Origin of the sequence: Corynebacterium tuberculostearicum, from assembly GCF_030229345.1 — a bacterium.
Taxonomy (GTDB): Bacteria; Actinomycetota; Actinomycetes; order Mycobacteriales; family Mycobacteriaceae; genus Corynebacterium; species Corynebacterium tuberculostearicum_G.
In genome coordinates, this window is sequence record NZ_JASPGP010000003.1 from 1 (window position 1) to 219153 (window position 219153).

Below are 219153 nucleotides of genomic sequence, written 5' to 3' on the forward strand. Positions count from 1 at the left end.
CTACCAGCCCGAACCAACGACGCAAACCGCGCCACGACAACAGAATCCGGAACCCATTTCGACTCCACACAATCACCCAACCCATGTCAGGTGTTTCCACGACCGCTAGAAATCAAGCTGCCTTTACCTACCCCCGTGACGGGGGAATTTTTGGCCTTGTTGGGAGCGCCGGCCGATTTCGGTATTCACCGCTGCACCTGCAAGAATAAAGGTATGTCCAAGTCCCAAGCGTCTAAGAAATCGCTCCCAGTAGCCCTCGGCGGCCTTGCGCTTGCCGTCGTTGCAGGCTACTTCGGCTTCGACCTCGGCGGCGATGGTGATTCCTCTGCTTCTTCGCCGTCTGAGTCCGCAGGTGGCGCTAAGGCTGGCGACGCCGATACCTGCGAGATGTCCTCCCTCCCCGCCGAGGCGAACGACACCAAGGACGATATCTTGGCCGGTGGACCCTATGACTACCCGGATAATGACAATGCCCGCTTTGGCAACTACGAGGGACGCCTGCCGCAGCAGGACAAGAATTACTACCGTGAATACACGGTAGAAACACCTGGCAGCAAGAACCGCGGTGCCCGCCGCATCATCACCGGCGGCGGCAGCGAGACCGACCCGGACGTGTGGTACTACACCGATGACCACTATGAAAGCTTCTGTTCTATCCCGGACGCGGAGGAGTAATAATGCAACGCATCCTCATTACTGAGCACATCCGCACCCGCGCGGACTTCTTCAACGCGCTTGGCCGCACTCGCGGCTGCGAGGACTGCGGCCCCCGCAACCTCGATGACCTTGCAGACTTCCTGCGCGAGCAGCGCACCACCGTCATCATCGCCTCCCACATGGAAATCGCGGACGCGGAACTGGAGGGCGTAGCCACCGTTTTGGAGGATCAGGGCGTGAAGTTGGTGCGCTAGCGACTCAGACCCTGGGACTGGGACAGGGGCTGGGGCGTTAGGTCCATAGATATCAGGCCGAATTGAGGGTTGTGAGCTCTCAATTCGGCCTTTTCGCGCTCAGATCAGCCTGATGAGTTTCGACCTAGCTCTAGCGATGCTGGGTGGGCCAGATTTAGCTGAGGAATCCCGACAGCTCCGCGCTCCGCCGAGCCAAGCGCTCGAGGCGGGACTCGGTCATGGAGGCGATCTGGTCGATGATGGCGCGGTCGCGGGCGGCATCAGAATCGGCTTGCTCCCACCACAACCGGAAGGTGGCATCCAAAGAGCCCGGGGCGCCGGCGACGAGGTAATCGTAGACACGGTAGATGCGCTCGCGCTGGCGGTCTTGACGTGCGAGGTGGGCGGGCTCGTCCATGACGTAGAGGACGGCGATGGTTTTCAGCAGCTTGACTTCGGCTTCGGCTTGCTTGGGCACAATGAGGTCGCCGTGCATGCGGCCAAGGCTATTGGAAGCGATAAGATCGGCATTGGCCTCGCTGGTGGCGCCAACCGTCGCGCCGACATAGCGGCCGACGAGCTCCGAAGTCATCTTCTTCAGGTTGGCGTAGTCGCGCAAGGAATAGTCAAAGTCACCGATGGCGTTGATGACGCTCAAGTTGCGCAGGCTATCGGCCGCTTCCAAGAGCTCATCGGCGGTGCCGCCGAAAGCCTTGGCGCCCTTTTCTGCTAGTTGAGCCAGCTCCACCAAGTCCCAGAGCACGTTCAGAGAGATGCGCCGGGAGATGATGCCGTCTTCCACGTCGTGCACGGAGTAGGCGATGTCATCGGACCAGTCCATGACCTGGGCCTCGATGCACTTGCGGTTATCGGTATGGCCCTCGCGCAGCCACTCCAATAAGTGCGCGTCCTCGTCGTAGGCACCGTACTTGCGGTTGGTGGTGCCATCCGGGTTGGTCTTGGTCCAGGGGTATTTGCAGGCACCGTCGAGGGCGGCACGAGTGAGGTTGAGGCCATAGCTTTGCGGTTGGCCGTTGGCATCGTCCACAATCACCTTGGGCTCTAGTCGGGTGAGGATGCGCAGGGTCTGCGCGTTGCCTTCAAAACCATTAAGCGCGACCTCATTGAGCGCGTTTTCGCCATTGTGCCCGTAAGGTGGGTGGCCGATGTCATGGGTAAGCCCTGCCATATCGCATAGATCCGGATCGAGTCCGAGTCCAGCACCGATACTGCGCGCAATTTGACCCACCTCCAGCGAGTGGGTCAGGCGGGTGCGTGGAGTATCGCCATCGCGCGGGCCGACGACCTGAGTTTTATCGGCCAAGCGCCGCAGGGCTGCCGAATGCAGCACACGGGCGCGGTCGCGGGCGAATACGCCGCGATGTTCTTCCACGGTATGGAAGGCTGAGCCCTTCGGTTTTTCATCGGCCAGGCGGGCAAAGTCGGCGGCGGAATAAGAATAGGACACGGCCTCAAGCTTATTCCGTGAACTGGCCTTTTGGGTGAGCAACGTGGCCTAAGTGCGGTTGTCTTCCTGCTCAATCGTCTGATGCCGCAGCTTTTGGTTCGGGCGCAACACCCGCTCCACGCGGTAGAAACCATTGCGCAGTGCCGCGGCGCCGCGGGGAGGAAGTAGGCCGGCCACCAGCGCGTAGGCCACGCCACCGGTTTCGTGGGCAAGGTAGCGCCACCAGGGCTTAGAAAAGCGCGCGGCCGGGTAGTACGGCGTGCCGGAGACGGTGGCAGTGATGCCCTCTTGGCGGGCGATGAGGGCGGTGCGCAGGCGGTGGAGGGGATCGGTGATGATGGTGGCGTCGGAAAGCGCGAAGGCTTCCTTGGCCGCTTTCAGGGAGCTGCGGGTATCCATCCCCTCCTCCACCGCGTGCACGGTCAGGTGCGGGAAGTGCTCGCGCAGGTAGGTGCGGCCGACGCCGGCCTCCGTAAACCTATCCCCGGGCAGCTTGCCGCCCACGGTAATGACCTCCAATCCCTCGGCCGTGGCGAGCTCACCGGCATGGCGCAGGCGGCTGGCCAGGATGCGGGAGGGGCGGCCATCGTATTGGGCGGTTCCTAAAACAATTGCGTACTTCACTGCCCCACCACACTACCTGCCAGAGCGCTAAGTTAAGCCGGTAAAGTGGTGGGCATGATTTTGAGTGCACGTTTGGGCCGCGCGGCCATTGCCGCTTTCATTTTGGGCTGCACCTCTATCGGTGCGGGGTCTGCCTTCGCAGCCGAGACCACCACCGTCGCGCAGGGCGCCGGTACGGCGACCCTCACGGAGAAGGTTACCGATGATGCGGGTGTATTAAGCACGCAAGAAAAGGCCGAGCTCAGGGAGAAGATTGGCCAGCTGCAAAAAGACGAGCACCGAACCCTTTTCGTCTACATCACCGATGAGTTGGGCACGGATCCGGAAACCTTTGCCGCAGCGGCTGTCAAGGACAAGGGGCCGAATTCCGCGGTCTATGCGCTTTCCATTAATGATCGCAAGATGGGTGTGCAGACCGGCGATGCGTGGCCCAAGGGCCGGCTGGATCAGATGTATGACGCCGCCTATGACGAGCTGGCCAGCGACGAGTACGGGGCTTCGGCCCTCGCGCTTGCTGATGCCGCCTTGGGCAACTCCCCCGCCTCCGATTCCTCCGACTCCTCTGGCCTGGCGTGGCTGGGCGGTGGCGCGGCCGCCATCGTCGCCGCCGGTGGCGGAATCATGTACTACTCCCGCCGCACTACCAAGAAGAATAATGCGCAGACGCTGGAGTCGGCCCGCGAGATTGGCCCGGGAGATACCGATCAGCTGAGCCGCCTGCCGCTAGAGACCTTGGACCAGCTGGCACAGGAGGAGTTGGTCTCTACCGATGAGTCCATCCGCCGCGGCAAAGAGGAACTTAATATCGCGCTCTCCGAGTTCGGTCCAGAGCGCGTGCGCCCATTTACCAAGGCGATGAACCACTCCACTTCTACCCTGCAAAAAGCCTTCCGCCTGCGCCAGCGCTTGGATGATGCCGTGCCGGAGTCCCCGGCCGAGCGCCGCCAGATGCTCGTGGAAATCGTCTCCTCCTGCGGCCAGGCCGATGACGCCCTGGATGCGCAGGCCGAGGAGTTTGCCAAGATGCGCGATCTGCTCATCCATTCCGATGAGAAGCTGGATGAGCTCACCCAGCGTACCGTGGGCCTGCGCGCCCGCCTGCCTGAGGCCGAGTCCACGCTGGCCGGCCTGAAGTCCAACTATGACGAGCACGTGCTCTCCTCCATTGCCGATAACCCCGAGCTTGCCGCCGCTTCCCTCGATGAGGCTGAGAAGCTGCTCGACAAGGCCCGCGGGGTCCAGGCCCAGCCGGCCGGCCAGCAAGGACCGCTGGTGGGCTTGATCCGCGATATCGAGCACGCCTGCGAGATGACGGATCGCCTTATTTCCGGCGTGGAAAACGCCGAGGAGAATATCGCCACCGCCCGCGGCAACCTCGAGGCGCTTATCGCCGAGGTCGAGGGCGAGATCAACGAGGCCCGCGAACTCGAGCGCCAAGGAAAGGCCCAGGGAACCACCGCGGATTGGGACAAGCTCGAGGATCTGCTCGGCCGCGCCGGCACCGCCGTCAACGAGGCCAAGGCCCACGGCCAACAGGATCCGCTGGGCCAGCACACCGCGCTGACCTCCATCGATACCGAGCTGGATGAAGCACTCGACCGCGTGCGCGAGAAGACTTCCACTCACGCGCGCCAGCTAGACCTCTTCCGCCAGCAGATGTCCGTAGCGGAATCCAATATCCAGGCCGCAGAAGACCTCATTTCCTCCCGCGGGCGCATCATCGGCTCGGGCGCACGCACCGCGCTTGCCGACGCCAAACGTCTCCACGCCCAAGCCCTCCACACCGAGCGCAGCGACATCCGCGCCGCACTGCAATCCTCCCGCGAAGCGGTGGCCGCGGCACAAGCCGCTTTGCAGCGCGCGAAGGAAGACATCGACGAGCACCGTCGCCGCCAGCAGCGCCAGCAGATGGGCAACGCCGCCGGCAATGTCGTGACCGGTATGGTCCTTGGCCAGATGCTCAGCGGCGGCCGCGGCTTCGGCGGCGGATTCGGAGGCGGCGGCTTCGGCGGAGGAAGCTTTGGCGGCGGAGGCGGCTTCCGCGGCGGCTCCTTCTAGCCCGCCCATTCCGCCTAGCCTGCCCAGTCCGCCCCACGGCCCGGCAGCCCTGCCCTAGGCTCGCGCGCAGGTGGCCCGGCTCCCGGCTCTCCCCGGCGCTGGGCTAGGTGCGCAGGGTGCGCGGGGTGGCGTCGAGAAGCAAGCAGGCGTAGCTCAAGAAGATGGCGTCGAGCTCGGGCAGCTCGCCCACGCTCACGCGCAGGCCATCGCCGGCCAGCGCGGTGCTGGCAACCTCGGCGCCCGTGCCGCGGGCCACGATGCGGCGCTCGCGGCGGAAGGGGTTGCGGCGCTCCAGCAGGTACTCGCGGTCAGCGCAGGTCGCGTGCAGGCGGGTGACGGTAATCCCGGCCTGGGTGACCGAGAAATCCTCGCCCGCGGTGGTCTGCGCGCGCAGGAAGAACCGCGGGGAGGAAGAATCCAGCGAGGATTCTACTGCGAGGCGCTCGCCGGCCGGGGTGGCAAGCACACCGTCGCGCACGGAGGCAAGCTCGTGCCCCTCGGCGTTGGTGAGAGCGCCCGCGCGCCAAGTCCACTGGATAGGCATTAGAGGACGAATAGCGCGACGAGGGCGACGATGGATGCCAGGACCAAGGTGATAATCCAGGCCCATGCCTTGCCCTGGGTGGTGGCATCCAGGATGACGCGGGTAAACCAGCTCAGGCCGGCGATTTCCGCGGTGGTCAGGCCCTCGGCATCGTGCTCGAATTCGAGGATGGCCTTGCGCACGCCGGAATTGCGGGCGGTGAACTGCCCTACCTTGTCGTCATCGACGTCATCGATGATCCAGTCGCCGCTGTTTTCGTTGATGAAGGTGAAGGTACGGCCGTTGAGCGATGCTTCTAGGCGCTTGTCGCGGCCGGGGCGGCCGGCAAGGCGGTAAATGGAGCCGTCGGCAAGCGTGGCAGAGGCGCCAAGGTCACTGACCTCGGTGCGCCAGAAGTGGCCGTCCACCTCCGCGGAATGCTCCGAGAATACGCCCAGCTGCTCCGGGCCGTCTTCGGCCAAGAGCACGGGTTTTGCGCGGTCAGAGCGATCCCAGCTGGTGTAATGCATCCCTAGCACCCAATCAGGCGAGCGGCGAGATAAGCCTCGAGGTCATCGAGCTTCACGCGCTCCTGCTCCATGGTGTCGCGCTCGCGCACGGTCACGGCATCGTCCTCGAGGGTATCGAAGTCGAAAGTGACGCAGAACGGGGTGCCGATCTCATCCTGGCGGCGGTAGCGGCGGCCGATGGCGCCGGAGACGTCGAAGTCCACGTTCCAGTGGGCACGCAGCTTATCGGCCAGCTTGCGGGCCGGCTCGGAGAGCTCTTCCTTCTTGGACAGCGGCAGTACGGCCACCTTGATCGGCGCCAGGCGGCGGTCCAGGCGCAAGACGACGCGCTTATCGGTGCCGCCCTTGGCGTTCGGGGCCTCTTCCTCGTCGTAGGCGTCCACCAGGAAGGCCATCATGGAACGGCCCAGACCAGCGGCCGGCTCGATAACGTACGGGATCCAGCGCTCATCGTTGGCCTGGTCGTAGTAGGACAGGTCCTCGCCCGAACCCTTGGCGTGAACGGACAGGTCATAGTCCGTGCGGTTGGCCACGCCTTCCAGCTCGCCCCACTTGGAACCCTTGAAACCAAAGGCGTACTCCACGTCCACGGTGCGCTTGGAGTAGTGGGAGAGCTTTTCCTTCGGGTGCTCGTATAGGCGCAGGTTTTCTTCCTTGATGCCCAAATCCACGTACCAGTTATAGCGGTCATCAATCCAGTACTGGTGCCACTCTTCGTCCTCGCCCGGCTTGACGAAGAACTCCATCTCCATCTGCTCGAACTCGCGGGTACGGAAGATGAAGTTGCCTGGGGTGATCTCGTTGCGGAAAGACTTGCCGATGTTCGCGATGCCAAACGGCGGCTTCATGCGCGAGGAGGTCATCACATTTTTGAAGTTAACGAAGATGCCCTGTGCGGTCTCCGGGCGCAGGTAGTGCAGGCCCTGTTCATCATCGACCGGACCCAGGAAGGTCTTGAGCAGACCGGAGAAGGCCTTCGGCTCGGTCCAGTCACCAGGCTGGCCGGTTTCCGGATCGTTGATGTCTGCCAGGCCGTTTTCTGGCTCGTGGCCGTGCTTTTCCTCGTAGGCCTCAATCAGGTGGTCCGCGCGGTAGCGCTTGCCGGTGTGGCGGGATTCCACCAGTGGGTCAGTGAAAACCTCGACGTGGCCGGACGATACCCAGACCTGGCGCGGCTGGATGACGGAGGTGTCCACGCCCACGACGTCTGCGCGGGACTGCACCATGTGGCGCCACCACTGGCGCTTGATGTTTTCCTTGAGCTCTACACCAAGAGGGCCGTAATCCCACGCGGAGCGGGAACCGCCGTAAATTTCACCTGCCTGGTAGACCAAGCCGCGGCGCTTACACAGATTTACAACGGTATCGATGACGGATGCCATAAGTTTTCGGACTCCTCTGGTAGGGGACAGTCTTGACAATCTCGTTCAGTCTAACCCGAAGCACTTCCCAGCGGTGGGATTGGGGCGTGAATTTAATCTGAAATAAATACAACGTATTGCACGTATCGGGTAATATAAGGGTGACCGACAGGTAATAGGTATTTAATTGAAGGTGACATTCCCTATGACGACCACTTACAAGACCCCAAATACTTCTGCGGCTGCCGGCGTTATCGCTGCCCTCGATTCGCCCCTACGCATCGCAATCATTTCCCGCTTGGCCGAGCGCGATCACTTTGTCCACGAGCTGGTCAAGGCCACCGGCAAGTCCCAGCCCCTTATCAGCCAGCACCTGCGCGTGCTCAAGCAGGCGGGCATTGTTGATTCCGAACGCAGCGGGCGCGAGGTTACGTACTCTCTCATTGCCCCGCAGGTTTTGGGCTTGCTTGCCGACGCCGCCAAGATCGCCTCCTAGCCCCTCCCCTCCTGCATAAAAAGCCGCCTGACTGTGCAGTTATTGAAAAAGCACTGATAATATTGAGGGCATGGCTTTACACGACAGTATTCCCAAATTAGGCGCGCGCAATACCAAGCAGCGCACCGCAGTCGTCGAGGTGCTCCGAGAAATGGAGAAATTCTCCTCTGCTAAGGAGATCTACCACGAGCTTCAAGAGCGCGAGGAGAAGGTGGGCCTGACCACCGTGTACCGCACCCTGCAGTCCCTGACCGATATCGATGCGGTGGACGCCCTCCACATGCCCAATGGCGAAACCCTGTACCGCCATTGCGATACCGACGCCCATCACCACCACTTGGTATGCACCAAGTGCGGCCGCACCGAGGAAATCGATGGCGGCCCCATTGAAAAGTGGGCCACCTCCGTGGCCAAGGAGTACGGCTTCGAGCTCACCGGCCACGATGCCGAGGTCTTTGGCATCTGCAGCGACTGCGCCGCCTCCGCCTAAACGGCCGCACGCCCTCGTGCGCAGCCACTCCCCCTCACCTCAGCCTCTGACTTCCGGAGCCTGAGGTTTTCTTTTTCGGCCAGCGCTGGGAGCGAACTTCGCGCCAAGACTATAGCGCTGAGATGGCAATCAACTGCACTGTTAGGTTATTAACAAAGTGCAAAATTAGGCCTGCACGCAGAGAATTGTGGAAGCGGGTTACTAACGCGCACCCCATCCCCAGGAAAGTCGCATACACAATGACCGGTGGAGCAATATGGGCGGCACCAAATAGCAGCGAACTGAGGATCACGCTGACAAACGCTGGAAAACTACGATCCAAGTACCCCATGAGCAGGCGGCGAAACACAATTTCTTCTATCAGCGGCGCCAAAATTAGGTAGCACGCTAAAGAAATAATCACCATTGCGCCGCGACCGTCAGCTGAATATGTACTTTCCGAGGGTGAAATACCCAGCAGCGGGCCCACTATTGCCGCTGCAGCTCCCGCCATAAAAATGGTGAGAGGAACCTGCCATACCAAGTGCCAACCACGCCGACCCAAAGGAAGAAAGCCGAGACCAATTCCCCGTCGTTTTAGGTAAAGCACCAATGCCACCGTCGGCACCACCACTGAAAGAGCAAGCGCGATGGGCATGATCGTGCCTAGCCCACCCGTGGTTAAACCGACTTTCATCACGGCAAAAACTGTCGCCACTAAGAGGACATCCATTGCAACGACGGCCGCGATTCCGATAAGCGCATCTTTCAACCTGATGTTATCCACTGCCATGCCCCTACCCTAAAAGGTTGCCACTCATCCTTAAGAATGAATTTACTCAAAATGGTAAAGCCCCCTTTACAGTAAAGGACCCTTGACATATAGTGTGTGTCAAGCACACTTTACGAACCGTTGCTACAGGAGGTTTCCATGCAGACCACTCGCTTTGGCCGCCCCAAGTTTGGCGGCTCACAAGCCAAGCTCATTACTTTGTCCGTTGCTGCAGGCGCGGCCCTTGCGGCGGCCGCCGGTGCCATCGTGGCCGCGTTCGTACACGAAGATTCACCATGGCTAGCGTTTGCCGTGTACTCGCTGTGCCTCCTGCCTGTTGCTATCTCCGCTAGCTGGCTTTTTATGGTGGACCGCTCCACCATCCGCGGGGCGACGCCCGACCCAGAAAATTCGATCGAGTCCCATTGGTATTCGCAGGCTTCCGAAAACACCCTGCACGCCATGCTCTTTGGCATTGGTGGCCTAGGCATTGTCTCCTCTTTTTGGGAGTTTCAGGTTTCCGGCACCCTGCTCACGATCATCCTGGGAGTCTTTGTCACCGGAACCTTTGGCATTAGCTACTTCGCCCACAAGCGGGCAGCGAGCTAAGCCATGGACAACCGGCTCAAAGAGATCCGCGAGAGCCAAGGCCTTTCCCAGCAGGGGTTGGCTACGGAGCTAGGCGTCTCGCGCCAAACGGTCATCAGTATTGAAAAAGGACGCTACGATCCTTCGCTCCCCCTCGCATTTCAGATCGCGCGCCACTTTTCCTGCCGCATCGAGGACATCTTTATCCCCGAGGCATAAACGCACACCGCTTCGCTGCTGCGCCTACTTCTTCACGCCACCAAAACGGCGGTCGCGCCGCGCATACTCCTCGATGGCGGCGAAGAGGTCCTCCGGCGTAAAGTCCGGGAAGAGCTTGTCCTGGTAAATCATCTCCGCGTAGGCAGACTGCCACAGCAGGAAGTTGGAGGTGCGCTTCTCACCGGACGGGCGCAGGAAGAGATCCACATCCGGCATGCTCGGGTCATAGAGGTGTTGCGCGATGGTTTCTTCCTTAATATCGCGCGGGTTGAGCTCGCCGGCGGCAACCTGCTTGGCGATGTCCCTAAAGCCATCCACCAGCTCTGCCCTACCGCCGTAATTCACGCACATGGCCAAGGTCATCTTGGTATTGTCCTTGGTCAGCTCCTGGGCGGCCTCGAGCTCCTTAATAACCGAGCGCCACAAGCGCGGGCGGCGGCCGGCCCACACCACGCGCACGCCACGCTCATTGAGCCACTCACGCTGGCGGCGCAGCACGTCGCGGTTAAAGCCCATAAGGAAGCGGACTTCTTCCGGGCTGCGACGCCAATTCTCCGTGGAGAACGCGTACGCGGAAAGGTAGGGAACGCCGGCGGCAAGGCAGGCATCGACGACGTCGAGAAGCACGGCTTCTCCGCGCCTATGCCCCTCGGTGCGCTTCATACCTTTCTCCTGGGCCCAGCGGCCGTTGCCGTCCATGACCAGCGCAATATGGCGCGGCATGAACTCATCCGGGATATTCGGCGGGGTCAAAGTGCGGTTCGGGTCTGGCGTAATCACGGGCTATATTCTACTGCTCCATAACCTGCAATGCGGAAACATTGCGCTCCATGTGCCACTGCAGGTGCGCCCGCGCTAGGCGATGCCCCTCCTGCTTCTGCGCATTCGTCGGATTCGTCGGGTGATTATGCGCCAAAAGCCACAGGTGATGCAGGGTTTCCGGGTCCACTTCGGCCGCGCCCGGCGGCCGACATTCGTGGCACGCCGCGCCGCCTACCGCCGGATGGAAGGCGTGGTGCGGGCCCGGCCGGTTGCACTGGGCGCAGTTGAAAAGGCTGGGCGCCCAACCGGCATGCGCCATCGCCTGCAGCAAGAAGGCATCCAACGTCATGGTGGGGTCTGCGGTCTGGAGCTGCTCCAAGGTCGCGGTGACGGATTCGTAGAGGTAGGGGTCATGGGCGGCGTCGGCAAACGCAAGGCGCTCGGCCGATTCCAGCACCGCGCACGCGGCCGTGTAGCGCTCATAGTCCTCGATGAGGTGCGCGCCAAAGTAGTCGACCGTATCCGCCTGGGAGATGGTGGCCAGGTTCTTGCCCACATACAGCTGAACATCGAGGTTGACGAAGAGCTGCAGGCGCGAACCAAAGCGCGACTTGGCACGGCGCACTCCCTTGGCCACCGCGCGCACGAGGCCATGATCGCGGGTAAGCAGGACAATGACGCGATCGGCCTCGCCAAAATCATAGGTGCGGATGACCACTGCGCGGTCACGATAGTTCTCGCGCATAGTGGTTTAAAACCCGAGCCTGCCCAGCGACTTCGGGTCGGACTGCCAGTTCTTCAACACCTTGATGCGAAGGTCCAAGTACACGTTGTGGCCCAGCAGCTTAATAATCTCTTTGCGAGCGTTGCCCACAATGCGGCGGAAGCGCAGACCATCCTTGCCCTCGATAATGCGCTTTTGGCCGGGGCGTTCCAGGTACAAAATGGCGTGGATATCCAGCACGCCCTCGCGGGTGCGCGACGGCAGCATCTCATCGACCTGCACCGCCACCGAGTGCGGCAGTTCCGCCTTCAAGCCGGACAAGGCGGCCTCACGAATGAGTTCCTCGATGCGCTTTTCTTGGCCTTCATCGGTGATGTGGTCATCCGGGTAGAACTTGGGGCCTTCCGGCAGGTGGTCCACGATGACCTGCACCAGCTCATCCAGTTGCACACCCTCCTTGGAGGACACCGGGATGACTACCGCATTCGGGTCATCCTGGGAGAGCAGCTCGTGCAGGGCCAGCAGCTGGGCGCCTACCTGGTCCTTGCTGGCCTTATCCAGCTTGGTGACAATGCCGATGATCGGGGTCTTTGGCGCGATGCTCCGCACGTTTTCCAGGATCCAGCGGTCACCCGGGCCAATCTTTTCATCGGCTGGGATGGTCAGGCCGATCACATCCACATCGGCATAGGTATCTTTCACTACCTCGTTGAGGCGCTCGCCCAACAAGGTGCGCGGACGGTGCAGGCCCGGCGTATCCACGACGATAACTTGGGCATCCTCGCGGTGTACCAAGCCCCGGATGGTATGGCGGGTGGTCTCCGGCTGATCGGCGGTAATCGCAATCTTCTGCCCCACCAGGGCATTGGTCAGTGTGGACTTGCCGGTATTCGGACGCCCCACAAAGGATACGAAACCAGAGCGGAAGCCCTCCGGGATATCGGTGTATTGCGAATAATCAAGCGGGGCTGCCGTATTCTCGGCGCCTTCCGGCACGGCATCATCGGGGTCTTCTGGCAAGCCCTCGAATGCCGCATCAAACTGTGCATCAAAATCAGAACTCATTACCCGCAATAATAGCCCACGGAGTCAAGATCTCCGATTAGTTCGCGGCCAATTCGCACCGGTGAAGCGGCATAGGGCTAATCTATGGAGAAACCTCTTCTCCCCAGCGCATACCACGCTCACTCTCCGAAAGGCTCCCTCATGCTCCGCAAATCCCCTGCCCTACTTTTGGGCGCTGCCCTTACTCTCATCCTTTCCGCATGCTCCTCGCCTGATTCCGAGCCACCCGCTGAGACGAGTACTAGTTCTTCGGCTTCCTCTTCTTCGAGCGCTACTAGTTCTTCGAGCAGCACCTCTTCCGCCACGACCAGCAGCGAAGAAACCGAAACCGAAGAACCTGAAGAAAGCATTGCCCCTGAACCGGAGACCCAACCCCAGGCTGCGGCCGCGGAGCCGGAGTTGCTGTATTGCGATCCGGGGAACTTGACCATTCTGGGTACATTTTCTGACGGCACCGAAAGGCCTACAGAACTATGCGATACACCATCCCACCGGCGTTCCGTACGCGCTGAAGAGGTCTGCGGTGGTCAAGACGGGCGATATAAATACCCCGAGGAATGGGCCGAGCTGTGCAACGGAGGTCTTCCGCCTTCCGATTCAGACTATCCCGATAGCTACGGCGATATTGATACAGGATACGCACCAGAGTCTGGCGCGGTTACGGATGCGCCAGCCGATTCGGATACGGGTGTGGTTGAAGGCTACGAGTATTAACAGACAGAAGGCAGAGCGTTAAGCAACGTCAAGGCCCTGCGCCCGTAAAGATGGGTGCAGGGCCTTGGTGGTCGATTATCGGAGCTTACTTAAACTCGTCCGGCAGGGGGCCGAGCTGCGGGCCGTCCGGGTAGTACTTCCAGCCGTCCTTGATGCGGACGTCGTCAGCCCACGGCAGCTTGTACTCGCCCTTGGCCAAGTCCTCGACCCAGGTGAGATAGTTGTCGGTCTTGCCGCCGGGGTAGCCCACGTATCCGCGGTTGCCCAGGTTGAAGATGTTGTTTTCTAGGCCCCAATTGATACGGGCCTTGTCAGCCAACTCTGGGAAGATTTCGGCGGTGACGATCTCGCCGGGATTGCGGTGGCCCTCAGAAATCATGTGGCCGTCGTAATTGCAGACGTTACCTTCACCGAAGTAGTAGAAGGTGTTGTCGTAGCCAGCCAGGTTTACGGAGGCGGTGTACATGAGGTTTTGGAAGGCATTGGTCTTATTGGTCATGATCCACTGATCCTGGGTCTGTGTGGAGTAGCCAGAGATGCGGATATAGACGTTGGCACCCTTGTATGCAGCCTCGCGCGCGAGCTCAGGGAACATGCCATCGTGGCAAATGTTCACGGCAAGCTTGGAGCCCTTCGGTCCGTCACACACCGGCATGCCCAGATCGCCTGGGTACCAAGGCTCGATGGGAGTCCATGGCTGCAGCTTGCGGTAGTGCAGTGCGATTTCGCCATCGGAGTTGATGATGATAGCGGTGTTGAAAGGTGGCTTTCCTTCCTCATGGTTTGGCTCCATGATGGAAAAGACGCCCCAGACATCATTGTCCTTGCAGGCCTGCTTGAACTGGTCCACCTTTGGGTCATCGAGGCCGATGAGGAATTCATCATAGGACCAAATTTTGGTGTTGAGACCGGAGGAAGAATATTCCGGAAAGACAATAAGGTCGAGGTCTGGGTAGCCGGCCTTGGTGGAACCCACCATGCGGCAAATTTCGTCCACACTAGCCTGGACGTCTTCCGGGGTATTGACCACCGGAACGGGATACTGAATGAGGGCCATCAACAGGCCGTCGGGGGATGCGCTGATGCTGCCGGTGCTGGACATGGTGGACTCCTATCGCAAAGTAGATGATGTGACGGGAGCCATATTACTGGCGTTTTGGTAGTACGTCACACTATTCGCCCCGAGAAGTAGTCTCGTATATGAGACTCATCGTGAGCCGCCTTTGATGAAATAAGAGAGCCGAACTGAGGGGAAGGTTTACTCAGCTCGGCCGAAACTCGATAGACCTAGGGGGCGTAGGTGCGGGTTCTTAAGGGAGCAGAGGAGAAAAGTCCAAGGTGATCGGGCCGAATTGAGGGCGAAAAGGCCGATCTGAGGGGTACTTTCCCTCAGATCAGCTCGATCAGAATGGACCTAGCTTTAGTAGGCCAAACTTCACGGAGCCCAACGCGCGAGAGCGGGCCCCGCAGGGATTAAAGCTCCTCGGCGTCGAATTGCATGCGCGGGTGTGCAAATACGTCCTGGGACTGGATGAGCTGGAGCTCGGCCGTCTCTGCTTCGTAGGTGTTTTCCAGCAGGTCATACACGGAGGAGGCGGTGCGGCGCAGGGATTCCTTGACGTCGCTGGTCTCGGTGTAGTGACCGGTAAACAGGGCCGCGGTAACGTCGCCGGAGCCATTGCGCTTGAACGGTAGCAACGGCGTGGATACGAGGAAGGCGCGCTCGCCGTCGACGGCGAGCATCTCAATCTGGTCGTCGGCAGTCTCGGGGCGCTTAACGGAAGTGACCAGCACGGTCTTTGGGCCGATTTCCTGCGCCTTTTTTACTGCAGCGAGGGTTTGCTCAAGGGTGCCGACCTCAGAATCGGTGAGGTAGCCCAACTCAAACTGGTTGGGGGTGATGATATCGGCGACGGGCACGACGCGGTCGCGCAGCAGTGGCGGGATCTCATCGGAGACAAAGCAGCCAGACTTAGCATTGCCCATCACCGGGTCGCAAGCGTAGAGGGCCTTGGGGTTGGCGGCCTTGATGCGGCGGACGGTTTCCACGATGGCGTCGGCAATGTCGGCGCCGCCCTGGTAACCAGAAAGGATGGCGTCGATCTGCGGGAAAGCGCCACGCTTTTCAATGCCGTCAATGATGGAGGTGACATCGCTAGCCGGAATCATCGGTCCGCCCCAGTCGCCGTAGCCGGTGTGGTTAGAGAAATTCACCGTGTGGACCGGCCATACCTCATGGCCGGCGCGCTGTAGGGGGAAGACGGCCGCGGAGTTGCCAACGTGGCCGTAGGTGACGTGGGACTGGATGGAAAGGATAGTCATAGCTACCCATTGTGCTACGCGTCTTATGCGCCCACAAAAGAAAAAGGAAAAATTATTCCTCCGGGCGATCTTGTGGCTCGCCCACCGCAGGGATTCCGCCGCCGGGAACCTGCTTGTCTAGGTTGGCGCGCTCGGCGGCGTCAGGAAAAGCCTTCGGACCGGAAGGCTTGGGCTGATAGGAAACGCCGCGCTCGGCTGCGTCGTCGTACCAATCCGCGAGCAGCTCGTTTTGCCGGCCGAACATTTCCTTCTCCTCGGCCGGGGTGGAGTGGTCATAGCCCAAAAGGTGCAGGCAACCATGGACGGTAAGCAGGGCCAGCTCGTGGCCTAGGGAGTGGCCGGCGGCTTCTGCCTGGCGCAGGGCAAACTCGGGGCACAGGACGATATCGCCCAGCATGGCCGGGCCTGGGTCGGCGGCATCGGGGCGGCCGCCACCAGCGATGGCGCCAGGGGTGAGCTCATCCATGGGAAAGCTCATGACATCGGTGGGGCCTTCCAGATCCATCCAGCGCACATGCAAATCCTCAATGGTCTTCAGATCCACGCAGGTGATGGTGCACTCGGCATCGGGGTTGATGTCCATGGCGCCGAAGGCATAAGAGGCGACGTCAATCAGCATCTCCTCGTTGACGCCTTCGAAGCCGGATTCATTGAGAAACTCGATACTCATTCCATTCCCTCGTATTCAGCGGCTTTCTTATTATCAAAGGTCTCATACGCATTGACGATGCGCCCGACCAGCTGGTGGCGCACCACGTCCTTGGAGCCCAGGTCCGCGAAGTGGATATCATCCACGTTGCGCAGGATGCGGCGCACGATGCGCAGGCCCGAGACCTGGCCGTGTGGGAGGTCTACCTGCGAGATATCGCCGGTAACCACAATCTTGGAGCCAAAGCCCAGACGGGTGAGGAACATCTTCATCTGCGCCGGCGTGGTGTTTTGGGCCTCGTCGAGGATGACGAAGGCATCGTTCAGCGTGCGGCCGCGCATATAGGCCAGCGGGGCGACCTCGATGATGCCGGCTTCCATGAGCTTAGGAATCATCTCTGGGTCGAGCATGTCGCGCAGGGCGTCGTACAGCGGGCGCAGGTACGGGTCGATCTTGTCATTGAGCGTGCCCGGCAAGAAGCCGAGCTTCTCCCCTGCCTCCACGGCCGGGCGGGTGAGGATAATGCGCGAGACCTGCTTGGTCTGCAGCGCCTGTACGGCCTTGGCCACCGCCAGGTAGGTCTTGCCGGAACCGGCCGGGCCGATACCAAAGACCACCGTATTATCGTCGATGGCCTGCACGTATTCAGACTGCCCCACCGTCTTCGGGCGGACGGCCTTGCCGCGGCGCTTAACGATGTCCGCCGCCAGCGCCGCCGATACCGACTGCGGCGCCTCCACGGCAACCATGTCCATGGTGTGCTTGACCGTATCGGTGGACACGGCGTGGCCGCGGCGGGCGATGGCCTCGAGCTCATCGAGGATCTTGGCGGCGCGGGCCACCTCATAATCCGGACCGGTAACGGTGACGACATTACCGCGGGCAAAAAGGTCCGCATCCAGGCGGTTATTGAGCACGCGCAGGTTATCGTCCGCACTACCCAGCACGCTGCTGACGTAGGCGGAGTCTAGCTCACATTTCTTCGTGATGATAGGCACGTGCTTTAGGCTACCAGCGCCTGCTACCAACGCTCGGTGCGCATGCCGATTGCCGCTAGCGCCACCATTGCCGCACTCGCCGTGCGTAGCACTTCCGGGCCGAGCTTGATGGGTGTGGCGCCGGCTTCCTTAAGGCGATCGAGCTCGGCGTCGCCAATGCCGCCCTCGGGGCCGACGAGCAGGACGACGTCGTCCGCCAGCGGCACGTCCTTGATGGAGACGGTTGCTTCCTCGTGCAATACAAGCACGGTGGGTGCGTTGGAGGAAGCGCCGTCGCGGCCGCCGGTGAGTTCCTGGACGAGCTGCGGGGTGGTCAGCGGGCCGCGCACCTGCGGGATGCGGGCGCGACGGGATTGTTTGGCCGCGGAATCCGCGGCCGCCTGCCACTTGGCCACCGCCTTCGGTGCCTTCTTACCGTCCCATTTAGCCACACAACGGTCCGCCTGCCAGGCGATAATCTCATCCGCGCCGGCCTGGGTGGCAAGATCCACTGCGAGCTCGGCACGCTCGGATTTCGGGATGGCCTGCACCACGCTCACCCGCGGGGTGGGATCGGGCGCAGTGTCGATGGAGTCGACCGTGCCCTCCAGGGAGTCCTTGCCCGAGGTAGCGGTGATGGTGAGGGTAAGGCGGGTTCCGGTGCCGTCGATAAGCTCGAGGCGCTCGCCCTCCCCCATGCGCTTGACCGTCACGGCATGGCGGGCCTCCGGGCCGGAAAAACTGAAGGCCTCGCCGGTGCGCGCGGCGGAGAGATCCGGGTGGATGAAGACGGGCAGCGACATTAGCGGCGGAACTTATCGCGGATGCGGCTGAAGAAGGATTCCTCTTGGCCGTCGCCGGTGGTGCGCACGCGCGCGCCCTCGTCGCGGGAGTTGCGGATCTTCTCCAGGGACTCGCGGGTCTTGCGGTCCAGGTCCTTGGGCACGACGACGTCCACGTGGGCAAAGAGGTTGCCGTAGCCATCGGTGCGCAGGCGCGGCATGCCGGCGCCATCGACCTTGATGGACTCGCCCGGCTGGGTGCCCGGCTCGATGTCGATGGTGAGCTCTTCGCCATTGAGCTGGTCGATGGTGAAGTTGGTGCCCAAGGCGGCGTCAATCATCGGCACGCGCACGGTGAGGTTCAGGTCATCGGCGTTGCGCTGGAAGACGGGGTGCTCCTCCGTGTGGACCTCGACGTAGAGGTCGCCGGCTGGGCCGCCGCCGTGGCCGACCTCGCCCTGGGAAGCCATGCGGATGCGCATGCCATCATTGATGCCGGCCGGGATATTCACGGTGAGATCGCGGCGCTTCTTCACGCGGCCATCGCCGGCGCAGTGGTTGCACGGATCGGTAATGACCTCGCCAAAGCCCTGGCACTTCGGGCACGGGCGGGTGGTCATGACGTTGCCCAAGAAGCTGCGCTGCATCTCCTGGATTTCACCCATGCCATTGCAGTTATCACAGGTAACCGGCTTGGCCTTGGACTCGGAGCCGGTACCGCCGCAGCTATCGCACAGCACCGCGGTATCCACGGTGACCTTCTTCTTTAGGCCGGTGTAGGCCTCCTCCAGGGTGATGCGGGTGCGCAGCAGGGCATCGTTGCCCGGCTGGACGCGGGACTTCGGGCCGCGGGAACCGCCGGCACCGCCACCGAAGAATTCGGCGAAGATATCGCCGAGGCCACCGCCACCGAAGCCGCCAAAGCCACCGGCGCCGGCACCGCCGCCACCCTGCTCCATGGGGTCGCCGCCCATGTCCACGATCTGGCGCTTTTGCGGATCCAGCAGGACCTCCTGGGCCAGCGCGGCATCGCGGAACTTTTCCGCGGCAGCGTCGTCATCCGGGTTCAGATCCGGGTGATACTTGCGGGCCATTTTGCGGTAGGCCTTCTTAATCTCCTGGTCAGTTGCGTTTTTATCAACACCGAGGATGCCGTAATAGTCACGAGCCACTGTAAGAGATATTCCTTCTAATTCGTCTTGTTGGGGTTAACTTGAAAAAATAATGCGCGGCCAGCCAGTTTACTCGCACTGCTCGCCGGCCAAAATTTCGCTCACATACCGTGCAACGGCAGAGACCTTAGAAATTGTTCCCGAGTAATCCATAAAGGTAGGACCCACCACGCCGAGGCCGCCGAGTGTAGCCACCTCATCGCCGGTGCCCAGGCCGTAGCCCGTGGCCACCACGGAGGCTTGGCGCAGCTGGTCTTCCTCGTTTTCCTCACCGATAACCACGGAGACATTGCCCAGATCAGGCACGCGGGCAAGCAGCTTGAGGACGACGACCTGCTCTTCTAGTGCCTCGATAATCTTGGGCAAACCTTCCGGAAACTCGCGCGCCACGCGCGTGAGGTTGGAGGCGCCGGCCATAATCAGCCGGTCGGAGGGCTGTTCCACTAGGGTCTCGATGAGCGTGGTGGCCACCTTGAGTACGTGGTGTCGGATATCCAAGGGGGCGTCGTCGACAAGGTGGGCGAGCTCCACGGAGGCGTCGGTAAGCGTCTTGCCCACCAGCGCGCTATTGACGATGTCGCGCAGGCGGAAGGTCTGGTCCTGGTCGATGATTTCATCGAGCTCCACATTGCGCTGGTCCACGCGGCCGTTATCGGTGATAAGCACCAGCAGCAGGCGCACCGGGGACAGCGCCACGACCTCGCAGTGCTTGACGCGCGAGACCTTGAGATTGGGCAGCTGGACGACGGCCGCCTGCTTCGTCACCTGCGCCAGTAGCTGCACCGAGCGGCGCAGCACATCCTCCAGGTCGACGCCGCCTTCCAAGAAGTTGAGCATCGCGCGGCGCTCCGGGGCCGAAAGCGGCTTGACCTCGTGGAGGGAGTCCACAAAGTGGCGGTAGCCCTGCTGGGTGGGCACGCGGCCTGAGCTGGCGTGCTGCTGGGAGATAAGGCCCTGGGATTCGAGCACGGCCATGTCATTGCGGATGGTGGCCGAGGAAACTCCCAGCTGGTAGCGCTCCAAGAGCGACTTAGAGCCAACCGGCTCCTGGGAGGCAATATAGTCCGCCACGATGGCGCGCAGGACTTCCTTGCGGCGGGCATCGGTTGAGGTAGACACTATGGCGCTCCTATTCGCTTGGCTATTTCACGTGCTTTCAAGTTTAGACGCGAGGGGGATTAGGTTTCTTCGGCGACGAGGAGATCGGTGATGATGCCGTCGGCCAGCAGGCGGCCGGGCTTGGTAATGCGTACGCGATCGCCGGCGCGCTCGAGCAGACCGCGGCCGATGAAGTGCTCGAGGACGGGGGCAGCGTGGGCATCAAGCCAGGCCTCCGGGATGCCCTCGCGCAGGCGCAGGCCGAGCATGATTTTCTCCATGTGGCGGTCGGCCTCGGTAAGCGTTTCGGCCTCTTTGATGGGTAGCTCATCGCGGCCGAGGGCATCGATATAGCGCGAGGGGTGCTTGACGTTAAAAAAGCGCTCGTTGCCCAAATGCGAGTGGGCGCCTGGGCCGGCGCCCCACCAATTGCCGTCTACCCAGTAGATGCGGTTGTGCTCGCACTCGCCGCCGGGCTTGGACCAGTTGGAGACCTCGTACCACTCAAAGCCTTCTGACTCGAGGGTGGAGGAAATCATCTCATAGCGCCGAGCCAGCACGTCCTCATCGGGGGCGGGCAGGATACCCTTGTTGACCTTGCGCGCCATGCGGGTGCCATCTTCCACGATGAGCGAATAAGCACTGACGTGGTCCACGCCGGTTTCTAGCACGCGATCGAGGGTCTCGCGCACGTTGTCATCGGTTTCGGTGGGAGTGCCGTAGATCATGTCGAGGTTGACGTGCTCGAAGCCGGCGGCGCGGGCCTCGCGGGCGGCGGCAAAGGCGCGGCCGGGGGTATGGGCACGCTCGAGGACCTGGAGAACGCCCGGGGATGCGGACTGCATGCCGAGGCTGATGCGGGTATAGCCTGCGTCGGCAAGCTGGGCAAAATACTCCGGTGAGGTGGACTCCGGGTTGGATTCGGTGGTGACCTCCGCCCCAGGCTTCAGGCCGAAGGTGGAACGGACGGTGTTCAGGATGTGGCTCAGGCCCTGCCCTCCCAGCAGCGAGGGCGTGCCGCCGCCAATGAAGACGGTCTCGGCCGGGCGGCCCACGCGCGCGGCCGCCAATTCCAGCTCGCGGTCCAAGGCATCCAGGTAGGGCCCAGTGAGATCGCGCGAGCTGCCAAGCTCGCCCGGGGTATAGGTATTGAAATCGCAATACCCGCAACGAGTGGCACAGAAAGGAACGTGGATATACAGCCCGAAGGGTTCAGTCATGGATAAAACCCTAATAGGCCGGGAACAAAATGGCCGAAAGCGGGGTTGAGCATGTAGTATGTTTCCATCTTCCCAAGTAGAAAGGCACCCTCAGTGGAACCTCCGAGTCGATGTCCCTACCTCCTTCTAGGCGGTGGGGAGTAAATCATGTTATCGGCTATTTTGATGATCCTGGCCGGCTTCGTAGTCATTGGCCTCATCATCGTCGCGAACGCATACTTCGTGGCCCAAGAATTTTCCTTTATGTCCGTGGACCGCACGCAGCTGCGGACCCAGGCTGCTGAGGGGGATAAGACAGCCCAACGCGCGCTGGCTATTACTCAGCAGACCTCCTTCATGCTCTCGGGCGCGCAGCTCGGTATTACGATTACCGGCCTGCTCATCGGCTATGTGGCCGAGCCGCTCGTGGGCCAGGGACTGGGTACGTTGCTTGGCGGCGTCGGCGTTCCGTCCGCGGTGTCAGTCACCGTTGGTACCATCGCGGCACTTTTCATCTCCACGATTGCGACGATGCTGTTTGCGGAGCTCTTCCCCAAGAACTACACCATCGCCGCACCGATGAAGACGGCGCGCTGGCTGGCCGCCTCCACGCAGCTTTACCTGCGGATTTTCGGCTGGCTCATCCACTTCTTCGAGTACTCTTCCAATGCCATCCTCAAGGTCTTTGGCATCGAACCGGTAGAAGACGTGGACTCCTCCGCCACCGCCGATGACCTGGAATCCATCGTGGATTCCTCCCACGAGGCCGGCGATCTGGATGAAAATACCTATATGGTGCTCGACCGCCTGCTGGACTTCCCCGAGCACGACGTTGAGCACGCCATGATCCCACGCTCCCGCGTGGACGTCATTGACCCGGACACCACCCTCGGTGAGGTCCGCGAGATGATGTCTACCGACCACACGCGCTACCCCGTCATCGACGATGAGCACAATCCAATCGGCGTGGTGCATCTTATCGACGTCCTGGGAAGCGACCTGCCCGCCGCCACCAAGGCCACCAGCATCATGCAGGAGGCCGTCGTGGTCCCTGAGTTGATGCCGCTGCCGGATGTGGTGGAAGAGCTGCGCGATAGCGACCAGAAGATGGCGTGCGTGATCGATGAGTACGGCGGCTTCGTAGGCATCGTGACCATGGAGGACTTGGCCGAGGAAATCTTGGGCGATGTCACCGATGAGCACGATATCGAAGAAACCGAGGAAATCACCGAGCAGGACGAATCCCACTGGTTGGTCGACGGCGATACACCGATTGATGAGATCGAGCGCGCCATCGGCCACGACCTGCCTGAGGGCGACTTTGAGACTGTCGCCGGCCTCGTCATTGCCCACTCCGGTGCGCTGCCTGAGGTAGGCGAGGAACACACCATCCAGCTCGAGGCCGAGCCCGATGACTGGGTTGACCACGATGAAGCACCCGTCCGCTCCCTCCGCCTGCGTGTGCAAGAGGTGGATCGCCACGTACCGTCCGTGCTCGCCATCGAGTTGGTGGAGGATTACTCCGACCACTCCGATGATGCCGATAAGAAGGAGGATGCATAATGACCGAATCGTGGTGGTTTAACCTCCTCGTTACCCTCCTTATCATCGCCGCTTCCGGCTTCTTTGTGATTATCGAGTTCTCCTTGATGGGCGCTCGCCGCAACCGTTTGGAAGAGGATGCGGAAAACTCCCGCACCGCCCGCGCCGGCCTGCGCTCGCTCAATGAGCTGACCATCATGCTCGCCGGCGCGCAGCTGGGCATTACCGCCGCCACCTTTGTGCTCGGTGCTGTAACCAAGCCCTGGGTGCACCACCTGCTCATGGCGCCGCTGGAGGCCGCCGGCCTGCCGCTGGGCATTGCCGACGTCGTCAGCTTCCTCCTCGCCCTCTTCATCGTTACCTTCCTCCACCTCGTACTCGGTGAGATGGCACCGAAGTCGTGGGCCATTACCCACCCGGAGACCGCCCTGCAGTTCATCGCGGTCCCCGCACGCGGCTTCGTGTGGATCTTCCGCCCGCTGCTGAAGTGGATCAACGTCATGGCCAACAAAATGGTCTCCATGGCCGGCGAAGAGCCCGTCGACCGCGCCGGTGCGGCCGGCTACGACGCCGAAACCCTGCGCACCTTGGTCGAGCACTCCCGCGAGACCGGTGCTCTAGACGATGAGTCTGCCAACCAGATTTCTGATGTCATCGAGTTGGAAAACTCCACCGTGGGCGCCATGGCTCGCGAGCACGGCTCTGAGGTAGTGCCCCTGCCTTCCGACGCCACCGTGGAGGACCTCCAAGACCTCGTCGTACGCAAGAACATCATGCGCGTGCTGGTCTTCCCTAAGGACTCCCGCGTCCCCCGCGTGGTCCACGTGCGCGATACCTTGCTGGCAGAACCAGAAACCCCGGTTCTCGAGTTCTCCCGCCCTGCCCTGTCCGTGTCTTCTTCCACCACCGTGCAAAAGACCTTGGACCACATGCGCGCTCGCAACGAGCAGCTTGTCATGGTAGGCAAGGCCGATAAGGACAACGCCGTGTGGATCCTCACCTGGGACGACATCATGGGCCAACTGTGGCCGCAGATTACCGAGCAGCTAGACAAGGTCACCCCTCCCCCAGCCGTCTAGTTCCTGCCGCGTCCTCGCCCGCGCCCGCTTTTTGTGGCCAGCGCGGGCTTTGCCGTTTTTGCACCCACGCGCAAGGGATGTTGCCCCGACTGTGGATAACTGTGGCCGTAACTTTCCCATCCGCCACTTCGCTCACTCGCCTTTCTCTGCGGCCTTGTTATCCACAGGCCCGGCCGCTACCTCCTCGCGCCGGCCGGCAGCGTGCCCTTTCCTAGGAGGCATGACACCACCACTGACCAATATCGACTCCATCCGCGCCAACCACCCCACCTTCTGGACCGACCTGAAAAACGGCACCTACCTCAAACTCGCACCGCGCATCGCGGTCCGGCGCGATCACTACCATTGCCTCGACTTCCCCTCTCAACTGCGCCTGCGCGCCATCGCCGCCGCTCGCAGCGCCTATACTGCGGTGCTCATCTCCAAGTCCGCCGCCCGCGTGCACGGACTTTGGGCCATCGCCACGGCCGAGGAAAAGATTGAAATGGCTCTTCCCACCAATACGCTTCCCCACAAGGACCGCCGCCATCCCGAGCGCATCTACCGCAAAGCTTTACTTCCCGAGCCCGTCCTCGTGGACGGCACCCGCTGCGTTTCCAAGGCCCGCGCGGTTATCGACGTCGCCCGCTACCACGGCTTCACCGACGGCCTCATCGCCGCTGACTCGGCTTTGCGTTCCGGCCTCAGCCGAGAAGACCTCAAGGAAGAATTTGCCCGCATGGGCCGAGTGCGCAATAGCCGCATCGTCCGCGCCGTAATCCACCACGCCTCACCTCTTTCCCGCTCTCCCTACGAGTCTTTCGCCCGCACCCTCCTCATTGAGGCCGATTTCCCCTGGCCCATGTTCTTCGAGGCACCGTTCACCGCACTACCTGGTATCACGACCGCCCTATGTATCAACAGCGCCTACCTCATCGACATCATCCCCGCGAAGGCGCTTCCCCATCAGCATGAACGCCACCGACGTCTGCGCGAGGCCGGCTTCACGGTCCTCTGCTATACCCCGCGGCAGCTCATCGACCACCCCACTCGCTTCCTGACCGACCTCATTTCCACCATCTCCGCCAGACAAAAGGCCGCGCGTTCTGCCTAAGTCCACGCTTCCTGCCTCCCGCCATCCTCTATCCCGCAGCCCTTCGCGCTCACCAGCGGTGCTTTCGCCGCGGAGTCGGCTGCGCCGGTGAGCGCGAAGGGAGGGCGATGGCGAACACCTCACAAGAGAACCCACCGAGACTTCACCCGCAATAAGAAAGAGCCTTCGCGAGCATATGCTCGCGAAGGCTCTACTACTTCCGGCTAATGCCTCAACAGGAAGGTCTTACTGGTTGATGCGCCATGGGACGCTGTTCTTCGGCAGCATGCCGTGGGTGTAGAGGTAGTCAATGGTGGACAGGATGCCCAGCACCGTGCCGCCACCTACGAGTGCAGCCAGGAAGGAGAACCCTGCGACGGAAGACATGTCTGCGTCCTTACCGTCCTTACCGTTGATGCCATCACGGCCGTCGCGACCATCGCGACCATCGCGTCCGTCACGGCCATCCTGACCATCCTGGCCATCTTCGCCGTCGCGGCCGTCCTTACCGTCTTGGCCATCTTCGCCGTCGCGGCCGTCCTTACCGTCTTGGCCATCTTCGCCGTCGCGGCCGTCACGGCCATCGCGTCCATCGCGGCCGTTCTCGCCATCCTTACCGTCACGACCGTCACGGCCATCGCGTCCATCGCGGCCGTTCTCGCCATCCTTACCGTCACGACCGTCACGGCCATCGCGACCGTCGCGGCCATCTTGGCCATCCTGGCCGTCCTTACCGTCTACGCCATCCTGGCCGTCCTTACCGTCCTGGCCGTCTTTGCCCGGAACAACCGCAGTTTCGGTAGTGGAAGGTTCGGTGGATTCCTCAGAGGTCGGCTCTTCAGCGGAAGTTTCTTCTGCGGAGGTCGGCTCTTCGGTGGCCGTTTCTTCTGCAGAGGTCTCCTCAGTAGAGGTCTCTTCTGCGGACTCGGACGGGGTGGTCTCCTCAGAGGTAGCATCCTCAGAAGCCGGAGCCTCGGAAGTGGTCTCCTCAGAAGAAGGCTCCTCGGAAGGGCTCTCCTCGGCAGGCTGGTCCTTGGTCTTCTTGCCGTTGAGCATATCGGAGCACAGCTGGCCGGCCGGAGCGTTGACGGCCGCGAGATCAGAAGCTGCGGTGGAGATGTTGTTCAGGGAGTCTTCGATGCTCTTCTGCTGGTCCTTGCTCAGCTTCAGGTCGCCGGCGACGCTCGCACCTGGAACCAGGCCGGCGATGGTAACGGCTGCATTGAAGAGCTTCAAGATAACCTTGGTGCCCTTGCCAAAGGCGCCGTCGGCGAACTTAAGCAGGCCGGAGACGGTCTTCTTAGCACCATCCGGGTTGTTCATATCAACGTCGGCATCGGCGTTATCGATACGGCCGATGGCCATGCCCTGGGCGCGGGAGAGATCCCAGGTAACCGTCTTGTCCTTCTCGCCTTCCTTGACCAGCTTGGCAATGCCGTCCCAGGTCTTGCCGGAAATCTTATCGATGAAATCAGCCGGAACCAGGTCACCGACGACCGGGATGATTTCCCAGACGGTCTTGAGGATCTTTTCGCCGCCATCGTAGAAGGCCTTAGCTAGGGCAAGCTTGAGGTCAAGCATGTTGCCTTCCTTGTCAGGGGCATCAGTGACCTCACAGACGAGCTTGTCCTTCTGCTCATCCTTGACCACCTTGACGTTGACGTCGCCGTTGGAGGCCTCAGTCTGTGCGAGTTCCTCGAGGGTGGTTGGCTTTGCGGACTCTTCGGAAGCCGGAGCCTCGGCGGTCTCCTCCGCGCCGTCTACTGCGTACGGGGTGATGGACTCGGCGGCGTCTTCTTCTGCGTCGAGTTCTTCCATCGCCTTATCGCCGGCGTTGTTTTCCTCCAGCAGGTTGCCGTCTTCATCGAACTCGATGCCGTTGAGGCTTACGGTATCGTCGGTGGTCTTTTCCTCGACGAAGGTGGTGTCGTCAGCCGCGACGGCGCTGGGTACGACGGTAATGGAAGAAAAGGTGGCTACGGCCAGTGCGCTGGCAATGAGGCGAGAAGTTCGACATGCGCCCATGGATTAACTCCCTGTAGATGTGGTTAAAGAATGTGATTGCGCGCGCCGCGTGTGGATGGTGCTAGGTCACGGCGTTCGCTTGGACGGGAAATACCCTACAGCGCGTTGAGAGTATTTTCTACTTAGATTTTAAGGTTGCCCTATCAACAATACCGCTGAATACACAACCCAACCCACTGAACAGGCATAACAGAAATTATATGGAACGGCTGTTAACCTAAAATTTCCCTAAATTCTTCCCCGAATCGGGGCGCCCTAGCGCAGAAAACTTCAACGGCCACCGAGAGAGGGAATCTCGGTGGCCGTGAACATCCCCTTGCGTGAAACAAGGAAGTCTATGTGGTTTATGCAGTTGTAGCCCGGCGGGCCGCCTCACGCTTAGCGCGGACCTTTTCCACCACCGCGGCAACCCGGGCGCGCTCTTCTAGGAACTGCGGTGGGTTATGCCCGCGCATCGTGCGGACATAGGCCGGGTGGGTATCCAGCACCGTGTGCTTCCACGCTTGGACGGCAATGAGGGCGGACTCGCCGGTGCGCTTGTACAAGTGCGGCAGCGAGACCATGTCGAGGTTGCGGGCCACGGCGTCGGTTTGTGCAAGCACGTACTCCACTACCTCGCGGAGGTAATCCGCCACGGCCTGGGTGCGAGAGCGCAGGGACTCGGCCAGCTCGTGCACCACAATGGGCTTGGAGATGGGGAATCGCTCATCCAATAGGCGCGGGGTAAGTTGTTCCGGTTCTTCCACGTCGTTCACGCCGGAAGAAGCGGCGGAAATGGTGCCGGAGCGTACACCAGAGACCAGGGCTTGGCGCAGGCCCATCAGCTCGCCTACACAACGGCCGGAGTCAACGCGGGCGTCTTCGACGATATCGCCCAGCTCAGCTAGGCAATCCATGCACAGCTCTTCGTCCCAATCCTCGATGGCTTCAATGAGGTGCTCGAGATATTCTGCGACTTCGTCGCCGATATTGTAAATCTCTTGCGTAAGCTCGCGGTGGCGCAGCTCGGCGGCGATTTTGTGCATTGGCTTCGAGCCACTCCTTCCACGGTCCCATTTCTAACCTCTAGTAGAGGTTGAGGTTTGCTGTAACGCCTCACGACTTTATGCGAGATCCGCCGCCGCGAGCGCGCGACACTCCGAAGCCATTCACAGGTTTATGGCAGGTTCGCCCGCACTGGGGTGAGGATGGTGGGGTGAGCTGCAGAAGGGAGCGTCGGCAAGCGGGGCAAAAAGAAACACCCGAGGAAACTCCCTCGGGTGTACCCGTCGCGCAGCCTAGCGCTTGTACAGGTGCTCGATGGCCGCGGCGTAGCGCTGCGACACCACGTTGCGCTTGACCTTCATGGTGGGGGTCAGCTCGTTTTCTTCCTCGGTAAGGTCAGATTCCAGGATGTAAAACTTCTTGATGCCCTCCGCATGGGAGACGGTGGCATTGACCTGGTTGATGGCATCCTGCAGCTCCGCGCGCAGGGTCGGATCGGTGGCCAGCTCGCGCATGGAGCGATTCTCCGGAATGTTGTGGTCTAGCTTCCAGCGCTTCAAAATGTCCGGATCCAGGGTCAGCAGCACGCCGACGAAGGGCTTGCCATCGCCTACCACCATGGCCTGGGAGATAAGCGGGTGCCCGCGCAAGATATCCTCCATCGGGCCGGGCGAGACATTCTTGCCGCCGGCCGTAACAATGAGATCCTTCTTGCGGCCGGTGATAACGAGCTTGCCGTCCTCATCAATCTCACCCAAGTCGCCGGTGTTGTACCAGCCATCCTCGAGGGCCTCGGCCGTGGCTTCCGGATTATTCCAGTAACCGTGGAAGACGATATCGCCCTTGATGCAGATTTCGCCTTCCTCATTGATGCGGAAGGTCACGCCACCCATCGGCGGTCCAACGGTGCCGATGGACTGATCCACAAAGTCCACTGCGGCCGCGGCGGCGACCTCGGTCAGGCCATAGCCCTCATAGACCGGGATGCCGATGCCGCGGTACCAGTGCAGCAGGTCATGGCCCATGGCTGAGCCACCGGTAATGCAGTAGTTCACGTTGCCGCCCACGCCCTTGCGGATGGTGGAGTACACCAGCTTGTCAAAGACCTTGTGCTTGGCCTTCAGCAGGCGGTCCGGGCCCTCCGGCTTATCCAAAGCCTTGGAGTACTCGATGGCTACCTTCTCGGACTGCTCAAAAAGCAGGGTCTTGATACCGGAATCGGCCGCCTTAGCGGCAGCAGAGTTGCGCACCTTCTCAAAGACGCGCGGCACGCCCAAAATGACATTCGGGCGGGAGCGGGCGAATTCGATGGAGATGGTGGAAAAGTCCGACCAGTGATTCTGGGAGGCGCCGCGCATGGCCACCGCAATGGATACCGCGCGGGCAAAGACGTGGGCCAGCGGCAGGAAGGTTAGCGTGTGGCTGCCCGGCACGGCGAAGATGCCAATCGGGTTGGTGCACAGGCCGCGGGTCTGGGCCAGCCAGTTGCGGTGGGTCAGGATGCAGCCCTTGGGGCGTCCGGTGGTGCCCGAGGTATACACCAGGGAGGCCAGGTCATCGGTGGAGGTGGCCTTGATGCGGGCGTAGACCTCGTCGGCGGTCACGCCGCGGCCCTCGAACTTCAAGGTATCGATGGCAGAGGAGTTAATTTCCAGCACGCGGCGCAGCTGCGATGGGGAGCCCTTGAGGTTGGGTTCGCCGTCTTCCTGCAGCACCAGGTTTTCTACCAGCTCGGAGTGCTCGCGGGTTTCCGTAATGGCGAGCACGGCGCCGGAGTCCTCGATGATCCAGCGCACCTGGGAGGCGGACGAGGACGGGTAGACCGGCACGGAGGCGGCACCGGCGGCCCAGATGGCAAAGTCCAGCAGGGACCACTCATAGCGGGTGGCAGAGATGAGGGCGACGCGGTCCCCCTGCTGCACACCCAGGGCGATAAGTCCCTGGGCTACTTCAAAGACCTCATCGATGAATTCTTTGCCCGTGACGTTGACCCACTCGTAGTTAGCCGGGCGGGTAAACATGACGCCGTGAGGGCGCTTCTTCGCGGTGTCCATCAGGGCGGTCAGGCAGGTTTCGCCAGGCTCGATAGTAAATTGCGCCGGGGTATGCACTTCTTGCAGGGTCACGCGGTGTCCTTTCGAACAGCTAATTATTAATCTCCGCCTACTGTACCAATCTGTTCCCCAGCAGGCGCGTTGTCCCCGTGGCACAATGTGGCCTGTGACTACCCGCGACTTGCTTGAAGAACTCGCTCAGCGCCACGGCGTGGCCACCAGCTATACCTCCCAGTCTGGTTTCACCGTTCACGTCGCTGAAGACACTATTGCCTATACCCTGCGCGCCTTGGGCGTGGCCATCGATGACAATCCGGACGATGCGGCGCTGACGCAGCTGCTTTACGACGACTACCTGGACCGCTCCTCCCAGCCCCTCCCCCACTGCGTTGTCGCACCCCAGGACCAAGAGCGCGGGTTCGTGGTCCACGTGCACGCGGGCGAAGCCGCCAACGTACACATTGAGCTGGAGGAAGGCGGCACCCGCGAGGTCTACCAAGACCCCAATGACGCCCCAGATGCCAATGTTGATGGCACGCTGTGGGGCGAAGCGAGCTTCCACATCCCCGGCGATCTGCCCATGGGGTACCACGAGTTGGTGTTGGAGTCCGGGGGCATCGGCAAGCATGCCTGCCCGCTGATTATTACCCCGGCGCGCCTTTCCACGGCCGATGAGTTTGTGGAGCGCCCCATTAGCGGCGTGATGGCGCAGCTGTATTCGGTGCGCTCGGAATCCTCCTGGGGCATCGGCGATTTCCAGGATTTGGGGCAGCTGGCGGAGACTCTGGCCCCGCACGCGGATTTCCTGCTGGTCAACCCGCTGCATGCCGCCGAGCCGCTTCCACCGGTGGAGGACTCGCCGTATCTGCCCACCACGCGGCGCTTTATCAACCCTCTCTACCTGCACATCGAATCCATCCCGGAGCTCAAGCTCCTGCCGGAGGATCTGCAGGATGATGTGCGCGAGCTGGCCGAGGAGTTTCGCCAGCGCAATCGCAGCGCCGAGGAGATTGACCGCGACACCATTTTTGAGGCCAAGCTGCAGGTGCTGCGCGAGCTCTTTAACTACCAGCCCTCCCCGGAGCGCGAAGAGGCCTTCGTGCGCTACGCCCGCGAGGAAGGCCGCGGCCTGCGCGATTTCGCGTATTGGTGTGCGCAGCAAGACGCCGCGGCGCAGTCGGGCCAGCGCCATGCCGAAGGCCTGGACATGGACACGCTCACGCGCTTTTATTCCTGGCTGCAGTTCCTATGCGATGAGCAGCTGGCCGCCGCGCAGCAGCGCGCACTCGATGCCGGCATGCGCCTGGGCCTAGTGACTGACCTTGCCGTGGGTGTGCACCCAGGCGGCGCCGATGCCGTAAACCTCACTGAGTATTTGGCACCGCAGTGCTCGGTGGGTGCCCCACCGGATGACTATAACCAGCAGGGCCAGGATTGGTCGCAGCCGCCATGGCACCCGCAGCGCCTGGCCGCCGCGGGCTATGCCCCGTGGCGCGAGATGCTCTCCACCGTGCTGCGCCATGCCGGCGGCGTGCGCGTGGACCATATCTTGGGCCTTTTCCGCCTGTATTGGATCCCGCGCATGGCCAGCCCGCTGACGGGCACCTATGTCTCCTATGACTTTGAGGCCATGGTGGGCATCTTGGCGCTAGAAGCAGAGCGCGCCGGTGCGGTGGTCATTGGTGAGGACCTCGGCACCGTCGAGCCGTGGGTACAAGACGTGCTCGCGCAGAAGGCGGTGCTGGGTACCTCCATCGTGTGGTTTGAGCGCGACGATGATGACTACTCCCCGCTGCCGCAGGACAAGTACCGCCAGCTGGCGCTGTCCTCGGTTAATACGCACGATCTGCCGCCGACCTTGGCGTACCTGCGCGGCGATCATATTTCGCTCCGCGCGCGCTTAGGCGTGCTGACCCGCTCGGTGGAGGACGAGCAGCGCGATGACATCGAGTGGCAGGCCCGCGTATTGGGCGCGGTAGCGGACCGCGGCCTCTTGCCGCAGCGCGATTACCTCGTGGATCCGGCCGAGCGCGCCTCCCGCGGCGCCGAGGAAGACATCTCTGTGGCGCTGCACCGCTATATTGCGGGCACGCCTTCGGCACTTGCCTGCACCAGCTTGGTGGACATGGTGGGCGATGTGCGCGCGCAGAATCAGCCGGGCACCACGCACGAGCTTTATCCCAATTGGTGCGTGCCGCTGTGCGATACCAACGGCACCGCCCTGCTCATCGAGGATCTTCCTGGTCTGGAATTCTTCCAGCGTTTAGCAGCCACCAGCCGTAAGGACTAGCGCTGGGCCTGGGGCTCGCGGCCGGTGGACGCGCCTAGGTCCACAGGCCGATGAGGGCAACGACGATGACCAGCGCGATCATCGTCCACAGTGTGAGAGAGACGCGGGACTTGGGCAGGGCGCGCTTGCGCTTTGCCGGCTGGGCGCCGGGCGTGGTTGCCGGAGCGGAAGGCTGGCTGGTGCGCTTGGCTTCGGGGTCCCAAAGACCCTCGCGGGGGTTGGCGCGCAGCTCAGCGCGCTCTTGCCGTGCGCGCTCGTTATTTTCCTCAGCCATGGTGGTCTACTCTAGTGCTGCGGCTGCGTTGCTGGGAAATCACTCCGGCGGCCCGATTGGCCACGCGGTCAACCGCCCACATCAGGCACCAGGCTATAACCACCATGAGTGGTACGGCGATGGCCACCACGATGACCATTTGAATCCACACGGGCGCCTGCACCAACAATTGCGATAGCGTGCTACCCAAGCTCGTCAACCACTCCATGGCTACTTATCCTACTTGCTCGCGGTAATCTGGCTGACATGTCGAGCGCCCAGATTCCCGTTACCGTCGCCACCGCCTCCGGCCGGATCACCGGCGTGCGCCGCGATGGCCTGCATTATTTCCACTCGGTGCGCTATAGCACCATCCCCAGCCCTTACTCGCCTGCCGAGCCAATGGATGGCGCCCTTGATCAGGATGCCCGCGAGCCGCGCCCAACTGACATTGCGCTGAGCATTACCGCGCCTGCCGACGCCGCCGAGTGCCCCGTCGTGGTCTATATTCACGGCGGCCGCTTTGAGCATGGTTCGCACGAGGATCCACGGCTGACGGGGGAAAAGAATGCCCGCCACGGGGTAATCCAGGTCAACGTGGGTTACCGGGTGGGCTTGGCCGGCTTTGCGCGCTTCGACGGCGACGAGGCGGACCGCTACCGCGGCATCGATGATTGCCTCTTGGCCTTGGAGTGGCTACAGGACAATATCGAAGCTTTCGGCGGCGATAAGACCAATATCACTTTGGTGGGCCAATCCGCCGGGGCGGCGATAAGCCTGTGGCTGGCGCGCCGCGATCATTTCCGGGGCGGGTTCCGCCGCGTGCTGGCACTCTCGCCGGCATTCCCGCGTGACCGTTTTGAGCATCGCATCACCGACCTGCGCCGGGCCCTCGGCGTGCCGGTCACGCGCCAGGCGCTGGAGAAGATGGACCCGGAATCGCTGGCCAAAGGCTATGCCAAATTCCGCAAGAAATACCGCTTCGACGTCGCCTTGGGCCCCGCACCACTGCGCGCCGAAGAACTAGCGGATATTCCCATCGTGGTGACCTCCACCCGCGATGAGTTCTACACCATGCCCGCGGCCGAGCGCATAGACAAGATGGCACTGGCCGGCTTTATTACCAGCTACCTCTCGCCCAAGTTCGGGATGTCACACGATCGTTTCAAACAGTGGCGGCAGCTGGCGCACTACGTCGATCCGCAGCGGCCGATGGGCCGCCTCATCGGTGATGCCGCCGTGCGCCGCTGGACCGCCCAGGTAGCCGAGGGGGCTCCAGGCCCCACCTGGATGATGGAATTTACCCGGACCGAAGCCCCCGCGGTGCACTGCGCCGAGTTGGACCCGCTCTTTGGCGGCAGCGGAGACGAGGAGGCGAAAAACGCTCCCGCCGGTGAGCTCAACGAGTGGCTGCGCCACTATGCCACCACGGGAGAGCCCGGATTCCCCGGCTACGGCGATGACCACCAGGTGTTGGAATTCGACCTGGATACGGGCGAGCGTCGGCTAGCCTATGCCACCTTGGACTATGTGGCCGCGGCCTTCTACAACGACGACGAGCTTGGGGTGTAGCGGGCGCCGAAAATTACAATGCGGCACGCAGCGTGCTATCCGCGAGCTCGTCAATCATCCACGGGCTAAAAACACCAGGCATGGCATCGGCGGCGGCAAAGAGGTTTTCTGGCTCGACCCACTGGTAGGAATCGACCTCGTCGGGATTGGGCTCCCAGGCGGCGTCGGCAGCGAGCTCAACGGTATATACCGGGCAGATTTCATTTTCTACCGTGCCGGAGGAATCCACCGCGCGATAGGAAAAGTCCGGCAGGATAAGCCGCGGGGCGGACAGATCCGCCGGCGCAATGCCGAGCTCAAAGGAAGCACGGCGCAGCACCGCATCCGCGGTTTCCTCGCCGGGTGCGGGGTGGCCGCAAAAGGCATTGGTCCACACGCCGGGCCAGGTGCGCTTGCTCAGCGCACGGCGGGTGACCAGAACCTTCCCGCCACAGGCCAACCAGGCGGAGAAAGCAAAGTGCAGCGGAGTATCGGTGGTATGAACTTCGGCCTTGGGAGCGGTGCCGATGGGTTCGCCCTCGGCAGAGGCCAAGACTACAAGTTCCGTCATAGATTAAGGTCTCCTACCCAGGTCACGTTGCCAATGTGCAAGCGCGCATTCCACAGGTTGCCAGGCGTCACGTCAAAGCGATACTGCAGGTTGACCGAAGCGCCTGCACCCAGCGGGTGATCGAGTCCCGGGGGCTCTACGCCCGGGGCAGACTCCTTGTCATAGGGCAAGGAATTGATCTTGGCCCAGCCGCCATTACCATCGGCGCGCTCCAGGGTGGGGTCCTCAAAGGCGTCGACAGGCAGGGGCACATCGTTTTTGTTCTTGAGCAGAATGGTCACCACGGTGCCACCGGAGTTGCTATCGGTATACACGCCCTGCAACTGCCAGCTCACGCCCAGGCCCTTATCCTCTACCGGCTCGGCCAGGTTGGAGGTAACTTCCTTATCGTCGGTGTCCTTGGCCTCGTACGGGGCCTCTTCGGAGCTGGAGACGGTGATATGGTCCCCCAGCCCGGTTTCTTCCGGCTGGAGAACGCTACATCCGGTCAGGGTCACGGCGAGTACGCTGACTACGCCCGCGCCGAGTGTGTGGGAAATTTTCACCGTGGATGGATCCTTTGCACGCGAAGATTGTTGTATTTCTGCACAAGTACCTTAGCCTAAACCTCCCTGAACTTAAGTATTTACGCTCGTTAACGCCGCATGTGGCATACTGGGCAGTCGCTTAAATCTCTCCCTCCTTTCCCTAATTCCGCGCACTAACCGCCGTTTCAAAGTGAGTGTGGTCTACTTATGAATTCCATTTTGCGCATTACCCGCAGTGCCTCCGCCCTGTGGCCCTTTTACCTGGGCGTGCTGCTAACCGCCACGATAACGGCCGTCGTTGCACTGGTCTCGCCGTTTTTGACGCGCGAAGCCACCGATACCATCGTGGGCGCCCTGCAAAACGACGCCCCACTGGGCGATGCGCTGCGTACGGTGCTGGTGCTGGCAGTGGCGCTTTTTCTTGCCGACGCCGCCAATGCCCTCTTCCGCAATATCGGCGGCTACATCGGCGATGTCATGGTCTCGCGTCTGCGCGAGATTTTGTCCACGCGCTACTTTGCCAAGCTGCTGGCCCTCCCGCAGGGCTATTACGATAACCAGGTCACCGGCACCATCATCGCCCGGCTGGATCGCTCGATTGCCAATATCACGCAGTTCGTGCAGTCCTTTGCCAATAACTTCTTTACGATGATCATCCAGACCCTCGCGGTGCTGGCCATTACCTCGTGGTATTACTGGCCGCTGGCCATCCTGCTCGCGCTGCTCTTCCCGGTCTATATGTGGCTTACCGCGCTGACCTCGAAGCGCTGGCAGAAGTTTGAGGCGGTCAAAAACGAAAATATTGACGTCGCCAACGGCCGCTTCGCGGAGGTCATCGGCCAGGTCAAGGTGGCTAAGTCCTTCGTGAGCGAAACCCGCGAGCTTTCCCACTTTGCCAAGCGCTACCGCACCGTGGTCGATACCACCAAGCCGCAGTCACGCTGGTGGCACATGATGGATACCTTCCGCGGCCTAGCCATGGCGGTTATCTTCCTCGGCATTTACGGCGTGATCTTCTGGCGCACGCTCGAGGGACATTTCTCCTTGGGCGATATGGTCATGTTGCTGCAGATGGTCTCTAGCGCGAAGCAGCCGGTTTTCATGATGAGCTGGATTGTCGATACCGCCCAGCGCGCCATCGCCGGTTCCAAGGACTACTTCAAGGTCATGGAAGAAGAGCTCGAGCCCACCGCCCCGCGCGAGCTGGTTGCTGCCACCACCGGTTCGCACACCCCGCAGCTCGACCTCACCCCGGTCAGCCCGCTGGAGCCCACACCCGGCGCGCCGGTCTTCTCCTTTGATCACGTCTCCTTCGCCTACGAGGAAGGCAAGCCCGTGGTGGAGGATATTTCCTTCGCCGCCTCTGAGGGCCACAAGGTGGCGCTCGTGGGCGAATCCGGCGGCGGCAAGTCCACGTTGGTCAACCTCCTGCTCGGCCTTTACCATCCCTCGGCCGGGCACCTCGATGTGCTGGGGCACCGAGTAGACGATCTCACCGCCTCGCGCCTGCGCGCCTCGGTGGGTGTGGTCTTCCAGGAGTCCTACCTCTTCTCCGGCACGATTCGCGAGAACATCGCTTATGGCAAGCCGGGTGCCACGGAGGAGGAAATCGTGGACGTCGCCAAGCGGGCCAATGCCCATGAGTTCATCCAAGCCTTCCCGGACGGCTATGACACGGTCATTGGTGAGCGCGGTCTGAAGCTTTCCGGCGGGCAGAAGCAGCGCGTTTCCGTGGCGCGCGCCATGCTCAAGGACGCGCCCATCCTGGTCCTGGATGAGGCCACCTCGGCGCTGGATACCAAGTCCGAGCGCGCCGTGCAGGCCGGCCTGGATGAGCTGATGAAAGACCGCACCACGCTGATTATTGCCCACCGCCTATCCACCATTGCGGATGTAGATACCATCATCACCCTGGATCGCGGCCGCATTGATGAGATGGGCTCGCCGGCCGAGCTGGCGCAATCCGGTGGTATCTATGCCGAGTTGCTCAAGCTGACCCAATCCACCTCGGCCGCGGACCGCCGCCGGTTGAAGAAGTACGGTTTTGTCTCGGGCTCTGCCTCCGACGAGTCCGAAGACGCGGAGGAGGACTCCCAGTGGGCCGACAAGGCAGATGAATAAAAGCGCATAAAAGCGCTGGGGTGACCGCAGGCTTCGCGTTATGGTTATGGCCATGGAGTTTCCTAGCCTAGAAGAGTTGCAAGCCCGCGGAACCCGCAAGTGGACCGTCTTCGAGGAAGACGTCTTGCCGCTGTGGATCGCGGAGTCCGATTTCCCCACCGCACCCGCCGTAAAGAAGGCACTGGAAGAGATGGTGGATAAGGAAACCTTTGGCTATACCCCAGCGCCCAAGGCCTCGGGGCTGCGCGAAGCTGTGGCCGATTTCTACAACGACCGCTATGGCTGGCGCCCCAACTCCGACCATATTTTCTGGATCGGCGATGTAGTGCGCGGCCTGTTGCTCGGCGTGCAGTACTTCACTCGCGAGGACTCGCCCGTGATTGTGCCGGTTCCCTCCTACCCACCGCTTTTGGAGCTGCCACGCACCGCGGGCCGCGAGAAAATCGAGACCAGCTTGGAGCTCGACGATATTGAGCGCGCCTTCCAGGCGGGCGCGGGCTCTATTTTGCTGGCCAATCCCTATAATCCACTCGGCCGCGTCTTGGATGAGGAGTTCCTCACCGGCCTGGTCGAACTGGCGGAGAAGTATGATGCGCGCATCTTGGCCGATGAAATCCACGCCCCGCTGGTCTATGAGGGCCGGCATATCCCGGTAGCCTCGCTCGGCGCGGCGGCCGCGGAGCGCACCATCACGGTCACCGCTACGTCTAAGGCCTTTAACACCGCCGGCCTCAAGTGCGCCCAGATGATTTTCTCCAACGCGGCCGATGTTCAGACCTGGAACTGCCTTTCTGGCGTGGCCAAGGATGGCACGGGCACCTTGGGTGTTTTGGCCGCGGAGACCGCGTACCGCGAGTGCGGCGATTTCCTCGATGAAGAGGTGGCCTACCTGCGCGAAACCCGCGATTGGTTGGTGGAGGAGCTGCCCAAGCGCATCCCCGGCCTAAAGACCAGCAAACCGGATGCCACCTACCTGCTGTGGTTGGACTTTGCCGATACCGCCATTGGCGGCAATCCGCAGCCGGCCAAGTGGCTGCGCGAGAATGCCAAGGTGGCGCTCAATGAGGGCGATACCTTCGGCACTGGCGGCCCGGGCCATGCGCGGTTGAACTTTTCTACCTCGCGCGAAATCTTGGAAGAAGCGCTCGACCGCATGGAGCGCGCCTTTGCGGCCCTCGATTAGGCCGGCCCAGCTGGAGCCACCATGTATTCTGCGTCACCCCCACGCTTTGATTTCTCACCATGTGGGCGGTAATGTCTCATTACACGAACAGGCGTGACCCGCCATCTCGGACCGCGAAGAGGCACCCCGCCTCCGCCACCACCCTCGGCGGAATGGGGAAGCTTCCTCGCATTCTAGCTGTACATGGAAAATTAAGGAGCCACAATGGCTACCCCAGTTGCGTCAAGCACCTCTAAGCCCGGCGCCACCATCGTAATTGCGTCGCTGATGCTGTTTTCGATGTTCTTCGGCGCCGGCAACCTCATCTTCCCGCCCATGGTGGGCGTTTCGGCCGGCACCAACTTTTGGCCCGCCGTCCTCGGCTTCCTGGCCGCCGGCGTGCTCCTTCCGGTCCTAGCTATTATTGCCGTTGCCATTTCTGGCCGCTCCGTGCGCGATCTGAGCTCCAACGGCGGCGCCCTCTTCGGCTTGGTCTTTTCCGTGATGGCCTACCTGGCCATCGGTGCTTTCTACGCCCTGCCGCGCACCGGCGCCGTGTCCATGGAAACCGCCATCACCCCGCTTCTGGGCTGGGAAGGAACGATGGCCAATGGCATCTTCAATATCGTCTTCTTCCTTATCGCTTTAGTGCTGGCCTGGAGCCCGAACACCATCATCGATACCTTGGGGAAGTTCCTTACCCCAGCCCTGGTAGCGCTGTTGATCGTCCTTATCACTTTGGCCGCTTTTAGCAACGGCCGCGATCCCCAGACCCCTACCGAGGATTATTCTTCTTCCCCCATGGTCACCGGCCTGTTCGAGGGCTATAACACCATGGACGCGATTGCCGGCTTGGCCTTTTCCATCGTGATTGTTGCGTCCTTGCGCTCCAAGGGTTTTAAGACCCGCAAGTCCCTGGTCAACGGCACCATCACCGCCGCGCTTATTGCGGGCTTTTTGCTGGCCGCAATCTACCTGGGCTTGGCCTGGGTGGGCCAAACTATCCCTAACGGCCAGTCCTATGAGTCGGGAGCGCCCCTGCTTGCCGACGCCGCCAATCTCACCATGGGCACCATCGGCCAGGCCGTCTTTTCTGCCATCGTCATCCTGGCCTGCATGACCACCGCGGTGGGCCTTATCACCTCCACCTCGGCCTTCTTTGAGATGCTCATGCCCAAGGTCAAGTACCACGTCTGGGCCTGCCTATTTACTGCACTGTCCATCCTCTTTGCCTTCCAAGGCCTGGATACAGTGCTGTCCATCGCGGTTCCGTTCATCACCTTCTTGTACCCACCGGCCATCTCCCTTATCGCTCTCACCCTGATCCAGCCGATGGTGAAAAAGTCCGTCGTCTTCTACTGGACCTACCGCCTGGCGCTGTGGGTATCGGTGCTGTGGTCGGCCCTGTCCGTCATCGCCGCCCAGGGCTGGGGCGCCGACGCACTCGATCCCCTCTTGAGCCTGGCGCCCGGCCAGTCCGTGGACTTGGGCTGGATTGTTCCTACCGCTATCGCGGCAGTCATCGGCCTCGTTGTCGATATCGCCACCAAGGCCGGCGAGAAGCACGCTGCCGCCAACCCACAAGCGGAAGAACCGACCGAGGCAGAGGCCCTCGCAGAGGCCTAGTCGCCTTTCGCTTCCTCCACACTCCCCTCCCCTCTCTTCGCTGCACCGCAGCGCCGAGGCGGAGGGGAGTTTTCTGTGCGTCTCTAGCTCCCCACGCAGCCTTGCTGTATCGCCCCCCGACCGGAATAGTCAGGCGGCGCGTACCGTTGGAAGGAGAGAACTTATAGAGCATCTACCGAAGCAAAGGAAGGCCCTCCACCGTGACCGAACGCGCGCATCTTTCCGTCTTGGACTTCTGCACCATCTATGAGGGCGAAACTCCAGCACAGTCCATCGCCCGCTCCGTGCAATTGGCACAGGAAGCAGAAAAGCTGGGCTACTCCCGCATGTGGTACACCGAGCACCACAATATGAAGTCCATCATGTCCTCTTCCCCGGCCGTGCTCATCGCCCACATCGGTGCGAAGACCGAGCGCATCCGCTTGGGCTCCGGCGGCGTGATGCTGCCCAACCACTCTCCTTATGTCATCGCCGAGCAATTCGGCACCTTGGAGGAGATGTACCCCGAGCGCATTGACTTGGGCGTAGGCCGCGCCCCCGGCACGGACATGAATACCCTGGGCCGCGCGCTGCGCCGCGACGCCCACTCTGCCGAGCGCTTCCCCGAAGACGTCAAGGAGCTCAACTCCTACCTCGAGGGCAAGTCCTATATCCCTGGAGTCAGCGCCATTCCAGGCGCGAATACCAACGTGCCTATCTATATTTTGGGCTCGTCCATGTTCGGCGCCTCGCTGGCCGCCAAGCTCGGTCTGCCTTATGCCTTTGCCTCCCACTTCGCCCCGCAGCACCTCGAGCAGGCCACCACCTACTACCGCGAGCACTTCCAGCCTTCCGAGCGCTTTAGCAAGCCCTATGTCATCGCCGGCGTCAACGTCACCGCCGCCGATACCACCCAAGAGGCACAGGAAGAATACGAGCGCGTGTGCTTCAACCGCGTCAAGGCCTTCGCCGGCCGCGGCAAGCACCTCACCGACGAGCAGGTAGAGCAGATCATCGGCTCGTACCAGGGCCAGCAGATCCTAGACATGCTGAAGTACTCCGCCGTCGGCACCGCCGATGAGGTGGCCAACTACCTCGATACCTTCCAAGAGCACGCCAAGGCCGATGAGCTCATGGTCTCGCTGCAGTCCAGCTCGCACGAAGAAGTAATCAAGAATATGCAGCTGCTCGCGCAGGGCTGGCAGCTCGATCCGGCACGCGTAGCCGGCACCCCGAGCTAGTCTTCGGCCCGCACCTGGCCTAGGTGGTCAATGGGAACGCCAGGGAACCGTTCCCGGAGCTTTCCCTCGAGTTCCCGCGGGCCCAGGTTCGCCTGCTCCGGCAGGCGGGCCGAATACCGTTGGGCCTCGTCCAAGGTAGAAACGCGCACCCCGCCTGGAATCAGGGTGAGGAAATTCTGATCCAGCCCGAGCGAATAGAACTGCATGCGCTCTAGCTCAGAGGCGGCGAAACTGGTCCGCTGGTGAGGCAAGGAAATCTCCTCGCCGATGCGCAGCACCGGACGCGCCCTGCGCCGCCCGGAGGCCACCACCGCCAGCATGGCGCACAGCGCCCCACCTAGGGGCATGAGCGCGGCAATGAGATAAACGGAATGCAGGCGCGAATCGGCCGGTTCCTGCAACGCCGAGTAAATGAGCACCCCACCGATAACCAGCAGCGCGACGGCAATGATGCCCGCCACCGCTACCGCCTTGCCCAGGCGCGCGCTGCCGCTGGCCGCGCGTACTTCAATCGTTTCGGTGCTCTCGTCCACGGTCACATAGCCTAGCGTGCTCGCCTAGCATCTCGGTGCTGGTCGGACGGCGCGTGACTTATTATTTGAACGCCTTTACCCGGGCAACGCGTTGTTTCTCCGTGACGCTGTTGCATTAGCGCGCCTTTGCAAAATGGAATAGCATTACTGTGTTTCGCTCCGCTGGGAAAGGCCCCGGAGAAACTAAGGACAAAGGTTGAATGAGCCCACGCGATAAACAGCAGCATAAGAAGATCGCTGATTACCTGCGGGAACAGATCAGCTCCGGTGTGCTGCAACCAGGCGATTTCCTGCCCAGTGAAGCAGACTTGTGCGAGAAGTTTTCTTCTTCCCGCGGCCCCGTGCGCCAAGCCGTTGCAGCTTTGCGGGCCGAAGGGCTGGTGTCCTCTGGCCGCGGGCGCCGCTCCACCGTTTTGGCCTCCACCCAGGCAGAGCTTTTTGAATCGATTTACTCCATTTCCAGCTGGCTGAGCGAATATGACGTGGATCCGCAGCAGCACACCCTGTGGCTGGCTCGCCGCCGCGCGCCGCGAGACATCACCCGCTTTCTGCGCGTAGACCCAGAACAAAATGTCGTCTTTGTCCACCGCGTGCGCTATGCCGAAGACCACCCCATTGCCATCGAGCGCATGTATTTCCCCATGGTGGTGGGAAAGCACATCCTGGACTTCGATGCGGATGCCGGATCCATTCATGCGCACCTGCGCGATTGCGGCGTGGACTTTGATAATGTGCGCCGCGAACTCACGTTGGAGGAAGCCAATGCCGAGGATGCTGAAGCGCTTAGCGTGGCTACGGGTACCCCGCTGTGGCGGCTACAGATGGAGATTTCCAACCACTCCGGCGAGCCGGTGGAATTGGCGGTCTACCTCTACCGCGCGGACCGCATGAAGCTGGCAATGAATAGCGTGCGCGGGGGTGTTTCACCCCTAGAAGTTATCCCCACACCTGGAAATTTTGCATAAGTTTCACGGCAGCTATACCCACCGGCTACCCTGCTTTCTATGAGAAGATTTCGCGCCGGCAGGGCGCTGGGCAGCCTCGCCATGGCGGCCGCTGTAGGAACCCTCTCGGCATGTTCCGCGGGCCATACCGCGGTGGTTGATACCACCCAGACAGGCAGCGACGCCGCACCTTCTGCCCTCACCGTGGCCTCCACATCGGCCGCCACCTCGCTGGATTTCACCACCACCGGTGGCGCCGCCATCCCTGCCGTGCTTATGGACAACGTGTACGAGACCCTCGTGCGCATCGATGAAGACGGCTCCATCACCCCAGGGCTTGCCACTTCGTGGGATATCAGCGATGACGCCCGCACTTATACTTTCCACCTGCGCAAGGGCGTCACCTTTTCCAATGGCGATGCCTTCAACGCTGAGACCGCCGCCTTTTCCATTAACTACGTGCGCGAGAAGTGGACCAACGGCATCGCCGCCGCCATGGATCCGGTAGACAAGGTCACCGCAGCCGAGGATCACACGCTTAAGGTGCGCCTCAAGCAGCCGTCGAATGGCTGGCTGTGGTCCATGGGAACAGCTACCGGCGCGATGATGACGCCACACGGCATGGATAACCTCGCCGCCCAGCCGGTGGGAACCGGCCCCTATGAGGTTTCCCGCTTTGCGCCCTCGGAATTCGTAGAGCTGCACGTTCGCGACGGATATTGGGGAAAGCCCGCCGCACAGGATGTCACGGTGCGCTATTTCCCGGATACCATCTCCTCGGTCAATGCGCTGCAGGCCGGCGGCGTGGACGTGGTCTGGGGCGTGCAAAACCCGGAGCTTCTTGATGACGTCAAAGAGGGCATCGCTACCGAGGTCGGCACCACCAATGGTGAGGTGCTGTTGTCCATGAATAATGCCCGCGCGCCTTTCGACGATCCACGGGTGCGCCAGGCCGTGGCCTATGCCGTGGACCGCTCGGCAGCCAATGACATTTTGTGGAATGGGATGGCTAAAGACACCGGCGGCGCACCCATCCCGCCAACGGATCCGTGGTTCGAGGACAAGCACTACTACGACTACGACCCAGACAAGGCCCGCCAACTGCTCGCGGAGGCCGGCGCGGAAGGCGCCGAAATTACGCTAACTACGCCGACGCTGCCCTACGCCCAGACCGTCGCCGAGCTGCTGTACTCGCAGCTTACTGAGGTTGGTTTTAAGGTGACACTGGAATCCGCCGAATTCCCAGCCGTGTGGCTAGGCCAGGTCATGGGCGCGAAAGACTATCAGATGTCGCTCATCTCCCACGTGGAGCCGCGCGATGTGCCCACCTTGTTCGGCGATCCGGACTATTACCTCAACTACGATTCCCCACGCACCCGCGCGCTTTTGGCCCAGGCCGATACCGCGCCCGAGAAGGACTACCCCAAGCGCATGGCGCAGGCCGTGGACCAGATCATGGCTGATGCGGGCGCGCTGACGCTAATGAATATGCCCAATATCGTGCTCACCCGCGCCGGCGTGCGCGGATTGCATCCGGATCAGGTCACTGACGCGCTCATCCTGCGCGACCTGACCTCTGCCGACGCGGACGGGGACATGGACGCCAAAACCACCGCCGCAGAAAACACCGAAAAGGAGGCCCGATGAGTTCCCTTCGCACCACGGGGCGCGCCATCGTGCGCCCGCTGCTGCGCTTCGCGTTGACGCTCTTTGTAGCCTCCATCATCATTTTTGCGCTCATGCGCGCGGTGCCGGGCAACCCGGCGCGGGTGGCGCTGGGGGTCAATGCGACCGAAGAGGCCGTCGGCAAGCTGAGCTCCGAACTAGGGCTGGACCGCCCGCTGCTTACGCAGTATTGGGAGTGGGTAAAGGGCCTATTTACCGGAAACTTTGGGCAGTCTTTGTCCTCGCAGCAGGATATTACGCCGCTGGTGCTAGACCGCGCCCAAGTCACGCTCATCCTCATTGGCCTGGCGATGCTGCTGGCGCTGGCCGGGGCTATCCCGGTGGGCATGTGGCTGGCGCTGCGCAACCGTACCCGCGGCGCGGATGTGGTGTCGGCCGGCACGCAGCTGGGCATTGCGGTGCCAAGCTTCCTCCTCGGCATCATTCTGGTGGCCATCTTTGCCGTCCATCTGGGCTGGCTGCCGGCCAATGGGTGGGTGCCACCGAACCAGGGCGCGGGCGAGTTTATCCGCCACCTTATTTTGCCGGTCATTGCGCTGGCCGTGGTGCAGGGCGCAATGCTCACGCGCTATGTGCGCTCGGCGGTGCTTGATGTGCTGCATCAGGACTATATCCGCACCGCTCGTGCGCTCGGCCAGTCTCCGTGGGAGGCGCTCAAGCGCCATGGCCTGCGCAATGCGGCGCTGCCAGTGCTTACCGTGGCGGGCGTGCAACTGACCACGATGGTCGTGGGAGCGGTGGTGATCGAATCCGTCTTTGTCATCCCCGGTATTGGTTCCATGCTCTTGGATGCGGTATCGGTGCGCGATCTGACTACGGTGCAAACCCTGGTCATGCTCCTCGTTGCCTTCGCCTTGGTGGTCAATGCCTTAACGGATGTGGCCTACCGATTCATCGATCCGCGCATCACGGCAGGTGAGAAATAATGAAGCTGCGTTTTTCTGGCTGGCTGGGCGTCTTCCTCGTCGCCGCCACGGTGCTGGTAGCGCTACTTTCGCTGGTGTGGACGCCGTATGACCCGACGCTGGCGCACCCGGATGTACGCCTTGCTGGCCCCAGCGCCGAGCACCTCCTGGGCACGGACCGCTTTGGGCGCGATACCGCCTCCCGCATCATGGCGGGTGCCCAGATTACGGTCTTCGTCGGGCTCATTGCGGTGGGCATCGCCGCCCTCGTGGGAGTGCCCTTGGGCATCCTGGCCGGCATGCGCCGCGGCAGGTGGGCCGATGCGCTGGTGATGCGCGGCGCGGATCTGTTGCTTGCCTTCCCCGCGCTGCTGTTGGCGATTATTGCCGGCGCGGTGTGGGGCCCTTCGACGCTGACGGCCATGGCTGCCATCGGCATCGCCGGCATTCCCTCCTTCGCCCGCGTGGCGCGTTCGGGCACGCTGCAGGTTATCACGCAGGACTTTATTTCCTCCGCGCGCATTTCCGCGGTTCCGGGCTGGAAGGTGGCGCTGCGCCATATCCTTCCCAACCTCACCGGGCTGCTCATTGTGCAGGCCTCCGTCTACTTCGCCCTCGCCATCCTGGCCGAGGCCGGCCTTTCTTACCTCGGCCTGGGCACCGCCCCGCCGGCGGCCTCTTGGGGCCGGATGCTGCAAGATTCCCAGTCGCTGCTGGGCACCGCTCCCCTGCAGGCCTTCTGGCCTGGCCTTGCCATTGCTGCCACGGTGCTGGGCTTTAACCTGCTTGGCGACGCCCTCCGTGACCTCCTCGATCCCCGCCTGAAAGGATCCGCGCGATGAGCCTGCTCCACGTAGATGACCTGACGGTTACCGCCACCGGGTCCACCACTGCCCTACTCGGCCCCATCAATATCGAGCTCGCGGCCGGCGAGAAGCTCGGCATCATTGGTGAATCCGGCTCCGGCAAGTCCCTCACGGCGCTATCCATCATGGGCCTTCTGCCCGATGGGGTGCGGGCGAGCGGCTCCGTGACTGTGGATGGGACCGAGGTGATCGGCGCGCGCGATGCCCGCATCCGCCCCTTGCGCGGGTCCACCATGGCGATGGTCTTCCAAGAGCCGATGAGCGCGTTGGATCCGCTCATGCGCATAGGCACGCAGCTCTCCCAGGCCGGGGTGCGCGATTGCGCGGCCGCGCTCGACGAGGTGGACCTAGCCGCCGATGTCGCCTCCCGGTTCCCGCATCAGCTCTCCGGTGGGCAGCGCCAACGCGTGCTCATCGCCATGGCCATGGCCGGGCGCCCCGACCTGCTCATCTGCGATGAACCAACCACTGCGCTGGATGCCACCACCCAAGATGGCGTGCTGCGCGTTATCGAACGCGTGACCAAGGCCCACGGCACCGCGCTGATATTTATCACCCATGACCTGGGCGTTATCCGCCGCATGTGCCCCAACGTCCTCGTCATGCACCAGGGCGCGGTGGTGGAATCCGGTCCCACCGAGCGCGTGCTTGCCCAACCCGAGCATCCCTATACCCGCACGCTCATCGCCTCCTCGCGGCCGCCGGAGCTGAGCCTTTCTCCGGCCGCGGCGGAAGATGCGCTGGTGACGCTACGCGGGGTCAGCAAGGTACACGGCGCACATGCGGCGCTCGATGGTATCGACCTGCGCGTGCACCACGGCGAGCGCCTCGGCATCGTGGGCGGCTCCGGCTCGGGCAAGACCAGCCTGCTCAAGCTCATCGCCAGGCTCGACCAGCCCACGAGCGGTGACATCGACGTCCGCGGCCGCGTGCAGATGGTCTTCCAAGACCCACAAGGCTCGCTTAACCCGCGCCTGAAAATCTGGAAATCCATCGCAGAGGCCATCCCCGGCAACCTCGGCAAAGCCGATAAGCGCGCTCGCGCCGCGGCCGCGCTTGAGGAAGTCGGCCTGCCGGCCGATAGCCTCGATCGCTTCCCGCACGAGTTCTCCGGCGGCCAGCGCCAACGCATTTCCATCGCCCGCGCACTGTGCGGGGAGCCGGATATCTTGCTGGCCGATGAAGCCGTCTCTGCCCTCGATATGTCGGTGCGCGCCCAGGTGCTAGAGCTATTGGCGGGGGTCATCGCCAAGCGCAAGCTCACCCTGCTCTTTGTCACCCACGATCTCGCGGTGGTGCGCCACCTATGCGATAGCGTTGCGGTCCTTGACCGCGGCCGGCTCATCGAGCACGGAGCGACCGACTCCATATGGTCCTCGCCCAGCACAGACTACACGCGCCGGCTCATCGCGGCCGCCGACATGTAAAGCAGGTGGCTTCGGGCGTAAGGTAGTCGGGTCAGATAACTCCGCCGAGAAAGGATCCTGCTGCTCCGTGGCCACCCAGCTTGACTATCCCATCCCGCAGCGCCCCAGCACCACCCAGTTGCTCACCGCGTTTAATAGCGCCTCGGTGCGCTGGCCCAGTGCCCTGCGCGCGGGCTTGGCGATTCTCATTCCCGGCGCCATCGCGCTGCTGACCGGCCACGACTACGCCATCCTGCTCATTTCCACCGGCGCGTTCACCGTCATCTTTGGCGAGGGTCACCCCTATCGCACCCGCCCGCGCGTCATGCTCACCGCCGGCACCGCACTCATTACCGTCGCGGCCGTGGGCGTGCTGGTAGGCCACCTCATCTTTGCGCCTGGCCACGGCCATTGGTGGCTGTTGCTGGCGGGCCTGTACACCACGGCTTTGGCCGCCGTGTGCGGCTTTGCCCAAAATGCCCTGCGCTTACCGCCACCAGGCACCTTCTTCTTGGTCATGGTTGGCGGCGGTTCGGTAATGCTCGCGCGCACCGACGTCACCGTGGGCCAGCTGCTCTTTTGGGCGCTGACCGGCATGGTAGCCAGCCTCGTGCTCGGCATGGCGCCGGCCCTTATTGACGCCCACGGCCCCGAGCGCCGCGCGGTCGCCGCACTGGAAAAGGCCGCGGCCGCATTCAAGGATGACCGCGACGATTCCTTGTCCCGCCACCACCAGGCGCAGACCGCGCTCTTTACTGCCTGGCAGGCGCTTTCCGACGCCCACATTATCCGCGGCGGCCGCGTCATCGACTCCCAGGGCGCCCACCTAGTGGATCGCACCCTCGCGGCCCAGCACACCATCGTGGCGCATAACCGCGCCTTGGATTTGGGCGCCGATTCGGATCAGCTCACCGATCATGTCACCGACGTCGACCCGAATCGCACCGCCATCCCGCACACCCGCCCCACCGGCCGCTACCGCCTGTACCGCGCCGCGGTCCGAGATTCGCACGCCATGGTCACGACACAAAAGGTGGTCCTTTCCGCGGCCATTACCGTACTGGTGGGCCTTACCCTCGGCTTTGACCGCCCGGACTGGGGCGTGGTCTCTGCCTTCCTCATGCTGCAATGGGGACCCGATCACGTGCCAGGCACCGTCCGCGGCATCCACCGCATGCTCGGCTCCGTCGTCGGCGTGCTGCTGTTTTCTATCCTCCATTACTTTGGCATCAGTGGCTGGACGCTCCTGCTCGCGCTGGCCGCGTGCCAATTCTGTGCCGAAATCTTCGTGGCCAAGAACTACGCCATCTGCGTTATCTTCTCCACCCCACTTGCCCTCCTCATGGGCAACTCGGCCACCCGTCCTCTGTTGCCCACCATTCAAGCTCGCTGCGGCGAAATCATCTTGTCCATCCTCATCGCCACCGCGGTGCTGTGGCTATGGCAGCGCAGCGCCCCCGTGCGCAATCAGGCCCGCCTCCAGGTCCGCGCGATGGAGTCCATGGCTACCCTGCTCGGTCTGCTTTTTGTCAATACCCCAGATGCCGTACTGTCCGCACGCCGCGACCTGCAATACGAGCTGCTCTCGGAGCGCCGCGCCATCCAGTCCCTCGCCGTGGATAACCCCGATGCCGTGCGCCAATTCTGGGCACGTCACATTGCCGTACAACACGCCGGCTACTTCCTGCTAGATTTCTGCACCACCCACCCAGACCGCACGGCCACCCGCGCGGAGCTCGACTCCCTGGTGCACGAAGTCCGTACGGCCCACGCCGCTTAAAACAGCGGATACTCCTCTATCACCTCGTAGCGTGGGCCGCCGCCGCGGCCCTCACCCAAGTGCGATTGCATAAGGCAGACCCGGTCCGCGCGAAAATCCGGTCCCCGATACACCGATAACGCGCGCACATAATCCGCCAGCGCCCACGGCTCACGGGTCCGCCGGCCGGCACGCGCGACGGTGAGGTGGGGACGGTGGTGGTTAAAGGGGACGTCGGCAAGCTGGCACTCCGCCATCAACTCCCGCACTCCCCGCACCTGCCCGCCGACGCCCACCCACAGCGTGCGCTGCTCAAAGCTCCCCGCACCGCTTAAACGCACATCCAACGCCGCGCGCCCTGCCACCGCGTGGGCTAGGTGCTCGCGCACCGCCGCGGCATCATTGGGCTGCTCGCCATAAAACGCTATGGTCAGATGCCAATTATCCGGATCCGTCCAGCGCAGCTCATTAGTAGTTGCCGCGTGGATGGGCCGCAGCGTATGCACCAAATGCTCGCGCGCGGCGGCCGAGGGTAATAGTGCAGCAAAGACGCGGATCATGGCCTAGCTGGCATAGACGTTGAGACGCAGTTCCGCGTCCAGCACGTGTTCTTCCTCGCGCTCAAAGACGGCGAAGGCATGCAAAATATCCGCAACAGCGGTGGAATTATCATCAAACTCGGGCATGCGATAACTTCTTTCAAACCACAAAGGAGGCACAAGAATCACGCTCGATTCTTCTGCCTCCACATAGTAGCTGACAATGATGTAATTAGCCGCCCTTGACTACCGTGACCTGCCAGCCCGCATCGCCCGAACGATGGAAATCACGAATCTCATGGCCCTCATCGGCCGCCCACTGCGGAATGGATTCGGTGGCCTGGGTGCAGTCAAAGTCAATAACCAGCGCCTCGCCCGCCTCCAGCTCCGCCATGACCTGCTTGGCCTCAATCAGCGGGAACGGGCACACCGCGCCAAGGGTATCTAGCGCATAGCGCCCGCCGCCCAGCGCGCGGGCCTTGTTCTTCGCCTGCGGCTTGGCCTTGAGCGCTACCGCCCCGGTGGCAGTGGCAAAGCTCGGCAGCACCTTATCCTCGGCGGAGACCACCGAGTTATCCACGGATTCCCCGGTGGAGTAGGTCTGCGGCTGCTGCGGCTCACTCTTGGGTTTCAGCCACAGGCGCGCGCCCGCACCTACGCCCAGGGCCATAAAGAACAGCGATACCCAGCCCTGGAAGCTAAACAGGGAGGTCTCCACCATGCCGTTGCCCACGGTGCAGCCGCCGGCCAGCGACGCACCCACGCCCATCATGATGCCGCCCCAAATGGCACGGGTTGCAGTCTGTGCATCCGGGACACGCACGCGGAACTCGCCGGCGGTCTTTGCAGTGATAAACGCGCCCACCAATAGGCCGATGACCAACAGGGTGCCCCAGTTCATGCGCGCGGAATCACCGGTGGCGGTCCAGCGGACGATGTCCGCGGTCGGCGTTGTGATACCGAGGCCGCCGTTGCGGCCAGCGTTGGCCGAAAGCACAAAGCCCACCGTGCCGATGATGCCCACAGCAACCGCCGCGATATTCATGTTCAGCGGCTTGGCGTACCACGGCTGGCCCAGGTCCACCTTCGGGCGGCCGGCGTCCTTGGCGCGGTAGTGGCGCCACAGCAGGAAGGTCACGACCCACAAGACCGCCACCAGGATCCACGGTGAAATGTGCAGCGCGCCATGGATGGTGGTGACCGGGAGGCTCCACTGCTTGAACCAATCATTGGCGCCAGACAGCGGGCCGGACTTCATGGCCGCGGCCGAAAGCCCATAAAACAGCAGCGCAATCCACGAGCCGACCAAGCCCTCGGCCGAGCGGTACCACGTGCCGGAGGCGCAACCGCCGGACAAGATAATGCCGAGGCCAAAGATGAAGCCGCCCACGATGACGGCTACCGGCTTAAAATCACTAATCTCCGGCGAAAGCACGCCCGTGCCTGTCAACAGAGTCAGGCCAAAGGCATGCACGGAAATCAAAATGAGCAGGGCGGTAAAGCCGCGCCAGGTCTTGTTGAGGAAAATATCGCGCAGCATACCGGTTACGCAGAAGCGCCCGCGCTGCAACACAGCACCGAAGGCGATGCCTGTGAGAAGTCCGGTAATACTCACACTGTCTCCTTGCATCGAGTCAAGGGTTTCAGACTACGCCCTCTAAGACAGAATTGTCTATAATTGACGTACAACCCGGTTTTAAGGTGGCAGATTTCCGCGTTTCCGTCGGCCTTCCCTATGCCACCTCAGGCGCCCCAGCCGCTCCGGGCACAATTAAGGAGAATTAACCTATGGGAATCCCAGACGACGTTGTCCTCGATGGTTATACCCTCATTGAGCAACACGCAATCGACCACGAGTTCCTGCTGCGCGGCTCTCCGCTGGGCACCGAAACTCCCCTCCTATTCGCCCTGACCATTGCGGGCGTACTGCTGGTTGCGGCGAGCTTCTTCCTCCGCGGAGGCAGCCGCGTCGCCGCCGGCTTGGTGGGCGCCATCCTGGCGCTAACCAAGCTGTGGTGGATGCCCTTCGCGCTATGGCAGCAGTTCGATGACGGCCAAGTATTCGGCTACACGCTCAAGTACTTCCCGCAGTACTGGCCGGTGGCGTCCCTTATCGTCGGCGTCATCGCGCTGGTGGGCCTAGCCTCCGCCATTTTCCGCCGGCCTTAGTTGCCCAGGCCAGCCCAGCCGCGACTAGCCGCCGAGCACCGCAATTGCGATGTGTACCCGGTTGGTGCCATCGATCTTGGCCAGGATGTGCTTCATGTGCGTCTTGACCGTGGTCAGGGAGATGAATAGCTGCTCGGCAATCTCGGCGTTGCTCAGCCCCTGGGCCACCAGCTGGGCGATTTCATTTTCGCGCTCGCTCAGCTCGGCCAGCCCGCTAGGCTGAATCATCTCTTGTTCCGGCGGCGTTGGTGTGGCCGCCAGCCCCACCAGGTTTTCTAGCACCTTCGGGCTGAGCTGTTGCTGGCCTTGGGACGCCGCTCTTACCGACGCCACCAGCGCCTCCGGCGCCGTCGTCTTCAACAAAAAGCCCACGGCACCTGCGCGCAGGGCGTGCAGGATGAATTCGTCGGTATCAAAGGCGGTGAGCATCACCACCGGGATATCACGCGCGCCGGCCAGCGAATGCAGCTGCGCCGTCGCCTCGATGCCGTCCATGACCGGCATGCGAATATCCATCAGCACCACGTCCGGCTCCTCGGCCAGGATGAGCTCGACTCCCTCCTTGCCGTTTCCGGCCTCACCGATGACGCTGATGCCCGGCGCGCCTTCCAAGATCATGCGCAGGCCGTGGCGCAGCAGCGGCTCATCATCGACGAGCACCACACGAATCTCACTCACTGTACTTCCTTCCTGGGCAGGCGCAGAGTCCACGAGAACCTATCGTCCTCATCGTTTACCTGCAGCGATCCGCCCACCACACTAGCGCGCTCGCGCATGCCGACGATCCCGTACCCGCCACTGTTCCCACTCCCCTTCTTCCCGGCTGGGGTGACGGGGTTGGACATGGTGATAGACAGGGCGTCGGCAAGCGCGGCGATAGTGATGGTCACCGGCTCGCCCGGCGCGTGCTTGCGGGCGTTGGTCAGGCCCTCCTGCACCGCGCGGTTGAGCGCGTGGCCACCCATGGTGCTAAGCTCCGCCAGCGACTGCGGCCCCGCTCCCTGCTGGTAGCACACCTCCACATCCATGCCCGCCCGGCGGGAGCGCTCCACCAGCGATTCCACGCCCTCGCGCGGGTCAATGCGGCCCTCGCTGCGCAGCGAGTGCAAAGCCTCGCGCAGGTCCCCCACGGCGGCCTCGGCTTCATCGCGAATCGTGCGCGCGGATGTCCGCGTTTCCTCCGGATCCAAGTCCTGGCGGTAGGCAAGCCCGCCGGCATAGACCGCAATCATGCTCAGCCGATGCGAGAGTGTATCGTGCATATCCCGCGCAATCCGGTCACGCTCCTCCTGCCGCGCAAAGTTTTCCCGCGTGGCCATTTCCTCATGCGTGAGCTCCGCCTGCGCCTGCAGCGCAATCGTGCGCTCCTTCTGGTTCGAGCGAACCAACCCGACGACTAAAACCACTACTGCTGGGAGGATGATGGCAATGAAAAATCCCAGCTTCCCGGGAGCATTAAGCCCTTCGCTTCGAGATAGATCGAGAGTGACCAGCTTCGAGGCCACCATGGCCGCACATACCGTCGCCATCCACAACCGGCTGCGGCGCGAGGCCACAGAAAACGCCGCTATAAATACCGAGGGGCGGGGCTCAGCAATCGTCACCGTCGCCGAAATAATGGTTGCGGCTACCAACGCGCTGCGCGGACCGGGCTGTGCGCTGCGCGGGTCACGCTCTCGGGCGGCATGGCGGAGAGCAAAGGGCAATAAGATCCACGTGCCGACCATCACCGCGGAAAAAATAAACAGCCTTTCGGGCGATCCGTCGCTCTCGCTAAACCGGACGGAAAAGACGGCAAAATCGCCTATCACTGCCACCGCCGCAATGATGAGCTTCTGCCACAGCGGGCGCTGGAGCATCGCGTCGGATTTTCGGAACAACTTCATAACGCGCACCAGTCTAAGCCGACCCGCCGCACCTGCGGTATCCCCCGCAGGGAGGATTCTCCGTCCTCAGCCACGCGCCTCTAAGACCATAATGGCGATGTGCACGCGGCTGGTACCGCCGATCTTTTTCAGAATATGCTGCATATGCGATTTCACCGTGGCCATGGACACCACCAGTTGGTCGGCGATGTCTTGATTATTCAAGCCCTGGGCCACCAGCTCGGCGATTTCGCGCTCGCGGGAGCTAAGCCTACCTAGGTGGTTGCGGGCGGTGCGGGTGTGGTGCGAATGGGCGTCGTCAAGCGCGGGGTCTTGCATGCCTACCAGCTTGTCGACGACCTGCGGGCTCAACAGCGGTTGCCCCGCTGCGGCCGCGCGCACGGCCGCCATGAGCGATTCCGGCGGCGTCGACTTGAGCAAGAACCCGGCCGCCCCGGCGCGCAGGGCCCGCAGGATAAAGGAATCGGTATCGAAGGCCGTAAGCATGATTATCGGCACGGCGTGGACCGACAAGATCTTCTCCACGGCCACGATGCCATCCATGACCGGCATGCGAATATCCATCAGCACCACATCGGGCTGCGCATCGAGGACGGTAGCCACCGCGTCTCGGCCATTGCTCGCCTCGGCCACGACCTCGATATCGGGCGCGTTGGATAGCAGCAGGCGCAGGCCGCTGCGGACTAGATCCTCGTCGTCAACGAGCACTACGCGCAGGCCGTCGGCCATCATGCTTCCTTTCCTACTGGTTGATTCCACCGCGCGCGCCAGAACTTCGACGCAACGGGCGTATACGCCACTGTAAGCGCCACGAAGATCGCCAGTACTACCGGCACTATATTGGCGTGGCCCACCACTACGCCGTTGAGGAACGAGGGCACGAGAATATCGTTTAGCTTTTCGAAGAATTTGGGGAAAAATTCGATGACTAGCGTGGCCGCAATGAATGTCAGCGCCGTCTGCAAGAGCAACGTCCATAAGTTCACCCGATGCAGCCGCTTATCGACGCCCGGTTCCCCCACCGCCGCAAACATCACCCTCGCGCCTTGCCCGCGAAACAGTGGCACGACGAAGCCACTGCGCTCCACCAGCTCGATGCGGTCTGCGTCTTCGGGCGCATTATCGTCGCTCTTTCCGCGCAGAAATTCCACGCTATAGGCCGAGTCATCGGTATCGGTATAGCTGAGTTTGCGCGTACTGCCGTCGACCGTAGAAGTAAAAAGACTGCGCTTAGAGTCTAAGTACTTTCCTGTCCATCCCTCGCGGACCGCGGTTTCTTCTAGGTCAATGCGCATAAGCCCATAATCGGGGTGACGCAGTTGCCAACTCATTTCGCTCATTGCGTGGCCTCCTGGCGCGCTAGCGGTAAACGGATACTCCATCCAAATTCCTCGCTTTCTTCGCCGACGTGGATATTCATGCGCCCGCCGGATAGCTCCACGCGCTCGCGCAGGCCCACCAGCCCGTAGCCGCCGGCGCTACTGCCCGCATGATCGTCGGCCTTAGCCGCCGGGAGCGGGTTGCGCATCTCGATGTCTACCGCGCCGCTCGTCTCGCGCACCGTGATGCTTACCGGCTGGCCGGGCGCGTGCTTGCGTGCGTTCGTCAGACCCTCCTGTACTGCGCGGTGTACGGCGTGCTGCGCCATCGTCGACAACCCGGCAAAAACGTCCGGGCCGGTACCGTCCGCGTAGGTCACCGTCACTTCCGTGCCGGCCTCGCGCGCGGCCGCGACCAGCTCCTCTAAGCCGCTGCGTGGATCCTGGGAAAGATCTTCGCGCAAGGCGCTTAGGACGGTGCGCAAATCCTCGACCGCGTTCTGGGCCTCCGTGCGGATGGTGCGCGCTGCGTCGGTAAACTCCTCCGGCACGCCCTCGCGCGGATAGCTCAGCGCACCCGCATGAATAGCCACTAGGCTCAACCGATGCGAGAGCGAATCGTGCATATCCCTTGCGATGCTCTCGCGTTCCTCTCGCCTTGCATGCTCCACCTTGGCGCGCATCTCTTCCCGGTTCATCCGGGCTTGCTGCTCCACGCGCCACCGCTTTTCGCGCAGATTGGCGCGCTTTTGGCCCACCAATAACCCCGCGACCATCACTACCACGACGAAGATGACACCTAACCACCCGATCTCGTCCCAGCCCATATAGGGGTTGAAGATGGTATCAATCGCAAATGCCGCCACGAAGCACGCCACTGCGGCCACCGAGCGCGAGGTTGAGCGCCGCGAGACCATGGAAATAAAAGCCACGACGCCACTAGCCGCACCAAAATAGGAGCTAGACCCCAGCAGCACGATGCAGCCAGCGATGAAGCTGCGGGTGGAGCCGGCATAGTCGACGTCGGAAAGCTCGCGCGGCTGGTGCTCCAGGGCAAAGGGCAGGGCGATAATACCCAGCACGCCCACCGCAAACCCGGTGCAGATATAGGGCCCGTACTCCTCAAACGACGGCGAGTATTCCTCAATATCGAAGCTCATCAACGCCACGCCAATGAGCCAATTCGCCACCGCACAAGCGGCAACAATACCGGCCGTGCTCCACTTCGTTCTGATCATGGCCTAAAGCTTAAACCGGCGGCCATAATCCCTAGGGATGAATTATTTTTGCACCCCGGCCGCATCGCGCATGGCCTTCGTCTGCGCGGACGGATGCTCGTTTTCGGTGGCCAAGCGCTCAAATGCCACTGCCGCCAGCGCGGCGGACTGCATTCCCAGCACCGAGTCATCGAAACGCATCATCGGCGAGTGGTTCCACTCGCGCTCGTTTTCGGGCTTGTCCGGATTGGCCGTGCCCATCCACATAAACGTGCCCGGCACCTGCGCGAGGACGTAACCGAAGTCCTCGGAGGCCATCATCGGGGCATCGAACGGCTGGACGTTTTCAGTGCCAAACATCTGGCTCCACAAGGTGGCGGCGAACTGATTTTCCCGCGGATTCGTCTTGGTGGTCGGGTACAAAACCTCGAAATCCACCTGTGCGGTGCACCGGTGCGAAGCAGCGACGGAGCTGGAGACCTCCGTAATCATCTGCCGCACGGCATCGATCTTTTCATCGCGCAGCACGCGCACCGTCGCGCCCAGAGCCGCGCGCTCCGGGATGGCGTTATATGCGCCGTCGCCCGCCCACAAGTTGGTCACGGTAATCACGATGGGCTCCAGCGCATCAAAGCGGCGGGTCAGCGCGGTCTGCAGCGACATCTGAATCTCCGCCAGCGCCGCCACCGGGTCGATGGCATCGTGCGGGCGGGAGCCGTGCCCGCCCTTGCCCAGCACCGTGATGGTCAGGTTGGAGGAGCTGGCCATCATCGGGCCCGGCACATAGTGGAAGGTGCCGCGGTCTTGAGGGCCGACGTGCAGGCCATAGGCGGCAATGGGGCGTCGGCCAGCGGCGTCGAGCACGCCCTCCTCAATCATCGGCAGCGCGCCGCCCGGGCCTTCCTCGCCGGGCTGGAACATGAAGGTGACATCGCCGTGCAGCTCCTCGCGGTGCTCGCACAGAATCCGCGCCGCGCCCACGAGGCCGGCCGTGTGCAGGTCATGGCCGCAGGCGTGCATATAGCCATTCGTCGACGCAAACGGGCTGCCGGTCTGCTCGCGCACCTCCAAGGCGTCCATGTCCGCGCGCAAAAGTACCGACACCGGCCGCTCGCCGCGCTGGCCGCCGCGCAGCACGGCCACCACCGAGCTCAAATCCTGGCCCACGTGAATCTCCAGCGGCAGGCCTTCCAGCGCTTCTAGGACCTTTTTCTGCGTGCGCGGCAGGTCCAGGCCGATCTCCGGGTTGCGGTGCAGGTCGCGGCGGAAGTTCTGCAGCTCCTCGAGCATGCCCTCGCCCATTTCCTGGAATACCTCGGTGGCTACCCGCTCACCAATGCGCGCCCGCGTCACCGGCAGGGGCGGCAGCTGCTGGGCCTGGCGCGGCGCGGCCAGGCGGCCGGGGTTGGTGGGGCGAATTCGCTTGGTCGGGTCAGTCATGGGGAGCTCCTTTTCTCGCTTTCCTATTCGAGGGTACCGCAGGTTATCCACAGGGGCGCCGGGCGGGTTCGGGGTTGGTGTGACGGGTGGGGCGAGTTATCCACAGGCGGGCGCGGGTGGGCTACCGCAGTCTTGCGGGGTGCCTTAGGCTCACCGGCATGACCCGCTTGCAGGACTACGCCCGCCAACTTGCCTCGCCGATGGAGCTTCTCGGCGAGGTCTCTGGCGCGCGCGAGGCCGACCTGCGCCGGCTGGGGCTTCCCCGGCAGGAGGCCCGGAGCCTGCTTGCGCTTGCCGACGTCTACTTTGGCCCCACCCCCTTCACCCGCCGGCAGCGCTCGTGCCGGGCGACCAAGCATTGCTTGGCGACGTTGAAGATCATCGAAAAGTACGTCTCGCGCACGAAATCCAAGCGGGATGCGTGGGCGCTGCGCGCTGAATTATGCGCGACCGACCAGGACGTGGAGCAGCTCGCGCGCACGCGGTTGAAGGAGCTTTATCCGCGAAAGCAACCGGAAAAAGGTGTGCGGATGACGCGGCGCAAGGGCGGCCCGTCGACGCTTTCGATTACCGGCGATTCCGATTTCATTGCTGACCTGCACGCCAGCATCAACGAGGAGAAGCCGCTTGATTCCGTGGAGAATATCTTCTTCCGCGGCGGGGCTGCGGCGCGGCCTGCGGCGACAACGAATATCATCATCCAGCTGGATGAATTGGATGAAATCTTAAGCGGCGGAGGTGAGGAAATCACGCTGCGGCTGACCAATGGTGCCGAAATCAGCGGCGCGAAGCTGGTGGAAAAGCGCCTTTCCGAATGCGGGCTCGTCACCCTCGTCCATCCTTATGAGGGAGCGGTGAACCTGTATCGCACGTCGCGGCATGCCTCGGATAAGCAGCGGCTTATGGCGGGCGCGGAAAACCCCACCTGCCCGTGGGCCGAGTGCAACTATCCGGCGGATAAGTGCCAGATCCACCACCTGCAGGCGTGGAAACACGGCGGCGAGACCAATATGGCGAACCTCAGCGTGGCGTGCCCGTATCACAACGGCGTCAACGACGATGATCCGCATGCGCCTCCGGTGCGCGGCCGGCTTGAGCGGCGGCAGGGCCGAATAGTCTGGGTCCCACCCTGGGCCAATTCCAGCTGAGCGCCCTGCCTCGCTATTTACGAACGAGCCTCACAACGCAGCTCACCCTGCACAGTTTCGCATATGCTGCAGGGCAGCGAAGCTTGCCTAGGCTTGGAGGAGCGAGCGGCCGAAGAAGTCGGAGTCGTCAGCAACGCCGGGCAAAGCATAGAAATAGCCGCCGCCGTAGGGGCGGATATAGTCCGCGAGCGGTTCGCCCTCGAGGCGTTTTTGCACCGTGATGAACTGACGCTCCAAGTCCTGCTGGAAACAGATGAAGACCAAGCCGACATCGAGGGTGCCGTTGTCGCGCACTCCGTTGTCATAATTATAAGCGCGACGCAACATGAGCTGGTCGGAGGTTTCTGGCGTGCGCGGATTGGCGAGGCGAATATGCGCATCTGTGGGGATGACGTCACCGGTGGCATCGTCGAGGTAGTTCGGCTCAGCGTGCTCGTCACCGCCGGAAAGTGGGCCGCCGGTAGCACGGTCACGGCCGAAGATTTGCTCCTGCTCGGCAATGGAGATGCGATCCCAGAATTCGGTATACATAGCAATCAGGCGAACCACCATATAACTGCCGCCGGCGGCCCAGTCTGGCTCGTCCGCGCCGGCCCACACCAGCTTGTCTTGATCCTTTTCGGCCGGATTGACGATGCCATCTTTGAACCCAAGATGATTTCTTTGGGTGCCAGAAGGCCGTGGCTCGTTCATGTAGCCGTTTTGGCGCCAGCGCACGGCGACGTCGCCGCGGGTGTGCCGAAGGATATCGCGCAACGCGTGAATGACGGTATCGTGCTGATCGGCGCAAATCTGCAAGGCTAAGTCGCCGTGGCACAGCTCGTCCTTCAAGGTGTCATCAGCGAAAGCCTGCATAGAGCTCAGGTGGACAGGCTTGTGGGGTTTTAGGCCAAAGCGGTCGTCGAAAAGCGAATCGCCCACGGCAAGGGTAATGGATAGGCTATCGGTGGGAAGCTTTGGACCCAGCTCGCCGGAATCGCCGGCAGGATAGGCTATACCGTCGGCCGCGGTCGCTCCGCCGGCGGTAAGAACTCGGGCGCGCTCGGTGATGGTACGAAACAGCTCTTCCAGGCGCGATTTTCCTGTGAACTGTATGTCGAGGGCGACAACCTCAGAATACTTTTGGGCCGGGTTGACAATACCCTGCTGGTGCTCGCCATGGAAAGGAAGATCGAGCGGGTCATCCGCATCGGTGCGCGGCGAAGGCACAGCGGGGTCGGCCGAAGAATCCTTGCCATGCTTTGAGGAACCGAAGGAGGAACCAGCAATGCTTGACTGCCCGTTGGCGGCCGCGGCTGGTCCGGTAAGCGCAGCGGTTGCAGCAAGGCCAGAGAGAAAGGAGCGGCGGGAAAAATTAAACGGGCAGGGCACTAATCCATCCTTCTAATAACGGTCATCGTGGCGACAGGGGCAAGCAACTCATTAGCACGGGCAACGGCCGACTGCAGGCGCATCCGATCCTTTTGCGACCATTTGTCAAAAGCGGTGTCATACTTTTCATCGAATTCACCGGCGATCTTGTCGAGCTCATCGAGCTGGTCATAGATTGGCGCGGTATCCAACCCGCGGCCCTCAACGAGGGAGCGGACGGCATCCAGCGTCAGCCGAGTGGAGGTAACATCGCCGCGCAGCGCGGTGGGCAGGGCATGAGCGCCGAAGTCACGCTCGCCACGCATGTCGAAACGCTCGAATTCCTCCATCACCTCGTGGGTGCGCAGGCCGTAATCGGGCGCGGGAATAGCGAAGTGGGAGGACTCGAGGGCGCGGGCGGTTTTATCGACGGCGTCGGCAAGCGCGCGGGCGGGCTTGGCCGCATCCTTGACAGGGCGCTTGGACCACAGCAGCTTTTCAACCTCCGCGTACCCCTCCAAGTCCGGCCCAGGCCACATTTCGCTGGAATCGTCGAAAGAGCGGTAGGTCTCGAGGTAATCGAGGTAAGCTGCTCGGGCGGTGGGACGGTCTTTAGAGGTGGCATCGGCAAGAGCGTGGGCCTTTTTCTGCAGCTCAGGAACGCGCTTTTTCTGCTCCGCTGCCTGCTGGATAGCAACGGCTGCGACCTCACGGTCAGTAATAGGCACCATCTTGGGGGCTTCGGTGATGGTGGAACCGGTGACCGTGAAATCATCAGACTTCACGGCCGAATCATTGTGGAAGACACAGGTGAGGTGGTAGGTGCCGTCTTGCAGCTTCGGGGCCCACGCGCGCTTGGCTGGAGTACCCACGCGCTCTAGAACTTGGTAGGCATTGCCTGCATCGTCTGCAACGTAGACGGTAAGCGCCAGTCCAGAGGTGTTATAGACCTTCCACTCCGCTTGCCTCTGGACATTGTCGGGCGTAGGGCACGAATACACGTCGCGCACATTTAGTTGCGGTTCTTTCGGCTTCGCGCTTTTGCTTGTCGACGGCGCCGCCGACTGCGAGTCCCGGGAGCTGGAGCCGAAGGAGCTTAGGGAGCTTTGGGCTACAGCATGTGGGGATACGGCCGCGATGGCAAGCACCGCGGCGGTAGCGATGTGGAAGGTCTTCATGGGTTAGAACGGGAGGTTAGGCAGTGGTGGGAGCTTGAAATCCTGCAGCTTTTTCAGGTCTAGGCCGGGGTGGCCATTCATGTACCAAGCTACGATGCCAGCGCCTACGCCTAGGGCAGTAAGGATAGCCGCGATGGTACCGGCCTTGGAAGAGCCAGCAGAAGAGCTGGAACTCGAGTCAGCAGGCTTGTTTGTGCCAGGCTGCGGCTTGGACTCTTGGTGCAGCTTGGTGATGGAAGGCACGTCCTTTTCAGTAACCTTCGGGTCATCCATGCCCTCGACGACGTCCTTGAGGTTGGTGCCGGCACGAGAGGAATTATCCACCTTCTCAATGGACGCGTAATCCTTAGCGACGGTGCCGTCAGTCTCGTTTAGGAACAGCTTCGGCGCCTTCTTGGTGGTGTTGAAGTCGAACATGTTGTTCAGCTCTCCGGCACGCTCGTCAAAGGCGATTCCACCTAGGCGGCCGAGGCCCCAATTGTCCTGGATGAACTTAGTGACGGAGGTCTGCTCGGTGTAGGTGGAATCGATGTGGTTAGTCTTTGCGTACGGGGAAATGACCAGCAGGGGCTGGCGGGTACCCGGACCGCACTGGCCGTGCTTATCGCCTGCGACGCCGACCTTAGCTGCGGCGGCGGTGCAGATTTCTTTATCTTGGTGCGGATCGTTGGAGCCGTTGCGGATTTCTGGGGCCTTGTGGTCGTACCAGCCGTCGGAATCGTCGTAAGCGATAACCACCGCGGTGGAATCCCACTCCGGGGAATTTTGCAGCTCGTTTATGTAGTGGGTGATAAAGGCCTGCTCGTCCAACGGATTCGAATAGCCGGCGTGGCCGTCTTGGTAGTTAGCGGCCTTCAAGAAGGACACGGCCGGCAGGTTGCCCTGCTCGATTGCGGTGTCGAAGTCCTTCAGGTCGTATTGGTGGTTGGCGCGGTCAGTCTTGCCAATCATTTCATCGCTCGACGGCGCCAAGTGGTGCGGATTAGCGGTGGATGCATAGTACTGGAACGGCTGGTGGTGGGGGTTGTAATCCGTCTGATTCTGACCAGTCAGCGTGGTATGGGAAGCGCCGCAGCGGGCACGGGCATTATCGGTAGCTTCGTCAGTAGGGCGGAAGCCGCCTTGGAACCAGCCCCAGGTGACGTCCTTGTCGTTGAGTTGGTCGCCGATGTTCTTGGAGTGCATTGCGGTGACCTGGTTGGTGCCTGCGGAGGAGTTATTAGAGCAGTCATCGTAAAGCGGGTCTGGGTCGCCGACGACGGTAGCGGTCTTGCCGTCCTCGGAAACGCCAGCGAGGGCGTGGTTCTTGCCCGCCTCAATCTTCTTCTGCTCACCGGTGGCGGGGTCATGCATGGTGCCGCCGGCCACGGTGCCGGAAATCAGGTTCAGCGCGCCTGGGGTAGACGGGCCGAAAATAGTGGAGTAACTGTTGTCGTTCAGAGCGAAGTTCTGCGCATAATTCCACATGCCAGTGACGGTATTGCCGTCGTAGTAGCCCATGGTCATGCCAGGGGCGGCATAGTAGCCATTGGAGGACTTATCGATGTCGGTGGACACGGTCTCTGGGAACTTGTCCATCTTGCCGCCGTTGTATGCGGCCTGCTCATCGCCGTAGTGATGGTTTTGGTCCGTAGTCACGGCGTGGTCAGGCCCGATGCGGAAAGGCTTGACGGAGTTGGGGTTCTTCTCCCCCATTACGTCATCATTTTCGAGGTTTTTCGCCTTTGGGGTGCCTTCTTTTGCGGTGAATTTAGGGGCGTTCTTGCCGCTGCCCTGCAGCTTCTCGCCGTCCTTGTTTAGCGCATTAGGGTAGGTTCCGAAGTAGTGGTCGAAGGAAATGTTCTCCGAGTAGATAACTACAACATGCTCGATTGGGGTGGTAGTGGCCGCCTGAGCGATGCCGGGGACGAGTGATGTAGTGGCAGCTGCGGCGGCGCAGACGGCCACAGCGCGAGAGCGAAGCTTCATGAAAAGTCCAACCTTGGTCAAGAAATAGCGGTGCAGGTCGAAAGTGGCTGTGGCTCATCGAGCGAGTCATCGGTCGCTTTCGAATCGAGATTTAACGCCGTCAACACATAAACCGCAACTAGTTCAAAAGGGTGTCCCCGGCCGTGGGAACACCCTATAGAAGCAGCTCACTTCGGACTTTGGGATAGCCACACCCCGAAAGCTGTTAACGAAAAGTTAAAGATCTATTCGGCTCCACTTTGCAAACAGGTGGTGTTTTAATCGTCGGCGTCGGTAGACAGCGCGGCCACGAAGGCCTCCTGTGGCACCGAGACGGAGCCCAAGGTCTTCATGCGCTTCTTGCCGGCCTTCTGCTTCTCCAGCAGCTTGCGCTTACGGGAGATATCGCCGCCGTAGCACTTGGCCAGCACGTCCTTGCGCATAGCGCGGATGTTTTCGCGGGCGATGATCTTCGAGCCGATGGCCGCCTGGACGGGCACCTCGAACTGCTGGCGCGGGATGAGCTCTTTGAGCTTTTTGGTCATCTTATTGCCGTACCACTGGGCGGAATCGCGGTGAACGATGGCAGAGAAGGCGTCGACCGGATCGCCGTTGAGCAGGATGTCGACCTTTACCAGGTCCGCGAGTTGCTCGCCGGCCTCTTCATAGTTCAGCGAGGCGTAGCCCTTGGTGCGGGACTTGAGCATATCGAAGAAGTCGAAGATGATTTCGCCGAGCGGCATGGTGTAGCGCAGCTCAACGCGGTCCTCGGAAAGGTAGTCCATGCCGCCCATCTGGCCGCGCTTGGACTGGCAGAGTTCCATGGTGGGGCCGACGAACTGCTCGGGCACGATGACGGTCATCTTCACCACGGGCTCATAGACCTCGTTAAGCTTTCCTTCCGGCCAGTCAGACGGGTTGTGGACCCACTTTTCCTCGCCGTCTTCAGCCACCACGCGGTAGGTCACCGAAGGCGCGGTGGAAATCAGGTCGAGGCCGAACTCGCGCTCCAAGCGGTCGCGGGTAATTTCCATGTGTAACAGACCCAAGAAGCCGCAGCGGAAACCAAAGCCGAGGGCGACGGAGGTTTCGGGCTCGAAGGTCAAGGAGGCGTCGTTAAGCTGCAGCTTTTCCAAAGCATCGCGCAAGTCTGGGAAGTCGGCCTGGGAGATGGGGAAAAGGCCGGAGTAGACCATCGGGTCCGGGTCCTTGTAACCCTTAAGTGGGGTTTCGGCGCCGCCGTTGGACCAGGTGACGGTATCGCCCACCTTGGTCTCGCGGACGTCCTTTACGCCGGTGATGAGGTAGCCCACCTCGCCGGGGCCCAAGCCCTCACACTTTTGCATCGTGGGCGACACGATGCCGATTTCCAGCAGCTCATGGTTGGCGTTGGTCGACATCATGGTGACCTTCTGGCGCGGGGTGAGCTTGCCGTCCACCATGCGGATATAGGTCACCACGCCGCGGTAGGTGTCATAGACCGAGTCAAAAATCATGGCGCGGGCCGGCGCTTCGGCGTCGAATTCAGAAGACGGCGGCGGAACTAGCTCGCAGACCTTGTCCAGCAGCTCGACGACGCCCTCGCCGGTCTTGCCCGACACGCGCAGCACCTCTTCCGGCTCGCAGCCGATGATATTGGCGATTTCCAGCGCGTATTTTTCCGGGTCGGCGGCCGGCAGGTCGATTTTATTGAGCACCGGGATAATTTCCAGGTCGTTTTCCATCGCCAGGTAGAGGTTGGCGAGGGTTTGGGCTTCGATGCCCTGGGCGGCGTCGACAAGCAGGATAGCGCCCTCACACGCCTCGAGCGCGCGGGAGACCTCGTAGGTAAAGTCCACGTGGCCGGGGGTGTCGATCATCTGCATGACAATCTGCTCCCCCTGCGCGGTGCCGGACTGGGGCACCCACGGCAGGCGCACGTTCTGCGCCTTAATGGTGATGCCGCGCTCGCGCTCGATGTCCATATTATCGAGGAACTGGTCACGCATATCGCGCTCCGCAACCACCTTGGATAGCTGCAGGATGCGGTCCGCCAGCGTCGACTTGCCGTGGTCGATGTGAGCAATAATGCAGAAGTTTCGGATTCGGGCGGGATCCGTAAACGTCGTGGCCGCAAAGTTTTCAGACATACGTCTACAATAGTCGACATGAAAAGCGCCATGCTCACCCGTCTGCGCCAAGCGCTAGGAATCAGCGAGCGCGAGCCGATAGACACCGGCCTGAGCCGCATTAATTCCCGGTTGGGGCTGGATAGGTCGGATGAGTTCCACGAGCCGCGCAAGGCCGCCGATATCCGGGTAGAGGCCACTGCCTCCCACCCCCGGTCCATATTTTTCTCCCCCGATATGGACGGCCAGGCCGACTCCGGCGAGGTGGTCTGGGTGTGGGTACCGGCCGAGGGTAAGCAGGCGCCACCGCGCGAGCGCGCCATTTTGGTCGTCGGCCGCACCCGCACCACGGTAATGGGCTTGCTTATCTCCCCCAACCCAAAGCATGCGCTTGACGACGCCTGGCTGGAAATCGGTTCCGGCGAGTGGGACGAGTCCGGGTGCGATTGCTGGGTGCGCCTCGACCGCCTGCTCGAGGTATCCGAGGAGCAGGTGCGCCGGCAAGGCACGCTTTTTCCGGAACGCAGATTCGAACGAATCGCGAATAGGTTGCGGGCGCGCTACCACTGGGCCTAGCCGCCGCGCGGCCGGCGGCTAGGGAGCCAGCGGGCCGGGAGCCAGAGACCTGGGAGACGGCTGTCGCAGGGAGGGTTTTGGCAGGTCGGGTTCGGTACTGCTATTGTGTGTTGGTTACTTACTTGCCGGGCGCGTTGGTCGGGGCGGGCAGGACCTTGGGTTCGCTCTTCGAATACCAGCGCCGAGCGCGCCAGTAATTACTGGCCGCGGGAGTAGTCCGAGTAGGTCGGTTTCTACGTCAATCACTTTCGATTACTAAGAGGTATTTTTCATGGCAAATATCAAGTCCAAGCAGAAGCGCGTTATCACCAACGAGAAGGCACGTCAGCGTAACAAGTCCGTTCGCTCCGCCGTCCGTACCGAGATCCGCAAGTTCCGCGAGACCGTTGCCGCTGGCGACAAGGCTGCTGCTGAGAAGCAGCTGCGCGTGGCATCCCGCGCCCTGGACAAGTCCGTGTCCAAGGGTGTCTTCCACCGCAACACCGCAGCCAACAAGAAGTCCGGCATGGCTTCCGCGTTCAACAAGATGGACTAAGAGCCATTGCACAGATAATCCCCCGGTCGCACTCTACGGAGCGCGCCGGGGGATTTTCTTAGCTTACTTTGGCCGGCGGAACCGGCAGGCAGGGCCGGTGAGACTTAGGCGGGACGCTTAGGCCAGTTCGTCGTTGAAGTAGTCTTCGAAGATGGCGCCGGCATTGTGGAAGGCGTCGGCAAGCGAAGTGCCGCCACGGGTTTCCACGAAGGTCTCAAAGGCGGTCAGGAACTGGGTGTGGATGATGTTGACGGTCGGCGTAAGACGCGGATCGGAGGATTTCCAGCCCTCACGGGCCTGCACGGCCTGGCGGACGCGCTGAATGATGCGGCTATTGCGCTGGCAGTACAGGGCGCGCAGCTTCGTATCCTTAGCCAACGCCTGGGCCGTGAGCTGGGAAATTTCGGGGAAGAACTCATCGCCTACGGCACGATTGAATACGGTCATGGCCATGATTTTGGAATCTTCGCGCAGGCTTCCGGTGGGCAATCCCGCGGCGAAATTTTGGAATTGGTTCTCCACTTCCTCCGACATTTCGGAGCCTAAAACTGCCGATTCTTTGTCTTTTATGTAATTAAAAAGCGTACGGCGGGAAACGCCCACTTTGTGAGCGAGCTCCTCCATGGTGAACCCGTCATAACCATTCTCGATGACGAGGTTGAGCGCAGCGACTCGGATTTTTGATATACGCGGCATGAATGCCCCTTTCTGTCCCGACGCTCTTCAAGCTTCAGTATCTTTTCTTTCTCCCTAAGAAATTGTGAGGAAATTCTATTTTGCCTACAAGCTAAGGGATTTTGAGGCGATTTTATTACCTTATATTCGGTCAGAGAAACTGCCATGCACACCAGGGGAATTCCCCGCCGACACGGCTGCGCATTTTCGCCCGTCATGGCACTATTAGGCGAAACTGTGACGTTGGACAACCAAGATGGCGCCGCCGCATGGCCGCGCACCCGATTTATCCACTCACATGTTCGGACGCCCGATGGTGCTCGTGTCCGGTGGGACGGCTAAGATGAGTCAACGATGAAAAACGTTAAGCCACTGGTGAAATGGGCGGGCGGGAAGCGCCAGCTCTTGCCGCATATCCACGCCGCCCTGCCGGCGGAGGCCCCGCGGCGTTTTTATGAACCCTTCATCGGTGGCGGCGCGGTGCTTTTCTCTCTCGAACCGGCCAGCGCACGGGTCAACGATCTCAATAGTGAGCTCATCAACCTCTATGAGATGGTGCGCGGCGGCGTCGATGAGCTCATTGAGGAACTCGCGGGCTACCCCAATGACGCAGAGTTTTTCTATGCGCTGCGCGCAGTGGACCGGGATGCCCACAAGTTTGCCGCCCTCTCCCCCGTCGAGCGCGCGGCACGAACGTTGTATCTCAACCGCACCTGCTATAACGGCCTGTACCGCGTGAACGCGGCCGGTCAATTTAATGCCCCGTTTGGGCGTTATAAGAATCCCACCATCTGCGATGAAGACACGCTGCGCGCGGTGCACCGCTATTTTGCGGACAATGATGTGACCTTCTCGCAGGGTGATTTCGCCGCGGCGGTAGCACAGGCGCGCGAGGGGGACTTTGTGTACTTCGACCCGCCCTATGACCCGGTGAATGTGACGAGCTCGTTTACCGGCTACCAAAAAGGCGGCTTTGACCGTGCGGAACAAGAGCGTCTCAAAGAGGTCTGCGATGACTTGGATAGGCGCGGGGTGAAGTTCCTGTTGTCTAATTCGGCCACCGAGTTCATCCGCGAGCTCTATGCGGACTATGAAGTAGGCATCGTGGGCGCGACGCGGGCGATTAATTCCGTTGGTTCGAAACGGGGCAAGGTCGACGAGGTCCTGGTGCGCAACTACGAGGTCCGCGGTGACTAGCGGGCCGGAAGCGCAGGAGCTGCGGGCGCGCTTTGGTGTGCCGGAAACGGTGAAGCTCGGCGTCAATGACTGGGGCTGGCTGCGCATCCTGGCGGCGGGATACGACGCGGAGCTGGAGCGGCGCGGGTATTTCTATATCGGCTCGCGGGAGCTAGAACGGCTCTCGGGCCGGCAACCGCGGCTGATGGCCAAGCATGATTTTTCTACGTCGCGGCCGTGGATCTTTCAGCGTCTCCAGCTGGGAATCGTACCGGTCAGCCGCAGTGAATACCTGGTGGGCCGGTTCAACCTCTACGAACAGTTTCCACAAACGCAGCGCGGCGAGGTACGCACGCTGGAGTTGCCGGCGGGGCTGGACACCCTCTCGTTGGAGGGGGTGAGCTCGGAGGCGGTGGCGTTAAATGGGGCGTCGGCAAGCGGGATGCTAGAGGACTTCCTGGGCTGCGGGCCATTGCAGGCGACGGTGGCCGGGCGCATGTCCACGCGCGGGCTTAAGGTGCGGCTGCCGGACTTGGGCGTGGATGTGGCAGTGGACCGCGCGCAGATGGAAATCGACGGCGGCTTTGAATCACTCGAGCACCTGGTGCTGGTGGAGGCGAAGAACCACCTTTCGGATGATTTCAATATCCGGCAGCTATATTTTCCGTATCGCCGGTTCCAGCAGCGCCTGGCCAAGGATGTCGTGCCGGTTTACCTGGTGTATTCCAATGGTATTTTCCACCTGTACCGTTATGAATTTCGGGACCCGGCGGATTTTCGCAGCATTGCGCTGGTCGATAGCGCCCGCTACGCGCTGTCCGCCTCGACCCTGGACGCCCAGGCGGCGCTCGATATTGTGCGGGCGGTGGAGCCCGAACCCGAGCCGGCCGTGCCCTTCCCACAGGCCAATAGCTTCGAGCGGGTGGTCAACCTGCTGGAGCTCATCGCCCTGCAGCCGCTAAGCAAGGCGGAGATTACCCAGCGCTATGATTTCGACCCGCGGCAGGCGGATTATTATGCCAATGCCGCGCGCTACCTGGGCCTGGCGGCGCCGGTGGAGGACACGTGGGAGCCGACGGAGCACGGGCGGCGGGTAATCGAGCAGCCGCATCGCGACGCCCGGAATGCGGCACTCATACGGGCACTGGCGGCGCGGCGGGTTTTCCGCGAGGTGCTTGAGCTCAGCTTGGCCCGCGGCGCGGTGGCTAGCACCGCAGAGATTTGTGCGGCCATGGAGGGGCTGGGCCTGAGCTTGGCGACGTCCCGACGGCGCGCCTCCACCGTCGCCCGCTGGACCCAGTGGGTGCTGGACACGGTGGCCGAGGGCACGCCGCGCCTGTTTTAGGCCAGCAGGTTCTGCCCGCCGGAGATGATAAGGACGATGCCGGCGATGATGAAGAAGAGGCCAGAGCCGATGTCGATCCACGGGCCGGCGGCGATGAGCTTGCGGCGCACGGCATTGGTGGAAATTACCGTGGCGACGACGAGGAAGAAGAGGAAGGCCGACAGCGAGAGCGAAAGTGTCAGCGCAATCGCCAACCAGATGGGTGGGCTAGCCGGAAGCAGCGGGGCGATCATCGCGGCGAGGAAGAGCACGATTTTCGGGTTGGACATATTCGTGGCCAGGCCGACCTTGAAGGCGGTACGCAGGCGGCCGAGCTGGGCGGCGGCGTCTTCTAAGTCCACGGGCGGGTTGGCGCGCTGGGCGATGCCGCTGCGCAGCGCGCGCGTTCCCATAAACACCAAGAAGCAGCCACCGACCGCCTGGACCGCGCCGAGAAGTTCCGGGAAGGCGGTCAGCAGCGCGGCGGCGCCAAAGACGGTGGCGGCGCACCAGAAAAGCACGCCGATCTGGATGCCAGCGGCCGCGGCGATAGCGTGGCGGCGCGAGCGGGTGGCGTAGCGGGTCACCAAAATGATGTCCGGCCCCGGCGAGGCGACGCCCACCAGGTTCATCAGCAAGAGGGTGAAAAAGGATGTCCAGGTCACTCCCCCGCCTCGCTTTCGAGGCGCGGGATAAGGTCCTCGCGGCCAAACAGGCGGGCAGAATCCAGCGCGGAGGGCTGGCCGGCGGTGGGGTCGGCGTGGGCGGCAAGGAGGGCGTCGATAACCGCGTCTTCCTTCTTGAAGATGGCGCCGGCCAGCGGGGACTGGCCGCGGTCATTGAGCAGGTTGACGTCCGCGCCGGCGCGGGCAAGTGCGGTAACCAGCTCGGCGTGGCCGTGATAGGCGGCGAGCATGATAAAGGACTGGCCTTCGTGGTTGACGAGGTCGATATTTACGCCGTGGCCGATATAGGCGAGGAGGTCCAGGTTGCCCTCGCGCGCCATGTCAAAGAGCCGACCGGCGAATTCTTGCACTTGCGTCTCAGACATGGTTTCTAGCTTATCGCGCCAGTTCCGCGACGCGTTTGACGGCCGCCTCTATGGCGAATTCGGGCTCACCGCCTTGGCCTTTGACGGCGGCATCGAGCTCGGAGACGAGGATGACGGCCTTGGTGACATTATCGGCGGACCAGCGGCGGGCCACGGGCTGGGTCATTTTGACCACGTAGGGCGCTAGGCCGGTTTGGCTCGCCAGCGAGTCTTGGTCCCCGCGCGCGGAGTAGAGGCGGGCGATGGCGCCGACCTTATTGGCCAGCGCGGCGGCAATCGCTACGGGGCTCGCGCCCAGCTGGAGGGCGCGGCGGCAGGTGGATACGGCGGCTTCGACGCGGCCGGCGACGGCGGCGTCGGCAATGTCCCAATTGGCCACCTCGGCCACGCCGACGTAGTAGTTTTGCACCGCCTCGCGGGTGACATTGCCGCCGGTATCGGAGACCAGCTGGGAGATGGCCGAGGCCAGCTCGCGCAGGTCAGAGCCCACTCCCTCGAGCACGGCGTGGATAACGTCCGGGGTGGGGCGCACGCCGTGGCTGGAAAATTCGCGGGTGGCCCACTGGCCCAGCTCATTGGGGTAGAGCGAAAAGACCTCGTGGACCTCCGCAATCTTGCGCAGCTTGGCCACGAGCTCGGGCTGCTTCTTCTTTTTCTTCAGCGTCTTGGCCGTCACAGAGTAAATGATGACCATGGTCATGCCCGGCGCGGGATTGGCGCAGGCGCGCAGGAGGATATCGACTACTTCTTTGCCGGCACGCTCGCAGTCGCTGATGACGATTACGCGGTTATCGCCAAACAGCGACGGGCTGGTGGCCTCGAGGAGCTCTCCCTCAGAGACCTCGGAGGCCTTGAGCTTGGTCAGCTCGGGCCGGGTGCCGGAAGATCCGCTCTCCTCGGCCGCAGCGCGCTGGATGTGCAGGCGGGCGCGTTCGGTGAGGAATTCATCGTCGCCGAGGATGAGGTGTACTGGAGGCATGCCCGCCATTCTAGCCTGCGGCCAGGCCGAGCCAGGCGATGCCCGCCAGCGTCAGCACCAGGGTGAGCCACGGGCGGTGATAGAGGAGGCCGGCAATGATCCAGGCGTAGGCAAGCAGCGTAAAAAGCGGGTTAGCAGGAATGGTGACCACGGGCAGGTGGGCCACGCCGTGGGCGACGGTATTAATCCACCACGAGAAGGGCTCAATGAGGCGCAGCAAGCCGGCGCCCAGCACGTCCAGCGGGCCAAGTTGGGCAAAGATGGCGGCGATAAGCCCCACGATGGTAATCGGCACGGTGGCAGGCTCGACCAGGATATTGGCTAGCACGGAGACCACGGAGACCTCGCCGGACATGAGTGCCACCAGCGGCAGGGTGACGATATCGGCCGCGATGGCCACGGCAACCGCGCGCAGGAAGATGGCGGGCCAGCCGGTCACGGCCAAGTGCTTATAGATGAGCGGGCTCAGCGCCACGATGCCGAGCGTCGCCGCACAGGATAGGGCGAAGCCGAAGAGCACGGCGAGGTCGGAATCCACAAAGAGCAGCGCGATGATGCCGAGGCTGAGCGCATGGATGGGCTCCATGCGCGTGGAATTGAGCACGGCAAGCAGGCCTACTACCCCGGCGACGGCCGCGCGCTGGACGGAGGGTTCGAAGCCCACAAGCAAAACATAGGTAGCAAGGGCACACAGGGAGGCGGCCACGCGGGCGCGAGGCCCGAGCGCGAAGGCGGCGCAGACCACGGCCGCGGCGGAGCAGACTATGGCCACATTGGCGCCAGATACAGCACTCAAGTGGGAGAGCCCGGTGGCGATATACAGGTCGCGCTCGGCGGTATCTTGCAGCGCGGTATCGCCGAGCACCATGCCGGGAATCAGGCCTTGGCTGGAGGGGCCTACGGTATCGAGGACCAGCGCGCGAAAATTCTCAGCCACCTCGGCCGCCCAACCGGCCAGGCCTTCGGGCTCGGCGGTTACCTGCACGTCGGTGGCATTGGCGCTAAGCTTTCCGACGCCCGCCCTATCCGACTCCCCGACCCTCACCCTTGCCGTAAGTTCGGCGCCAGCGGCCGCCGGGACTGGTTCCGGGCTAAAGACCGGCAGCTGGGTGGGGTATCCCGGAACCTTGAGCTTGAGCAGCCAGCCACCCGCACTGGTCTGCGTTGGTGCAGTGACAAGGCGCCCGGTGACTTCGCTGCCGAGGTCGAAGGCGGCGGCACGGACCTGGCGCACCGCGGCGACGAGAGCCGCACCCCCAGCGACCGCCCCGCAGAAGAGCGCTTGGCCCCATTGACGGGCAATGAGGCACAGCGCGACGACGACCGCGATGAGTGCGATGGCCCAGCCGCGGCCGGCAAGCAGCACGGCGATGACGGACAGCCAAGCGGTGGCCGCGCCGGGGACGAGCCGCAGTTCTCGCATCGCACGCTCGAGCTCGGGTTAGAGTTGGACCTGGTCTTTAAGCTGCGCCAGCTTCGCCGGCCCGATGCCGGAGACCTCGAGGAGCTCTTCTACATCCTTGAAGCCGCCGTGCTCTTCGCGGTAGGCCACGATGGCTTGCGCGGTCACCTCGCCGACGCCCTTGAGTTCGGTGAGCTCCTCGGCGGTGGCGTTATTGAGGCTCACGCCGCTGCCGCTAGCGCTGCCTCCCGGGCTGCTGGAGTTGTCGCTGGCTGGGGCAGGCTCGCCGGGTGCGGGAGCTGGGGCGGCGCCGGAGGGCAGAATGTGGAGCTGTTGGCCGTCGGAAAGCCGCTGCGCATGGTTGAGGGCCATGGTCTCGGCACCTGGTAGCGGCTGGGCGGCGGCTAGGGCATCGGCCACACGCGCGCCGGGCTCGAGCGTTTTCAGACCTGGCTCTGCTACCTCGCCGATGACCGAGACGATGATCTCGCTAGGTTCTTCGCTGGGGGCCGCGCCTGGGCTCATTGCCGCAGGCTCGGGCATGCCAGAAGATTCTTCGGAGCGTGCATTGATGCCGAGCCAGACCACCACGCCGATGACGAGAATGACCGCCACGGCGCAGGCCTGCCAGGGGCTGATGCGCAGTCGCGGCCGCGGGTAATCGACGGCGAGGAGTTCTTCCTCGCCGGTGGGTTGGGTAAATTCGCGGAGTCGTTCGCTGATCTTGGTTGCCGCCATGGCGCTGAGGCTAAGCGCGGGCGCACACTAGTGAAAGCTCGGGCGAAGGCGGGCTGTGGATAACTTGTTGTGGGCGTCAACGAACCCGGCGCGCTGGGCCTAGTTATCCACAGATCGGCGCGGCGGGAAGGCGCGGGGTCGACCACGTGTGTGAGAATGCACAGGTTCGGCGGGCGGCTCGGAGCTAAACACGGCGGAGACGCCGATGGCGGAGGGGCCGGCGTGGACAGAGAGGACGTCGTTAAGCGGAGTGCAGATGAAGGACGAGCCCTGCGGCAGCGCCGCTTCAAGGAGCGCCTCCAGCTTGGCAGCCGCGTCTTCGGCCTGGTTGTGCTGAATGGCAACGAAGGCCGGCTCGCCGTCCGCGCGGGAGGCGATGAGGTCCACCAGCTTGGTAAAGGCCTTGGTCTGGGTGCGGGTCTTGCCCACCAGCTCCAGCTTGCCGCGGGTGATCGACATAATCGGCTTGGTGGCCAAAAGCGCCGTAGAAAGCACGGCCGTGGCCGGGGAAAGGCGGCCGGATCGGCGCAGGTCCTCCGTGGAATGCAGGTAGACCCAGGTAGCCGCGCGCTTGAGGGTATCGATGGCCGCGGCGTAGCACTCATCCAAGCTGGCGCCGCGGGAGGCGAGCTTGGCGGCGGACATGGCAGCCGCGCCCATAGCCATACCGGCCGAACCGGAGTCAATTACCCGCACCGTGTGCGGAAAGACGCCGGAGGCGGACACCGCCGCAGAATAGGTGGAAGACAGCTCTTTGGACAGGTGAATGGCCACCACGCCATCATCCTGGGCACGCTCCATTTCGCGGCCGTAGGCGGCGGCCAGCTCCAGCGCGCTCAACCCCGAGGTGGAGCGCTCCAGGCCATCCTTGCCGTGGCTTTCCATAAGGTGCAGGTCAATGACGGTGATGGATAGCTGCTCCGCCAGCTCCGGCGGCAGGCCCGCGGAGGAATCCGTAATGACGCGGACCGTCACTAGATATCCGCCCCGCCGTCCCCGGTGACCTCGCCGCCCATATTCCAGCCGTCGAAATACCACTTGGCGCTGCCCACATTATCTGGGGTGAATTCCAGCGAGGACAGCGGCGTTTCCGGGTTAAAGTCCGGGCGGGCGGTCAGCTGCGACCAGTGGGTATTCTTCAGTCCGGAGAGGATGCCGTACTGCGCATGGTCCAGGCCCAGCAGGTGGCAGGTCAGCGCTGAGATGGCGCCGCCATGGGCCACGATGAGGACGGGGCCCTGGTCCCAGCCGGCGAAGTCTGCCATGAGCTCATCGACGACGGGCCGGGCACGCTCGGCCACATCCACGCGGGATTCGCCCTGCGGCGGCGCCCAAGTGGGATCGTGGCGCCAGATGGCGCGCGCGCCTGGGAACTCTGCATCTACTTCAGCGGAGGTCCTGCCCTGCCACTGGCCAAGGTGCGTCTCGCGTAGGCGGGCATCCGTGGTGAAATCCACGCCGAGCGCCTCGGCGACCACGCGCGCAGTTTCGCGCGCACGGATGAGGTCGGAGGCCACAATCTTAGACACGCCCTGATCCTGCAGCAGGCGCGCGGCGGCGCGGGCCTGCTCATAACCCAGCTCGGACAGCTCGGTGTCCAAGTGGCCCTGCATGCGGCCGGTGGCGTTATAGGTAGTTTGTCCGTGACGGATCAGGATCAGGCGGCGGCTCATGTGGGTTTAAAGCTCCTCGTCCTCACCAGGGACCTTATCGGCCAGTGGGAGCTCGTCGATGGAATCAACTTCGCGCGGGTTAACGCCATTGGTCCATTCGCCCGGGCGCTCTGGGGCCTCGATGCCCTCGATCTCCAGTGCCGGGCAATCGTGGTACAGGCGGTCCAAGCCGTAGAACTCGCGCTGGTCATTGCGCTGGACGTGGACGACGATATTGCCATAATCCAGCAGCACCCAACGGTTCTCGCGGTTGCCTTCGCGGCGCTGCGGCTCGAAGCCTTGCTTGGTCATTTCGTCTTCGACTTCATCCACGATGGAGCCGACCTGACGCTCGTTGTCTGCAGAAGCGAGTACGAAGACCTCGGTGATAGCGAGGACATCGGAGACATCAATGGCCGCGATATTGGTGGCCAGCTTTTCTTGCGCGGCGTGGGCCGCGGTTTCTGCCATGCGGCGGGCGAGATCAGAAGTAGACAATGTGTAAAAATTCCCTTTTCGCGTCTGAGTATATTCGGTATGAACTATCTCTATTGAGAGTCTATTCTTGCACGTTTAGCAGGCCCGTGCCCAAAATCTTGGGAAGGCCGCGGAAGTTTCTACAGGGGCTTATCTGGGTTGGGCCCGTAGAGATTGTTCTTGGTGATGTACTGCACCACCCCATCCGGAACGAGGTACCACACGGGCTGCCCCTGCCCGGCGCGTTCGCGGCACGCCGTGGAGGAGATGGCCATGGCGGGAATGTCGATAAGATCGATGGCCTCTTGCGCATCGGCAGGTAGCATATCGGCGCTCAATTCATAGCCGGGGCGGGTCACGCCCACAAAGTGCGCCATCTCTAGCATCTCTTCCCAGTTATGCCAGCTCATGATGGAGGCCAGAGAGTCGGCCCCGGTGATGAAGTAGAACTCCGCCTCGGGGAAGAGTTCGCGCAAATCCCGCAGCGTATCGATGGTATAGGTGGGGCCCTCGCGGTCAATATCCACGCGCGAGACGGTAAAGCGCGGGTTGGATGCGGTGGCCACCATCGTCATCAAATAACGGTGCTCGGCCGCGGTGACGTCGCGGTGGGACTTTTGCCACGGCTGGCCGGTGGGCACGAAGACGACGGTATCGAGGGCAAAGCGGTGGGCGGCCTCACTGGCCGCTACCAAGTGGCCATTGTGGATGGGATCAAAGGTGCCACCCATGATGCCGATGCGCTGTGGGCTAGTCATGGGTGGTGATTATAGTCGCACTACTAGGGGCGGGTCTGACCGGTGCCCTGCAGGATCCACTTGGTAGAGGTCAGCTCCGGCAGCGCCATCGGGCCGCGGGCATGCAGCTTCTGGGTGGAAATGCCGATTTCCGCACCCATGCCGTAGACCTCGCCATCGGTGAAGGCGGTAGAGGCGTTGAGCATGACCGCAGCGGCATCCACTTCGTTGCCGAACTTCACTAGGACGTCGGCGTCTTGCGCGGCGATAGCCTCGGTGTGGCCGGTGGTGAATTCGGCGATGTGGGCAATAGCACCGTCGACGCCGTCGACCACCTTGGCGCAGATATCCATGGACAGCGACTCTTCGCGCCAGTCCTCATCGGTGGCCTGTACGGCATCCTTGACGCCGAAGGCCTCAAGCTCGGCGACGTCGCCGTGGATGGTCACGTCCGCCTCCTGCAGCGCGGTGATGATGCGGAGCTTGGCGGTGTCGTCCAAAGCGGCGTCGATAAGCACGCACTCCGTGGAGTTACACACGGAGGTGCGGCGGGTCTTGCCGTTGATAACCATGTCGATGGCCTTGTCCAGGTCCGCAGAGGCGTCCACGTAGAAGTGGCAGTTGCCGGTGCCGGTCTCAATGGCCGGGACGGTGGCACCGGTGACAACGGCCTCAATAAGCTTGGCGCCGCCGCGCGGAATGACCAGGTCCACCAGGCCGCGAGCGGTGATGAGGTCCTGGACGGAATCGTGGGTCTCGCACGGCAGGAGCTGCACGGCCTCGCGCGGGAGATCAAACTCGGCGAGGGTATCCTGCAGGATTTCTACCAGCTTGGCATTGGAATTGCGCGCGGACTTGGAACCGCGCAGCAGCGGCACGTTTCCGGATTTGATGGCCAGGCCGAAGGCGTCCACGGTGACGTTCGGGCGGGCCTCATAGACCATGCCCATCACGCCGAGCGGGACGCGCACCTGCTTCATCTGGATGCCGTTGTCCATGGTGCGGCCCTGCAGGATCTCCCCTACCGGGTCCTGGAGGCCGGCTACCTGGCGCAGGCCGCCGGCAATGCCTTCCACGCGCGCGGCGTCGAGGGAGAGGCGGTCAATGAGGGACTCGGACATGCCGCGCTCGCGGCCGGCCTCGATATCCTGCTTATTTGCGGCGAGGATATCTTCGGTGTGGGCGATGAGGTTTTCGGCTGCGCGCTGCAAGATCTCGTTCTTGCGCGGCGTGGACAGCTGCGCCACGAAGGGCGCGACCTCCTTGGCAGCACGGGCTTTGGACAGAACTTCTTCACGTTCAGTGTTGCTCATGCCATACCAGCCTAACGAAAGGCCACGCGCATTTCAGCGACCTCAGCCGCGGTGGGGTTGAGCTGGCCATCGTCAGCGCGGCTACCGGGGCTATCCATCAGTAGCCGGCCTCGATATCTACTTCCGTGGGGATTGCTTCACCGGCGGCAAAGCGCTCCATGACCTTTGCAGCATGCACACCGATGCGGCGGCGCACCGAATACGGCGGATTGGCCAGGTGCGGGGTAATGACCACGTTGGGCATCTCCCATAGCGGGTGGCCATCAGGCAACGGTTCTGGATCGGTGACGTCCAGGCCGGCGCCGGCGATCTGGCCGGCGCGCAGGGCGTCGACCAGCGCATCGGTATCCACTAGCGGGCCGCGCCCAACGTTAATGACCACGGCGTGATTGGGCATGGCGCGGAAAGCAGCGGCGTCGAAAAGCTGGTGGGTCTGGTCCGTGAGCGGTGCCAGCGCCACGAAATAATCGGCGGTCGGCCACACGCGCTCGATATCGGAGGTGGCATAGGTTTCATCGGCGCCTTCTACCGGATTGCCGGAGCGATTGACCGCAATAATGCGTGGGCCAAAGCCTTCTAGCATGCGGATGAGCCGCTTGCCGATGCCCCCGGCACCCACCACCGCCACCGTCTTATCTTCAAAAAGGAAGCTGGTGTGGTCCTCCACCTCATCGCGGTTATCCCAGCTCGTCCCCACGCGCTTGTGCGCATGCAACTGGGCGAGCAGGAGCGCAATGGTGGACTCGGCCACGGTGGCATCATACAGTCCTGCCGCGTTGGACCAGCGGGCGGAGGTATTTCGCATGACGTCGAGCAGGTGGTCCACACCAGCAAACGGGACTTGGACTAGGCCCACGCTAGGCGGCAGCGGCTGCGGGAAGTCATCCGGACCGCCGTTGAAGATGAGCACCTCGGCGTCGTCCAGCGAGACACGCTCGTGGCCGGCAGCATCGAGGGCCTGCAGGGTTTCCTCCCACGGGGTGGGCAGCATCGCGTACTTCATTAGTAGCCAGCCTCCGCATCGACGCGGGTGGGCATGGCCTCTCCCCTCTCCCACGCCGCGGCATTGGCGTTGAAGATAGCGCCCAGGTGATACTGCGCCACGTGCGCAGAGGCGGCCATATGCGGGGTCATGGTGCAATTGGGCAGGTCATAAAGCGGGTGACCATCAGGCAGCGGCTCGGGATCCATAACCTCCAAGCCTGCGCCGGCAATTTCGCCGCTGCGCAAGGCTTCCACAAGGTCATCAGTGACCACGGTGCTGCCGCGACCGACGTTGACAAAAATGGCGGAGGGTTTCATGGCGCGGAAAGTGGCGGCATCGATAAGCCCCTCGGTGTCCTTGGTGGCCGGCAGAATGCAGAAAATGAAATCCGCCTCGCCCCACACGTGCTGGGCTTGGTCCATGGGCACGACCTCATCGGCGCCTTCCACCGCGCGGCCGGAGCGATTGACCGCAGTAATGTGCACGCCGAAGGGCTGCAGGAGCTTAATGAGCTGCTTGCCGATGCCCCCAGCGCCAAAGATCGCTACCCTCTTCGGCCCTTGCTGGTCATAGAGCCAGGCCTGGGACTCATCCAACTCCTTGGCCACCGACCACGTAGCGGCTTGGGCGAAGGCTTTGTGGTGGTGCGCTTGGGAAAGGGCCAGGCCCAGTGCGGACTCGGCCACTGGCTGGGCAAAGGCGCCGGCGGAGTTGCACCATGGCACGCCGTCTGGGGTAATGACCCCTGCATCGATGAGCTGATTGACGCCGGTATAACAATGCTGCACCCAGCCGATATTCGCCGGCATCTCCGGGATGCGGCGCGGGTTGGGCGCATTATTGATATAGACCTCGGCGTCCTCGATGCTGCTTACGCGTTGGTGCCCGGCAGCCTCGATGTCTTCTACCATCGGCTGCCAGGTTTCCGGTCCCATGAAATACTTCATGCCCCAACCATACGGGGAATCTCGGACTCGGGTTTAGATGCGGGAGGCGAAGTTGGACAGATAATCCGCGTGGACGACGGAACGGCGCTGCTCCTCGGGAAGCTCTTCCATCTTCTTGCCCTTGATGGCGTGGAGCTCCTCGGAATCGAAGCGCACTTCACCGCGGCCGATGACCTCACCACTCGGACCCAAGATGTCGATGATTTCGCCCTTGGTGAACTCGCCCTGCACATCGGTAATGCCGACGGCGAGCAGCGAGGTGCCGCCCTTGGTTACGGCCTCCTTGGCGCCTTCATCGAGGCGGACGGCTCCGCCGGTATCGGCGCAGTAGAGAGCCCAGAACTTCCAGGCGGACAGCTGGCGTTCCTCGCGGGTGTGGAAGACGGTGCCCACGGAGGCGTCGGCAAGCGCGGGGCCAATATTGTCCGTAGAGGTCAGCAGCACTGGAATGCCGCCGCGAGTAGCAAGGCGGGCCGCGGAGACCTTGGTGGCCATGCCGCCGGTGCCGACCTTGCCGCCATCGCCAGCAACAACGCCCTTCAGATCCTTGCCGGTGCGCACCTCATCGATGAACTTGGCATCCGGCTCGGCCGGGTTCTTATCGTAGAGGCCATCCACGTCAGAGAAGAGGAAGAGCGCGTCCGCGCCCACCAGGTTGGCCACCAGCGCGGAGAGGCGGTCGTTATCGCCAAAGTGCATCTCGGACGTTGCCACCGCATCGTTCTCGTTCACGATAGGGATGGTGCGCAGCTGGCGCAGGCGGTCGATGGTGCGCTGCGCATTGCGGGCACGGTCGCGGTGGCCGGTATCGGACGCGGTGAGAAGGACCTGGCCGATGGTGCGCTTATAGCGCGCAAAGGACTGGCCCCACACATAGGCCAAGTGCACCTGGCCGACGGACGCGGAAGCCTGCTTGGTAGCCAAATCTGTGGGGCGCTGGTGCAGGCCGAGCGGGCCCATACCGGCGGCAACCGCACCGGAGGAGACGATGATGACATCGGAGCGGCCCATGCGCGCATGGACAGCATCTACGATGTGATCAATCTTTTCCTGGGAGACACGGAAGTTCTCATCCGTGAGAGAAGAGGAACCAATCTTTACCACGACGCGCTTAGCCTGCGCGATTTCGTGGCGGAGATCCGACTCAAACCCCGAAGCAGTGGGGTTTTCAACGCGAGGTTCCGGGAAAGGGGTATCAGCGGTAGGTCCGTCAAACGGTTCTACCGGAAGCGGAAGGATGGGTTCTTTCTGTTCATCAGAAGACATGCCAACCGAGTTTACAAAGCCCACCCTCCAGCACACCCCAAGAATAGGGGGATCTGGAAACTAGCCCTGCCACCTATCGCGGTTAGCGCCCTCGCGGGTGACCTCTTCATCGGTGCCGTAATCATACTCATCGATAAGACCACGACGCGCCTGGGAAGCGCGCTTACGCTCGGCGGCGGAAACGCGGCCGGTGCCTTTCAGGCGGGCGTCCTCGCCACGGCTAGCCATCGTTGGATCGCCGCCGGTCATCGGCTCCCACTCGAAGGTGATGCCACCAATGGTTACCGGGCAGCCCTCTACTGCGCCCTGCTCGCGCAGCTCGTCTTCCACGCCCGCCTTGGCCAGGCGGTCTGCCAAGAAGCCAACGGCCTCGTCGTTTTCAAAGTCCGTTTGCAAGATCCAGCGTTCGATCTTCTTTCCTTCGACAATGAAACCGCCCTGCACCTCTGGGTCACGGGAAACGGTGAAGTCCGCAAAGGAACCGGTGTTCTTCTTGTGACCCTGTGCCTTAGGGTGGATGACCGTGTGGTTCGGGTCGCGCTTGGGCTTCGGGCTCGCCTTGTGATGCTCAGTGACCATCTCCATGAGCTTGTACTTCAGCGGCTCCAAGCCCTTGCGGGCAGCAGCGGAGATAATGAAGACCGGCCAGCCGAATTTTTCCTTGAGGTCCTCTTGGACAAATTCCGCGAGTTCCTCCGCCTCCGGCACATCAGCCTTGTTGAGGATGATGATGCGTGGGCGCTCGCGCAAGTCACCCAGGCCGGTATCTTCTTGCAGCGCCTCTTGGTACTTGGCCAGCTCGTTTTCGAGGGCCTCAATATCGGATTCCGGGTCGCGGCCAGGCTCGATGGAGGCGGTATCGACTACGTGTGCCAGCACCGCCGTGCGCTCAATGTGGCGCAAGAAATCCAGGCCTAGGCCCTTGCCATCGGCCGCACCGGGGATAAGGCCCGGCACGTCCGCGATGGTAAACGAGCTATCTCCCATATCCACCACGCCTAGGTTGGGCTGCAAGGTGGTAAACGGGTAATCACCAATCTTCGGCTTGGCGGCAGAAAGAACCGAAATCAACGAAGACTTACCCGCCGAAGGGAAACCCACGAGCCCGACGTCCGCCATGGACTTCAGCTCGAGGATTAGATCGTGCGCTTGGCCCGGCCCGCCCTGCAAAGCAAAGCCGGGCGCCTTGCGGTTCTTGGAGGCAAGCGCCGCGTTGCCTAGGCCACCGAAGCCGCCTTCCGCAGCAACAAAGCGGGTGCCAGGCACTGTCAGGTCAGCCAGGGTATCGCCCTTTTCATTGCGCACCACCGTGCCGGCGGGCACCTCGAGAATCAAATCCTCTCCGCGGGCGCCGTTGCGCATATCGCCGGCACCGTTGCCGCCGCGCTGGGCCTTAATATGCGGGCGGTAGTGGAAATCCATAAGCGTATGGATTTGCTCAGATACCTCGAGGATGATGTCACCGCCGTGGCCGCCATTGCCGCCATCAGGTCCGCCCAAAGGCTTAAACTTTTCGCGGTGGACGGACACACAGCCGTGTCCACCATCGCCTGCTTGCAGGTGCAGGACGACGCGGTCAATAAAACGTGCCATGTTCGCCTTCTCCTCGAATTATCGTGGGATCTGAAGTCTATCAGTTACCTTCTGAATTCAAACTAAACCAGCGGCCAGCGAGGTTTAGCGCCCAGCCCCCGATCCACCTTCAGCATCTCCAACCGCAGACTGGTGCTCCTGTGCGGCTTCTTGTTCTTCCCACTCTTTTCGCTTCTTTCGTCGGCGTCGGTTTTTCCACAAGATGAGAAACACAGTAAGTAAAACGATGAGGACGACGGCAATCATCCACCATGACCAACCGAACCCGGCGGGCGATGGCTCCGGATTCCCGGGATCCAACGGATAGCGCTCCGCATGAACCAATAACCTATCGGTATTAAGCCCATATGGGGTACACGTAATGAGCGTAACTTTATCGTGCCCTGGTTCATAGGTAACGGCTTCATAGTCGTCGGGTTTAACTACTTCCCGGCTGGTCATTTTGTACCGCAAACGCTCCCCCATTACGTCGATGAAGATATCATCGCCTTCTTTAAGGGTAGGCAAACGGTCAAACATAGATGCATTGACCATGCCGGTATGCGCCGACAGCACCGCATTGGTACCATCCCCGCCCACCGGCAAGGTTGACCCAAACATGTGACCAGCCCCCTGATACAACACCTTTGGCGCGGTGGTATGGAACACCGGCAAATCCACATCAATCGACGGAATACGAATGCGGGCAATCATTCCCTGGGGCCCATCCACATTCAGCTGCGACATATAATCTTCCATCCCGGGATCCGTGTTCACCGGTGGCCGCGCGTGTGGACCCTCTGCCAAAAGACGGTCATTGTATTCGTGGGCCCGTTGTAGCTGCCGCTCCTTTTCGTCTTGGCTTAAATCAGCGACCTTTCCACTATAGGCTTCTGTTTGTCGCATCAGCTTATTATGGTTTGCCAGTGTTGATACCACTGGGTACAGCAACAGCAAAGCCCCTAGAAGCAGCGCGATGATAGACACTGCATTGCCCTTCTTGCGCTTCTTTTGCGTCGAGGCCGGCCTATCTTTCGCGCTTGTTATCACAATTAACCCTCGTCCTTTTCGGCTGCTGTGGCTGAATCTTCCTCGTCATCTCGGCGCCGGATCAACAAAATGATACCTACGAGGATCAACAGCACCGCTAAAACTGTCACGCCAATAACGGAAGCACCCGTGGAAGCGAGGCTGCTTACAATACCGCCGTGCTCTCGAGGTTCATCGCTAGTTTCGGGATCGCCTTCTTGGGGCGTCAACGGCCCTGTGTGCCCATCTTCATCTGGGGGCGTGGGAAAACCTGGAATATCACTTGGCCTATCCGGTCGCGGCTGAGAGGAGCCTGGCTCCTCAGGTTCAGCGGAGGGTCGCGATGTGGAAGGTGCCGAGGCGGAAGGCTCCGGCTCCGTATGCTGCGTTACCGCCGGAGTGGGTTTTGAAGTGGTGGTGCTTGACTCTGAGGGCGGAAAACACGATTCAAATTTATAGATAGGAACGTTGGTGCTTGCCGACGCCTCTACCTCACTGCGCTGTGCATCCATACCATCCGTGGCTAACGTAGTTGTTGCACGCAGCTCTCCCGTAGCATCTTGCCTAGCCTGTGAACGAAGCGTGACCTTAACTGCGGTATTGGGGTCTAATTCACGAAGCTGCGCCAGCTTATCTAGAGCTTCCTTTTTAAGTTCAATAGTGACGCTGCCTTTTTTCTTTTCCACGGTGTAGCTCTTCGCATCAAGCTCGAGAACTTCCCCTGCACCAACAATACGTACGGACTCGACTTCAACGTAGGTAGCTGGCTCTGGCTGAGCCGGGTCCGTGTCACCTTCCTGTGCCTCATGCATATCCGATAACTCTGTAGTGAGCCGGTAATGGCCAATCGACCCATCCGTGCTCGTATTCGGGGTAGCAGCAGAAATCTCGTATTTCACCACACCGCCAGGAGCGACCGCATAATGCTCACCAGGAACTAAGCACGACGTCCGCGGAATAATACTGACGTTGAGGACTTGTGCTTTCAACTCCACCCGATGTTCTTCACCATCACCAGTAATAGCTACGACAAAGGGAGCATAGGACACGCTCGGATCTTGGGAACCTGGGTTGTCTGCGATGTCAATCAAATAGACCCCGGGCTTAACACCGCGGAAGGTGGCCTTGCCATCGGCAGTCAAAGCCTCATCTATACGGACAAAGTCCTCCGGGCTGTCTTTGAGCAGCTGGGGAACATCAAGGGCCGGAATATCCTTAGCGCTCACGCCATTGATGCGCGAGAGCACCAGTTTTCTATCTCCAATTTTCCCAAACCACTCGGCCCCCACTGACTCAGTGAGATCGACGTGCACGTCGCTGGCCCGGCCGTTCAACGTTTGAGCAGTTGCTACCGCGGTTTCTCCTGTACCGAAAGATGGCAATACCAATGGTTGCGCCGCCAAGCCCGTTAAGAGGCTAGCCACAACAATCCCCGCGCGAAACATGCGCGGCCGTGGTTGTCGTTCACCCACTGTCAAGACCTTCCTTCAACAGGGCGTTAAAGGCACGCATAGTCACGAGCCCTTGCTGCTCAAAAACTATTCCGACGTCGGCCCTAGGCCGCGCCGGAATAGACCCATACTCGCAGGCTAAGCGTTGCGACGCTTCAGCTGATAAGCAGCACCACCGATGAACAGTAGGGCACCAAGTCCCAAGATGATCAACATAGTGCGCATACCGGTGGCTGGGAGCTTGCCCCAAATATTATCTTTCACGTCATCCACGGTGGCGGTAAAGATGACACGCTCATCACGTTTGTCCTGCGAGGCCGTCAGGTGCTGTGGATCCGGGTTCACTAGGTAGCCTGCCGGCGCCTTAGTCTCAACCGCACAGTAGTCCTTTGCCGGATCAAATTGCAGGAAGTAGCCGTCTGCTACCGCCGCCTTGGTCTTATCGGTACCTACAGCCTTAAGGGTGGCGTCCGCAGCAGCTGTACCTTCAGCGTTGGCACCCTTAATCGGGGCAGCACCATCAGCTACCGTCCACTTTTCGCTTTGTTCGGTACATTCAAAGACCTGGAATTCAGCGCCGTCACCATTTTTACCGTCCTCGGTGGGATTACCATTCAGGTTCTTAGTAATGGAAACATCGTTGTAGTGGGTGACCGTCGGACCATCTGTTTTATCTGTCGGCGAGGTGTTGATGTCATTTCCGTTGATATGCTCGACAGCGGTGTTGGTGATCTGACCGTTGGCCGGAATCCTCACAACTTTTGCATCGAACTTAATTTCCACTGCCAAATCTGGGTGATCAGCTCGCGCCTGCGCCAGTTTTTGAAGTCCCGAATCCGTGAAATCGACGGTCAGGTTCTTACCAGAAATCTGTACGGTGTAGTCTTCGCCACGAACAAGATCGACGCCCTTGGCTGCAACGGAAACTTGGTCTGGAGTGCTTGCATAATCGAGATATTCGGACAGATCATCCGTCACCTGCAGCTTAGGCAGGGTACGCGCACCACTCTTATCGACGTCGCCAGCGGGAACCGGTGCGGTGATGGTGTAGCCAATATTATCTCCGACGTTGGCATTGTTATTAGTGGAAGTCTTCTTTGGCTGAATGAGCTGGTTCTTTGGCGATACAGTCGGATTGTAGTTAATAGACCCGTCTTCTTGGGTCATAGGAATAGTGACCAGGAACGGCGAACCAACGGTGTACTTGGAGCCTTGAACTGGAACCTCAGTAACCTTGTACAGGCCTACTGGAAGACCATCAAACTTGGCAGTGCCGCTTGCATCGGTGGTCAGCTCTTTAGCCTCAAAACCAGAGTCAATCGTTGCGGCGTCGGGACCTGCAGCGACTTTATCTCCGGCTTCCTTCCAGCCTGCAGCGGTGTCGAGAGTATTGTCCATTTGAACTTTCTCGATCTTGAACTCCATGCCCTCGAGCTTGTTCTCGGAGCCTACTTCACCACTACGCTTGTCAATCGTAAGGGAACCCGTTGCTTTGGCATCAATGGTTTGGCGGGCCGAAGCAGAAGGAGCGGCAGCGGTTGTGGTGTCGCCAGGCGCAGCAAATGCCGCAGGGCTAGCAGCGGCCAATCCGGCGGCGAGTGCAATAGCGAAAGTCTTGGAAACAATACGAGACATATAAGGGTTGTCCTCTCGTTAATACCCATTTCGACTTTTCCAAATGAGCCGACAGAGTTGAGTGAAGGAAATTCTGAACAGAGTATATGTGAATACATAACCCCAGCACAAGCGGAAGAACCATTAAATCCAAGCATCGCAAGATAGTATCGAACAAATACTGATTCCAGATCCTCGCACGGGCGTTACCACCCATGGAGATACTTATTGCGAAGCTCCTTCCGCAGGCAAAGTTTTGGGTCATATTTTAGTTTTCTTGCAAACTAATCCTCCTTTAATAGGAGTGCTTTAACCGAAATTCGGCCCTAATCGCCGCGAAATCTCGCGGCCATAAAACACGCGCTCTAGCCGTTCATAGACCTAAAAGCGCTGCGCCTCTTCTGAGGACCCTGCCCCACTGTTCCCACCCCTTTATTTCAAGGAGCAGGAACAGTGCGCGGCGCTTTAATCTTGACCGGTTGGACGATCTTCTTCGTCATCTTCATCTGGACGACGCAGATAGCGCCACAAGCCGAAGCCTAAGAGGATCAACCCAAGTACCAGTACCCACACCAAGGTCTGCATTCCGGTTTCTGGCAATAGACCTCCGATGAGCCCAGAAGGTCGAAGCGCTCCGTGAGAATCACTACCGGAGGTAGTGAACTGGTGTCCGCCCTCAGAGGCCTGCGCGGTCACCTTTACTTCAGGCTGGCCTGAATCCGGATAGCGATAGGTCTCGTCCTTATCTCCTGGGATTACAACGTCGAAGGAGCAAGCGAAAGATTCTCCCTTAGCCAGGGACTGTGGCGGTGCACATACGCTCGACGGAACGACTCCATCTTCACCTACTTCTACCGATGTGCCGTCCTTAACCAAGGTTAGTCCGGCAAGAGAAGCATCTTCGATCCGGAAGTCGGACAGATCATACGCGCCATCATTGGCTACCTCATAAGACATACTCATCTTCTCGGCCTTTGCAGGCAACAAGGTGGTTCCAAAGAGATCGCCGGTTAGGTTGCCCAAAGGCGTGCCCTCAATGGACTTCGTGACGCTTATACCCGCGAATTTATTTTCGGCAGTCAGCGTCCAACGGTCACCAGAACGGGAAGTATCTTTCCCGTCTGTCACCGGCCGAACCGTGAACGATACCGGTCGAATCGGCTCAGAACCATTTTCCTTGGGGGCGCTAGGGATAGCCGCAGAGTGTTCAGTATCTGCTTCTACCAAATCGCCATGCTGAGAAATACGGAAAATCGAGTCATTGTTCTTCACACCGTCATCTACTTCATTAACGGTGCAAGGACTGTTCACCGGAATGTTTTTAATCGTATAACTTTGTCCTGCCTTAAGCGTGAATGCATTGCTCTGCGAAGAATCGCTCAACGCTGGATCGCTACACGAGTACTCAAACCGGAAAGTAGCATCCTTGCCCACTGCCCCATCTGCAGTCTTGGCAAAGGTGGCATCATAATGAGCCCTAGGGTGGTAAATATCCGCACCGATTACTAGCTCCGTCCTATCCGAAGGAAGATTTCCAGCCGTAGCGAAAGAGTACTTGAGGTTCTTTTTTTCGGCAGACACGTCTTCGGTAGGAATATCCGAAATCAATCCTCGTGCACCATCACGCTCGCCTTGTGACCATTTGGTGTACTGAGTCAACGGGGTTCGTTGGCCGTTCGTCACCTCAAGTTCGCCGCGGGGCTGTAGTGCTGGACCGCTGAGCTCCAGTTCACAGTCAACACCCACTGGCAGGTCCATAGTTTGGCCATTTGCTGGGGCCTGGTCCGATTGGGAAAGCTCTGTAGCAGCAACAGAAGCTAGTGGGAATTGTAGAGAGGCCGCCGAGTCAGCGGGGTCCTTGCACACGACTTTAGCTTCATATCCTTGGGAATCAGCGCCCACCAGGTAACCAAAGTTACTCAAGACTAGCTTGACAGGAGCAGTCCGTCGCTCAACGCGATTTACAAAATGCAGGTCCTGAGCGTCACTTGCGTCTGGGGCTGGCGCATACGCAGTCACGGTTCGCTCGTCTGGTGTAATCCGCAAAGTCTGCGGAGTGCTAGAGCTCTCTTCTTCAGCGAACCTGCAGTAAGAACCAGCAGGGACGATAGCTTCGTCCGAAGCTAAGGACAAGATGGACTCATCACCGTTTGAACCTGTGGCGTTAAATTCCGATTTCTTCAACGTCGCCGGCAAGATATAGCTCGACTGCGGACGCAGCTTCTCTGGAATAAAAGAGGTCTCGCCAATACTATTTGTCTGGTAGCCAATGGCCTTGCACTGCATAGTGAAATTAAAAGGATAATTCCCCGGAATTTCCTTTAGGTTGCCATCTTTACCCACTAGATCCTTACTGATCTTTACCTTTGAGGTTTCGTACTCATAGTGGTTGTCGAGACGAATCTTATTGTCATTCGGTTCATCCACGGTAAGGAACTCTGGCGAGGTTGTCTTTTCATTATCCAGCTTCTGATCTGGGTAAGCGTTTCCACCTTGCCTATCCACTACCCAGTCAACATACGCGGGCCGTAAGTACGCATTTAGGTCATCGCTGCCATCGTTCATGGTCAGTTTTAGGGAGCCAAAGTGGTCACCAGTAATCTGGCAATCCGCACCCACCGGGACACCGGTAAAGGTAGTCTTGCCTTCGCCCTTAATGGATCCGCTTTGGCTCTGTAGTACTGCCTCGTCTCCCGTTTCCGGATCACGGCAGACTAGATCAAAATGGTGATCATAAAGGGCATCCTGCAGATCCTTATTGGCATTCTTGTACTGATCACGAATGCTTTCGCTCGGCAAAACTGCCTCTTTGCTGAGCTCAATATACGTGGTTCGACGGGAATAGGTATTTACGAAAGTTACGTTGACACTGTCGGAATTGCCTACGGTAAACTTCGCCCTTCCTCCCTCGGTAGGGGTTCCGTTGACATTAATCGACTTGTTCAGGGTGATGCCCACCGCTGTGGTTGTTTCTCCCTCGGAGGCAGTACAGTCAGAGCCCACGTTGACCTGGATAGGTTCGCTTGGCCGTCCTTGTTGAACGGTCGTTGTCACGTCAATGCCTGCGGAACCATCTGGGTTAGTACATTTCAGTTCGACAGGGAAGATACGCTCCGACTTAATCTTGCGGCGTGCATCAGAAATCAAGGAATCAGGGTCATTAAACTCCACCTGCTTGGAGTCCTCAACCGAAGATTGAATGAAGTCATAGTGATGATGCACGTCCATGGTTGATTGGTCACCAATAGTGAACTGTGCCCCATCGCCAATATCGTTGCCTTCATTATCGTCCGCAGCGTACAAGTATTCTGAATCATTGCGAATTGGATATTCGTTGCCGCTTTCAGAGGTCCGCTTACTTGAGTCTCCAGACTCTTTTAGGGAGCAATTAGTGCCCTTCGGGATTTTCTGGGCAGGAATAACTACCTGATCGCCGGATTTAAGGTCAAAATTGGTGGTATAGCCATTGTCACAACGCAATGAATACGACAGCGATTCAGGTGCAAGAGTGTTCCGCCCGCCTGTACGCAAGGAAACCGTAAGGCCTTTTCCGGCAGGAGTGAATGTATTGGTTACCGTTGCGGTATTGTTCTCGGCGTTGACCGTTGTCTTTGCGCTATCAACATCTGTGCTGAAAATAATTCCACCAGCAACATTTGGTGTCTCTTCAGTGAAGGTGCAGTCATTGCCATAGGGAACACCCAACTTTCCATCTTGGCTATTTAGCTTCGAGGCAAGGTCGGGATCATCAGATTCCAACCTCATCGTTCCATCACCTGGCACGACTACTTTACCGCTTAGCTCAACAGGCAGAACCTTACCGTTATCTCCCGAAATGTTTCGGGTTCCACATCGATACGTGAAAGTATAAGAATCGGGTAGAACACCCTCGACCTGTGAATCTACAACCTTATGCAGGTCCACGGTTCCCAGTTTTGGATCGTAGATGTTTGAAACCGTCACAAGGTTGCGGTCTGTGCCAGAAGCCTTGCGAATAGTGGTTATTTTTTGAGTTTTTGCGTCGGAATTATCCAGTTCCGTTACCTTGTCGCTAGCATCCGAGGCGCGAACCTTAGCACCTTGAAAGTGCGTAGTGGTGGTATCTCCTGGTTCATTTTCCCAGACTAAACAATCTGCGCCGATTCGTACTTCGCCGACGCTCTTTTCGCCATCCTCTGCGGTGATTGTAGTACTACCCTCACTTACGGTTTGTCCCTCAGCAGAGCAACGATAATTGATATCAAAGTTTAATGCCTTTAGCTCGTCGTTACCCGCGGCCAAACCTGTTATCTCTTTGCGGATAACTAGAGGCGAAGTTAAATAGGAATAGCTGGTTTCGAAGTGTAGTTCCTTTGTTTCGCCTTGCTTATCCAAGGTGAAGTGAAAGCCATTGTTTCCATCAGGATCAAGGTGCTGGCCGTTTAGGGAACCGTCGCGCTTATCCAGTTTGATCATTTGGCGTTGCTGCTCAGTAAGGTCAGTCAACGGGGTTAAGACGCAGTCGCGCCCCACTGGAAGATCCGGAATCGTCACTGCGTTGGTGGGGTTGGATTTACTCAGATCAAAGGAGACTTCTCGCTGCCCCAAATTGGTGCCCTCACACCGCACGCCGAATCGGTAGGTTCCCCCTACCTTCCCGTCGCTGACAGGCTTTCCCAAAATGTGCTTGCTCAGTTTCAGCGAAGCTTTTTGATAGTCATACTTATTTAAGGCTTTTGCTGAACCCGCAACAACACCACTGGTGTCTCCTGCTGCGGGGCTAAGATCGACGTTTACGGGGCTATTAATATTTCCTGTTGCCTGTTGCCCATTCCAAGACAGGCTGAAATCGATCCCTGCACCGGGTTGACCACCATCCGTCAACTTCTCAGTTACAGTACAACTAGCGCCCTGAGGCAATCGGTCGATTACGGTGTTTGTACCACGCTCGAGCTGTACGTCATCTTCCAGCTTGATGTCTGGGTATGCAGTCGTGAACCCAGCAGGTGCAGTGCACTTATAATGCAGCGTAAATTTTTGTAGCTGCACATCACTAAAGTTCGCAGCTGAACCTTCTACGTTCTTGCCTAGGGTCAAAGAAGCGGGCTTAAATTTTGACTTCCAAACAACGCTACAATTAGGTTGTCTTGTTTCGCTTGAAGGCAACAGCAGCCGAGACGTTCCACTCGCGGTATCTTTTTCAAGAGAGTACCCATCAGGAACGCTACCCCCTTTAATTACCTTGGTCTCGCTCGTGCCCTCGGAGGAATTAAGCGTACAGGTCCATACGGGCTCATACCGATCGAATGCCTTGTCCGTCGGATTAGTCTGCGACCGAAAGCCAATCCGGTCCTGCGCTGTACCCGTCGTGTCCAACCTGCGCATCGCGGTGGTATAACCATTTTCTGGTGCCGGCAAATCGGTATTCGCATTCCCGTCACGTAGGAACGGAGTATAGCTAGCAGTTCGGGTTTGACCGCTCAGCTTTTCCTCGGTCGTGGATTCTACTTGGGCGAAATCCTTGGCGGAACCGAAATTGATTCGGCTCAATGCCACGCCCATAGCGACGGCTTGGGTACCGCTGCTATAAGAGCCCATGCTGATTTCCATTTTTTGCGGTTTATCCACTCCAACGATCCAGGAAGCGTGACTGCCGGTTTGCTTTGAATGGCAGACAAAACCGCGGCTCCTTCCGTCGGCGGCTGAGCCCCACTGGCTCTCTATTGGTTCAGTACCCGCACCAAACTTGAGTTCGCAGGCACGTTTCTCACCGGTTCCTGATTTGAGCTCGGTGGGTGCGCTTACTTGTCCTCCGTCCACGCTGATCATTTCACCGGGACCGCCCGCACCGGTTGATTCCGCATCGGCGACTGCGAACCGATAATTCGACACAGGAGTAGAGCTTTCCCCTCGTTTGACCACTATGTTATTCAACGTGAACCTAGTGAAGCTATTGTTGCCGCCCGTCATTTGCAGGACGTCCTTGAGATTTTCACTTCCTTTTTCAAAGAAGCCAGGCTTGCCAAAGACGGCTAGGTTCCACGAAGGATTGGGTTCTGCAGTATATTTGGTCGCCGAGTCTTTAGCAGCAATCGAGAGATCAAATTCAATGGTGTAGTCGCCAATCTTTCTGGTCTTGTGACCAGGCGTGGTCATGTTGCTAACATCCAACCAACAAATTTGGCTCGCCCATGGCTCGGTTACGCCGGTTCCTTTTCGGAAGGCGCAGTCCCCAAATGGCGAGCCAGTGGTCGTCGAGGTAGTAGCGGCCTCAGCCTGAGGCTCATTATGAGGCACTACTAGGAGCGCGAACCCGACTAAAAGGATCGTTACACAGGCCATCAACCGCACGGTGAGCGGACTATGGAAACGATGCTGGCTATTGGCAGAAAAAGCCATATTTGCGTAATCCTTCCGGTTACAAAACCGCCGAAAACAATATGATCCGTTTACCGCATAAACGCACAATCTCAGCGCTATTCCTCAAGTATGTTACTCGGTAAATTAAACCTTTCCAACCGTGTGACAAGGATAAATGAAGAAATTTTTGGGTTCCCGTCCAGCTAAAATCAAGGAATTTATTGCCCCATAGAATCTATTCCTTCAAGTGCTCCATCACTGGCGAGTTGGAGGAACGGCTCTCGATGCAAGTCGGTTCTTGAAAAGCAAAACTTGAAGCATTCTGAGCGCATTTGCGCCATAGCTATTCCAATAGCTCAATTACCCCGAAACCACCGCTTCCATTGAAATTCGCATATGCGGCACAGTGTCACCTGGGTGATGCCTACCAGATTCCTAAAGCTCTACATCGGTAAGGCGGTTTATTTGCCCTCCCCCAAAGCCGACGTGAGAAGGGAGCGGTCTGTGGCTTCGCAGCACCACAACCAAGATCGCTTATAAAACGAGAATATCCCCGAACCACTCCCACTTTGAGTAAGAGCTTGTTCGGGGATATTTTCTTAGTCGGCCTGAAGTTAGGCAGTTGCTTCTGCAGCAACCTCTTCAGCCGGAACAATGTTGACCATACGACGGCCACGCTTCATACCGAACTCAACGGAGCCAGCTGCAAGCGCGAACAGGGTATCGTCGCCGCCGCGGCCTACGTTCTCACCTGGGTGGAACTTGGTGCCGCGCTGACGCACGATGATCTCGCCGGCATTAACCTGCTGACCACCGAAGCGCTTGACACCGAGACGCTTGGACTCGGAATCGCGACCGTTGCTGGAGCTGGAAGCACCCTTCTTGTGTGCCATGTGGTTTTCCCTCCTTTAGGGATAATTACAGCCGGTTAAGGCTTACTTGATACCGGTGATCTTCAAGGTGGTCACAGGCTGACGGTGGCCCTGACGCTTCTTGTAACCAGTCTTGTTCTTGTACTTCAGGATATCGACCTTCGGGCCCTTACCCTGCTCAACGATTTCTGCGGAGACAGAAACCTTCTCCAAGTCGGAAGCCTTGGACTTAACATCGGCGCCATCGACGAGCAGAACCGGGGTGAGAGCTACGGCAGAGCCTGGCTCACCCTCGATCTTCTCGACCTTGACGAGGTCACCTTCAGCAACCTTGTACTGCTTGCCGCCGGTCTTGACGATCGCGTACATAGAGGGTTACCCCTTATCTAAACTCGCTCGGAAGCAACCGGGGAGGCCGCGTTCCGAATGGACACTTACATATTGCGTTTAGTTCCCGCGCGAACATGCCCGCACAGCTCACTAAGTGAGTGTCGGACTGATCCAGCGCCGTGAGTACTAAACAGCGACTGTCAAAGACTACCCCGTAGCGGGCACAAAATACAAACCACGCTTTTTGTGCCCGCGTGGCGTAGCCCTAAGACGTGCTTCGCCGTGCTACGCGGCGTCGGCCGCGCCCAGACTTAGCCCGCGCTTTTTCCTGGGGTGCACCGCTTCCTGCAGCCTGGTTCTGAGCGGCGTTATCCTGCGCCTTTGGAGCCTTGGCGCTTGCCGACGCCCCCTTCTTGCGCACCGCCCTCTTCTTTCCGCGGCGCAGCACCTTGGTATCGCCCGTGGCCGCCCGCTGGCCAGCACCGGAACGATCCGACGAGCCATCCTGCTGCGTCGAACGGCTCGGGGCGGTCTTCGCTACCTTCGGATTCTCTGCTACCGCCTTTTTAGGAGCGGCCTGGCGCACGGCACGGCGACGCCCACGGCCCTTGCCACCGGCACGCCCCGCGCGTGCGGCGCCAGCGGCCTTTTCATGACGCTGCTCGGCGGACCCGCCCGCCTGCTTGTGTTCGTGCTCCTGCGCCTTTTCCTTGACCTCGTGCGGCACACGCGAGGTAGTCCGACGCTTGGCCTGCTGGGTGCGCACCGAACGACGGCGGCCACGCCCGCGAGCCTTGCGCTCTTCGCGTGAGGCCTGCTGCCCGTGCTGGGCTTCAGCCCGGCTAGCGTTACCGTCGCCGTCGGCAGAGTCCTGCTCACCGGCGACCGCGAAATCCTGCGGCTGCGGGCGCCTATCGGAGCGCGAATTGCCGCGGGTGCGGCGCTTGCGGCGCGGGGAAGCCTCAAACTCGGCTACTGCCTCGTCATAGGTCTTTCCAGTTGCTTTCTCCGGAGCGGCTTCCTTTTCCAGTGCCTTCTGCTCGCCGCCTGCAGCCTCGCGGGTTACCTTCGACCGGCGCGTCGCCCGGCGCGGCTTCTTGCCACGCTTGGAGCCGGCCCCTGCACCAGGGTGTGCCTGAGCAACGGCACCCGAGTCCGCGTCCGTATCCGCATCGGGGACATAGGAATTAAATTCCTGCACCTCGTCGCTCTCGGCCGCATTATCCGCCGCGGCATACGCGATGGCCTCGATATCGGATACCTCAGTCTGAGTGCGCTTGCGCGCGCGGCGACGACCGCGTCCACGTCCGCGCTCCTTGCTGCGGTCGTGGTCTCCGCTGTGCTCTTCCGATCCAGCGTGGGACTGAGCCGGACCGCGCTCATCCACAACAACGTTTGCTACGAGGTCTTCCAACGACGTCTTCGCAGATTCTCGCGCGGCCTCTTCGCTCTCGGTACCGTAGACCGGCGCCTGGGTCTTCTTAAAGCGCTTAGGCTTGGAGGAGCTCTCGCGGGCGTCGTCAAGCTCGTGCTTATGCATCGCCACCGCAGTCGGGTGCTGCTGCGGATCGTGGTGCTGCTTCTTGTGTGCCTTGGACTTGCGGCCAGAATGCTTGGAGCGCTGATCGTCCTCGGCCTCGTCCACCGGATACTGGTGAATGATGATGCCACGGCCGTTGCAGCACTCGCACTCGGTGGAGAAGGTCTCCACCAGGCCGGTGCCTAAGCGCTTGCGGGTCATCTGCACCAAGCCCAGCGAGGTGACCTCGGAGACTTGGTGGCGGGTGCGATCGCGGCCCAAGGCTTCCTTCAGGCGGCGCAGCACCAGATCCTGGTTTTCTGGCAGGACCATATCGATAAAGTCCACGACGATCATGCCGCCGAGATCGCGCAGGCGCATCTGGCGCACGATTTCTTCGGCCGCCTCGAGGTTATTGCGGGTAACGGTTTCTTCCAGGTTGCCGCCGGAACCGGTGAACTTGCCGGTATTAACATCAATGACGGTCATGGCCTCGGTGCGGTCAATAACCAGCGTGCCGCCCGAGGGCAGCCATACCTTGCGCGAGAGCGCCTTATGCAGCTGCTCATCAATGCGGTAAGCCTCGAATGCATCCTGCCCGCCGTGGTCCTTGGCGCGGTAGCGCACCACGCGGTCCGCAAGGTCCGGCGCCATGGAATCCACATAGGCGCGGACGGTATTGAAGGAACGCTTGCCATCGACGATGAGCTCGGTGAAGTCCTCGTTGAAGAGATCGCGCACCACCTTGATGAGCATGTTTGGTTCTTCATACATGGTCACCGGCTTGGCGCCCTTGGAAGATTTTTCCTTCTTAGCGTGTGCCACGATGTCCTCCCACCGGCTGTGCAGGCGGTTGACGTCGGTAGCGATTGCCTCTTCTGGGACATTCTCGGCGGCGGTGCGGATAATCGCGCCGCCATCGCCTGGAACCACGCGGCCGAGGATATCCTTCAAGCGCTTGCGCTCCGGGGCGGGCAGCTTGCGGGAAATACCGGCGCTGCGCCCGCCCGGTACGTAGACCAGGTAGCGGCCAGCGAGGGAAATCTGGGTGGTAAGTCGCGCGCCCTTGTGACCAATGGGATCCTTAGCCACCTGCACCAGCACCTGGTCACCAGACTTCAGGGCGTTTTCTACCTTGCGGGCGCGCCCGTGCAGCTTGGTCTTGCGCCAGTCGATTTCACCGGCGTAGAGCACACCGTTTCGGCCCTGTCCGATGTCCACGAAGGCCGCCTCCATGGACGGCAGCACGTTTTGGACGCGGCCCAAGTAGATATTGCCAATGAGCGAGGCTTGGGACTCGGTGGTCACGAAGTGCTCGACCAACAGGTCATCTTCTAACACGCCCACCTGGGTGATAATGCCGGCGCCGTCCTCGCGCTCCTTATCGCGCACCACCATGGTGCGCTCCACGGCTTCGCGGCGGGCAAGGAACTCTGCTTGGGAAACGATGTGCTGGCGGGTGCGGCCCTTTTCGCGCAGTTCGGCCCGGCGGCGCTTCTGCGCCTCGATGCGCGTGGAGCCACGGATGGCCTTCGGCTCTTCAATGTGCTCGGGCTCGCCTGCCTGCTCTTCACGCTTTGCACCGGCGCCGCGTCCACGGGATGCGCCACGGCGCCCACGGCGGCGGCCCTCAGACTTTCCGGAACCGCGGTCGGAGCCGGAGTGCTCGCCGCTACCTTCGGCGGAGTCCGCAGCGCCCTCATTGTCATCGCGTGCGGAGTCGTCGGCAGCGAAGTCCTCCTCCTCTGCGTCTACTGCCGGTGAGAATGCCGCTGCCTCGTCCTGCTGCGGGGCCATGAAGATAGGCGCAAAGTCATAGTGCCCAGAATCCTCCTCGGACTCGGCACGCGGGACGATGTGCGGGGCGTAGTAGTCATCCTCGAAGTCCTCGCCGGCCTCGGCCAGCGCCTCGTGCAATTTCGCCGCATCAACCGTTCCGGTATCGAGTGCACTAGCCGGTGCTTCGCCCGCCTCACCCGTGGCTTCTACTGCTTCGGGGGCTGCCGCTTCAGCGTCCTCAGGCTCCTCGGCGGCTGCGCCAGTTTCGGCTGCGGCCTGGGCCAGCGATGCCTCTACCTTGTCTTCGATCTGGGAAATTTCATTGTCCACGTTCTTACGCACGCGGTGGCGCAGGTGTTCTTCGTCTTCCGCGGACTGCTCCCCCTCCCCTGCCTCGGCGGCATCTGCCGGCTCTTCGGGTGCCACGGCAGCGGACTTACGGGTGGCCTTGCGGGCGCGCTTGGCGCGCTTCTTAGCTGGCTTCTTTTCCTTTTCCTCGTCCGCGTTCTCTTTCGATTGTGCGACGGCCTCGCCTTTGGCCTCTTCAGCCGGTGCTTCGGTGGTGTCGCCCGAGGGGGCGTCGGCAACCGCGGCGGCGTTCGCTACGGTATCCAGCACCTGGCCTGCTTCCTCGCGGGAAAGGGAGCTCTGCGCGCTCTTTTTCAGGCCCATGTCTTTAAGCTGTGCCACCAGCTCGCGCGAGGAAAGCCCCAACTGCTTGGCCAGGGAATACACGCGGGTCTTGTCCTTTAGTTGGCTACGGTCCAGGTTCTGGGCCAAAGACGCCGCTGCCTTGAGGCTTTCAGTTGTTTCTTGAGAGTTCTGTGCCACCATGTCCGGGCTTACTCCTGTACATCGTCTGTATTTGGCGCGGCCTCGGGCGCAGGCACGGCCGAAGACCGTACCGCCGCCGCACGAGGCATAGTGCGCGCTAAAAAAGTTTGTGGGATATGAAGTTATGCCGCGTCTCGTACGCGCTATCCCCCATTGTGTCACAGAACCGCGGCCAAGCTAGCAGGCGGTGTTATGTTGGCGGGGTGGCAGAACTAGCACGAATCCCCGCGCGCGAACTCGCGCAGTACCGACAGCGCAATGAAGTCCCGGTGCGCTCCGCACTTTACTTTGGCGTACCGGCCGGCTTTGCCATTGGCTTCGCCAACACGGGCGTGGATTATATGTTGATGGGAGCCGGCGTTTTTGCCGTCTTTGCGGTGCTGGGGTTGGTGCACCTCATCCGCAATTACCCGCGCGGCATCAACGCTGCGCAAGAGGAATTCCGCGATGGCGACTATCCCACGATTGCTTATATCGCACCGTTTATCCCGATCGCTGCGCCATTGGTCATGGCGCCACTGAGCGCAGCCGGCCTGCTCCCAGAGGTAGAGCTGGCCCCGCCCGTTGCCGGGATGCTGTCCGGCGCGTGGTGGGCCTTTGGCTTGCCGTTGGGCATCTGGAGCATGTTTTCCCAGTCCTTCCGGATCGGCCGGCGCCGTATTAACAAGATCCTGGAAAAAGACCCGCTCGACGGGGTTACGGAGGCTCGCTTGGAGCTTGCCGACGCCCACTCGGACATCCTCACCGCCCTCGTCGCCGCCGGCGCGGTGCAGGGAAACACGATTAATTCCACTGCCCTCTCGAAGTTCATGAAGGTAGACCTCGACCCTCTATCCGAACAGCTCGATGCTTTAGCAAAGGCGGACCTGGTGAAGCTGAGCCGCATGGGACTGCGCACCGCGCCCGCAAAGTGGACCATCACCATCACGCCGACTGGGGTTCGCTGTCTGTATCAAGTGGGCCGACGCTAACTTGGCAAGCTTTTGTCTCCTGGGAAGAGCTTCGGGCCTATCCAGAGCATTATATAAACGAGGCCCACGAGCACTGGGATTTCAATCAGTGGCCCAATGGTACCGGCAAGGGCCTGTGCTGACGCAGCACCAAATGTACCGATGGAAACTGCAATGGCTAGCTCGAAGTTATTTCCGGCTGCGGTAAAAGCCACGGAAGCGGATTGCGCGTAGTTCATTCCTTCGACCTTTGCCACGCCCAAAGCTAGGAAAAACATTCCAACAAAGTAGAGGACCAACGGAATCGCAACTCTCACCACGGCTGTCGGCTGTGCTACCAGCTGCTCGCCTTGCAGCGAAAACAGCAGCACGATGGTGTAGAGCAAACCAATCATCGCCAAAGGCGAGACTGCCGGAAGGAAGCGGTTTTCAAACCATTCGCGGCCTTTGACCTTTTCTCCCCACACCCGTGAGAGCACGCCAAGCAGCAGGGGGATTCCTAGGAACACAAGAACCGCAGTGACAATGGACCAGAAAGAAAATTCAACAGAGGTGGTGTCTAGACCTAACCATCCAGGTAGAACTTGCAAGTAGAACCAACCCATGACGCCAAACATGGCTACCTGGAATACAGAGTTTATGGCGACAAGAACGGCGGTGGCCTCCCGATCGGCGCAGGAGAGATCGGACCACACTAGGACCATTGCGATACAACGGGCTAGCCCAACGATAATCAGGCCGGTTCGCAGCTCTGGCTGATCGGCAAGAAATATCCACGCCAGCGTGAACATCAATGCAGGCCCCACCAGCCAGTTCAACACAATCGATACCACCATCAACCGGCCATCGGCAGCAATATCTCGGGTCTTTTCATAGCGGACTTTAGCCAGGGGCGGATACATCATAACTAGCAGGCCCAGCGCGATTGGAAGAGAAATACCGCCAACCTCTAGAGCAGACAGTGCTTCTCCAATGCCTGGCAGGAAGTGGCCTATCAATAGCCCCACAGCCATGGCCATGATGATCCACACAGGGAGGAATCTATCGAGAAATGACAACTTTGGGCGTTGCGTAACGGCCATGGCTCTCCTTGTGCGACGAGGAATTCAACTTTCGAACAGTACTTTAATCGCCCATATTGATACTCGTCAATATAACGGAATGGGAGGCAGACTCCTTATACTGTGTACATGGACCCCTCCCCTAGCAATGCCGATAGCCCCCCGGATGCACAGTGCTGTTCCCTGAGCAGTGGCCCGCTCAGCCAGGGCGACTCCCTCCGCTTTTCCCAGCAATTTAAAGTACTTGCTGACCCCGCCCGCCTGCGCCTGCTATCCATATTGTGCGACGAGGGCTGCGGCCCGATGAGTGTTACGGAGCTGACCGCGCTATCCGGCCTGAGCCAACCGACGGTATCTCATCACCTCGGCAAGTTGAGGGAATCCGGTCTCTTAATCAAGCAACAATCGGGCCGTACCGTTACCCATCGAGTGCAAAAGGAAGCCTTCCGCACACTGCGCCAGTTACTCTCCTTCGATTAGGAGAACTCCAGTCCTAGTCTGAGAGGTGAATGACCTCGCGTGCATTATCCTCAGCAATGCTCTGCCGCGTTAAGCACCTTCAACCCCCGGAACAAAACGCCTGCTCAAGTTCTGCCTCTATACGTATTTGCGGCTTTGCCGTTTCAATACTTATTCAGGGTAGGGCCGGATACTCGGTATGCGGCTCTACGCCTGGGCTTATGGGTCAAGCAACAAATAAAGCCCGAGCCTACAGGCTCGGGCTGAATGATGCGCTAAGTGCGCAGAAGTTTAGAGGTTCGGGAACCAGATAGCGATCTCGCGCTCAGCGGACTCTGGGGAGTCAGAGCCATGCACGATGTTCTCGCCAACGGTCAGAGCAAAGTCACCGCGGATGGTGCCCGGGGTGGCCTTGGAGACTGGGTCGGTGCCGCCAGCCAGCTGACGCCATGCCTCGATGGCGCGCTCGCCCTCAACAACACCAGCGATAAGCGGTGCGGAGGTGATGAACTCGACGAGCTCACCGAAGAATGGCTTGTCCTTGTGCTCCTCGTAGTGCTTCTCCGCAGTCTCGCGGTCAGCAACGCGCAGGTCGAGCTCGGCCAGCTTCAGGCCCTTGCGCTCGATGCGGGAGATGATTTCGCCTACGTGGCCGTTCTTTACGCCGTCCGGCTTGATGAGAATCAGTGTACGTTCAGTCATGCCCCACACTGTACCGAAACCGCACGCCCGCGTCGCGTGCTGGGGTACGCCTTGGGGTAAAAGTATGGGGGTCCAAGGCTATGCGAGTTGTTTAACTATCTCTTCAGCGCGCTCCTGCGAGGTGCCCCGAAACCACAGGCGTACCTGGCCTACTGCGGCGCCAAACTGGCCATTGGCCAGCAGGCGTTGCAGCTCCGCGCGCTGCTCCTTATCCAAATCCTCAAAGGTGGCTTCTTTGGCCGGCTCGAAGTTGCTCCGCAGGGCCAAAACCAGAAAAACGCCGCCAATGATGAGGGCAACTAGCGGTAGCCATGGCGTTCCCGTAGCGGCGCGGGCTACCACCGCGGCGATGCAGGCGAGTGCGGCAAGGACGAGATAGAGATTGCGCATGAGCGCTAGTCTATCGCGTCTGCCCCACCAGCCGAAGGTATCGAGCCTATTTCTCGTTGAGGTGCTGCGTGGTGAGGTATCCGCGCTTCATGCGGGCGATGAGGTTGCTGCGCAGGTAGACGGCCAGCAGCCACTCCATGCCAAAGATGATGAAGATGGCGGCCACAGCCCAGTGGACCATAAAGCCCACAATGACGCACAAAAGCTGTGCCCACACAATGACGGACAGCGCCCACTTCTTATTCATGAACGCGATCATCACGAGGTGGAATACCACTGCGGCGATGACAAAGCCGTAGTTGAAGGGGGTCCACAAGGTACCGTCATAGAGCTTGTAGAGCATCGGCAGTGCGAAAGAAAGGGCGAGCGCCTCCATGGTCAGGGAGCTGGCAATGACCATCCCGTTGAAGCTTTTAAGTGGGTCCTTGACTGGGGCTTGGCCCATGCCGAGGGGGCCGATCTCGCTTTCGGGGACCTGCTCCTCGCGGCCACGGGCGCGGGTGCGGCGGGGCGGGCGGGGCTGGTGCTCTCCGCGCGGGTGGTGATTATCGAGGCTCATGCAGGTTCCTTTCCAAACATCGCGCGGGCATCACCAGCGGTGACGACCGAACCAGTGATGATGATGCCGGAGCCGGACTGGACCTCGGCGTCCTCGGCAAGCTCCACGGCCTGGGCATAGGCGCCCGGCAGGTTATCGGCTACGTACACTCGCTCCTCGCCAAAGATATCGCGGGCGGTCTCTGCCAAGTCGTAGGTATCGAGCGCGCGCGGCGAGGAGTTTTGGGTGATGACGACCTCGGTGAGGTAAGGCTCGAGTGCGGTGAGGATGCCGGTGGAATCCTTATCCGCGAAAATCGAGAGCACACCGATGAGGCGGGCGAAGTCGAAATCGCGGTCCAGCGCCGCGCCGAGGGCCTTGGCGCCGTGGGGGTTATGGGCGGCGTCAATAAACGTCGTCGGCGAGGTGCGCACGCGCTCCAAGCGGCCAGGAGAAATTGCCTGCGCGAAGCCATTGCGCACGGTGGCAACATCCAGCGGGTGGCCGGCCGAGGCGCCGAAGAATGCCTCCACCGCGGCAAGGGCCACGGCGGCATTCTTGGCCTGGTGCTCGCCGTGCAGGGGCAAGAAGATATCCTCGTACAGGCCGCCGAGCCCCTGGATATTAACCTGCTGGCCGCCGACGGCGATGCGAGACTCGAGGGCAGCAAATTCGGAACCGGAGCGGGCCACACCCGCCTCCACGTCTACGGCCTGCTGCAGGATAACCCGCATTGCCTCAGGGTCCTGTTCCGCGATGACCACGATGTTTTCGTTGGGGGTCAGCGGATCATCGGCATCCTCGCGCGGCTTGATAATGCCAGCCTTTTCACCGGCAATCTCTGCGAGGGTTTCGCCCAAGTAGTCCGTGTGGTCCAAGCCCACCGGAGTGATGACGGAGACGTCCGCATTGACCACGTTGGTGGCATCCCACCGGCCGCCGAGGCCGACTTCAACAACGGCGACGTCCACGGGGGCGTCGGCAAACGCGGCATAGGACAAGCCAACGAGGACCTCGAACTTGGACATGGGGACGTCCGACTGGGCATCGACCATCTCCACAAAAGGCTTGATCTCGTGCCAGATGCGCACATAATCGCGCGGGTGGATGGGCTGGCCATCGATGCCGATGCGTTCAGTGACCCGCTGCAGGTGCGGGCTGGTGACAAGGCCGACGCGGCGGTGGAAGGCGCGCAGGAGCGAATCCACCATGCGCGCGGTGGAGGACTTGCCGTTGGTGCCAGCAATGTGGATGACATCGAAGGAACGCTCAGGGTGGCCGAGCAGATCCATGAGCATCTCGATGCGATCGAGGGAAGGCTCAATCTTGGTCTCCGGCCAGCGCTCGTTGAGCTCCTCTTCGACTTCCGCGAGGGCGCGCAGCTCCTCGGCCGACACCTCTTGCGGTGCGGCCTCGTTGTACTCGTCCTCGCTACCCATGCCCAAGTTGAGCGTCAGGCCGGACTCGGTGATTTCTACCGGTCCACCGTCAGTGCCTTCTTTGAGGGCATCGACGATTTCGAAGTCCTCAGTCTCCTTGTCCTTGTCCGCCACTACTTCAGGCCCTCCAAACGGCTGGTGATGCGCTCGACCTCTTCGCGGGCAACCTGCTGGCGCTCCTTGATCTTATTGACCACTTCTTCCGGTGCCTTGGACAAGAAGTTCTCGTTGCCCAGCTTCTTGCCGGTCTGCTCCAGTTCCTTATTGGCCTTGGCCAGATCCTTTTCCAGGCGCTTGCGCTCGGCTTCCACGTCCACTGCGCCGTGGGTATCCAGGGTGACCTCCACGGTGGCCTGGGAAAGGCGCACCTCGATGGAGGCGGAAGGATCGAAATCCTCGTCTGGGACGGTGGTATTGGCCAGGTTGCGCACCAGTTCCTCTTGGCCAGCGAGATCCGCTGCGGCGAAGTCGAGGCGGCCCGGCACCTTCTGGGAAGGCTTTACGCCCTGGTCAGAGCGGAAGCGGCGCAGCTCAGTGATGAGCTTATCGGCGTCCTCGATGCGGCGGGCGGCCACCTCATCCTTGGTGGCGCCACCATTGGTATCGGCAACGGTAGGCCACGGTGCAACGACGATGGACTCGCCGCCGGTCAGCGCCTTCCACAGCACCTCGGTGACGAATGGCATGGTCGGATGCAGTAGGCGCAGGACGACGTCGAGCACGCGGCCCAACACGATCTGGGTATTGCGGCCCTGCTCGCTTACGCCATCGCGCGGGATCTGGGTCTTGGCAATCTCCAAGTACCAGTCACACAGCTCGTCCCAGGTGAAGTGGTAGAGCAGCTCGTTGGCCTTAGCAAACTGGTAGTCATCCAGGTAGTCATCCACCTTGGCACGGACCTCTTCGGCGCGGTCAAGGATCCACCGGTCGGCGTCGCTAAGCTCCGCGCGGTTCGGCAGCGTGGCCACTCCAGCGCCGTTCATGAGCGCGAACTTGGTGGCGTTAAAGAGCTTGGTAGCAAAGTTGCGGGCAGCCGCGGCGGCGTCGGAGCCAAGCGGCAGGTCCACGCCAGGGTTGGCGCCGCGGGCAAGGGTAAAGCGCAGGGCATCCGCACCGTAATCGCGCACCCAATCCATCGGGTCAATGCCGTTGCCCAAGGACTTGGACATCTTGCGGCCCTGCTCATCGCGGACCAGGCCGTGCAGGTACAGATCCTTGAACGGAACCTGCGGGCGGCCATCGGTGCCCTCACCCAAAAGCTCCGGGGTGTGGCTGCCGGCAAAGGTGCCAAACATCATCATGCGGGCCACCCAGAAGAACAAGATGTCGTAGGCGGTGACCAGCACGTTGGTGGGATAGAACTTCTCTAGGTCCGGGGTCTTTTCTGGCCAGCCCAGGGTGGAAAATGGCCACAGCGCGGAGGAGAACCAGGTATCCAGCACGTCCGGGTCCTGCTCGTAGCCTGCCGGTGGCTCCTCATCTGGGCCGACACAGACGATGTCTCGCTGGCCGTCCTCACCTTCTGGCCCATACCAGATAGGAATGCGGTGGCCCCACCACAGCTGGCGGGAGATGCACCAATCGTGCATGTCATCGACCCACTCGAAGTAGCGCGGCTCGAGCGACTGTGGGTGCAGGGTGGTATCGCCCTCGCGCACGGCGTCGCCAGAGGCCTTGGCCATCTTGGCCACGTCCACGAACCACTGCAGGGACAGGCGCGGCTCGATGGGCTCGCCGGAGCGCTCCGAGTGGCCCACGGAGTGGACGTACGGGCGGATTTCCTTGACAATGCGGCCCTGCTCGCGCAGTGCCTCGCGGATCTCCACGCGGGCTTCCTCGCGGGTCAGGCCGTCGAAGCGGGTACCGGTATTGGCAATGTGGCCGGTGGTATCGATAACGGTGGGCATCTCCAGGTTGTGGCGGGTGCCCATCGCGTAGTCATTCGGATCGTGGGCCGGGGTGATCTTCACCGCGCCGGTACCGAATTCCATATCCACGTAGTCATCGGCGATGATCTTGAGCTTCAGGTCATCGCGGAACGGGTGCGGTAGCTCCTTGCCCACCAAATCGGCGTAGCGCTCGTCGTCTGGGTGTACGGCGATGGCGACGTCACCCAGCATGGTCTCCACACGGGTGGTGGCCACGATGAGGTGCGGTTCATCGTCATTGAGCGAGCCATAGCGGATGGAGACCAGCTCGCCCTCGACGTCCTTGTACACCACCTCGATATCGGAGACGGCGGTCTCAAGCACCGGCGACCAGTTCACCAGGCGGTTGGCCTGGTAGATCATGCCCTCATCGTAGAGGTTCTTAAAGATGGTCTGGACGGCGCGGGAGAGGCCATCATCCAAGGTGAAACGCTCGCGGGACCAGTCCACGGAGTCACCGATGGCGCGCATCTGGTTCTGGATGGTGCCGCCGTACTGCTCCTTCCACTCCCAGACCTTGTCAATGAATTCTTCGCGCTCATAGTCCCAGCGCTTTTTGCCCTCGGTCTCCTTGAGCTTGGCCTCGACCTTGGTCTGGGTGGCAATGCCGGCGTGATCGGCACCGGGCAGCCACAGGGTGGCGTAGCCCTGCATGCGCTTGCGGCGGATAATGGAATCAATCAGCGTGTGGTCCAGGGCGTGGCCCATGTGCAGCTGGCCGGTCACATTTGGCGGCGGCAGCACGATGGAATAAGGCTCGGCCTCCGAATTCGCATCCGGGGTGAAGTAGCCCTTTTCTACCCAGCCCTCATAGAGGTCCTTCTCTACGGCCTGCGGCTCCCACGACTTAGGCAGGGCATCGGCGCGGTTGGTACCAACTAATTGCTCATTATTTTGCTCAGTCACCTGGCCGATTCTACCTTGCACGTCAACCGGCTCAGCCAGGCAGGGTGCGCACCGAGTATGAGGTGCGCACCAAGCGGGTTTTAGAGCAGGTCCGCCACGGCCTTGCGCTCCTCGCGCAGCTCGGCCACAGAGGCCTCGATGCGCTCTTTTTGGAGCTCACTAAGCTCCAGTCCCTGCACGATCTCCCACTGGCCGTTGCGGCTGACCGTGGGGAATCCGCAAATAAGGCCCTTGTCGACGCCGTAGGATCCGTCCGATGGCACCGCCGCAGTGCGCCAGTCCTCGGTGCCATGGATCCAGTCATGCATGTGGTCCACGGCTGCCGACGCCGCCGAAGCGGCCGAGGAGCTGCCGCGTACCTCAATAATCTCCGCACCGCGCTTGGCCACCTTGGGGATCATTTCCTCGCGGTACCAGTCCTGGTCCACCTCCGCGTTGGAGTAGGTGATATCCGGGAACTGGCTAGCGGAATGGTTGCCCCAAACCGCCACCTTGGTGAAATCGGTGGTGGACTTGCCCGTCTTCAGTGCGAGCTGGCTCAGGGTGCGGTTGTGGTCCAAGCGCATCAAAGCGTTGAACTGGGAGTTATCCAAATCCGGCGCATTATTCGCAGCGATGAGGGCATTGGTATTAGCCGGGTTGCCAACAACGAGCACGCGGACATCGCGCGCGGCGTAGTCATTGATGGCCTTGCCCTGCTTGGTGAAGATGGCGCCATTGGCCTCCAGTAGGTCGGCGCGCTCCATTCCCTTGCTGCGCGGGCGAGCACCTACAAGAAAGGCGGCGGAGGTGTTCTCAAAGGCTTCCTTGAGATCATCAGTAACCGTAATGGAGTTAACCAACGGCAGGGCGGAGTCATTGAGCTCCATGGCAACACCTTGGGCCTTTTCCACCGCAGCGGGAATTTCCAGCAATGCTAGGTCTACCGGGGTGTCCTTGCCGTACACATCTCCAGCAGCGATGCGCCACAGCAGCGAATACGCGATGTTGCCGGCGGCGCCGGTGACAGTGATTTTGACGGGCTGGGTCATGGTGTAAAGCCTCCTCAATAATGGCTGTGACATGGGCGGCACACGCGAGCCAGATTGCTCGCACCGCCAGGGAATGTAATCCATCACCGAGCTTAGCCCCACCGCCAGCATTCGCGCTGTGAATCTGGCCCCCTCTTTTGGAGGGAAAATCTAGGGCCCTTGCGTTAAATTACCCCCATTTACCTCAAAATTAGCGCCCCCAATGGGCCAGATACTCCCGCACGGGGTGATTAATCGGGCATGATAGGAAAAGGAAATGCGGGACACTCCCCCACGCTGCACACCCAGAATGCATAGGGATTGCCAACTCCCGCACTATTAGACATCAGTTCACCGCGCCACCGCCGCGCCGCAAGGATTAAGGACTTATGCAATGAGCACAGAGAATACTGACCCACTGCAGGCTGCAGACCAGGCGGATTCTCCTCACGCTGCCCACGCGGAATCCGTCAGCATTGACTCCGTGGTGGACGTTGCGATCAAGCAGTTTTCCCGCTTTGGCTTTACAGAAACCAAGCTAGAGACCATCGCCCAAGAATCCGGCATGTCCAAGCGCATGATTCATTACCACTTTGGCGATAAGAAGGGCTTGTACCTGCGTGCGCTGAGCACCGCCGCGCAGCGCCTTAATCCGCCTGAAGATGCCCTGGAAATCGATACCGCAGTTCCGGTCGAAGGCGTGCGCAAGTTGGTAGATTGGCTTTTCCGCGAGCGCGTTGCCAACCCGGACGCCATCCGCATGCTGGTATGGGAAAGTAATCAGCAGATTGTGGACCCGGCACAGCAGGCTATTGCCGACGTCGCCGGGGTGGCCCTCCACCTTGACCGCTTGCTGCTCTTGGGCCAAGACGCCGGCGCCTTCCGCCCAGGCATTTCCGCCAATGACATCTTCACCTTGATTTCCTCGTTGACGGTCTACCGCGTGACCAATCAGGTGATGGTGGAAAACATGCTGGGCGTGAACTTCAATACCCAAGAAAATATCGACGGCATGCATAGGCTCACCGTCGATGCTGTGCTGGCGTTTTTGACCGCCAATATTCCGGACTCAGGCCACGAGTCCTACCTCACCTCGTCCTCGTTCGATACCAAGGAAGGCGACGAGGCCTCCCCGCAGGATATCTACAGCGAGGAGTACTAGCGCCGGCTTAAGCGGATTCCTTTGCCTCATCCTTATAGCTAAACTGCGGCTCCGCTCCCTCGGTCACGCACTCCCGCGTGATGTGTACCGTGGCAATATCCTCGCGGTCTGGCAGGTCGTACATGACTGGGACCAAAAGCTCTTCCATGATGGCGCGCAGGCCACGCGCACCCGTCTTGCGTTCCAAGGCGAGCTCCGCGATGGCATCCAATGCCGCTGGCTCGATGTCCAATTCGCAGTCATCCATCTCAAAGAGGCGGCTGTACTGCTTAACCAGGGAGTTCTTGGGCTCGGTGAGCACCTTGACCAAAGATTCACGGTCCAGGTTATCCACCGTGGCCACGACAGGCAGGCGTCCGATGAACTCTGGAATAAGACCGAACTTCACTAGGTCCTCGGGGCGCACCTGGGAGAAGAGGTCAACCTTTTCGCGCTCGTCCTTGGTATCCAGGTTGGCGCCAAAGCCCACGCCCTTCTTGCCCACGCGATCCGCAATGACTTGGTCCAACCCAGCGAAAGCGCCGGCGACGATGAACAAAATATTGGAGGTATCCAGCTGGATAAACTCCTGGTTCGGGTGCTTGCGCCCGCCTTGCGGCGGGATGGCCGCCACGGTGCCTTCCAGGATTTTCAGCAGGGCCTGCTGCACGCCCTCGCCGGACACGTCGCGGGTAATGGATGGGTTCTCGGACTTGCGGGAAATCTTGTCCACCTCGTCGACGTAGATGATGCCGCGCTGTGCGCGCTCCACGTCAAAGTCCGCGGCCTGCAGCAGCTTCAACAGGATATTTTCCACGTCTTCGCCCACATAGCCGGCCTCGGTGAGGCTGGTGGCATCGGCGATGGCAAAGGGGACATCGAGAAGCCGGGCCAAGGTCTGCGCCAGGTAGGTCTTACCGGAACCGGTGGGGCCCAACATCAAGATATTGGACTTAGAGATCTCTACTTCATCGCCCTCGGCCTTCTTGCGGCGGGCCTCCAACGCCGCCGACTCTTCGGCCTTGATGCGCTTGTAGTGGTTATAGACCGCCACAGACAGCACACGCTTGGCCTTGTCCTGGCCGATCACGTACTTATCGAGGAAGGCGGAAATCTGCGAGGGCCGAGGCAGGCGCACCTCCGCATCGGAGGATTCTTGCGCCTGCTCTTGGCCCAGTTCCTCTTCGATGATCTCATTGCATAGCTCGATGCACTCATCACAGATGTAGACACCGCCGCCGGCGATGAGCTTTTTCACCTGCTTCTGACTCTTGCCACAAAAGGAACACTTGAGCAGGTCAGCGCTTTCTTGCATACGTGCCATTAAGTTCTTTCACACTCGCTTTTCGTACCGCTATCCACAGTTGGAAGGACGATTCTACCCTTCCGAGCGGCTTCATCTTCATCTGTTTCTAGCTTAGTAAATCAACCCGACAGGCCCTTCATTCATTCCCTCCCGCGTGGCGAATTTCCCAGGCCCTTCCTGCTCTTGCGGCATAAACTAGAAGGTGAAATCACCCTCATTCCACCCCTTTTTTAGGAACAGGAGCATCATGTTCGATCTCACAGGCCGGGTAGCCATTGTCACCGGCGGCGCCTCCGGCATTGGCCGCGGCATCGTCGCCTCGCTGCGGGAGGCCGGCGCCACCGTCATCATCGCCGATATCGACTTAGACCACGCCACCGCTACTGCCAAGGAGTTGGGTGCCAGCGCCATTCGCGTGGACGTCACCGACCGCGCTTCGGTTAAGGACATGTACCGCCAGGTCACTGCCGAGCACGGCGGCTTCGACATTGTGTGCTCCAATGCCGGCGTCTTTCCCAACTGCCCGCTGGCAGAGATGACCGATGATAAGTGGGAGGCGATGTTTGCCATCAATACCCACGGCACCTTCAAGGTGGTCCAGGAGGCGCTCCCCTATCTCAAGCAACGCCGCTATGGACGCATCGTTATTACAACGTCTATCACCGGCTCGCACACGGGCTTTCCCGGTTGGGCCCACTACGGCGCTTCCAAGGCCGCGCAACAAGGCTTTATGCGTTCGGCCGCACTCGAGGTGGCCCGCGATGGCATCACCATCAACGGGGTCCTCCCAGGCAATATCCTCACCGAGGGCCTCGAGGCCCAAGGCCAGGAGTACCTCGATCAAATGACGCGCTCGGTACCGCTGCACCGCCTGGGCACCCCGCGCGATATTGGCACTGCAGCAGCCTTCCTAGCTTCGGAAGAGGCAGGCTACATCACCGGCCAAACACTAATTATCGATGGCGGCCAGCTTCTGCCCGAGACCCCTGAGGCCATACTGCCGCCGCGCGATTAGCCGCGCTTGCCGACGCCCCCGTGTACCCCACGCAGCACAAAGCCCCCTGCTGCACACTGTGCGGCAAGGGGCCTCGTGGGGATTTCATTCAGTTGCTGCTTACTGCAGCCAATCGAAGTCGAGCAGGAAAAGTTCCGCATCGAGCATCTCGTGTTCATCCGGAGCATGACCGGTGACGGTTTCTAGCGCCTCTGCTACGTCCTTAGTAGTAGCAGGGGTCTTATCAGCGTCAAGCAGGGTTTCTGCCACCAAAGCGCGAACCGGAGCTTCTGAAACGGTGTCCAGGCCGGTTCCAGTGGTGGAGCCCTTGAACGCATCAGCGATGCCGTCCATCAATGTACGCATCTTGTTCATTTCTCACACCTCCATGTGGCTTTCTCTCTGTTTGATAGAGAAGAATATACGCGGCACACTTCCACTAAGCAACCCCTAGGTCGCTTAAAGTTAACCTTTTGTTAACTTTAAGAAAGTGTGCCGCGCATCACACGGAAGGTTTACCCTCAGGCAAGAGGATTCTTTATAGGTCACCGAACGGCGTAAAGCCGAAGTAGTGGTCCAGCGTATCGCGAGCAATCCACATGATGGCCACGAGAATGACTACGGCCAACACCGCATAGACGGTCCAGCCCAGTACCTTCATCTGCGTACTTGCCGGAGTATCGCCCACGACAACGCCGTTGTCGTCACGAATTGGATCACCGGTCATGCACCGCATGCCCAGAGAGAACAGGAGCGGAATGCCAGCGCCGAAGACCAGCGCCAAGCCTGCAACGTGAATGAGGGACTGGAAGATTTCTGCAGCAGTCATGGTTTAGCGCTCCTCTTGAGCAGTAGACGGCGCGGAGGCATCCTCCGCCTTGGTTGCGGATACTGGTGCGGCACCGGCAGCAACTGGCTCCTTGCGGTCAGAGCCCGCACCCATGGAGGAATCCACGGACTCGGAGTTTGGATCCCAGTCGTTGTTGACGTTGGAAGCATCCACCGGGTTCATGCGGGAGCGGATAACGATAAGTGCGGCCATTGCCAGCAGCAAGACGAAGTCCACGATGGCGCCGGTTGCTACGTTGGTAAAGGAGGAGACGCCGTGTGCCAACCACCAGGTAGCAAAGCCCACGAACGCAGCGCACGGCAAGGTGATGAGCCATGCGGACACCATGCGCATGGCCACACCCCAGCGAACCTCAGCACCGCGACGGCCCAGGCCGGTACCCAGGATAGAACCGGTGGACACGTGGGTGGTAGACAGTGCCATACCACCGGTAGCAGAGGTCAAGATGATCGCTGCGGAGGTAGCTTCCGCGGCCATGCCCTGCGGGGACTCAATCTCCACCAGACCCTTGCCCAGAGTGCGGATAACGCGCCAGCCGCCGGACAGAGTGCCGGCCGCGATGGCCACAGCACAAGAAACGATAACCCAGGTAGGAATGCGGGCGTCGGCAACTGCATGCCCAGAGGCAACTAGCGCCAGGAAAATAACGCCCATGGTCTTCTGCGCATCGCCAGCGCCGTGCGCCAGGGACACCAGGCAGGCGGTGACGATCTGACCGTGGCGGAAGTGCTCGTTCTTCGCCTTGTTGGGAATGGTGTTGGTTACCCAGTAGATAAGGAACGTGGCACACGCCGAAACCAGCGCCGCGATAATAGGCGAGGCAACGGCTGGGATAATGATCTTGCCGGCAATGGAAGACCACTCCACGCCAGTCGAGCCCATCGCAGCGAAGGCGGCACCGATGAGGCCACCGAACAAGGCGTGGGAGGAACTGGACGGCATACCCAGCAACCAGGTGAACAGGTTCCAGATGATGCCGCCGATAAGGCCGGTGAAGACGACCATCAAAAGCGCCTGGCCATCGGTGTCAGCGGCGGCGCCAGACAGGTCGTAGGAATCAAGGTTAACGATGCCCTTTGCCACGGTCGCAGCAACGTTGACCGAAAGGAAAGCACCGACAAGGTTGAGGACTGCGGAGATTGCCACCGCAGTAAAAGGCTTCAAAGCACCGGTGGCAATGGACGTAGCCATCGCGTTGGCAGTGTCATGAAATCCGTTCGTAAAGTCAAAGGCAAGGGCGGTTACCACCACAATGCCGAGGATAATCAGAGTCGCTGTCACAGCGTTGGCCCCTTGGAAAGAAAAGATGAACACGGTACGCATCTGCGGCGCCTTCACGCGTCGCGGACGAATGCAGAATACTCCTGCGCGAAACTACAGACAATTGCTTTTCTTTAATGTTTTCTTTGGTCAACCTTTAATTAACCTACCCGAGGGCAGAATTGTCGCCTTGAAAGCTCAGAATAGATAGATTTTCCCAGCTCATACCGAGCAATCCCCTCAGCCCGACCGGTCAGCCCAAGTGATGAAAACCACTAAGGGAGGTATACCACCATGGAGCCGGTATACCTCCCATTCAAGGGCGCTTTTGAACCTCCTAACGGAAGGTGGAAAATTTCTTTACCACCCAGCGGCTGAGAACAAGCAGAATGCCGCCCAGCACGATGGACGCAACGCCAAGGGAGATAAAGAAGGTGTTTTCCGCGCCCGCATCGTCTGGGTTATAAAAGCCAGCCAAGGAACCAGCCAGCGACGTACCCATAGCGACCGCCATCATCCATACCGCCATCATACGGGACGGGAACGCTACCGGCGCCACCTTGGTAGCTAGGGCATTGCCCACCGGCGATAGGAGAAGCTCCGCCATGGTGAAAAGGAAGAGGATGAAGATGATGGCATACATCGGAGTGGAGTTCGCTTCCCCGCCCGAGAAAGGAAGGAAGAAGAACAGGGAGATGCCGATGACGATATTGGCGACACCAAACTTCACCGGGGTGGACCACTGCCTATCCCCTAGCTTCGTCCACATCGTCGCAAAGACTGCAGAGAAAATAACAATAAAAATCGGATTAATGGACTGCACCAGTGATGGAGGGATTTCCCAACCAAACATGTGACGGTCCAAGCGCACATCCGAATAAATCGTCATCACGGTGAACTGCTGCTGGAAGATGCCGAAGAACAACACGCCGGAAACGAACATCGGGATAAAGCCGAGCAGGCGGTTCTTTTCCTCGCGGGTCACCAGCTTCGAGGTATACATCTGAATCCACAGATAAATTGCAGCTACAAGAGCCACCGCGGTAACAATATTGGACAACCAATCAACCTGAATGGCTCCGGTAGCCAATGCTCCCACCATGACCACGACAACGGCAGCAACTGCCACCACGCCCATAAGTAGCTGCTTGGGGCTAGCCGGGTTTGGTACCTCGTGTCCCGCGTCCTTAATTGTGGTCTTGCGCATTACGGAGTACTGAATCAGGCCGAGCGCCATGCCAATCGCCGCGATACCGAAGCCCCAGTGGAAACCCTGCCAGCCCCAGAGGGCGGTGGTAAGGAGCGGACCAACAAGTGCACCGATATTGACGCCCATATAGAAGATGGAGAATCCACCATCGCGGCGCGGGTCATCCCGGCTGTACATGGAACCAAGCACGACCTGTGCAGTAGTCTTAACGCCACCGGACCCAACCGCAATAAGAACCAGGCCAATGGCCAACCCCGTAACCGCAGGGATAAACGCCAACGCGAGGTGGCCAACCATCACCATGACGGCTGAGTAAAACAATGTGCGCTCGGCACCCAGAACTCGGTCGGCGACAAGAGAAGCCAACAAGCAGGCCATGTAGACCAAGCCGCCATAGGCACCCACGATGGACGTCGCGTCCGCGCGGTCTAGACCAAGACCACCATCGGTAGTGGCGTAATACATGTACAGCAGAACTAGGGCCTGCATGCCGTAGAAGCTAAAGCGCTCCCACATTTCCACGCCAAAGAGGTTGGCCAATCCCCAGGGGTGGCCAAAGAATGTGCGCTCGCCGCTCTGCGGTGTGGGCGCAGCCGCCTGGGCCGCCGCGTCAGATGTGTGTTTCTCCATAAAAATATCTGACCACTTGGAGGTCTAAATCACAAATCGACCATTATAAGTTTAGTGTCGCACGATAGAAATAAACCTAACGACCTGCAGATATTGCGCAGAGAGACTTACCCCATTCGGGTGCAGCAAGAATTACCGGACATTGCCCCTTCCCTGCCCCACAATGCTGAAAGCCCCTGCCTCACAACCGGAACTCGGTTGAGCGGCAGGGGCTACCTAGAATGAGTTATTCCAAATTAAGCGTTGAGCTTGCGGTAATCAAAGACCGTATCGATGATGCCGTATTCAACGGCTTCCTGAGCGGTCAGAATCTTATCGCGATCCGTATCAATGCGGATCTGCTCAGCGGTACGACCGGTGTGCTCAGACAGGGTGGTTTCCATCAGCTTGCGCATGCGCTCAATCTCGGCGGCCTGGATCTCTAGATCAGAAACCTGACCCTGAGTACCCTGAGTTGCCGGCTGGTGAATGAGCACGCGGGAGTTCGGCAAAGCTGCACGCTTGCCCGGCGCACCGGCGGCAAGCAGCACAGCTGCCGCCGAAGCGGCCTGGCCCAAGCACACAGTCTGCACGTCCGGGCGGACGTAGCGCATGGTGTCATAGATGGCCATCAGCGCGGTAAAGGAGCCGCCCGGGGAGTTGATGTACATCGTGATATCGCGGTCTGGGTCCTGGGACTCCAGGACCAGCAGCTGCGCCATGATGTCGTTAGCGGAGGTGTCATCGACCTGGGTGCCCAGGAAGATGATGCGCTCCTCAAACAGCTTGGAGTACGGGTTGGTTTCCTTAGTGCCCTGTGCGGACTGCTCAATGAAGGACGGCAGAACGTAGCGGGAACTTGGCATCTGGGACTGATTCATAGTGATTTTCTCCTTATTCCCTAGTTGCTCAGCGGGCCGTTAACGGACTCAATGACGTGGTCAACAATGCCGTAGTCCTTGGCCTGTTGGGCGGTCATCCAACGGTCACGGTCGGAGTCCTTGGTGATCTGCTCAAAGGTCTGGCCGGTGTGCTCGGCAATGAGCTCCGCCATCTCCCGCTTGGTCTGAGCAAATTGCTCAGCCTGGATGGCGATGTCCGCAGCGGTACCACCGACACCAGCGGAAGGCTGGTGCATCATAATGCGCGCGTGCGGCAGAGCGTAGCGCTTGCCCTTGGTGCCGCCGGAAAGCAGGAACTGACCCATGGAGGCAGCCAGGCCCATGCCGTACGTGGCAATATCGCACGGCGAGTACTTCATGGTGTCATAAATAGCCATGCCCGCAGTGACAGAGCCACCCGGGGAGTTGATGTAGAGCGAAATGTCGCGAGTGGGGTCCTCGGCGGACAGCAGGAGGATCTGGGCGCACAGCTTGTTCGCAATCTCATCATCGACCTGGGTTCCCAGGAAGATAATGCGCTCGCGCAACAGGCGCTCGTACACGCTATCGCTCAGATTCATACCCGTAGACGACGAGTTCATTGAAATCTTCTCAGACATTAGTGGTTCTCCTTCAAGTGAAGAATGCTTTAACTGGCCCCACCTTACCGGCATTCCTCTCAAACTTGGCCTCTGTTCGCTATGAGCGTTGGGCCACAGCGCCAAAGGCGCACACGGAAGCTGGGTTAACATTTACTCATGTCTGTTTCCGAGCTGTCCACCAGTACCCAGAACTATTTGAAAGCTATCTGGGGGCTAAAGGAATGGTCATCCGAGCCCGTTACCGCCACGCTTATAGCGAAACAGCTGGGACTCAAGCTCTCCTCGGTTTCCGATGCAGTGCGCAAAATGGCGAAGCAAGGGCTCGTGTCACACACGCCCTATGGCTCTGTGGAGTTAACCGAACTTGGCAGGCAGTACGCATTGGTCATGGTGCGCCGTCACCGATTGCTTGAGTCTTTTTTGGTTCAAGCATTGGGCTACACCTGGGACGAAGTCCATAATGAAGCCGAAAATCTCGAACACGCGGTGTCTGACATGCTCATAGAACGTGTGGATAAGTTCCTTGATTACCCCACTAGGGATCCGCACGGCGATCCTATCCCTACGGTTGATGGACAGATCACCATCCCCAGTGCGCATCGCCTCACCGACAGCGGTGCACAATCGCAGGTGACCGTGGAACGCATTTCTGATTCCGACCCACAACTGCTGAAGTTCCTTGAAGAGCGCGGCATTGTCACTGGGGCTGTTCTTAGCACGCGCGAGGGAGCGCCCTTTTCAGATTCTCTCGAAATACAGGTGGCCGGCGGCACTCAGTGGGTAGTACTTGGACGCCCAGCTACCGACGCAGTGTTTGTAGCACACCACAACCTTTAGACATTCCCCTTTGCATTAATCCTGCTCTCACCTGCCCTTTTCAAAACTACGTTAGACCGTAGTTGCAACTACGGCATTGCGTAGTTAGTCTTTTTGAATATCACCTACCCCACTTATGGCTAAGGCCAGGATGAGCAGGATTGCCATGTCAGACTCACCAGATTTGGTGTACTTTTCCAGCGTTTCAGAGAACACGAAAAGATTCGTCGAACGCTTAGATAGACCCGCGGTGCGCATTCCACTGCGCCCCAAGAAAACCGGGATGATCCAGGTTTCACACCCGTACGTACTCATCGTTCCCACCTACGGCGGCGGCTCGCTCAAACGCGCAGTCCCCAAACAGGTCATCGACTTCCTCAATGACCCAATCAACCGCTCCTTTATCCGGGGCGTTATTACCTCAGGGAATACCAACTTCGGAAGTGCTTACTGCGTCGCCGGACGCATCATTTCCGCCAAGTGCCACGTACCGGAGCTGTATCACTTCGAGCTTCTCGGCACCCAGAAGGACATCGCCGCCGTAAAGCAGGGCCTTCAGAAGTTTTGGGAGCAGCAAAAGCAGCTAACGATGACACCCCATTAATCCCCCACAAGATGAAGAACACATCCGCATCACACAGATTGGAAAACACAATGTGGCCTCTTGATGCCACCCCCACACAGACTATTGGCGCTACGCCCCGCACCGCTTCAGCAGACAATGCCGGCGGTGTCGGCAAGCGCAAGAGCTACCACGCACTCAACGCGCAGCTGAACTTGTTCGACGCTTCTGGAAAAATCCAGTTTGACAAGGACATTCAGGCAGCACAAGACTATGTCACGCACCATGTCGCTCCCCGCATGCATCAGTTCGATTCCACCAAGCAACGCTTGGAATGGTTGGTTGATAACGAGTACTACGAGCGGGATTTCCTTGAGCTTTATGATGACGCCTTTCTGTGCGCCATGTACGACAGAGCACATCGAGTTAAGCATCAGTTCCGCACCTTCCTCGGCGCATTTAAGTTCTTCACTTCATATGCACTGAAAACCTTTGATGGCTCCCGATTCCTAGAAGGCTACGAAGAACGCGTCGCCACCACAGCTTTATACCTTGCACAGGGCGACGAAGAGCTCGCAGAAAAGCTGGTGGATGACATCATGACCGGACGCTTCCAGCCCGCCACCCCTACTTTTCTCAACGCAGGCAAAGCCCAGCGCGGCGAAATGGTCTCCTGCTTCCTCCTGCGAATCGAAGACAATTTGGAGAGCATTGGCCGCTGCGTGAACTCTGCACTGCAACTATCAAAGCGCGGTGGTGGAGTGGCCCTGTTGCTGAGCAATCTGCGCGAATCCGGAGCCCCGATCAAAAAGATTGAGAACCAGGCTTCCGGCGTAGTCCCAGTCATGAAGATTCTCGAAGATAGCTTCAGCTATGCCAACCAATTGGGCTCCCGGCAGGGCGCTGGAGCCGTCTACCTGCATGCGCACCATCCAGATATTCTTCGCTTCCTGGATACCAAGCGGGAAAATGCCGATGAGAAAGTCCGCATCAAGACTCTTTCGCTGGGGGTTGTTATTCCAGATATAACCTTCCGTCTGGCCAAAGAGAACAAGGATATGCATCTTTTTAGCCCGTATGACATCGCTCGCGAGTACGGCGTAGCCATGTCTGACATGTCCATCACCGAGTACTACGACGAGCTGGTTGCCAATCCGCGAATCTCTCACACGACCATTAAGGCCCGCGAGTTTTTCACCACGCTGGCTGAGCTTCAGTTTGAATCCGGATACCCCTACATCCTCTTTGAGGATACGGTCAACCGCGCTAATCCCCTCAAAGGACATATCAATATGTCCAACCTGTGTAGCGAAATCCTCCAGGTCAACACGCCATCGACCTACGGAGCTTCGGGTGACTACACCACCGTTGGCCAGGATATTTCCTGCAATCTAGGTTCGCTCAACATTGCGAAGGCTTTTGAATCGCCGGACTTCGGGGAGACCGTCGAAACCGCAGTGCGTGCCCTCACGAAGGTTTCAGACCTGACGAATATCGAAGCTGTTCCCTCCATCGCTCACGGAAATGCTTCCATGCATGCCATTGGTCTGGGCCAAATGAATCTCCACGGCTTCCTTGCTTCACAGCGTATTCCTTATGGCTGCGCCGAGGCACTGGACTTTACAAATATCTATTTCCTCACGGTGACCTACCATGCGCTCCGCGCATCCCATGCACTCGCGGTTGAAAAAGGTCAACGATTCACAGGCTTCGAAGAATCCACCTATGCCACTGGCGCCTACTTTGACAAATACATCGACCAAGACTGGGCGCCAGCCACTGAACACGTAAAACAGCTCTTCCACGAAGCAGGCGTGCAGATCCCTCAACGCGAGGATTGGCTACGGCTCAAGAATCAAGTGATGCAAGACGGCATCTACAACGCCTACTTGCAGGCAGTTCCACCCACTGGATCAATTTCCTACATCAATGACTCCACCGCGTCCATCCACCCAATTGCCTCCAAAATTGAAATACGGAAGGAAGGCCGCTTGGGGCGCGTGTACTACCCCGCGCCGGAAATGACCAACGACAACCTGGAGTATTTCGATGACTCCTACGCCGTGGGATACGAAAAAATCATCGACACCTACGCCATGGCCACCCAACACGTGGACCAAGGGCTTTCCCTGACCTTGTTCTTTACCGCTGATACCACCACGCGGGACATCAACAAGGCACAAATCTATGCCTGGAAAGCCGGAATCAAGACCCTCTACTACATCCGTTTACGCCAATCCGCGCTCCAAGGAACCGAGGTCGAAGGCTGCGTCTCCTGTGCTTTGTAGGAGCACGGTCCTCCCCCTTGTCCACAACCATTCACTCAGAAAGAAAGAAGCTATGTCGTCAACATCGAATAGTGCTGAACTAACCAGCATTTCAGTTACTCCGCCGAGCTACCGGCATGATCCTTCAGCCCGCATCCGCGCCATCAATTGGAACCGGGTGAGCGATGACAAGGATCTTGAAGTGTGGAACCGTCTAACCGCCAACTTTTGGTTGCCAGAGAAGGTCCCGCTTTCTAATGATCTCCCGGCGTGGCAGAAGATGACACCCGAGGAACGCAACCTCACCATGCGGGTGTTCACGGGACTCACCACCCTGGATACTGTCCAGGCCACCGTGGGTGAAATCTGTCAGATTCAAGATGCCCGCACCGAACACGAGGAGGCCGTGTATACCAACATCGCCTTCATGCAGTCAGTCCATGCCCGTTCATACTCTTCAGTGTTTTCTACCCTGAGCAGTACAAAGGAAATTGATGAAGCATACCGCTGGGCGGTGAATAACGACCTTCTCCAGGCACGCGCCAAGAAAGTTCTCGCGCACTATTTTGGGCCGGATCCACTCAAACGCAAGGTGTCATCGACGTTGCTTTCCTCGCTGCTTCTCTACGCGGGTTTCTATCTTCCCTTGCACTTTTCTGTCCACGCCACCCTGACAAATACGGCAGACATGATCCGCCTCATTCTGCGTGACAAGGCAGTGCACGGCTACTACTCGGGTTACAAATATCAGCGCGGTCTGGAATCCACGACCCCGCTACGGCAGAAGGAGATGCATGATTTCACCATTTCTTTGCTCGAAGAGCTTTATGCACTAGAGCTGGACTATTCCGGCGAGCTATATGAGCCTTTGGGACTCATGGATGATGTAGCCGTGTTCGTTCGCTATAACGCCAATAAGGCACTCATGAATTTGGGCTACCCGGATTATTTCCCGCCCGAAGAAACGGAAGTGAACCCAGAAATCCTCGCGGCCCTAGCCCCCGGAGCAGATGAGAACCATGACTTCTTCTCCGGATCTGGTTCCTCCTATGTCATTGGTACTGCTGAAGAAACGAGTGATGATGACTGGGATTTCTAAACCTTTTCCGCGACCGGACCAAGGAAGCTGGCTTGAGACCATCGCGCTGTTTGAAGCCATCCGCGAAGGAAACCAACCCGCAGCCATGCGGCTGTTGAATACATCCGCCGCACGAGAGGCCGTCCTCGGGGGGCTTCTAGGACTCATCGAACTGTACTTCCGCCATGAAGAAGGAGACAAAGTAGATGGCTTCCTCACCGCCGCCCACGCTGCCGGCCCACCACCGGCCTTTGGCTGCAAGCCTTTTCTCCCTTGACCACGTCTCCCTACACCCAACTAAGAAAGAAGGTTTACCATGACCACCCCACGTATCAGCGTTATCGTCGGCAGCCTGCGCCGAGAGTCATTTGCACGCAAGATTGCACACGAGGTGCTCACGATGATCCCTGAAGGCTACGAGGCAAACATCGTGGAAATCCGTGACTTGCCGCTCTATGACTTCGACTACGATGACCCCTCCGTCACGGACAAGCCCACTCCGGCTGAGTACACCACCTTTCGCGAGACCATCAAGAACTCGAGCGGGATCCTCTTCATTACGCCAGAGAACAACCGCACTATCCCTGCCTGCCTCAAAAACGCAGTGGACATCGGCTCTAAACCCAACTCAGATGTGGCGTGGAAGAACCTTCCCGCAGGTATCATTAGCCACTCTGTAGGCCGCATGGGCGGCTACAGTTCACAGAAGAACCTTCGCCTCGCTCTGTCCTACTTCGACATGCCGCTCCCTGGTCAGCCCGAAGTATTTCTGGGCCAATCCCCCACCCTTTTCGAAGAGTCCGGACATCTCAATCAACGTACCGCAGACTTTGTCAAGGATTACGTTATGCGCTTCCTGCAGTTGACCGACGAGGCCTTTAGAGCCAAGAACGGCTAGCGGTATCCCCAGCCAACACACATCACGCCCTCTTCGAAGTACTCAAAGACTCCTAGAGGGCGTTCACAATGACACAAACCCCGGATTCAGGCTCATCCTTGAGTTACCTGAATCCGGGGTTTCATGCGCGCTCGCCACCACACATGTGGCAGCAGCGCGTTACAAGCGAGAGATTACTTCTCCTCGGAAGCTTCTGCAGCGTCCTCTTCTTCGATTTCACCGAAGTACTGGTCAACGTCCACGTCGTTGCCCTCTTCATCCTTGACGGTGGTGCGGCAGATAGCGGCAGCCAGTGCCTTGCCACGGCGCACGTCAGAGAAGAGGTTAGCGATCTGGCCGTTGGACTGCAGCTGCTGGATGAACTGGTTCGGGTCCATGCCGTAGGACTGAGCGGTGAACAGGATGTGGTCGGTCAGCTCCTGCTGGGAAACTTCCGGCTCTTCCTTCTCTGCTACAGCGTCAAGGAACAGCTGGGTGCGGACGGACTCTTCTGCCTGCTCGCGAGTCTGCTTATCAAACTCTTCGCGGGAGGTGCCCTGTGCCTCAAGCAGCTGAGCCAGTGCCTTCTCATCGTGAGCCAGCTGGCCCAGGATCTGGTGCAGCTGGGAGTGAGCCTGCTCGTCCACTACGGACTGCGGCAGCTCGAATTCAACCTCGGACAGTGCGGACTTCAGAACCTCATCGCGGATCTGTGCAGCCTGCTCAGCCTTCTTGGTCTCCTCCACCTGGGTCTTGGTGGACTCACGCAGCTCGTCCATGGTGTCGAACTCAGAAGCCATCTGAGCGAACTCATCGTCCATAGCCGGCAGCTTGCGCTCCTTGGACTGCTGAACGTGGACCTTGATGGTGGCCTCTTCGTCCTTGTGCTCACCGGACTGGATGGTGGAGGTGAACTCGTTATCCTCGCCGGTCTTCATGCCACGCAGGGCGGTGTCCAGCCCCTTGATGAGGTCATCGTCACCGATGCGATAGGAAAGGCCCTCGGTGGAAGCGTCTTCAATCTTCTCGCCGTCGATCTCAGCGGTGATGTCGATGATGGCGTAGTCGCCGGTCTTCATCTTGCGCTTGGTGTCCTTGAGCTCACCGAAGCGCTCTGCCAGCTCCTCCAGAGCCTTGTCGACGTCCTCTTCGTCAGCCTTCAGGGCCGGGACGGTAACGGAGATCTTGGAGAAGTCCGGAATCTCGAACTCAGGGCGGATATCAACCTCGGCGGTGAACTCCACGAAGTCCTTGTCCTCGATCTTGGAAATGTCAACGTCCGGCTGGCCAATGACCTTCAGATCGTTTTCCTTGACTGCTTGCTCGTAGCGGGAAGGCAGCATGTCGTTGACAACCTGCTCCAGGATGGGGCCGCGGCCGAAGCGAGCGTCAATAAGCTGGCGCGGTGCCTTGCCCTTACGGAAACCTGGAATAGAAACCTGCTGCGCGATTGCCGCGTAAGCTTGATCGATTTCCTGGTCCAGCTCCGCAAACGGAACGTTGACGGTGAGCTTAACGCGGGTATCGCTCAGCTTGTCTACGGTGGTCTTCACGAGTGAATCTCCCTGGCTTCATTGTTTTACGTACATAAACTTAAAGGGGGTCCGGAAATCCTTATTAGGGCATTTCCAGACCCCCATACGTCGGGGCGACAGGATTTGAACCTGCGACCCCCTGCTCCCAAAGCAGGTGCGCTACCAAACTGCGCCACGCCCCGTATGTAGGCCACCAAGTTGCCTTGGCTGCGTTGCATACCTGAGACAGTGTACCGTGTCCGTTTTAAATCTCCTAAACGGACCCCCACTTAATGGAATCAACGCAGCACAGAGGCCACTTTTGACAGCCTAGCGGCTAGAAATCGAAATCAAACATTCCGTCAAAGAATCCGCCGCCGTCGCCATCGCCAAGGCCATCAAATAGGCCGCCGCCGTCATCGCCGCCGCCCATGTCTCCGGCGTCACCAGCATCGCCAGCGTCACCGCCCATTTCGCCGGCATCGCCCATGCCATCACCGCCACCCCAGTCGCCGCTTTCAGCAGCGGCCGCGGAATAACCAATGCCAGACATGCCGGAGAACAGGGCATTGAACATCATGGAGTAGCCAACCATCCACACGCCGGTCTGCAATGCATCAGCCCACCACGGACGGGAATACCAACCCGCCGGAACCGGACGGCCGGCCACGGTTCCGCCTGGGTAGTAGTTCGGGGTATCCGCGGAGGCATACGGCGAAGCAGTGATCTGCTGGCCATTCGCTTCCACGGTGCGCTTTTCCGTCACCTTGCCGGCGGCGCGCTGCCCCTCGAGCGGTGGCAGCTCTGGTCCCGGGTTCATGCCCATAATCTCGCGTGCAGCATTCACATAGTGCATGCCTTCCAAGGCGGACTCACGCGCTAGGTTCGCCTGCTTTGCGGTGGTGGCGCGCGAAATCGCCGAGTTAGCTGCCGTGAAACGCTCGGACGCATCGGCCATTGCCTGCTGGGAGGCAGAGTCTGTGCCAGAAATCTGCATTACTTGGCCGCCCAGGCGTTCAATCCACCGGCGAGCGTCAGCTTGTGCATCGGCCAATTGCTGTGCTTCTCGTTCCTCGCGGCGTTTTTGGGAGTTGCGCGAAGACATAAACCACGCACCTCCGCCGACTACCAGCACAAGGAGCAAAATTCCCACTACGATCATCGCTTTCTATAGATAGGGCCATTCCTCTTATAACAACGGCTCAAGCGCCACCCTAGTTCCCTATTTTCATTTTTGCCCCCGCGTGCGCTAAAGTATGGCGCAGCGTTCAATAGCGCTCTGTGGGAATGTCGTATAGTGGCTAATACCTCAGCCTTCCAAGCTGAAGACGCGGGTTCGATTCCCGTCATTCCCTCCACTTTCGCCCATCGTTCAGGTGGGCGATTTTTTCGTTTTACCTACCCCAGACCCGCTCACCCGCGCTGGCCACGCTTGGTTTAAGGCAGACACATGCGGTGATGTGTAGGGTGGCGCGCATGACTTCATCCAATAAGTATTCCGAATTCATCCGCAACCGCCATTCTCCCCGCGCGTTCCTGCCGGAGCCTATGCCGGTTGAAGACATCAAGCAGGTCTTGGAGGACGCTCAATCCGCACCGTCCAACTCCAATACCCAGCCGTGGAACGTGCACGTAGTGGGCGGGGAAAAGCTCAAGGAGCTCAGCGCTGCGCTGATTAAGGAATTCGATACCAACGGCCTTAGCCCGGACTTCACCACAGATTATGGTGAGGGCATCCACCCCCAGCGCTCCCAGGAGCTGGCCGCCAAAATGTACGGGCTGCTTGGCATTAAGCGCGAAGATAAAGAAGGCCGCATGGAATTCATCCGCGAAAACCTGCGCTTCTTTGGCGCGCCCCATGCGGTACTGCTTTTTATCCCGCCGATGGGCGACCGCATCCGCGCCGCCTTCGACCAGGGAACCTACACCGAAAACTTCCTGCTTTCCCTGGAGGCACACGGCTATCACGGCATCCCGCAGGGCATGATTTCCCTGATTGCGCCAACCGCACGTGAATTCCTCGGCGTGGACGAGGACTACAAACTGGTCACCGCCATTACCTTTGGTACGGCCGATGAATCTAGCCCAGTCTTTAACACGGCTCCGGGCCGCGCGCCGCTCTCAGAGACCGTAACGGTGCACGGCATCGAGGGTCTAGAGCTCGACTAAAGCTGCGGCGGTGATTTGTGTGGGCAAAGTTGGCCGAAGGGGGCGTCGGCAAGCATAGAATTGAGTCCATGGATATCACTCTTGCGACCTTTGACCATGCGCCGGAGACCGCACTGCGCGGCGTTCGTTTTAATAACACGTGGGTGCCTTCGGAAACGTACGCGGACTCCCGCCGCGGCACCCTGACCGGCCAGTACCCGCAGCGCCAAGCCACCACGCGCATCAGCGAGGTTTTTGCTGGGGCGGGCTATGAGGTCCACGAAGACACGCAACCGGCCGGTGAAGACGTCTTTCGCTTGCTAGAACAGCCCAGCCTGGAGGAACTCGACCAGGTTGAAGGCGTCATTGCCGTCTGCTCCCTGCTGGGCGGAAATGCCCCCATGTCGGTGCTATGGCCGGGCGTGGCGGAAAACGGGGAGAATAACGAGCTGGTCTCCCCTATTGACTTGGCTCCTACCCTCGCCGCCATTGCCGGGCTGGATGTGCGGCCCAATGCTCGCTTGTCCTTCGATGGGTTGAACTTGGTTCCGGTACTGCGCCATGGCGCCTCGGGGCACGCCGCGTTGTTCTTTGACAATGGCGTGCGCATGATTGATGCCGCGCTTATCGACGACACCGCTACCCCACCCCACGAGCGCGCCCGCCTGCAAGATGAGTGGGAGACGTGGAATAAATTCATCACGCTCGGCCCGCTGCAGTAGATAGGTAGTCTGGGGCGCATGAGCGTACCTAACATCACCCTTAATGACGGCAATACCATCCCGCAGCTGGGCTTTGGCGTATTCCAAATGGATCCGGATAAGACCGAAGAGCTGGTAGCCGAGGCCCTGCGCGTGGGCTATCGCCATATCGATACCGCCGCTATCTATGGCAACGAGGAAGGCGTGGGCCGGGCAATTGCCAAGTCCGGCATTCCGCGCGAGGAACTTTTTGTCACCACCAAGCTGTGGAATGACCGCCAGACCGATGCCGCCGCAGCTCTTGATGAATCTTTGGACAAGCTCGGCCTAGAGTATGTGGATCTCTACCTCATCCATTGGCCGACCCCGGCGAAGGGAACCTACGTCGAGGCGTGGCAGCAGCTCATCGAGCTGCAGAAGCAGGGCAAGGCAAAGTCCATCGGCGTCTCCAACTTCGAACTCGAGCACCTGGACCAGCTGGAGCTCAAGACCGACGTTAAGCCGGCGGTCAATCAGGTCGAGCTTCACCCCTACCTGCAGCGCTGGCGCGAGCTGGACGCCTTCCGTGCCCACACCGTAGCTATTGAGGCATGGGGGCCTTTGGGCCAGGGTAAGAGCGATATTTTGGATGCCCCCGAGGTCACCGACGCCGCTGCAGCGCACGATGTCAGCCCAGCGCAGGTCGTCATCCGCTGGCACCTGCAGAATGGCGTCATCCTCTTCCCCAAGTCCGCCACGCCATCGCGCATCGCGGAGAATTTCGACGTCTTCGGCTTTGAGCTCACCGAGGACGAGATGTCTGCCATCACCGCCTTGGATGAGGGCGAAGAGGGACGTGGCGGTCCGCACCCGAATGACATGAATGACGCCTAAGGCTTAGCGCCCGTCTCGGCCGACCCGGCCGGTGCGCACACAGAAACGCCGCGAAACCAACTTTGGTCCGCGGCGTTTCTTCTGCTGGGCTTAAGCCTCCGGCAGCTCTGGGGCGATGCCGGTGCGCTCGTATTCCGCCAAGATGTCGATGCGGCGCTGGTGGCGCTCCGCGCGGGACCATTCTTGGTCCAGGAAGGCGTCGACGATTTCCAGTGCTTGCTCCTCGGTGTGCATGCGGCCACCGATGCCGATGAGCTGGGCATTGTTGTGCTCGCGGGCAAGGCGGGCGGTCTCTGCGGACCACGCCAGTGCGCAGCGAGCACCCTTGACCTTATTGGCAGCAATCTGCTCGCCGTTGCCGGAGCCGCCAAGCACGATGCCCAGGGAACCCGGATCGTTGACGGTGCGTTGTGCCGCTTCGATGCAAAAGGCCGGATAGTCATCCTCGGCATCGTAGGTATGGGCGCCGCAGTCAATGACTTCGTGGCCCTGCTTGGTGAGGTGTTCAGCAATCAGGTTCTTGGTTTCGAAACCTGCGTGGTCTGCTCCTAGATATACGCGCATGGCCCACATCCTACCGGCCCGGCGCGCCTTGAGGAGGCTTAGCGCCCACTCCGTTTCGTATTATATTTTCCTGATAGGCTCGCGGGCGACCACTATCGCTATAAAGGAGGAAAGCCATGCCTATAACCAAACCAGTCCTCGCGCTCTACGGCGGGAGCCTTCTCGCCTGCATCATCATGCTTGGTGTTCAGGTTTCCGGCGCCGAAGGCTTCCTCCTCCCGCTTATCGCGAGCATTCTTGCCACTTTGGCTCACCTAGGCCTGGGAGTGTGGTGGATTGCGCAGAAGGTGCGCGGGAATCCGCGGGCCAACGGGGGCGCGATTGCGGCGGGCATTATCGCGCTTCTTGCCGGCACCTCGTGGGCATCCTGGGCGCTAGTCGCGTGGGAAAATTTTCGGGCCGGCATGGAACTTCCCTCTATCAATATCGCAGGTCTGCCGGCATTCATCTTGACCCCGCTGACCATCGCACTGTGCGTCGGCGCCGCGATTCAGCTGCGCCGACGTGAAAAGACCGCCCAGTAGCTGCAAGAAACGGAATCTTTGGGTGGAAGCTCTTTCTTTACCTCTAGACTGCCGGCAAAGATCAGTTCCGGCACCGCTTACCGTCGCTTTAAATCTAGAAATCAGACGATTCATATCCAGAACAGGCCAGGAAATGGCTAAGAATCGAGTAGCCTCTTAGTAAAGTCTGAAACTCTCCCCCAAAGGACTAGAGCATGAAAAAGCTACTACCCATTCTCGTTACAACCACGCTTTTGATATCAGCATGTAGCGATTCAGGCGAAAGCTCCGAGACCACTTCGAGCACGACCAGCAGCAGTCCGTCGAGCACCACCACGTCCTCTACAACTAGCTCGACAAGTAGCGCCACTACCTCCTCATCTAGCGAGGTTACGCCTCCATCAGAGGTCGAAGAACCTGGCGAAGAGGATGAGCACGACGATGACGATCTCCACATACACGATAATCCGAACGCTGCATTAGGCGACTCAAATGAGGAAGAACGAGCTGAGCAAGCCCCTGTAGAGAAGACCGTTTCCTCTTGTGGCGACCCCTCAATTCATGAACGCGGCACAACATTCTTCTCGGACGGAACCTCCGGTTGGACTCAACAGTGCTCAGATGAAATGGCACCACAGGTTGCACAGCAATTCGTAGCGCCGCCGGCCGAGCAACAAAACGACCCAGCGCCAGCCGGTGGTGGATCTGGTCGAACCTGTGCCGAAATTGGGCACAAAGTTTATCCTGGCGACCCCGACTACTCGCCAGCACGAGATGAGGACGGGGACGGTGTGGGCTGCGAATCCTATCCGGGATAATGCATTCCCCGATTTATGCGGAGAATTAAAGACTAAGTAGGGGCAGGCAAGGAAAACACGCCCTACCTTCCGGCATCCCTTAGCTTCTCCGCATACCGCTACTGAGATCGCAACCATTTCAGCCCCGCGAATCCAGCAGCAAGAGTGGACAATTTAGCCCCATGCCCCTACGGCAGAAGGGTTTGACTCACCAGCGCCTTCTACTGGAGTGTGAGGTGAGTAATAATACTTATTTTGGCTTAGTTTTCCTCCACCTGGGGCATCTCAGTGCGGGAGCGCTTGAGCTCGAAGAAGTAGGGGTACTGGGCAAGGCGCAGGGAGGCGTCGAAAAGCTCGCCTGCCTCTTCACCGTTAGGAATGCGGGTAATAACTGGGCCGAAGAAGGCGGTCTCGCCCAGCTTGATAACCGGGGTGCCTACCTCATCGCCCACAGCGGAAATGCCGTTGTGGTGGTACTCGCGCAGCTTCTCGTCATAATCCTCGGTATTGGCTACCTCGGAGAACTCGGCCGGGAGGTCCACCTCCGCTAGGGCTTGGGCGATGATGTCATCATAAGCGCCAAAACCGGTGCGCATACCGTTTCCCTTGGCGTGAATCAGCGTGCCCATCGCGGTGTAGAGCTCGTCTACCTTCTCAGGGCGCTCGGCCTTGACCTTGGCAAAGACACGGGCTGGGCCCCAGTTAGCCTTCATCATGTCCATGTAGGTGGAGTCAAGATCGCGGCCATCATTGAGGACGGACAGGGACATTGGCTCGAACTCGACCTCGATGTCGCGTACCTTTTCCACTTCCTTAATCCAGCGCGAGGTGGCCCACGCGAAGGGGCAGGATACGTCGAACCAGAACTTTACTGCGTCAGCCATGAATACTCCTTTGCTTGAAAAAGTTTGCCCCACCAGCCTAGGTGCACGACTACTGTGGATGCAGAACTATTTTTCAGCTTAGAAGGAGAATATAGGCTATGACCTCTATAAACCTAACTCGCGAGGAAGCTGCCCAGCGCTCCCGAATGATCGAGGTGGACCACTACGATGTCACTTTAGACCTCAAGTATTCGGATACCCACTTCCTGTCCACCACGAAGGTGAGCTTCACCTCGCAGGAGATCGGCTCCACCTTTATTGATCTGCGCGCCGAGGAAATCCAGGAGGTACGCCTCAACGGCAACCCGCTGCCCACTGACTCCTATAACCCCACCTACGGCATTCCACTGTCTGGCCTCCAGGTAGCCGATTACACGCTAGAAGTCACCGCCAAAATCCCGTATTCCCGCACCGGTGAGGGCCTGCACCGCTTTGTAGACCCCGCCGATAACAAGGTCTACCTTTATACCCAGTTTGAAACCGCCGATGCCAAGCGCGTCTTCGCCTGCTTTGACCAGCCGGATATGAAGGCCACCTACGCGCTGCATTTCAAGGCGCCCGAAGAGTGGACCATCATTAGCAATGGCCCGGTGAGCTGGGAAGGCGATGTAGCCAGCACGACCATTGACTACCCGTTGTCCACCTACCTAGTGGCCCTCTGCGCCGGCCCGTACCACGAGGTCACCGATACCTGGCGCGGCGAGCTGACCGCACACCCAGAGGGCAAGCCGGCCCAAAAGCTCGAGGTGCCACTCGGCATCTACTGCCGCGCTTCGCTCGCCCACGCACTGGATGCCGAGCGCCTATTTACTGAGACCAAGCAGGGCTTTGATTTCTACCACCGCAACTTCGGTTTCCCCTACCCCTTTGGCAAGTATGACCAAATTTTCGTGCCGGAGTTCAACGCCGGCGCGATGGAAAATGCCGGCTGCGTTACCATCCGCGATGAGTACGTCTTTACTTCCCAGGCCACGCACTATAAGTATGAGCGCCGCGCCGATACCGTCCTGCACGAATTGGCGCATATGTGGTTCGGTGACCTGGTCACCATGCAGTGGTGGGACGATTTGTGGCTCAATGAGTCCTTCGCCACCTGGTCCGCCGCCATCTCCCAGGCGGAGGAAACCGAATACGATACCGCGTGGGTGACCTTTGCCAATGTGGAGAAATCCTGGGCGTATCAGCAGGATCAGCTGCCGACCACCCACCCAATTTCCACCGATGCCAGCGATATCGAAACGGTGGAGCAAAACTTCGATGGCATCACTTACGCCAAGGGCGCTTCAGTGCTGAAGCAGCTGCAGGCTTATGTCGGCCGCGACAACTTCCTGGCCGGTGTGCGCCGCCACTTCGCCGCCCATGCATGGGGCAATGCCACCTTTGATGATCTGCTGCGCCACCTAGAAGAGGCCTCCGGCCGCGACCTTTCCTTCTGGGCTCAACAGTGGCTCAAGACCTCCGGCATCAATACGCTCAGCGTGGCGCTCAATGCGGATGAGTCCGGCATGATTACCCATGCTTACCTCACCCAGGGCGGCGATACCCTGCGCACCCACCGCGTGGCGGTAGGCCTGTATAACCTGCAGGATGGCAAGGTGGTGCGCACCGATCGCATCGAAATGGATATTGATGGCGCTTCCACCGAGATTCCAGAGCTCATCGGCCGCCAGTTGGCAGACATTGATTTCCTGCTGCCCAACGACGATGACCTGACCTATTGCCTCATCAAGCTGGACGCGGGTTCCCTGCAATTCCTGCTGGACAATATTGATAAGTTCGCCGATCCCATGGCCCGCACCCTGTGCTGGTCTACTGCTTGGGAGATGACCCGCGCCGGTATTATGCGCGCCCGCGATTTCATCCAGCTGGTTGCCCGCGGCATGCAGGCGGAGACGGAGCTCGCCGTCCTCGAGCGCATTGTCTTGCAGGCGTCTAGCGCGCTGAAGAACTATGCCGATCCACAGTGGGCCGCCCAGAGCACCCTGCTTGCCGACGCCCTCCTCGACGGCGCCCACAGCCCCGATGCCCAGCGCTCCATCATCTGCACCCAGGCGCTGGCGAAGATTCGCCTGCACGATAGCGCGCGCGACTATCTGCGCGGCGTGCTCGAGTCCTCCGCGGATGCGGGACTGCGCTGGTCCGCACTGGCGGCACTTGCCGCCGATGGCGCGGTAGAGGACGTCCCTGCTGCCGCGGATGCGCAACTCGAGCGCGATAACTCCGCCACCGGTTACTACTCTTCCCTGCGTGCCCGCGCAGCCGTGGCAACTGCGGAGAACAAGCGCGCGGTATGGGAAGAAATCGTGGCGGGAAATCTCACCAACCGCGAGCTCACCTCCAAGCTGGAAGGCCTGCTCTACCCGCATAGCGATGAATTCCTGCCCACCGCGGAGTTCTTCGATATCGCAGAAAAGGTATGGTCTTCCCAGTCCTCCGAGGTGGCACTGACCACCGTAACGGGCCTCTTCCCTTCCTGGGATATCACGCACAAGGGCCTAGACCGCGCCGATGCCTTCTTGAAGAAGGAGCTGCCGGGTGGTCTGCGCCGTACGGTCACTGAGCAGCGTGACCGCGTGGCCCGCGCGCTGCGCAACCGCCAGGTCGACGCTAGCTAAGCCGGCTTTCCCGCGCCGTTACCCTCGCCTGGTAGGGGTTGCGGCGCGGGATCCTCGCCTAGGACCACCTCGACGTTGGCGATATCAGAGCGCAGCGACTCTTCAATATAGGCAAAGACCGCGCCCGATTTAGTCTTTAGCAACCGCACGAACCGAAGCAGCGGGTGCGATCGGCTCACGTGCAAAAGTTTCTGCTCTTCGGTGCGAGCGGTAGCGGCACGCATGCTCTCGCGCTTAAAGACGGGCTTGAGGTTGTAGCCAGCCAGGATTTCCATGATGGGCTCGCGCAGATCGTGCTGATTGAGATCGGGAGCCATATCTACCGGGATGGTGTAGCGCGAGAGGATGACGGGCTTGCCATCGACGGTATAGACGCGCTTGATATCCCACGCAAAGGTGGAATCGCTAACATCCAGGACCGCTGCCACATGCTTGGGCACGTGGGCCTTGTTAACGGAGACCACGCGCACGGCAGTGTCGTGCCCGCGCTCGCGCAGCTGGGTGACGATATTGTCCTTGTTGGTCAGGCTCAGTGTAGGGGGAACCGTGCGCACGTAGGTGCCACCACTGCGCCCGCGGCGGCGGTCAATGAGGCCTTCTACTTCCAAAATGTCTAAGGCATGGCGCACGGTCATGCGCGCAACATGAAATTCTCGGACCAATTCGCGTTCGGTAGGAAATTTCTGACCGGGTTCTAATTCATTGCGTTCGATCTTGTCGCGTAGGGCATCCGAGATACGGAGATAGGCGGGCCGCTTTCGGCTTTGGGAAGTCACAGCCCCCGAGTGTAATGGACACCCCTGGAAACCAACCCCATTAATGTGTGATGTCCATTACCACTACTTGCGTTCCTACTTGCGTAGATGTAGCTCGATTCGCGGCTTGACCTGGATTTCCGTCAACTGGGTGGTGGGCCCTGCCTCCACCACGGTACGAATGGCACGAGCCACCTCAGCCGGGGCAATAACCTGGGAGGGATCATAATCCTGCAGCCCCTTCAGCATCGGAGTATCGGTAGGCCCCGGAGCCACAGTAGATACGCGGATTCCCGGCTCAGAGATGCGCAGTCCATCGGCGAGTGCATACAACGCGTGCTTGGTCGCCGCGTAGATGACGTTATCGCCGTAGCTGTGGCGTCCAGCGCCAGAATTAATAAAGACCACGGTGCCTTCCGCTTTGCGCAGCTGCGGCAGCAAGGCGCGGGTCAGCTCAGCAGGGGCGTGCACGTTGAGGTCCATATGGGCGCGCCAATTTTCCGGCGTGGCTTCCTCCACGGAGTACTTAGTAGCCCGTGCAGCAGCGTGGACGAGCACGTCCACGCGGTCTAGCTCCGGCAGCTTCATACCTTCATCGAGACCGGCGACGAGGTCGATGGCCACCGGCGTAATGGAGTCCGATTCGGGCAGTTCTGCCGCGCTACGGCCCAGTGCATACACGTGGTAATCACCGGCCAGGTCAGCGATGATTTCGCGGCCCATGCCGCCGGTAGCGCCGGTGACGACGGCGACCTTCTGCGGGGCTTCGCTCTCCGAGTGTGCTGGTGCGGTGACGTTCTTAGTATCAGTCATGCCGCCCCATCATAGGGATCCTTCGCCTTCAGCGCCGCGCCGGAGCAGTCACCGACGGTAGGCAGTTAGCGGAAGCGCTTAGGCACGTCCGGCTGGCCCAGGGTGAGCATCAAACGATTAGCCCAGTTGAAGAAGGAGGAAGCGTAGATGAGGTCCAGGATGGACTGATCATCGAATCCGGCCGCACGCAGGTCCGCGCATAGTGCCGCATCGAAGGCAAACGGGGTTTCCGTCAGCGCCACGGCGGCGCGACGGATAAGGTCCCATTCCTTTGAGCCAAGGTCGGCATCGATGCCCTCGTCCAAGAGGCGGTCTACGATTTCACGGTCGCCGCCTTCCTGGACGCACCGCGCCTGGTGCACGGAGGCACAGTACTCGCAGCCGTTGTAGCGCGAGGCCACAGTAGCGGCGAGCTCGCGGTCCGCACGGGAGAGGCCACCTTCGGTGTTATAGAAGATGTCTAGGTCAGTCAGCGTGCGCGCCTTCAAGGCCGCAGGGTCGCGGGCAAGCAAGCGGAAGTACTCGGAATCGATACGCTCTGGCTTGATGAGGGCATCGGTATGCACCGCGGTGAAATCCTCCTTCGCCAGCGCCTCTACCCAAGGCTTCCAGCCCAGGGAGTGGTTGACAAAGTGATCCGGCAGCACGGTATCGGGCTGCAGCGAATTCGCAGTAACCTCCCAACCCGGATCGGCCACGCCGGCGGCGCGCTCGGCTGCAGGGTGAGATGCGGGATCCTCGCCAGAAAGTACGCGCAGGCCGTGGACCACGCGCAGCTGGAAGGCCAAAAATGCCACCAGCTGGGACAGGCTGACGATGTCCGTAGCGGACCATCCTGCGGCATCGAGGTGTCCGATGGCCTGCGGGGAGGCATCCTTAGGGTGGAAGGCCAGAAGGTGCGCCCAATCGAAGGCCGCAGCTAGGCGCGTGCCCAGCGCGGCTTCCGCGGAGGTATCGCCGAAGATAAGGAAATCACCCTGGTGATATGGGCCGGTGGACACACCGCGCTGGCTCGCGGCGCGCACGGCGGCAACAAGGTCCTCGTCGGCCTCATCTTCCAGCAAGTCGAAGTAGATATCCGCAGCCTCGCTCGCCTGGTAGATTGCAGCGGTAAAAGCCGCTACGGCATAGCGCTCCGTATAGGAGAACTCGCCTGGTTCTGCAGGCTCGAGCAAAGCGCTAAAGCTTAGCTGCGCATTGTCCTGTGCATCGTGGCGCGCACGGCGCAGCTGTTGCACCTCAGCGCTGGCGTGGGAGAGCTCATTAATAATGTCGGTCATATTCTCAGTCCAACCTTTCTGGGACGCGGTTATAGCCCCAAGTTTAGGTCTCCGGCACGATAGCGGGAGCCTGGGATGGCGTCAATTAGCTGGCGCGTGTACTCGGTTTCCGGATGCGCAAAGACCTGCGCGGTAGGTCCGGATTCCACTTGCGTGCCGTGGGAGAGCACGGAAACGGTATCGGAAATTTGGTTGACTACCGCCAGATCGTGGGAGATGAAGATGTAGGTAAGCTCCAGCTCGCGCTGCAGCTCGTCGAGCAGCCGCAGGATCTGTGCCTGCACGGTGACGTCGAGCGCGGACACGGCCTCATCAAGCACCACGAGATCGGGCTCAATGATCATGGCGCGGGCGATGGCCACGCGCTGGCGCTGACCACCGGAGAGTTCGCGGGGACGGCGGGAAGCCATGGAAGAATCCAAGGCCACCAAATCAAGAAATTCGCGTGCTTTGGCACGCGCATCCCGCTTGGAAGCGCCGGTGAAATTGCGCACCGGTTCGGCGATGGTATCGCCGATGCTCAAGCGCGGATCCAGCGAGCCAAAAGGATTCTGGTAAACCATCTGGATGGAACGGCGCAGCTCGCGACGGCGCTTGCCACGGGCGGAGCTAATGTCTTCCCCGCCCAAGCGAATGCTGCCAGAGGTGGGCGTGCTCAACAGGGAAATGGCGCGGCCGGTGGTGGTCTTACCGGAGCCGGACTCCCCCACCAATGCATGGGTGGTGCCGCGCGCCACGGAAAAGTTGATGTCTTCTACCGCGGTGAAATCCCCGAAGCGTTGGCTCAGCCCTTCCACCTCGAGCAGGGTTTCGCGTTGCGCGGGCGCGGCGGCCCGCACAGGAGAGGCGGCTTGGGAGGAAGTGGGGGCGGTGAGCGAGGGGGCGTCGGCAAGCAGGCGCTTGGAGTAGGCGTGCTGGGGGTCGGTGAGGACGCGGGCAGCAACGCCCGACTCGCGGACGGTGCCCTTTTCCATCACCACGATGTTATTGGCACGGTCGCCTGCCACGGCCAGATCATGGGTAATGAAAAGGATGCCCATGGTGAGCTCTTCGCGCATCTCATCCAGGAGGTCCAGGATGATCTTCTGCACGGTGACATCGAGCGCGGAGGTAGGCTCATCGGCGATGATGAGCTCCGGCTCCAATGCCACGGCCGCGGCAATGAGCACGCGCTGCTTCATGCCGCCGGATAGCTCATGCGGGTACTGGTGATAGCGACGCTGCGGATCATCAATGCCTACGCGCTCCAAAAGCTCCAGTGCACGCTTCTTCCGGGAGGCCTTATCGCCCTGCCCGTGGATGGCCATGCCCTCCTCCACCGAGGCACCGATGGTCTTGAGCGGGTTAAGCGAGTTATTGGGATCCTGCGGAATCAAACCAATGCGGCGACCGCGCAGCTCTCGCCATTGCTTTTGGGAATACTGGGTGACGTCGCGGCCGTCGAAAGTAATGGTGCCGGAGACAATCGAAGCATTGTCTGGCAGCAGGCCGATGGCGGCCATGGCGGAGGTGGACTTACCGGAACCGGACTCGCCCACGATGGCGGTCATCTCGCCAGGGTTTACCTCGAGCTCAATGCCGCTTACCGCTTCTACCTCACCGTGCGCGGTGCGGTAGGTAATGGATAAATCACTAATGCTAAGCAGGGACATTAGGCCGCCTTTCGCAGTGTCTGGCTGAGGTGGTTGGCCGCGAGAACCACGGCGACGATGACAATGCCCGGGGCGATGGTCAACCAGCCGGCCGTGGCGATGTAATCGCGCGATTCAGAGATGAGAAGACCCCATTCCGGGGTTGGGGGCGGTGCGCCATAGCCCAGGAAGCCTAGGGTGGCTAGCTGCAAAATGGCCAGGCCAAATTGCAGGGCTGCTACAGCGAAGACCGCGGTGAGTGAATTGGGAAGAATATGGCGCACGAGCACCTGGAAGGAAGAACCGCCGGAGCCATAGGCGGCCTCGACGAAATCGGAGCCGGCAACGCTAAGCACCTGGGAGCGTGCAAGGCGCGCAAAGGTGGCCACCGAGGTGATACCTACGGCGATGGCGGCATTGAAAATGCCGTGGCCCAGCACGATGATGACGGACAGGGAGAGCAAGAGGCCGGGGATGGACAGCAGCACGTCCACGATGCGCATGATGACGGCATCGACCCAGCCGCGGCGCACGCCGGCGATGATGCCCAAGATGGTGCCGACGATGAGGCCGAAAAGTACGGCCAGCAACGCGCCAAGTAGGGATTGGCGCGCGCCATAGACAACGCGGGTGTAGAGATCGCGGCCTACGGCATCGGTGCCGAACCAGTACTGGAAGCTGGGTTGCAGCAGCGCCGTGGTGTCCCCGCCCTGGTTAGGGTCCTGGGAGGTAAATAGTTGGGGGAACAGGGCGCAGAGCACCGCCAGGCCCAGCACAATCAGCGAGATGATGGTGCCCGGGGTGAGCTTCAGCTGTGTGGATTTAAGCTTCATGCTTGGACCTTCTTCTCGTTCGTTGCGGTGGTATCGGCGGTGGTGGCAGCGGTGGCGGAGCTAGATGCAGTCTCGTGCTCGCGCTCGCGCAGGCGCACGTCAAGCACTGGGTAGAGCAGGTCCACAATCAGATTGATAAGGACAAAGACGGCGGCGGCAAGCACCACAATGGCTAGCAACACCGAGGTATCACGGTTAGCCACCGCATCCACGGTGAGCGCACCGATGCCGTGGCGGGCGAAGACCGCTTCCGTCACCACGGAGCCGCCGACGAGCTCACCAAAGGTAAGGCCAGCCATGGTCAGCGCCGGCAGCAACGCGTTGCGCAAGACGTTGCGCCACAACAACCAGGCGTCGCTAGCACCCTTGGCGCGCACGACCTGCACGAAGGACATATCCATGACCTCATCGATGGAGCGCAGCAGCACCTGCGCCAGCGGCGCGGCCACGAAGATACCCAGGGTAATTACCGGCAGGATGAGGTTTTGGGCGTCGTTCGCGCCGATGACCGGCACCCAGCCCAAGCCAAAGGAGAATATCTGGATCAAAATGATGCCGATCCAAAAGGTGGGCAGGGAAACCATCACGGAAGGCAAGCTGCGGAAGAAACTGCGCAGCCAAGAAAAGGGGCCAAAGGTGGAGACAATAGCCACCACGAAAGCCAGGACCACGCCTACGAGGAAGGCAAAGACCGCCAGCGCCAGCGTGGAAGGAAGGGCATCTGCCAGCATCTCCGATACGGCGGTACCGGTGGCGACGGAAAAGCCGAAATCACCGGTGAGGAATCCGCCGAGCGCGCTGAAGTAGCGGCTCAGAATCGGCTCATCGGCACCATAAACCTCGCGGATGGCGGCCAGCTGCTCGGCGTTGAGCCCCAAGTTCGGGTTGTCATAGCGGGTCGCGACGGCGTCACCAGGCAGTGCCGCCAAGAGGATGAAAGAAAGGGTGAAGGTTGCCCAGATGACGAGCACGGCTTGGCCGATGCGCAGGGCAATAGTTTTCAGGCTCATGGTTTAGTCCTCCCCTTCTGTGGGGTTGATGTCTACCGCATAGAACGATGGGCGGCCGATGGCCTCGGTGCTAAAGCCCTCGATATAGGGCTGGAAACCATAGACCTGCGGCTCTTCAAACATGGGCAGGATATAGGCCTGTTCGGACAGGTAGTCCTGCATGCGGCCGGTCATGGCTAGGCGCTCCTTTTCACTGCTGAGATTGAAGTAATCCTCCACCAGTTTCTGCAGTTTCTCATCGCCAAAGCTATCGGTCTTCTCGTCGTAGTTGAGGAAAGAATTGCGCCCGGTGCCATCCAGCCACGTGGCCAAGGTGTCCACATTGGCACGGCCGGTCATGGTGTGGCGTACCTGCACGGTGTCTTGGTCCTTCATGGCCTTTTGCTGCGCGGAGCGGTCACCTGGGTTGAGGTTGGCCTCGATGCCGACGTTCTTCAACATCTCCTGGGCCTTGGTGAACATCTCTTTAGAGCGCGGCTGTGGGACGGCTTCATTGAAGGTCACGGACAGGCGCTTGCCGTCCTTTTCGCGAATGCCATCTTCACCTGGGCGCCAGCCGGCTTCATCGAGCAGGCGCTTAGATTCTTCTGGATCGAAGGCATAGTTCGCGGACTGATCTTTATAGCCAATGGCCGTCTTGGCCAGGATCGATGTGCCCTTGGGGTAGGAATCAGAAAAGAGGGTGTCCAGGATGTTATCGCGGTCAATGGCGTGGATGATGGCCTGGCGCACGCGCTTGTCTTCCAAGAGTGGATGGCGGAAGTGGAAGTGGAAGCTATTATTCACGCCACGGGTGGGCGCGGCGAAAATCTGCAGGTTTTGATCCTTCAGGTGCTTCTCATCGGGAGCTTCGATCTGGCGTGCGACATCGGACTGGCCGGCTACAAGCGAGCCCACACGCACGGAGTCTTCGGCCGCGAGCACGATATTGATGCCCTCAATATCGGCCGGGCCCTGGTGATCCTTACGGGCCGGAGGCGCCCAGTCATAATCCTCGCGCTTCTTGAGCACCAGTTTGGTGCCCAGCTCTTCTTCTTCAATGACGAAGGGGCCAGAACCGGAAATCGCGGTGGCGTTGCCCGGCGCGAAGCCGGTGTCATCCAAATCCAGGGTGGCATTAGAAAGCAGGCCCTGGTTCATCACGGAGGTGGACTGCGGGAAGCCTGGGGAAGGCTCGCTGAAGTAGAACTTCACCGTGTAGTCATCGATGACCTCGGACTTTTCATAGTTGGGCAGCTGCTCCGATGGAGTGAGCATACGGTCCTCATCGCCCAGGGCATAAAGGTCATAGTTCTTCTTCACGTTCGCGGCATCCAGGCGGGAGCCATCAGAGTAGGTCACGCCCTTGCGAATCTTGAAGGTGAACTCAGTATTGTCCTTGTTCGCCTTGGGCATCTCCTCCGCAATCCACGGGTGCAGCTCGAGGGTATCCGGGTCCTGCCAGAGCAGGCGGTCCGTGATGTTATTGAGCACACCACCGTTGGGGTAATAGCCGCCGGAGGGCGGATAGAGGTTGTTGAACATATTGGGCTCGACATAGGTGACCATGCCATCTTCCGCGGCATGGGAAGTAGAGGCGCACGAGGTAAGCGAGAGAGCTAGCGCGCCGCTGGCCAGGACCGCGGCCACGGGCCACAGGAGCCGAGAAAGTTGCTTCATAAAAGCTCGAGTTCCTTTAAGTCTTAAGTAGTACTCGCCCATTAGACCACACTCATACCCCCAATTACAAGACTGAACGGTCTACCGTATTACCTGCCAAAACGGCGACACAACAAGAACTCAGTAGACCATCTAGTCTATTTTATTCTAACTACCAGGTCCGATGATCCTGAAAGGGCCTGAATGTGGCACGATAGGAGGTATGTCTACTCCAGCAATCGCGATCGTCGGCATGGGCCCGCGCGGTATTTCCATCTTGGAACGCCTCTCCGCCCGCATGGACGATTCCAGCGACCCCATAACCGTCCACCTCATCGATGACGCCCAACATGGCGCCGGCCGCATCTGGGAAACGGATCAAACCAAGACCCTGTGCATGAATACTCGCGCCGGCGCGGTCACCCTCTTTACCGAGCCCGGCTCCACCGTGGATGCCCCGGTGCTCGAGGGCCCCATTCAGTACGAATGGATCCAGCTGCTGCGCGGCGATGGCGAGAATATCTCCGCCGCCAAGCGCGAGCTTTTTGAGCAGCATCCACCGGCCGCACATATTGCCCAGGACTACCGCGAAGAGCTCGCGGCTACCCGCCCCGAGTCCAACCCTTCGCGCGCACTGTACGGCGAGTACCTGCGCTGGGTCTATGACGTGGTCATTGCGCGCCTGCCCAAGAGCATTTCCACCGTGAATCACTTCAGCCGGTTGGAAACCATCGCCGAGGACGGTCACCAAGACGTCCTCCACCTGGCTGATGGCTCCGAGGTGCACGCCGATGCCACGGTACTGGCCTATGGCTGGATGATTCCGGAATACACCGAACAAGAAAAGCAGTTGGCCGCTTCCGGTTTGAACTGGATCGCCCCTAATAACCCGGTAGAGCAGGACTACGCCGCCATTCCGGGCGGCGAGGACGTGCTGGTGCGCGGTCTGGGCATGGGCTTTTATGACATCATGGCGCTGACCACCATCGAGCGCGGCGGCAAATTCGTAGAGGATCCTTCCGCGCGTTCCGGCCTGCGCTATGAGCCTTGTGGCAACGAGCCCAACTTCATCATTTCCTCCGGCCGCGGCTACCCCTACCACCCCAAGTCCGAATACGGCGAGCTGCCGCCGACCATGCCGCGCCGCCGCCTGCAGGAGGTCATTGCGGAGCTCAGCGGCACCCAGGACATCGACTTTGACGCCCAGGTCTGGCCCGCTATCGCGCGCGATAGCTACGAGGCATATATCACCACCTTGGAGCGCGTGCGCCCGGATTCCCTCCTGCGCCCACGCGCGGAAATCCTCGAGGTTATCGATGCCACCGCCCCTGATGAGCTGGGCGCGGCCATTGCACCCATGGTCACCGAACCATGGGACATGAACGATCTCATGTACCAGATTGCCGGGTTTACCGGGGACATCGCTGAGCTCACCGAGCACATTGCCCAGTCCATGGAAGGCGATATTCGGGAGGCCGCCGCCGGCCACGACTCCCCTATCAAGGCCGCGCTGTGGTCGCTTTCGCAATCGCGCAAGCCGGCCTCCATCCTCGGCGCAGAGGGCCGCTACACCCGCGAGTCCCGCATCGGCCGCTACGGCCAGGTCATGTCCTTTGGCCAGATGATCGGCTCCGGCCCGCCGCTCTTCCGCGTGCGCCAATTGCTCGCGCTTGTCGACGCCGGCCTGGCCCACTTCCTAGGCGATCACCCCACCGTGTCCATCGAGGCCGATCACTTCACCTTGACCTCCGGCCCGCGCTCGGCTTCGGCGCCCACGCTTGTTGACGCCTTTATGCACCGCCCCGATATCCGCACCGCCGGCGATGCCATGACGCGCTGCCTAGTGGATTCTGGCCGCGTGCGCCCCTTCCCCGATCACGGCCAGCCCACCGGTTCGCCGGAAACGGATGGGGCCACACGCCGCACCGTCCACCCAGACGGTGAGTTGGATGCACGCCTGCACATCGTGGGCATCCCCACCTATTCCCAGTGGCCGGACACCACCATTTCCCCCATGCCGGGCACGGACCCGCTCATGCTGCAGGAAACCGACAAGGCTGCCGGTTCCCTCCTTGCCGTGGTGCGCTCCTAGCCACCGCCTCTGCGCTATGGGCCCAGTGCCGCGGCCTATAGCGCGTCGAGGGCCTGCTCCAAGTCCGCGAGCAGGTCATCGATGTCTTCGATACCGATGGAGATGCGCACCAGATCCTCCGGCGGCACGAGCTCGGACCCTTCCGCGGATACGTGCGTCATATTCTTTGGATGCTCGATGAGCGATTCCACCCCGCCCAACGATTCTGCCAGGCAGATAAGCCGCGTATTGAGGCAGATCTGCTTGGCATGCTCCGCGCTGTGGAAGCGCACTGACATCATGCCGCCGAAGCCACGCATCTGCTGTGCCGCCAGTTCATGCCCCGGGTGTTCCTTGAGCCCCGGGTAGAGCACCTGTTTGACCTCGGGTCGGCCCTGCAGAAATTCTGCTACCTTTTGCGCATTGGCGCAGTGGCGGTCCATGCGCACCGACAGCGTCTTGATACCACGGGCGGTAAGGTAGGCGTCGAAAGGCGAGCTCACCGCACCCACATTGCCCTGGAAGTAGAGCAGGCGCTCGTCCACGTGGGCGTCATTAGTAACTACCGCGCCACCCAGCACATCGGAATGCCCGCCTAGGTACTTGGTGGTCGAATGCAGCACGTGGTCCGCTCCGAGTTCCAGTGGGTTCTGCAGGTAGGGCGTGGCAAAAGTATTGTCCACCAGTACCTGCGCGTTGCCCTTAATCTTGGCCACCGCGGCAATATCGGTGATGTTTAGCGCCGGATTAGTGGGGGTTTCCAGCCAGATGAGCTTGGTATTCTCCTGGACCGCGGCCGCCACCGCAGCGGTATCACTGGTGTTCACGATGGACATCTCCACGCCCCACTCGGTGAAATCATTGAGCAGGCGGTAGGAACCACCGTAGGCGTCATTGCCCAAAATGACGTGATCTCCTGGGCGCACCAGGATGCGGATCAAGGTATCGGCGGCGGCCATGCCGGAAGAAAACACGCGCGCATACTCCGCACCTTCCAGTGCCGCTAGGGTGCGCTCCAGCGAGCGCACGGTCGGATTGGCCACGCGGCCGTATTCGAATCCGCCGCGCAGCTGCGCCAAGCCGTCTTGCGCAAACGTGGTCGAGGCATAGATCGGCACGTTGATAGATCCCATGTGCGGGTCCGGGTGATAGCCGCCATGGATGGAACGGGACGTAAAGCCTTGAGCGAGGTTCTGCGTGCTGCGTTCAGTCATAGCACCACAGTCTAGACCAAGCTGTTCATTTCCAACCGAGAGATGGGTATTTATTTTCACACTCTCGCACACCCACGACTCATCGCACTTTCAGCCTCTGCCCTTACAATGGGCGCAGTTCATTTTGTCCTCGACTAAGAAAGAATGATGAATACGCAATTCTTAGCATCCGCCGCTTCCACCACGGACTCGGCTATCGAGTCCGTGTCCAGTTTTTGGAATGACGAGAAGGTGCAAAGCTGGCTTATCGAGCGCCCCATTCGCATCGCCATCATCCTTATCCTGGCCATAATCGTCCACTGGCTGCTCCACCGCATCATCAACAAGGTGGCTGACAACAGCATCAAATCCACTGGCCTGGATAAGCAGCGCTTCCGCGAGAAATTTAAGGGACGGTCCCACCACCCCGAGCTAAGCCAGCAAGAAGAGGCCATGCGCCAAACCCGCGAGACCCGGCGCGCCTCCCGCATCAAGACACTTGCCGGCGTAGCCCGTTCCGCCGCCGCCATCTTCGTCTGGGTGTGGGCCGTCATCGCCATCCTGGATGAGTTAGAGGTCAACGTAGCGCCGCTTATTGCCTCCGCCGGTGTCATCGGCGTTGCCCTCGGCTTTGGTGCACAGGCGCTGGTGAAGGACTTCCTTTCTGGCATCTTCATGCTCATTGAGGACCAGTACGGCATTGGTGACGTGGTTGATTTGGGCAATGGCGTCTTTGGCGATGTCGAGTCCATCTCCCTGCGCATCACCACGGTCCGCGATATCGATGGCGCCCTCTGGTACGTGCGCAACGGTGAGATTCTCCAGGTGGCCAACCACTCCGATGAGTACTCTGTTGCCCGCATCCAGGTTCCGGTAGGCCTTTCTAATGACCCAGAGGTGGCCGGCGAAATCATTGAGGACGCAGTGAAAGAAGCCGCACAGGACGAAAAGGTGCGCAAGCTCATCCTCAGCACACCCCGTGTGGACGGCATGTCTGGCTTTGAGCCGGATTATGTATCCTTCCGTGTCTCGACCAAGACCTTGCCGGGCAAGCAGTGGGACGTTCAGCGTTTCCTACAGTCCCGCGTGCTCAATGTCATGCACACTAAAGGTATTACCACCCCCTACCCGCACGGCATCGGCATTGCCGATCCCCGCAAGGAAGAAGAAGAGTAAATGGATTCTGTCTATGAGGCCATCGGCGGCATGGAGACCTTTGAGCGCCTCGTCCACGGCTTTTATTCCCAGGTCAAAGGGGACGATGTCATTGGCCCGATGTACCCCGATAACGACTGGGAAGGCGCCGAACAGCGCCTTACCTGGTTCTTGGCACAATACTGGGGCGGCCCGCAGCTATTTTCTGAAAACCGAGGGCACCCGCGCCTGCGCATGCGCCACGCCCCCTACCCCATCGATATCACCGCGCACGACCGGTGGCTAGAACTCATGGGCAACTCCCTCGCGGACATCGACGAGGACACCATTCCACCCGCCTACCGCGAGATGATTTGGGATCACATGCAGCGCGTGGCCGCCATGATGATTAACAAGGCCCCGTAACCACGCCAACCCCTTCAGCGCAGATAACTAGATAACTCAAGCCCGGGCCCCGTTTCTAGCGGGGGCGCCGGGCTTGTGGTGTATCTAGCGCTGACTACGCCGGGTGATGACTAGTCTTCCCAGTCAAAGGCCTTGCGCACAGGCTCGGAGACCAGACGGCCACCGCGAGTCATGACGCCGCCTTCCAGACCTGGGAAGCGCTTGATCGCGGCATCCAGGCTGTCGTTGGCCACCGCGCGGATGTACGGCAGGGTCGCAGAAGACAACGCGCGGGTGGAGGTATTGGCCACCGCACCCGGCATATTCGCCACGCAGTAGAACAGGGTGTCATGCACCTTGAAGGTGGGGTCATCGTGGGAGGTCTTCTTGGAGTTTTCGAAGCAACCGCCCTGGTCGATGGCTACGTCGACGAGCACCGCGCCCTTCTTCATCTTCTTTACGGTCTCCTCACGCACCAGCTTCGGTGCGGCGGCGCCTGGGATAAGTACGGCGCCGATGACGAGATCGGCTTCCTGCAGTTCCTTATCAATGGTGGCTGGATCGGAGATCAGGGTGCGCACGCCACCGGCATACTGGTCATCGAAGCGCTGCAGGACGTGCGGATCGAGGTCCAACACCGTCACCTCGGCGCGAAGGCCGTGGGCCATAGCTACAGCGGACGCGCCGACCTGGCCGCCGCCGATAACTACGACGCGTGCCGGCTGGGTGCCCGGAACACCGGAGACCAGCAGGCCGCGGCCGCCCTGGGTGGACAGCAGGTGATGGGTGCCTTCGATGGCAGCAAGGCGGCCAGCCACCTGGGACATCGGGGTGAGAAGCGGCAGGGTGCCGTGGCGGTCGGTGACCGTCTCATAGGCGATGGCGGTGGTATTGGCGTCGACAAGTGCCTCAGTCAGCGGACGATCCGCCGCGAGGTGCAGGTACGTGAAGACGGTGAGGTCTGGGCGCAGGTACTGGTACTCAGCCTCGAGCGGCTCCTTCACCTTCAGCAGCAGCTCTGCCTGTGCCCAGGTATCTTCCGCAGTGGCAACGATGCTGGCACCGGCAGCCTCGTACTCGGAGTCCGGGAAGGAAGCGCCTTCACCGGCACCAGTCTCAATGAGGACCTCATGACCATCCTGAACGAGGGTCTGTACGCCGCTCGGGGTAAGAGCCACGCGATTCTCGTTATTCATGATTTCTTTTGGCACAGCAATGCGCATTACATAGTCTCCTTGTGGGTGCAGGAAATTACATCGACCATGTAAGAGTAACGCAGGACACGTTTACGCGTGGCGCTCTGCTGACTAATTCACACTGCGGGGGTAGAACTACACCAAAGCCCCCGTTAAACATGCTGTTCACAGGGGTTGGGAGGCTACCACGCCAGGATCCCCCTACCCCTAATCCAGACTGCTTTTCGGGCAACCTCGCCCATTGTGGGGCGGTGGTACGCCGAGATTGTTGAACACCAGAGGGACGTGCCCCCGCGGCGAAAGCTAGAACAAGGACAAGCGGGTGGAACGGTAAATGCTGCCAAAGGGGGCGTCGAGTCGCACCCACCGACCCAACTGAGCCACCCGCAGGTGCCGCGGCACATCCATCGGAGCGGAAAATCCAGGAATAAGCCCCAGGTTGGTGCAGGCAAAGATCATGCGCATGGGGATTTCAACCGTGGTGCCATCGCCTTCCACCGTGACAACGGTTTGATTCAACAAGCTGGACGGCGGGCCCATGGGTCCAGAAAATTGCCGGGTGAGTTGTTGGCCTTTATCGGATAGATCGCGCACCACGGTAACTGGCAAAGTATCGACCACGCTGTAGCCAGTCGCCGGCGGCAAGGCTCCCGGCCAGGATGGATCGCGGGCCGGACCCAAATCTAACGTGCCGCTAGATTCATGTTCTTTGAGCTGCTCGGCGAGCGTGGCCGCGGAAACCACAGCCCCATCGCGGGACGCGACGCCTTGCACGCGGCGGGAGGCAACCACCTCGAAGGGAGTGGTGACAAAGACATCAACGACGTCGTCAGTCAGTTGGCGCAGCCGCACCGAAGCGCCCGCATCCAAGCCGACTGCGCGCGTGACAAGGGCCCGAAGGCCAGGTCCACCGCTTCCAATTTCTAGAGTCTCGGTGACCATGCCTTCGGGCCCTGCCTTTCTCATCTGTGCTCTGCTCCGCTGCTAGTTAGCAGCGGTATTGTGCAGAATATCCTTTTCCTGATCCGTCAATGGACGCGGGGTCTGCTGCTGACGGTCAATGACTACCTGCACGCACTCCACGGTTGCCGCGACCTCGCCCTGGGCGTTCTTCACCTGCTGAGTGGTGGTAAACGAGGTGGTACCAATCTGCGAAATGGTAGTTTCCACCTCCACCGTAGTGGTGTCCTTGAACTCCATCGGGCGCTGGAAGTCCACATCGAGGTGGCGCACGAACGCAATGAAGTCGAGGCCCTTGGAATAGATATGTTCCTTCGCAAAGGCCAGGCGCGCTTCCTGGGCGAGCTCGATGTAGTTTGCGTTCATCATGTGGCCGTACATATCAAAGTCCGACCAGCGGGTCTGAATACGGTACGTGTGCACGCTTGGGGTTGCCATCATTCTCCTCAGTTAAGGCGTCAGCTTCTTAGCGGGTCAGCTTGCGGTGGGTCACACGGGAAGGACGGGCTGCCTCTTCACCGAGGCGGTCGACCTTGTTCTTCTCGTAATCGCCGAAGTTACCCTCAAACCAGAACCACTGGCCTTCTTCCACGTTGCCCTCCCAGGCCAAGATGTGGGTACAGGTGCGGTCCAAGAACCAGCGGTCGTGGGAAATGACCACGGCGCAGCCCGGGAACTTCTCCAGCGCGTTTTCCAGCGAGCCCAGGGTTTCCACGTCCAAGTCGTTGGTCGGCTCGTCAAGGAGGATCAGGTTGCCGCCCTCCTTCAGGGTCAGCGCCAAGTTCAGGCGGTTGCGCTCACCACCGGAAAGCACCTTGGATGGCTTCTGCTGATCCGGGCCCTTGAAGCCGAACGCGGACAGGTAAGCACGCGACGGCATCTCGTTTTGACCAACGTGAATGTAATCTAGGCCGCCGGAGACAACCTCCCAGACGGTTGCCTCGGGGTCGATGTTTTCACGGTTCTGGTCCACGTAGGACAGCTTGACGGTATCGCCCACCTCGACGGAACCGGCATCCGGCTGCTCCAGGCCAACGATGGTCTTAAACAGGGTGGTCTTACCCACACCGTTCGGGCCGATAACGCCCACGATGCCGTTGCGCGGCAGGGTAAAGGAGAGGTCCTTAATCAGGACGCGGTCATCGAAGCCCTTCTGCAGGTCCTTTACTTCCACGACCTTATTGCCCAAGCGCGGCGGGGTAGGAATCTGGATCTCTTCGAAGTCGAGCTTCTTGTATTTCTCGGCCTCGGCAGCCATCTCCTCGTAGCGCTCCAGACGAGCCTTGTTCTTGGCCTGGCGGGCTTTTGCACCGGAGCGAACCCATTCCAGCTCGTCCTTCAGGCGCTTGCGCAGCTTCGCATCCTTCTTGCCAGCAACCTCCAAGCGCTCCTGCTTCTTATCCAGGTAGGTGGAGTAGTTGCCCTCGTACGGGTAGAGCTTGCCGCGGTCAACCTCACAGATCCAGCCCGCGACGTGGTCAAGGAAGTAGCGGTCGTGGGTCACGGCCAAGACAGCACCCGGGTAATCGGCCAAGTGCTTCTCCAGCCACTGCACGGACTCGGCGTCCAGGTGGTTCGTAGGCTCGTCGAGCAGCAGCAGGTCCGGCTCAGTGAGCAGGAGTTTAGCCAGCGCTACACGACGGCGCTCGCCACCAGAAAGGTTGGTCACTGGGGCATCGGAAGGCGGGCAACGCAAAGCTTCCATTGCCTGCTCGATCTTGGAATCAACCTCCCAAGCATCGGCGGCGTCCAGTTCCTCCTGCAGCTTGCCCATCTCTTCCATGAGCTCATCGCTGTAGTTGGTGGCCATTTCCTCGGCGATCTGCTCGAAGCGCTGCTTCTTTTCAAAGATATCGCCCAAGCCCTCTTCGACGTTGCCGCGCACGGTCTTCTCGTCATTGAGCGGCGGCTCCTGCTGCAGGATGCCCACGGTGGCACCCGGGTCCAGGAAAGCCTCGCCGTTGGAAGGCTGATCCAGGCCGGCCATAATCTTCAGAATGGAGGACTTACCGGCACCGTTAGGGCCGACCACACCAATCTTGGCACCTGGGTAGAACGCCATTGTTACATCGTCAAGGATGACTTTATCGCCAATTGCCTTGCGCACGTTTTTCATCGTGTAGATGAATTCGCCCACTTTTACCCCTTTGCAAAAATTTGGGAGACGTATTTATCTACACAAACACTACATCAGAACCACCGCCCAAGTGCCTCGGGTCAGGTACACCCGAGGCGATCAAGCCGGTGCGGAAACGCTTAGGCGTTTACTGGGGCGGATTCCGCCTCGGCAGCCTCCTCTTCCACCTCGGCGTCGTCGAAGGACTCTTCTTCCCCACCACGTGCGGCTGCGGCGCGCTCGGCTAGATAGCGGTCCGCCGCGGTATCGGCAGCGGTATCTCCCTGCCCCGCCTGCTGCGGCGGCAGGCTGTGGTCCACGTCCGGTTCGATGGCGTTGTCCCCCAGTTCTGGGACCGCAATATTTTCCTGGTTGTACTGCGGAGCGAGCCGCTTCGTACCGATAACGTGGCGGTTCAGATCCAGGCCCACATACTGTGCCTTAATGAACGTGCGGAAGTGATCGGTACCCTGGTCATCGCGCCATTGTTCGGTAACTAAGGATCCCACGATGACCAGTGGCATGCCTTTAGCCAAGGATTTGCGCACATTGATGGCGAATTGATTCCACATTTCGACGTCGATGTAGAGGTGGTCCACGTCGCGCCACTGCGGGGCCTTGGGGTTGTTGCCTTCCGGGTCATTAGCGCCGGCATCGACCTGACGGTCCGGAATTCGGCGGGAAGAGGCGACGCGCAGCTTAGCCTTATAGGCCCCAGTTGAGGTCTTGGTCAGGATGGGATCGCGAGTAAGGCGACCGGTCAAAGTAATTGGGTATTGGGACATGGTGCTAGAAAATCCTTTGCTGGATAGTTGGATAGGCGAGTTCGGTTTTCCTCGCTCGCTTCCATATCCTGATGCCGGCGCGCAAGCTGCACCATGCCGGCGACCCCTACCCTGTGAATAACTTGTTGTACCCGTCAACAAAACTCGGGTTTGGGGGTGATTTTTAACCGGTTATCCACAGGCTAGCGCCCGCGGAAGCTCGATTCATCGCCGTGGCCCATATCCTGGAGCATCGCGTTATAGCGTTCCAATTCGGCATCATCGTCCGCATCCGCCTGCATATCGTGGCGGCGAGCCGTAGCGCGATCATCGCTGAGCCAATCCAGGAAGAGTTTGCCAAAGACGATAACCAGCGGGAACTGGCCAAAGCCCCACGCGATGCCGCCGCCCACGCGTTGATCTTGGAGCAGATCCTGATCCCAGGGCAGTTCCAAATACTGGTAGAAGTCTGCACCCAGCACACTTTGCAGCTGCATCAGGTACACGCCGGCAAAGAGATGGAAAGGCATGGAAAGGAACAGCACAGCCAACCGGAACGGGGTGGAGTGCCGCTTGGGCAGCGGATCCGGCCCGATGATTTCCCAGAAATAGAAGCAGCCGGAGATGATGAACGTGAAGTTCATAATGAGATGACCTGCGTGTTCCGAGATAGCGAATTGATACAGGCTCGGGAACAAGTACAGCACATAGAGGAAAAATAGGTACTGCACGAGGTTGACAAACGGATTGGTAATAAAAGCGACGATCTTGGACTGAGTGGCCGCCAGAGCATAGTCGTGCAGGCTGGGCTTCCCCTTCGGTCCTGCCTCAAAGGCCTCCATGAGCAGGGTCAGTGGCGCACCCAGAACGAGCAGGAGCGGGACCGCCATCGACAAAATCATGTGCACCAACATGTGCATGGAGTACATCGCCGGCATGTACAGGCCTAGGCCGGTAGACATCACAAGGGTCAGGCCCAGCGCACCGCACATAAACCATGCGGTGCGCCCCTTGCTCCAGGTCAGGCCGCGCTTGTGTACGCGGTAAACGCAGTAGCCATAGGCCGCAGCTAAAAGCAGGCCAATGGTGCCAAACATGATGTCGAAGCGGAACATGGTCCACACGTTGAGCACCGTGGGCTTTTCAAAAAGCTCATAGCCCATCAGAATCTGCATCGAGTTGAGGTTGGGATCCCGCGGTGCGGGCGGCACAGTGCGACCCAGCGTGATGGCTACGCCAATGGTGGCGGCCATGACCGCTACTTCCACGATGGCGATGCGAATGAAAAGGCGCGGGTTCTTGCCCAGTTGCGGGATGGTGAGCTCGCGGTGAGCGAGGCCGAAAATGCCCAGCAAAATCGTCAGCACGAATTTAGTGATCAGAATGATTCCGTACGCGGAATCCACCAGATCGGAGATATTCATGCGGATGAGCGTGTTAATCAAGCCCGAGACAGCAAGCACCACAATGGCCATAAAGGCGATACCGGAATAGCGCTTCACCGCAAAGGCAAGGTTGGGGCCAAGGCGCCGACCATGGGCGATAAGCGCCATAAGCCCGCCTACCCAAAGCATGACAAAGACCAAGTGCCACAGGAGCGAATTGGTGCCGTAATCATGGTCGCCGCCTGCCGCGGAATGGCCTTCCATGCCAATGGGTACGACCTGCATTATGGACAAGAAAAGCAGGACCGGCTGCATGGACCAGCCGCGTCCCACGAGACCTAGAACGCCCACTACTAGAGCGATAAGCACGGAGATTGCCCACACAATGGTGGTGGAAATTTCCGTCAGCGCCATTTTCATGATGGAAGGCTCGAATACCTGGGAGAAGGGCGCGCCGGTGAGGTCGGACATAATGAGCGGGATTTCCACTAGCCCCACGGCCGCCATACCAAAGGAGGCCCAGGTGCCGGTGCGGGCGGCGATGTGGCCGTCGACGGACAAGGGGGCATCGATAAGCGCGGCATTGTCCCCACGTGGAGCGATGAGGAACGACGAGGCTAAGAATGAGCCCACGGACAAAGCCATGAGAATCCACGCCACGCCTCGAAAGAGCGGCAGGCCAAAGGTGGTGATGCGGCCGGGGTCCGGAATGCCCAGGGCCGCCAGGGAATCGGCCAGGAGGAACAGGGAAATAAAACCGGCAAGCAGGCCGGCAATAAGCATCGCTGCGATATAAATTCCCCAGGAAGAGCGGGGCTTCTTACCCGCCGCGTTCACACTATTAACCTGCTCATTTGCCATAGTGCGCATTGTATAGCGCCACCTAGTTTCTCACCTAACACACATTTTGTCTTTACATGTGTCATTATGGAGCTTATGGACACCCGTCAACTTCTTTATTTTCGCGCCGTTGTAGACAATGGCTCCTTCACGCACGCTGCCGAATCCCTCGATATGACCCAGCCATCTCTGAGCCTTTCCATCCGGAAGCTAGAAAAGGAGCTCAACGCCCAGCTGCTCTCGCGCGGTCGCTCCGGTGTCTCCACCACTGAGGCTGGCGATTATGTCTACGAAACGGCCGTCAAGGTTGATGCCCTGCTGAGCGAAACCCAGCGCCATATCAGCGAAATCACCGGCGACAAGGCAAGCACCGTGTCGCTAGCCTCCGGCGCCATCTTGAACTGGGAATTTACCCCTTCCGCCCTGGCCGAGCTCAAGCGGATTTACCCCACCGCCAATATCTCGCTGGACGACGCCGAACCGGCCACCGCTATCAAGCACCTGCTGGATGGCCAGGTGGACCTAGCGCTCTTGCCGACGTCCGATCCGAAGGCCTTCATTCGCCGCTACTCCCCCGAGCTCACCGTCCACCAGGTGGCCACGTTCGATTACTCCGTCGCCCTTCCCCAGCGCCTCGCCGAGTTGGAATCCCCCGTCTCCCTCGCCGAGCTGAAGAAGGAAACTTGGCTTGTCCCACCGCGCAGCCGCGAACTTCCGGAACTGGCCGAGTTCTACCACGACCTGTGGAATAGCCGCCCGGGCCTCAAGCCGGAAAAGACCCAGGAGGTCGCCAGCCTCAATAGCGCAATTCCCATGGTCTCCAGCGGACTGGGTGTTAGCATCGTGCCCAATTGCGCACCTACTGTGCAGCCGCACGGCATCATCACCCGCCCCATTGCTGATGACCTGCCGCGCTACTACGCCATCGTGGCCTACCGCACGGATCGCGAGCTGACCGCAGCTGCCCAAGACTTGGTGGACATCCTGCGCTCGCCGCAGCGCACCCTGGCTTAGGTTTCCTCGCCCTCGTGGGCTACTATGAGTGCGTTGTAAGCCCCCATAGCTCAGTGGATTAGAGCAGTGGGTTTCTACCCCATGTGTCGCGGGTTCGAATCCTGCTGGGGGCACCGTGTCATGAGTCGCGACATGTTTGACAGATGAGTCGGGACATCGTTGACAAACCGGCATTCCAGTTGCTTTTTGTTCTGGGGTGCCGGTTTCTTCGATCGGGCGCGAACTGCCAGGACAAACTGTTCCAAGCAGCAGTACCAAGACGCCGTAAGAACACCTACGCCTGACGGGCGGAGCCCTTTCCCTCTTGGGCTCTAGAAGGTGCCTTAGGCCCTGAATGACCGCACTTTATTTCGACGCCACTGGATTGCGGCCTTGATGGCGTAGGGCTTTGACAATGGCCATATTGCGGTTAGGACTGTTCATAGTGTCAAACATGTCCCGACTCACCAGTCAAGCATCACCCGACACGGTAAGGTAGCCCTAAGCGTCAAATATGTAGCGGCTGATCTGTCAAGCATCACGACGGTTCCCTCAGGCACAGACTGTCAAATATGTCATGAACTCAGACACTGCTGGGGGCACCGCGCGAAAGCCTTGAGGCGCCGAGTTTCTCGCCGCTTCAAGGCTTTTTGTTTACGCTAGGACTCACCATGCCCCCACTCCGGAAAGGCTTAACCATGTCACTTCCCGCCCCTTCCCGCACGTCCTATGCCCTCGTTACAGGCGCCAGCCAAGGCATTGGCAAGGCAATGGCGCAGGATTTCGCAGCACTGGGATATAACGTCATCCTTGTGGCCCGCCGCCGCGAGGTCCTGGAGTCCATCGCCGCCGATCTCGAGCAGCGCCATAATATCGAGGCCATTGCCCTGCCGGCGGACCTAGCGGTAGCTGACGACGTCGCCCGAGTGGCCGAGACCATCGCCACCCGCGAGGTGTCTATTTTGGTCAATTCCGCCGGCATCGCCAGCTTCGGCCCCTTCATGGACCAAGACTGGTCGTACGAGACGACGCAGTTCGAGCTCAACGGAACTGCCGTCCACCACCTCACGCGAGCCGCCTTGGAGCAAATGCTGCCTCGCCGCAGCGGCGCTATCTGTAATGTCGGCTCTGCCGCGGGCAATATCCCCATCCCTAATAACGCCACCTACGTTTTCACCAAGGCGGGCGTCAATGCGTTTACGGAGGCCCTACACTACGAGCTGAAGGGCTCCGGTGTCTCGTGCACCCTGCTCGCCCCCGGCCCCGTGCGTGAGGCCACCATCGCAGAGGAAGACCAGTCGATCGTGGACAAGGTGGTACCGGACTTTTTGTGGACCACCTACGAGTCCTGCTCCCAAGAAACCATCGAGGCCATGCGCCGCAATCAGCGCCGCGTGGTGCCCGGCCCGCTATCTAAGGCGATGAATACCCTCAGCCAGGTGCTGCCCACCCCGGTGATTGCACCGCTGGTAGGCAGCTTCTACGCCAAGATGGGCTAGGCCCCGGCGCCTTCTAAGTCCTTGTCTTTGTTTTTGAGCACGCTGCCCTCGCCGCGTGCTCGTTTGCGCTCCACCCAGAAGTCCGCATTCTTAATGCCCAAAGCTTCTGGGTCGAACTGCGGATCCTTGCCGGCCTTCTTCTGCTTTTCATAGTCCTTGAGTGCCTTGATGGCAGGGACCTGCAGGAAGAGGATGGCGATGATATTGAGCCATGCCGTCGTGCCGACGCCGATATCGCCCAGCGCCCACGCCGCACCCGGAGTGGTGGTGGCGCCAACCACGACAGAAACAATAATCAGCGCGCGCAGGACCCAAATCAGACCACGGCGGGCCGTGCGGGAGCGGACCCAGCGGTTGAAGTAAGTCAGGTTAACTTCAGACATGTAGTAGTACGCCAGGACTGTCGTAAAGGCGAAGAAGGCAATGGAGACGGCAATGAAGGTTGGGCCCCAGCCGGCGAAGACGCTATCGAGTCCGGACTGCACGTAGCCAGGGCCGACCTCGACGCCATCAGGAAGCGAGCCGTTGTAGACCACTTCGCCGTCCTCGGAGCTGCCGCGGAAGACGGTGTACATGTCCGTAGAAATAATCATGAACGCGGTAGCCGAGCAGACGAAGAGCGTATCGACATACACCGCGAAGGACTGCACGAAGCCCTGTTTAGCAGGGTGAGAGACCTCGGCGGCTGCAGCGGACTGCGGGCCGGTACCCTGGCCGGCCTCATTGGAGTAGATGCCGCGCTTAACACCCCACATGATGGCCGCGCCCAGCATGCCGGAGAATCCGGCTTCCATATTGAATGCGGACCTGAAGATGAGCCCGAAGACCTCCGGAATCTGCGAGAAATTCATGCACATGACCACCACGGAAATCACGATATAAATGACCGCCATGAATGGCACGACAATGGTGGCGAAGGTCGCAATGCGCTTCACGCCGCCAATAATGATGATGGCCAGAATGCCCGCCAAGACGACGGCTGCCCAGGTGGAGTTGATGCCCCAGGCGGTATCGGCCGCGGCGGCCACCGCATTGGCCTGGATGGCAGGCAAGAAGTAGCTGGTAGCCAAGATCATGGCGACGGCAAACACGATGCCATAGACCACCATGAAAGGCGCCGCCTTAGTGTGCTTGTAGGCCTTTTCGATGTAATACGCGGGCCCGCCGCGGTACTCACCGGTGTCCTGGTCCTTCTCCTTGTAAATCTGCGCCAACGTACTTTCGATGAACGAGGTGGACGAGCCCAAAAGCGCCACTGCCCACATCCAGAACACGGCGCCCGGCCCACCGAAGGCGATGGCTGTGGCCACGCCGGCGATATTGCCCACGCCCACGCGGCCGGAGAGCGAGACCATCAAGGATTGGAAGGAAGACACGCCATCTGCGGACTTTTCTCCGTTAACGATCTGCTTGAGCATGTCCGGGATGCAGCGCACCTGCAGGCCGCGTGTCACCACGGTGAAATAAATACCCGCGCCGAGGCATAAAAACACCAAGACGGGGGACCAAATTACGGTATTGAGGGCATCGAGGAAGTTTGCCATCTGGTCTCTCCTAAGTCTGTCGCACCTCCCGAATGAAGAGCGATTAACCAGAGTATGCCCTAACTCACATCTTCGAGTGAGGCAAATCACTGGTTAATTTTATGCAGCACAGCGCCACATTTTCCAAAAGGTTGCGTTGTCCAGCAGTAATCACCCTTCCAGGGCAGCCCGTCTCGTACCCCATACAGGGGTAAAAGCACGCGGGCGTAGAATGGGCCGCATGCCACATTCCGAGATAGCCGCAAAACACGACCGCCTCGTCTGGATCGATTTGGAGATGACGGGCCTCGACCCCGAGCGCCACGTCATCGTTGAGGTCGCTGCCGTCATCACCGATGGCAACCTCAACATCCTGGGCGAAGGCATCGACCTCGTCGTCCACGCCACCGAGGATGAGCTGGCACAGATGGATTCCTTTGTTACACAGATGCACGCTAAGTCCGGGCTGGATAAGGAAATCCGCGAGTCCACCACCTCCATTGGAGAAGCCGAGGATGCCGTACTCGCGCTCATCAATGAGCATTGCGATCCGGAGCACCCCGCTCCCCTGGCCGGCAATTCCATCGCCACGGATCGCACCTTCATCCGCACTTATATGCCGCGGCTCGATAGCGCCCTGCACTACCGCATGATCGACGTCTCCACCATCAAGGAGCTTGCCCGCCGGTGGCACCCGCGCGCTTACTTCAACCAGCCCGATAAGGGCATGGCCCACCGCGCACTACAGGACATCATCGAATCCATCCGCGAGTTGGACTTCTACCGCCGCAGCGTCTTCCGCACCGACGAGGGCCCCACCTCCCCCGAGGCGGAGGAGATCAAGGCCGAAACCACCGCAGATTACCAGGCGTTTTTGTAATTTAGACGGCGTGAGTTAACCTATATCTCGTTGCTTTCACGCAGCGATGGTGGCTGTAGTTCAGCTGGTAGAGCACCAGGTTGTGATCCTGGGTGTCGCGGGTTCGAGTCCCGTCAGCCACCCCAAGTGCCCGAGCTTTGCGCTCGGGCTTTTTAGTTTTCCACCTGCAGGCTCGCCAGCAGCTCCTCCGAGCGCGCCCGACCGGCCACATCTGGCATATCTCCGGTCACCACAAACTCGCTTACGCCCAGCCGCTTGCCGACGCCCCTTAGTTCCTCCCCCACTTCCTTCACCGTTCCCCACACGTCATGGGCGAGCGCTTCCTCAATGCGCCGGCGCTGCTGCCCCGTCAGCGCATCCATGTCCAGCTCTCCTGCAGGCCGCAGGGCCGCGAACTCGCCGGTGGATTGCGCAAGCACCTTGGCATAGGCCTCCGGTAGCAACAGATCACGGGCGGCCGCAGTCGTATCGGCAACGGCGATATTGAGCGAGGAGATGATAGGCGGGGCGTCGGCAAGCGCATGCTCCCGATACACCCGCGCGGCCGCCTCCTGCGTGGCCACCGGACCACCCAAGATGACGCCGAGCCCCATCTTGGCCGCAACCATGGCCGAGCGAAAGCCCGCCAACACGTAAATAGGCGTGCCCGCATACTCCGGCCGCACCGTCACCGCTTCCTCGCCGCGCAGGTAGCGCAACAGTGTTGCCAGCTCCTCCTCAAAGCGCTGCTTTACCTCGGCCGGGTCGGCCTGGCGCAGCGCCCGGCGCACCGGGCCAGTAAAGCCGACTGAGGAACCAATTCCAATATCGATGCGCCCGGGATACAGCGCCTCGAGGAGGTTTATCTGCTCGGCCACCAGAAACGGCGGATGGTTTAACAGCATGATGCCGGCCGTGCCTACCCGAATGCGCTGCGTGTGCGCCGCCACGTGGGCCGCCAACATCCCCGGCTGCCCCGCCGGAATTACTGGCACGCCGTGGTGCTCGGCCACGAGAAATCGCCGGAAACCAAGCCTCTCCACGTGCCGCGCGTGCTCAGCCACCTGGTCCAGCGGGCCGGCCGCCCCGCGGTCTAAAACAGAAAAGCGCATGGCCACCACTGTAGCCATGCGCTCATCGCCTGCGCCGCGATTAGGCGCTACTGATTGGCATCCGCGTTGCCCTTGGACCACTCGTCCCAGGACATATTCCAGTCACCCAGGCCGTCCATCGCATTAAGCGTTTCACCGTAGGTATTGAACACGCGCACCACGTCGCCACGCTTCATCGTCTCCTGGAACCACTGGGCAGCCTCCGGCGTCACGTTAATGCAGCCATGGGAAGTATTGGTATTGCCCTGCGCCCACACGGACCACGGAGCGGAGTGGACATAGATGCCGGAATAGGACATCTGGGTAGCCCAGTCCACCATTGTGCGGTAGCCGCCCGCGGAGTGGGAAAGGCCGAAGGTCTCGGAGTCCATCAGCAGCTGCGGGTGCTCATCGCCGATGATGTAGCGCCCGTTTGGCGTATCGTACTGATAATCGCGACCCAGCGAGACCGGGATGGCGCGCAAGAACTTCTTATTCTTAAAGACCTTCATGGTCTTGGTGGCGTTATCGATAATCGCCACGGTGCGGTCACCGATGGTGAAATTGGTCTTGGCGTTCTCGCCGCCATAGATTCCGCCGCCTAGGGCCTTGCCGTACTGGTCCACCTTCACCTCAACCTTGGTGCCTGGCTCCCAATACTCCTTTGGACGCCAGCGCACCTCCTGGTTATTGACCCAGTAAAAAGCGCCCTTGACCTCAGGGTTAGTGGTCACAGTAATGGTCTTCTCGGTCGCCTTGCGGTCCGTAATCGGCACACCAAAGTTCACACCAATAACCTGGCCTACGCCCACCTCAGAGTCCGGGATCGGAGTAAGCGAGACTTCGGCTACGCCCGCTGCTTGCGGGGTGGAAAAGCTTAGGTTCTTCTTGTTGCCATCCACATCGGAGGCGACGATGGAATAGGTGTGGTTATAGCCCAAGTCCTCCGCCGTAGACCACGTCTTGGCGTCCTTGGAGAGCTTTTCTTTGACTTCCACGCCCACTTCATTGGTCATGGTGACGCTCTTGAGCTTGCCGTTGGTCTCCACCGTTACCGGCTTCGACGGGTCTACGTCCTGCGCCCCGTCCTTTACGGAAACCTTCAGGCCGTCCTTTTTCTTTTCGGACTCTTTGCCTCCATCCTTCGCGCCGCTCGCGCTCGCGGCGACGGTGGATTCTTGGTCAGCGGTTTGATCCTCGGCAGAGGAATCAGAGGAGCAGGAGGCGGCGGCTAGGGAAATGCACGCAACGCCCGCGGCCGCGATGAGGCGGCGCGCAATAGGGAGGGAATGTTTCACTGAGTTGCCCTTAGACACGTATTTGCTGCTTTCAAAGACCAATTTAGATTAGCGTCTCGCTCCAGCAATTACCAGAAGCCACTTCAGGCATTAACCAATTCGTTATACACTCCTAAAAACATGCGATGACCAGGCGATTTTACACTTTTCAAGAATGGCTGCTAGAGTATCTACTCGTTGCACAGAGAGCCACACGGCAGGAAGTCAACAATGCGCCATTAGCTCAATTGGCAGAGCAACTGACTCTTAATCAGTGGGTTCGGGGTTCGATTCCCTGATGGCGCACTGACGCCCGTCTAAACTGACACTTTCAGTTTAGACGGGCATTTTCACTTTTTCGCCTAGGCACCAAGCAAGGAGCTAAGTACCAAGGAGGTGCGGACGAAATCTTGAAGGTTTTCTGCATGTCTAACATTCGATACTCGAATGCGTAACGACTTAAGGCGTCGGAAGTATTCGAAGAGAAAGAGCTGGCAGAAATAAAAAGACGACAGCATCGAGCCAACCAATCTCAGTAACAGACTCAAGACGATTGTGGTCGATGCGTTACGGTCTGCTTTTCCTATTCCACTGCTGCTTGACCCCGTCGGGCTATCGTCTTCTAGTTTCTATTATCAGTTCAAATCTTTGAAGAGTTCTTCAAAGTATGCGGCGCCGACCGAGAAAATTACCAAATCGTAAAAGACTCCGGATTCAGCTATGGCTATCGTCGTGTATGAAAATCAATTGAAACAATCGGGAATCAAGGTCAACGAGAAAGTGGTGCGCCGAATCATTTCGGCCGAAGGGCAAACGGTGCGCTATGTTAAGAAAAAGCCTCGTTATTCGTCGTATCGCTGGGAGATTTCAGGTGCCCCACCAAAATTGGTGAAACGGAATTTTCATGCTGACAAGCCTGGGCTGCTGTGGTTGACGGATATTTCAAAGTTTCCTGCTGAATACGGGTAAATTTACTTCTCAGCGTTGGTGGATTGTTTCGACGGAAAGGATCGTGGGAGCAGCAACGAGTTGTCATCTCAGTCAGTAGATTGCAGACGACTGCTTAGCACAGGCGATTGAAAATGATGCGCCTGCTGATCCGACAAGATTAGTGATCCATTCCGATCGGGGTCGCCACTATCGAGGTAATAGTTGGATCCAAGCCTCCCAAGACATTGGTCTTGTTCGGTTAATATCGAAGAAAAGATACTCACCCGACAATTCGACGTGCGAGGGATTGTTTAGCCGAATGAAAACGAGATGTTCTATGGGCCTGATATAGCCCTATCACCAGGAATTAGGGAAGGCGATTCATGAATATGTCGACTTCTATAACGAACGAAAAAATCAAGCTTGAATTCGGCGGTTTAAGCATCAATCAAAGCCGACGCAAGCTGCTTCTCTGAATATTCCTAAAAATGCCCGCATCCCCTTTTGGGACATTTCATCGGCTAAGAATAGATGGGAGCATGTCTTTCAAGGCTGGGACGATACCGAATGCCGTAACCAAACCACCGATAACAGCACCACCCAAACCAAAAAGAGCGGCGATCCAGGGGGTGGAGGAACTGGACTTTTGCGCTTCCACGTCAGCAGGATCCTCATCTTCTTCAACAGGTACAGCTACACACTCTTCAACATGATTCAAGACACTCTTGGCGATAGCGATTTCGGCCTCGGACCTCTTCGCTTCTTCAGAGCCTTCTTCGGCCTCCGCGAGCGAATTTTCGGACCAAGATAAATACTTGGAAAACTCCGATTTGACCAGCGGTGCTTCATCCTTGGTAAAAACTATCTGGTCAAACGCGTAAAGCTTGCGCTCGGAAACGGTAAAACTAATCTCACAAGCATCCCCCAAACGCTCAAATGTTGTTGCTTGTGCTGGAACACTGGACAAGACTGAAGCGAGAGCAACAGTGCACGCAACGGTGGTTAGTTTCTTCACGAGATATCCTTTACAGAGAGAACCAATAAGCGACGAATACCAAACTATAGCGTCTATTATTCGCCGATGGAAAAATCGGTGGAAACTTTTACTTCTCCCGAAGCGCCGCGCTTCTCAGTACAGCCTTCAGCTCAGGCTTCTGTGAGTTATTCAGGAAGATCTTCTCCGTCATTTCCGGAGGATCGCCTAGCATCTCAGTTATCGATGGACAAGGCGATTCGTTCTCACTGTCAGACATAGCTCCTCCTTCAGAATCGTCCCAGTAGTACCGGCAGCATAGCAGCTAGAACGGCTAAGAGCAGAGAACCGTAGCCAAATCTGAGCCAGAACAACTGATTTTTATGAGCACCTCTGCGCTCAGTGAGTGTTCGATACTTAGCTGCAAGGATCTTTCCTCGTAACTCAAGTTCACCTACCTGGTCCGCAACTTTAACTAGAGCTTCGATCGAAGTGTCCCGTACAGATTTTCGTGAAAAGAGAGTCAACACGGCGGAGACTGAAGCAAGCAAGCCGAAAGCAGAACTAATAATTTCGCCATATCCTAATTGGGGATTCTTATTTGAGACACCCACGAAGATAACGGCCGTAGTGAGTAACAGCGTCGCGCGGTTGGTAATGGAATTTCCTGTCACCGTCTCTTCGGAAAGCTGCCTGTTGATGTCTTCATCAACCAGTCGAAGATTCTCAACCGTGCTCCCTACTTCCTTCGACACAGCCTTACGACAAGGTTTGATATTTTGGTTGGACCAGAACTTAAGCGTATTAACTAATCGCACTCAACCAGACTAGCTTTGGCACTAAACTAAAGCTCTGGATTTTTGTTGATGCTCACTGATAATGCTCGATTACCCCCAGAATTAGAGCGCAGTACATGTAAGGTTCTGCGTTTTCCATCATCCAGTGAAGTGCCCCGGGCTTTGTTCCGTTGGAGTAAATGAGAGATTCTGGAACATTTCAATCGTTCACTAGGATGGCCCCATATAAATTAAATCACTGTTCCTGGCTGGATTGGCCAAGGAATCAGAACCTAGTCTTGCTTCAACCATACGGGTACGTTTCTGGTCCTGCTAAGAATTGGGCAGGGTGGCAAGGAGTACAGCCTCCCCTTCTTTTAATTCCTTCTTTGCCCGCAGGCTGTTAAGTCAAGAGCCTTTTCCTATTTTACAGCTATTCCGCCTGTCAACCCAGCCTTGTCATCCATGTACGCAGAACCCCTAACCCACATGACGGCGTAGCGAATTGTTTCCAGAAAATATGTACCTGCAGGGGCAAGCGCTTTCCGTAACGGCTGCCTTTAAGAACAAACTGATAGTACTTGTCCAGCTAAGCAACGCTCACTGACCCTTAGCCCCAACTGTCACGCTCTATTGCAGCTAAACGAGTTTTCTTCAGAGGACAGGTAGCGCCACAGGAAACTTCGATCTTGCAGCGACCTACGCAATAGATTAGAGCACCATTACCTATGCTTGATTCCTCCAATCCTGCACTATTAATGATGAGTAGTTTTTTCCATCGTCAACGCTGAGTAAAGCGCCGTCTACGAATACATAAATAGTATTCCCGTCTGGTAACCCATCGGGAAAATCTTTCTTACACTCATTTCTGCTAGTTGCTGGCATACTCACGGAATAATGGCCCAACAACAACCCACCACCAAGATTTTCTCGTCAAAACTATATCGACTTGCGGGACCTTCCTTGTTGCTTTCAAATCGGTTCAATTCCCTAATGGAGCACAAAATAAAAAATAGGCCGGGCACTTGCCCGGCCTTGTACTACCTCACCCGCAGCGGGGCAATGAGTGGAGCGCCGCCATGCTGGACGACGTCCGCCTCTACCCCATACACGCCTTCCACGAGCTCCCCCGTGAGAACGTCCGACGGCGCGCCCTGAGCGCGAATATGGCCCTTCTTAAGCACTACCAGCTGGTCGCACATGCGCGCAGCCAGGTTGATGTCGTGGATGGCCACTAGGCCTAGGCTGCCGTCGCGCTTCGCCTTGGCACGCACCTCATCCAATACAAAGATCTGGTGATGCAGGTCGAGGGCGGACGTGGGTTCGTCGAGAAGCATCAGGCCTGGGTTGCCCACCAACATCTGCGCCACCGCCACCAGCTGGCGCTGGCCGCCGGAAAGCTCATTGAGGTAGCGCGAGGCAATCGCGTCCAGGCCTAGCGAGTGCAGCACCTCACCGGTGCGCGTAATCGGGTCCTCGCAGGCCTCACGGCGCGCAGAAATCAGCACGGCCTCAAACGCCCGCAGCGCGGCCGTGCTCGTGAGATCCTGCGGCACGTAGCCGATGAGCTGCCGGCGACGCTTGCCGCGCGGGGCCGTGCCATCGACGCGGAAATCCACCTCACCATCGCAGCCGCGGTGCACGCCGGCCAGGGACTTGATAAGCGTGGTCTTGCCGGAGGCATTCGGCCCCAACAGGCCCACCAACTGCCCGCCGTGGAGTTTTTCCACATCCACGGACTCCAGCACGCGGTGCTTGCCATAGGCCGCACTCAGCCCGGAAATAGTCAGTTCTACGTCCACAATGCCCTCCTTCGGGTCATGACGATGGCAATGAAGAATGGCACGCCCAGAAGCGAGGTAACAATGCCAATGGGAATAGCCAGGCCCGGCTTAATCATCAGGCTCACCGCATGCGCGGCACACATCACGGCCGCGCCCGCCGCCATGGAGGCCGGCAGGAAGTAACGCTGATCCTCACCCACCAACATGCGGGCGATGTGCGGGCCCACCAAGCCAATGAAGCCGATGATGCCCGCGAAGGCCACGGTAGTCGCCGCAACGAGCGAGACCACGATGAGCACCACAACGCGCAGGCGGGAGGTATTGATGCCCATGGCGGTAGCGCGGGCGTCACCAAGCCGCAAGGCAGTAAGGCGCCAGCCGAGCGCCCACAAAATGGGCAGGGCGATAATCAGCACGGCCGCCAGCACGCCGTTGGCCGCCCAATTGGCGCGGGTAAGAGAACCCATGGACCAAAAGACGATCTGCTGCAGCGCCTCGGCCGAGGACTGGTACTGGATAAGCGCCAGCATGGCTTGGAAGAAGAATACCAAGCCGATGCCCAACAGCACCATAGTCTCTGCCTTCGCGCCGCGGATGACGGCCGCGATAACAATAATGGCCGTAGCCACCGCGGCCGCAAGCCACGCCACCAGCGCCAAGTTAAACTGCGGCTGCGCAATCAGCTGCCACTTGAGCACGATGGAGCTGGCGCCGCCAAACGCGGCGGCCGCAGAAATGCCGAGGGTAAAAGGCTCGGCCAGCGGATTATTGAGGATGGTCTGCATCTCTGCGCCGGCCAAAGACAGCGCCATGCCGATGAGCACGGCCATCACGGCCATAGGCAGGCGCAGCTGCCACAGTACCGTGCGCGTCTGGTCATCCAGCCCCGCGGGATTCACGATGCCCTTCATGACCTCGCCCGGGCTGATATCAATCGCGCCCACAAAGTTGCTGATGATAAAAGCCACGGCCGCAATCAGCGTCAGGCCCGCCACAATACCGATGCGTTGCCACGTTAACTTCTTATGCTGCCGCGCTAGCGCGGCTACCTCTGCGCCCTCCATTAGTTGGTGCTAAAGAAGGTTCCCTCGCCAGAGACCGGCGAGTACTTTTCTTGCGCGTCCATCCACTGCTTGGCGACGTCCACATCGGCATACGCCTCCGGATCAATCCACTCGGCGACCTGCAGCAGCGCTAGGTAATTAAACGGCGAATCATAGAACTGGTGCCACATGCTGTGGAAGTGGTGTTCCTTGACCGCGCGCAGCTTATCGAAGCCGGCCTGCTTGCCCGGCAGCTTAGCCACACTGCCCTTGGCTTCCTTTTCATCGATGCCATAACCGACGGCCGCATAGCCGACTGGGTGACCCTCATCATCCTTCATATCGGACCAATCGCCACCGGTGGCAATGATCATGTCCGGGTCGGCTTCTAGGACCTTTTCCGGGGTGATTGTGCCGGACTCGCCCGGGATGACTTCATCGGCAATATTCTCGCCGCCGGCCGCGTTAACCAGCTGGGAGATATTGGAATCGTTCCACGAACCGCAGCAATCGGAAACGCCGGCCGAACGCCAGACGAAGGTCCGCGGCTTATCCTTAACTTTCTCCGCGCGGTCCTCCACCAAGTCCACGGTCTTTTGCCAATCCGCGTTGAACTCCTCGGCTCGGTCCTCTTGCCCAAAGATTTCACCGAAAATATCCATGGTCTTCGGGGTATTTTCCAGCGGCTTGCGGCGGAAATCGGTCACCGCATACTTCAGGCCGGCCTGCTCCATCTTGTCGGTCAGGCCCGCTTCGCGGGAAGCATCGTATTGATCCAGCGACAGCACGATGAGATCCGGATCCAAGCTCACGAGCTTTTCCACGGTGACATCGCCCTTGGTGAAGCCGCCAATCTCCGGAACCTCGTTGACGGAGGGCAGCTCCTTTTCCAGCGCGTTGTAGTAATCCGGCACGTTCTGCTTGAGATCCGTGCCGATGCCAACGACCTTGTCCAGCGGATTATCGGTATTGAGTACGCCGGTAGCAAAAAGCGACCGGCCCTCCCCCAAAATCACGCGGTCGGGAGCCTTATCCAGTTCCACGTCACGGCCGGTGATATCGGTGAAGGAAAATTCGGCTTCGCCGCTGGCACCGCCGGTTACTTCCTCGGCCGCGCCGCAGCCGACGAGCGCGGTTGCCGACGCCGCCACAACCGCCATCACCTTGAAGGGGGTATGAGCCATTTTTAGTCCTTGGTCGTTGGATGCCCTCGCGGCAGCCGCGAAGAGCCTTACATAGGACATCCTAACCTGACCAAGTAAGGTAACCCAAACCTAAACGGGTTCACCGTTGATCGCGTAGTCTTCCGGCTCACCCTTGGGTACCTCGGTTCCGTCCGACATGGTGCGATCTTCCAGCTCTCCATCCGGATCCACGATGGCGATATCGAAGCCAGACTCGCGAATTCGGCGCAGCCCCTCCTTCAGCATGCGTCGGCCCATGCGGTTCGTGCCCGTAATATGCGATAGCTCGAGCACCACCGTGCCCTCGCCAAAATCCGACTCCATCAACTCGTACAAGATAGTCTCGGCCGCGTTGAAGTTGATTAGGCCCTGCAGATAGATCACGGTCAGCTCCGCATCCTGCTCCACTTTGCGCACCGGGTTCACGCCGTAGCGCTCGTCCGTGGACATCAGATGCAGGCCCATGTCCTTCGACAGCAGCTTGAACGCATCCACCCCGCGCACCGAGTTGCCTTCCTTGTTCAGCCGCGGCGAGAATGTTGCCACGCCCAGCTGGCCCGGCAGCGTGCCCAGCAGGCCACCCGAAACGCCCGACTTCGCCGGGATACCCACCTCGGCCATCCACCGGCCGGCGCCGTCGTACATGCCAGCCGAGCTCATTACCGATAGCGTCAACCGGCACACGTCCGCATCGAGAATCTTGTCCCCCGTCACCGGCTGCACGCCACCATTGGCCAACGTGGCCGACATCACGGCCAAGTCCCGTACCGTCACCACAATCGAGCACTGCTCAATATACGTTGACACCGCATCGTGTGCCTCGTCCTGGATGATGTCGTAATTGCGCAACATGTGCGCCAGCGAGAGGTTACGTTCGCTGACTTCCAGCTCGGAGGAACGCATGACGTCGTCGATAAGCAAATCGCGTCCCGCCAGCCGCGAAAAGTAGGTGCGCAGGCGCTCCACGCGCGCGGCAGGCTCCGAATCCACGCCATTAATCAGCTGCGTGACCGCAATCGCGCCCGCATTAATCATCGGGTTGACCGGCCGATGGTCATCGCGATTGAGCGAAAGCTCGTTGAAGGCCTCGCCCGAAGGCTCCATGCCCACGATGCCGCGCACCGCGGAAAGACCAAGCTCCTGGAGAGCCAGCGCATAAACAAAAGGCTTGGACAAGGACTGAAGGGTAAATTCCACCTCATCATCGCCCGCAGAATAAACGTGGCCGGTGGTGGTGCACATCGCGGCGCCGAGATACTCGGGTTCCGCCTTAGCCAGCTCCGGAATATAGTCCGCCACGGCGCCGTCGCGATTATCGCGCACCTTGGTGAGGATTTCCTGCAAATAAAAAGGGATTGGTGTCTTCATCCCAACCCAGCCTACGAAAAAAGTCCCCGCGGTGTGCGGGGACTTCGCAATTAGTGGCGCTCGGACAGCAGGCGCTGCAGCTCCTTCAGGTCGCTCTTGCGGCGGCGAGAGCGGAAGACCGAGAAAGCAATCAGGCCAACCACAGCGGCGCCGACGCCGCCCAGGGCCATCTGCACGTTGCGGTCCTGCAGCTTATCGGTGGCCGCGGTCTTAGCCTCGTTGGCAAAGTTCTGCGGCTTGCTGCGCTGTGCCAGCTCGTCCAGGGTGCCGGCCAGCTGGCGGCGGGTGCGCTCGATATCGCGCTGAATGTCTTCAATATTGCGTGCCACGAAGTTCTCCTCTTAACTTAGGTTCGCTCTTAACGGGGTCATTCTACCCCGCCGCCCCAAAAGCGTGCAGCCCGGGCGGTAAGTAAGGTGGAAACCATGACTGAAAACCGTTTGAACGTTGGAGATACCGCCCCTGCTTTTGCGCTTGCCGACGACGCCGGAAACACCGTTTCCCTCGCCGATTACGCAGGCCAGCGCGTACTCGTCTACTTCTACCCCCGCGCCAATACCCCGGGCTGCACCAAGGAAGCCTGCGATTTCCGCGATTCCCTGGAACAGCTCAATGATCTCAATATTGCCGTCGTAGGCATCTCGCCAGATAAGCCGGAGGCGCTGGCGAAGTTCCGCGCGGACCACGAGCTGAACTTCCCGCTGCTTTCGGATCCGGATAAGTCCGTCATGACCGCCTACGGCGCGTTTGGGGAGAAGAAGAACTACGGCAAGATGGTCCAGGGCGTTATCCGCTCCACCTTCCTGGTCGAGCCGGATGGCACCATCGGCCAGACGCACTACAACGTCAAGGCCACCGGCCACGTCGCCCGCGTGATGAAGGGACTTAGCTAGCGCGTGGGAGAGATTCTGCTACCGCGGCGTCGGCCAGCGCAGGCGCGCAGTCGCGAGCGCTTCGAGCGCATTCTGCAGGCCGCCCGCGCCGTGCTTGTCGACGTCGGCTTTGAATCCTTCACCGTCGACGAAGTCGCCCACCGCGCCGGGGTGCCCATCGGCACGCTGTATCAGTTCTTTGCCAATAAATACGTGCTCGTATGCGAGCTCGACCGCCAAGACACGGCCGCCAGCCGGGCCGAAATCGAGCGCTTTTCCCGCCGCGACCCGGACGTGCAGTGGCCCGATGTGCTGGATGAAACCATCGATCACCTGGCGCGCATGTGGCGCGAGGATCCCTCCCGGCGCGCCGTGTGGCATGCTGTACAATCCACCCCCGCCACCCGCGCGACGGCCGCAGATACCGAGCGTCAGCTGCTTTTCCCCTTGTCAGAAATCCTCTCCCCGCTCGCGCCATCCATGAGCGATGACGAACGCATTGACCTGGCCGGCTTCCTTATCCACAGCGTGGTCTCGCAGCTCAATTACGCAACTGCGGGCGACCCAGGCGACTTTGACGCCGTGGTTGTAGAGATTAAGCGCATGCTCGTTTCGTATCTATTTGCCATTGCGGCCCACTGGGGCAGTTGACGCTTAAACAAGTTATCCACAGCTGCGGACGTCTTCGCCTCGGCTTCCCCGCCGGCGCTGCTTAAAGTTGCAGCCATGAGCGCACTTAAGGCCTATGCCACCCATATTGCCTCGGCGATGGACATCCTCGCCGAGGCCCACGGCATGTCTGAGCGCGCCCTTCTCGAGATGGGCTTGCCGGACGTCGAGGCCGGCGACCTCCGCGCGCTGGCCGCGGTCTACTTCGGCCCGACCGGCTTCAGCCGCAAGCAACGTCACGCAATCGCGGCCGCCCGCCACCACGACCTCGTAACACTCAAGCTGATTGAAAAATACGTCTCCCGGGTGCGCACTAAGCGTGAGGCGTGGAACCTACGCGTGGAGCTGTGCCGCCTGCGCGGGCCGGCTTCTGAAATCGCCCGCCGCGCCAAGCAACGCCTGCGCGAACTTCGCCCGCGCCGCATGCCTCCCCGCGAAGGCATCCAACTCCTTCGCCGCCCGAACGGCCCATGGACTATGCGGATTACCGCTCCCTCGGCCTTCCTTGCTGAATTCGACGCCGCGCTCGACCCCGACCGCCCACTCGATTCCCTCCGCGACCTCCTTCGCGGCACCGGCGCGCCTTCCGCGCGCACCACCACCAACGTCATCATCCCGCTCAACGCCCTAGACCAAATCCTGGACGGTGACGGCGAAGAAGTCACGCTGCGCCTTACCAATGGCGCCACCATTTCCGGCGCCGAGCTCGTCGAGCGCACCTTCACCGAGCACGGCCTCGCCACGCTTATCCACCCCGTCAAGGGTCCAGTCAACCTGTATCGCACATCGCGCTACGCCACCGAGAAACAGCGCCAGATGGCAGCGGCCGAAAATCCCACCTGCCCGTGGCCGCCGTGCAATCACCCGGCGGACAAGGCCCAGATCCATCACCTCAAGGCGTGGAAGCACGGCGGGTTGACCAACATGGAAAACCTGACCGTGTGCTGCCCCTACCACAACGGAGTCAACCAGGATGATCCAAATGCCCCGCCGCTGCGCGGGCGCCTTGCCCGGGTCAATGGCAAGGTCCGCTGGGTCCGTTAGCGCTGCCTCTGCGAGGTAGCGCTACTCGGCGTGTCATCGGCCATAAGAATATCGTGGACAAGGTCGCGCGCGGCGCTTAACGCATCACGGTCGGAATCAGGATGGCCGTCGGTGGCGAAGACCTGACACTCGTGATCGGGGATCACCTCCGCGCGGCGGGTTATGCCACGCTGCGCGGTATAGGCATCAAAGAGGTTATCGATGCTCAGGGCTACTCCTCGTTTTTTAGTTGCTCGCGCAGCTGCTGGAAATACTCGCGGGCAGCCTGGGGCTGCGCAGTGGAGTGCGGGCCCTGCTGCGGCTGCGGCTCTGCCTGCTGGTTCTCGGAGCGTTGCTGCTCAGCGCGCTGGGAAGCGGCGATGGCTTCGCGCTTAGCGCGTTCGGCCTGTCGCTTAGATTCGCGCTCGATTTCTTCGGCACGGGAAGGCTTCTTAGGCTGCAGGCGACGGCGCTGCGACGGCTCCTCGGCGGAGTCGAGGGCGCGGTTGGCCATGAGCACATCGCGCATGCCACTGAAAAGATCGCCCATCCCCTGCGGGTTGGAAGGCATGTAAAGAACGGACGCCTGTCCGTTGTGGGAGACGTCGACCATTGCGTCGAGGTACTGGGAAACCAGCATGAGGGCTTCGGGGGATTCTTCCACGCCGGCGTCGCGAAGCATCTCGTACTGCTGGGCAATACCCTCGACGATTTCCTTACGCTGGTCGGCGACGCCGCGGCCCTGCAGCTTCTTCGCCTCGGCTGCACCCTCAGCTTCCTTGACCACGCGGATCTTTTCAGCCTCTGCCTGGGCGACGGCCGCCTCGCGCTCGCGCTGGGCCGCGTTAATGGAGTTCATGGATTCGCGCACCCGGGAATCGGGGCGAATATCGGTGACCAAGGTGTTGACAAAATTCCAGCCGTACTCGGCCATGTTGTCGCGCAGAGAGGCCGCAACATTGCGGGCGATGGTGTCCTTGGAGGAGAAGGAATCATCTAGGTTCATATTCGCTACGGAGGAACGAACATTGTCCTGGACGTAGGCCACAATCTGCTGCTCATGATTGGAGAGCATGTAGTACGCCTCGCGCTCGCGCCCCTGGACTACCTCGTACTGCACGGCAACAGGGATTTGGACGAAGACATTGTCCTTCGTCTTGGTCTCCACCATCACATCCAGCTGGCGCACCTGCAGCGAAATCTTATCGCGTACACGGTCCACCCACGGCATCTTAAAGTGCAGGCCAGCATGCGCCACCTTTTGGAATTTGCCCAAGCGCTCCAAAATGGCAGCTTCGCGAGTGCGAACGATGAAATAGCCATCGAAAAGCGTTCCCAAGATAATCAGCAGAATAAAAACTATTACTATGGTGGCAATCATTGAATCTCCCTAAATGTCGTGATGATCACTAATATTTTCGCATAGGAAATAGCGAAATGCTAGTGATCGTCAATAAGCGAAAAGAGCTTCCCCAAGATGGTCGCACCATCCTCGCGGATGCCGTTGTGCTGGAATTCATTGTTAATCCACGGCCGCAGGTCTCCCAGGGGCGCGGCCGTAGCCAAGGACTCCTCGAGCGGGACGAAAAGATCATCGACGTAGATGGCCGCGGCCGTAGACGGCACCTCGCCCAACGCATAGGGCGGGGAGAATTCGTGGCGGGCAAGACCATGGGCGGCGTCGGCAAACGCGTGCAAGGCCGGGTCCTCGTCGAACTGCCAGGGGAAAATGTGCTCGCCGGTCAGCCAGGTGCCGCCCTCAGCAAACTCCGGAAATTCCTCGCGCACGCGGTGCGCCGCCCAGTTCGTAGCGGCCTGGCCACCGGCGCCTCCATAAATCGACTCATGGATTGCGGCGTACAACGGAGCGTCCGCAAAGCTCACGCGCTGGCCGACGTCCGCCAGGAAATCACCCCGCAACCGCTTCTCCCCCGCCACGGTGCGGAAGGGCTCCTCCAGCAGATAGGCCAGCGAATCAAAGCCGGTGCCGCGGCCGAGCTCAATGCCGATGGTACGAAAGCGCAGCGCGGACAGGCGCTCACCGGTAGGAAGCCGCTCATCTGAATTGTCCAGGTGGGAAATGATCTCCTCGATACGGCCCTGTGCCCACGGGAATTCGCGGTAGAAACGCTGCTGGCGGGCCTTGAGCTTGCTGAAAGTAGCGCGGTAGAGCTCGTCCGCACCCTTCAACGTGGGAATGCCGCCGGTGAAGAAAGCATGCTCGACGCGCTCGGGCGCCTGGGAAAGGTAGGCGGTGATGCAAAAGCCGCCGAAGGATTGGCCGAACAGCGACCATTTCTCGAGTCCGAGGTGCTCGCGCAGGCGCTCGGCATCGCGGACGATATTGTCCTGGCGCAGCAACGCCAAGTGCTCTGCAGTGCGCTCTGCGGCCGGGCTAAGCGCATCAATGCGGTGCGAGCGGCCGGTGCCGCGCTGGTCCATGAGGATAACGCGGTAGCGCTCCAGCGCCTTGCCAATCAGCCCCGTAGGCGCCAGCGGCCGGGGCGCCGGGAAACCAGGACCGCCCTGCAAGTAGAGCAATGCGGGCAGGTCCTCTCCGCCGGGAGGGATTATTTCGCGGGCGTAAAGCCCAAAAGTCCCGTGGGGATTGGAATAATCCCACGGGACTTCTAGGTGGTGCTCTTTAATTGTGTGGCCGAAGCGGCGATAGGAGGTCATGTCCTCCCAGGCTAGTAGACTTCCAAGCCCTTCGAGCGGAAGACGTCGCGGATTTTCTCCACATCCTCCGGCTTTGGTGGCTTCGTGTCAGCTAGCTGGTAGTTCATGCCCAAGCTATCCCACTTGTCCTTGCCCATATTGTGGAAAGGCAGGACCTCAACGCGCTCAACGTTGGATTTCCAACGCGCCACGATATTGGCCACATTTTCCACGTTCTCTGGCGAGTCCGTGAGGTCTGGCACCACCACGAAGCGGATCCACACCGCCTTGCCCATCTTGTTTAGCCTGTCGCCGAAGTCCAGCGTGGGCTGGAGTTCGCGCTGAGTGACCTTGCGATAGGTTTCCTCGTCGCCCGACTTGACGTCGAGAAGCACGAGGTCGATATTGTCCAGGTCCTCGTCACGCAAACGCGCACCGAGATAACCGGCAGTATCGATGGTGGTGTGGATGCCCGCATCGTGAACTTCCTTGAGCACGCGGCGCGTGAAAGAAAGTTGGAAGAGGGGTTCACCACCGGAGATGGTGAGACCGCCACCGGAAGCGTTGAAGATTGGCTTATAACGCTTAATGCGCTTGACCACATCCTCGACCCGCTCCAGCGTGCCGGTCTTCATCTCCCAGGTGTCTGGGTTATGGCAGTACTGGCAGCGCAGTGGGCAGCCGGACATGAACATCGTCATGCGGGTACCCGGGCCATCGACGGCGGTCACGAGCTCCCAAGAGTGCACGAGGGCAATATCGCCGGTACGGCGCGCCTCCATGAGTTCGGGGCGGGTAATGTCATCGAATTGAGCGTCATTTCCCAGGCCCGCGGCCGCGCCGCGGACTCGCTCTCCTTCTTCAGGAGAGAGGGTAACGACACCAGTAACGCCATCTGCCATGATTAGGAACCCTGGTGGAAGGTGCGGGAGATAACGTCGAGCTGCTGCTCCTTGGTCAGCTTGACAAAGTTGACAGCGTAGCCAGAGACGCGAACGGTGAGGTTCGGGTACTTCTCTGGGTGCTCAACGGCGTCCTCGAGGGTGGACTTGTCCAGCACGTTGATGTTTGCGTGGTACAGACCAGAGTTCATCTGGTGTGCATCGCGGTTTGCCTTCATTGCTGACATGCGGTCTTCGAAAGTTGGGGTTGCCATGATTTTCTCCTTTTCGAGATGGTTGAGGGGGTTAGTGGTTTTTACTTCTCCATGATGAAGCCGGCATCCAGAACGCCCACCAAGTTATTGATGCGCTCTTCTGGGGTGCGGCCCAATCCGGAAGGAGTAATGGTGTTGGTCAGCGAGATGCCGTCCAAGGCGTCCTTGTAATCCAGCTTGCCGACGGACAGCATGGAAGCAACCATGCCGTGGCTGTCAGCACCGTTTTCAGGGTTAGCGCCTGGGGAGAACGGCGTGCCGGCCTTGTGGCCCGACGGGAAGGCGCCTGTTGCCTTGCCGTAGACCACGTTCGAGGTAATGGTCAGCACGGACTGGGTTGGGATGGCATTGCGGTACATCGGGATGGCCTTAATCTTTTCCATCACGGTGTGGACAATGGTAGCGGCGATATCATCGGCGCGGTCGTCATCGTTGCCGTAGAACGGGAACTCACCTTCGGTGATGTAGTCCGTAATCAGGCCGGTCTCGTCGCGTACCGGGGTGACCTTAGCGTACTTGATAGCAGCCAGGGAGTCGGCGACGATGGACAGGCCGGCGATGCCGCAGCCCATGGAGCGGACGATATTGGAATCGTGCAGCGCCATCTCGACTGCCTCGTAGGCGTACTTGTCGTGGGAGTAGTGGATGATGTTGAGGGCCTCAACGTAGGTGCCAACAACCCAGTCCAGCATCTCCTCGTACTTCTGCCATACCTCATCGAAGTCCAGCGGGCCGTCGCCCTTGATGGGCTCGTAGCCTTCGACAACCTGCTTGCCGGATACCTCATCGCGGCCACCGTTGATGGCGTAGAGCAGAGCCTTTGCGGCGTTCACACGAGCGCCGAAGAACTGCATCTGCTTGCCAACTTCCATCGGGGAGACACAGCAAGCAATTGCGGCGTCATCGCCCCACTGCTCACGAATCTGGCGGTCAGACTCGTACTGGATGGAGGAGGTCTCAATGGAGATGTGGGCGCAGAATTCCTTGTAGCCCTCTGGCAGCTTCGGATCCCAGAAGATGGTGATGTTCGGCTCAGGTGATGGGCCAAGGTTTACCAGGGTCTGCAGCAGACGGAAGGAGGTCTTGGTGACCATGTGGCGGCCGTCGTTGCCAAAGCCAGCGTCGGACCAGGTTGCCCAGTATGGGTCGCCGGAGAAGATCTGGTCGTAGTCGATGGTGCGCAGGAAGCGAACGATACGCAGCTTGAGAACCAGGGAGTCAATGATCTCCTGGGCGTCTTCCTCGGTGATGATGCCAGCGGCGAGGTCGCGCTCGAAGTAGCAATCGAAGAAGGCGGACAGGCGGCCGATGGACATTGCGGCGCCATCCTGGGACTTAATGGAAGCCAGGTAGCCGAAGTAGGTCCACTGCACTGCCTCGTGAGCGGTCTTGGCCGGCTGGGAGATGTCGAAGCCGTAGGACTCGGCCATCTTCTTGAGCTTCTTCAGGGCCTTGATCTGCTCGGAGTGCTCCTCGCGGAAGCGTGCCCAGTGCTCAGAGAAGCCAGCATCTGCGACGGAATCGCGGGAAGCCTGCTTTTCCTCGATCAGGTAATCCACACCATAAAGTGCGACACGGCGGTAGTCGCCGATGATGCGGCCACGGCCGTAAGCATCCGGCAGGCCGGTGATGATGTGTGATGAACGAGCAGCGCGGATGCGCGGGGTGTAGATATCGAAGACCGCATCGTTGTGGGTCTTGCGGTAACGGGTGAAGATCTTCTCCACCTCAGGGTCTACTTCCTTACCCGCTTCGCCGATAGCCTGCTTGACCATGCGCCAGCCACCGAACGGCATCATGGCGCGCTTCAGCGGGGTATCAGTCTGCAGACCGACGATAACGTCGTCGTCCTCTGAGATGTAGCCGGCCGGGAAGGCGTCGATGTCGGTCGGGGTGTGGGTGTCAACGTCGTAGACGCGCTGCTTGCGCTCGACGGACAGGTACTTCTTTTCCAGGGTGTCCCAGACGCGCTTGGTCTTTTCGGTCGGACCCGCCAGGAAGCTGGAGTCGCCGTCGTACGGCGTGTAGTTGCGCTGGATGAAGTCGCGGACGTTGATGCCCTCGGTCCACGGACCGGACTCAAATCCCTTCCAAGCTTCAAACTGTTGAGGCTGCGTTGCGGTAGTCATAATTCCCTTCTTTCGGGCGAATTTCTAGCAGGGGATAAATGCCGCTTTCTTCGAGCCACAGCACCAAGCCCCTCTGGCCTCAATTGTTGACCAATTCCCTGGTAATAACAAGTCTCGCAAACGTTTGAAAGCCAAGTAATAAACCGGTCGTGTTGTTTAGCTGGTTAGTGGTTTCATGCAGAACGCACGTACGTCTTTTATCGGGGGTGAACTAGCCCCGAACGTGTTCCTCATCACCGCTAGATTTTGGTCGCTACCTGCGCGAACCTCTACTGTTAATCCCGTTCAGCTTCGCTTCCGCACAAAGGAGGACTTCGTGGCTTCCCAGCCCAAGCATCCAGTAGATATCGTCCCACCCACCCCCAAACTAGCCGCCTTGGGTTTACAACATGTGCTGGCGTTTTATGCCGGCGCAGTCATCGTCCCGCTGCTCATTGCCGGCTCGCTCAATCTGGATGCGGAAACCACCATCCACCTCATTAATGCGGACCTATTGACCTGTGGCATAGCGACGATCATTCAATCCCTGGGCGTCGGCAAGCGCATTGGCGTGCGCCTGCCCATCGTGCAGGGCGTGACTACAACGGCCGTCTCCCCAATTATTGCCATTGGCCTGGGCGCGACCGACGGCGCGGGTGGGGTGGCCTCGCTGCCAACCATCTATGGCGCCATTATTGTCGCCGGCCTTTTTACCTTCTTCGCGGCGCCGGTCTTCGGCAAGGTGCTGCGCTTCTTCCCGCCGGTGGTCACCGGTTCGGTCCTGCTGGTCATGGGTACGTCGCTGCTTGGGGTGTCGGCCAATGACTTTGTCAATTACACCGAGGGCGTGCCGGCCACCCGCGACTTGCTCTATGGCTTTGGCACGCTCACGGTCATCATCTTGGTGCAGCGTTTTTCCTCCGGCTTCCTGGGCACCCTGGCCGTGCTCATCGGCCTAGTCTTAGGCACTGGCGTAGCTCTCGTGCTTGGCGACGCCTCCTTTGACGAGGTCTCCTCCGCCCCCGCCCTCGGCATTACTACCCCGTTCTACTTCGGTATGCCGAAGTTTGACCTGGTAGCGATTTTCTCGCTCATCATCGTCATGATCATCACCATGGTGGAAACCACCGGCGATGTCTTTGCCACCGGCGAGATTGTCAAAAAGCGCATCCGCCGCGATGACGTCGTGCGTGCTATCCGCGCCGATGGCCTGTCCACCTTGGTGGGCGGCGTGATGAACTCCTTCCCCTATACCTGCTTTGCCCAAAACGTTGGCCTGGTACGCCTGACCAGCGTGAAGTCGCGCTGGGTGGCCGTTGCCGCCGCCGGGTTCATGATGGTGTTGGGCATTTTGCCCAAGGCCGGCGCGGTCGTAGCCTCCATCCCCTCCCCCGTTCTCGGCGGCGCCTCCCTGGCGCTTTTTGCCAACGTGGCGTGGGTGGGCCTACAGACCATCGCCAAATCCGATCTTTCCGATGGCCGCAACTCCGTCATCGTTACCTCCGCGCTGGGGCTGGCCATGCTGGTGACCTTCAAGCCGGATATCGCCACCGCCTTCCCGGAGTGGGCGCAAACCTTCGTCTCTTCTGGCATGTCCATCGGCGCCATTACCGCCATCGTGCTCAACCTTTTGTTCTTCCACACAGGAAGCAAGCAGGGAACGCAGGTGTCTCGGGCCGTCGGCAAGAGCGTGAGCCTCCAGCAGCTCAATGGCGCCTCCCGCGAGGAATTCGTCTCGGCGCTGCGCCCGCTGTTTAATAACGAGACCTGGCCGCTGGAGCTGGCGTGGGAGTCGCGGCCCTTCAGCGATGTTAATGAGCTGCGCGCGGCCATTCAGGTGGCCGTGCTGACCGCGGATGATTCCCGCCGCGCCGCGCTCATCCACGATTATCCGGCCATGGATGAACTGCTGCTTGCCGACGCCGACGAGGCCGCCACCATCTCCGCCGACCGCGGCTCCCTGGGCCTAACCGACCTGGATGATGTGCAGACCGAGCGCATCACCGAGCTTTCCGCCGCCTACCGCGAGCGCTTTGATATGCCGTTTGTGGCCTATTTGGATACCAATGACACCGTCGACCGCGTCATTGATGCCGGTGTGCGCCGCCTAGCCAACTCCCCGGAGCAGGAGTACCGCACCGCACTGGGCGAAATCGTGGAAATTGCCAACGACCGCTTCGATATCCTGCTGGCCGATGCCAACCCGGTTCGCTCCTCGTGGGATCGCAAGTTCACCGAGGTGGACTAGTTAGCGAAAAGAAAAGTCCACCTCGGCCTCTGGGTCCACTCCGGAAATAATGCCGGTGTAGAACTGCTTGGCCTGGGATTGGAGGACATCGCGATTATCCGCGATGTCCTCTTTCTTTTTATCCTCATTGAGGATTTTGGTGATGGTTTCCGCCTTATCGATATCCGGGGTAATCCAGCTCAACGCGCCGTTGTCCTCCACCGCGGTTTCGAAATTCTCATCCGAGTGCCCGATGAAAATGAACTCTGGGATCTGCACGCGGAAGTGGTGCGGGGATTCTTCTTCCACCTGAACCTGCGAACCTTCGATGCCGAGCTTCGCGCGGTAGGAGTACTTGATGTACTGGGTGCGCTCGCTGCCCGGGACCTGCCAATTCCACAGCTTGCTGTTGGCGGATTCCTCCGATAGGCCCTCGATACCCAGCGAGACGAGCACCACCTGCTCTTCACGCTCCACGGCCTTGATGACCTTGGTATTACTCGATTCGGTCTCCACCTCCACCGGTTCCCGCACCTGCCAAATGAACACCGCGGCGGCAGCCACGGCGGCAATGAGAATGACGGCGACAAGGGTGGAAAGCAGCTTTTTCATGATGACCATCTTAGGGCGACTATGCGGGCGGTGATATGCGAAAGCGCCGCCGGCTTCGAGAGCCAGCGGCGCCGATAGTGCGCCCGGTGAGACTTGAACTCACACGTCATAAGACACTAGAACCTAAATCTAGCGCGTCTGCCAATTCCGCCACGGGCGCGGGGGACTTGCCATAGTGTACACGGCACGCCGTCAATCCAGAAACCAGGGGTGTTCTGTTTTCCGGCCGCTGGTGGGTAGGGTGGAACGCGTGAGCACTCAAGAGGAAAAGAAGAACAAGCGCGTGCAGGTGCGGTGGTGGCACATCCTCCTCATCGCGTTTTTCGTCGTGCTCTTCCTATTCCTGGCCTATTGGCAATGGACGCGCTTCCGCTCCGGCTCGGGCACCTTCCAAAACTTGGGCTATGCCTTCCAGTGGCCACTGTTCGCCGTGTTCGTGGTCTATGCCTATCGCACCACGCTGCGCTATGAAAACGAGCGCCTCGCGGCCGAGGAAGAAGCCCGCGACATGGATAGCACCGTCACTGAGGCCCCGGCTGAGTCTCCCGCACAGCCGCAGGCAGATACCAAAATCGATGAGGATTTCCTGCCCCAGCGGCCGCAGATAGATGTGGAAACGTTCAACGCCATGAATACCCCGCGCCGCCGGCGCGGCGAGAATGAAGAAAGCTGATTATGACCAATAAAGTTCACCCCGCCCGCCAGGCCCGCATCCGCGGACCTTTGAAGTTTTTCTCCATCGCGGCCACCGTGACCGGTGTCTTCCTGATTATCCTGGTCATCCGCATGGTCTGCCAGTACCTCATCGGCATGGAGATCCCAGAGTGGGCCACCTATATCGCGATCGTGCACGGCATCGCGTACATGACCTACCTGCTGTCCATCCTCATCCTCGGCCCGCGCGCGCTGTGGCCGGTGGGCAAGCTCTTTACCACCGCCCTTGCCGGCGTGGTGCCCTTCCTGTCCTTCTGGATGGAGCACAAGCGCCGCAAGGAGATTAAGGAGGAGTTCCAGCTTTAGGAACTGCGAACCAGCTCCGCGATGGCGGGGACTAGTTGACTTAGAGCGCGGCCGCGATGCGAGACCGCGTTCTTTTCTTCTGGGGCCATCTCCGCGGCCGACCGGGACTCGCCTTCTGGCTGAAAGAGCGGGTCATAGCCAAAGCCGTTGTCCCCGCGCGGCTCGCGCAGGAAGCGGCCTTCCCAGCGGCCCTCGGCCACGTGCTCGGTGCCATCGGGAGTCACGAGCGCGCAGACGGAGACAAAGGCGGCGGCGCGGCGCTCATCGGGGACATCGGCCATCTGTGCCAAGACCAGGTCATTATTGGCCTGGTCATTGCCGTGCTGGCCGGACCAGCGGGCGGAAAGCACGCCGGGCATGCCGTTGAGCTCTTCGATGGCCAGGCCGGAATCATCCGCGACGGTGGCAAAGCCGGTCGCGGCCGCGCCGGCGCGGGCCTTGATGAGCGCGTTATCGGCAAAGGTGCGGCCGTCTTCCACCGGCTCTGGGTAGGGCTCCACGGCGGATAGCGGGCGCAGCTCGACGCCCTCGATGCCGGCGTCGGCCAGGATGCGCTCCAGCTCCGCGAGCTTCTTCGGGTTATTGGACGCGACGAGAATTACCACCCCAGCGCCGCCTTCTGTGCGGCAATGAGCTCACGGCAGCCCTTCTGGGCTACGTCCAACATCTCGTTGAGTTCCTCGCGGCCAAAGAGGCCATGCTCGCCGGTGCCCTGGATTTCCACGAAGTCACCGGATTCCTGCATCACCACGTTGAGGTCGACCTCGGCGCGGGAGTCTTCCTCATAAGGCAGGTCGAGGCAGATTTCGCCATCAATGATGCCGACCGAGACCGCGGCGATGGGATCGAGCAGCGGCTCGCCGGGGACGACGCCCTCGGCCTTGAGGTGTGCGATGGCGTCGGCAAGCGCAACATAGGCGCCGGTGATAGACGCAGTGCGGGTGCCGCCATCAGCCTGGAGGACGTCGCAGTCGAGCTGGATGGTGTTCTCGCCCAGCTCCTCCAAGTCCACCGCAGCGCGCAGGGAGCGGCCGACAAGGCGGGAAATCTCATGGGTGCGGCCCTTGACCTTGCCCTTCATGGATTCGCGGGGCATGCGGTCATGGGTGGCAGAAGGCAACATGGCGTACTCGGCGGTAAGCCAGCCTTCGCCCGAATCACGCTTGAAGCGCGGCACGCCATATTCCACAGATGCAGTGCACATGACGCGGGTATTGCCAAACTCCACCAGCACCGAGCCGGCCGGGTTGGTGGTGAAATTGCGGGTAATGCGGACGCTGCGCATCTGGTCGAGCGCGCGCCCATCGGCACGAGTAAATTCAGTCATGCCGTCCAGCGTATCTTAGAACTCCATCCCCGCGGCGCCGAGGACAATCTCGCCGTCGAATTCGGAGCGGGCGGCCTCCAAGGTAGCTTGCGCATCGCCCCACGGCTGAATGTGGATGAGCACGAGCTTGCCCACACCCGCCTCGCGCGCCGCCCTACCGGCTTCCGCGCCCGACATGTGCATGTCCGGCGCCTTGCCCTCAGAGGTCTCGCCCCAGGCCGCCTCGCAGAGGAAGATATCGGCACCACGGGCGGCTTCGACAAGCGCGGGCGTATACGAAGAGTCACCGGAATAGGTAATGGTGTGCCCGGTCTTCGTGTGTTCCACGCGCAAGGCATAGGCCTCTACCGGGTGGGTTACCGGGAAGGGAGTGATATAGACGTCATCCACGAGCTGGCGCTCGCCCGGCTCCCAGGCGCTAAAGGCGAAGGTATCGGACATGTCATCGATGCCATCGACCTCATCAGAGGACAGGCGACCCAGGTGCGTGGGCGTAGCTTTCGGCCCGAAGCACATATTGCGCGAGGCCGCCGGCGCGGTGGGATGAAAGCGGCGCCACACCATCAGGGAAGGAAAATCCAGGCAGTGATCGGCATGCAGATGGCTAAAGGCCACGTGCGCATCACAAGGATCCTGCTGCTGTTCCAGCTGCGCCAAGGTGCCAGGTCCCATGTCGAGGACGATGGACGGCGCATTATCGAAGGACAGCAAGTAGCCGGAGGCGGGATTCTGGGCGGTGGGGACGCTACCGGAGCAGCCTAGGATGGTCAGCTTCATGGGCTCAATAGTTCCATGAAATCACCCCGCATGCGTACTCAACGTGCAAAACGGGGGAGAAATTATGCCTACTTAAACAATCTGGGGGCCGAGAAAGCGCGTGGCAAGGCGGGCAAAGGCTTCCGGATCGCCGGTGGATTCAAAAGTGTGGACCGGCTGATTCTCTGCGGGGGCCAACATATCCGTTTCCGTGAGGATCCGCATCACGTCCTTAGTGGTCTCCTCCGAGGAGGTCACCAACGAAACACTATCGCCCATCGCCAGCTGGATAATTCCGGTCAACAGCGGATAGTGCGTGCAGCCCAACACCAGCGTGTCTACCCCTTGTGCCTGCAGCGGGGCCAGGTAGCCCTCGGCGACGCCGAGGATTTGGCGACCGGCGGTAATACCGCGCTCGACAAAGGGAACAAAATCCGGGCAGGCGGTGGCAAAGGCCTGCACCTTGGGGTTGAGCGCAAAGAGATCCTGATAGGCGCCAGACTTGATGGTGCCTTCGGTGCCGATGACACCGATTTTTCCGTTGCGCGTGGTGGACATGGCACGGCGCACCGCGGGCCGGATGACCTCCACGATGGGGATATCGTAGCGCTCGCGCGCATCGTGCAAGAAGGCGGCGGTGGCGGTATTGCACGCGATGACCAGCATCTTGCAGCCGCGTTCCACCAGCCGATCGGCCACGTCTTGAGAAAAGGCGCGGACTTCAGAAATGGGCCGCGGGCCATAAGGACTGTGGGCGGTATCGCCGGTATAGATGACGGATTCGTGCGGCAGCTGTTCCATCACCGCGCGTGCTACGGTGAGCCCGCCCACGCCGGAATCAAAGATGCCGATGGGAGAGGTCGCAGTTGGCATTAGCGCTTCACTGCCTTAACCGGGTCGTCCGAGGTAATGGTCATGCCGGCGAGGATTCCGCCGATGGCGCCGAAGAGGTGGCCCTGCCAGCTCACGCCCTCGTAGACGGGCAACACGCCCCACACCAGACCGGAATAGGCGAAGCCGAGCACGATGCCCAAGATGGTCTGGATGAGCGAACGGTTAAAAATTCCGCGCACAATCAGATATGCCAGCCAGCCATAGACCAAGCTGGAAGCACCGATATGGGAGGTACCGGGGCCGCCGATAAACCAGGTTCCAAGACCCGCGACCAGCGTGGTGATCAGCGTGACCTCCCACCAGGCCTTGCGGCCGGACAGACCGATGAGGAAGCAGAAGATGGCGCCGGGCACCGAGTTGGACATCAAGTGCTCAAAGTTCGCGTGAAGCAACGGGGCGGTGACAATGCCCCAAATGCCATTGAAATCCAACGGGCGAATGCCGTAGTTAGAAAGCTGGCCACCAAAGAGGAAGGCGTTGATGATGTGGACCGCCCATTCCACCACGAGGAAGCCAAAGGCTATGGAAAAGCCGGTGGTGATGCGGCCGCTGCGGGTGTAGTTCTTGGAATCGCCGCGGTTGACCTGGCCCGTGGGCGCCGGCCGGTAGTTAGATGTTCCACCTGAAGTCATAATGCGCCTTATCTTAGTCCAGCAGATCGCGGTACGCGCTCAAGCCTAGGCCGGGGTTGGCGGCGGTGACCGCGTTGACGATGGCTTCTTCCACGGCGTCGGCGGCCGCGGCGCACAGCTGGGTCACCACCTGCGTGCTCAGTTCGGCCGGGCGCTTGGCGGTGGATAGGGCAAAGATTGTGTCCCCATCCAGCGGCGAATGCGCAGGACGTACCGCACGGGCGATGCCGTCGTGGGCAGTCATGGCCAGGCGCTGGGCTTGGGCGGTGGTAACGGGGGCGTCGGTAAGCACGGCGCCGATGGTGGTATTGAGCTTGGACTCCGCTGGGTGCGGCAAGGCGCGGTAGGCGGCAGCATTGACCGGGGTGCGCCCCGGCGCGCCGTACAGCCGGCCGGACTGCGGCTCGATGACCTCGCCCACGGGGTTGGCAACCATCGCGGCGCTGACCTCGTAGTCACCCACCCGGCGCGTGGCCAGCCCGAAGCCGCCGCGCAGTTTGCCAGCAGTGGCACCCACTCCGGCTCCCACCGAACCCATGGATTCGTCGCTGCCCGCGAGCGCAGCTTGCAGTGCAGCCGCGCCTTCTTTCGGCCCAGGGTGGGAAGGTCCGACCAGCAAGTCAAAAATGACTGCGCCGGGAACGATGGGCACGCGCGGCCCAGGCTTGTCCTCCCCGAAGACGGGAAAGCCGATCCCTTGCTCTGCCAGCTCATTCATCACGCCGTCGGCAGCGGCCAAGCCAAAGGCGGAGCCGCCTGCTAACACCACGGCGTGGACGCGCTCGACCGTATTATGCGGCTGTAAAAGGTCCGTTTCGCGGGTGCCTGGGCCGCCGCCGCGCACATCGACGCTGCCGAGCGCTCCGCCCGGCCCGCAGTAGAGCACTGTGACTCCGGTATCGGTGCCGCTATAGTGCCCGATGCTCATGCCGTCCAGCATTAGTCCATCAACACCTGCAGCAGCGAATCCTGGCAAAAAGCCAGCCACTCCACGAGGCTATCGCGGTCAGACATCAGGTTGTCATCGGCCACATCGCCCGCCGCGACAAAGAGGCGGAGGTCGTTCAGGCCAGCGACGAAGGCCTGGGCCTCTTGCTCGTTGATAGTGACCTCTACCCCACCGGTAGGTCCGAGGGCAGAGCCAATTACCTGCAGGTTTTCCAGCTTGGCGCGCGCAATGTCGTTTTCATGCAGGGAACGCAGCAACGACGCATCGCCTTCATATTCCTCATCGCCGGGCATTTCAAAGTCCGGGAAGAGACGGGCCAGCGAGGGATCGTCCGGGGCCTCGGTATGGCCGGTGGGCATGTCCAGCATTTCCGCCAGCTCGTCCTTGGGCGCGGACTGGGCGCGCTTAATGATCGCCTCAGAGACGGTGGCGGTGAGATCGCCCAGGACCTCGCGCTCCATTGGTTCGAATACGGCCGTGATCTTCGGCGCGCGCATGAGGGACTTCTTTTTCTTCCACGGTTGCATCTATTTAACCTGCCTGCTGCATCGTTGCCCACAGACCAGCGATCTGGAGCTTTTTCACGTCCGCTTCAATCTTGTCGCGCTCGCCGCTGGACACGGCGGCCTTACCCTCGGTGTGGACCTGCATCATGAGTTCATTGGCCCGCTTCTTGTCATAGCCCAACACTGTTTGGAATACATAGGACACGTAGCTCATCAAGTTGACGGGGTCATCCCACACGATGCACATCCACGGCAGGTTCTCGCTCGTGGCTACGTCTACGTCGAGTTCTTCATCCAATTCGGGCGTAGCCATCGGAGAGCTCATCCGGACTACAGGAAATTGCGCCTTCATGCCCTCTAGCCTAACCATATTTGGGAATCTATTGTGGGCCCGCGCAATCTGGCTTCGCACATTCCGGCGCCAAAGAATCTAAACCCCTGAAAACCACCTAGTCAGTGGGTATTATCACTCCCGTGAATGACAAAGCTATCCCTAATGATCGCTCTACTGCACTGCTCACGGATAAATATGAGCTAACGATGCTCCAGGCCGCGCTGCGCGATGGCTCGGCAAACCGCCAGGTCACCTGCGAGGTATTCAGCCGCCGCCTGCCCAATGAGCGCCGATATGGCGTCGTTGCCGGCACCGAACGCGTCCTGCGCGCAGTGGAGGATTTCCGCTTCTCGGCCAATCAGTTAGCGGAGATGGACTTCCTGGATGAGCAGACTAAGGAGTACCTGCGCCACTACCGCTTTTCCGGGCAGATTGACGGTTACCGCGAGGGTGAGCTTTATTTCCCCAACTCCCCCATCCTGACGGTGCGCGGCACCTTTGGGGAATGCTTGGTTCTTGAGACCGTCATCTTGTCCATCATGAACGCCGATTCCGCGGTGGCTTCGGCCGCCTCCCGCATGGTCACGGCAGCCGACGGCCGCCCCATTATCGAGATGGGCTCGCGCCGCACCCACGAGTATGCGGCGGTAACCTCCGCCCGCGCGGCCTACCTGGCCGGCTTCAATGCCACCTCCAACTTGGAGGCGGGCTACCGCTACGGCATTCCGGTCTCCGGCACTGCCGCCCACTCCTGGACCTTGGCGCATACCAACCCGGATGGTACCCCGAACGAAGAGGCTGCCTTCCGCTCCCAGATCGACACCCTTGGCGTAGACACCACGCTGTTGGTCGATACCTATGACATCACCAAGGGCGTCGAGACCGCAGTGAAGGTAGGTGGACCGAAGCTCGGCGGCGTTCGCATCGATTCCGGTGACCTGGGTGCGGTTACCCGCCGCGTGCGCAAGCAGCTGGATGATTTGGGCAATCACAACACCAATATCGTGGTATCTTCCGACCTCGACGAGTTCGCCATCGCCGGCCTGCGCGGCGATCCGGTAGACGTCTACGGCGTCGGCACGTCCGTAGTAACCGGCTCCGGTGCGCCCACCGCGGGCATGGTCTACAAGGTCGTAGAGGTAGACGGCATCCCGGTGGCAAAGCGCTCTTCCTCCAAGCAATCCGTCGGTGGTGCCAAGCGGGCTCTGCGCACCTACCGTTCCTCGGGTGTGGCGGTAGAAGAGATCGTCTACCCCTTCGACGCACCAGCGCCGGATACCGGCCAGCTCGATACTCGCGAGATGACCATTCCCCTCATGCGCGATGGCCACATCGTCGACGGGCTGCCTGATCTGCATGCCTCGCGCGAGTATTTGGATCAGGCCCGCAAGACCCTGCCATGGGAAGGCCTGGCGCTCTCCCGCGATGAAGCGGCCGTGCCCACGCGGATGGTGGGCTTTAAAAAGTAGGCCGCTAGACTGTGTGGGGTGAGTGAGCACGCAGATGAGCCCCTAAACCTCGACACGGAAACGCTGCTGGGAAAGGCCGTCGACGCGCTGGGCGGCAGCCGGCGCGAAGGCCAGGTGCGCATGGCCACGGCCGTCTCGGCCGCGCTCGACAAGGAGCGCCACCTGGCAGTGCAGGCCGGTACCGGTACCGGTAAATCCCTGGCCTACTTGGTCCCGGCTATCCGGCATGCGATGAACTCGGGGTCCACCGTCATCGTCTCCACCGCGACCCTAGCCTTGCAGCGCCAGCTGGTGGAGCGCGATCTGCCGCGGCTTACTAAGGCCCTCGCCCCTGTGATGGAGCGTACGCCCACCTTCGCCATAATGAAGGGCCGCAATAACTACCTGTGCATGAATAAGATTGCGGCTACCCCGGATGATCCGGAAGCTCTTATCGACGAATCCGAGATATCCCACCGTGGCAAGGCCGTGCGCCGTATCCACGAGTGGGCGCAGGAAACCGACACCGGTGACCGCGATGATCTAGAGCCGGGCGTGCCGGACTTGGTGTGGCGGGCAGTATCGGTAACCTCCAACGAGTGCTTGGGCGCGTCGCGCTGCCCGCACGGACCGGATTGCTTTGCAGAAGAGGCCCGCAGGGCGGCTGCCGACGTCGATATCGTGGTCACCAACCACGCCATGCTCGCCATCGACGCGGTTTCTGAGGCAAATATCTTGCCGGAGCACGACGTCGCCATTATCGATGAGGCCCACGAGCTCGACGGCCGCATCACCTCCGTATCTACCGCGGAGATTACTACCCGCGCCATCAAGATGGCCGCCAACCGCGCGAAGTCGCTGGGTAATGCCGGCAGCCTCTCGGACTTGGCCGAGGAATTTGATGACCTGATGAAAATCCAAGAGCCAGGCCGGTGGACGGACTTGGATGAAACCTCACAGGGGCACCTGCGCGCGCTTGCCGACGAATTCCTGCGCGTTAAGTCCCTCATTTCTCGCGCACCAGAAGGCGAAGCCACCGACGATCCGGAGAAAAACGCCGAGCGCCAAAACTTGAGCAACCACCTTTCCGACCTCGCGCAGGCCGTGGCGCGCATGCTGGAGGTTTTCGCCACCGATGACCCGGCCAAGCAGGACGACGTCGTCTGGCTCGAGCGCGATCCGCGCAGCGACGCCGAGACCCTCGCCGTGGCACCCCTTTCCATCGCCCACATGCTGCGCGAAAACCTCTTTGGGGAGCAGACGGTGGTGCTGACCTCGGCCACCCTCGCCCTCGGCGGCCGCTTCGATGCCATGGCCGCGCAGTGGGGCATGCCGAGCGGCACCTACGACACCTTGGATGCGGGCACGCCTTTCGACCCAGCCAAATCCGGCATCCTGTACACCGCCAAACACCTACCCACGCCGGGCCGCGATGGCCTGCCCAAAGAAACCATCGATGAGATCTACGAGCTCATTATGGCCGCCGGCGGGCGCACGCTTGGTCTGTTTTCCTCCCGCCGCGCGGCGGAAGAGGCGGCCACCGCCCTCAAGCCGCGCATCCCCTTTGACCTCTTCGTGCAAGGCGAGGATTCCATCGGCGCACTGGTAGAGAAATTCTCCCAGAAGGAAAACTCCTGCCTCTTCGGCACGCTTACCCTGTGGCAAGGCGTGGACGTGCCGGGGCCGGCGTGCTCGCTGGTCATCATCGACCGCATCCCGTTCCCCCGCCCGGATGATCCCCTGATGCAGGCGCGCGCCCAAGCGGCCGATGCTGCGGGCCGCTCCGGATTCATGGAGGTCTCCGCCAACCACGCCGCCTTGCTCATGGCACAGGGCGCAGGCCGCCTGCTGCGCCACGTGACCGACCGCGGCGTGGTGGCCGTGCTCGATAACCGCTTAGAATATAAGCGCTACGGCAGCTTCCTCAAGGCCTCCATGCCACGCTTTTGGCAGACCACCGACGCGGATACGGTGTGCGGCGCGCTTAAGCGATTGGTCGCCGCAGGGCGCACACGGTAGCCGAGTCCGGCGCAATCTCCGTGAACCCGGCGTCCACGATGACCACGGCGCCATCCTGCGCGCAGGCCGTGCGAAAATCTTCGCCGGACACCTCGCGCACCGAAAGCTCAAAACCCGTGTCGGCCCAGGCACGAGCCTCCTCCACCGACATCGCCGCGGCGAGCATCATCGAACCGTGGCCCACCTGCGCTGCGGCCTTGCCGGCAGACATGTCGAGGCTGCGGTCGACGTAGATGACGGGGGCGTCGCCAAGCGGGGCTCCCGGCTCATCATAGGCAAGGTCAGTGTGACCGATCTGCAGCTTGCCGATGAGCGGATCCACCTCCCCCACGGCCGAAGGCGCGAAGGCCCGGGCACGGTCCGCCACAGTCACGCCCGGCAGGCTCTGCACATCGCGCCAGGCCTTATTGCGCGCCCGGCGGGCGATTTTGCGGATGCGGTGGCCATACCACTGTCCCAGGGCGTGGGCGAAGGCCCCGTCCTCCCCCGCGCGCTCGTCCAAGCACACGGCCACAACGGCGCTGGCGGCCGCCTCCAGCACTTCCGTGCGCGCCGGCGGCTCCTGCTTTGGCAGGTTAAGCGCAATCTGCATCGCTTGGATAGTGGCCGGCTCGTCAGGGTTTTCTGGGTCATCGCGCCACGAACGCGAATCACAGGCTTCTACCAAGCGCTGGTGGGCGATTACAAACTTATCCACGAATAACCTCCTCGGCCGGAATTCCCAAAATCTGTAGTACCTCATCCAGCCGCCGGTGTTTTACCGAGGTATCCGCCACTTCTTGCAGCGCCGGCTTAGCGTTAAAGGCGATGCCCAGCTCCGCAGCGGTAATCATATCGATGTCATTGGCGCCGTCGCCCACGGCGACCGTCTGGCGCATGCTCACGCCGGAATCCGCGGCGAACTCCCGCAGGAATTCCTCCTTGGCCTTGCGGTCAACCACCTTGCCGGTGACGCGGCCGGTGAGCTTGCCATCGGCGATCTCCAAGGTATTGGCGCGGACGTAGTCTAAGTGCATTTCTGCGGCTAGGCCCTCTAGAACTTGGATGAACCCACCGGAGACCACAGCGGTGCGATAACCGATGTGTTTGAGCGTGGCAATGGTCTCGCGGGCACCGGGGGTCAGCTGAATCTCGCGGGCTACCTCATCAATGATGGAAGCATCCAGGCCGGCCAGAACGGCCACGCGCTCGCGCAGGGACTCCTCAAAATCCAACTCGCCGCGCATAGCCCGGGCCGTGATGGCGGCAACCTCTTCCTCTTTGCCGGCGTGCGCGGCTAGCATCTCGATGACCTCGCCTTGGATGAGGGTGCTATCGCAGTCGAAGCAGACGAGGCGTTTGGAGCGTCGGCCCAGACCCGCAGGTTCAATGGCAATGTCGATGCCAATCTGCTGTGCGAGCTCTGCCAGCGCCTGGCGCACAGGTGCCGCGGAACCATCGAGGGACAAGAACAGCTCCAGCCCAGTCAGCGGAGAGGTGGAAAGCCCGCGGATACGATCGATATTGGCATCGAAGTTAGCCAATACGCGGGCGACCTCCTCTACGTGGTGGGCGGTTACTTCCGTTCCCATGAGGACCACCGCATGCGTGGAGCGAGCTCGCGCGCTAGATTCCTCCTCCCGCACGTCCACGGATACCTGTTGCCCGTAGATGCTCAAGGTATTGCGCAAACCTTGTTCAATCTGCTCGGCGCGCGTACGGGGAATGCGGGTATGGGCAGCAAGGGTGATGCGGCCGGAAAAGATGGCCTGTTCGACGTCGACAAGCGCGGCGCTATAAGACGCCAACACGCGGAAGAAGGCCGCCGAGACCCCAGGCTTGTCCGGCCCAGTGGTGGTAATGACGGCATAGGTATCAGCTTGGGTACTCACGCCGCCCATTATCGCACGTGCGGCAAATAAGATACGCCAAAGCCGCCTCCCACGGCCCTTGGCGGGCTGGGAGGCGGCTTAAGTCAGGAGTGCTTTAGCGAGTTATATCGCTTTAGTGGCTACCCACGTGTGCTTCTTCGCGCATGCGCTGAACCATGTGCGGGTAGTGCAGCTCGAAGGCCGGACGCTCGGAGCGGATACGCGGCAGCGACACGAAGTTGTGGCGCGGCGGCGGGCAGGAGGTTGCCCACTCGAGGGAGTTGCCGTAGCCCCATGGGTCATCCACGGTGACAATCTCGCCGTAGCGCCAGGACTTGAATACGTTCCACACCAGCGGGATAACGGAAGCGCCGAGGACGAAGGAGAAGATGGTGGAAATCTGGTTGAAGACCGTGAAGCCATCGGACTCCAGGTAGTCAGCGTAACGACGCGGCATACCCATGTTGCCGACCCAGTGCTGGACCAGGAAGGTGCCGTGGAAGCCGATGAAGGTCAGCCAGAAGTGAATCTTGCCCAGGCGCTCGTCCAGCATGCGGCCGGTCATCTTCGGGAACCAGAAGTACAGGCCGGCGAAGGCGGAGAACACAACCGTACCGAACAGGGTGTAGTGGAAGTGTGCAATCAAGAAGTAGGACTCAGCCAGGTGGAAGTCCAGCGCCGGGGATGCCAGCATAACGCCGGTCATACCGCCGAAGAGGAAGGTTGCCATGAAGCCCATGGCGAAGATCATCGGGGTATCCCAGGTGATGTGGCCCTTCCACATGGTGCCGACCCAGTTGAAGAACTTAACGCCGGTTGGAACCGCAATCAGGAACGTCATGAAGGAGAAGAACGGCAGCAGGATAGCGCCGGTGACGAACATGTGGTGTGCCCACACAGCCATGGACAGGGAGCCGATGGCCAGCAGTGCGAAGACCAGGCCGATGTAGCCGAAGACCGGCTTGCGGGAGAAGACCGGAACGACCTCAGATACAACGCCGAAGAACGGCAGCGCGAGGACGTAGACCTCCGGGTGGCCGAAGAACCAGAACAGGTGCTGCCACAGGATGCCGCCACCATTAGCGGAATCGTAGATGTGGCCGCCCAGCTTGCGGTCATACAGAACACCCAGTGCCGCAGCGGTCAGCAGCGGGAAGATCATCAGCACGATGGCGGATGCGGTAAACACAGCCCAGCTGAAGACCGGCAGACGGAACATGGTCATGCCCGGTGCGCGCAGGGTCAGGATGGTCGTAATCATGTTGACAGCGGAGGCAATAGTACCGACACCGGTAGCGCCCACGCCGACGATCCACATATCGGCGCCGATGCCCGGGGTGTGGACACCATCAGCCAGCGGCATGTACATGGTCCAGCCGAAGTCAGCCGCACCACCTGGGGTAACGAAGCCCAGCAGCATCACGGTGCCGCCCAGCAGGGTAACCCAGAAGCCGAAGGCGTTCAGACGCGGGAAGGCCACGTCCGGCGCACCAATCTGCAGCGGCAGGATGTAGTTACCAAAGCCCCACACAACTGGGGTCGCAAACAGCAGCAGCATCACGGTGCCGTGCATAGTGAACAGCTGGTTGAACTGCTCATTGGACAAGAACTGGAGACCCGGGGTGAACAGCTCCGCGCGGATCAACAGTGCCATAAAGCCACCGAGGAAGAAGAAGCTGAAGGACATGATCAAGTACATGATGCCCAGCTGCTTGTGGTCGGTGGTGGTTAGAAATACCCAAGCCTTTGAACCGGTCTTCGCGTTACCGGTTGGCTCTGGACGTGTGGGGGCGACGTAATCGTCGACCCGTGGCGCCACAGCGGTCATAAAATCCTCCTGAATAACAAAGTGTCTGTGGACAGACTCCACCTACACCTAGGTTTACTCGCCTTATATTAGGCCATTTTCCCCTGTTCTTTCCAGCTTCCCCCAATACTCGGATGCGAAGACACGCCTCACCATTGACCACATCTGCCACATTGCCCCTGCACGTGGCGCGGCCACTATTTCCACCTACGGTTTTCGCCAGAAATACACCGTGCTATATGTCACAGCCGCGCCGAATTGTGCGGCCCCAAAACGCAAAAACACACCCCCGCTCGTTATCAACCTTTCGGTTGAGTTCGAGCAGAAGGTGTGCCGCTAGACCACGCTGATCAGCGGGAATGCTTAGAAGTCCCAGTCATCATCCGTGGTGTCCTCGGCCTTGCCGATGACATAGGAAGAACCAGAACCAGAGAAGAAGTCATGGTTCTCGTCTGCGTTCGGCGACAGGGAGGACAAGATAGCCGGGGAAACGCGGGTCTCATCGGCTGGGAAGAGCCCCTCGAAGCCCAAGTTATTCAGTGCCTTATTGGCGTTATAGCGCAGGAAGCGCTTTACGTCCTCGGTCCAGCCCAGGTCATCGTAGAGATCCTCGGTGTAGTCGATCTCATTGTCATAGAGGTCATAGACCAAGTCGAAGGTGTATTCCTTCAGCTCTGCCTGATGCTCTTCATCCAGCTGCTTATACGCCTGCTGGAACTTATAACCAATGTAGTAGCCATGCACAGCCTCATCGCGGATGATCAGGCGGATGATATCGGCGGTGTTGGTGAGCTTCGCGCGGGAGGAGAAGTACATCGGCAGGTAGAAGCCGGAGTAGAACAGGAAGGACTCCAGCAGCGTGGAGGCCACCTTCTTCTTCAGCGGATCATCGCCCTTGTAGTAGGACAAGATGATCTTGGCCTTCTTCTGCAGGTTCTCGTTTTCTTCGGACCAGCGGAAGGCATCGTTGATCATCGGCGTGGACGCCAGGGTCATAAAGATATTGGAATAGGACTTGGCGTGCACGGACTCCATGAAGGCGATATTGGTGTAAACCGCTTCCTCATGCAGGGTCTGGGAATCCGGAAGGAGGGAAATCGCACCCACTGTGCCCTGGATGGTATCCAGCAGCGTCAGGCCGGTAAAGACCCGCATGGTGGTTTCTTTTTCCTTCTCCGTCAGCGTCTTCCAGCTGGGAAGGTCATTGGAGACGGGGACCTTTTCCGGCAGCCAGAAATTACCGGTGAGGCGATCCCATACCTCGAGGTCCTTTTCATCCGGGATGCTATTCCAGTTAATGGCCTTAACTGGCTTTTCATGACTAGAAACGTAGTCATCGTACTCGTGCGACACGCGGCGTCACTCCAATACATAATACGGACACTTTTAGCTCCCCAGCATACCCAATTCGCCCGCCCTCTAAATCATTGTGGTGGATGCCTCATGCCTATACTGATCCCAGCTATACCGAGTGCCCGCACAGAGAGGATTCACCCACGATGAGCGCCACCCCTCCCCTACTCGGCTCCGTGGTGGACCAACTCGGCGCGGATATAGTAAGCGGAGACCTCGCAGAGGGTGAGCGGTTCCGGCTGGGGGACGTCGAAAAGCGCTTTGGCATCTCCCGCACCGTAGCCCGCGAGGCCATGCGCGCCCTGGAGCATCTCGGCATGGTCAGCTCTGGGCGCCGCGTGGGCATCACGGTGCTGCCGATGGAAAAGTGGGCGGTATATGACCCAGCGATCATTGGCTGGCGCCTAAACAACGATAAAACGCGCGGGCAGCAAGTCGCCCGGCTCAACGAGCTGCGCCTTGGCATCGAACCGGTGGCCGCACGTCTGGCTGCAGGCAATGCCACCGCCCAGCAGCGGGCTGAATTGCTGGGCCTCGCCGCGCGCTTGGCCGAGCTGGAATCCACCCCGTCTCCGCGCGTAGGCGAAGAATTAGAAACCGATCTGCGCTTCCACACCCTCATCCTGCGGGCCTCTGGAAATGAAATGCTGGCCGCGCTCGCCCCTTCCCTAGTAGCGATGCTCAAGGGCAAGTCCGTCTTTGGGTCCCGCAAGCGCGACCCCATCGGCGGCACCACACAGCTGCACATGGACCTGGCCCGCGCCATTAATGCCGGGCTTGCCGACGCCGCCGAAGAAACCTCCCGCACCATCCTCGACCGCACCCGGGCAGAAAACGGCTAAGCGCCTCGCTGCACGTCCTTCCCCACGACGTGCAGCGAGGCGCCCTATCTGCGGTTTAGAGCATGCAGGATACGCAGCCCTCGACCTCGGTGCCCTCCAGCGCCATTTGGCGCAGGCGGATGTAGTACAAGGTCTTAATTCCCTTGCGCCACGCATAAATCTGCGCGCGATTGACATCGCGGGTAGTCGCGGTGTCCTTGAAGAAGAGCGTGAGCGATAGGCCTTGGTCCACATACTTAGTGGCTACGGCATAAGTATCAACGATCTTCTCGTAGCCAATCTCATAGGAGTCCTTGAAGTACTCCAGGTTGTCATTATCCATGTGCGGCGCCGGGTAGTAGACGCGGCCGATCTTGCCTTCCTTGCGGATCTCAATCTTGGAAGCAATCGGGTGGATGGACGAGGTGGAGTTATTGATATAGGAAATCGAGCCCGTCGGCGGCACCGCCTGCAGGTTGCGGTTATACAGGCCGTACTTGGCCACGTCCTGCTTCAAGTCCTCCCAATCCTGGGCGGACGGGGTGTGGATCGAAGAGGCGTCGAAGAGCTCCTGCACCTTCTTCGTCTTCGGCTTGAACTCTTCCGGATCGTAGCGGTCGAAGAATTCGCCGGAGGCATACTCGGACTGCGGGAACTCCGTGAAGTACTCGCCGCGCTCGCGGGCAATCTTATTGGAAGCGCGCAGCGCCGCATACAGCACGGCCGCAAAGTAGGCATTGGTGAAGTCCAAGCCCTCTTCCGAGCCATACTCGATGTGCTCGCGGCCCAAGTAACCGTGCAGGTTCATCTGGCCCAAGCCGATGGCGTGGGACTCGTCATTACCACGGCGCACGGACGGCACGGAATCGATGGAGGTCTTATCCGCCACGGCGGTCAGGCCGCGGATGGCGGTTTCCACCGTATTGGCGAAGTCCGGCGAATCCATGGTCATCGCAATATTCAGGGAACCCAAGTTACAGGAAATATCGCTGCCCAGCTCCTCATAAGTCAGGTCCGCGTTGAACTCGGAGGCGGAGTTGACCTGCAGGATTTCCGAGCACAGGTTGGACATGTTGATCCACGAGGTCTTCACCGGGTTCGCGCGGTTTACGGTGTCCTCGAACATGATGTACGGATAGCCGGACTCGAACTGCAGCTCTGCCACGGTCTGGAAGAAGTGGCGGGCGTTGATCTTCTTCTTGCGGATGCGTGGGTCTTCCACCATCTCTTCGTAGTGCTCGGTGACGGAGATGTCACCGAAGGCCTTGCCATAGACGCGCTCGACGTCATACGGCGAGAAGAGGTACATATCATCATTGCGCTTAGCCAGCTCAAAGGTGATATCCGGCACGACGATGCCCAACGAGAGGGTTTTAATGCGGATCTTCTCATCCGCGTTCTCGCGCTTGGTATCCAGGAAGTTCATAATGTCCGGGTGGTGCGCGTTGAGGTAAACCGCACCGGCACCCTGGCGGGCACCGAGCTGGTTGGCGTAGGAGAAGGAATCCTCCAGCAGCTTCATCACGGGGATGACGCCGGAAGACTGGTTCTCAATGTGCTTAATTGGTGCACCGGACTCGCGGATATTAGACAGCAGCAGGGCCACGCCGCCGCCGCGCTTGGAAAGCTGCAATGCGGAGTTGATGGAGCGGCCGATGGACTCCATATTGTCCTCGATACGCAGCAGGAAGCAGGAGACGAGCTCGCCGCGCTGGGCCTTGCCGGCGTTGAGGAAGGTCGGGGTAGCTGGCTGGAAGCGGCCGGTCATGATCTCGTCTACGAGGTGCTCGGCCAAGCCTGTATCTCCGTCTGCCAAGAACAGGGCGGTCATGGACACGCGGTCCTCAAAGCGCTCGAGGTAGCGGCGGCCATCAAAGGTCTTCAGCGTGTAGCTGGTGTAGTACTTATACGCGCCCAGGAAGGACTTGAAGCGGAACTTATAGGAATAAGCGCGCTTGAATAGCTCCTTAATAAAGGAGAAATCATACTGCTCGATGACCTGCGGGTCGTAGTACTTGTTATTAATCAGGTAATCGATTTTTTCTTCCAAATCATGGAAGTAGACCGTGTTTTGATTAACGTGCTGCAGGAAGAATTGGTTAGCGGCCTCGCGGTCTTTATCAAACTGAATCTTGCCGTTTGCATCGTAGAGATTCAGCATCGCGTTCAGAGCGTGGTAATCCAACTGCTCTTCTGGCTTTACTGGCTCGGCGACGGTCTTCCCCAATTGCGTACTCACAGCTGACAAGGCCTTTCTTAAAAAATCAGGATCTTTATTTAAGTCGTGGTGGGCGCTAGGCCGCGGCCTCGAGCCCGAGCTCGGCGGCGTTAGCCAATAAGCCTTCACGACAAATCTTTATATCGTCATCGTTTCCCAGCAACTCGAAACGATATACATAGGGCACTTTACATTTGGCGCTGATGACGTCACCAGCCTTGCCAAAGTCGGCGCCAAAGTTGCTATTGCCACCCGCGATTACCGCGCGAATGAAACTACGGTTGTGCTCATCGTTCAGGAACTTAATGACCTGCGTGGGCACGGGCCGAGAGTTCTGGTGGCTAATGGAAGCACCCCCGCCGTAGGTGGGGCACACCAAAACATAGGGTTCGTTGACCTTGAGGGGCTCGTCCGTGCGGCGCAATGGGATGCGCGCGCTAGGAAAGCCCAGTTTCTGCACGAACCGGTGCGTATTTTCCGTCGCGGAGGAAAAATACACGACCAACATCGCTACTGGCCTCCCCTACTCCCCTAAGCGGATGCGGCCAGGGAAGCCAAGCCCTTGATACGGTCAGGGCGGAAACCGGACCAGTGCTCGCCATTAGCCTCAACTACTGGGGCCTGGACGTAGCCCAGTGCCATAACGTAATCGCGGGCCTCTTCATCGACCGAGATGTCGACGAGGTCGTAATCGAGGCCGGCGCGGTCGAGGGCCTTCTTGGTGGCATTACACTGGACGCATGCTGGCTTGGTGTAAACGGTGATAGACATATAGATCCTTAAAGCTCCTGCATTGAAAACTCGTCAGAGCGGGGAGCGTTTTCCCGCCTATGCGGGCGCTTCCTGCGCCGCTCTGAGCAACATCAACGACACTATACTTTGGGGGAAATCCCCGCAACTAACACAATATGTAGTAGTTACAGCCGTGGTATTCCCAGGATGGCATACCCCCGGGCCCCACATGTTGACCACACCTACAGACAGCCATGAAACTACACCAATGGGATTCCTGCGGGTTTACCTAGAGTTCACCATTTTGTGTGTCAAAGTTCACATTTTAGGGCTGGTACGTCACCTTAAGAGCCGACTACCGAAGGCTCACCAGAGGCACAGGTCGCCGGGTCCGGCCCCTCCCCCGGGGCACGCTTCAGCCCAAAAATGACCTGACTCAACACCGTCGGGTCGGTCGGCAGCTTGTCGTGCCGAGGAGCCACACCGCAGACCTCGCCCAGGTCGAGGTTGACCACATCGGCGCCGTCGCCAAGCGCCAGCTGCGAAGAACTATTCGGAGTCACCGTCGTATCCCCCGGCGAGTAAATGGAGGTATAAAGCACGCCTGGCGCGGTATCTGGCAGCGCATTGAGCCGTTTAATAAACTCCGACCCCACTACTTGCTGAATGCCGGCCGTACTTGCCAGCAAGGCGGCGAGGCGCGGCGCGGAGGCAATGATTTTAGAGAGCGCCTCCCCCTGCCCGTTGAGCGTGGTGCCGTGGAAGTTGCCGCCCAGCGCCACCGCATGGGAGACGTGATCCGCCCCATCGTGCATCTGGGTATAGGTCTTGATATGCATGCCACCCTGGGAATGGCCCACCAAGTTCACCTTGTCCGAGCCAGTGACCTCGCGGACATAGTCCACCTGATCCGCAATTTCCGCGGCCGAATCATCCAGGTCCGCGATGGCTTTGACGCTTGGAATCATATTCTGCAAGGTGACATCATCGGCGCCGTAGTCAAAGGCCCACACGCACGCCCCCTGATCTTGCAGGAGGTGGACCAAGTTTCCCCATACGGAAGCATTATTCGAGGTGCCATGCAGCAACACAACGGGCTCAGTGATGCCCCCTGAAGGCACACAGGACGGGTCATTGATACCAAGGGACTCCGGCGCAGAGGATTCCCACTGTGGTTCTACGGCATGAGCCACTGGGGCAGACAATCCGAGGGCGACGGCAGTGAGCGCAGCAACGATTCGCCGAGACATTATTCTTCTTTCCCACGACACAAATAGACAAAATAATTATATTCATATATTTGCCTTTATGTTCACTTGGTTTTAAAAGAATTTATCCTTTGTGCCCGAGTTCACGCATGAAAAAATCCGCCCCACTCCGGGAAACCGGAGGGAGCGGATGGAATCGCGTCTCAATTAGCCCTGACGAGCCTTGAAACGGGGATCCTTCTTGTTGATCACGAAGACCTTACCGTGGCGGCGAATAACCTGGGCGCCCGGCTTCTTCTTCAGCGACCGAAGGGACTTACGGACCTTCATCGGGCGCTCCTTTCGTTATGCGCAATCTACATGCGGTTGAATAAGTAAAGCACGGACTGGGAATCCCCAGCCATGACACGAGGAAAAATGTTACCTCACACGGCCGTCAATACCAAAACACTAAGGCTTCACGGCTGCGGACTCGCGCTCGTAGCGCGACTTCATTTCCTCGCCTACCTCATCCAGGCTACGTCCCATAGTCTCTGGAACCAAAACCTTGGTGTAGCCGATGGCGATGAGGCCGAAGACTCCGAATACGATAAACGCCACCGGGCCGGTCAGCCACTCCACTAGCGGCAGGAAGTACTGCGCCACGGCCCAGTTGGTGGCCCATAGCGAGAGCCCCGCAATGCCCATGCCTAGGCCGCGCACCTGCAGTGGCACCAGCTCGGAGATGAGTAGCCAGGTAGTGGGCGACACTGCCGCCTGCTGAAAGGCGATAAACAGCGCCATGAATACCAACGAGACCATGGCCATAGCGGTGGAGTCCTGCGCGTGGGAATAGGCAAAGGAGAGGATAAACAGCGAGACCACGTTGCCGGTCAGGCCGATCAGCAACAATCGCTTTCGCCCAATGCGGTCCACGACCTTCAGCCCCACCCAGCAGGCCAGCACGGATACCGTGCCGATAACGATGGAGGTATAAACCGAGTTAGCCGTGGATATCCCCACCTGGTTCATCATGGTCGGCGCGAAGTACACGATGGCGTTGACGCCGGTAATCTGCTGCGTCAGCCCCATCAACATGGCAAGCAGCACCGTAATTTGCATCCAGCGATTGGCCTTCAGCGCCTTCCATTCGGATCCGCTGGACTTGCGCGCAGTGTCCTGCGAGGTCAGCTCGGAGATATCCATCCCGGCGCGCCCGGCAATCTCTCGGGCGCGGGGCATGCGCCCGTTGGTTGCCAGCCATACCGGCGTCTCTGGCAGAAACGCCATTCCGAGCGCCAGCGCCAGGCCCGGCACTGCGGCTAGGCCCAGCATCCACTCCCAGCTACCGGTAGAGGCCAGCGCGGAGTTGACCAGGTAGGCCATCAACTGGCCTACCACAATCGCGAGGGTATTGAGCGAGACCATGCGCCCGCGCACCTTGGCGGGCACGATCTCCGCGATGTACATGGGGGACACGATGGACACTGCACCCACGGCAAAGCCCAAAAATGTGCGCGCCGTGGCCAGCATTCCCACCGAGCCGGAAAGCGCACACCAGATGGAACCCAGCACGAAAATGATGCCGCCTGCAATCAGCGTGAAGCGACGCCCATACCTATCGGCGATGCGCCCCGCCGTCAGCGCCCCTACGGCAGCACCCACGAGCAGCATCGAGGTCACCCAGCCCTCTTGGTGGGCGCTCATGTCGAATGCGGGGCTAATAAAAAGCAAGGCACCGGACATCACGCCGGTGTCGTATCCAAATAGCAGCCCACCCAGGGCTGCTATGCCAGCTACTACCTTGACATAGAGTTCCTTATTCACAGCACAATATTGTGTCAGGCGGCTACCATGAACGTCATGTCGAATGATGCCGAAAAACTGCAGCAAACCATCATAAAAGCCCTGGGTGTGCGTCCCTTTATCGATCCAGAAGCCGAAGTGCAGCGCCGCGTGGATTTCCTGGTTGATTACCTGCGCACCACCGGCGCTAAAGGCTACGTGCTGGGTATTTCCGGCGGCCAGGATTCCACCTTGGCGGGAAAGCTCGCGCAGCTGGCGGTGGAGCGCGTCGACGGCGCGGAGTTTTGGGCTGTGCGCCTGCCCCACGGCGTGCAGGCCGATGAGGACGATGCCCAGATTGCCCTGGATTTCATCCAGCCCGATCACCGCCCCACCGTCGATATCAAGCCGGCTACCTTGGCCCTCGACGAACAGGTGGCAGATGCGCTGCAGCTTGCCGACGTCACCGATTTCAACCGTGGCAATACCAAAGCCCGCCTGCGCATGACCGCCCAATATGCCATCGCCGGTGAGGTCGGCGCGCTAGTCATCGGCACCGACCATGCGGCGGAAAACGTCACCGCCTTCTTTACCAAGTGGGGCGATGGCGCGGCGGATCTCCTCCCCTTGGCCGGCCTCAATAAGCGCCAAGGCGCCGCCCTCCTAGAGCACCTTGGTGCCCCGCGCTCTACCTGGGAGAAGGTTCCCACCGCGGACTTGGAGGACGATAAGCCCCAGCTTCCCGACGAAGAAGCCCTCGGCGTCACCTACGCCCACATCGATGACTACCTGGAGGGCAAAGCGGTTCCCGACGCCGCCCGCGAGCGCATCGAAACCTTATGGCACCGCGGTGCTCACAAACGCATCATGCCGCAAGGGCCGAATCTTTAGGCCAGTGCCTCCAAGGTTGCGGCCGCAGCGCGCTCCAGCGGCCGGTTATAGCTGGCGCCGTGCGTGAGCGCATGCACCGCCAGCGGGTGCAGTTGGTGCATGGGAATCCACTTCTCAATGTCCTTCGGCGCACCATAACCCCGGAAAATCTCTTCAAGGTACGGTGCCCCGAAAAGCGCCAACATCCCCAAATCCGTATGCGGGTGCCCTCCATGGGCGGCGGGGTCAATCATGATGCCGCCATCCGCTCCAAAAAGCAGGTTGCCCGCCCATAGATCGCCGTGGATGCGGGCCGGCGCCACATCCCAACTGCGCGCGGCGATGGCGTCGCAGGCACGCCTTACCAAATCCAGCTGCGCCGCACTAATGCCCGCCAGTTCCGCAAAGGGCAGCACGCGCTGTTCAACATAGAACTCGCCCCAATTATCCGTCGGGATGCATTGTTGCTCGATGCTGCCAATGAAGTTCTTCCCCTCCCACCCGGTAGGAGGCGCGCCAAACGCTTCGGCTCCCCCACGGTGCATGCGCGCCAGCTCCGCACCAAATGTCCGCGCCGCCTCCGGCGTAGGCATGACCTCGTCTACGCGCTCGGTAACGATTTCTAGCCCGTCGGCGCTCACGACGTTGACCACCGCGTCGGTGGCCTCCCCGAGCCACCGCAGTCCGGCAGCCTCGGCACCTGCTTGATCCGTGTCGCGTACTCGCTTTGAAAAAGTCTGCATGCCGCCCAGCCTAATCAGGCAAGGAAATTTTTAAAGCGCCGCGTACTCCCGCGTGGGCAGGGCCATCATGAAGAGCAACGCGATTCCACCGAACACGGGAATGAACCCTATCAGGCATAACAGGCCTGTCCGCCCAGAATCATGCAGCCGCCGGCACATCAAGGAAACGACTGGAATCACAAGTACCGCCTCGGCAATAGTCTCTATATCCACGCCAAAGTGCCGATCGATAGTGCCGATTGCCACAGAAATCAGCACGAGGAAACCAAAGACCCACCAAAACTCACTCATGGACGCCCGGCCACGGAAGTTGAAGTACTTTACAAAGAACCTGCCTACCGCCTGTACAGGTGAGGCCCCATAGATCGCTTCGCGTGTAAAGAACCCTGTGGATTCATCAGTCATTCTGCGCGCGAGCCCCTTCGATGTTGTCTGCATATACTCGGCTGCGCACCATGCTACCCACTTCCTATAAAGGAGGAGCAATGTACTCGGACGTCATCATCATCGGTGGCGGCTTTGCCGGCACCGCAGCCGCCATCACCTTGGCCCGCGCTAACCGAAATATTCAGTTAATCGATTCCGGGGCTCCCCGCAATCGCTTCAGTGAACATGCCCACGGCATCCTTGGCCTCGATGGCGCGGCTCCCGCCGAATTGCTTCAGCGCGGTCACGCGGAGGTGGGGAAATTCGGCGGAACCATTACCCAGGGCTCGGTGGAGAAACTCACCCGGGATTCTGAGTGCAAGCCTTGGCAGGTAAAGCTTGACAGCGGCGAGGTTCTCGCGTCCCGCCACGTTCTCGTCGCGACGGGGCTCACGGACAAGCTCCCTGCAGTCCCCGGCCTCAGCGATTTGTGGGGCACCAGAGTCTTTCACTGCCCTTACTACCATGGCTACGAAGTCACTGGGAAGAAGGTTGCACTCATCGGCGGCGCGAATCCGCCTTTTACCATCCGCATCAGCAAACTGCTGTCCAAGTGGACGAGCACACTGACCTTCTACCCCAACGGCCTTGATCTCACCGATCTTGACCGTACCCAGCTCGCCGGATTGGGCGTAAAAGTAGTCGATGCAAAGGTGACACAGGTCCAAGCAGATGTAGCGACTCCAACCGGCGTAAAGGTGCACAGTTCTGCTGGAGAAGACACCTACGAAGCGTGCTTTACTGGGCCCGATTTTCTGCCCAATGACGCACTGTTACGAGATGCCGGCTGCGAATCAGCCAACGGGTGGGTCAGCGTAGAGCGTGGCCAGACCTCGATACCGCGCCTGTGGGCGGCCGGCAATGTGGTCAGCTCGCCGGACCAGGTCTCGCAAGCGATGGGCAGCGGTGCGGCCGTCGGCATCGCCATCGATCAGCGCATGCTCGATGAGGATCTAGCGGAGCTCTAGCCCACCGCAACAAGGAAAAGGAGAGGAACTAATGTTCCTCTCCTTTATATTGTGGAGCTAACGGGATTCGAACCCGTGACCCCCACACTGCCAGTGTGGTGCGCTACCAGCTGCGCCATAGCCCCTCAAACGAGGTGCAACCCTGTGGGCTGCAACTCGCTTAAATATACATGGAGGGTATTTAACTCTCCAAATCGCCTGCTACTTAGTGACGATCTCTACCCAATCACCCAGGTTCTTGCCGGCCTTTTGATCCTTTTCGGATGGAACATCCTTACCATCCTTGATGATGCGCGGCGAAGATACGGTTCCGGTTTCCTTATCCAGCTTGTCGTAGTTGGTCTTCGCCACCTTATTGCCCTGCTTGATGTCCACGTTCTTTATGGACTCAACGACATCATCTTCCGCACCAAGTTCCTTGGCTTGGTCAGCGATGTCTCCGGTCTCCCACTTATTAGCAACACTTTGTTGATTTTGCATGAGGAAGTCACGCAAATTCCAGTAGGTTTTGACGTCGCCGGACTTTGCCAACTCCGACATAGCAGCAACAGCCTTCGTAGAATACCCTTCTTGGGTTTCAATCTCCCTACCGTCCAGGAAGTTTAAGGTACGAATGTGTACAACAAGCTTTCCGTCCTCGATAGCCTGCTTCATTTTGCCATCGGTGGCCTGCGCCAATTCAGCGCAATGTGGACAGGAGTAATCTTCGTACAGATCTACCTCAGGGGTATCGTCCGTAGCATTCTCGCCCTTCAGCGTGATAGCACCATCGGTGTACTCCATGGTCATATTGACGTCTTCGATGCCATCATCAGATTGCTTACCGTTCCACACGATATAGCCAATAACAACGGCAATGATGACGAGAAGTACACCGACTCCCCAAATAAATCCGTTGCCACCCTTGGCGTTCGGGTCAGTTACTTTGCTCATTTGAACCTTGCCTTTGAAAATTCTCGGACCAATACAGCCTACCTTGCCCACCTATTAGGGGTGAAGGGCAAACTTGGTGAAAGGGCGTTTAATAGTCCAAACAGTGAAGAATAGATACGCGACATCGCGCAACAGCGTCTTCGCATAATCCATTCCGCGGTCAGGATTTTGGGCGTCAAAGCCAAAGCAGCCGCAGTCAATATCCAGTCCACGGGCCCAAGCTTGTGCGATGCCCACCATAAAGAGCAGCAACACGACGGTGGCCACGATGGAGGACTTTCGCAAAAACAGCCCGAGCAGCAAGAGCACGCCACCAATAACCTCCAGTGGGCCAATGACCGTTGCGAGGTAAAGAGCCCAATCAGGCGTAAAAATGTCATAGCCCTTAATGGCCTGGGTCATGTCTAGGGTTTTGCCAAGCTTATGCACGCCGGCGTCAATCCACACCCAAGCCATAAAAAAGCGGGCGATGAAGCTGATGACATCGAGCACCAGCTTCCCATTAATCTTGCTACTCACGAGGATGAGTGTAGCGTTAAACCCCTAATACATGGGAAACAACTGCCTGTGCTTCTGCTTGCACCTGCTTGAGATGTTCCTCACCCAAGAAAGATTCGGCATAGATTTTGTACTTATCTTCAGTGCCGGAAGGACGGGCGGCGAACCAGGCATTTTCCGTCGCTACCTTCAGGCCGCCAATCGCCGCACCGTTGCCGGGTGCCTCCGTCAGCTTGGCCACAATGTCCTCGCCCGCCAGCTCAGTAGCGGTGACCTTGTCCGGAGACAACTTCTTGAGGATGGCCTTCTGCTCGCGGTTCGCGGGGGCGTCGGTGCGGGCATAGGCTGGGGCGCCAAATTTCTCCGCCAGTTCTACGTAGCGCTGGGACGGAGTCTTTCCGGTGACGGCGGTGATCTCCGCGGCGAGCAGATCCATAATGATGCCGTCCTTATCGGTGGACCACACGGAGCCATCGAAGCGCAGGAAAGACGCCCCGGCAGACTCCTCGCCACCGAAACCAATGGTGCCTTCGAGCAACCCCGGTACAAACCACTTAAAGCCGACGGGCACCTCCACCAACTCGCGGTCCAGACTTTCCACCACACGGTCGATCATGGAGGAGGACACCAGGGTCTTGCCCACACCGGCACTCCCCCACTGCGGACGGTGACTAAAGAGGTACTCGATAGCCACGGCGAGGTAGTGATTGGGGTTCATGAGTCCGGCATCGGGAGTGACAATGCCATGGCGGTCCGCATCGGCGTCGTTGCCCGTGGCAAGGTCGAACTTTGAGCGGGCGTCGATAAGCGAGGCCATAGCATCAGGCGAGGAACAATCCATGCGGATCTTTCCGTCCGTATCCAAGGTCATAAAGCGGAAAGTGGAATCCACCTCCGGATTCACCACGGTCATGTTGAGCTCGTAGTGGTCAGCGATGGCCTGCCAATAATCCACGGAGGCGCCACCCATGGGATCAGCGCCGATGCGCAGGCCGGAGTCTTTAATGGCCTGCATATCCACCACATTCTCAAGGTCAGCCACGTAGTTGTGCACGTAGTCGTGCTTCACGCAGCGCTCGTCCAGCACGCCCGCGACAGACGTCCGCTTCACGCCTTCCAGCCCGGCGCGCAGGTACTCGTTCGCGCGGCCCGCAATCCAATCGGTGGCCTGAGCATCGGCCGGTCCACCGGTAGGCGGGTTGTACTTGAAACCGCCATCGCGGGGAGGATTATGGGACGGGGTAATCACGATGCCATCGGTGCCTGGGTGGGTCAGGATGGCATGGGAGACCGCTGGGGTCGGCGTGTAGCGGCCGCGCTCGTCGACGCGAACCTCCACCCCATTGGCCAGCAGCACCTCAAGGGCGGAAACCATGGCGGGCTCGGACAACGCGTGGGTATCGCGGCCGATGAAAATCGCCCCAGCAACGCCTTGTTCCGCGCGGTAATCCACAATGGCTTGGGTAATCGCTAGGATATGCCCCTCATTAAAGGCTCGATCCAGCGCGGAGCCGCGGTGGCCTGAGGTACCGAAGGACACCTGCTGATCCGGGTTATCGGCGTCCGGGGTACGGGTGTAGTAGGCGGTGACCAATTCTGCGATATCAATAAGATCCGTGGGCTGTGCCAGCGTGCCGGCGCGCTCATGGGCCATGGCGTGCTCCTTGGGGTTGAGATGGGATGCCATTACAGCTTGCCTGCTCTCTCGTGGTTGCGCAGGACGAATATTCCCCCGGCTGGGGGTATGGGGAAATTTACTCCATTTCTATAGTTCGCTAGATTTACAGAATGGACTCGCTTAATTCCATCCTCTCCGCCATCAGCACCGTGGTGTGGGGACCATTCATCCTCATTCCCCTCCTGCTGGGCACCGGCCTGTGGCTGACCATTCGTTTGGGCGGACTACAATTCCGAGCGCTGGGCCGCGCGACGCGTCACGTCTTTGCCACAGACTCTGACGAACAGTCCACCGAGGGTGATATTTCCAATTATCAGGCGCTGACCACCGCCCTTGCCGCCACCGTGGGAGTGGGAAACATCGTGGGCGTGGCCACCGCGCTGTCCATCGGCGGCCCTGGCGCACTGGTATGGATCTGGATTACCGGCCTTGTGGGCATGGCGTCCAAGTACACCGAGGCCTACCTGGGCGTGCGTTTTCGCACCACGGATTCCAAGGGCGAGATGTCCGGCGGGCCGCAGCAATACCTGAAGCGTGGCATCCCCGGACCACTCGGATCGGTACTCGCAGTATTCTTTGCCATCTTTGCAATTTGCGCCTCCTTTGGCATCGGCAACCTAGCCCAAGCCAATGCTGTGGCCACCAATATGGAATCAACCTTCGGTATCGCCCCAGCGGCCACCGGTGCAATCCTCTTCGTCTTGGTGGGATCCGTACTCCTCGGCGGAATCCACGCCATCGGGCGCATTACCGCCGCCTTCGTACCGTTGATGATCATCGTCTACGTCCTGGGCGGGCTCTATGTAATCTTCTCGCATGCCGCGGAGATTCCCGCCGCCTTTGCGATGATCTTCAGCGATGCCTTCACCGGCACCGCCGCCGGCGGTGGATTCGTAGGCTCCACCATCATGATGGCCATTCAATACGGTGTTGCCCGAGGCATCTTCTCCAATGAGTCCGGCATGGGCTCCGCCGCCATCGCCGCCGCGGCTGCCAAGACCCCGCACCCGGCGCGCCAGGGGTTGGTATCGATGACGCAGACCTTCATTGACACCATCATCGTGGTAACCATCACTGGCTTAGTCATTGTGGTGGGCGGTACCTGGGATATGGGCCGCGACGAGGCTGGAATCATGACGGCCGAGGCCTTTTCTCGCGTACTTCCTGGCGACTGGGGCGGCACTATCGTTTCGCTCTCCATTATTTTCTTCGCCTTTTCCACCATCATGGCCTGGGCATATTACGGCGAGCGTTCCTTGGAGTCCCTCTGCGGCCGAAAGGCCTCTATCCCCTACCGCATGTTTTTCGCCTGCCTGCTCTTTGTCGGCTCCGTCTCGGAGCTCGAACTCGCTTGGACCTTCTCCGACCTAGCCAATGGCCTCATCGCCATCCCGAACCTCATTGGCCTGCTCCTGCTCTCCGGCCTCGTGGCCCGCGAAACCAAGGCGTACTTAGCCTTTGACCCCAAGCTCAATAAGCCAGTGAATGAGGTGCGCGCGTTCGTAGAGTCCCAGGGGATGAACTGGAAGTAACATAGGCCGCATGCCTCAATTCCTCGTCGTGGGTGCTGGCGCTGCGCTCGGCGCGGTGGCCAGGTACCTCCTCTCCGCCGCGCTCGGCGGCGGCATGCTCCCTCTGCTCGTCATCAATATCCTCGGCAGTGCGCTCATGGGCTACTTTCGCCCCGGCCCCTTCTGGGGCACCGGCGTGCTCGGCGGTTTCACCAGCTTCGCCACCTTCGCGTTCCTAACCTCCGAGGCGCATTGGACCGTGGCCCTGGCCTATGTTTTGGCCACCATCGTTGGCTGCGTGGGCGGCTACCTGGCGGGTGACAAGCTGCGATGAATCTTCTGTGCGTCCTTCTCGGCGGCTTCATCGGCGGCAGCCTGCGCTATGGCTTTACCCGGCTTGTCCCCGCCCCCTACTGCACTTTCGTGGCGAATATTTTGGGCTCCCTAGCCCTTGGCCTGGCCTATGGTTTCGCCCAGCTTGCCGACGCCCCCCTTATCCACCCCTTCCTCGCCCTCGGCCTCGCCGGCGGCCTATCCACCTGGTCTACATTGGCAAAGGAACTGGGTGAGATGATCAAACGCAAACAGTGGTGGCGACTGTGCAAGTACCTCTTTTGGACCATTGGCCTCGGCATCGTTCTAGCCTGGCGCGGCACCATCTGGGCGGCCCGCATTTATCACGGCATTTAAGGGGCAAATTCCCAGCTAACCGCCAGTTACTTTTGCCCTGCACAGGCCTAATGTTTTCCGGGTGAGTTTCCTTTTGAATCTGCCTTTGGCGGATCCCATCAACGGCGTGATCTTCTACGCCATCCTCGCGATTGCAGGAATCATCATTCTCCTTCAACGCAAGGTGTGGCCGCTGGTCATCGCGGCCCTGCTGTGCGTCATCGCTTGGTACTTTCTCCGGCACTGGCAAGTGCCGTGGTATATCTTCCTCGCAGCTTTCGTCCCCGTGGCGGCGTTTCTCCGCAAGCCCAAAACTGTCACGATTGCGGCCGGAGTCTTCTCCCTCCTCGCCACCGTTGGCATCATCAATATGGAGTACCAAACCTATCCAGATATTGCCTCCTTAGACCCACGCCCCGTGGCAAAAGAAATGAGCTACGAGGAGTTTTCCCACACCAATTCCGGTGCGGCGATCGTCCACGTCGATCTTCCAGGCACCACCTCCCATTTCTCCGCTCGCCAAGCTACGGCGTATATCCCTCCTGCATACTGGACGGACCACACCCTGCCCGTCATCGTCCTCCTGCACGGCAACCCAGGTGGCCCAGAGCAATGGTTCGGTTCGGGTGAAGCGGCCGAAACCGCAAACCAATTCCAGGCGGCGAATGGAGGGCGCAGCCCCATCGTCGTTGCCGTGGACGCCACCGGCTCTGAAACAGCCAATCCCATCTGCGCCGATAGCACCCAAGCCAAGGTCATGACCTACCTCAGCCAAGACGTGCCGCAGGCTATCAAGCAGAAGTTCAAGGTTAACCCGGATCAGCACACTTGGACCGTCGGCGGCCTAAGCTACGGCGGCACCTGCTCTCTGCAGATCGCTACCAACCGCCCCGAAGCCTATGGCTCTATCATCGACATCTCCGGCGAGGCCGAGCCCACCATTGGCAACCACGCGGCCACGGTGAAGAAATTCTTCGCTGGCGACGAGTCCGCCTTCAATGACCAGGACCCCGCACACTTGCTCGCCCACAAGCACTACTCCGCCCAGGCCATCTTCATCGCTGGCGATAAGGACACAGCTTCCGTCAACGCCCTGCACTCGCTTTCCGACGCCGCCCGCAACGCCGGCATGAAAACCTACTTCGGCACCCGCCCCGGCGGCCACTCCTTTCAGGTGTGGCGCCCAGCCCTGCGCGAATCTTTCGCTTGGGCCGCCCGTCGCGGTGGCATGACCGCGGTTAAGGATCCCTTCGACGGAATTGGAGCCAACGATGTCCGTTCTTAAAACCATCCTGACCAGGTTTCCTGTTTCCCTGGCCGTCTTAGTCATCATGTGGGCGCTCCACCTAGTGGACTTCCCCACCTCTCACTGGTTGGCGCTGACTACCGCGCACCCCGGCGGCGCCATCATCCTGTCGATTCTTATCCTGTTGTGGCTCGTTCCCGCAGAATGGCGCTTGGGCTCCCTGCGCACGTTGGCGGTGGGAATTACCTCTCAGCTCATTACTGTGCCCCTATCCATCGTCCTTGCCCGCGGAATCGAGACCGTAGGGCTGAACCGGTGGGGCAATGATCTCCTTAGCGATACCTTCCTCACCCCAATCGGTTTCATCGCCGGTGCCGCCGGCTTTGCCTCCGCCCTACTACCCCGCCTGTGGCGCCGCCGGCTACGCATCTCGCTTATCGTGCTTACCGCTACCTTTGTGCTCTATTCCGGCACCATGTCCGATGTCCTCGGCATCGTTGCCGCCGCACTTTCCATTACGGCAGGCCAACTTCTCTTTAAGCCCGAATCCGCACCGCCTTCCATCAGAGAGCGCCGAGTGCTCCTCGCCGTTGGCGTCGCCTGCGTAGCCATCGGGCCCGCCTTTGTGGCACTCGACCCCATGGCAGAGGGCCCCTTTTCGCAGATTACGCAGCTCCTTTGGACCCCACATCTATCCGCTTTAGAGGCCACCCAGTCCTGCGCGGATTCGGTCACTTCTGCCAGTTGCACCGCGGCAGTCGATCTCGCCCGCGCCCAAGGCATCGGCGCCGTGGTAGCCAATATCATGCCGTTCATCATCCAGCTAGTGGTGTGCTTTGGCCTTACCCGCGGCCGCGTGCTCGCGTGGTGGGTGGCGGTCATTACCCAGGTACTTGCCATCACCCTGTTGACCTCCCAGCTTTGGGATGACGCCCGCCTGAGCTATCTCCTGCCGAACCTCGTACTCGTCCTCTTGCCCTGGCTACTGGCACTATTCATGCTGCTAATTAACCGCTCACTGTTTCACACCCCCGAAAACCGCGCATTCTTCACTCGGACGGTCACCCTCGCCATACTTGCCGCCGCCATCGGCGCGGGCCTGTGGATCCTCACCGCCTCGTTGCACAACACCGTACCCCCGGCGAACCTCGCGGCGATCCTTGCAGAAACCCCACTGCGTTTCGTCCCGGCCGTAGTCGCACTCATCCTCCCCCACCACGTCGCGCCGGCTACAATGATTTCTTGGTTCGTCTACGAATGGGTGGGAAATGCTTTCTGGCTCCTCGTAGCTGTCCGGCTCTACCTCGGATTTTCCCGTCCTGTTGACCCAGCCCAAGAGTCCGACCGCGACAACGCGCGCCGCTTACTCGAAGCCGGTACCGGCGATCACCTATCTTTTATGACCCTGTGGAAATCCAACCGGTATTTCTTCCACGGTGATTCCTACGTGGCTTATCGGGTTTCCAATGGCATTGCCCTCACGCTGGGCGCCCCCATCGGCCACGATATCAGCTCCGAATTCGAACAATTCGCCGCTGAGCAAGGCTGGACGGTGGCGTGGTATTCCGTCAATACCCAATTCGCCGATGCACACCCGCAGCTAAAACGCCTCCAGGTCGCAGAAGAAGCCGTACTCAGCTGCGAATCCGTAGAGTTCAAGGGGAAGAAATTCCAAAACGTGCGCACCGCACGAAACAAAGCAGAAAAGGAAGGCATCACGACACGGTGGACCACCTGGAAGGAGCTGGATATCGCCTCCATCGCCCGCGTCACCGCGTTAAGCGAGGACTGGGTCTCTGAAAGGGCCCTCCCCGAAATGAGCTTTACCCTCGGCGGCATTGAAGAAATGATGGTGGACGGTACCCGGCTCTTGCTGGCTGAGTCTGCCGATGGCACATTACACGGTGTCACCAGTTGGATGCCGGTATACGAAAATGGTGCCATTGCCGGCTACATTCTCGACGTCATGCGCCGCAATGAGCACGGATTCAAAGGAGTCATTGAACTCCTCATCTCAGAAGCGATGCTCATCGCGCACTCCGAAGGCCGAGCCTGGATTTCCCTTTCCGGTGCCCCACTTGCCGGACAACCAGACGAGCCTAGCTGGCTCGACGTCGCCCTCGACCGCCTTGGTGAGGAAGTCGAACCACTCTATGGATTCCGCACCCTAGCGGCCAGCAAGCGCAAGTTCCAGCCAAAGGAGCAGCCGTGGTTCCTCTGCTATCACGACGAGCTGAAACTGCCTTCCATCGCGTTGGCCACCATGCATGCCTACCTGCCAGATGTGAAAACCAAGGATGCGGTATCGGCGTTCAGGGCTTGGATGGCCGCGTAAATACAGCAAGGTCTCCCTTCTTCGTACCAAGAAGGGAGACCTTGGGCGTTTTAGGCTAGTCCGCGATTGCCTCCAATGGCGGCGTCTTTGCCGCACGGTTCGACGGCCAGACGGCCGCGATAATGCCGACGATGGCCGAGCCTACGAGCATAATGAGCACCATCGCCCACGGAATCTGCGCGGAATCCAATCCCTCATCACCGAGAATCTTGATAAAGGACCAGCCCAAGCCAAGGCCGATAAGGATGCCCATCACCGCGCCAAAGAGCGCAATCTGCACCGACTCAAGAGTGATCATCGTGCGGATCTGGCGGCGCTGCGTACCCACCGCACGCAACATACCGATCTCCTGGCGGCGCTCAATGACCCCCAGCGTCAAGGTATTGACAATTCCCAGCACGGCAATAATCACTGCTAGGGCGAGTAGGCCATACAGGATGGAAAGCATCTGGTCGATAAAGCCAGCCGCTTGGCCCGCATACTCCTCACCAGAATTAACCTGAACCACGACCAAATCCTTGACCGAGTCCTCTAGATTATGGCGCAGCTCTTCCTTGTCATAGCCTTCCTGGCCCAAGACGCCCACCATTTGGACGGTAAAGGATTTCTTCGGTGCGACCTTTTCCGCCACATCCTGCGAAAGCACCATATTCTGGACCACATCGGTGGGCTTAAAGGTACCGACCAGCTTGGCCTCGGCCTTCTTGTCCTTTTCCGCAGAAGTAACCTTGTAGGTCTCTCCTACCTTCCAGCCGTGTTCCTTGGCAAAGTCCTCGGTAGCAATGAAGCCCTTCTCCAAGTTGGCATCGCCCTCAACCATGTCGAGCGCAATCATCGACGACGGATCTCCATCCGCAGTCATCGTTTGTTGGAATTGTGGACCATAATCCATCGATGCCTGACCATCGACGGCTACCGGAGCCATACCGACGGTAATCACCTTATCGACGCCCTCGGCCTCCGCCGCGCGTTTACCCGTGTCCTTCGGCGTCGGGAACTCACCGGAGCTAGGACCGGAAAGCAGGTAATCAGAGGTGATGTTTTGCTCGACGGTATCGGCCACGGACGACTTCATAGTTGCGCCCAACATGCCAATAGCGGTCACTAGGGCCACGCCCAAAGTTAGCGCGAAGGCAGTGGCGGCGGTGCGGCGCGGATTGCGACGCGAGTTCGTCGCCGCCAGTGAACCAATAGCGCCAAACGGTGCACCGATTGCCTTGCCCACCGTGGGAACCAGAGGTAGCGACAGGGCCGGGCCGGCTAAGAAGAATCCCACGATGACACCGAAAGCGCCGACGCCGACGAGGATGGCGCGGACGTTCGTCTCGCCGTCGGAAAGCACGCCTGCTAACGCCGCAACAATACCCACCAGCAAGATAATGGCACCAAAAATCGTGCGTACCTTCAGGGAAGTTCCGGAAGCAGATTCGGTAGTGCGCATTGCCTCCACCGGCTGCACGCGGCCCGCGCGACGTGCCGGCGCCCACGCAGATACAACCGTCACGATAGTGCCCAAAATGATTGGAACTACGATGGCCGAAACGCTCAGGCCCAAACCGCCATCGAGAGGCATTCCCTGCGCGCTCATCACTGCCTTAATGATTGCGACCAATCCCATACCGGCAACCACGCCAACAATGGACCCCAGAACACCAACAATGGCAGACTCCACCACCACCGAGTTTGTGATCTGGCGGCGGGAAGCGCCCAGCGCACGCAAGAGAGCGAACTCCTTAGTGCGCTGCGCGACAATCATCGAGAAAGTATTCGCAATAATGAAGGTGCCCACCAGCAGCGCAATCAGGCCGAACGCGATGAGGAAGTAATTGATGAACTTCAAGGCAGAAGACATCATCTCCGAAGTCTCCTCAGCCAGGCGCTCACCCGACTCCGCCTTGACTTCATACTTCTCGTTCAGGTGATCCACCAAGGCATTCGCATCCACGCCATCGGCTGCAGAAACCTTGAGCTGGCTCGGATCGCCGTAGCGCTCCAGGTAATCCTTTTCAGCCATGCTCAGCACAATGCTCTCGCCCTGGTCTACCGCGGGCTCCGAGATGCCAGAAACGGTAACCGTATCCTGCTCATCAGGGTGAACCACAGTCAGCTTCTGGCCCACGGAAATGTCGTACTTGTCGGCCGCGGAAGAGTTGACGAGGACCTCGTCCTTACCGCTAGGCTCCTCGCCCTCCTTCAGCTCATCGGCGCCACCAACGACCTTGTCTTCTGGGTAGAACGGGACAACGCTGGCCGTGCCGCCCTGGGTTTGATAAGCCTCCGAGTTCTCATCGGCCACGACAACGGTCTCCGAATCCGCGATATTGGTGTTTTTAACATCCTTATCGTCAGCCAGCTTCTGGCGCAGCTTGTCATCCAGTTTCGCGCCATTGTCGTCCTTTTGGCTCACCACTGCATCCACGCCGCGGAACTGATTATCCACGGCGGAGTCAAACGTAGACTTCAGCGAATTGGTGAACATAAACGAGCCGGCAATAAACGCAGTGCCCAAAACCACCGCGAGAATCGTCAGCCCAAGGCGCAACTTATGCGCCACAATATTACGCAGAGATACTCTGCGCATTGCGTTTCCGCGTGCCATTTAGCCCTCAATCTCCGCCATTACCTGGTGAATGGCCTCCATCGTCGGATTGTGCAACTCATTCACAAGCTTGCCGTCAGCAAGGAAAACCACTCGGTCCGCATACGAGGCGGCCTTGGCATCGTGTGTCACGATGACCACTGTTTGGTTGTCTTTATCCACCGCGGTTCGCAAAATGTCGAGCACCTCGGCCGAAGAATTCGAGTCCAGGTTGCCCGTTGGCTCATCGCCAAAGATGATTTCCGGCCGAGAAACCAGTGCACGAGCACAGGCCACGCGTTGCTGCTGTCCACCAGACAATTCAGCTGGGCGGTGTTCCAGGCGCTGCGCTAGGCCAAGGCGGCTAGTTACCTCTTCGAACCACTGCTTATCGACGCCCTTACCCGCAATATCCGTAGGCAGCGTAATGTTTTCCGCCGCAGTCAGCGTGGGCACAAGGTTAAAGGACTGGAAAATAAAGCCCAGCCGATCACGACGCAGGGCCGTAATGTCTTTGTCATTGAGCGCCGACATATCGGTATCACCGATAAAAGCTGATCCGGAGGTCGCTGAATCGAGACCAGCCATGGTGTGCATCAGCGTCGACTTACCGGAACCCGATGGGCCCATGATCGCCGTGAATTCGTTCTTGCCGAATTCAATAGATACATGATCAAGAGCGACGACAGATGTGTCATCGCTTCCGTATTGCTTAAACAAGTCAACGGCGCGAGCCGCAGCATTAGTCATGAGACAAATTCTCCTTGTAAATGGGAAATTACCTATTCAAGTCTAGCGACCGTGGTCTCCGGCCAACATCATCCCTGAGGAGGAAAACTGCATGCGAGAGCCCGGCATGCCCCCTTCTCCGAGTCACACACCGCGGGCTCCGGCCTACTTCCTAGCCCTCCTTTCTCTGTGTTCGTTGTTGTTGGTGTGTGAGGTATTGGGCCCAGGTGTGGTTCCAGTGGGTGTGGTGTGTGGCTAGTGGGCCGGTGGGGTGGTCTAGTTGGTAGGTGCCGTCGTGGTGGAGCCAGGCGATGGTGCCGGTGATGGGGTCGAGGATGTAGTGGATTCTGCGGTCGGTTTTGATGTTGTGGTGGTGTTGGCAGAGGTTTACTAGATTATCTGGGCTGGTTGGCCCGCCGTGGTGGTATTCGATGCGGTGGTCGAGTTGGCAGCGGGTGGCGGGGACGGTGCAGCCGGGCCAGCGGCAGGTGGCGTCTCTGCCTTGGGTGTAGGCGCGGATGTCGGTGCTGGGGGTGTAGGAGTTAATGTCGTCGGCGTTGAGTCGGCGGATGAAAGTGTTGTTGGTGGGTGCGTGGTTGAGGTTTATCCATCCGGCACCGGGGTGGAAGACGAGGTTGGTGTCGGGGTTGGTGGTAAACGTGTTGATGGCGACACTGGTGTGGGTGTCTTCGAGGATGAGGTCGATGAGTGCTTGTGCGGTGGTGGTGGTCTGGTTGGTGTAGGCGTCGATGTGGCGGGCGATGATGGTGGCGGTGGCGCTATCGCAGGTTAGCGTTAGTGTGGTGGTGTTATCGGGGTTGTAGTTGATGCGCAGTCGTGGTTGGGGTTGTTGTTCTTTGTCTTCGGGGCGCAGGTGGGTGTCGATGAAGGTGCGGATAAAGCGGCGCAGGTCTGCGTCGGTGGGTACTGTTTGGTTGGGTGTGGTGGGGGTGAGGAAGTCTGCGAGTGCGGCGTCGATGGCTTCGAGGTGGTCTGGATTGTCTTCTAGGCGGTTGAGTTCTCGGTCGATGATGCGCAGTTTGGTCAGGTCGAGTATCCAGTGCTGGCCTTGGACTTCGGTAACTAGGGGTAGTTGGCGCATGCGGAAGTGGGCGCGGAGGAAGCCTAGGAGTTTGTTGTAGGAGATGCCGAGGTCTTTGGCGAGGCTGGTGAGGCTAAGGTCGACGTCGTCGTCTAGTTGGGGGAGGATGGCGCGGTAGAGGAACCAGGAGGTTTTGCGTGTGTAGGTGCCGGCTTTGCCGATGTGGTTGCCGGGTGCGTTGGTGGTGTAGAACGCTTCAGGAACGTCTTGGTCGGCATCTGTGTCGTGTGCGTTTGCGGGGTGGTCACCTATGAGGAGGGTGTCTGGGTAGTCGAGGGTGGTATCTGGCTCGGGCGGGCTTAGTGTGGCAGTCATAAGCAGGACACTCCAGAAGAAAAGAACAGGGTTCGTATGTGTTTTCTAACGAGTGCCTTTATAGTATCCCGAATGGTGGACATGTGCCTTTTGTGGGGGTGCTTACGTTCGAATAGGCTCCCCTAAATCCGCAGGGATCCCCAGAGTCGCACCACAACCAGCAACGGGGGTAAAAGAACAGGTTTAGGGTTCGTCGCCTACTACAGGCTCCCTACGTGTTCCGTCGCGTGATGCTTGCACCCCGCAAAACGTGAAAAAAGGGAAGAGGACGGTGGTGTTCCGTTCTCTTCCCTTCTTTTGGGTTATTGAATTATGTTTTTGTTGTTTGGTGTCGGCGGTGACTTACTCTCCCACAACCTCCCGGTTGCAGTACCATCAGCGTGTGCAGGCTTAGCTTCCGGGTTCGGAATGGGACCGGGCGTTTCCCTGCAGCTATTGACCACCGACAAACATGCGAAGCACAAACCCTTCTTTTGGGTGCCCACTTTGTGTGGGTGTTGTGTCAGATACTGCATAGTGGACGCGGTCACGACAGTGACTGTTTCTTCTTCTTGTTGTTGTTTTGCCAATACACGTAGTGTGTGTTGGTGTTTGTTGTGGTCAATTAGTACCAGTAGCCTCCACACCTTACAGTGCTTCCAGGTCTGGCCTATCTACCCTATCGTCTTTAGGGGACCTTAACGAAACCTCATCTTAAAACAGGCTTCCCGCTTAGATGC

General features: G+C 60.0%; 205 protein-coding genes, 7 tRNA genes and 2 rRNA genes. 72 read left to right on the forward strand and 142 right to left on the reverse strand.

From position 1 onward, the window contains the following. Positions 1–213: 213 nt before the first annotated feature. Positions 214–675 carry a ribonuclease domain-containing protein gene (locus tag QP884_RS02655; RefSeq protein ID WP_284820566.1) on the forward strand — a complete coding sequence of 154 codons (462 nt, stop codon included), beginning with the start codon at positions 214–216 and terminating at the stop codon, positions 673–675. A gap of 2 nt (positions 676–677) precedes the next feature. Further along, positions 678–911 carry a barstar family protein gene (locus QP884_RS02660; protein WP_239229560.1) on the forward strand — a complete coding sequence of 78 codons (234 nt, stop codon included), beginning with the start codon at positions 678–680 and terminating at the stop codon, positions 909–911. 154 nt (positions 912–1065) lie between these two features. Here the strand turns inward: QP884_RS02660 and QP884_RS02665 are convergent, their stop codons facing one another. Both QP884_RS02665 and QP884_RS02670 read right to left on the reverse strand, forming a co-directional pair. Beyond that, positions 1066–2358 carry a deoxyguanosinetriphosphate triphosphohydrolase gene (locus tag QP884_RS02665; protein ID WP_284820567.1) on the reverse strand — a complete coding sequence of 431 codons (1293 nt, stop codon included), beginning with the start codon at positions 2356–2358 and terminating at the stop codon, positions 1066–1068. Positions 2359–2406: 48 nt separating this feature from the next. Beyond that, positions 2407–2982: a YdcF family protein gene (locus QP884_RS02670; protein WP_284820568.1), complete on the reverse strand. Its 576-nt coding sequence runs from the start codon at positions 2980–2982 to the stop codon at positions 2407–2409. A gap of 54 nt (positions 2983–3036) precedes the next feature. Here QP884_RS02670 and QP884_RS02675 point away from each other — a divergent pair, with 54 nt between their 5' ends. Further along, the gene (locus QP884_RS02675; protein ID WP_284820569.1) at positions 3037–5040 is read left to right on the forward strand and encodes a TPM domain-containing protein; all 2004 of its coding nucleotides are present in this window, start codon (positions 3037–3039) and stop codon (positions 5038–5040) included. A gap of 103 nt (positions 5041–5143) precedes the next feature. Here the strand turns inward: QP884_RS02675 and QP884_RS02680 are convergent, their stop codons facing one another. The 3 genes from QP884_RS02680 to QP884_RS02690 are packed head-to-tail and all read right to left on the reverse strand — an operon-like array spanning position 5144 to position 7475. Continuing rightward, a complete protein-coding gene (locus tag QP884_RS02680; protein WP_284820570.1) occupies positions 5144–5584 on the reverse strand; it encodes a hypothetical protein in 441 nt (146 codons plus the stop codon). Then, complete coding sequence (locus QP884_RS02685; RefSeq protein ID WP_284820572.1) at positions 5584–6093, reverse strand: hypothetical protein; 510 nt, start codon at positions 6091–6093, stop codon at positions 5584–5586. The genes QP884_RS02680 and QP884_RS02685 overlap by 1 nt, the downstream gene beginning before the upstream one ends. A gap of 2 nt (positions 6094–6095) precedes the next feature. Further along, the gene (locus QP884_RS02690; protein ID WP_284820573.1) at positions 6096–7475 is read right to left on the reverse strand and encodes a glycine--tRNA ligase; all 1380 of its coding nucleotides are present in this window, start codon (positions 7473–7475) and stop codon (positions 6096–6098) included. Positions 7476–7659: 184 nt separating this feature from the next. On the opposite strand from QP884_RS02690, the gene QP884_RS02695 reads away from it, so the two are divergent. Both QP884_RS02695 and QP884_RS02700 read left to right on the forward strand, forming a co-directional pair. Beyond that, positions 7660–7950, forward strand: coding sequence for an ArsR/SmtB family transcription factor (locus QP884_RS02695; RefSeq protein ID WP_284820574.1), 291 nt, complete (start codon positions 7660–7662; stop codon positions 7948–7950). A gap of 70 nt (positions 7951–8020) precedes the next feature. Continuing rightward, a complete protein-coding gene (locus QP884_RS02700) occupies positions 8021–8440 on the forward strand; it encodes a Fur family transcriptional regulator (RefSeq protein ID WP_284820575.1) in 420 nt (139 codons plus the stop codon). 109 nt (positions 8441–8549) lie between these two features. Here QP884_RS02700 and QP884_RS02705 read toward each other — a convergent pair whose 3' ends face one another. Then, the gene (locus tag QP884_RS02705; RefSeq protein ID WP_284820576.1) at positions 8550–9212 is read right to left on the reverse strand and encodes a CPBP family intramembrane glutamic endopeptidase; all 663 of its coding nucleotides are present in this window, start codon (positions 9210–9212) and stop codon (positions 8550–8552) included. A 138-nt stretch (positions 9213–9350) separates the two neighbouring features. Here QP884_RS02705 and QP884_RS02710 point away from each other — a divergent pair, with 138 nt between their 5' ends. Both QP884_RS02710 and QP884_RS02715 read left to right on the forward strand, forming a co-directional pair. Next, complete coding sequence (locus tag QP884_RS02710; protein WP_284820577.1) at positions 9351–9800, forward strand: hypothetical protein; 450 nt, start codon at positions 9351–9353, stop codon at positions 9798–9800. A 3-nt stretch (positions 9801–9803) separates the two neighbouring features. Continuing rightward, positions 9804–9998, forward strand: coding sequence for a helix-turn-helix transcriptional regulator (locus QP884_RS02715; protein ID WP_284820578.1), 195 nt, complete (start codon positions 9804–9806; stop codon positions 9996–9998). Between the two features lie 24 nt (positions 9999–10022). Here QP884_RS02715 and QP884_RS02720 read toward each other — a convergent pair whose 3' ends face one another. From QP884_RS02720 to era, 3 genes are read right to left on the reverse strand one after another with little or no spacing between them, the layout of a single operon-like run. Then, a complete protein-coding gene (locus QP884_RS02720) occupies positions 10023–10778 on the reverse strand; it encodes an isoprenyl transferase (RefSeq protein ID WP_005326452.1) in 756 nt (251 codons plus the stop codon). A 10-nt stretch (positions 10779–10788) separates the two neighbouring features. Then, entirely contained in the window at positions 10789–11505 is a 717-nt protein-coding gene (gene recO / locus QP884_RS02725) for a DNA repair protein RecO (RefSeq protein ID WP_284820579.1), read from the reverse strand. A 6-nt stretch (positions 11506–11511) separates the two neighbouring features. Beyond that, complete coding sequence (era, locus tag QP884_RS02730; protein WP_284820580.1) at positions 11512–12549, reverse strand: GTPase Era; 1038 nt, start codon at positions 12547–12549, stop codon at positions 11512–11514. Positions 12550–12690: 141 nt separating this feature from the next. On the opposite strand from era, the gene QP884_RS02735 reads away from it, so the two are divergent. After that, a complete protein-coding gene (locus QP884_RS02735; RefSeq protein WP_284820581.1) occupies positions 12691–13263 on the forward strand; it encodes a hypothetical protein in 573 nt (190 codons plus the stop codon). Between the two features lie 85 nt (positions 13264–13348). Here the strand turns inward: QP884_RS02735 and QP884_RS02740 are convergent, their stop codons facing one another. The 8 genes from QP884_RS02740 to hemW all read right to left on the reverse strand — a co-directional run bounded on the left by QP884_RS02740 (position 13349) and on the right by hemW (position 21483). Further along, complete coding sequence (locus tag QP884_RS02740; RefSeq protein ID WP_284815504.1) at positions 13349–14365, reverse strand: formamidase; 1017 nt, start codon at positions 14363–14365, stop codon at positions 13349–13351. Between the two features lie 371 nt (positions 14366–14736). Next, positions 14737–15585 (reverse strand): pyridoxal kinase PdxY, encoded by an 849-nt coding sequence (pdxY, locus tag QP884_RS02745; protein WP_284820583.1) that lies wholly within the window; start codon positions 15583–15585, stop codon positions 14737–14739. 52 nt (positions 15586–15637) lie between these two features. Then, a complete protein-coding gene (ybeY, locus tag QP884_RS02750; RefSeq protein WP_005326445.1) occupies positions 15638–16255 on the reverse strand; it encodes an rRNA maturation RNase YbeY in 618 nt (205 codons plus the stop codon). Then, on the reverse strand, positions 16252–17232 hold the full coding sequence (locus tag QP884_RS02755; RefSeq protein WP_005326444.1) for a PhoH family protein: 981 nt from the start codon (positions 17230–17232) through the stop codon (positions 16252–16254). The genes ybeY and QP884_RS02755 overlap by 4 nt, the downstream gene beginning before the upstream one ends. A gap of 23 nt (positions 17233–17255) precedes the next feature. Next, on the reverse strand, positions 17256–18014 hold the full coding sequence (locus QP884_RS02760; protein ID WP_284820585.1) for a 16S rRNA (uracil(1498)-N(3))-methyltransferase: 759 nt from the start codon (positions 18012–18014) through the stop codon (positions 17256–17258). Further along, on the reverse strand, positions 18014–19165 hold the full coding sequence (gene dnaJ, locus QP884_RS02765; protein ID WP_005326440.1) for a molecular chaperone DnaJ: 1152 nt from the start codon (positions 19163–19165) through the stop codon (positions 18014–18016). The genes QP884_RS02760 and dnaJ overlap by 1 nt, the downstream gene beginning before the upstream one ends. A gap of 69 nt (positions 19166–19234) precedes the next feature. Continuing rightward, positions 19235–20284: a heat-inducible transcriptional repressor HrcA gene (gene hrcA, locus QP884_RS02770; RefSeq protein WP_005324198.1), complete on the reverse strand. Its 1050-nt coding sequence runs from the start codon at positions 20282–20284 to the stop codon at positions 19235–19237. Between the two features lie 59 nt (positions 20285–20343). Continuing rightward, the gene (gene hemW, locus QP884_RS02775) at positions 20344–21483 is read right to left on the reverse strand and encodes a radical SAM family heme chaperone HemW (RefSeq protein WP_284820587.1); all 1140 of its coding nucleotides are present in this window, start codon (positions 21481–21483) and stop codon (positions 20344–20346) included. 147 nt (positions 21484–21630) lie between these two features. On the opposite strand from hemW, the gene QP884_RS02780 reads away from it, so the two are divergent. From QP884_RS02780 to QP884_RS02790, 3 genes are all read left to right on the forward strand, one after another. Next, positions 21631–23025 carry a hemolysin family protein gene (locus QP884_RS02780; RefSeq protein ID WP_284820588.1) on the forward strand — a complete coding sequence of 465 codons (1395 nt, stop codon included), beginning with the start codon at positions 21631–21633 and terminating at the stop codon, positions 23023–23025. After that, a complete protein-coding gene (locus tag QP884_RS02785) occupies positions 23025–24083 on the forward strand; it encodes a CNNM domain-containing protein (RefSeq protein WP_239278682.1) in 1059 nt (352 codons plus the stop codon). The genes QP884_RS02780 and QP884_RS02785 overlap by 1 nt, the downstream gene beginning before the upstream one ends. 220 nt (positions 24084–24303) lie before the next feature. Next, positions 24304–25176, forward strand: coding sequence for a hypothetical protein (locus QP884_RS02790; protein WP_284820589.1), 873 nt, complete (start codon positions 24304–24306; stop codon positions 25174–25176). Between the two features lie 225 nt (positions 25177–25401). On the opposite strand, the gene QP884_RS02795 is transcribed toward QP884_RS02790, so the two are convergent. The 3 genes from QP884_RS02795 to QP884_RS02805 all read right to left on the reverse strand — a co-directional run bounded on the left by QP884_RS02795 (position 25402) and on the right by QP884_RS02805 (position 30290). Continuing rightward, positions 25402–27180: a hypothetical protein gene (locus QP884_RS02795; protein ID WP_284820590.1), complete on the reverse strand. Its 1779-nt coding sequence runs from the start codon at positions 27178–27180 to the stop codon at positions 25402–25404. Between the two features lie 344 nt (positions 27181–27524). After that, a complete protein-coding gene (locus tag QP884_RS02800) occupies positions 27525–28205 on the reverse strand; it encodes a hypothetical protein (RefSeq protein ID WP_005324183.1) in 681 nt (226 codons plus the stop codon). Between the two features lie 252 nt (positions 28206–28457). Next, positions 28458–30290 carry an AMP-dependent synthetase/ligase gene (locus tag QP884_RS02805; RefSeq protein WP_284820591.1) on the reverse strand — a complete coding sequence of 611 codons (1833 nt, stop codon included), beginning with the start codon at positions 30288–30290 and terminating at the stop codon, positions 28458–28460. Between the two features lie 94 nt (positions 30291–30384). On the opposite strand from QP884_RS02805, the gene malQ reads away from it, so the two are divergent. Then, positions 30385–32508, forward strand: a complete 2124-nt coding sequence (malQ, locus tag QP884_RS02810) for a 4-alpha-glucanotransferase (protein WP_284820592.1) — start codon at positions 30385–30387, stop codon at positions 32506–32508. A gap of 34 nt (positions 32509–32542) precedes the next feature. On the opposite strand, the gene QP884_RS02815 is transcribed toward malQ, so the two are convergent. Then, entirely contained in the window at positions 32543–32782 is a 240-nt protein-coding gene (locus tag QP884_RS02815; protein WP_023020989.1) for a hypothetical protein, read from the reverse strand. Continuing rightward, a complete protein-coding gene (locus tag QP884_RS02820) occupies positions 32775–32990 on the reverse strand; it encodes a hypothetical protein (protein WP_284820593.1) in 216 nt (71 codons plus the stop codon). Before QP884_RS02820 ends, QP884_RS02815 begins: the two co-directional genes overlap by 8 nt. 38 nt (positions 32991–33028) lie before the next feature. On the opposite strand from QP884_RS02820, the gene QP884_RS02825 reads away from it, so the two are divergent. Then, on the forward strand, positions 33029–34333 hold the full coding sequence (locus tag QP884_RS02825; protein WP_284820594.1) for an alpha/beta fold hydrolase: 1305 nt from the start codon (positions 33029–33031) through the stop codon (positions 34331–34333). A gap of 13 nt (positions 34334–34346) precedes the next feature. On the opposite strand, the gene idi is transcribed toward QP884_RS02825, so the two are convergent. Beyond that, positions 34347–34883: an isopentenyl-diphosphate Delta-isomerase gene (gene idi, locus QP884_RS02830; protein ID WP_284820595.1), complete on the reverse strand. Its 537-nt coding sequence runs from the start codon at positions 34881–34883 to the stop codon at positions 34347–34349. Next, positions 34880–35428, reverse strand: coding sequence for a hypothetical protein (locus QP884_RS02835; protein ID WP_284820596.1), 549 nt, complete (start codon positions 35426–35428; stop codon positions 34880–34882). The genes idi and QP884_RS02835 overlap by 4 nt, the downstream gene beginning before the upstream one ends. Positions 35429–35617: 189 nt before the next feature. On the opposite strand from QP884_RS02835, the gene QP884_RS02840 reads away from it, so the two are divergent. The 4 genes from QP884_RS02840 (at position 35618) to QP884_RS02855 (ending at position 41539) form a co-directional block, all read left to right on the forward strand. Continuing rightward, positions 35618–37531 carry an ABC transporter ATP-binding protein gene (locus QP884_RS02840; protein ID WP_284820597.1) on the forward strand — a complete coding sequence of 638 codons (1914 nt, stop codon included), beginning with the start codon at positions 35618–35620 and terminating at the stop codon, positions 37529–37531. Positions 37532–37583: 52 nt separating this feature from the next. Then, positions 37584–38714 carry a MalY/PatB family protein gene (locus QP884_RS02845; RefSeq protein ID WP_284820598.1) on the forward strand — a complete coding sequence of 377 codons (1131 nt, stop codon included), beginning with the start codon at positions 37584–37586 and terminating at the stop codon, positions 38712–38714. A gap of 204 nt (positions 38715–38918) precedes the next feature. Then, positions 38919–40319: a branched-chain amino acid transport system II carrier protein gene (gene brnQ, locus QP884_RS02850; RefSeq protein WP_284820600.1), complete on the forward strand. Its 1401-nt coding sequence runs from the start codon at positions 38919–38921 to the stop codon at positions 40317–40319. A gap of 200 nt (positions 40320–40519) precedes the next feature. Continuing rightward, a complete protein-coding gene (locus tag QP884_RS02855; RefSeq protein ID WP_239192482.1) occupies positions 40520–41539 on the forward strand; it encodes an LLM class flavin-dependent oxidoreductase in 1020 nt (339 codons plus the stop codon). On the opposite strand, the gene QP884_RS02860 is transcribed toward QP884_RS02855, so the two are convergent. Continuing rightward, positions 41536–42072, reverse strand: a complete 537-nt coding sequence (locus QP884_RS02860) for a hypothetical protein (protein WP_284820602.1) — start codon at positions 42070–42072, stop codon at positions 41536–41538. The two genes, QP884_RS02855 and QP884_RS02860, sit on opposite strands and share 4 nt — an antisense overlap. Positions 42073–42272: 200 nt before the next feature. Between QP884_RS02860 and QP884_RS02865 the strand changes: the two genes are divergently transcribed. From QP884_RS02865 to QP884_RS02890, 6 genes are all read left to right on the forward strand, one after another. Next, positions 42273–43037, forward strand: a complete 765-nt coding sequence (locus QP884_RS02865; RefSeq protein WP_005326408.1) for a GntR family transcriptional regulator — start codon at positions 42273–42275, stop codon at positions 43035–43037. A 39-nt stretch (positions 43038–43076) separates the two neighbouring features. Beyond that, positions 43077–44663 (forward strand): ABC transporter substrate-binding protein, encoded by a 1587-nt coding sequence (locus QP884_RS02870; protein ID WP_284820603.1) that lies wholly within the window; start codon positions 43077–43079, stop codon positions 44661–44663. Further along, positions 44660–45628: an ABC transporter permease gene (locus QP884_RS02875; RefSeq protein WP_284820604.1), complete on the forward strand. Its 969-nt coding sequence runs from the start codon at positions 44660–44662 to the stop codon at positions 45626–45628. The genes QP884_RS02870 and QP884_RS02875 overlap by 4 nt, the downstream gene beginning before the upstream one ends. Next, positions 45628–46449 carry an ABC transporter permease gene (locus tag QP884_RS02880; protein ID WP_284820605.1) on the forward strand — a complete coding sequence of 274 codons (822 nt, stop codon included), beginning with the start codon at positions 45628–45630 and terminating at the stop codon, positions 46447–46449. Before QP884_RS02875 ends, QP884_RS02880 begins: the two co-directional genes overlap by 1 nt. Beyond that, positions 46446–47900, forward strand: a complete 1455-nt coding sequence (locus QP884_RS02885; RefSeq protein WP_284820606.1) for an ABC transporter ATP-binding protein — start codon at positions 46446–46448, stop codon at positions 47898–47900. The genes QP884_RS02880 and QP884_RS02885 overlap by 4 nt, the downstream gene beginning before the upstream one ends. 67 nt (positions 47901–47967) lie before the next feature. Beyond that, positions 47968–49659: an FUSC family protein gene (locus QP884_RS02890; protein WP_284820607.1), complete on the forward strand. Its 1692-nt coding sequence runs from the start codon at positions 47968–47970 to the stop codon at positions 49657–49659. Here the strand turns inward: QP884_RS02890 and thpR are convergent. From thpR to QP884_RS02905, 3 genes are all read right to left on the reverse strand, one after another. After that, on the reverse strand, positions 49656–50198 hold the full coding sequence (gene thpR / locus QP884_RS02895; protein WP_284820609.1) for an RNA 2',3'-cyclic phosphodiesterase: 543 nt from the start codon (positions 50196–50198) through the stop codon (positions 49656–49658). The two genes, QP884_RS02890 and thpR, sit on opposite strands and share 4 nt — an antisense overlap. 3 nt (positions 50199–50201) lie before the next feature. Further along, on the reverse strand, positions 50202–50324 hold the full coding sequence (locus QP884_RS02900) for a hypothetical protein (RefSeq protein WP_005324145.1): 123 nt from the start codon (positions 50322–50324) through the stop codon (positions 50202–50204). 85 nt (positions 50325–50409) lie between these two features. Next, the gene (locus tag QP884_RS02905; RefSeq protein ID WP_284820611.1) at positions 50410–51792 is read right to left on the reverse strand and encodes a YeeE/YedE thiosulfate transporter family protein; all 1383 of its coding nucleotides are present in this window, start codon (positions 51790–51792) and stop codon (positions 50410–50412) included. 173 nt (positions 51793–51965) lie between these two features. Between QP884_RS02905 and QP884_RS02910 the strand changes: the two genes are divergently transcribed. Further along, positions 51966–52346, forward strand: coding sequence for a hypothetical protein (locus QP884_RS02910; RefSeq protein WP_023020971.1), 381 nt, complete (start codon positions 51966–51968; stop codon positions 52344–52346). Between the two features lie 24 nt (positions 52347–52370). Here the strand turns inward: QP884_RS02910 and QP884_RS02915 are convergent, their stop codons facing one another. From QP884_RS02915 to QP884_RS02940, 6 genes are all read right to left on the reverse strand, one after another. Further along, entirely contained in the window at positions 52371–53024 is a 654-nt protein-coding gene (locus QP884_RS02915; protein WP_250412488.1) for a response regulator, read from the reverse strand. Beyond that, the gene (locus tag QP884_RS02920; RefSeq protein ID WP_284820613.1) at positions 53021–54232 is read right to left on the reverse strand and encodes a sensor histidine kinase; all 1212 of its coding nucleotides are present in this window, start codon (positions 54230–54232) and stop codon (positions 53021–53023) included. The genes QP884_RS02915 and QP884_RS02920 overlap by 4 nt, the downstream gene beginning before the upstream one ends. A gap of 66 nt (positions 54233–54298) precedes the next feature. Further along, entirely contained in the window at positions 54299–54964 is a 666-nt protein-coding gene (locus QP884_RS02925; RefSeq protein ID WP_250409404.1) for a response regulator, read from the reverse strand. Beyond that, entirely contained in the window at positions 54961–55572 is a 612-nt protein-coding gene (locus QP884_RS02930) for a hypothetical protein (protein WP_284820616.1), read from the reverse strand. The genes QP884_RS02925 and QP884_RS02930 overlap by 4 nt, the downstream gene beginning before the upstream one ends. Then, complete coding sequence (locus QP884_RS02935) at positions 55569–56789, reverse strand: sensor histidine kinase (RefSeq protein WP_284820617.1); 1221 nt, start codon at positions 56787–56789, stop codon at positions 55569–55571. Before QP884_RS02935 ends, QP884_RS02930 begins: the two co-directional genes overlap by 4 nt. A gap of 42 nt (positions 56790–56831) precedes the next feature. After that, a complete protein-coding gene (locus QP884_RS02940; RefSeq protein ID WP_284820618.1) occupies positions 56832–58208 on the reverse strand; it encodes a M20 metallopeptidase family protein in 1377 nt (458 codons plus the stop codon). A gap of 158 nt (positions 58209–58366) precedes the next feature. Here QP884_RS02940 and QP884_RS02945 point away from each other — a divergent pair, with 158 nt between their 5' ends. Further along, complete coding sequence (locus QP884_RS02945) at positions 58367–59356, forward strand: HNH endonuclease signature motif containing protein (RefSeq protein WP_284820619.1); 990 nt, start codon at positions 58367–58369, stop codon at positions 59354–59356. An 87-nt stretch (positions 59357–59443) separates the two neighbouring features. On the opposite strand, the gene efeB is transcribed toward QP884_RS02945, so the two are convergent. The 4 genes from efeB to lepA all read right to left on the reverse strand — a co-directional run bounded on the left by efeB (position 59444) and on the right by lepA (position 65960). Beyond that, positions 59444–60727 carry an iron uptake transporter deferrochelatase/peroxidase subunit gene (gene efeB, locus QP884_RS02950; RefSeq protein ID WP_284820621.1) on the reverse strand — a complete coding sequence of 428 codons (1284 nt, stop codon included), beginning with the start codon at positions 60725–60727 and terminating at the stop codon, positions 59444–59446. Continuing rightward, positions 60727–61884 (reverse strand): EfeM/EfeO family lipoprotein, encoded by a 1158-nt coding sequence (locus QP884_RS02955; RefSeq protein ID WP_284820623.1) that lies wholly within the window; start codon positions 61882–61884, stop codon positions 60727–60729. Before QP884_RS02955 ends, efeB begins: the two co-directional genes overlap by 1 nt. 3 nt (positions 61885–61887) lie before the next feature. Next, the gene (locus QP884_RS02960) at positions 61888–63852 is read right to left on the reverse strand and encodes a phospholipase C (protein WP_284820624.1); all 1965 of its coding nucleotides are present in this window, start codon (positions 63850–63852) and stop codon (positions 61888–61890) included. 257 nt (positions 63853–64109) lie between these two features. Continuing rightward, complete coding sequence (lepA, locus tag QP884_RS02965; RefSeq protein ID WP_284820625.1) at positions 64110–65960, reverse strand: translation elongation factor 4; 1851 nt, start codon at positions 65958–65960, stop codon at positions 64110–64112. Positions 65961–65978: 18 nt separating this feature from the next. Between lepA and QP884_RS02970 the strand changes: the two genes are divergently transcribed. Further along, on the forward strand, positions 65979–66515 hold the full coding sequence (locus tag QP884_RS02970; protein ID WP_179386861.1) for a type II toxin-antitoxin system PemK/MazF family toxin: 537 nt from the start codon (positions 65979–65981) through the stop codon (positions 66513–66515). A gap of 271 nt (positions 66516–66786) precedes the next feature. Further along, positions 66787–67050 carry a 30S ribosomal protein S20 gene (gene rpsT / locus QP884_RS02975; protein WP_005324114.1) on the forward strand — a complete coding sequence of 88 codons (264 nt, stop codon included), beginning with the start codon at positions 66787–66789 and terminating at the stop codon, positions 67048–67050. Positions 67051–67167: 117 nt separating this feature from the next. On the opposite strand, the gene QP884_RS02980 is transcribed toward rpsT, so the two are convergent. After that, positions 67168–67746, reverse strand: a complete 579-nt coding sequence (locus tag QP884_RS02980; RefSeq protein ID WP_204611196.1) for a TetR/AcrR family transcriptional regulator — start codon at positions 67744–67746, stop codon at positions 67168–67170. A 333-nt stretch (positions 67747–68079) separates the two neighbouring features. Between QP884_RS02980 and QP884_RS02985 the strand changes: the two genes are divergently transcribed. Next, a complete protein-coding gene (locus tag QP884_RS02985; RefSeq protein WP_284820626.1) occupies positions 68080–68922 on the forward strand; it encodes a DNA adenine methylase in 843 nt (280 codons plus the stop codon). Beyond that, on the forward strand, positions 68915–70246 hold the full coding sequence (locus QP884_RS02990; RefSeq protein WP_284820627.1) for a type II restriction enzyme: 1332 nt from the start codon (positions 68915–68917) through the stop codon (positions 70244–70246). The genes QP884_RS02985 and QP884_RS02990 overlap by 8 nt, the downstream gene beginning before the upstream one ends. On the opposite strand, the gene QP884_RS02995 is transcribed toward QP884_RS02990, so the two are convergent. The 21 genes from QP884_RS02995 to QP884_RS03095 form a co-directional block, all read right to left on the reverse strand. Further along, positions 70243–70890, reverse strand: a complete 648-nt coding sequence (locus tag QP884_RS02995) for a LysE family translocator (RefSeq protein ID WP_284820629.1) — start codon at positions 70888–70890, stop codon at positions 70243–70245. The two genes, QP884_RS02990 and QP884_RS02995, sit on opposite strands and share 4 nt — an antisense overlap. Beyond that, positions 70887–71276 (reverse strand): ankyrin repeat domain-containing protein, encoded by a 390-nt coding sequence (locus QP884_RS03000; RefSeq protein ID WP_284820630.1) that lies wholly within the window; start codon positions 71274–71276, stop codon positions 70887–70889. The genes QP884_RS02995 and QP884_RS03000 overlap by 4 nt, the downstream gene beginning before the upstream one ends. Before the next feature lie 10 nt (positions 71277–71286). Next, the gene (gene holA, locus QP884_RS03005; protein ID WP_284820631.1) at positions 71287–72264 is read right to left on the reverse strand and encodes a DNA polymerase III subunit delta; all 978 of its coding nucleotides are present in this window, start codon (positions 72262–72264) and stop codon (positions 71287–71289) included. A 1-nt stretch (position 72265) separates the two neighbouring features. Further along, a complete protein-coding gene (locus QP884_RS03010; RefSeq protein WP_284820633.1) occupies positions 72266–73678 on the reverse strand; it encodes a ComEC/Rec2 family competence protein in 1413 nt (470 codons plus the stop codon). 18 nt (positions 73679–73696) lie between these two features. After that, positions 73697–74395: a ComEA family DNA-binding protein gene (locus QP884_RS03015; RefSeq protein ID WP_284820635.1), complete on the reverse strand. Its 699-nt coding sequence runs from the start codon at positions 74393–74395 to the stop codon at positions 73697–73699. 99 nt (positions 74396–74494) lie between these two features. Next, entirely contained in the window at positions 74495–75370 is an 876-nt protein-coding gene (locus QP884_RS03020) for a DegV family protein (RefSeq protein WP_284820637.1), read from the reverse strand. Continuing rightward, on the reverse strand, positions 75370–76068 hold the full coding sequence (locus tag QP884_RS03025) for a histidine phosphatase family protein (RefSeq protein ID WP_284820639.1): 699 nt from the start codon (positions 76066–76068) through the stop codon (positions 75370–75372). Before QP884_RS03025 ends, QP884_RS03020 begins: the two co-directional genes overlap by 1 nt. 6 nt (positions 76069–76074) lie before the next feature. After that, entirely contained in the window at positions 76075–76518 is a 444-nt protein-coding gene (gene rsfS / locus QP884_RS03030) for a ribosome silencing factor (RefSeq protein WP_179387589.1), read from the reverse strand. A gap of 146 nt (positions 76519–76664) precedes the next feature. After that, positions 76665–77282, reverse strand: a complete 618-nt coding sequence (gene nadD, locus QP884_RS03035) for a nicotinate-nucleotide adenylyltransferase (RefSeq protein ID WP_005329234.1) — start codon at positions 77280–77282, stop codon at positions 76665–76667. 23 nt (positions 77283–77305) lie between these two features. Further along, positions 77306–78574 (reverse strand): glutamate-5-semialdehyde dehydrogenase, encoded by a 1269-nt coding sequence (locus QP884_RS03040; RefSeq protein WP_284820641.1) that lies wholly within the window; start codon positions 78572–78574, stop codon positions 77306–77308. Positions 78575–78671: 97 nt separating this feature from the next. Then, a complete protein-coding gene (locus QP884_RS03045) occupies positions 78672–79577 on the reverse strand; it encodes a D-isomer specific 2-hydroxyacid dehydrogenase family protein (RefSeq protein ID WP_284820642.1) in 906 nt (301 codons plus the stop codon). Next, a complete protein-coding gene (locus QP884_RS03050; RefSeq protein WP_284820644.1) occupies positions 79577–80506 on the reverse strand; it encodes a D-isomer specific 2-hydroxyacid dehydrogenase family protein in 930 nt (309 codons plus the stop codon). The genes QP884_RS03045 and QP884_RS03050 overlap by 1 nt, the downstream gene beginning before the upstream one ends. Before the next feature lie 33 nt (positions 80507–80539). Continuing rightward, a complete protein-coding gene (gene proB / locus QP884_RS03055) occupies positions 80540–81772 on the reverse strand; it encodes a glutamate 5-kinase (protein WP_284820646.1) in 1233 nt (410 codons plus the stop codon). Positions 81773–81832: 60 nt separating this feature from the next. Continuing rightward, positions 81833–83365, reverse strand: a complete 1533-nt coding sequence (obgE, locus tag QP884_RS03060) for a GTPase ObgE (RefSeq protein WP_284820652.1) — start codon at positions 83363–83365, stop codon at positions 81833–81835. Positions 83366–83449: 84 nt separating this feature from the next. Next, on the reverse strand, positions 83450–84331 hold the full coding sequence (locus QP884_RS03065) for a class C sortase (protein WP_284820653.1): 882 nt from the start codon (positions 84329–84331) through the stop codon (positions 83450–83452). Positions 84332–84396: 65 nt separating this feature from the next. Next, entirely contained in the window at positions 84397–85845 is a 1449-nt protein-coding gene (locus QP884_RS03070; protein WP_284820655.1) for a hypothetical protein, read from the reverse strand. A gap of 117 nt (positions 85846–85962) precedes the next feature. Beyond that, positions 85963–87459 carry a SpaH/EbpB family LPXTG-anchored major pilin gene (locus tag QP884_RS03075; protein ID WP_284820659.1) on the reverse strand — a complete coding sequence of 499 codons (1497 nt, stop codon included), beginning with the start codon at positions 87457–87459 and terminating at the stop codon, positions 85963–85965. Positions 87460–87903: 444 nt separating this feature from the next. Next, positions 87904–93816, reverse strand: a complete 5913-nt coding sequence (locus QP884_RS03080; protein ID WP_284820660.1) for a DUF5979 domain-containing protein — start codon at positions 93814–93816, stop codon at positions 87904–87906. A 575-nt stretch (positions 93817–94391) separates the two neighbouring features. Next, positions 94392–94670 carry a 50S ribosomal protein L27 gene (gene rpmA / locus QP884_RS03085; protein ID WP_005329214.1) on the reverse strand — a complete coding sequence of 93 codons (279 nt, stop codon included), beginning with the start codon at positions 94668–94670 and terminating at the stop codon, positions 94392–94394. Between the two features lie 42 nt (positions 94671–94712). Further along, positions 94713–95018 carry a 50S ribosomal protein L21 gene (gene rplU, locus QP884_RS03090; protein ID WP_005324077.1) on the reverse strand — a complete coding sequence of 102 codons (306 nt, stop codon included), beginning with the start codon at positions 95016–95018 and terminating at the stop codon, positions 94713–94715. Between the two features lie 226 nt (positions 95019–95244). Continuing rightward, positions 95245–99111 carry a translation initiation factor IF-2 N-terminal domain-containing protein gene (locus QP884_RS03095; RefSeq protein WP_284820661.1) on the reverse strand — a complete coding sequence of 1289 codons (3867 nt, stop codon included), beginning with the start codon at positions 99109–99111 and terminating at the stop codon, positions 95245–95247. A gap of 203 nt (positions 99112–99314) precedes the next feature. Between QP884_RS03095 and QP884_RS03100 the strand changes: the two genes are divergently transcribed. Next, positions 99315–100082, forward strand: a complete 768-nt coding sequence (locus QP884_RS03100; RefSeq protein ID WP_179386876.1) for a hypothetical protein — start codon at positions 99315–99317, stop codon at positions 100080–100082. On the opposite strand, the gene arsB is transcribed toward QP884_RS03100, so the two are convergent. Further along, positions 100079–101143 carry an ACR3 family arsenite efflux transporter gene (arsB, locus tag QP884_RS03105; protein ID WP_284820663.1) on the reverse strand — a complete coding sequence of 355 codons (1065 nt, stop codon included), beginning with the start codon at positions 101141–101143 and terminating at the stop codon, positions 100079–100081. The genes QP884_RS03100 and arsB overlap by 4 nt on opposite strands. 108 nt (positions 101144–101251) lie before the next feature. Here arsB and QP884_RS03110 point away from each other — a divergent pair, with 108 nt between their 5' ends. Next, entirely contained in the window at positions 101252–101602 is a 351-nt protein-coding gene (locus QP884_RS03110) for a metalloregulator ArsR/SmtB family transcription factor (protein ID WP_284820665.1), read from the forward strand. 270 nt (positions 101603–101872) lie between these two features. Here the strand turns inward: QP884_RS03110 and ndk are convergent, their stop codons facing one another. From ndk to QP884_RS03140, 6 genes are all read right to left on the reverse strand, one after another. Continuing rightward, a complete protein-coding gene (gene ndk, locus QP884_RS03115) occupies positions 101873–102283 on the reverse strand; it encodes a nucleoside-diphosphate kinase (protein WP_284820666.1) in 411 nt (136 codons plus the stop codon). Between the two features lie 78 nt (positions 102284–102361). Further along, positions 102362–102673, reverse strand: coding sequence for a hypothetical protein (locus QP884_RS03120; RefSeq protein WP_239192356.1), 312 nt, complete (start codon positions 102671–102673; stop codon positions 102362–102364). Positions 102674–102719: 46 nt separating this feature from the next. After that, positions 102720–103232 (reverse strand): DUF4233 domain-containing protein, encoded by a 513-nt coding sequence (locus QP884_RS03125; protein WP_284820667.1) that lies wholly within the window; start codon positions 103230–103232, stop codon positions 102720–102722. Continuing rightward, the gene (folC, locus tag QP884_RS03130; protein WP_284820668.1) at positions 103229–104764 is read right to left on the reverse strand and encodes a bifunctional tetrahydrofolate synthase/dihydrofolate synthase; all 1536 of its coding nucleotides are present in this window, start codon (positions 104762–104764) and stop codon (positions 103229–103231) included. The genes QP884_RS03125 and folC overlap by 4 nt, the downstream gene beginning before the upstream one ends. Then, the gene (locus QP884_RS03135; RefSeq protein ID WP_284820669.1) at positions 104764–107484 is read right to left on the reverse strand and encodes a valine--tRNA ligase; all 2721 of its coding nucleotides are present in this window, start codon (positions 107482–107484) and stop codon (positions 104764–104766) included. The genes folC and QP884_RS03135 overlap by 1 nt, the downstream gene beginning before the upstream one ends. A gap of 80 nt (positions 107485–107564) precedes the next feature. Then, positions 107565–108515 carry a malate dehydrogenase gene (locus QP884_RS03140; protein WP_284820670.1) on the reverse strand — a complete coding sequence of 317 codons (951 nt, stop codon included), beginning with the start codon at positions 108513–108515 and terminating at the stop codon, positions 107565–107567. Positions 108516–108888: 373 nt separating this feature from the next. On the opposite strand from QP884_RS03140, the gene QP884_RS03145 reads away from it, so the two are divergent. Then, positions 108889–109656, forward strand: a complete 768-nt coding sequence (locus QP884_RS03145; protein WP_284820671.1) for a TetR/AcrR family transcriptional regulator — start codon at positions 108889–108891, stop codon at positions 109654–109656. A 7-nt stretch (positions 109657–109663) separates the two neighbouring features. Here the strand turns inward: QP884_RS03145 and clpX are convergent, their stop codons facing one another. Next, positions 109664–110959: an ATP-dependent Clp protease ATP-binding subunit ClpX gene (gene clpX, locus QP884_RS03150; RefSeq protein ID WP_005324061.1), complete on the reverse strand. Its 1296-nt coding sequence runs from the start codon at positions 110957–110959 to the stop codon at positions 109664–109666. Positions 110960–111188: 229 nt separating this feature from the next. Here clpX and fabG point away from each other — a divergent pair, with 229 nt between their 5' ends. Continuing rightward, a complete protein-coding gene (gene fabG / locus QP884_RS03155) occupies positions 111189–111956 on the forward strand; it encodes a 3-oxoacyl-ACP reductase FabG (protein WP_284820672.1) in 768 nt (255 codons plus the stop codon). Between the two features lie 99 nt (positions 111957–112055). Here the strand turns inward: fabG and QP884_RS03160 are convergent, their stop codons facing one another. The 6 genes from QP884_RS03160 to QP884_RS03185 form a co-directional block, all read right to left on the reverse strand. Beyond that, positions 112056–112310 carry a hypothetical protein gene (locus QP884_RS03160; RefSeq protein WP_005324057.1) on the reverse strand — a complete coding sequence of 85 codons (255 nt, stop codon included), beginning with the start codon at positions 112308–112310 and terminating at the stop codon, positions 112056–112058. Between the two features lie 163 nt (positions 112311–112473). After that, complete coding sequence (locus tag QP884_RS03165) at positions 112474–112764, reverse strand: hypothetical protein (RefSeq protein WP_005324056.1); 291 nt, start codon at positions 112762–112764, stop codon at positions 112474–112476. A 3-nt stretch (positions 112765–112767) separates the two neighbouring features. Then, positions 112768–114066, reverse strand: coding sequence for an inorganic phosphate transporter (locus tag QP884_RS03170; protein ID WP_239192327.1), 1299 nt, complete (start codon positions 114064–114066; stop codon positions 112768–112770). Between the two features lie 316 nt (positions 114067–114382). Beyond that, positions 114383–115885, reverse strand: a complete 1503-nt coding sequence (locus QP884_RS03175) for a peptide MFS transporter (RefSeq protein WP_284820675.1) — start codon at positions 115883–115885, stop codon at positions 114383–114385. Between the two features lie 236 nt (positions 115886–116121). After that, positions 116122–116745 (reverse strand): ATP-dependent Clp protease proteolytic subunit, encoded by a 624-nt coding sequence (locus QP884_RS03180; RefSeq protein ID WP_005324052.1) that lies wholly within the window; start codon positions 116743–116745, stop codon positions 116122–116124. Positions 116746–116765: 20 nt separating this feature from the next. Further along, the gene (locus QP884_RS03185; protein WP_005324051.1) at positions 116766–117365 is read right to left on the reverse strand and encodes an ATP-dependent Clp protease proteolytic subunit; all 600 of its coding nucleotides are present in this window, start codon (positions 117363–117365) and stop codon (positions 116766–116768) included. A 138-nt stretch (positions 117366–117503) separates the two neighbouring features. Here QP884_RS03185 and QP884_RS03190 point away from each other — a divergent pair, with 138 nt between their 5' ends. From QP884_RS03190 to QP884_RS03215, 6 genes are all read left to right on the forward strand, one after another. Then, positions 117504–118184 carry a metal-dependent transcriptional regulator gene (locus QP884_RS03190; protein ID WP_005324050.1) on the forward strand — a complete coding sequence of 227 codons (681 nt, stop codon included), beginning with the start codon at positions 117504–117506 and terminating at the stop codon, positions 118182–118184. Between the two features lie 115 nt (positions 118185–118299). Further along, the gene (gene nrdI, locus QP884_RS03195) at positions 118300–118767 is read left to right on the forward strand and encodes a class Ib ribonucleoside-diphosphate reductase assembly flavoprotein NrdI (RefSeq protein WP_005324049.1); all 468 of its coding nucleotides are present in this window, start codon (positions 118300–118302) and stop codon (positions 118765–118767) included. Between the two features lie 50 nt (positions 118768–118817). Then, entirely contained in the window at positions 118818–121013 is a 2196-nt protein-coding gene (gene nrdE / locus QP884_RS03200; RefSeq protein ID WP_005324048.1) for a class 1b ribonucleoside-diphosphate reductase subunit alpha, read from the forward strand. A 52-nt stretch (positions 121014–121065) separates the two neighbouring features. Next, a complete protein-coding gene (gene nrdF, locus QP884_RS03205) occupies positions 121066–122091 on the forward strand; it encodes a class 1b ribonucleoside-diphosphate reductase subunit beta (RefSeq protein ID WP_023020918.1) in 1026 nt (341 codons plus the stop codon). Next, a complete protein-coding gene (locus tag QP884_RS03210) occupies positions 122072–122347 on the forward strand; it encodes a hypothetical protein (RefSeq protein ID WP_070564615.1) in 276 nt (91 codons plus the stop codon). Before nrdF (QP884_RS03205) ends, QP884_RS03210 begins: the two co-directional genes overlap by 20 nt. Before the next feature lie 39 nt (positions 122348–122386). Beyond that, positions 122387–122968, forward strand: coding sequence for an NADPH-dependent FMN reductase (locus QP884_RS03215; RefSeq protein WP_284820676.1), 582 nt, complete (start codon positions 122387–122389; stop codon positions 122966–122968). Between the two features lie 173 nt (positions 122969–123141). Here the strand turns inward: QP884_RS03215 and tig are convergent, their stop codons facing one another. The 3 genes from tig to QP884_RS03230 all read right to left on the reverse strand — a co-directional run bounded on the left by tig (position 123142) and on the right by QP884_RS03230 (position 125623). After that, positions 123142–124500: a trigger factor gene (gene tig / locus QP884_RS03220; RefSeq protein WP_005324044.1), complete on the reverse strand. Its 1359-nt coding sequence runs from the start codon at positions 124498–124500 to the stop codon at positions 123142–123144. 90 nt (positions 124501–124590) lie between these two features. Beyond that, positions 124591–124664 (reverse strand) — tRNA-Pro (locus tag QP884_RS03225). 134 nt (positions 124665–124798) lie between these two features. Next, complete coding sequence (locus tag QP884_RS03230; RefSeq protein ID WP_284820678.1) at positions 124799–125623, reverse strand: DUF1542 domain-containing protein; 825 nt, start codon at positions 125621–125623, stop codon at positions 124799–124801. Positions 125624–125744: 121 nt separating this feature from the next. Between QP884_RS03230 and QP884_RS03235 the strand changes: the two genes are divergently transcribed. The 4 genes from QP884_RS03235 (at position 125745) to QP884_RS03250 (ending at position 128183) form a co-directional block, all read left to right on the forward strand. After that, positions 125745–125819 (forward strand) — tRNA-Gly (locus QP884_RS03235). A gap of 118 nt (positions 125820–125937) precedes the next feature. Continuing rightward, entirely contained in the window at positions 125938–126630 is a 693-nt protein-coding gene (locus QP884_RS03240; RefSeq protein WP_250409298.1) for a nitroreductase, read from the forward strand. 68 nt (positions 126631–126698) lie between these two features. After that, a complete protein-coding gene (locus QP884_RS03245) occupies positions 126699–127331 on the forward strand; it encodes a hypothetical protein (protein ID WP_284820679.1) in 633 nt (210 codons plus the stop codon). Positions 127332–127349: 18 nt separating this feature from the next. Further along, a complete protein-coding gene (locus tag QP884_RS03250; RefSeq protein ID WP_284768625.1) occupies positions 127350–128183 on the forward strand; it encodes an aldo/keto reductase in 834 nt (277 codons plus the stop codon). Positions 128184–128273: 90 nt separating this feature from the next. Here QP884_RS03250 and QP884_RS03255 read toward each other — a convergent pair whose 3' ends face one another. Next, positions 128274–128747 carry a ribose-5-phosphate isomerase gene (locus QP884_RS03255; protein WP_005327249.1) on the reverse strand — a complete coding sequence of 158 codons (474 nt, stop codon included), beginning with the start codon at positions 128745–128747 and terminating at the stop codon, positions 128274–128276. A gap of 116 nt (positions 128748–128863) precedes the next feature. Between QP884_RS03255 and QP884_RS03260 the strand changes: the two genes are divergently transcribed. Further along, the gene (locus tag QP884_RS03260) at positions 128864–129271 is read left to right on the forward strand and encodes an MFS transporter (RefSeq protein ID WP_284820680.1); all 408 of its coding nucleotides are present in this window, start codon (positions 128864–128866) and stop codon (positions 129269–129271) included. Between the two features lie 187 nt (positions 129272–129458). Here QP884_RS03260 and QP884_RS03265 read toward each other — a convergent pair whose 3' ends face one another. Beyond that, complete coding sequence (locus QP884_RS03265) at positions 129459–129620, reverse strand: hypothetical protein (protein ID WP_284820682.1); 162 nt, start codon at positions 129618–129620, stop codon at positions 129459–129461. A 256-nt stretch (positions 129621–129876) separates the two neighbouring features. Between QP884_RS03265 and QP884_RS11270 the strand changes: the two genes are divergently transcribed. After that, positions 129877–130068 (forward strand): excalibur calcium-binding domain-containing protein, encoded by a 192-nt coding sequence (locus QP884_RS11270; protein ID WP_005327252.1) that lies wholly within the window; start codon positions 129877–129879, stop codon positions 130066–130068. A 239-nt stretch (positions 130069–130307) separates the two neighbouring features. On the opposite strand, the gene QP884_RS03270 is transcribed toward QP884_RS11270, so the two are convergent. Then, positions 130308–130931, reverse strand: coding sequence for a mycothiol-dependent nitroreductase Rv2466c family protein (locus QP884_RS03270; RefSeq protein WP_284820683.1), 624 nt, complete (start codon positions 130929–130931; stop codon positions 130308–130310). Between the two features lie 98 nt (positions 130932–131029). Between QP884_RS03270 and pepN the strand changes: the two genes are divergently transcribed. Beyond that, the gene (gene pepN, locus QP884_RS03275; RefSeq protein ID WP_284820685.1) at positions 131030–133546 is read left to right on the forward strand and encodes an aminopeptidase N; all 2517 of its coding nucleotides are present in this window, start codon (positions 131030–131032) and stop codon (positions 133544–133546) included. Here the strand turns inward: pepN and QP884_RS03280 are convergent. The 7 genes from QP884_RS03280 to QP884_RS03310 all read right to left on the reverse strand — a co-directional run bounded on the left by QP884_RS03280 (position 133543) and on the right by QP884_RS03310 (position 141527). Further along, on the reverse strand, positions 133543–134322 hold the full coding sequence (locus tag QP884_RS03280; protein ID WP_284820686.1) for a GntR family transcriptional regulator: 780 nt from the start codon (positions 134320–134322) through the stop codon (positions 133543–133545). The two genes, pepN and QP884_RS03280, sit on opposite strands and share 4 nt — an antisense overlap. Before the next feature lie 75 nt (positions 134323–134397). Continuing rightward, positions 134398–135114, reverse strand: a complete 717-nt coding sequence (locus QP884_RS03285) for an SDR family oxidoreductase (protein WP_284820687.1) — start codon at positions 135112–135114, stop codon at positions 134398–134400. Between the two features lie 65 nt (positions 135115–135179). Beyond that, on the reverse strand, positions 135180–136394 hold the full coding sequence (locus QP884_RS03290) for an alkylhydroperoxidase domain protein (protein ID WP_284820688.1): 1215 nt from the start codon (positions 136392–136394) through the stop codon (positions 135180–135182). Positions 136395–136423: 29 nt separating this feature from the next. Continuing rightward, entirely contained in the window at positions 136424–138046 is a 1623-nt protein-coding gene (locus QP884_RS03295; protein WP_284820689.1) for an ABC transporter ATP-binding protein, read from the reverse strand. Continuing rightward, complete coding sequence (locus QP884_RS03300; RefSeq protein WP_284820691.1) at positions 138046–138858, reverse strand: ABC transporter permease; 813 nt, start codon at positions 138856–138858, stop codon at positions 138046–138048. The genes QP884_RS03295 and QP884_RS03300 overlap by 1 nt, the downstream gene beginning before the upstream one ends. After that, positions 138855–139868: an ABC transporter permease gene (locus QP884_RS03305; RefSeq protein ID WP_284820693.1), complete on the reverse strand. Its 1014-nt coding sequence runs from the start codon at positions 139866–139868 to the stop codon at positions 138855–138857. The genes QP884_RS03300 and QP884_RS03305 overlap by 4 nt, the downstream gene beginning before the upstream one ends. Before the next feature lie 3 nt (positions 139869–139871). Beyond that, positions 139872–141527: a TIGR04028 family ABC transporter substrate-binding protein gene (locus QP884_RS03310; RefSeq protein ID WP_284820694.1), complete on the reverse strand. Its 1656-nt coding sequence runs from the start codon at positions 141525–141527 to the stop codon at positions 139872–139874. A 202-nt stretch (positions 141528–141729) separates the two neighbouring features. Here QP884_RS03310 and QP884_RS03315 point away from each other — a divergent pair, with 202 nt between their 5' ends. Continuing rightward, entirely contained in the window at positions 141730–143598 is a 1869-nt protein-coding gene (locus QP884_RS03315) for an FAD/NAD(P)-binding protein (protein WP_284820695.1), read from the forward strand. Between the two features lie 35 nt (positions 143599–143633). On the opposite strand, the gene QP884_RS03320 is transcribed toward QP884_RS03315, so the two are convergent. Continuing rightward, positions 143634–144791, reverse strand: a complete 1158-nt coding sequence (locus QP884_RS03320) for a cystathionine gamma-synthase (RefSeq protein ID WP_049377243.1) — start codon at positions 144789–144791, stop codon at positions 143634–143636. 144 nt (positions 144792–144935) lie between these two features. On the opposite strand from QP884_RS03320, the gene QP884_RS03325 reads away from it, so the two are divergent. Together QP884_RS03325 and QP884_RS03330 are read left to right on the forward strand one after the other, a co-directional pair. Continuing rightward, positions 144936–145946, forward strand: a complete 1011-nt coding sequence (locus QP884_RS03325) for a mechanosensitive ion channel family protein (RefSeq protein ID WP_034668054.1) — start codon at positions 144936–144938, stop codon at positions 145944–145946. Next, positions 145947–146330 carry a globin gene (locus QP884_RS03330; protein WP_284820698.1) on the forward strand — a complete coding sequence of 128 codons (384 nt, stop codon included), beginning with the start codon at positions 145947–145949 and terminating at the stop codon, positions 146328–146330. A gap of 110 nt (positions 146331–146440) precedes the next feature. Here QP884_RS03330 and ald read toward each other — a convergent pair whose 3' ends face one another. The 6 genes from ald to QP884_RS03360 all read right to left on the reverse strand — a co-directional run bounded on the left by ald (position 146441) and on the right by QP884_RS03360 (position 153600). Further along, positions 146441–147532 carry an alanine dehydrogenase gene (ald, locus tag QP884_RS03335; protein ID WP_284820700.1) on the reverse strand — a complete coding sequence of 364 codons (1092 nt, stop codon included), beginning with the start codon at positions 147530–147532 and terminating at the stop codon, positions 146441–146443. A 276-nt stretch (positions 147533–147808) separates the two neighbouring features. Then, positions 147809–148447, reverse strand: coding sequence for a hypothetical protein (locus tag QP884_RS03340; RefSeq protein WP_150851296.1), 639 nt, complete (start codon positions 148445–148447; stop codon positions 147809–147811). A gap of 42 nt (positions 148448–148489) precedes the next feature. Further along, positions 148490–148906, reverse strand: coding sequence for an acyl-CoA thioesterase (locus tag QP884_RS03345; protein WP_284820702.1), 417 nt, complete (start codon positions 148904–148906; stop codon positions 148490–148492). Between the two features lie 25 nt (positions 148907–148931). Then, a complete protein-coding gene (gene ettA, locus QP884_RS03350; protein ID WP_204611117.1) occupies positions 148932–150602 on the reverse strand; it encodes an energy-dependent translational throttle protein EttA in 1671 nt (556 codons plus the stop codon). A 119-nt stretch (positions 150603–150721) separates the two neighbouring features. After that, positions 150722–151366, reverse strand: a complete 645-nt coding sequence (locus QP884_RS03355; RefSeq protein ID WP_284820704.1) for a single-stranded DNA-binding protein — start codon at positions 151364–151366, stop codon at positions 150722–150724. 182 nt (positions 151367–151548) lie between these two features. Beyond that, on the reverse strand, positions 151549–153600 hold the full coding sequence (locus QP884_RS03360; protein WP_284820706.1) for a cytochrome c oxidase assembly protein: 2052 nt from the start codon (positions 153598–153600) through the stop codon (positions 151549–151551). Between the two features lie 66 nt (positions 153601–153666). Between QP884_RS03360 and QP884_RS03365 the strand changes: the two genes are divergently transcribed. The 3 genes from QP884_RS03365 (at position 153667) to cmrA (ending at position 156062) form a co-directional block, all read left to right on the forward strand. Continuing rightward, the gene (locus QP884_RS03365; protein WP_284820708.1) at positions 153667–154584 is read left to right on the forward strand and encodes a LysR family transcriptional regulator; all 918 of its coding nucleotides are present in this window, start codon (positions 153667–153669) and stop codon (positions 154582–154584) included. Positions 154585–154623: 39 nt separating this feature from the next. Beyond that, positions 154624–154697 (forward strand) — tRNA-Arg (locus tag QP884_RS03370). A 564-nt stretch (positions 154698–155261) separates the two neighbouring features. Beyond that, positions 155262–156062 (forward strand): mycolate reductase, encoded by an 801-nt coding sequence (gene cmrA / locus QP884_RS03375; RefSeq protein ID WP_284820709.1) that lies wholly within the window; start codon positions 155262–155264, stop codon positions 156060–156062. On the opposite strand, the gene QP884_RS03380 is transcribed toward cmrA, so the two are convergent. Further along, a complete protein-coding gene (locus tag QP884_RS03380; RefSeq protein ID WP_284820710.1) occupies positions 156059–157606 on the reverse strand; it encodes an alanine/glycine:cation symporter family protein in 1548 nt (515 codons plus the stop codon). The genes cmrA and QP884_RS03380 overlap by 4 nt on opposite strands. 211 nt (positions 157607–157817) lie before the next feature. On the opposite strand from QP884_RS03380, the gene orn reads away from it, so the two are divergent. Both orn and QP884_RS03390 read left to right on the forward strand, forming a co-directional pair. Further along, positions 157818–158465: an oligoribonuclease gene (gene orn / locus QP884_RS03385; RefSeq protein ID WP_005327280.1), complete on the forward strand. Its 648-nt coding sequence runs from the start codon at positions 157818–157820 to the stop codon at positions 158463–158465. A gap of 49 nt (positions 158466–158514) precedes the next feature. Further along, positions 158515–158590: transfer RNA gene (locus tag QP884_RS03390), tRNA-His, on the forward strand. 27 nt (positions 158591–158617) lie between these two features. Here the strand turns inward: QP884_RS03390 and QP884_RS03395 are convergent. Next, on the reverse strand, positions 158618–159574 hold the full coding sequence (locus QP884_RS03395) for an MsnO8 family LLM class oxidoreductase (protein ID WP_284820711.1): 957 nt from the start codon (positions 159572–159574) through the stop codon (positions 158618–158620). A 29-nt stretch (positions 159575–159603) separates the two neighbouring features. Beyond that, positions 159604–160833 (reverse strand): L,D-transpeptidase, encoded by a 1230-nt coding sequence (locus QP884_RS03400; protein WP_284820712.1) that lies wholly within the window; start codon positions 160831–160833, stop codon positions 159604–159606. 212 nt (positions 160834–161045) lie between these two features. Between QP884_RS03400 and QP884_RS03405 the strand changes: the two genes are divergently transcribed. Both QP884_RS03405 and QP884_RS03410 read left to right on the forward strand, forming a co-directional pair. Beyond that, positions 161046–161118: transfer RNA gene (locus QP884_RS03405), tRNA-Lys, on the forward strand. A gap of 414 nt (positions 161119–161532) precedes the next feature. Next, on the forward strand, positions 161533–161781 hold the full coding sequence (locus tag QP884_RS03410) for a hypothetical protein (RefSeq protein ID WP_284820714.1): 249 nt from the start codon (positions 161533–161535) through the stop codon (positions 161779–161781). A 475-nt stretch (positions 161782–162256) separates the two neighbouring features. Here the strand turns inward: QP884_RS03410 and QP884_RS03415 are convergent, their stop codons facing one another. From QP884_RS03415 to QP884_RS03450, 8 genes are all read right to left on the reverse strand, one after another. Next, positions 162257–162757: a hypothetical protein gene (locus QP884_RS03415; RefSeq protein WP_284820716.1), complete on the reverse strand. Its 501-nt coding sequence runs from the start codon at positions 162755–162757 to the stop codon at positions 162257–162259. Positions 162758–162845: 88 nt separating this feature from the next. After that, on the reverse strand, positions 162846–162995 hold the full coding sequence (locus QP884_RS03420) for a hypothetical protein (RefSeq protein ID WP_284820717.1): 150 nt from the start codon (positions 162993–162995) through the stop codon (positions 162846–162848). A gap of 10 nt (positions 162996–163005) precedes the next feature. Beyond that, the gene (locus tag QP884_RS03425) at positions 163006–163533 is read right to left on the reverse strand and encodes a hypothetical protein (RefSeq protein WP_284820718.1); all 528 of its coding nucleotides are present in this window, start codon (positions 163531–163533) and stop codon (positions 163006–163008) included. Between the two features lie 998 nt (positions 163534–164531). Next, complete coding sequence (locus QP884_RS03430) at positions 164532–165293, reverse strand: ABC transporter ATP-binding protein (RefSeq protein WP_204611104.1); 762 nt, start codon at positions 165291–165293, stop codon at positions 164532–164534. Further along, positions 165284–166339 carry a FecCD family ABC transporter permease gene (locus tag QP884_RS03435; protein ID WP_284820719.1) on the reverse strand — a complete coding sequence of 352 codons (1056 nt, stop codon included), beginning with the start codon at positions 166337–166339 and terminating at the stop codon, positions 165284–165286. The genes QP884_RS03430 and QP884_RS03435 overlap by 10 nt, the downstream gene beginning before the upstream one ends. Beyond that, positions 166339–167502 (reverse strand): ABC transporter substrate-binding protein, encoded by a 1164-nt coding sequence (locus QP884_RS03440; protein ID WP_284820721.1) that lies wholly within the window; start codon positions 167500–167502, stop codon positions 166339–166341. Before QP884_RS03440 ends, QP884_RS03435 begins: the two co-directional genes overlap by 1 nt. Positions 167503–167592: 90 nt before the next feature. Next, the gene (locus tag QP884_RS03445) at positions 167593–168870 is read right to left on the reverse strand and encodes a glutaminase (RefSeq protein WP_284820722.1); all 1278 of its coding nucleotides are present in this window, start codon (positions 168868–168870) and stop codon (positions 167593–167595) included. A 50-nt stretch (positions 168871–168920) separates the two neighbouring features. Further along, on the reverse strand, positions 168921–169199 hold the full coding sequence (locus QP884_RS03450; RefSeq protein WP_005323988.1) for a DUF3618 domain-containing protein: 279 nt from the start codon (positions 169197–169199) through the stop codon (positions 168921–168923). 96 nt (positions 169200–169295) lie between these two features. Between QP884_RS03450 and bcp the strand changes: the two genes are divergently transcribed. The 3 genes from bcp (at position 169296) to QP884_RS03465 (ending at position 171455) form a co-directional block, all read left to right on the forward strand. After that, complete coding sequence (gene bcp, locus QP884_RS03455; protein ID WP_284820724.1) at positions 169296–169763, forward strand: thioredoxin-dependent thiol peroxidase; 468 nt, start codon at positions 169296–169298, stop codon at positions 169761–169763. A gap of 3 nt (positions 169764–169766) precedes the next feature. Then, positions 169767–170393: a TetR/AcrR family transcriptional regulator gene (locus tag QP884_RS03460; protein ID WP_284820725.1), complete on the forward strand. Its 627-nt coding sequence runs from the start codon at positions 169767–169769 to the stop codon at positions 170391–170393. A gap of 75 nt (positions 170394–170468) precedes the next feature. Continuing rightward, a complete protein-coding gene (locus QP884_RS03465) occupies positions 170469–171455 on the forward strand; it encodes an HNH endonuclease signature motif containing protein (RefSeq protein ID WP_284820726.1) in 987 nt (328 codons plus the stop codon). Here QP884_RS03465 and QP884_RS03470 read toward each other — a convergent pair. The 6 genes from QP884_RS03470 to pflB all read right to left on the reverse strand — a co-directional run bounded on the left by QP884_RS03470 (position 171452) and on the right by pflB (position 177377). Next, on the reverse strand, positions 171452–171601 hold the full coding sequence (locus QP884_RS03470) for a hypothetical protein (RefSeq protein WP_284820727.1): 150 nt from the start codon (positions 171599–171601) through the stop codon (positions 171452–171454). The two genes, QP884_RS03465 and QP884_RS03470, sit on opposite strands and share 4 nt — an antisense overlap. A gap of 65 nt (positions 171602–171666) precedes the next feature. Further along, entirely contained in the window at positions 171667–172815 is a 1149-nt protein-coding gene (locus QP884_RS03475) for an SPFH domain-containing protein (protein ID WP_284820728.1), read from the reverse strand. A gap of 59 nt (positions 172816–172874) precedes the next feature. Beyond that, positions 172875–174113 carry an alpha/beta fold hydrolase gene (locus QP884_RS03480; protein WP_284820729.1) on the reverse strand — a complete coding sequence of 413 codons (1239 nt, stop codon included), beginning with the start codon at positions 174111–174113 and terminating at the stop codon, positions 172875–172877. A gap of 11 nt (positions 174114–174124) precedes the next feature. Beyond that, positions 174125–174994 (reverse strand): pyruvate formate-lyase-activating protein, encoded by an 870-nt coding sequence (pflA, locus tag QP884_RS03485; RefSeq protein WP_284820730.1) that lies wholly within the window; start codon positions 174992–174994, stop codon positions 174125–174127. A gap of 2 nt (positions 174995–174996) precedes the next feature. Further along, complete coding sequence (gene grcA2, locus QP884_RS03490; RefSeq protein ID WP_005323969.1) at positions 174997–175248, reverse strand: autonomous glycyl radical cofactor GrcA2; 252 nt, start codon at positions 175246–175248, stop codon at positions 174997–174999. A 41-nt stretch (positions 175249–175289) separates the two neighbouring features. After that, positions 175290–177377 (reverse strand): formate C-acetyltransferase, encoded by a 2088-nt coding sequence (gene pflB, locus QP884_RS03495; protein ID WP_204611090.1) that lies wholly within the window; start codon positions 177375–177377, stop codon positions 175290–175292. Between the two features lie 316 nt (positions 177378–177693). On the opposite strand from pflB, the gene QP884_RS03500 reads away from it, so the two are divergent. Then, positions 177694–179604 carry a solute carrier family 23 protein gene (locus QP884_RS03500; RefSeq protein ID WP_284820732.1) on the forward strand — a complete coding sequence of 637 codons (1911 nt, stop codon included), beginning with the start codon at positions 177694–177696 and terminating at the stop codon, positions 179602–179604. Here QP884_RS03500 and QP884_RS03505 read toward each other — a convergent pair whose 3' ends face one another. Both QP884_RS03505 and QP884_RS03510 read right to left on the reverse strand, forming a co-directional pair. After that, entirely contained in the window at positions 179605–180195 is a 591-nt protein-coding gene (locus QP884_RS03505; RefSeq protein ID WP_239192218.1) for a hypothetical protein, read from the reverse strand. 78 nt (positions 180196–180273) lie between these two features. Then, a tRNA-Leu gene (locus QP884_RS03510) sits at positions 180274–180355 on the reverse strand. A 90-nt stretch (positions 180356–180445) separates the two neighbouring features. On the opposite strand from QP884_RS03510, the gene QP884_RS03515 reads away from it, so the two are divergent. Together QP884_RS03515 and QP884_RS03520 are read left to right on the forward strand one after the other, a co-directional pair. Continuing rightward, entirely contained in the window at positions 180446–180868 is a 423-nt protein-coding gene (locus QP884_RS03515; protein WP_284820734.1) for a hypothetical protein, read from the forward strand. A 2-nt stretch (positions 180869–180870) separates the two neighbouring features. Then, positions 180871–181215 carry a DUF3817 domain-containing protein gene (locus QP884_RS03520; RefSeq protein ID WP_204611086.1) on the forward strand — a complete coding sequence of 115 codons (345 nt, stop codon included), beginning with the start codon at positions 180871–180873 and terminating at the stop codon, positions 181213–181215. Here QP884_RS03520 and rdgB read toward each other — a convergent pair. From rdgB to clpS, 8 genes are all read right to left on the reverse strand, one after another. Beyond that, positions 181212–181820 carry an RdgB/HAM1 family non-canonical purine NTP pyrophosphatase gene (gene rdgB / locus QP884_RS03525; RefSeq protein ID WP_239236704.1) on the reverse strand — a complete coding sequence of 203 codons (609 nt, stop codon included), beginning with the start codon at positions 181818–181820 and terminating at the stop codon, positions 181212–181214. The two genes, QP884_RS03520 and rdgB, sit on opposite strands and share 4 nt — an antisense overlap. Beyond that, positions 181814–182542: a ribonuclease PH gene (gene rph / locus QP884_RS03530; RefSeq protein WP_005323955.1), complete on the reverse strand. Its 729-nt coding sequence runs from the start codon at positions 182540–182542 to the stop codon at positions 181814–181816. The genes rdgB and rph overlap by 7 nt, the downstream gene beginning before the upstream one ends. Before the next feature lie 15 nt (positions 182543–182557). Next, positions 182558–183319, reverse strand: a complete 762-nt coding sequence (locus QP884_RS03535; RefSeq protein WP_284820735.1) for an MBL fold metallo-hydrolase — start codon at positions 183317–183319, stop codon at positions 182558–182560. 72 nt (positions 183320–183391) lie between these two features. Next, positions 183392–184171, reverse strand: coding sequence for a glutamate racemase (murI, locus tag QP884_RS03540; RefSeq protein ID WP_284820736.1), 780 nt, complete (start codon positions 184169–184171; stop codon positions 183392–183394). Beyond that, on the reverse strand, positions 184171–184824 hold the full coding sequence (locus QP884_RS03545) for a rhomboid family intramembrane serine protease (RefSeq protein ID WP_005323951.1): 654 nt from the start codon (positions 184822–184824) through the stop codon (positions 184171–184173). Before QP884_RS03545 ends, murI begins: the two co-directional genes overlap by 1 nt. A gap of 13 nt (positions 184825–184837) precedes the next feature. Then, entirely contained in the window at positions 184838–185764 is a 927-nt protein-coding gene (locus QP884_RS03550) for a P1 family peptidase (RefSeq protein WP_284820776.1), read from the reverse strand. Continuing rightward, a complete protein-coding gene (locus QP884_RS03555) occupies positions 185764–186300 on the reverse strand; it encodes a DUF2017 domain-containing protein (RefSeq protein WP_005323949.1) in 537 nt (178 codons plus the stop codon). Before QP884_RS03555 ends, QP884_RS03550 begins: the two co-directional genes overlap by 1 nt. 4 nt (positions 186301–186304) lie before the next feature. Beyond that, positions 186305–186631 (reverse strand): ATP-dependent Clp protease adapter ClpS, encoded by a 327-nt coding sequence (clpS, locus tag QP884_RS03560; RefSeq protein WP_005323948.1) that lies wholly within the window; start codon positions 186629–186631, stop codon positions 186305–186307. Positions 186632–186753: 122 nt separating this feature from the next. Between clpS and QP884_RS03565 the strand changes: the two genes are divergently transcribed. Both QP884_RS03565 and QP884_RS03570 read left to right on the forward strand, forming a co-directional pair. Then, entirely contained in the window at positions 186754–188082 is a 1329-nt protein-coding gene (locus QP884_RS03565) for a nicotinate phosphoribosyltransferase (RefSeq protein ID WP_284820739.1), read from the forward strand. 18 nt (positions 188083–188100) lie between these two features. Next, complete coding sequence (locus QP884_RS03570) at positions 188101–190080, forward strand: ATP-dependent DNA helicase (RefSeq protein ID WP_284820740.1); 1980 nt, start codon at positions 188101–188103, stop codon at positions 190078–190080. On the opposite strand, the gene QP884_RS03575 is transcribed toward QP884_RS03570, so the two are convergent. From QP884_RS03575 to nrdF (QP884_RS03590), 4 genes are all read right to left on the reverse strand, one after another. Continuing rightward, positions 190046–190777, reverse strand: coding sequence for an aminoacyl-tRNA hydrolase (locus tag QP884_RS03575; RefSeq protein WP_284820741.1), 732 nt, complete (start codon positions 190775–190777; stop codon positions 190046–190048). The genes QP884_RS03570 and QP884_RS03575 overlap by 35 nt on opposite strands. Continuing rightward, positions 190770–191960, reverse strand: a complete 1191-nt coding sequence (gene serB / locus QP884_RS03580; protein ID WP_284820743.1) for a phosphoserine phosphatase SerB — start codon at positions 191958–191960, stop codon at positions 190770–190772. Before serB ends, QP884_RS03575 begins: the two co-directional genes overlap by 8 nt. Before the next feature lie 103 nt (positions 191961–192063). After that, complete coding sequence (ctaD, locus tag QP884_RS03585) at positions 192064–193758, reverse strand: aa3-type cytochrome oxidase subunit I (protein WP_179386926.1); 1695 nt, start codon at positions 193756–193758, stop codon at positions 192064–192066. Between the two features lie 342 nt (positions 193759–194100). Continuing rightward, complete coding sequence (nrdF, locus tag QP884_RS03590; RefSeq protein WP_005323941.1) at positions 194101–195090, reverse strand: class 1b ribonucleoside-diphosphate reductase subunit beta; 990 nt, start codon at positions 195088–195090, stop codon at positions 194101–194103. 146 nt (positions 195091–195236) lie between these two features. Here nrdF (QP884_RS03590) and QP884_RS03595 point away from each other — a divergent pair, with 146 nt between their 5' ends. Beyond that, positions 195237–195932 carry a FadR/GntR family transcriptional regulator gene (locus tag QP884_RS03595; protein WP_284820744.1) on the forward strand — a complete coding sequence of 232 codons (696 nt, stop codon included), beginning with the start codon at positions 195237–195239 and terminating at the stop codon, positions 195930–195932. Positions 195933–195987: 55 nt separating this feature from the next. Here QP884_RS03595 and nrdE (QP884_RS03600) read toward each other — a convergent pair whose 3' ends face one another. From nrdE (QP884_RS03600) to QP884_RS03625, 6 genes are all read right to left on the reverse strand, one after another. Continuing rightward, positions 195988–198150 (reverse strand): class 1b ribonucleoside-diphosphate reductase subunit alpha, encoded by a 2163-nt coding sequence (nrdE, locus tag QP884_RS03600; protein WP_284820745.1) that lies wholly within the window; start codon positions 198148–198150, stop codon positions 195988–195990. A gap of 55 nt (positions 198151–198205) precedes the next feature. Then, positions 198206–198637, reverse strand: a complete 432-nt coding sequence (nrdI, locus tag QP884_RS03605) for a class Ib ribonucleoside-diphosphate reductase assembly flavoprotein NrdI (RefSeq protein ID WP_005327333.1) — start codon at positions 198635–198637, stop codon at positions 198206–198208. Positions 198638–198660: 23 nt separating this feature from the next. After that, positions 198661–198900 carry a glutaredoxin-like protein NrdH gene (nrdH, locus tag QP884_RS03610; protein WP_284820747.1) on the reverse strand — a complete coding sequence of 80 codons (240 nt, stop codon included), beginning with the start codon at positions 198898–198900 and terminating at the stop codon, positions 198661–198663. 305 nt (positions 198901–199205) lie between these two features. Beyond that, positions 199206–200111, reverse strand: coding sequence for an alpha/beta fold hydrolase (locus tag QP884_RS03615; RefSeq protein WP_284820749.1), 906 nt, complete (start codon positions 200109–200111; stop codon positions 199206–199208). Between the two features lie 165 nt (positions 200112–200276). Beyond that, entirely contained in the window at positions 200277–200399 is a 123-nt protein-coding gene (ykgO, locus tag QP884_RS03620) for a type B 50S ribosomal protein L36 (RefSeq protein WP_003847162.1), read from the reverse strand. 120 nt (positions 200400–200519) lie between these two features. Continuing rightward, positions 200520–201875, reverse strand: coding sequence for a sugar porter family MFS transporter (locus tag QP884_RS03625; RefSeq protein ID WP_284820750.1), 1356 nt, complete (start codon positions 201873–201875; stop codon positions 200520–200522). A gap of 27 nt (positions 201876–201902) precedes the next feature. On the opposite strand from QP884_RS03625, the gene nadE reads away from it, so the two are divergent. Next, positions 201903–202724, forward strand: a complete 822-nt coding sequence (nadE, locus tag QP884_RS03630) for an ammonia-dependent NAD(+) synthetase (protein WP_284820751.1) — start codon at positions 201903–201905, stop codon at positions 202722–202724. Here nadE and QP884_RS03635 read toward each other — a convergent pair. Beyond that, positions 202721–203446 (reverse strand): fructosamine kinase family protein, encoded by a 726-nt coding sequence (locus tag QP884_RS03635; RefSeq protein WP_284820752.1) that lies wholly within the window; start codon positions 203444–203446, stop codon positions 202721–202723. The genes nadE and QP884_RS03635 overlap by 4 nt on opposite strands. Before the next feature lie 30 nt (positions 203447–203476). Beyond that, positions 203477–203851 (reverse strand): DUF805 domain-containing protein, encoded by a 375-nt coding sequence (locus tag QP884_RS03640; protein ID WP_284820754.1) that lies wholly within the window; start codon positions 203849–203851, stop codon positions 203477–203479. Positions 203852–203931: 80 nt separating this feature from the next. On the opposite strand from QP884_RS03640, the gene QP884_RS03645 reads away from it, so the two are divergent. Beyond that, on the forward strand, positions 203932–204840 hold the full coding sequence (locus QP884_RS03645; RefSeq protein ID WP_284820755.1) for an NAD(P)/FAD-dependent oxidoreductase: 909 nt from the start codon (positions 203932–203934) through the stop codon (positions 204838–204840). 52 nt (positions 204841–204892) lie between these two features. On the opposite strand, the gene QP884_RS03650 is transcribed toward QP884_RS03645, so the two are convergent. From QP884_RS03650 to pgm, 4 genes are all read right to left on the reverse strand, one after another. Beyond that, positions 204893–204965 (reverse strand) — tRNA-Ala (locus QP884_RS03650). A gap of 76 nt (positions 204966–205041) precedes the next feature. Continuing rightward, positions 205042–205773 (reverse strand): DsbA family protein, encoded by a 732-nt coding sequence (locus QP884_RS03655; protein ID WP_284820757.1) that lies wholly within the window; start codon positions 205771–205773, stop codon positions 205042–205044. A 54-nt stretch (positions 205774–205827) separates the two neighbouring features. Then, positions 205828–206292: a MauE/DoxX family redox-associated membrane protein gene (locus QP884_RS03660; RefSeq protein ID WP_284820759.1), complete on the reverse strand. Its 465-nt coding sequence runs from the start codon at positions 206290–206292 to the stop codon at positions 205828–205830. Between the two features lie 16 nt (positions 206293–206308). Then, positions 206309–207925 carry a phosphoglucomutase (alpha-D-glucose-1,6-bisphosphate-dependent) gene (gene pgm, locus QP884_RS03665; protein ID WP_284820778.1) on the reverse strand — a complete coding sequence of 539 codons (1617 nt, stop codon included), beginning with the start codon at positions 207923–207925 and terminating at the stop codon, positions 206309–206311. Between the two features lie 134 nt (positions 207926–208059). Between pgm and QP884_RS03670 the strand changes: the two genes are divergently transcribed. From QP884_RS03670 to QP884_RS03690, 5 genes are all read left to right on the forward strand, one after another. Continuing rightward, positions 208060–209481, forward strand: coding sequence for an alanine/glycine:cation symporter family protein (locus tag QP884_RS03670; protein WP_284820761.1), 1422 nt, complete (start codon positions 208060–208062; stop codon positions 209479–209481). Positions 209482–209491: 10 nt separating this feature from the next. Continuing rightward, a complete protein-coding gene (locus QP884_RS03675; protein ID WP_284820762.1) occupies positions 209492–209794 on the forward strand; it encodes a fluoride efflux transporter family protein in 303 nt (100 codons plus the stop codon). Beyond that, positions 209791–210150, forward strand: a complete 360-nt coding sequence (locus QP884_RS03680; protein WP_284820764.1) for a fluoride efflux transporter FluC — start codon at positions 209791–209793, stop codon at positions 210148–210150. Before QP884_RS03675 ends, QP884_RS03680 begins: the two co-directional genes overlap by 4 nt. Before the next feature lie 61 nt (positions 210151–210211). Next, positions 210212–211414 (forward strand): alpha/beta hydrolase, encoded by a 1203-nt coding sequence (locus QP884_RS03685; protein ID WP_284820765.1) that lies wholly within the window; start codon positions 210212–210214, stop codon positions 211412–211414. Beyond that, a complete protein-coding gene (locus QP884_RS03690) occupies positions 211401–213710 on the forward strand; it encodes a bifunctional lysylphosphatidylglycerol flippase/synthetase MprF (RefSeq protein ID WP_284820768.1) in 2310 nt (769 codons plus the stop codon). The genes QP884_RS03685 and QP884_RS03690 overlap by 14 nt, the downstream gene beginning before the upstream one ends. 55 nt (positions 213711–213765) lie before the next feature. Here the strand turns inward: QP884_RS03690 and QP884_RS03695 are convergent, their stop codons facing one another. The 5 genes from QP884_RS03695 to QP884_RS03715 form a co-directional block, all read right to left on the reverse strand. Next, positions 213766–216309 (reverse strand): ABC transporter permease, encoded by a 2544-nt coding sequence (locus QP884_RS03695; RefSeq protein WP_284820770.1) that lies wholly within the window; start codon positions 216307–216309, stop codon positions 213766–213768. Then, entirely contained in the window at positions 216310–217038 is a 729-nt protein-coding gene (locus tag QP884_RS03700) for an ABC transporter ATP-binding protein (RefSeq protein WP_284820772.1), read from the reverse strand. Positions 217039–217189: 151 nt separating this feature from the next. Continuing rightward, complete coding sequence (locus QP884_RS03705) at positions 217190–218434, reverse strand: HNH endonuclease signature motif containing protein (protein ID WP_284820774.1); 1245 nt, start codon at positions 218432–218434, stop codon at positions 217190–217192. A 329-nt stretch (positions 218435–218763) separates the two neighbouring features. Further along, positions 218764–218881 (reverse strand): 5S ribosomal RNA (gene rrf, locus QP884_RS03710). A gap of 137 nt (positions 218882–219018) precedes the next feature. After that, positions 219019–219153, reverse strand: a 23S ribosomal RNA gene (locus QP884_RS03715); the annotation flags it as partial.

Excerpts from the sequence above, each read along its gene's own strand:
- thpR (WP_284820609.1), bottom strand. The coding sequence starts at position 50,198 with ATGATCCGCGTCTTTGCTGCACTATTACCCTCGGCCGCCGCGCGCGAG.
- QP884_RS02800 (WP_005324183.1), bottom strand. The coding sequence starts at position 28,205 with ATGCACAAAATCGCCGCCGAGCTGCGCCACCGCGAGCTTACGCAAGAG.
- QP884_RS02735 (WP_284820581.1), top strand. The coding sequence starts at position 12,691 with ATGCTCCGCAAATCCCCTGCCCTACTTTTGGGCGCTGCCCTTACTCTC.
- nrdH (WP_284820747.1), bottom strand. The coding sequence starts at position 198,900 with ATGTCTATCACCGTTTACACCAAGCCAGCATGCGTCCAGTGTAATGCC.
- QP884_RS03670 (WP_284820761.1), top strand. The coding sequence starts at position 208,060 with ATGGACTCGCTTAATTCCATCCTCTCCGCCATCAGCACCGTGGTGTGG.
- QP884_RS03230 (WP_284820678.1), bottom strand. The coding sequence starts at position 125,623 with ATGATCGTAGTGGGAATTTTGCTCCTTGTGCTGGTAGTCGGCGGAGGT.
- QP884_RS03675 (WP_284820762.1), top strand. The coding sequence starts at position 209,492 with ATGCCTCAATTCCTCGTCGTGGGTGCTGGCGCTGCGCTCGGCGCGGTG.
- rsfS (WP_179387589.1), bottom strand. The coding sequence starts at position 76,518 with ATGGCAGAAACCGCGGCCCACGCCGCGCAAGAAAAGCTGGCCACCAAT.
- QP884_RS03555 (WP_005323949.1), bottom strand. The coding sequence starts at position 186,300 with ATGCAACCGTGGAAGAAAAAGAAGTCCCTCATGCGCGCGCCGAAGATC.
- QP884_RS03125 (WP_284820667.1), bottom strand. The coding sequence starts at position 103,232 with ATGAGCCTCGATAATCACCACCCGCGCGGAGAGCACCAGCCCCGCCCG.
- ykgO (WP_003847162.1), bottom strand. The coding sequence starts at position 200,399 with ATGAAGGTCCGTAAGTCCCTTCGGTCGCTGAAGAAGAAGCCGGGCGCC.
- QP884_RS03360 (WP_284820706.1), bottom strand. The coding sequence starts at position 153,600 with ATGCGCACTATGGCAAATGAGCAGGTTAATAGTGTGAACGCGGCGGGT.
- QP884_RS03545 (WP_005323951.1), bottom strand. The coding sequence starts at position 184,824 with ATGACTTCAGGTGGAACATCTAACTACCGGCCGGCGCCCACGGGCCAG.
- QP884_RS03285 (WP_284820687.1), bottom strand. The coding sequence starts at position 135,114 with ATGACTGATACTAAGAACGTCACCGCACCAGCACACTCGGAGAGCGAA.
- proB (WP_284820646.1), bottom strand. The coding sequence starts at position 81,772 with ATGTCTTCTGATGAACAGAAAGAACCCATCCTTCCGCTTCCGGTAGAA.
- pepN (WP_284820685.1), top strand. The coding sequence starts at position 131,030 with ATGACCTCTATAAACCTAACTCGCGAGGAAGCTGCCCAGCGCTCCCGA.
- orn (WP_005327280.1), top strand. The coding sequence starts at position 157,818 with ATGGGCCGCATGCCACATTCCGAGATAGCCGCAAAACACGACCGCCTC.
- clpS (WP_005323948.1), bottom strand. The coding sequence starts at position 186,631 with ATGAAGGCGCAATTTCCTGTAGTCCGGATGAGCTCTCCGATGGCTACG.
- QP884_RS03380 (WP_284820710.1), bottom strand. The coding sequence starts at position 157,606 with ATGGCAAACTTCCTCGATGCCCTCAATACCGTAATTTGGTCCCCCGTC.
- rpsT (WP_005324114.1), top strand. The coding sequence starts at position 66,787 with ATGGCAAATATCAAGTCCAAGCAGAAGCGCGTTATCACCAACGAGAAG.
- QP884_RS03345 (WP_284820702.1), bottom strand. The coding sequence starts at position 148,906 with ATGATGGCAACCCCAAGCGTGCACACGTACCGTATTCAGACCCGCTGG.
- QP884_RS03410 (WP_284820714.1), top strand. The coding sequence starts at position 161,533 with ATGGCTATCGTCGTGTATGAAAATCAATTGAAACAATCGGGAATCAAG.
- QP884_RS03240 (WP_250409298.1), top strand. The coding sequence starts at position 125,938 with ATGACTTCATCCAATAAGTATTCCGAATTCATCCGCAACCGCCATTCT.
- QP884_RS03640 (WP_284820754.1), bottom strand. The coding sequence starts at position 203,851 with ATGACTGATGAATCCACAGGGTTCTTTACACGCGAAGCGATCTATGGG.
- QP884_RS02925 (WP_250409404.1), bottom strand. The coding sequence starts at position 54,964 with ATGATGGCCGACGGCCTGCGCGTAGTGCTCGTTGACGACGAGGATCTA.
- QP884_RS03185 (WP_005324051.1), bottom strand. The coding sequence starts at position 117,365 with ATGTCTGAGAAGATTTCAATGAACTCGTCGTCTACGGGTATGAATCTG.
- QP884_RS03315 (WP_284820695.1), top strand. The coding sequence starts at position 141,730 with ATGTCTACTCCAGCAATCGCGATCGTCGGCATGGGCCCGCGCGGTATT.
- QP884_RS02845 (WP_284820598.1), top strand. The coding sequence starts at position 37,584 with ATGGAGTTTCCTAGCCTAGAAGAGTTGCAAGCCCGCGGAACCCGCAAG.
- QP884_RS03080 (WP_284820660.1), bottom strand. The coding sequence starts at position 93,816 with ATGGCTTTTTCTGCCAATAGCCAGCATCGTTTCCATAGTCCGCTCACC.
- QP884_RS02795 (WP_284820590.1), bottom strand. The coding sequence starts at position 27,180 with ATGGGCGCATGTCGAACTTCTCGCCTCATTGCCAGCGCACTGGCCGTA.
- QP884_RS02785 (WP_239278682.1), top strand. The coding sequence starts at position 23,025 with ATGACCGAATCGTGGTGGTTTAACCTCCTCGTTACCCTCCTTATCATC.
- ald (WP_284820700.1), bottom strand. The coding sequence starts at position 147,532 with ATGCGCATTGCTGTGCCAAAAGAAATCATGAATAACGAGAATCGCGTG.
- QP884_RS03395 (WP_284820711.1), bottom strand. The coding sequence starts at position 159,574 with ATGGCTACAGTGGTGGCCATGCGCTTTTCTGTTTTAGACCGCGGGGCG.
- QP884_RS02660 (WP_239229560.1), top strand. The coding sequence starts at position 678 with ATGCAACGCATCCTCATTACTGAGCACATCCGCACCCGCGCGGACTTC.
- QP884_RS03535 (WP_284820735.1), bottom strand. The coding sequence starts at position 183,319 with ATGAAGCTGACCATCCTAGGCTGCTCCGGTAGCGTCCCCACCGCCCAG.
- QP884_RS02840 (WP_284820597.1), top strand. The coding sequence starts at position 35,618 with ATGAATTCCATTTTGCGCATTACCCGCAGTGCCTCCGCCCTGTGGCCC.
- QP884_RS03190 (WP_005324050.1), top strand. The coding sequence starts at position 117,504 with ATGTCTGTTTCCGAGCTGTCCACCAGTACCCAGAACTATTTGAAAGCT.
- QP884_RS02980 (WP_204611196.1), bottom strand. The coding sequence starts at position 67,746 with ATGCCGCGTATATCAAAAATCCGAGTCGCTGCGCTCAACCTCGTCATC.
- QP884_RS03550 (WP_284820776.1), bottom strand. The coding sequence starts at position 185,764 with ATGCTGGACGGCATGAGCATCGGGCACTATAGCGGCACCGATACCGGA.
- QP884_RS02940 (WP_284820618.1), bottom strand. The coding sequence starts at position 58,208 with ATGACTGACCCGACCAAGCGAATTCGCCCCACCAACCCCGGCCGCCTG.
- QP884_RS03420 (WP_284820717.1), bottom strand. The coding sequence starts at position 162,995 with ATGTCTGACAGTGAGAACGAATCGCCTTGTCCATCGATAACTGAGATG.
- QP884_RS03355 (WP_284820704.1), bottom strand. The coding sequence starts at position 151,366 with ATGTCCCAATACCCAATTACTTTGACCGGTCGCCTTACTCGCGATCCC.
- QP884_RS03465 (WP_284820726.1), top strand. The coding sequence starts at position 170,469 with ATGAGCGCACTTAAGGCCTATGCCACCCATATTGCCTCGGCGATGGAC.
- nrdI (WP_005324049.1), top strand. The coding sequence starts at position 118,300 with ATGGCTAAGGCCAGGATGAGCAGGATTGCCATGTCAGACTCACCAGAT.
- QP884_RS03680 (WP_284820764.1), top strand. The coding sequence starts at position 209,791 with ATGAATCTTCTGTGCGTCCTTCTCGGCGGCTTCATCGGCGGCAGCCTG.
- ctaD (WP_179386926.1), bottom strand. The coding sequence starts at position 193,758 with ATGACCGCTGTGGCGCCACGGGTCGACGATTACGTCGCCCCCACACGT.
- rph (WP_005323955.1), bottom strand. The coding sequence starts at position 182,542 with ATGACTGAATTTACTCGTGCCGATGGGCGCGCGCTCGACCAGATGCGC.
- QP884_RS03475 (WP_284820728.1), bottom strand. The coding sequence starts at position 172,815 with ATGATTGCCACCATAGTAATAGTTTTTATTCTGCTGATTATCTTGGGA.
- QP884_RS02820 (WP_284820593.1), bottom strand. The coding sequence starts at position 32,990 with ATGGAGTGGTTGACGAGCTTGGGTAGCACGCTATCGCAATTGTTGGTG.
- QP884_RS02680 (WP_284820570.1), bottom strand. The coding sequence starts at position 5,584 with ATGCCTATCCAGTGGACTTGGCGCGCGGGCGCTCTCACCAACGCCGAG.
- QP884_RS03340 (WP_150851296.1), bottom strand. The coding sequence starts at position 148,447 with ATGGTCACCGAGACTCTAGAAATTGGAAGCGGTGGACCTGGCCTTCGG.
- QP884_RS03015 (WP_284820635.1), bottom strand. The coding sequence starts at position 74,395 with ATGGCGGCAACCAAGATCAGCGAACGACTCCGCGAATTTACCCAACCC.
- bcp (WP_284820724.1), top strand. The coding sequence starts at position 169,296 with ATGACTGAAAACCGTTTGAACGTTGGAGATACCGCCCCTGCTTTTGCG.
- QP884_RS03210 (WP_070564615.1), top strand. The coding sequence starts at position 122,072 with ATGATGACTGGGATTTCTAAACCTTTTCCGCGACCGGACCAAGGAAGC.
- QP884_RS02970 (WP_179386861.1), top strand. The coding sequence starts at position 65,979 with ATGAAAAGCGCCATGCTCACCCGTCTGCGCCAAGCGCTAGGAATCAGC.
- QP884_RS03250 (WP_284768625.1), top strand. The coding sequence starts at position 127,350 with ATGAGCGTACCTAACATCACCCTTAATGACGGCAATACCATCCCGCAG.
- QP884_RS02685 (WP_284820572.1), bottom strand. The coding sequence starts at position 6,093 with ATGCATTACACCAGCTGGGATCGCTCTGACCGCGCAAAACCCGTGCTC.
- nadE (WP_284820751.1), top strand. The coding sequence starts at position 201,903 with ATGAACGTCATGTCGAATGATGCCGAAAAACTGCAGCAAACCATCATA.
- QP884_RS02790 (WP_284820589.1), top strand. The coding sequence starts at position 24,304 with ATGACACCACCACTGACCAATATCGACTCCATCCGCGCCAACCACCCC.
- QP884_RS03520 (WP_204611086.1), top strand. The coding sequence starts at position 180,871 with ATGACCAATAAAGTTCACCCCGCCCGCCAGGCCCGCATCCGCGGACCT.
- idi (WP_284820595.1), bottom strand. The coding sequence starts at position 34,883 with ATGACGGAACTTGTAGTCTTGGCCTCTGCCGAGGGCGAACCCATCGGC.
- QP884_RS03025 (WP_284820639.1), bottom strand. The coding sequence starts at position 76,068 with ATGAGCCGCCGCCTGATCCTGATCCGTCACGGACAAACTACCTATAAC.
- QP884_RS02700 (WP_284820575.1), top strand. The coding sequence starts at position 8,021 with ATGGCTTTACACGACAGTATTCCCAAATTAGGCGCGCGCAATACCAAG.
- QP884_RS03445 (WP_284820722.1), bottom strand. The coding sequence starts at position 168,870 with ATGAAGACACCAATCCCTTTTTATTTGCAGGAAATCCTCACCAAGGTG.
- QP884_RS03010 (WP_284820633.1), bottom strand. The coding sequence starts at position 73,678 with ATGCGAGAACTGCGGCTCGTCCCCGGCGCGGCCACCGCTTGGCTGTCC.
- QP884_RS02870 (WP_284820603.1), top strand. The coding sequence starts at position 43,077 with ATGAGAAGATTTCGCGCCGGCAGGGCGCTGGGCAGCCTCGCCATGGCG.
- nrdF (WP_023020918.1), top strand. The coding sequence starts at position 121,066 with ATGTCGTCAACATCGAATAGTGCTGAACTAACCAGCATTTCAGTTACT.
- QP884_RS03255 (WP_005327249.1), bottom strand. The coding sequence starts at position 128,747 with ATGCGCGTATATCTAGGAGCAGACCACGCAGGTTTCGAAACCAAGAAC.
- QP884_RS03705 (WP_284820774.1), bottom strand. The coding sequence starts at position 218,434 with ATGACTGCCACACTAAGCCCGCCCGAGCCAGATACCACCCTCGACTAC.
- QP884_RS02690 (WP_284820573.1), bottom strand. The coding sequence starts at position 7,475 with ATGGCATCCGTCATCGATACCGTTGTAAATCTGTGTAAGCGCCGCGGC.
- QP884_RS03160 (WP_005324057.1), bottom strand. The coding sequence starts at position 112,310 with ATGAACAAGATGCGTACATTGATGGACGGCATCGCTGATGCGTTCAAG.
- QP884_RS02825 (WP_284820594.1), top strand. The coding sequence starts at position 33,029 with ATGTCGAGCGCCCAGATTCCCGTTACCGTCGCCACCGCCTCCGGCCGG.
- QP884_RS02935 (WP_284820617.1), bottom strand. The coding sequence starts at position 56,789 with ATGATCAGAACGAAGTGGAGCACGGCCGGTATTGTTGCCGCTTGTGCG.
- QP884_RS03505 (WP_239192218.1), bottom strand. The coding sequence starts at position 180,195 with ATGAAAAAGCTGCTTTCCACCCTTGTCGCCGTCATTCTCATTGCCGCC.
- ndk (WP_284820666.1), bottom strand. The coding sequence starts at position 102,283 with ATGACTGAACGTACACTGATTCTCATCAAGCCGGACGGCGTAAAGAAC.
- QP884_RS03305 (WP_284820693.1), bottom strand. The coding sequence starts at position 139,868 with ATGAGCCTGAAAACTATTGCCCTGCGCATCGGCCAAGCCGTGCTCGTC.
- nadD (WP_005329234.1), bottom strand. The coding sequence starts at position 77,282 with ATGACTAGCCCACAGCGCATCGGCATCATGGGTGGCACCTTTGATCCC.
- QP884_RS03045 (WP_284820642.1), bottom strand. The coding sequence starts at position 79,577 with ATGAAGTACGCGATGCTGCCCACCCCGTGGGAGGAAACCCTGCAGGCC.
- QP884_RS03175 (WP_284820675.1), bottom strand. The coding sequence starts at position 115,885 with ATGGAGAAACACACATCTGACGCGGCGGCCCAGGCGGCTGCGCCCACA.
- QP884_RS03325 (WP_034668054.1), top strand. The coding sequence starts at position 144,936 with ATGATGAATACGCAATTCTTAGCATCCGCCGCTTCCACCACGGACTCG.
- QP884_RS02695 (WP_284820574.1), top strand. The coding sequence starts at position 7,660 with ATGACGACCACTTACAAGACCCCAAATACTTCTGCGGCTGCCGGCGTT.
- QP884_RS03270 (WP_284820683.1), bottom strand. The coding sequence starts at position 130,931 with ATGGCTGACGCAGTAAAGTTCTGGTTCGACGTATCCTGCCCCTTCGCG.
- QP884_RS02815 (WP_023020989.1), bottom strand. The coding sequence starts at position 32,782 with ATGGCTGAGGAAAATAACGAGCGCGCACGGCAAGAGCGCGCTGAGCTG.
- QP884_RS02955 (WP_284820623.1), bottom strand. The coding sequence starts at position 61,884 with ATGAAGACCTTCCACATCGCTACCGCCGCGGTGCTTGCCATCGCGGCC.
- pflB (WP_204611090.1), bottom strand. The coding sequence starts at position 177,377 with ATGACTACCGCAACGCAGCCTCAACAGTTTGAAGCTTGGAAGGGATTT.
- hemW (WP_284820587.1), bottom strand. The coding sequence starts at position 21,483 with ATGACTGAACCCTTCGGGCTGTATATCCACGTTCCTTTCTGTGCCACT.
- grcA2 (WP_005323969.1), bottom strand. The coding sequence starts at position 175,248 with ATGGCAACCCCAACTTTCGAAGACCGCATGTCAGCAATGAAGGCAAAC.
- arsB (WP_284820663.1), bottom strand. The coding sequence starts at position 101,143 with ATGGCCGTTACGCAACGCCCAAAGTTGTCATTTCTCGATAGATTCCTC.
- pdxY (WP_284820583.1), bottom strand. The coding sequence starts at position 15,585 with ATGACTATCCTTTCCATCCAGTCCCACGTCACCTACGGCCACGTTGGC.
- QP884_RS03110 (WP_284820665.1), top strand. The coding sequence starts at position 101,252 with ATGGACCCCTCCCCTAGCAATGCCGATAGCCCCCCGGATGCACAGTGC.
- QP884_RS02880 (WP_284820605.1), top strand. The coding sequence starts at position 45,628 with ATGAAGCTGCGTTTTTCTGGCTGGCTGGGCGTCTTCCTCGTCGCCGCC.
- QP884_RS03655 (WP_284820757.1), bottom strand. The coding sequence starts at position 205,773 with ATGAGCAAAGTAACTGACCCGAACGCCAAGGGTGGCAACGGATTTATT.
- rpmA (WP_005329214.1), bottom strand. The coding sequence starts at position 94,670 with ATGGCACACAAGAAGGGTGCTTCCAGCTCCAGCAACGGTCGCGATTCC.
- QP884_RS03690 (WP_284820768.1), top strand. The coding sequence starts at position 211,401 with ATGTCCGTTCTTAAAACCATCCTGACCAGGTTTCCTGTTTCCCTGGCC.
- QP884_RS02910 (WP_023020971.1), top strand. The coding sequence starts at position 51,966 with ATGGGAATCCCAGACGACGTTGTCCTCGATGGTTATACCCTCATTGAG.
- QP884_RS11270 (WP_005327252.1), top strand. The coding sequence starts at position 129,877 with ATGGCACCACAGGTTGCACAGCAATTCGTAGCGCCGCCGGCCGAGCAA.
- nrdI (WP_005327333.1), bottom strand. The coding sequence starts at position 198,637 with ATGTTGGTCGTGTATTTTTCCTCCGCGACGGAAAATACGCACCGGTTC.
- QP884_RS03000 (WP_284820630.1), bottom strand. The coding sequence starts at position 71,276 with ATGTCTGAGACGCAAGTGCAAGAATTCGCCGGTCGGCTCTTTGACATG.
- QP884_RS03435 (WP_284820719.1), bottom strand. The coding sequence starts at position 166,339 with ATGGAGGGCGCAGAGGTAGCCGCGCTAGCGCGGCAGCATAAGAAGTTA.
- QP884_RS03300 (WP_284820691.1), bottom strand. The coding sequence starts at position 138,858 with ATGAAGCTTAAATCCACACAGCTGAAGCTCACCCCGGGCACCATCATC.
- QP884_RS03040 (WP_284820641.1), bottom strand. The coding sequence starts at position 78,574 with ATGAGCAACACTGAACGTGAAGAAGTTCTGTCCAAAGCCCGTGCTGCC.
- QP884_RS03700 (WP_284820772.1), bottom strand. The coding sequence starts at position 217,038 with ATGACTAATGCTGCGGCTCGCGCCGTTGACTTGTTTAAGCAATACGGA.
- QP884_RS02960 (WP_284820624.1), bottom strand. The coding sequence starts at position 63,852 with ATGAAGCTTCGCTCTCGCGCTGTGGCCGTCTGCGCCGCCGCAGCTGCC.
- QP884_RS02885 (WP_284820606.1), top strand. The coding sequence starts at position 46,446 with ATGAGCCTGCTCCACGTAGATGACCTGACGGTTACCGCCACCGGGTCC.
- pgm (WP_284820778.1), bottom strand. The coding sequence starts at position 207,925 with ATGGCCCATGAGCGCGCCGGCACGCTGGCACAGCCCACGGATCTTATT.
- QP884_RS03095 (WP_284820661.1), bottom strand. The coding sequence starts at position 99,111 with ATGGTGGCACAGAACTCTCAAGAAACAACTGAAAGCCTCAAGGCAGCG.
- QP884_RS03215 (WP_284820676.1), top strand. The coding sequence starts at position 122,387 with ATGACCACCCCACGTATCAGCGTTATCGTCGGCAGCCTGCGCCGAGAG.
- QP884_RS03165 (WP_005324056.1), bottom strand. The coding sequence starts at position 112,764 with ATGACTGCTGCAGAAATCTTCCAGTCCCTCATTCACGTTGCAGGCTTG.
- serB (WP_284820743.1), bottom strand. The coding sequence starts at position 191,960 with ATGGGCGGCGTGAGTACCCAAGCTGATACCTATGCCGTCATTACCACC.
- QP884_RS02865 (WP_005326408.1), top strand. The coding sequence starts at position 42,273 with ATGAGCCCACGCGATAAACAGCAGCATAAGAAGATCGCTGATTACCTG.
- QP884_RS03295 (WP_284820689.1), bottom strand. The coding sequence starts at position 138,046 with ATGTCCCTGCTTAGCATTAGTGATTTATCCATTACCTACCGCACCGCG.
- QP884_RS03645 (WP_284820755.1), top strand. The coding sequence starts at position 203,932 with ATGTACTCGGACGTCATCATCATCGGTGGCGGCTTTGCCGGCACCGCA.
- QP884_RS03330 (WP_284820698.1), top strand. The coding sequence starts at position 145,947 with ATGGATTCTGTCTATGAGGCCATCGGCGGCATGGAGACCTTTGAGCGC.
- QP884_RS03310 (WP_284820694.1), bottom strand. The coding sequence starts at position 141,527 with ATGAAGCAACTTTCTCGGCTCCTGTGGCCCGTGGCCGCGGTCCTGGCC.
- nrdE (WP_005324048.1), top strand. The coding sequence starts at position 118,818 with ATGTGGCCTCTTGATGCCACCCCCACACAGACTATTGGCGCTACGCCC.
- QP884_RS02740 (WP_284815504.1), bottom strand. The coding sequence starts at position 14,365 with ATGTCCAGCACCGGCAGCATCAGCGCATCCCCCGACGGCCTGTTGATG.
- cmrA (WP_284820709.1), top strand. The coding sequence starts at position 155,262 with ATGTCACTTCCCGCCCCTTCCCGCACGTCCTATGCCCTCGTTACAGGC.
- QP884_RS03145 (WP_284820671.1), top strand. The coding sequence starts at position 108,889 with ATGAGCACAGAGAATACTGACCCACTGCAGGCTGCAGACCAGGCGGAT.
- QP884_RS02985 (WP_284820626.1), top strand. The coding sequence starts at position 68,080 with ATGAAAAACGTTAAGCCACTGGTGAAATGGGCGGGCGGGAAGCGCCAG.
- rplU (WP_005324077.1), bottom strand. The coding sequence starts at position 95,018 with ATGTACGCGATCGTCAAGACCGGCGGCAAGCAGTACAAGGTTGCTGAA.
- QP884_RS02945 (WP_284820619.1), top strand. The coding sequence starts at position 58,367 with ATGACCCGCTTGCAGGACTACGCCCGCCAACTTGCCTCGCCGATGGAG.
- QP884_RS03290 (WP_284820688.1), bottom strand. The coding sequence starts at position 136,394 with ATGACCGACATTATTAATGAGCTCTCCCACGCCAGCGCTGAGGTGCAA.
- QP884_RS03635 (WP_284820752.1), bottom strand. The coding sequence starts at position 203,446 with ATGCAGACTTTTTCAAAGCGAGTACGCGACACGGATCAAGCAGGTGCC.
- QP884_RS03180 (WP_005324052.1), bottom strand. The coding sequence starts at position 116,745 with ATGAATCAGTCCCAGATGCCAAGTTCCCGCTACGTTCTGCCGTCCTTC.
- QP884_RS02760 (WP_284820585.1), bottom strand. The coding sequence starts at position 18,014 with ATGTCGCTGCCCGTCTTCATCCACCCGGATCTCTCCGCCGCGCGCACC.
- QP884_RS02655 (WP_284820566.1), top strand. The coding sequence starts at position 214 with ATGTCCAAGTCCCAAGCGTCTAAGAAATCGCTCCCAGTAGCCCTCGGC.
- murI (WP_284820736.1), bottom strand. The coding sequence starts at position 184,171 with ATGCCAACTGCGACCTCTCCCATCGGCATCTTTGATTCCGGCGTGGGC.
- QP884_RS03365 (WP_284820708.1), top strand. The coding sequence starts at position 153,667 with ATGGACACCCGTCAACTTCTTTATTTTCGCGCCGTTGTAGACAATGGC.
- QP884_RS03320 (WP_049377243.1), bottom strand. The coding sequence starts at position 144,791 with ATGACTGAACGCAGCACGCAGAACCTCGCTCAAGGCTTTACGTCCCGT.
- QP884_RS02675 (WP_284820569.1), top strand. The coding sequence starts at position 3,037 with ATGATTTTGAGTGCACGTTTGGGCCGCGCGGCCATTGCCGCTTTCATT.
- QP884_RS03615 (WP_284820749.1), bottom strand. The coding sequence starts at position 200,111 with ATGTCTCGGCGAATCGTTGCTGCGCTCACTGCCGTCGCCCTCGGATTG.
- QP884_RS03480 (WP_284820729.1), bottom strand. The coding sequence starts at position 174,113 with ATGACCTCCTATCGCCGCTTCGGCCACACAATTAAAGAGCACCACCTA.
- era (WP_284820580.1), bottom strand. The coding sequence starts at position 12,549 with ATGAGTTCTGATTTTGATGCACAGTTTGATGCGGCATTCGAGGGCTTG.
- QP884_RS02920 (WP_284820613.1), bottom strand. The coding sequence starts at position 54,232 with ATGAAGTTGTTCCGAAAATCCGACGCGATGCTCCAGCGCCCGCTGTGG.
- QP884_RS03595 (WP_284820744.1), top strand. The coding sequence starts at position 195,237 with ATGAGCGCCACCCCTCCCCTACTCGGCTCCGTGGTGGACCAACTCGGC.
- recO (WP_284820579.1), bottom strand. The coding sequence starts at position 11,505 with ATGCGCGAGAACTATCGTGACCGCGCAGTGGTCATCCGCACCTATGAT.
- pflA (WP_284820730.1), bottom strand. The coding sequence starts at position 174,994 with ATGGCAGATGGCGTTACTGGTGTCGTTACCCTCTCTCCTGAAGAAGGA.
- QP884_RS02875 (WP_284820604.1), top strand. The coding sequence starts at position 44,660 with ATGAGTTCCCTTCGCACCACGGGGCGCGCCATCGTGCGCCCGCTGCTG.
- holA (WP_284820631.1), bottom strand. The coding sequence starts at position 72,264 with ATGGCGGGCATGCCTCCAGTACACCTCATCCTCGGCGACGATGAATTC.
- ybeY (WP_005326445.1), bottom strand. The coding sequence starts at position 16,255 with ATGAGTATCGAGTTTCTCAATGAATCCGGCTTCGAAGGCGTCAACGAG.
- QP884_RS02705 (WP_284820576.1), bottom strand. The coding sequence starts at position 9,212 with ATGGCAGTGGATAACATCAGGTTGAAAGATGCGCTTATCGGAATCGCG.
- clpX (WP_005324061.1), bottom strand. The coding sequence starts at position 110,959 with ATGGCACGTATGCAAGAAAGCGCTGACCTGCTCAAGTGTTCCTTTTGT.
- QP884_RS03440 (WP_284820721.1), bottom strand. The coding sequence starts at position 167,502 with ATGGCTCATACCCCCTTCAAGGTGATGGCGGTTGTGGCGGCGTCGGCA.
- brnQ (WP_284820600.1), top strand. The coding sequence starts at position 38,919 with ATGGCTACCCCAGTTGCGTCAAGCACCTCTAAGCCCGGCGCCACCATC.
- lepA (WP_284820625.1), bottom strand. The coding sequence starts at position 65,960 with ATGTCTGAAAACTTTGCGGCCACGACGTTTACGGATCCCGCCCGAATC.
- QP884_RS03050 (WP_284820644.1), bottom strand. The coding sequence starts at position 80,506 with ATGAAGTATTTCATGGGACCGGAAACCTGGCAGCCGATGGTAGAAGAC.
- QP884_RS03245 (WP_284820679.1), top strand. The coding sequence starts at position 126,699 with ATGGATATCACTCTTGCGACCTTTGACCATGCGCCGGAGACCGCACTG.
- QP884_RS03695 (WP_284820770.1), bottom strand. The coding sequence starts at position 216,309 with ATGGCACGCGGAAACGCAATGCGCAGAGTATCTCTGCGTAATATTGTG.
- QP884_RS03260 (WP_284820680.1), top strand. The coding sequence starts at position 128,864 with ATGCCTATAACCAAACCAGTCCTCGCGCTCTACGGCGGGAGCCTTCTC.
- QP884_RS03120 (WP_239192356.1), bottom strand. The coding sequence starts at position 102,673 with ATGCGCAATCTCTATCTCGTCCTTGCCGCACTCGCCTGCATCGCCGCG.
- fabG (WP_284820672.1), top strand. The coding sequence starts at position 111,189 with ATGTTCGATCTCACAGGCCGGGTAGCCATTGTCACCGGCGGCGCCTCC.
- QP884_RS02930 (WP_284820616.1), bottom strand. The coding sequence starts at position 55,572 with ATGAGCGAAATGAGTTGGCAACTGCGTCACCCCGATTATGGGCTTATG.
- obgE (WP_284820652.1), bottom strand. The coding sequence starts at position 83,365 with ATGGCACGTTTTATTGACCGCGTCGTCCTGCACCTGCAAGCAGGCGAT.
- QP884_RS02780 (WP_284820588.1), top strand. The coding sequence starts at position 21,631 with ATGTTATCGGCTATTTTGATGATCCTGGCCGGCTTCGTAGTCATTGGC.
- QP884_RS02710 (WP_284820577.1), top strand. The coding sequence starts at position 9,351 with ATGCAGACCACTCGCTTTGGCCGCCCCAAGTTTGGCGGCTCACAAGCC.
- QP884_RS03140 (WP_284820670.1), bottom strand. The coding sequence starts at position 108,515 with ATGACCCAGCCCGTCAAAATCACTGTCACCGGCGCCGCCGGCAACATC.
- QP884_RS03075 (WP_284820659.1), bottom strand. The coding sequence starts at position 87,459 with ATGTCTCGTATTGTTTCCAAGACTTTCGCTATTGCACTCGCCGCCGGA.
- QP884_RS02900 (WP_005324145.1), bottom strand. The coding sequence starts at position 50,324 with ATGCCCGAGTTTGATGATAATTCCACCGCTGTTGCGGATATTTTGCAT.
- QP884_RS02715 (WP_284820578.1), top strand. The coding sequence starts at position 9,804 with ATGGACAACCGGCTCAAAGAGATCCGCGAGAGCCAAGGCCTTTCCCAG.